Annotated in this window: 215 protein-coding genes and 2 pseudogenes (2 of these 217 cut by a window edge); 116 read left to right on the top strand and 101 right to left on the bottom strand. The window is 69.0% G+C overall.

Going from position 1 to position 221,927, the window contains the following annotated elements; all coding sequences use genetic code 11:
* The 8 genes in view from LXT13_RS15345 to LXT13_RS15310 are tightly spaced (at most 15 nt apart) and all read right to left on the bottom strand, a layout consistent with a single transcriptional unit that may run on beyond the window.
* Positions 1-19 carry the start of a radical SAM protein gene (locus LXT13_RS15345; protein ID WP_233372829.1) on the bottom strand. The gene continues 1,451 nt to the left of window position 1, outside the view, so the window shows 19 of its 1,470 coding nt (coding positions 1-19); it begins with the start codon at positions 17-19; the stop codon falls past the left edge of the window.
* A complete protein-coding gene (locus LXT13_RS15340) occupies positions 16-741 on the bottom strand; it encodes a prolipoprotein diacylglyceryl transferase (protein WP_233372828.1) in 726 nt (241 codons plus the stop codon). The genes LXT13_RS15345 and LXT13_RS15340 overlap by 4 nt, the downstream gene beginning before the upstream one ends.
* Entirely contained in the window at positions 738-1,010 is a 273-nt protein-coding gene (locus LXT13_RS15335; RefSeq protein ID WP_233372827.1) for a hypothetical protein, read from the bottom strand. The genes LXT13_RS15340 and LXT13_RS15335 overlap by 4 nt, the downstream gene beginning before the upstream one ends.
* Entirely contained in the window at positions 1,007-1,255 is a 249-nt protein-coding gene (locus LXT13_RS15330; RefSeq protein ID WP_233372826.1) for a hypothetical protein, read from the bottom strand. The genes LXT13_RS15335 and LXT13_RS15330 overlap by 4 nt, the downstream gene beginning before the upstream one ends.
* A gap of 5 nt (positions 1,256-1,260) precedes the next feature.
* The gene (locus LXT13_RS15325; RefSeq protein WP_233372825.1) at positions 1,261-3,159 is read right to left on the bottom strand and encodes an MFS transporter; all 1,899 of its coding nucleotides are present in this window, start codon (positions 3,157-3,159) and stop codon (positions 1,261-1,263) included.
* Complete coding sequence (locus tag LXT13_RS15320) at positions 3,156-3,953, bottom strand: DUF2145 domain-containing protein (protein WP_233372824.1); 798 nt, start codon at positions 3,951-3,953, stop codon at positions 3,156-3,158. Before LXT13_RS15320 ends, LXT13_RS15325 begins: the two co-directional genes overlap by 4 nt.
* Positions 3,950-4,390, bottom strand: coding sequence for a hypothetical protein (locus tag LXT13_RS15315; RefSeq protein ID WP_233372823.1), 441 nt, complete (start codon positions 4,388-4,390; stop codon positions 3,950-3,952). The genes LXT13_RS15320 and LXT13_RS15315 overlap by 4 nt, the downstream gene beginning before the upstream one ends.
* A gap of 15 nt (positions 4,391-4,405) precedes the next feature.
* Entirely contained in the window at positions 4,406-4,873 is a 468-nt protein-coding gene (locus tag LXT13_RS15310; RefSeq protein ID WP_233372822.1) for a YiaA/YiaB family inner membrane protein, read from the bottom strand.
* A gap of 184 nt (positions 4,874-5,057) precedes the next feature.
* Between LXT13_RS15310 and LXT13_RS15305 the strand changes: the two genes are divergently transcribed.
* Positions 5,058-5,816: a helix-turn-helix domain-containing protein gene (locus LXT13_RS15305; protein WP_233372821.1), complete on the top strand. Its 759-nt coding sequence runs from the start codon at positions 5,058-5,060 to the stop codon at positions 5,814-5,816.
* A gap of 22 nt (positions 5,817-5,838) precedes the next feature.
* On the opposite strand, the gene LXT13_RS15300 is transcribed toward LXT13_RS15305, so the two are convergent.
* Together LXT13_RS15300 and LXT13_RS15295 are read right to left on the bottom strand one after the other, a co-directional pair.
* Entirely contained in the window at positions 5,839-8,544 is a 2,706-nt protein-coding gene (locus tag LXT13_RS15300; protein ID WP_233372820.1) for a carboxypeptidase regulatory-like domain-containing protein, read from the bottom strand.
* A gap of 142 nt (positions 8,545-8,686) precedes the next feature.
* A complete protein-coding gene (locus tag LXT13_RS15295) occupies positions 8,687-9,370 on the bottom strand; it encodes a CAAX prenyl protease-related protein (protein ID WP_233372819.1) in 684 nt (227 codons plus the stop codon).
* Between the two features lie 123 nt (positions 9,371-9,493).
* Here LXT13_RS15295 and LXT13_RS15290 point away from each other — a divergent pair, with 123 nt between their 5' ends.
* The 4 genes from LXT13_RS15290 (at position 9,494) to fdxA (ending at position 12,402) form a co-directional block, all read left to right on the top strand.
* Complete coding sequence (locus tag LXT13_RS15290) at positions 9,494-10,582, top strand: oxidoreductase (RefSeq protein WP_233372818.1); 1,089 nt, start codon at positions 9,494-9,496, stop codon at positions 10,580-10,582.
* Positions 10,583-10,584: 2 nt separating this feature from the next.
* Positions 10,585-11,040: a hypothetical protein gene (locus LXT13_RS15285; RefSeq protein ID WP_233372817.1), complete on the top strand. Its 456-nt coding sequence runs from the start codon at positions 10,585-10,587 to the stop codon at positions 11,038-11,040.
* A gap of 461 nt (positions 11,041-11,501) precedes the next feature.
* Positions 11,502-12,005, top strand: coding sequence for a DUF4259 domain-containing protein (locus LXT13_RS28980; protein WP_419964677.1), 504 nt, complete (start codon positions 11,502-11,504; stop codon positions 12,003-12,005).
* 61 nt (positions 12,006-12,066) lie between these two features.
* On the top strand, positions 12,067-12,402 hold the full coding sequence (gene fdxA, locus LXT13_RS15280; RefSeq protein WP_233372816.1) for a ferredoxin FdxA: 336 nt from the start codon (positions 12,067-12,069) through the stop codon (positions 12,400-12,402).
* A 62-nt stretch (positions 12,403-12,464) separates the two neighbouring features.
* On the opposite strand, the gene LXT13_RS15275 is transcribed toward fdxA, so the two are convergent.
* Together LXT13_RS15275 and LXT13_RS15270 are read right to left on the bottom strand one after the other, a co-directional pair.
* The gene (locus tag LXT13_RS15275; protein ID WP_233372815.1) at positions 12,465-13,580 is read right to left on the bottom strand and encodes a YbdK family carboxylate-amine ligase; all 1,116 of its coding nucleotides are present in this window, start codon (positions 13,578-13,580) and stop codon (positions 12,465-12,467) included.
* Positions 13,577-14,830 (bottom strand): cation:proton antiporter, encoded by a 1,254-nt coding sequence (locus LXT13_RS15270; RefSeq protein WP_233372814.1) that lies wholly within the window; start codon positions 14,828-14,830, stop codon positions 13,577-13,579. Before LXT13_RS15270 ends, LXT13_RS15275 begins: the two co-directional genes overlap by 4 nt.
* 99 nt (positions 14,831-14,929) lie before the next feature.
* Here LXT13_RS15270 and LXT13_RS15265 point away from each other — a divergent pair, with 99 nt between their 5' ends.
* Both LXT13_RS15265 and LXT13_RS15260 read left to right on the top strand, forming a co-directional pair.
* Positions 14,930-15,496 (top strand): MOSC domain-containing protein, encoded by a 567-nt coding sequence (locus tag LXT13_RS15265; RefSeq protein WP_233372813.1) that lies wholly within the window; start codon positions 14,930-14,932, stop codon positions 15,494-15,496.
* The gene (locus LXT13_RS15260; protein ID WP_233372812.1) at positions 15,496-16,626 is read left to right on the top strand and encodes a right-handed parallel beta-helix repeat-containing protein; all 1,131 of its coding nucleotides are present in this window, start codon (positions 15,496-15,498) and stop codon (positions 16,624-16,626) included. The genes LXT13_RS15265 and LXT13_RS15260 overlap by 1 nt, the downstream gene beginning before the upstream one ends.
* Positions 16,627-16,674: 48 nt before the next feature.
* Here LXT13_RS15260 and LXT13_RS15255 read toward each other — a convergent pair whose 3' ends face one another.
* Complete coding sequence (locus LXT13_RS15255) at positions 16,675-17,754, bottom strand: alkene reductase (protein ID WP_233372811.1); 1,080 nt, start codon at positions 17,752-17,754, stop codon at positions 16,675-16,677.
* A 149-nt stretch (positions 17,755-17,903) separates the two neighbouring features.
* Here LXT13_RS15255 and LXT13_RS15250 point away from each other — a divergent pair, with 149 nt between their 5' ends.
* On the top strand, positions 17,904-18,758 hold the full coding sequence (locus LXT13_RS15250) for a 23S rRNA (adenine(2030)-N(6))-methyltransferase RlmJ (RefSeq protein ID WP_233372810.1): 855 nt from the start codon (positions 17,904-17,906) through the stop codon (positions 18,756-18,758).
* 45 nt (positions 18,759-18,803) lie between these two features.
* On the opposite strand, the gene LXT13_RS15245 is transcribed toward LXT13_RS15250, so the two are convergent.
* A complete protein-coding gene (locus tag LXT13_RS15245; protein ID WP_233372809.1) occupies positions 18,804-19,430 on the bottom strand; it encodes a glutathione S-transferase family protein in 627 nt (208 codons plus the stop codon).
* A 129-nt stretch (positions 19,431-19,559) separates the two neighbouring features.
* On the opposite strand from LXT13_RS15245, the gene LXT13_RS15240 reads away from it, so the two are divergent.
* Complete coding sequence (locus LXT13_RS15240; RefSeq protein WP_233372808.1) at positions 19,560-20,189, top strand: DUF6515 family protein; 630 nt, start codon at positions 19,560-19,562, stop codon at positions 20,187-20,189.
* Here the strand turns inward: LXT13_RS15240 and LXT13_RS15235 are convergent, their stop codons facing one another.
* Positions 20,190-21,170: an XdhC family protein gene (locus tag LXT13_RS15235; RefSeq protein WP_233372807.1), complete on the bottom strand. Its 981-nt coding sequence runs from the start codon at positions 21,168-21,170 to the stop codon at positions 20,190-20,192.
* A 222-nt stretch (positions 21,171-21,392) separates the two neighbouring features.
* On the opposite strand from LXT13_RS15235, the gene LXT13_RS15230 reads away from it, so the two are divergent.
* From LXT13_RS15230 to LXT13_RS15205, 6 genes are all read left to right on the top strand, one after another.
* A complete protein-coding gene (locus LXT13_RS15230) occupies positions 21,393-21,716 on the top strand; it encodes a BON domain-containing protein (protein ID WP_233372806.1) in 324 nt (107 codons plus the stop codon).
* Positions 21,717-21,838: 122 nt separating this feature from the next.
* A complete protein-coding gene (locus LXT13_RS15225; protein WP_233372805.1) occupies positions 21,839-22,927 on the top strand; it encodes an acyltransferase family protein in 1,089 nt (362 codons plus the stop codon).
* Positions 22,928-23,015: 88 nt separating this feature from the next.
* Positions 23,016-24,995 (top strand): ferritin-like domain-containing protein, encoded by a 1,980-nt coding sequence (locus LXT13_RS15220; RefSeq protein ID WP_233372804.1) that lies wholly within the window; start codon positions 23,016-23,018, stop codon positions 24,993-24,995.
* Entirely contained in the window at positions 24,976-27,810 is a 2,835-nt protein-coding gene (locus tag LXT13_RS15215) for an ATP-binding protein (protein ID WP_233372803.1), read from the top strand. The genes LXT13_RS15220 and LXT13_RS15215 overlap by 20 nt, the downstream gene beginning before the upstream one ends.
* Before the next feature lie 17 nt (positions 27,811-27,827).
* Positions 27,828-28,187, top strand: coding sequence for a cupin domain-containing protein (locus LXT13_RS15210; protein WP_233372802.1), 360 nt, complete (start codon positions 27,828-27,830; stop codon positions 28,185-28,187).
* A 58-nt stretch (positions 28,188-28,245) separates the two neighbouring features.
* Positions 28,246-28,578, top strand: a complete 333-nt coding sequence (locus LXT13_RS15205) for a four-helix bundle copper-binding protein (RefSeq protein ID WP_233372801.1) — start codon at positions 28,246-28,248, stop codon at positions 28,576-28,578.
* A 52-nt stretch (positions 28,579-28,630) separates the two neighbouring features.
* Here LXT13_RS15205 and LXT13_RS15200 read toward each other — a convergent pair whose 3' ends face one another.
* The 3 genes from LXT13_RS15200 to LXT13_RS15190 all read right to left on the bottom strand — a co-directional run bounded on the left by LXT13_RS15200 (position 28,631) and on the right by LXT13_RS15190 (position 30,123).
* On the bottom strand, positions 28,631-29,314 hold the full coding sequence (locus tag LXT13_RS15200; RefSeq protein WP_233372800.1) for a helix-turn-helix transcriptional regulator: 684 nt from the start codon (positions 29,312-29,314) through the stop codon (positions 28,631-28,633).
* A gap of 114 nt (positions 29,315-29,428) precedes the next feature.
* Positions 29,429-29,731 (bottom strand): TfoX/Sxy family DNA transformation protein, encoded by a 303-nt coding sequence (locus LXT13_RS15195; RefSeq protein ID WP_233372799.1) that lies wholly within the window; start codon positions 29,729-29,731, stop codon positions 29,429-29,431.
* Positions 29,728-30,123 (bottom strand): VOC family protein, encoded by a 396-nt coding sequence (locus LXT13_RS15190; RefSeq protein WP_233372798.1) that lies wholly within the window; start codon positions 30,121-30,123, stop codon positions 29,728-29,730. The genes LXT13_RS15195 and LXT13_RS15190 overlap by 4 nt, the downstream gene beginning before the upstream one ends.
* A gap of 104 nt (positions 30,124-30,227) precedes the next feature.
* On the opposite strand from LXT13_RS15190, the gene LXT13_RS15185 reads away from it, so the two are divergent.
* Positions 30,228-30,806, top strand: a complete 579-nt coding sequence (locus LXT13_RS15185; protein WP_233372797.1) for a TMEM165/GDT1 family protein — start codon at positions 30,228-30,230, stop codon at positions 30,804-30,806.
* Positions 30,807-30,868: 62 nt separating this feature from the next.
* Entirely contained in the window at positions 30,869-31,189 is a 321-nt protein-coding gene (locus LXT13_RS15180; RefSeq protein WP_233372796.1) for a DUF805 domain-containing protein, read from the top strand.
* A 36-nt stretch (positions 31,190-31,225) separates the two neighbouring features.
* Here the strand turns inward: LXT13_RS15180 and LXT13_RS15175 are convergent, their stop codons facing one another.
* A complete protein-coding gene (locus LXT13_RS15175) occupies positions 31,226-32,353 on the bottom strand; it encodes an SGNH/GDSL hydrolase family protein (protein WP_233372795.1) in 1,128 nt (375 codons plus the stop codon).
* Between the two features lie 29 nt (positions 32,354-32,382).
* Positions 32,383-33,849, bottom strand: coding sequence for a glycerol kinase GlpK (gene glpK / locus LXT13_RS15170; protein WP_233372794.1), 1,467 nt, complete (start codon positions 33,847-33,849; stop codon positions 32,383-32,385).
* A gap of 97 nt (positions 33,850-33,946) precedes the next feature.
* Between glpK and glpD the strand changes: the two genes are divergently transcribed.
* Positions 33,947-35,425 carry a glycerol-3-phosphate dehydrogenase gene (gene glpD / locus LXT13_RS15165; protein WP_233372793.1) on the top strand — a complete coding sequence of 493 codons (1,479 nt, stop codon included), beginning with the start codon at positions 33,947-33,949 and terminating at the stop codon, positions 35,423-35,425.
* Here the strand turns inward: glpD and LXT13_RS15160 are convergent.
* Positions 35,407-36,153: a transporter gene (locus tag LXT13_RS15160; protein WP_233372792.1), complete on the bottom strand. Its 747-nt coding sequence runs from the start codon at positions 36,151-36,153 to the stop codon at positions 35,407-35,409. The two genes, glpD and LXT13_RS15160, sit on opposite strands and share 19 nt — an antisense overlap.
* A gap of 102 nt (positions 36,154-36,255) precedes the next feature.
* Here LXT13_RS15160 and LXT13_RS15155 point away from each other — a divergent pair, with 102 nt between their 5' ends.
* Positions 36,256-37,236, top strand: a complete 981-nt coding sequence (locus LXT13_RS15155) for a DMT family transporter (RefSeq protein ID WP_233372791.1) — start codon at positions 36,256-36,258, stop codon at positions 37,234-37,236.
* Here the strand turns inward: LXT13_RS15155 and LXT13_RS15150 are convergent.
* The 3 genes from LXT13_RS15150 to sppA all read right to left on the bottom strand — a co-directional run bounded on the left by LXT13_RS15150 (position 37,199) and on the right by sppA (position 40,730).
* The gene (locus LXT13_RS15150) at positions 37,199-37,963 is read right to left on the bottom strand and encodes a metallophosphoesterase (RefSeq protein ID WP_233372790.1); all 765 of its coding nucleotides are present in this window, start codon (positions 37,961-37,963) and stop codon (positions 37,199-37,201) included. The two genes, LXT13_RS15155 and LXT13_RS15150, sit on opposite strands and share 38 nt — an antisense overlap.
* A 79-nt stretch (positions 37,964-38,042) precedes the next feature.
* Positions 38,043-38,804 carry a YecA/YgfB family protein gene (locus LXT13_RS15145; RefSeq protein ID WP_233372789.1) on the bottom strand — a complete coding sequence of 254 codons (762 nt, stop codon included), beginning with the start codon at positions 38,802-38,804 and terminating at the stop codon, positions 38,043-38,045.
* 57 nt (positions 38,805-38,861) lie between these two features.
* The gene (sppA, locus tag LXT13_RS15140) at positions 38,862-40,730 is read right to left on the bottom strand and encodes a signal peptide peptidase SppA (protein WP_233372788.1); all 1,869 of its coding nucleotides are present in this window, start codon (positions 40,728-40,730) and stop codon (positions 38,862-38,864) included.
* A gap of 86 nt (positions 40,731-40,816) precedes the next feature.
* On the opposite strand from sppA, the gene LXT13_RS15135 reads away from it, so the two are divergent.
* Together LXT13_RS15135 and LXT13_RS15130 are read left to right on the top strand one after the other, a co-directional pair.
* On the top strand, positions 40,817-42,469 hold the full coding sequence (locus LXT13_RS15135) for an FMN-binding glutamate synthase family protein (protein WP_233372787.1): 1,653 nt from the start codon (positions 40,817-40,819) through the stop codon (positions 42,467-42,469).
* Positions 42,470-42,571: 102 nt separating this feature from the next.
* The gene (locus tag LXT13_RS15130; protein WP_233372786.1) at positions 42,572-43,219 is read left to right on the top strand and encodes a hypothetical protein; all 648 of its coding nucleotides are present in this window, start codon (positions 42,572-42,574) and stop codon (positions 43,217-43,219) included.
* Positions 43,220-43,235: 16 nt separating this feature from the next.
* On the opposite strand, the gene LXT13_RS15125 is transcribed toward LXT13_RS15130, so the two are convergent.
* On the bottom strand, positions 43,236-43,859 hold the full coding sequence (locus tag LXT13_RS15125) for a glutathione S-transferase family protein (protein WP_233372785.1): 624 nt from the start codon (positions 43,857-43,859) through the stop codon (positions 43,236-43,238).
* A gap of 200 nt (positions 43,860-44,059) precedes the next feature.
* On the opposite strand from LXT13_RS15125, the gene LXT13_RS15120 reads away from it, so the two are divergent.
* Genes LXT13_RS15120 through purB form a run of 3 tightly spaced genes read left to right on the top strand, consistent with a single transcriptional unit; the run spans position 44,060 to position 47,701 of the window.
* Positions 44,060-45,247, top strand: coding sequence for a YjgN family protein (locus LXT13_RS15120; protein ID WP_233372784.1), 1,188 nt, complete (start codon positions 44,060-44,062; stop codon positions 45,245-45,247).
* On the top strand, positions 45,247-46,272 hold the full coding sequence (locus LXT13_RS15115) for a M48 family metallopeptidase (protein ID WP_233372783.1): 1,026 nt from the start codon (positions 45,247-45,249) through the stop codon (positions 46,270-46,272). Before LXT13_RS15120 ends, LXT13_RS15115 begins: the two co-directional genes overlap by 1 nt.
* Before the next feature lie 40 nt (positions 46,273-46,312).
* Positions 46,313-47,701, top strand: coding sequence for an adenylosuccinate lyase (purB, locus tag LXT13_RS15110; RefSeq protein ID WP_233372782.1), 1,389 nt, complete (start codon positions 46,313-46,315; stop codon positions 47,699-47,701).
* 73 nt (positions 47,702-47,774) lie between these two features.
* On the opposite strand, the gene LXT13_RS15105 is transcribed toward purB, so the two are convergent.
* Positions 47,775-48,281, bottom strand: coding sequence for a GNAT family N-acetyltransferase (locus LXT13_RS15105; protein ID WP_233372781.1), 507 nt, complete (start codon positions 48,279-48,281; stop codon positions 47,775-47,777).
* A gap of 71 nt (positions 48,282-48,352) precedes the next feature.
* Between LXT13_RS15105 and LXT13_RS15100 the strand changes: the two genes are divergently transcribed.
* The 5 genes from LXT13_RS15100 (at position 48,353) to LXT13_RS15080 (ending at position 56,196) form a co-directional block, all read left to right on the top strand.
* A complete protein-coding gene (locus tag LXT13_RS15100) occupies positions 48,353-50,587 on the top strand; it encodes a putative bifunctional diguanylate cyclase/phosphodiesterase (RefSeq protein ID WP_233372780.1) in 2,235 nt (744 codons plus the stop codon).
* The gene (gene pyrF, locus LXT13_RS15095) at positions 50,584-51,387 is read left to right on the top strand and encodes an orotidine-5'-phosphate decarboxylase (protein WP_233372779.1); all 804 of its coding nucleotides are present in this window, start codon (positions 50,584-50,586) and stop codon (positions 51,385-51,387) included. The genes LXT13_RS15100 and pyrF overlap by 4 nt, the downstream gene beginning before the upstream one ends.
* 2 nt (positions 51,388-51,389) lie before the next feature.
* Complete coding sequence (locus LXT13_RS15090) at positions 51,390-54,692, top strand: PAS domain-containing hybrid sensor histidine kinase/response regulator (RefSeq protein WP_233372778.1); 3,303 nt, start codon at positions 51,390-51,392, stop codon at positions 54,690-54,692.
* A 74-nt stretch (positions 54,693-54,766) separates the two neighbouring features.
* On the top strand, positions 54,767-55,480 hold the full coding sequence (locus LXT13_RS15085) for a queuosine precursor transporter (protein WP_233372777.1): 714 nt from the start codon (positions 54,767-54,769) through the stop codon (positions 55,478-55,480).
* Between the two features lie 47 nt (positions 55,481-55,527).
* Positions 55,528-56,196, top strand: coding sequence for an alpha/beta hydrolase family protein (locus tag LXT13_RS15080; protein WP_233372776.1), 669 nt, complete (start codon positions 55,528-55,530; stop codon positions 56,194-56,196).
* Between the two features lie 20 nt (positions 56,197-56,216).
* Here the strand turns inward: LXT13_RS15080 and LXT13_RS15075 are convergent, their stop codons facing one another.
* The 3 genes from LXT13_RS15075 to LXT13_RS15065 form a co-directional block, all read right to left on the bottom strand.
* The gene (locus LXT13_RS15075; protein WP_233372775.1) at positions 56,217-56,420 is read right to left on the bottom strand and encodes a hypothetical protein; all 204 of its coding nucleotides are present in this window, start codon (positions 56,418-56,420) and stop codon (positions 56,217-56,219) included.
* Positions 56,421-56,653: 233 nt separating this feature from the next.
* Positions 56,654-57,319, bottom strand: a complete 666-nt coding sequence (locus LXT13_RS15070) for a DNA alkylation repair protein (protein ID WP_233372774.1) — start codon at positions 57,317-57,319, stop codon at positions 56,654-56,656.
* A gap of 19 nt (positions 57,320-57,338) precedes the next feature.
* Entirely contained in the window at positions 57,339-57,953 is a 615-nt protein-coding gene (locus tag LXT13_RS15065) for a PEP-CTERM sorting domain-containing protein (protein WP_233372773.1), read from the bottom strand.
* A 136-nt stretch (positions 57,954-58,089) separates the two neighbouring features.
* Here LXT13_RS15065 and LXT13_RS15060 point away from each other — a divergent pair, with 136 nt between their 5' ends.
* The 6 genes from LXT13_RS15060 to LXT13_RS15035 all read left to right on the top strand — a co-directional run bounded on the left by LXT13_RS15060 (position 58,090) and on the right by LXT13_RS15035 (position 64,971).
* The gene (locus LXT13_RS15060; protein WP_233372772.1) at positions 58,090-59,634 is read left to right on the top strand and encodes a thioredoxin family protein; all 1,545 of its coding nucleotides are present in this window, start codon (positions 58,090-58,092) and stop codon (positions 59,632-59,634) included.
* 197 nt (positions 59,635-59,831) lie between these two features.
* Positions 59,832-60,857 (top strand): DUF3667 domain-containing protein, encoded by a 1,026-nt coding sequence (locus tag LXT13_RS15055; RefSeq protein ID WP_233372771.1) that lies wholly within the window; start codon positions 59,832-59,834, stop codon positions 60,855-60,857.
* Between the two features lie 134 nt (positions 60,858-60,991).
* A complete protein-coding gene (locus LXT13_RS15050) occupies positions 60,992-62,476 on the top strand; it encodes an alpha/beta fold hydrolase (protein ID WP_233372770.1) in 1,485 nt (494 codons plus the stop codon).
* Positions 62,473-63,255, top strand: coding sequence for an ABC transporter ATP-binding protein (locus tag LXT13_RS15045; protein WP_233372769.1), 783 nt, complete (start codon positions 62,473-62,475; stop codon positions 63,253-63,255). Before LXT13_RS15050 ends, LXT13_RS15045 begins: the two co-directional genes overlap by 4 nt.
* The gene (locus LXT13_RS15040) at positions 63,252-64,430 is read left to right on the top strand and encodes an ABC transporter permease (protein WP_233372768.1); all 1,179 of its coding nucleotides are present in this window, start codon (positions 63,252-63,254) and stop codon (positions 64,428-64,430) included. Before LXT13_RS15045 ends, LXT13_RS15040 begins: the two co-directional genes overlap by 4 nt.
* Positions 64,431-64,461: 31 nt before the next feature.
* Positions 64,462-64,971, top strand: coding sequence for a hypothetical protein (locus tag LXT13_RS15035; protein WP_233372767.1), 510 nt, complete (start codon positions 64,462-64,464; stop codon positions 64,969-64,971).
* On the opposite strand, the gene LXT13_RS15030 is transcribed toward LXT13_RS15035, so the two are convergent.
* From LXT13_RS15030 to LXT13_RS15020, 3 genes are read right to left on the bottom strand one after another with little or no spacing between them, the layout of a single operon-like run.
* Complete coding sequence (locus LXT13_RS15030) at positions 64,968-65,471, bottom strand: hypothetical protein (RefSeq protein ID WP_233372766.1); 504 nt, start codon at positions 65,469-65,471, stop codon at positions 64,968-64,970. The two genes, LXT13_RS15035 and LXT13_RS15030, sit on opposite strands and share 4 nt — an antisense overlap.
* A 10-nt stretch (positions 65,472-65,481) precedes the next feature.
* A complete protein-coding gene (locus tag LXT13_RS15025) occupies positions 65,482-66,318 on the bottom strand; it encodes a PEP-CTERM sorting domain-containing protein (RefSeq protein ID WP_233372765.1) in 837 nt (278 codons plus the stop codon).
* Positions 66,315-66,962, bottom strand: coding sequence for a PEP-CTERM sorting domain-containing protein (locus LXT13_RS15020; RefSeq protein ID WP_233372764.1), 648 nt, complete (start codon positions 66,960-66,962; stop codon positions 66,315-66,317). The genes LXT13_RS15025 and LXT13_RS15020 overlap by 4 nt, the downstream gene beginning before the upstream one ends.
* Positions 66,963-67,114: 152 nt before the next feature.
* Between LXT13_RS15020 and LXT13_RS15015 the strand changes: the two genes are divergently transcribed.
* The 3 genes from LXT13_RS15015 (at position 67,115) to LXT13_RS15005 (ending at position 70,814) form a co-directional block, all read left to right on the top strand.
* Entirely contained in the window at positions 67,115-67,645 is a 531-nt protein-coding gene (locus LXT13_RS15015; protein WP_233372763.1) for an ECF-type sigma factor, read from the top strand.
* Between the two features lie 54 nt (positions 67,646-67,699).
* Entirely contained in the window at positions 67,700-70,516 is a 2,817-nt protein-coding gene (locus tag LXT13_RS15010) for a serine/threonine-protein kinase (RefSeq protein WP_233372762.1), read from the top strand.
* 73 nt (positions 70,517-70,589) lie between these two features.
* Positions 70,590-70,814: a DUF2061 domain-containing protein gene (locus LXT13_RS15005; protein ID WP_233372761.1), complete on the top strand. Its 225-nt coding sequence runs from the start codon at positions 70,590-70,592 to the stop codon at positions 70,812-70,814.
* Here LXT13_RS15005 and LXT13_RS15000 read toward each other — a convergent pair.
* The 3 genes from LXT13_RS15000 to LXT13_RS14990 form a co-directional block, all read right to left on the bottom strand.
* Positions 70,777-71,067, bottom strand: coding sequence for a YkgJ family cysteine cluster protein (locus LXT13_RS15000; protein WP_233372760.1), 291 nt, complete (start codon positions 71,065-71,067; stop codon positions 70,777-70,779). The two genes, LXT13_RS15005 and LXT13_RS15000, sit on opposite strands and share 38 nt — an antisense overlap.
* A gap of 28 nt (positions 71,068-71,095) precedes the next feature.
* Positions 71,096-71,290, bottom strand: coding sequence for a YgaP family membrane protein (locus LXT13_RS14995; RefSeq protein WP_233372759.1), 195 nt, complete (start codon positions 71,288-71,290; stop codon positions 71,096-71,098).
* A 64-nt stretch (positions 71,291-71,354) separates the two neighbouring features.
* Positions 71,355-71,993 (bottom strand): Crp/Fnr family transcriptional regulator, encoded by a 639-nt coding sequence (locus LXT13_RS14990; RefSeq protein ID WP_233372758.1) that lies wholly within the window; start codon positions 71,991-71,993, stop codon positions 71,355-71,357.
* Positions 71,994-72,193: 200 nt separating this feature from the next.
* On the opposite strand from LXT13_RS14990, the gene mnmG reads away from it, so the two are divergent.
* The 9 genes from mnmG to LXT13_RS14945 all read left to right on the top strand — a co-directional run bounded on the left by mnmG (position 72,194) and on the right by LXT13_RS14945 (position 80,440).
* Positions 72,194-74,158: a tRNA uridine-5-carboxymethylaminomethyl(34) synthesis enzyme MnmG gene (mnmG, locus tag LXT13_RS14985; RefSeq protein ID WP_233372757.1), complete on the top strand. Its 1,965-nt coding sequence runs from the start codon at positions 72,194-72,196 to the stop codon at positions 74,156-74,158.
* Positions 74,155-74,403: a DUF3658 domain-containing protein gene (locus LXT13_RS14980; RefSeq protein WP_233372756.1), complete on the top strand. Its 249-nt coding sequence runs from the start codon at positions 74,155-74,157 to the stop codon at positions 74,401-74,403. The genes mnmG and LXT13_RS14980 overlap by 4 nt, the downstream gene beginning before the upstream one ends.
* Entirely contained in the window at positions 74,358-75,026 is a 669-nt protein-coding gene (gene rsmG, locus LXT13_RS14975; protein ID WP_419964676.1) for a 16S rRNA (guanine(527)-N(7))-methyltransferase RsmG, read from the top strand. Before LXT13_RS14980 ends, rsmG begins: the two co-directional genes overlap by 46 nt.
* An 87-nt stretch (positions 75,027-75,113) precedes the next feature.
* Positions 75,114-75,887 (top strand): ParA family protein, encoded by a 774-nt coding sequence (locus tag LXT13_RS14970; RefSeq protein ID WP_233372754.1) that lies wholly within the window; start codon positions 75,114-75,116, stop codon positions 75,885-75,887.
* The gene (locus LXT13_RS14965; protein ID WP_233372753.1) at positions 75,884-76,420 is read left to right on the top strand and encodes a GNAT family N-acetyltransferase; all 537 of its coding nucleotides are present in this window, start codon (positions 75,884-75,886) and stop codon (positions 76,418-76,420) included. Before LXT13_RS14970 ends, LXT13_RS14965 begins: the two co-directional genes overlap by 4 nt.
* On the top strand, positions 76,413-77,177 hold the full coding sequence (locus tag LXT13_RS14960; RefSeq protein ID WP_233372752.1) for a GNAT family N-acetyltransferase: 765 nt from the start codon (positions 76,413-76,415) through the stop codon (positions 77,175-77,177). The genes LXT13_RS14965 and LXT13_RS14960 overlap by 8 nt, the downstream gene beginning before the upstream one ends.
* Positions 77,178-77,295: 118 nt before the next feature.
* The gene (locus LXT13_RS14955) at positions 77,296-78,327 is read left to right on the top strand and encodes an OmpA family protein (protein WP_233372751.1); all 1,032 of its coding nucleotides are present in this window, start codon (positions 77,296-77,298) and stop codon (positions 78,325-78,327) included.
* 26 nt (positions 78,328-78,353) lie between these two features.
* Positions 78,354-79,394, top strand: a complete 1,041-nt coding sequence (locus tag LXT13_RS14950) for an OmpA family protein (RefSeq protein ID WP_233372750.1) — start codon at positions 78,354-78,356, stop codon at positions 79,392-79,394.
* A 20-nt stretch (positions 79,395-79,414) separates the two neighbouring features.
* Complete coding sequence (locus LXT13_RS14945) at positions 79,415-80,440, top strand: OmpA family protein (protein WP_233372749.1); 1,026 nt, start codon at positions 79,415-79,417, stop codon at positions 80,438-80,440.
* Positions 80,441-80,451: 11 nt separating this feature from the next.
* Here the strand turns inward: LXT13_RS14945 and LXT13_RS14940 are convergent, their stop codons facing one another.
* The 3 genes from LXT13_RS14940 to LXT13_RS14930 are packed head-to-tail and all read right to left on the bottom strand — an operon-like array spanning position 80,452 to position 85,528.
* Entirely contained in the window at positions 80,452-82,077 is a 1,626-nt protein-coding gene (locus LXT13_RS14940) for a PGDYG domain-containing protein (protein WP_233372748.1), read from the bottom strand.
* A 19-nt stretch (positions 82,078-82,096) separates the two neighbouring features.
* The gene (locus tag LXT13_RS14935; RefSeq protein ID WP_233372747.1) at positions 82,097-84,403 is read right to left on the bottom strand and encodes a DUF4062 domain-containing protein; all 2,307 of its coding nucleotides are present in this window, start codon (positions 84,401-84,403) and stop codon (positions 82,097-82,099) included.
* Positions 84,404-84,427: 24 nt separating this feature from the next.
* Positions 84,428-85,528 carry a hypothetical protein gene (locus LXT13_RS14930; RefSeq protein WP_233372746.1) on the bottom strand — a complete coding sequence of 367 codons (1,101 nt, stop codon included), beginning with the start codon at positions 85,526-85,528 and terminating at the stop codon, positions 84,428-84,430.
* Between the two features lie 263 nt (positions 85,529-85,791).
* Here LXT13_RS14930 and LXT13_RS14925 point away from each other — a divergent pair, with 263 nt between their 5' ends.
* Positions 85,792-86,850, top strand: coding sequence for a pirin family protein (locus tag LXT13_RS14925; protein WP_233372745.1), 1,059 nt, complete (start codon positions 85,792-85,794; stop codon positions 86,848-86,850).
* 4 nt (positions 86,851-86,854) lie between these two features.
* Here the strand turns inward: LXT13_RS14925 and argC are convergent, their stop codons facing one another.
* Positions 86,855-87,802: an N-acetyl-gamma-glutamyl-phosphate reductase gene (argC, locus tag LXT13_RS14920; RefSeq protein ID WP_233372744.1), complete on the bottom strand. Its 948-nt coding sequence runs from the start codon at positions 87,800-87,802 to the stop codon at positions 86,855-86,857.
* 84 nt (positions 87,803-87,886) lie between these two features.
* On the opposite strand from argC, the gene LXT13_RS14915 reads away from it, so the two are divergent.
* The gene (locus LXT13_RS14915; protein ID WP_255719477.1) at positions 87,887-88,429 is read left to right on the top strand and encodes an RBBP9/YdeN family alpha/beta hydrolase; all 543 of its coding nucleotides are present in this window, start codon (positions 87,887-87,889) and stop codon (positions 88,427-88,429) included.
* Between the two features lie 16 nt (positions 88,430-88,445).
* Positions 88,446-89,345, top strand: a complete 900-nt coding sequence (locus LXT13_RS14910; protein ID WP_233372743.1) for a ParB/RepB/Spo0J family partition protein — start codon at positions 88,446-88,448, stop codon at positions 89,343-89,345.
* Between the two features lie 24 nt (positions 89,346-89,369).
* Here the strand turns inward: LXT13_RS14910 and LXT13_RS28815 are convergent, their stop codons facing one another.
* On the bottom strand, positions 89,370-90,329 hold the full coding sequence (locus LXT13_RS28815; protein ID WP_233372742.1) for a PEP-CTERM sorting domain-containing protein: 960 nt from the start codon (positions 90,327-90,329) through the stop codon (positions 89,370-89,372).
* 548 nt (positions 90,330-90,877) lie between these two features.
* Between LXT13_RS28815 and LXT13_RS14900 the strand changes: the two genes are divergently transcribed.
* The 3 genes from LXT13_RS14900 to LXT13_RS14890 all read left to right on the top strand — a co-directional run bounded on the left by LXT13_RS14900 (position 90,878) and on the right by LXT13_RS14890 (position 95,823).
* The gene (locus tag LXT13_RS14900; RefSeq protein WP_233372741.1) at positions 90,878-92,800 is read left to right on the top strand and encodes a PrkA family serine protein kinase; all 1,923 of its coding nucleotides are present in this window, start codon (positions 90,878-90,880) and stop codon (positions 92,798-92,800) included.
* Positions 92,801-92,816: 16 nt separating this feature from the next.
* Positions 92,817-94,097, top strand: a complete 1,281-nt coding sequence (locus tag LXT13_RS14895) for a YeaH/YhbH family protein (RefSeq protein ID WP_233372740.1) — start codon at positions 92,817-92,819, stop codon at positions 94,095-94,097.
* 181 nt (positions 94,098-94,278) lie between these two features.
* Positions 94,279-95,823 (top strand): SpoVR family protein, encoded by a 1,545-nt coding sequence (locus tag LXT13_RS14890; protein WP_419964678.1) that lies wholly within the window; start codon positions 94,279-94,281, stop codon positions 95,821-95,823.
* A gap of 10 nt (positions 95,824-95,833) precedes the next feature.
* Here LXT13_RS14890 and sugE read toward each other — a convergent pair whose 3' ends face one another.
* The 6 genes from sugE to LXT13_RS14865 form a co-directional block, all read right to left on the bottom strand.
* Positions 95,834-96,148, bottom strand: a complete 315-nt coding sequence (gene sugE / locus LXT13_RS14885; protein ID WP_233372739.1) for a quaternary ammonium compound efflux SMR transporter SugE — start codon at positions 96,146-96,148, stop codon at positions 95,834-95,836.
* Positions 96,149-96,404: 256 nt separating this feature from the next.
* Complete coding sequence (locus LXT13_RS29105; RefSeq protein ID WP_474100263.1) at positions 96,405-96,773, bottom strand: GFA family protein; 369 nt, start codon at positions 96,771-96,773, stop codon at positions 96,405-96,407.
* A gap of 125 nt (positions 96,774-96,898) precedes the next feature.
* Positions 96,899-97,300 carry a hypothetical protein gene (locus tag LXT13_RS14880; protein WP_233372738.1) on the bottom strand — a complete coding sequence of 134 codons (402 nt, stop codon included), beginning with the start codon at positions 97,298-97,300 and terminating at the stop codon, positions 96,899-96,901.
* A 114-nt stretch (positions 97,301-97,414) separates the two neighbouring features.
* The gene (locus tag LXT13_RS14875) at positions 97,415-98,128 is read right to left on the bottom strand and encodes an ArsR/SmtB family transcription factor (RefSeq protein WP_233372737.1); all 714 of its coding nucleotides are present in this window, start codon (positions 98,126-98,128) and stop codon (positions 97,415-97,417) included.
* The gene (locus LXT13_RS14870; RefSeq protein ID WP_233372736.1) at positions 98,125-98,448 is read right to left on the bottom strand and encodes an antibiotic biosynthesis monooxygenase family protein; all 324 of its coding nucleotides are present in this window, start codon (positions 98,446-98,448) and stop codon (positions 98,125-98,127) included. Before LXT13_RS14870 ends, LXT13_RS14875 begins: the two co-directional genes overlap by 4 nt.
* The gene (locus LXT13_RS14865; protein ID WP_233372735.1) at positions 98,445-98,756 is read right to left on the bottom strand and encodes an NIPSNAP family protein; all 312 of its coding nucleotides are present in this window, start codon (positions 98,754-98,756) and stop codon (positions 98,445-98,447) included. Before LXT13_RS14865 ends, LXT13_RS14870 begins: the two co-directional genes overlap by 4 nt.
* A 208-nt stretch (positions 98,757-98,964) precedes the next feature.
* Here LXT13_RS14865 and LXT13_RS14860 point away from each other — a divergent pair, with 208 nt between their 5' ends.
* A complete protein-coding gene (locus LXT13_RS14860; protein WP_233372734.1) occupies positions 98,965-100,536 on the top strand; it encodes a methyl-accepting chemotaxis protein in 1,572 nt (523 codons plus the stop codon).
* An 18-nt stretch (positions 100,537-100,554) separates the two neighbouring features.
* Here the strand turns inward: LXT13_RS14860 and bla are convergent, their stop codons facing one another.
* The 4 genes from bla to LXT13_RS14840 form a co-directional block, all read right to left on the bottom strand.
* Positions 100,555-101,424 (bottom strand): class A beta-lactamase, encoded by an 870-nt coding sequence (bla, locus tag LXT13_RS14855; RefSeq protein WP_233372733.1) that lies wholly within the window; start codon positions 101,422-101,424, stop codon positions 100,555-100,557.
* Between the two features lie 61 nt (positions 101,425-101,485).
* A complete protein-coding gene (locus LXT13_RS14850; RefSeq protein WP_233372732.1) occupies positions 101,486-102,421 on the bottom strand; it encodes an alpha/beta hydrolase in 936 nt (311 codons plus the stop codon).
* 35 nt (positions 102,422-102,456) lie between these two features.
* On the bottom strand, positions 102,457-105,075 hold the full coding sequence (locus tag LXT13_RS14845) for a glycoside hydrolase family 3 C-terminal domain-containing protein (protein WP_233372731.1): 2,619 nt from the start codon (positions 105,073-105,075) through the stop codon (positions 102,457-102,459).
* A 198-nt stretch (positions 105,076-105,273) separates the two neighbouring features.
* Positions 105,274-106,689: an FAD-binding oxidoreductase gene (locus LXT13_RS14840; protein WP_233372730.1), complete on the bottom strand. Its 1,416-nt coding sequence runs from the start codon at positions 106,687-106,689 to the stop codon at positions 105,274-105,276.
* 88 nt (positions 106,690-106,777) lie between these two features.
* Here LXT13_RS14840 and LXT13_RS14835 point away from each other — a divergent pair, with 88 nt between their 5' ends.
* Positions 106,778-107,008, top strand: a complete 231-nt coding sequence (locus LXT13_RS14835) for a hypothetical protein (protein WP_233372729.1) — start codon at positions 106,778-106,780, stop codon at positions 107,006-107,008.
* 36 nt (positions 107,009-107,044) lie between these two features.
* Positions 107,045-107,626 (top strand): cob(I)yrinic acid a,c-diamide adenosyltransferase, encoded by a 582-nt coding sequence (locus tag LXT13_RS14830; protein ID WP_233372728.1) that lies wholly within the window; start codon positions 107,045-107,047, stop codon positions 107,624-107,626.
* 9 nt (positions 107,627-107,635) lie between these two features.
* On the opposite strand, the gene LXT13_RS14825 is transcribed toward LXT13_RS14830, so the two are convergent.
* The 4 genes from LXT13_RS14825 to LXT13_RS14810 form a co-directional block, all read right to left on the bottom strand.
* Entirely contained in the window at positions 107,636-107,935 is a 300-nt protein-coding gene (locus LXT13_RS14825; RefSeq protein ID WP_233372727.1) for a hypothetical protein, read from the bottom strand.
* Positions 107,932-108,309 (bottom strand): phage holin family protein, encoded by a 378-nt coding sequence (locus tag LXT13_RS14820; protein ID WP_233372726.1) that lies wholly within the window; start codon positions 108,307-108,309, stop codon positions 107,932-107,934. The genes LXT13_RS14825 and LXT13_RS14820 overlap by 4 nt, the downstream gene beginning before the upstream one ends.
* A 69-nt stretch (positions 108,310-108,378) precedes the next feature.
* Positions 108,379-108,690: an ElaB/YgaM/YqjD family protein gene (locus tag LXT13_RS14815; protein WP_233372725.1), complete on the bottom strand. Its 312-nt coding sequence runs from the start codon at positions 108,688-108,690 to the stop codon at positions 108,379-108,381.
* Positions 108,691-108,744: 54 nt separating this feature from the next.
* Complete coding sequence (locus LXT13_RS14810; RefSeq protein ID WP_233372724.1) at positions 108,745-109,734, bottom strand: helix-turn-helix transcriptional regulator; 990 nt, start codon at positions 109,732-109,734, stop codon at positions 108,745-108,747.
* Positions 109,735-109,834: 100 nt separating this feature from the next.
* On the opposite strand from LXT13_RS14810, the gene LXT13_RS14805 reads away from it, so the two are divergent.
* The gene (locus LXT13_RS14805) at positions 109,835-110,878 is read left to right on the top strand and encodes a hypothetical protein (protein WP_233372723.1); all 1,044 of its coding nucleotides are present in this window, start codon (positions 109,835-109,837) and stop codon (positions 110,876-110,878) included.
* Positions 110,879-110,953: 75 nt separating this feature from the next.
* Here the strand turns inward: LXT13_RS14805 and LXT13_RS14800 are convergent, their stop codons facing one another.
* From LXT13_RS14800 to LXT13_RS14790, 3 genes are all read right to left on the bottom strand, one after another.
* Positions 110,954-111,472, bottom strand: a complete 519-nt coding sequence (locus tag LXT13_RS14800) for a GNAT family N-acetyltransferase (RefSeq protein WP_233372722.1) — start codon at positions 111,470-111,472, stop codon at positions 110,954-110,956.
* A gap of 93 nt (positions 111,473-111,565) precedes the next feature.
* Positions 111,566-112,222 (bottom strand): 3'-5' exonuclease, encoded by a 657-nt coding sequence (locus tag LXT13_RS14795; RefSeq protein WP_233372721.1) that lies wholly within the window; start codon positions 112,220-112,222, stop codon positions 111,566-111,568.
* Between the two features lie 2 nt (positions 112,223-112,224).
* Positions 112,225-112,542, bottom strand: coding sequence for a nucleotide pyrophosphohydrolase (locus LXT13_RS14790; RefSeq protein WP_233372720.1), 318 nt, complete (start codon positions 112,540-112,542; stop codon positions 112,225-112,227).
* Between the two features lie 361 nt (positions 112,543-112,903).
* Here LXT13_RS14790 and LXT13_RS14785 point away from each other — a divergent pair, with 361 nt between their 5' ends.
* The 3 genes from LXT13_RS14785 to LXT13_RS14775 all read left to right on the top strand — a co-directional run bounded on the left by LXT13_RS14785 (position 112,904) and on the right by LXT13_RS14775 (position 115,421).
* Positions 112,904-114,085 (top strand): SGNH/GDSL hydrolase family protein, encoded by a 1,182-nt coding sequence (locus LXT13_RS14785; protein WP_233372719.1) that lies wholly within the window; start codon positions 112,904-112,906, stop codon positions 114,083-114,085.
* 28 nt (positions 114,086-114,113) lie between these two features.
* Positions 114,114-114,782: an OmpW/AlkL family protein gene (locus tag LXT13_RS14780; RefSeq protein ID WP_233372718.1), complete on the top strand. Its 669-nt coding sequence runs from the start codon at positions 114,114-114,116 to the stop codon at positions 114,780-114,782.
* A gap of 300 nt (positions 114,783-115,082) precedes the next feature.
* Complete coding sequence (locus tag LXT13_RS14775) at positions 115,083-115,421, top strand: YkvA family protein (RefSeq protein ID WP_233372717.1); 339 nt, start codon at positions 115,083-115,085, stop codon at positions 115,419-115,421.
* A gap of 191 nt (positions 115,422-115,612) precedes the next feature.
* Here the strand turns inward: LXT13_RS14775 and queE are convergent, their stop codons facing one another.
* Together queE and LXT13_RS14765 are read right to left on the bottom strand one after the other, a co-directional pair.
* The gene (gene queE / locus LXT13_RS14770) at positions 115,613-116,245 is read right to left on the bottom strand and encodes a 7-carboxy-7-deazaguanine synthase (RefSeq protein WP_233372716.1); all 633 of its coding nucleotides are present in this window, start codon (positions 116,243-116,245) and stop codon (positions 115,613-115,615) included.
* The gene (locus LXT13_RS14765; RefSeq protein ID WP_233372715.1) at positions 116,242-117,342 is read right to left on the bottom strand and encodes a 6-carboxytetrahydropterin synthase; all 1,101 of its coding nucleotides are present in this window, start codon (positions 117,340-117,342) and stop codon (positions 116,242-116,244) included. Before LXT13_RS14765 ends, queE begins: the two co-directional genes overlap by 4 nt.
* Before the next feature lie 123 nt (positions 117,343-117,465).
* Between LXT13_RS14765 and LXT13_RS14760 the strand changes: the two genes are divergently transcribed.
* Complete coding sequence (locus LXT13_RS14760; RefSeq protein WP_233372714.1) at positions 117,466-118,818, top strand: MFS transporter; 1,353 nt, start codon at positions 117,466-117,468, stop codon at positions 118,816-118,818.
* 12 nt (positions 118,819-118,830) lie between these two features.
* Here LXT13_RS14760 and LXT13_RS14755 read toward each other — a convergent pair whose 3' ends face one another.
* The 3 genes from LXT13_RS14755 to LXT13_RS14745 all read right to left on the bottom strand — a co-directional run bounded on the left by LXT13_RS14755 (position 118,831) and on the right by LXT13_RS14745 (position 122,148).
* Positions 118,831-119,541 (bottom strand): response regulator, encoded by a 711-nt coding sequence (locus tag LXT13_RS14755; protein ID WP_233372713.1) that lies wholly within the window; start codon positions 119,539-119,541, stop codon positions 118,831-118,833.
* Positions 119,542-119,690: 149 nt separating this feature from the next.
* Positions 119,691-120,851, bottom strand: coding sequence for a sensor histidine kinase (locus LXT13_RS14750; protein WP_233372712.1), 1,161 nt, complete (start codon positions 120,849-120,851; stop codon positions 119,691-119,693).
* Complete coding sequence (locus LXT13_RS14745; RefSeq protein WP_233372711.1) at positions 120,841-122,148, bottom strand: sigma-54-dependent transcriptional regulator; 1,308 nt, start codon at positions 122,146-122,148, stop codon at positions 120,841-120,843. Before LXT13_RS14745 ends, LXT13_RS14750 begins: the two co-directional genes overlap by 11 nt.
* 155 nt (positions 122,149-122,303) lie before the next feature.
* Here LXT13_RS14745 and LXT13_RS14740 point away from each other — a divergent pair, with 155 nt between their 5' ends.
* The 5 genes from LXT13_RS14740 to LXT13_RS14720 all read left to right on the top strand — a co-directional run bounded on the left by LXT13_RS14740 (position 122,304) and on the right by LXT13_RS14720 (position 130,783).
* Entirely contained in the window at positions 122,304-124,775 is a 2,472-nt protein-coding gene (locus LXT13_RS14740; protein ID WP_233372709.1) for an ABC transporter permease, read from the top strand.
* A 161-nt stretch (positions 124,776-124,936) separates the two neighbouring features.
* Positions 124,937-126,169, top strand: coding sequence for an efflux RND transporter periplasmic adaptor subunit (locus LXT13_RS14735; protein ID WP_233372707.1), 1,233 nt, complete (start codon positions 124,937-124,939; stop codon positions 126,167-126,169).
* Positions 126,170-126,171: 2 nt separating this feature from the next.
* Positions 126,172-126,849: an ABC transporter ATP-binding protein gene (locus LXT13_RS14730; protein WP_233372705.1), complete on the top strand. Its 678-nt coding sequence runs from the start codon at positions 126,172-126,174 to the stop codon at positions 126,847-126,849.
* Between the two features lie 43 nt (positions 126,850-126,892).
* Positions 126,893-127,639 carry an AAA family ATPase gene (locus tag LXT13_RS14725; RefSeq protein WP_233372703.1) on the top strand — a complete coding sequence of 249 codons (747 nt, stop codon included), beginning with the start codon at positions 126,893-126,895 and terminating at the stop codon, positions 127,637-127,639.
* Between the two features lie 48 nt (positions 127,640-127,687).
* Positions 127,688-130,783, top strand: a complete 3,096-nt coding sequence (locus LXT13_RS14720; RefSeq protein ID WP_233372701.1) for a ligand-binding sensor domain-containing diguanylate cyclase — start codon at positions 127,688-127,690, stop codon at positions 130,781-130,783.
* Between the two features lie 12 nt (positions 130,784-130,795).
* Here the strand turns inward: LXT13_RS14720 and LXT13_RS14715 are convergent, their stop codons facing one another.
* Positions 130,796-132,730 (bottom strand): methyl-accepting chemotaxis protein, encoded by a 1,935-nt coding sequence (locus tag LXT13_RS14715; protein WP_233372700.1) that lies wholly within the window; start codon positions 132,728-132,730, stop codon positions 130,796-130,798.
* Positions 132,731-132,824: 94 nt separating this feature from the next.
* Between LXT13_RS14715 and LXT13_RS14710 the strand changes: the two genes are divergently transcribed.
* The 3 genes from LXT13_RS14710 to LXT13_RS14700 are packed head-to-tail and all read left to right on the top strand — an operon-like array spanning position 132,825 to position 135,998.
* Positions 132,825-134,810, top strand: coding sequence for a peptidase U32 family protein (locus tag LXT13_RS14710; RefSeq protein ID WP_233372698.1), 1,986 nt, complete (start codon positions 132,825-132,827; stop codon positions 134,808-134,810).
* Positions 134,811-134,868: 58 nt separating this feature from the next.
* On the top strand, positions 134,869-135,447 hold the full coding sequence (locus tag LXT13_RS14705; RefSeq protein WP_233372696.1) for a cold shock domain-containing protein: 579 nt from the start codon (positions 134,869-134,871) through the stop codon (positions 135,445-135,447).
* Positions 135,448-135,482: 35 nt separating this feature from the next.
* Complete coding sequence (locus tag LXT13_RS14700; protein WP_233372695.1) at positions 135,483-135,998, top strand: GNAT family N-acetyltransferase; 516 nt, start codon at positions 135,483-135,485, stop codon at positions 135,996-135,998.
* 36 nt (positions 135,999-136,034) lie between these two features.
* Here the strand turns inward: LXT13_RS14700 and LXT13_RS14695 are convergent, their stop codons facing one another.
* The 3 genes from LXT13_RS14695 to LXT13_RS14685 form a co-directional block, all read right to left on the bottom strand.
* On the bottom strand, positions 136,035-136,703 hold the full coding sequence (locus LXT13_RS14695) for a glutathione S-transferase family protein (RefSeq protein ID WP_233372693.1): 669 nt from the start codon (positions 136,701-136,703) through the stop codon (positions 136,035-136,037).
* Between the two features lie 40 nt (positions 136,704-136,743).
* Entirely contained in the window at positions 136,744-139,068 is a 2,325-nt protein-coding gene (locus LXT13_RS14690; RefSeq protein WP_233372692.1) for a methyl-accepting chemotaxis protein, read from the bottom strand.
* A gap of 113 nt (positions 139,069-139,181) precedes the next feature.
* Positions 139,182-140,600, bottom strand: a complete 1,419-nt coding sequence (locus LXT13_RS14685) for a peptide MFS transporter (protein WP_233372690.1) — start codon at positions 140,598-140,600, stop codon at positions 139,182-139,184.
* 232 nt (positions 140,601-140,832) lie between these two features.
* Here LXT13_RS14685 and LXT13_RS14680 point away from each other — a divergent pair, with 232 nt between their 5' ends.
* A complete protein-coding gene (locus tag LXT13_RS14680) occupies positions 140,833-141,630 on the top strand; it encodes a hypothetical protein (RefSeq protein WP_233372689.1) in 798 nt (265 codons plus the stop codon).
* Positions 141,631-141,651: 21 nt separating this feature from the next.
* Here LXT13_RS14680 and LXT13_RS14675 read toward each other — a convergent pair whose 3' ends face one another.
* The gene (locus LXT13_RS14675) at positions 141,652-142,569 is read right to left on the bottom strand and encodes an ion transporter (RefSeq protein WP_233372688.1); all 918 of its coding nucleotides are present in this window, start codon (positions 142,567-142,569) and stop codon (positions 141,652-141,654) included.
* Positions 142,570-142,610: 41 nt separating this feature from the next.
* On the opposite strand from LXT13_RS14675, the gene LXT13_RS14670 reads away from it, so the two are divergent.
* On the top strand, positions 142,611-143,645 hold the full coding sequence (locus LXT13_RS14670) for an NAD-dependent epimerase/dehydratase family protein (protein WP_233372685.1): 1,035 nt from the start codon (positions 142,611-142,613) through the stop codon (positions 143,643-143,645).
* A gap of 36 nt (positions 143,646-143,681) precedes the next feature.
* Here LXT13_RS14670 and LXT13_RS14665 read toward each other — a convergent pair whose 3' ends face one another.
* The 4 genes from LXT13_RS14665 to LXT13_RS14650 all read right to left on the bottom strand — a co-directional run bounded on the left by LXT13_RS14665 (position 143,682) and on the right by LXT13_RS14650 (position 149,824).
* Positions 143,682-144,146 carry a DUF4124 domain-containing protein gene (locus LXT13_RS14665; RefSeq protein WP_233372684.1) on the bottom strand — a complete coding sequence of 155 codons (465 nt, stop codon included), beginning with the start codon at positions 144,144-144,146 and terminating at the stop codon, positions 143,682-143,684.
* Positions 144,147-144,185: 39 nt separating this feature from the next.
* A complete protein-coding gene (locus LXT13_RS28810) occupies positions 144,186-146,420 on the bottom strand; it encodes a helicase-related protein (RefSeq protein ID WP_233372683.1) in 2,235 nt (744 codons plus the stop codon).
* 41 nt (positions 146,421-146,461) lie between these two features.
* On the bottom strand, positions 146,462-146,722 hold the full coding sequence (locus LXT13_RS14655; protein WP_233372681.1) for a hypothetical protein: 261 nt from the start codon (positions 146,720-146,722) through the stop codon (positions 146,462-146,464).
* Between the two features lie 354 nt (positions 146,723-147,076).
* Positions 147,077-149,824 (bottom strand): polysaccharide deacetylase family protein, encoded by a 2,748-nt coding sequence (locus LXT13_RS14650; RefSeq protein WP_233372680.1) that lies wholly within the window; start codon positions 149,822-149,824, stop codon positions 147,077-147,079.
* Positions 149,825-149,953: 129 nt separating this feature from the next.
* Here LXT13_RS14650 and LXT13_RS14645 point away from each other — a divergent pair, with 129 nt between their 5' ends.
* From LXT13_RS14645 to LXT13_RS14610, 8 genes are all read left to right on the top strand, one after another.
* The gene (locus tag LXT13_RS14645; RefSeq protein WP_233372678.1) at positions 149,954-150,766 is read left to right on the top strand and encodes a hypothetical protein; all 813 of its coding nucleotides are present in this window, start codon (positions 149,954-149,956) and stop codon (positions 150,764-150,766) included.
* Between the two features lie 68 nt (positions 150,767-150,834).
* Complete coding sequence (locus tag LXT13_RS14640) at positions 150,835-151,164, top strand: ArsR/SmtB family transcription factor (protein WP_233372677.1); 330 nt, start codon at positions 150,835-150,837, stop codon at positions 151,162-151,164.
* 10 nt (positions 151,165-151,174) lie between these two features.
* Positions 151,175-151,651: an ArsI/CadI family heavy metal resistance metalloenzyme gene (locus LXT13_RS14635; RefSeq protein ID WP_233372676.1), complete on the top strand. Its 477-nt coding sequence runs from the start codon at positions 151,175-151,177 to the stop codon at positions 151,649-151,651.
* A 3-nt stretch (positions 151,652-151,654) separates the two neighbouring features.
* Positions 151,655-152,155, top strand: coding sequence for an arsenate reductase ArsC (locus LXT13_RS14630; protein WP_233372675.1), 501 nt, complete (start codon positions 151,655-151,657; stop codon positions 152,153-152,155).
* A gap of 2 nt (positions 152,156-152,157) precedes the next feature.
* Positions 152,158-152,820: an aquaporin gene (locus LXT13_RS14625; protein ID WP_233372673.1), complete on the top strand. Its 663-nt coding sequence runs from the start codon at positions 152,158-152,160 to the stop codon at positions 152,818-152,820.
* Positions 152,821-152,851: 31 nt separating this feature from the next.
* Positions 152,852-153,403: an arsinothricin resistance N-acetyltransferase ArsN1 family B gene (locus tag LXT13_RS14620; protein ID WP_233372671.1), complete on the top strand. Its 552-nt coding sequence runs from the start codon at positions 152,852-152,854 to the stop codon at positions 153,401-153,403.
* 129 nt (positions 153,404-153,532) lie between these two features.
* Positions 153,533-154,219: a hemerythrin domain-containing protein gene (locus LXT13_RS14615; RefSeq protein ID WP_233372670.1), complete on the top strand. Its 687-nt coding sequence runs from the start codon at positions 153,533-153,535 to the stop codon at positions 154,217-154,219.
* Between the two features lie 63 nt (positions 154,220-154,282).
* The gene (locus tag LXT13_RS14610) at positions 154,283-156,964 is read left to right on the top strand and encodes a winged helix-turn-helix domain-containing protein (protein WP_233372669.1); all 2,682 of its coding nucleotides are present in this window, start codon (positions 154,283-154,285) and stop codon (positions 156,962-156,964) included.
* Positions 156,965-156,999: 35 nt separating this feature from the next.
* On the opposite strand, the gene LXT13_RS14605 is transcribed toward LXT13_RS14610, so the two are convergent.
* Positions 157,000-158,142, bottom strand: coding sequence for an MBL fold metallo-hydrolase (locus LXT13_RS14605; protein ID WP_233372667.1), 1,143 nt, complete (start codon positions 158,140-158,142; stop codon positions 157,000-157,002).
* The gene (locus LXT13_RS14600; protein WP_233372666.1) at positions 158,139-158,504 is read right to left on the bottom strand and encodes a YkgJ family cysteine cluster protein; all 366 of its coding nucleotides are present in this window, start codon (positions 158,502-158,504) and stop codon (positions 158,139-158,141) included. The genes LXT13_RS14605 and LXT13_RS14600 overlap by 4 nt, the downstream gene beginning before the upstream one ends.
* 90 nt (positions 158,505-158,594) lie before the next feature.
* Here LXT13_RS14600 and LXT13_RS14595 point away from each other — a divergent pair, with 90 nt between their 5' ends.
* The gene (locus tag LXT13_RS14595; RefSeq protein ID WP_233372664.1) at positions 158,595-158,915 is read left to right on the top strand and encodes a hypothetical protein; all 321 of its coding nucleotides are present in this window, start codon (positions 158,595-158,597) and stop codon (positions 158,913-158,915) included.
* A gap of 7 nt (positions 158,916-158,922) precedes the next feature.
* Here the strand turns inward: LXT13_RS14595 and LXT13_RS14590 are convergent, their stop codons facing one another.
* From LXT13_RS14590 to LXT13_RS14550, 9 genes are all read right to left on the bottom strand, one after another.
* The gene (locus tag LXT13_RS14590; protein ID WP_233372663.1) at positions 158,923-161,001 is read right to left on the bottom strand and encodes a sensor histidine kinase; all 2,079 of its coding nucleotides are present in this window, start codon (positions 160,999-161,001) and stop codon (positions 158,923-158,925) included.
* Positions 160,998-161,696, bottom strand: coding sequence for a response regulator transcription factor (locus tag LXT13_RS14585; protein WP_233372661.1), 699 nt, complete (start codon positions 161,694-161,696; stop codon positions 160,998-161,000). Before LXT13_RS14585 ends, LXT13_RS14590 begins: the two co-directional genes overlap by 4 nt.
* 5 nt (positions 161,697-161,701) lie before the next feature.
* Positions 161,702-162,082, bottom strand: coding sequence for a type II toxin-antitoxin system VapC family toxin (locus LXT13_RS14580; RefSeq protein WP_233372660.1), 381 nt, complete (start codon positions 162,080-162,082; stop codon positions 161,702-161,704).
* Positions 162,079-162,282, bottom strand: a complete 204-nt coding sequence (locus LXT13_RS14575; RefSeq protein ID WP_233372658.1) for a type II toxin-antitoxin system VapB family antitoxin — start codon at positions 162,280-162,282, stop codon at positions 162,079-162,081. Before LXT13_RS14575 ends, LXT13_RS14580 begins: the two co-directional genes overlap by 4 nt.
* Positions 162,260-162,481: a hypothetical protein gene (locus tag LXT13_RS14570; RefSeq protein WP_233372657.1), complete on the bottom strand. Its 222-nt coding sequence runs from the start codon at positions 162,479-162,481 to the stop codon at positions 162,260-162,262. The genes LXT13_RS14575 and LXT13_RS14570 overlap by 23 nt, the downstream gene beginning before the upstream one ends.
* Before the next feature lie 11 nt (positions 162,482-162,492).
* Positions 162,493-163,230, bottom strand: a complete 738-nt coding sequence (locus tag LXT13_RS14565; RefSeq protein WP_233372656.1) for a DUF4261 domain-containing protein — start codon at positions 163,228-163,230, stop codon at positions 162,493-162,495.
* Positions 163,223-163,624 (bottom strand): DUF1801 domain-containing protein, encoded by a 402-nt coding sequence (locus LXT13_RS14560; RefSeq protein ID WP_233372655.1) that lies wholly within the window; start codon positions 163,622-163,624, stop codon positions 163,223-163,225. The genes LXT13_RS14565 and LXT13_RS14560 overlap by 8 nt, the downstream gene beginning before the upstream one ends.
* 12 nt (positions 163,625-163,636) lie before the next feature.
* Entirely contained in the window at positions 163,637-164,155 is a 519-nt protein-coding gene (gene sodC / locus LXT13_RS14555) for a superoxide dismutase family protein (protein WP_233372654.1), read from the bottom strand.
* A 67-nt stretch (positions 164,156-164,222) separates the two neighbouring features.
* Positions 164,223-165,347, bottom strand: coding sequence for an ATP-binding protein (locus tag LXT13_RS14550; RefSeq protein WP_233372653.1), 1,125 nt, complete (start codon positions 165,345-165,347; stop codon positions 164,223-164,225).
* 197 nt (positions 165,348-165,544) lie between these two features.
* Here LXT13_RS14550 and LXT13_RS14545 point away from each other — a divergent pair, with 197 nt between their 5' ends.
* Both LXT13_RS14545 and LXT13_RS14540 read left to right on the top strand, forming a co-directional pair.
* A complete protein-coding gene (locus tag LXT13_RS14545) occupies positions 165,545-166,792 on the top strand; it encodes an SPFH domain-containing protein (protein WP_233372652.1) in 1,248 nt (415 codons plus the stop codon).
* Positions 166,793-166,798: 6 nt separating this feature from the next.
* A complete protein-coding gene (locus tag LXT13_RS14540) occupies positions 166,799-168,265 on the top strand; it encodes a hypothetical protein (protein ID WP_233372650.1) in 1,467 nt (488 codons plus the stop codon).
* On the opposite strand, the gene LXT13_RS14535 is transcribed toward LXT13_RS14540, so the two are convergent.
* Positions 168,262-169,983, bottom strand: coding sequence for a sensor histidine kinase (locus tag LXT13_RS14535; protein ID WP_233372649.1), 1,722 nt, complete (start codon positions 169,981-169,983; stop codon positions 168,262-168,264). The genes LXT13_RS14540 and LXT13_RS14535 overlap by 4 nt on opposite strands.
* 140 nt (positions 169,984-170,123) lie before the next feature.
* On the opposite strand from LXT13_RS14535, the gene LXT13_RS14530 reads away from it, so the two are divergent.
* From LXT13_RS14530 to LXT13_RS14490, 9 genes are all read left to right on the top strand, one after another.
* The gene (locus LXT13_RS14530) at positions 170,124-170,471 is read left to right on the top strand and encodes a YciI family protein (RefSeq protein WP_233372648.1); all 348 of its coding nucleotides are present in this window, start codon (positions 170,124-170,126) and stop codon (positions 170,469-170,471) included.
* Between the two features lie 267 nt (positions 170,472-170,738).
* Entirely contained in the window at positions 170,739-171,143 is a 405-nt protein-coding gene (locus tag LXT13_RS14525; RefSeq protein WP_233372647.1) for a YciI family protein, read from the top strand.
* An 8-nt stretch (positions 171,144-171,151) separates the two neighbouring features.
* Positions 171,152-171,691, top strand: a complete 540-nt coding sequence (locus LXT13_RS14520) for an SRPBCC family protein (RefSeq protein ID WP_233372646.1) — start codon at positions 171,152-171,154, stop codon at positions 171,689-171,691.
* Entirely contained in the window at positions 171,688-172,131 is a 444-nt protein-coding gene (locus LXT13_RS14515) for an SRPBCC domain-containing protein (protein WP_233372645.1), read from the top strand. The genes LXT13_RS14520 and LXT13_RS14515 overlap by 4 nt, the downstream gene beginning before the upstream one ends.
* Positions 172,132-172,143: 12 nt before the next feature.
* Positions 172,144-172,548, top strand: coding sequence for a VOC family protein (locus tag LXT13_RS14510; protein WP_233372643.1), 405 nt, complete (start codon positions 172,144-172,146; stop codon positions 172,546-172,548).
* Positions 172,549-172,553: 5 nt separating this feature from the next.
* Positions 172,554-172,958 (top strand): VOC family protein, encoded by a 405-nt coding sequence (locus LXT13_RS14505; protein ID WP_233372845.1) that lies wholly within the window; start codon positions 172,554-172,556, stop codon positions 172,956-172,958.
* A 10-nt stretch (positions 172,959-172,968) separates the two neighbouring features.
* On the top strand, positions 172,969-173,451 hold the full coding sequence (locus tag LXT13_RS14500; protein ID WP_233372641.1) for a VOC family protein: 483 nt from the start codon (positions 172,969-172,971) through the stop codon (positions 173,449-173,451).
* Between the two features lie 4 nt (positions 173,452-173,455).
* Entirely contained in the window at positions 173,456-174,715 is a 1,260-nt protein-coding gene (locus LXT13_RS14495; RefSeq protein ID WP_233372640.1) for an RNA polymerase sigma factor, read from the top strand.
* Between the two features lie 8 nt (positions 174,716-174,723).
* The gene (locus LXT13_RS14490; RefSeq protein ID WP_233372638.1) at positions 174,724-175,119 is read left to right on the top strand and encodes a nuclear transport factor 2 family protein; all 396 of its coding nucleotides are present in this window, start codon (positions 174,724-174,726) and stop codon (positions 175,117-175,119) included.
* 35 nt (positions 175,120-175,154) lie between these two features.
* Here LXT13_RS14490 and LXT13_RS14485 read toward each other — a convergent pair whose 3' ends face one another.
* Both LXT13_RS14485 and LXT13_RS14480 read right to left on the bottom strand, forming a co-directional pair.
* Entirely contained in the window at positions 175,155-175,844 is a 690-nt protein-coding gene (locus LXT13_RS14485; protein WP_233372636.1) for a hypothetical protein, read from the bottom strand.
* A gap of 10 nt (positions 175,845-175,854) precedes the next feature.
* Positions 175,855-176,415 (bottom strand): DUF2242 domain-containing protein, encoded by a 561-nt coding sequence (locus LXT13_RS14480; protein ID WP_233372634.1) that lies wholly within the window; start codon positions 176,413-176,415, stop codon positions 175,855-175,857.
* Between the two features lie 188 nt (positions 176,416-176,603).
* Between LXT13_RS14480 and LXT13_RS14475 the strand changes: the two genes are divergently transcribed.
* Together LXT13_RS14475 and LXT13_RS14470 are read left to right on the top strand one after the other, a co-directional pair.
* Entirely contained in the window at positions 176,604-177,905 is a 1,302-nt protein-coding gene (locus LXT13_RS14475; RefSeq protein ID WP_233372633.1) for an MFS transporter, read from the top strand.
* Positions 177,906-177,933: 28 nt separating this feature from the next.
* Positions 177,934-178,377 (top strand): OsmC family protein, encoded by a 444-nt coding sequence (locus LXT13_RS14470; protein ID WP_233372632.1) that lies wholly within the window; start codon positions 177,934-177,936, stop codon positions 178,375-178,377.
* 61 nt (positions 178,378-178,438) lie between these two features.
* Here the strand turns inward: LXT13_RS14470 and LXT13_RS14465 are convergent, their stop codons facing one another.
* Positions 178,439-179,710, bottom strand: coding sequence for a Glu/Leu/Phe/Val family dehydrogenase (locus LXT13_RS14465; RefSeq protein WP_233372630.1), 1,272 nt, complete (start codon positions 179,708-179,710; stop codon positions 178,439-178,441).
* Between the two features lie 184 nt (positions 179,711-179,894).
* Here LXT13_RS14465 and LXT13_RS14460 point away from each other — a divergent pair, with 184 nt between their 5' ends.
* Complete coding sequence (locus LXT13_RS14460) at positions 179,895-181,889, top strand: monovalent cation:proton antiporter family protein (protein ID WP_233372629.1); 1,995 nt, start codon at positions 179,895-179,897, stop codon at positions 181,887-181,889.
* A 151-nt stretch (positions 181,890-182,040) separates the two neighbouring features.
* Complete coding sequence (locus tag LXT13_RS14455; RefSeq protein ID WP_233372628.1) at positions 182,041-184,119, top strand: DUF1631 family protein; 2,079 nt, start codon at positions 182,041-182,043, stop codon at positions 184,117-184,119.
* A 139-nt stretch (positions 184,120-184,258) separates the two neighbouring features.
* Here the strand turns inward: LXT13_RS14455 and LXT13_RS14450 are convergent, their stop codons facing one another.
* Genes LXT13_RS14450 through LXT13_RS14440 form a run of 3 tightly spaced genes read right to left on the bottom strand, consistent with a single transcriptional unit; the run spans position 184,259 to position 186,443 of the window.
* On the bottom strand, positions 184,259-184,966 hold the full coding sequence (locus LXT13_RS14450; protein WP_233372627.1) for a peroxiredoxin-like family protein: 708 nt from the start codon (positions 184,964-184,966) through the stop codon (positions 184,259-184,261).
* A gap of 29 nt (positions 184,967-184,995) precedes the next feature.
* Positions 184,996-185,763: an enoyl-CoA hydratase/isomerase family protein gene (locus tag LXT13_RS14445; protein ID WP_233372626.1), complete on the bottom strand. Its 768-nt coding sequence runs from the start codon at positions 185,761-185,763 to the stop codon at positions 184,996-184,998.
* A gap of 50 nt (positions 185,764-185,813) precedes the next feature.
* Positions 185,814-186,443: a glutathione S-transferase family protein gene (locus LXT13_RS14440; protein ID WP_233372624.1), complete on the bottom strand. Its 630-nt coding sequence runs from the start codon at positions 186,441-186,443 to the stop codon at positions 185,814-185,816.
* A gap of 106 nt (positions 186,444-186,549) precedes the next feature.
* Here LXT13_RS14440 and LXT13_RS14435 point away from each other — a divergent pair, with 106 nt between their 5' ends.
* Both LXT13_RS14435 and LXT13_RS14430 read left to right on the top strand, forming a co-directional pair.
* On the top strand, positions 186,550-187,464 hold the full coding sequence (locus LXT13_RS14435) for a LysR family transcriptional regulator (RefSeq protein ID WP_233372623.1): 915 nt from the start codon (positions 186,550-186,552) through the stop codon (positions 187,462-187,464).
* A gap of 71 nt (positions 187,465-187,535) precedes the next feature.
* The gene (locus LXT13_RS14430; protein ID WP_233372622.1) at positions 187,536-189,380 is read left to right on the top strand and encodes a S8 family serine peptidase; all 1,845 of its coding nucleotides are present in this window, start codon (positions 187,536-187,538) and stop codon (positions 189,378-189,380) included.
* A 210-nt stretch (positions 189,381-189,590) separates the two neighbouring features.
* Here LXT13_RS14430 and LXT13_RS14425 read toward each other — a convergent pair whose 3' ends face one another.
* The 6 genes and pseudogenes from LXT13_RS14425 to LXT13_RS14400 all read right to left on the bottom strand — a co-directional run.
* Positions 189,591-190,226, bottom strand: a complete 636-nt coding sequence (locus LXT13_RS14425; RefSeq protein WP_233372621.1) for a hypothetical protein — start codon at positions 190,224-190,226, stop codon at positions 189,591-189,593.
* A gap of 21 nt (positions 190,227-190,247) precedes the next feature.
* Entirely contained in the window at positions 190,248-191,504 is a 1,257-nt protein-coding gene (locus LXT13_RS14420; protein WP_233372620.1) for a type II toxin-antitoxin system HipA family toxin, read from the bottom strand.
* Positions 191,497-191,919 (bottom strand): helix-turn-helix domain-containing protein, encoded by a 423-nt coding sequence (locus LXT13_RS14415; RefSeq protein ID WP_233372619.1) that lies wholly within the window; start codon positions 191,917-191,919, stop codon positions 191,497-191,499. The genes LXT13_RS14420 and LXT13_RS14415 overlap by 8 nt, the downstream gene beginning before the upstream one ends.
* A 261-nt stretch (positions 191,920-192,180) precedes the next feature.
* Positions 192,181-192,696 (bottom strand): RES family NAD+ phosphorylase, encoded by a 516-nt coding sequence (locus LXT13_RS14410; protein ID WP_233372618.1) that lies wholly within the window; start codon positions 192,694-192,696, stop codon positions 192,181-192,183.
* Positions 192,693-193,346: an antitoxin Xre/MbcA/ParS toxin-binding domain-containing protein gene (locus LXT13_RS14405; RefSeq protein WP_233372617.1), complete on the bottom strand. Its 654-nt coding sequence runs from the start codon at positions 193,344-193,346 to the stop codon at positions 192,693-192,695. Before LXT13_RS14405 ends, LXT13_RS14410 begins: the two co-directional genes overlap by 4 nt.
* A 528-nt stretch (positions 193,347-193,874) precedes the next feature.
* Positions 193,875-194,246, bottom strand: a pseudogene (locus LXT13_RS14400) (IS110 family transposase); the annotation flags it as partial.
* A gap of 156 nt (positions 194,247-194,402) precedes the next feature.
* On the opposite strand from LXT13_RS14400, the gene LXT13_RS14395 reads away from it, so the two are divergent.
* Positions 194,403-194,927, top strand: coding sequence for a DUF2846 domain-containing protein (locus LXT13_RS14395; protein ID WP_233372615.1), 525 nt, complete (start codon positions 194,403-194,405; stop codon positions 194,925-194,927).
* Between the two features lie 559 nt (positions 194,928-195,486).
* Here the strand turns inward: LXT13_RS14395 and LXT13_RS14390 are convergent.
* The 5 genes from LXT13_RS14390 to LXT13_RS14370 form a co-directional block, all read right to left on the bottom strand.
* The gene (locus LXT13_RS14390) at positions 195,487-195,684 is read right to left on the bottom strand and encodes a hypothetical protein (protein WP_233372614.1); all 198 of its coding nucleotides are present in this window, start codon (positions 195,682-195,684) and stop codon (positions 195,487-195,489) included.
* Positions 195,681-196,472, bottom strand: a complete 792-nt coding sequence (gene istB, locus LXT13_RS14385; RefSeq protein WP_233372844.1) for an IS21-like element helper ATPase IstB — start codon at positions 196,470-196,472, stop codon at positions 195,681-195,683. Before istB ends, LXT13_RS14390 begins: the two co-directional genes overlap by 4 nt.
* Positions 196,473-196,480: 8 nt before the next feature.
* The gene (istA, locus tag LXT13_RS14380; protein WP_233372612.1) at positions 196,481-197,983 is read right to left on the bottom strand and encodes an IS21 family transposase; all 1,503 of its coding nucleotides are present in this window, start codon (positions 197,981-197,983) and stop codon (positions 196,481-196,483) included.
* Between the two features lie 20 nt (positions 197,984-198,003).
* Entirely contained in the window at positions 198,004-198,441 is a 438-nt protein-coding gene (locus LXT13_RS14375) for a hypothetical protein (protein WP_233372611.1), read from the bottom strand.
* A gap of 398 nt (positions 198,442-198,839) precedes the next feature.
* Positions 198,840-200,324 (bottom strand): ATP-dependent nuclease, encoded by a 1,485-nt coding sequence (locus LXT13_RS14370; protein ID WP_233372610.1) that lies wholly within the window; start codon positions 200,322-200,324, stop codon positions 198,840-198,842.
* 646 nt (positions 200,325-200,970) lie between these two features.
* On the opposite strand from LXT13_RS14370, the gene LXT13_RS14365 reads away from it, so the two are divergent.
* The 14 genes and pseudogenes from LXT13_RS14365 (at position 200,971) to LXT13_RS14300 (ending at position 215,436) form a co-directional block, all read left to right on the top strand.
* Complete coding sequence (locus LXT13_RS14365; RefSeq protein ID WP_233372609.1) at positions 200,971-201,216, top strand: DNA-binding protein; 246 nt, start codon at positions 200,971-200,973, stop codon at positions 201,214-201,216.
* Positions 201,217-201,381: 165 nt separating this feature from the next.
* On the top strand, positions 201,382-202,059 hold the full coding sequence (locus LXT13_RS14360; RefSeq protein ID WP_233372608.1) for a Tn7 transposase TnsA N-terminal domain-containing protein: 678 nt from the start codon (positions 201,382-201,384) through the stop codon (positions 202,057-202,059).
* Positions 201,995-203,983 (top strand): transposase family protein, encoded by a 1,989-nt coding sequence (locus tag LXT13_RS14355; protein ID WP_233372607.1) that lies wholly within the window; start codon positions 201,995-201,997, stop codon positions 203,981-203,983. Before LXT13_RS14360 ends, LXT13_RS14355 begins: the two co-directional genes overlap by 65 nt.
* Positions 203,970-204,932, top strand: a complete 963-nt coding sequence (locus LXT13_RS14350; protein ID WP_233372606.1) for a TniB family NTP-binding protein — start codon at positions 203,970-203,972, stop codon at positions 204,930-204,932. The genes LXT13_RS14355 and LXT13_RS14350 overlap by 14 nt, the downstream gene beginning before the upstream one ends.
* 16 nt (positions 204,933-204,948) lie before the next feature.
* On the top strand, positions 204,949-205,821 hold the full coding sequence (locus tag LXT13_RS14345; protein ID WP_233372605.1) for a TniQ family protein: 873 nt from the start codon (positions 204,949-204,951) through the stop codon (positions 205,819-205,821).
* A complete protein-coding gene (locus tag LXT13_RS14340) occupies positions 205,821-206,777 on the top strand; it encodes a TniQ family protein (RefSeq protein WP_255719476.1) in 957 nt (318 codons plus the stop codon). Before LXT13_RS14345 ends, LXT13_RS14340 begins: the two co-directional genes overlap by 1 nt.
* Before the next feature lie 93 nt (positions 206,778-206,870).
* Positions 206,871-207,080, top strand: coding sequence for a hypothetical protein (locus LXT13_RS14335; RefSeq protein WP_233372604.1), 210 nt, complete (start codon positions 206,871-206,873; stop codon positions 207,078-207,080).
* Entirely contained in the window at positions 207,077-207,325 is a 249-nt protein-coding gene (locus tag LXT13_RS14330; protein ID WP_233372602.1) for a hypothetical protein, read from the top strand. The genes LXT13_RS14335 and LXT13_RS14330 overlap by 4 nt, the downstream gene beginning before the upstream one ends.
* Positions 207,322-207,606, top strand: a complete 285-nt coding sequence (locus LXT13_RS14325; protein ID WP_233372601.1) for a hypothetical protein — start codon at positions 207,322-207,324, stop codon at positions 207,604-207,606. The genes LXT13_RS14330 and LXT13_RS14325 overlap by 4 nt, the downstream gene beginning before the upstream one ends.
* A gap of 818 nt (positions 207,607-208,424) precedes the next feature.
* Positions 208,425-208,955 (top strand): 3'-5' exoribonuclease, encoded by a 531-nt coding sequence (locus LXT13_RS14320; protein WP_233372599.1) that lies wholly within the window; start codon positions 208,425-208,427, stop codon positions 208,953-208,955.
* A 371-nt stretch (positions 208,956-209,326) separates the two neighbouring features.
* On the top strand, positions 209,327-209,548 hold the full coding sequence (locus tag LXT13_RS14315) for a hypothetical protein (RefSeq protein ID WP_233372597.1): 222 nt from the start codon (positions 209,327-209,329) through the stop codon (positions 209,546-209,548).
* Positions 209,549-209,641: 93 nt separating this feature from the next.
* A pseudogene (locus LXT13_RS14310) lies at positions 209,642-209,825 on the top strand (integrase); the annotation flags it as partial.
* 275 nt (positions 209,826-210,100) lie between these two features.
* Positions 210,101-211,369, top strand: coding sequence for an ATP-binding protein (locus tag LXT13_RS14305; protein WP_233372596.1), 1,269 nt, complete (start codon positions 210,101-210,103; stop codon positions 211,367-211,369).
* Positions 211,370-211,422: 53 nt separating this feature from the next.
* Entirely contained in the window at positions 211,423-215,436 is a 4,014-nt protein-coding gene (locus tag LXT13_RS14300) for an NACHT domain-containing protein (RefSeq protein ID WP_233372595.1), read from the top strand.
* A gap of 133 nt (positions 215,437-215,569) precedes the next feature.
* Here the strand turns inward: LXT13_RS14300 and LXT13_RS14295 are convergent, their stop codons facing one another.
* Complete coding sequence (locus tag LXT13_RS14295) at positions 215,570-217,318, bottom strand: retron Ec67 family RNA-directed DNA polymerase/endonuclease (RefSeq protein WP_233372593.1); 1,749 nt, start codon at positions 217,316-217,318, stop codon at positions 215,570-215,572.
* On the opposite strand from LXT13_RS14295, the gene LXT13_RS14290 reads away from it, so the two are divergent.
* The 4 genes from LXT13_RS14290 to LXT13_RS14275 all read left to right on the top strand — a co-directional run.
* Positions 217,317-217,574: a hypothetical protein gene (locus LXT13_RS14290; protein WP_233372592.1), complete on the top strand. Its 258-nt coding sequence runs from the start codon at positions 217,317-217,319 to the stop codon at positions 217,572-217,574. The two genes, LXT13_RS14295 and LXT13_RS14290, sit on opposite strands and share 2 nt — an antisense overlap.
* Before the next feature lie 473 nt (positions 217,575-218,047).
* Positions 218,048-219,979: an NACHT domain-containing protein gene (locus LXT13_RS14285; RefSeq protein WP_233372590.1), complete on the top strand. Its 1,932-nt coding sequence runs from the start codon at positions 218,048-218,050 to the stop codon at positions 219,977-219,979.
* Between the two features lie 728 nt (positions 219,980-220,707).
* Positions 220,708-221,100, top strand: coding sequence for a GntR family transcriptional regulator (locus LXT13_RS14280; RefSeq protein WP_233372589.1), 393 nt, complete (start codon positions 220,708-220,710; stop codon positions 221,098-221,100).
* Positions 221,097-221,927: the 5' portion of an ABC transporter ATP-binding protein gene (locus LXT13_RS14275; protein ID WP_233372588.1), read on the top strand. 57 nt of this gene lie beyond the right edge of the window; 831 of the gene's 888 nt are visible here — the first part of the coding sequence; it begins with the start codon at positions 221,097-221,099; the stop codon falls past the right edge of the window. The genes LXT13_RS14280 and LXT13_RS14275 overlap by 4 nt, the downstream gene beginning before the upstream one ends.

Below are 221,927 nucleotides of genomic sequence, written 5' to 3'. Positions count from 1 at the left end.
GGCGGACTTTGCGGGTCATGCGGTTTGGCGCGTGGCGCGCCGCGTGAGGGGCAGGTAGACGGCGAGGGCCGCGAGGCAGGTCCACTGAATGCCGGACAGGCCTAGCGGGTACGCGACGGGCACGGGCTTGAGAAACTCGACGGCAAAGCGCCACAGCAGGTAGGCGTTCAGGAACAACTTGAACGCGAGGCCTGGCGTCGCGAAGCGCGAACGGCTCAGCGCCCAGCCGAGCGGCAGCACGACGGCGATCTCGTAGAGCTGCGTGGGATGGCGCGAGATGCCATCGCCAAAATCCACGCCCCACGACAACGAGGTCGGCAGGCCGTAGGTGTCGTCATGCAAGCCGGCGAGGAAGCAGCCGATGCGGCCGATGGCCAGGCCCACCGCGATGGGCCAGACCATCGCATCGCCGGTGCTGCGCGTCTGGCCGGTGAGCTTCTTCGCGATCTCCACGCCGATGAGACCCCCGAGCAGGCCGCCGACGATGCTCTGGCCGGGCCACACCGGCTGGCCCCGCCACATCTCCAGCGCCACGTCGGGCCGCTCGATGAGGAAGACGCCCTTGTTGCCTAAGGCGGCGCCAAGCAGCAGGCCCACCAGCACGGCGAAGTTGCCGGGCGCCAGTGCGCCGCCCGTGGGCTGGCCCCGGAGCGTGGCGCGCCACATCGCAGCGCCCAGGGCCATGCCGGCCCAGGCAAAGCCGCTATGCGCCCAGGCGGCCTGGTCGGCGGAGAGGGTCATGCATCATCGGCTGGCGGCGCCGTACGCGTCAGACGCCATAGCATCCACCCGGCCCACGCGGCCACCGCGCCACCGATCAGCAGGCTGGGCACGGCAATGACGAGCGCCGCGCCGGAGTAGTTCTCGATGCCCCCGGCGAACAGGCCGGGCAGCGACATGACGGTGAAGGCCGCGCCGCACAGGCCCATAGCGCCAAAGCCGAGCGTGGCGATGGCGAGGACGGCGATGCCGAGGAAGCGCCAAAGGCGGCCGGGGGTCTCCTGGGTCATGCGGGGTCCTTCCTGGAAGTGCGCCGTGCGAGCAGCGCGTTGAGCTTGTTGACAAAGAACCGGGCCATGAAGAAGCCGCAAATGGCGCTGGGCACCGAGGTGACCAGCAGGCCGAGCGATTGCGCCCCGCCGCGCATGAACACCGCCGGCACGACTGCGACCGTCATGATCCCGCCGCACAGGCCCATGGCACCGAAGCCCAGCAAGCCGATCAGCAGCACGACGATGAGCAGAGCGCGCGCCACGGCGTTCAAGCTTGCGGCGGCGTGAGTAGGCGTGCCACGCGGTCGCGCAACTCCTCCGGCGTCACCGCCTCGGGCCTCAGCGGCTCGCCAACGGTCAATGACACCGGGCTCCACACCCCACGCCGCAGTGGCTTGACCATGGCCTTGCCGCCCTCCACCCGCGAGAAGAAGCTGCCCCACAGGTTGCCCAGCGCCATCGGGATGACGGGCACGTCGGGGCGGCCTTCGAGCAGCTTCATGACGCCACCCTTGAACGGCTGCAGCGTGCCGTCTCGCGTGATGCCGCCTTCGGGGAAGATGCAGACCATCTCGCCATCATCCAGCACGGCGCGGGCAGCGGTAAAGGCGGCCTCATACGTGGCCTGGTCGGTCTTGGCCGGCGCGATGGGGATGGCCTTGGCAAGGTTGAACATCCAGCCCAACACCGGTGTCTTGAAGATCTGGTGGTCCATCAGGAAGCGGATGGGCCGCGGGCTCGCGGCCATCAGCAGCACGGCGTCGACGAAGCTCACGTGGTTGCACACCAGCACGGCCGGGCCGGTCGTCGGCAGGCGCTCGTCATGGTGGATGCGGAAACGGTAGACCAGCCGCGTCAGGATGAACGCCACGAAGCGCAACAGGTACTCCGGCACGATGAGGAAGATGTAGGCCGCCACGACGGCATTGGCGATGCCAACCGCCAGGAAGATTTGCGGGATCGTGAGGCCGGCGCCGAGCATCGCGCCGGCGATGACGGAGCTGGCGATCATGAAGATCGCATTCAGGATGTTGTTGGCCGCGATGATGCGCGCGCGGTGCGTGGGCTTTGCGCGCAGCTGGATCAGCGCGTACATCGGCACGCTGTAGAGGCCAGCGAAGAGTGCCAGAAGGGCCAGGTCGGCCAGCACACGCCAGTGGGCGTGCACCGCGAGGAAGGTGCTGACGCTGTAGGGCTCGGCAGCCGGCAGGCCGGTCGCGGCGAAGTACAGGTCGATGGCGAACACGCTCATGCCGATGGCGCCCAGCGGCACTAGGCCTATCTCGACCTGCCGCTTGGACAGCATCTCGCACAGCAGCGAGCCGATGCCGATGCCGATGGAGAACACCGCGAGCAGCAGCGAGGCCACCTGCGGGCTGCCGTGCAGCACCTCCTTCGCGAACGCGGGGAAGTTGCTGAGGAACACCGCGCCGAAGAACCACATCCACGAGATGCCCAGCAAGGAGCGGAACACTGCCAGCCCCTCATGCGCGAGCTTGAGGTTGCGCCAGGTCTCGGTGAAGGGGTTCCAGTTGATGACGAGGTGCGGGTCGGTCGACGGGCTGGGCGGGATGCCCTGCGCCGTTGCGCGGCCCAGCACGGCCAGAAGAAGGCAGGCCCAGGCCACGTGTTGCGGGCCGACGACGGGCGTGTCGACGAGGATGCCGCCCGCCAGCTGGCCCAGCAGGATGGCCACGAACGTGCCCATCTCCACCATGCCGTTGCCGCCGGTCAGCTCGCGTTCGTTCAGCTGCTGCGGCATGTAGGCGTACTTGACGGGGCCGAACAGCGTGGAGTGCAGGCCCATCAGGAAGACGCAGCCCAGCAGCGCCGGCACGCTCGTCGTGTAGAAGCCCCAGGCGGCGATGGCCATGAAGGCGATCTCCAGGCTCTTGACGAGCTGCATCAGCCGCGCCTTGTCGTGCTTGTCGGCCAGCTGGCCGCTGGTGGCCGAGAACAGCACGTAGGGCAGGATGAACAGCGCGCCGATGACAAGGCCTGCCATCTTGGGCTCCAGCCAGTTGAGCTGCAGCTGGTAAGTCACCATCAGCGTGAACGCGAACTTGAAGACGTTGTCGTTCGCGGCGCCGAGGAACTGTGTCCAGAAGAAGGGCGCGAAACGGCGCTGGCCCAGCAGGGCGAACTGGTTCGGATGCTCGTGGCTCATGGCGTGTTCAATGCGCGTTCAGGCGTGACCGGCTGCGGAGTGTCGGCCAGACCCGCGCGAGGCAGCCACACAAACATCGAGTCCACGGTGACCGTGTCGATGTGGCTGCTGAAGCGGCGGGCGCTCGGATGATCGTCGAAGGCGATGTTGGCGCGGGTGAGCCGGCCGCCCAGCCGTGTCAGCGTGGATAGGTGCAGGTCGGTAGGCTCGTAGCCCCGGTCCTTGAGCCAGTCCTGCGCAGCCCGGCGGCTGACCACGCCGGGCGCCGCCGCCGCGGCCAGCGTCTCCAGCGCCCACTGGTTGCTCTGCTGGTAGGTCGTGCCGAAGGCGTAGGCCACCATGCTGTAGCGGCGCTCATGCAGGCGCGAGGCCCGCGCGTTGTCGGTCAGCACCGGCAGCAGCGCCTGCTGCAGCGCGGGCTTCAGCACGACGTAGGCGGCGGCGTAGCGGAACGGGTTGTCCAGGAAGAACTCGCCCAGGCCCTGACGGAAGAGCTCGGCATGGTCGGTGCCGCACTGGTTGAGCTTGTGCACCACGCGCCAGACACCGGCCTGCGGGTCCTTGTAGGCGAAGCCCAGGTGCGACCACTGCAGGCCGTACTTCGACAGATCCTGCCCCGCACGGGCCAGCAGAACGACCTGCGCGCCGCTTGCGTCCAGCTGCCGAGCCGTGGCCTGCGCAAGGTTCAATCCCTGCACGACCTGGCGCACGGTGAGCGGCTTGTCTTCGCAGCTGCGGCCGGCGTGGGCCGCGGTCGCGATGACCAGCGCCGCAGCGACGAGGCAGCACTTCAACGGCTCACCCGCTCGTTGTGGAGCAGCGCCTTGCCGATCTCGTTCGGGATGAAGGCGATGACCTCGCCTGCCGCCGAAAGCACGGCACCGGTGCCGATGACCGACACCGTCACCGCCGCGCCCGCGGAGATGACGACGCCCTCGGCCAGCTTGCCGGCGACCTTGACGCTGAGGCGCGCACCGTCGGACGCACGCTCCAGCACCCAGACCGTAGCACCGCCGACGACCTCCACGCTGACGACGGTCAGCGTCACGCCGGCCGAGAACAGGCCCACGGGGACGGCGCTCAACGCCACGCCGGTGGCACTGACCGCGCCGACCGACAGCGCCACCGGCGCCAGTGACAGCGCCGTGCTGGCCTCGGACGGGTCGTTGTGGGCCCGGGCCGGCAGGGCCAGGGCCAGGGACAGTGCACTCAGGACGAACAGGTGTTTCATGGACAGCTCTCCCAGTTACTGGGCGTCGCCCTGCGTCTGCATCGCCTCGCGGCGGCCTTGCAGGCGGGCGTCCGCCATGTCGGCCTCGTGCGCGTCGCGCAGCATCTTGGCCAGGGTGAAGACGTTGGAGATCAGGTACAGCCAGCAGACGCCCAGGTACGCCTTCCACACCGGCTGGATCTCCATGCGCCACAGGCCCCAGGCGGTCAGGGCCATGGCGAGCGCGAAGCCGCTCCAGACAACGAGACGCCACATCGGCGTGTCGACCCGGCGATCCTGGTTGTCGCGGATGAACTTGACCAGCGCGAAGGCCGTGGACAGGCAGAACACATAGCCCATCACCATGAAGGCCCGGTCCAGGTCTTGACCCGGCAGCCACGCCAGGCCCGAGCCACACAGCATGACGCTGAGCCCGAAGGACACCCAGACCTGCAGGCGCCAGGCACCGGTGTCGCGATGGATGAGGGTGGAGGCGGGGCGCATTGAAATGACTCCCTGTCGGTGCTGTTTGAACGGCCGCGATGTTGCGCGATGCCCGGGCCAGCGAACTCGGGAATAGTTCCGAGGCGCACCGCGAGCGCCGGCCGGTAGCAGCTCGCGCTACCGAATTGCCGATTTCCACAGCCAAGGCGCGTCTGCGGCGCGTCATGCGCTACCGTTCGCACCCATGTCGAGCACCCAATCCCTCGTGGCCCTCATCAAGGCTGAACTGAAGGCTCAGGGCCTAAGCTACGCAGCGTTGGCACAGGCGCTGGGCCTGTCGGAGTCCAGCGTGAAGCGCATGCTGGCGCCGGGCGGCGAGATGCCGCTGTCACGCGTGGACGAGATCTGCCGCGTGCTGAAGCTGGAGTTCGCTGAGCTGGCCGGCCGCCTGGCCAACCAGGCGCCGGCACAGCGCGAGCTGAGCCTGGCGCAGGAGCAGGCGGTCGTGGCCGACCCCAAACTGCTGCTGGTGGCCATCTGCTGCCTGAGCCTTTGGACACTGGAGGACGTGCTGGCGCGCTACCGCCTCAGCGAGGCGGATGCCGTCGCGGCGCTGGCCAAGCTGGACCGGCTGGGCGTCATCGAGCTCCGCCCGCACAACCGCTACCGGCTCAAGGTGGCCAAGACGCTGCGCTGGCGGCCGCAGGGGCCGGTGATGCAGTTCTTCCGCGAGCGCGTCATGGCCGACTTCTTTGCCGGCGGCTTCGACGGCGAGGGCGAACTGCTGACGCTGGTGCACGGCGAGTTCGGCGCCAGACATGCGCGCGAGCTGGCCGTGCGGCTGCAGCGAACGGCTGACGACTTCGCCCGCCAGCACCTGCTGGACCAGAAGCTGCCAGCCGCCGAGAAGCGGCCGTACAGCGTCGTCATTGGGTTGCGGTCCTGGGTGTTTGAGGCGTTTCGGGACCTGGAACGCTCGGGGCTCGGGCGGCGGCGCGGCTGACGACGCACCACCGCCCGTGGCATCAACGCCGCGCGCTCGCGCTCCCGCGCGGGGCGGCGAACGGCTGCACGCGGCCATTGACCTCGATCTGCAGGCTGCCGTTGGCAAAGTAAAGCCGGCCGACCTGCGTGCCGTTGCTGCTCAGCGTGATCTCGCCGCTGCCGCCGGCAAGCCCGCCGTTGGTGCCGCCGAAGGTCAGCGTCAGTGCGCCCTGGGCCAGGTAGGGCGTGCTACCCACGCTAAAGGCGAAGCTGTTGTAGCTGACGCGCGTGCCGGTCGGCACACCGTCGCTGAGGCGCGTCGTCGAGCCCACCGACAGGCCGCCGCCGGCCAGCGTGGCGCGCAGGCCCAGCAGGTTGTTGGCAATGCTGGAGCCGGCCGTCGGCGTCAGCGCGGCGCTCTGCGTAAGGCTGGTGCCGTCCTGACTGCCGGTCAGCGTGACGGTCGCGCCGCCGTCGACCGTGTAGTCGCTGTCGCCGGCCACATCCGCCATGCGCAGGCTGGACAGCGTGACGGTCGCGCTGCCGTTGACCGGCGCGCTCAGGCTGCTCAGGCGGTAGTCGGCCGTACCGCTGCCGTTGTAGCGGGTGCCGTCGCTGACGCAGTCGGTGAAGCGCGTGGCCAGCACGCCGTTCGCAGGCAGCGCCTGGCCCACGGTGACGGCCGCGCCGCCCAGCGTCGCGCTGACGCTGCCGGTCTGGCAGACGGCACTGGCAGCGAGCACGAGGCCGTTGTCGTCGGCCACCTCCAGCGGCGCGCCGACGGCCTGCAGCCAGACGCTGCCGGCACCCAGCAGGCGCATCAGGTTGGCCTGCTCGGTGTCGTTGCCGGCCGGCTTGACGGTCAGCAGCGCGGTGCTGCTGACCACCTCGCCCTGCGAGTTGCTCAGCTTGACGCTGAACAGCGCGCCGTCGTCGCCCGCCGCGAGTGCCGGCGTCGTGTACGTCTGGCCGGTCGCACCGGCGATGACCGCACCGTTCTTCAGCCATTGGTAGGTGGGCGCGGGGTTGCCGTTGCCCAACACGAGGAAGGTGGCCGTCTGGCCCACCGTCGCCGTGACGGCGACCGGCTGCGCGGTGATGACCGGCGCGGCCGGCACGGTGCCGGTGACGCTCAGCAGCGCCGGGGCGCTGGTGGCGCTGCCGTAGGCGTTGCGCACCACGACGCGGTACAGCGCGCCCTGGTCGGCCAGCGCCAGCGCGGGCGTCGTGTACGCCGCCGCCGTCGCGCCGGCGATGTCCACGCCATTGCGCTGCCACTGGTAGGTCAGTGGCGCACTGCCGACGACGGTGACGGCGAAGCTGGCCGTCTCGCCAACGCGGGCGCTGGCATCGCGCGGCTGTTCCGTGACAACGGGCAGCGTCGCCGGGTTGACGTGCAGCACCGCGGCGCCGCTGGTGACCTGGCCTTGGCTGTTGCGCACGACGACCGTGTAGCGAGCGCCGTCATCGGCCAGCGCGGCGTAGAAGCTCAGTGTGTCGAAGGTCTCGCCCGGCATGTCGACGCCGTTGCGCTGCCACTGGTAGCGCAGCGCGCCGCCGCTGGCACTGACACGGAAGTAGACGAACTGGCCGGCCACGACCGTGCGGTCCACCGGCGACGTAACAATCTGCGGCGCGGCCGCATCGGCCAGCACCAGGCAGTTGGGCAGCGTGATGTCGGTGGCCGACGGGCCGACGGTGATCGTCGGCGTGGAGCGCTGGTCCAGCGTGGCGAGCAGCTCGGCCAGCGAGTTCTTGCGAATCGGCACGCGGAACTTGCCGTTCGTGTCCGTCACGTCGTAGCTCATGCCGGAGTAGTCGATGCCCGAGGTCTGCACAAGGGCCCACGCGGCCGGCTTGCCGGCGCTGTCGTTGACGCAGCCGTTGACGAAGATGGTGTCCGTCTCGATGTCAGCGTTCCAGCTGCTGAAGTGGCTGACGGTACCTTCGTAGTAGCTGCCCGCGGCCGTGACCCTCAGCGTGGCCTGGCCCTCTTGCACCCATTGGCCGGTCGTCTCGTCCAGGTGGAACAGCGGCACGGTGGCCGGCGGCGCGGCCGAGCGCGTGGCCAGCGGGATGCGGATCGTGGCCGTCGTGCCGGCCTTAAGGTTGACCTTGTTGCCGCCTGCGTCGCGCAGGTCCACCGTGATCGCGCCGAAGCTCTCGATCGCGCGGCCCGTGCTGGCGACATAGCGGCCAGGCATCGCGCCGGGGTTACGCGCGGGGTCGATGACGCTGAGCCGCGCGCTGAGCGTGCCGGTAGCGGCCGTGCTGCTGCCGTCGACGACGAAGCCGTTGGCCGGCAGGTCCACCGCGGCCAGCGAGTTGGCGACGCTCAGCGTCCCGGGCGTGGCGGCGTTGAAGGTCTGCGCGGCGCCGGCGGCGACGAGGCGCTGCGTGATCTGCGTGGTTTGGTTGGCCGCCACGGGCAGCGGCCGCACGACGTCGAGGTGGCCATCGGCCTGGATGCGCAGCACGACGCTGGCGGCGGGTGCCAGGCCGCCGAGCGTGAAGCGGCCCTGTGCATCGCTGGTGGCGGTGGCGCCGGCGGCCGTGATGCGGGCACCGGCGACGGGGCTGGCATCGGCGGCGCTTAGCACCTGGCCGGTGATCTGGCCGGTGGTGACGGGCGCCGGGGGCTCCGGCGTTGGCGGGTTGCTGCTGCTGCCACCGCCGCAGCCGATCAATGAGAGCGCCACACAGGCGCTGGCAAAAGCGCCACGCAGGCGCTGAACGACGATGGGCATGGGTCTCCCTGGAAACTGCATGGACTCGGGCGTTGTGTGGCCCGTCGCGGCTCCGCGGATGCAGAGCGGGCGGCAGTGTAGGAAGCGCGCGGCGTCGCCCCCAGGGTTGTCCCCTAGAACCACAGGCCCCGCGACCGGGGGGTCACCAAAATTCCCAGCGCCCCGTTGTCACGACCCACACGCCCAGCAGCCCGTTCGTCACGGCATGGGCGATGACGGCCGTCCACAGCTTGCCGGTGCGGCGGTACAGCAGCGCATAGGCCAGCCCCGCGATGATGGCCGCCAGCCATAGCGTGTGCGCCAGCGTGAAGACGAAGGTGGACAGCACGACGGCCTTCAGGCCCACGGTCTGCGGGTCCACGCGCTCGAAGCCCGGGTGCTGGATCCAGCGCATCAGGAACGAGCGCCAGAACAGCTCCTCCATGACCGGCACGACGAGTGCCGCCCCCGTCAGCCGCAATGCGATCAATGGCCAGATGGGCTGGCCGGCCGCGTCCAGCGGCACGAAGGTGGCCGTGGCGGTGCCGAGCTGCATCCATGGAGCGTCCAGCCGCACCCACACCGCGAAGACGGCGATGCCGACGACGACGGCCCAGCCGGCCTCGCGCGCGTCGGGCAGCGTCTGCCGCACCAGCTCGCCATAACCGCGCCAGTACCAAGCCAGCAGGCCCGCCACGACGAGCGCCTGGACGCCGTAGATCCAGCGGGCATCGAGACCGAGGTCGGCCGGCAAGTAGCCGCGCAGCGCGAGCAGGGCCATGAAGACGGCGAAGGGAATGCTGCGGGCGAGGGCGGCGGGGCTGAGGGCGGGCGGGGCGGCAGGCATGGTCGTCGGCCAGCTTAGCGGCGGCCCATGACAGCCCCACGGCCGGCTGCCCCCTAAGGCGGGGCCCTCCCCCCGAGGCGCAGGGTCGGCAGCCGGCCGCCGATTCACGGGACACTCGCGGACATGACGACGCCGCCAAGCCGCTCCGACCTGCACCCTTCCGCGGCCCCGCTGCGCGCCGGCCTCATCGGCTTCGGCTATGCCGGCGCCACCTTCCACGCGCCGCTGATCCGCGCCACGCCCGGCCTGTCGCTCACCGCCGTCGCCAGCAGCGACGCCGGCAAGGTGGCGCGGGCGCTGGGGCCCGACGTGGCCGTCTGCGCGGCCGACGCGCTCATCGCCCGCGACGACATCGACCTCGTCGTCATCGCCAGCCCCAACCGCACGCACCATCCGCTGGCGCGGCAGGCGCTGGAGGCCGGCCGCCACGTCGTCATCGACAAGCCGTTCGCGCTCGACGCTCAAGAGGCAGCCGGGCTTGTGGCGCTGGCCGAGCGCCAGGGCCGGCTGCTGAGCGTCTTCCACAACCGCCGCTGGGACAGCGACTTCCTCGCGCTGCGCCGGCTGCTGGCGGACGGCCGCGTGGGCCGGCCCGTCGAGCTGGCGTCGCACTTCGACCGCTTCCGCCCCGCCGTGCGCGACCGCTGGCGCGAGCGCGACGAACCTGGCGCCGGCCTGTGGATGGACCTCGGCCCGCATCTGCTGGACCAGACCGTGCAGCTGTTCGGCCCGCCCGCCGCGCTGACGCTGGACCGCGTGCGCGCCCGCGACGGCGCGCCGGTGGACGACGGCTTCACCGCCCGGCTGCGCTGGGCCGGTGGGCCCTACGACGGCCTGCGCGTGACGCTCGCCGCCAGCATGCTTGCCGCTGCGCCGCGGCCGCGCTTCTTGCTGTATGGCACGGCCGGCAGCTGGCAGGTCGAGGGGCTGGACGGCCAGGAGGCCGACCTGAAGAGCGGCGCCCGTGCACCCTGCGCCGCTGATTGGGGTCTGGAGGCGCGGCATGCACGGCTTTTCACTGGCGATGACGCTCCCGTCCAACCCGAGCCGCTGCCGCGCGGTGACTACCCGGCCTACTACGACGGTCTGCGCGACGCGCTGCTCGGACACGGCCAGCCACCGGTCTCCGCGCATGAAGCGCTGGCCGTGCAGCGGCTGCTGGACGCCGGCGTGGCCAGCGACGCGAGCCGCCAGGAAGTGGCGTTAGCCTGATCGTGACCGAAACCACGCCCCGCGCCGGAAACTGCGCCGGCCTGCGCCGCAGGCCGGCGGAAGCGGTGCTTTTCGACAGCGGCGGTGGCCGGTGCCGGACTATCTTGCAGGCCATGCCGCACCGCCGCTCCCGCCCCAGTCCGCTACCCAGCTTCGGGCCACGCCGCATCCGCCGTGATCACGAGGCCGACCGCCTGGTGCTCGACGAGCCCGTCCCCTGCGACGGGCGCCCGGTGCCGGTTGCTCTGGAGCAGCTGGAGCGCTTCTCCGCGCTGATGGCCTCCCAGGGCTGGCCGGCGCATGTCTCGCGGCTGGCGTATGACCGGATCTACGCTGGCGAGCGCTTCGGCTTTGCGAAGCGTGTGGGCCGGGGGGAGTTGCCGGGGTTGGCGCGAGCGTTGGTCGCGGCGTGGCGGGCGAGTCGCTGCGTGCCGCCGCGCAATGCCCCAAAGGCCTAGAGGCCACCCGGTACCATGCTGCATGGGCTCGAAACACTCACTTTGGCAAGCCAATTGGCAGATTGATCAACTGGAAGGCCTCGCCTTGCACGACACAGGCTTGAGAGTTCGCCTGAACAACGGGGTCGGAGTTGCCGAGAACGCAGCTGAAGTCGCTCAAGCCATGGAGCCACAGCACGGCGCGCACAACGCGAGCGCTATGGTGCAACGCCTAGTCCGAGAAGGGGAGCAACTCCTCATTGATCCAAACTCTCGCGGCTGGCGCGGCAAGGATCGCAGAGAGTGAGCTGGTTGGGCGAGTCAAGCGCCGGCGCGAAGCCACTGATGCCTAACGCGTTCAAGCCCCGACCCGCTACGGCAAGCCCTGAAAGGCCCGGCGGCGCCATAGCAAGTACCGTCGCCGCCGCCCTGCCTTACAAGGCTCGCCTCTGCGGTTGGGGTTCACTCGAACGTTGAGCCGCATGGTTACCCGACGCTTCGCCATCGCTGCCCTCTCCATCTTGACTGCTTCTCCTTCCTACGCTGGAGCCTGGGGTCCGGGGAGCTTCGAGAACGATGGTGCGTTGGACTGGATCATTGATTTCGCACGAGCACCCTCTGTGGAGTTTGTTCGCTCGTCATTGGAACGAGCGTTGGCAGATGGAGTGATAGATAGTCTCCACGGTCAAGCCGCGCTTGCCGCTGCCGAAGTCGTCGCAAGCGGCGTCACCAGCTCTACGCAACTCCTTCCCGCCGAGATTCAACAACCGGCGGCCGCTATCGCGGCAAACGTTAAGCAGCTAGCTCCGCTGGCCACTAAGGCCGTAAGGAGCGTCGCCAGTCAGGATTCAGAGCTAAGGCATCTTTGGGGTGAGCGGCAGGAGTCGAACGCGCGCTGGCACGCGCAGGTTGAGGACCTCCTTCGCCGTTTGTCATCACATGCGGCCCAACCTCTCATTGCACCAGGTGGCAGTGTCAGCCGGTGAATTCGTTAGGCGCTTGAGGGAACCGCCAAAGGGAATCCAAGGTCGAGAGGAATAAGAATCAATGCCATTCGTCGTCACCGAGTCCTGCATCAAGTGCAAGTACACAGACTGCGTGAACGTCTGTCCGATGGAATGCTTCGTAGAAGGTCCGAATTTCATGGTGATCGATCCAGCCGAATGCATCGATTGCTCGGTCTGTGTTCCTGAGTGCCCCGTTGGTGCCATCGTCAATGCCAACGAGATTCCGGAAGAACAAGCCGCGTTTGTAGAAATCAATGCGCAACTGGCCAAAGATCCGAGCTGGAAGCAAATCACTCGCTCAAGGTCACCGCTCGCAGATCATGAAGCTTGGGTCGGCGTTCCTGGCAAGCTGGCGCATCTGCAGCTCAATTGGTAGCCGTCACCTGATGCGCTAACTTGGAAGCCACCTCGAGCGCAGGCGCGAGTGTCCCGCCTCCCTTACCCATGCCACCGCCGCGTCGCCCGCCGGACGACCTCGGGCAGCAGGTGGTTCTCCTCCTCGATGCGCCGCAGCCACGCCGCGTCGTTGCCCACGCCGTGGATCTCCCGCCGCAGGTATTGCAGCGCCGCCTCGGCGCGCAGGTCAGCGGCGTGCGGGTCGAGCCGGCTCAGCACCTGGTCCAGGTCGTCGCGCAGCACGCGGTGCTCGCCGGTCTCCGGGTCCACGAAGGTGCCGTCCAGCCCGAAGCGGCAGGCCTGGAAGCGGTTGAAGGTGTAAGGCAGGTAGTCGTCCTCGCTGAGCGTGAACGGCTTCGCGACGGTGATCCAGCGCGCCAGGCACTGGATGAAGCCGGCGATGGCGGCCGCCTTCTCGATGGTCAGCGGCGTGTCCAGCACGCGGACCTCGATGGTGCCGAACTCGGGCTTGGGCCGGATGTCCCAGTAGAAGTCCTTCATGCCCGCGACGACGCCGGTGCGCGTCATCTTGGTGAAGTAGCGCTCGAACTCGCTCCAGGTCTGAACGAACGGCGCGCGGCCCGACAGCGGGAAGGCGAAAACCGAGTTCAGCCGCGCCGAGTCGAAGCCCGTGTCCTCGCCCTGCACGAATGGCGACGAGGCCGCGAGCGCGATCAGGTGCGGGATGAAGCGGCTCATGCCGTGCAACAGCACCAGGGCCTCGTCGGCGCTTGGGCAACCGATGTGCACGTGCTGGCCGAAGATCGTGAATTGCTTGGACAGGTAGCCGTACAGCGACGACAGCTCGTGAAAGCGCGGCGTCTCAAAGATGCGCTGGCGCTTCCAGTGCTGGAAGGGGTGGGTGCCGCCGCCGCACAGACTCACGTCCAGCCGCTCGGCGCAGTCCACCAGCGCATCGCGGATCTGGCCCAGCTCCGACAGCACCTGGTTAAAGCCCGTGCAGACGCCGGTCGACAGCTCGATCATGCTGCTGGTGATCTCCGGCGTGATGTTGCCGGGGATGCTGTGCGTCTTCACCAGCCGCAGCAGGTCGCCGGAGACGGGCGCGAGGTCGTAGTCATCGTTGTTGACGATCTGCAGTTCCAGCTCGACGCCCAGCGTCAGCGGCTGTGAGGTGGAGAAGATGCCCAGGCTCATTCGCCGGCCTCCTGTTTGTTGCGTCGCACACGCCGGGGCGCCGGCGGCAGCTCGCCCGCGTACCGCAGCGCGAACTGGACCGCGATGGGCCCGATGAGTTCCAGCACCGCGATGCTGGCCAGGATGATGGGCACGGCGCCTGCGGCAAGCTCGGGCTCGCCGCGCATCAGCTCGCTGAGCATGACCAGCGCCGTGCCGGACAGCGGCGTCATCGTGATGGACAGCGCCAGGCCCTGGCGCCAGCTGGCCTTGGCCCAGGGCGCGAACGCGTTGATGGCCAGCGTCTTGGCGATAAAGCGCGCCGCCATCAGCGCCAGCGCGGCGAAGCCGCCGGCCACCAGCACCGCGGGCGACCAGGCCGAACCGACGATGACGAACAGCATCAGCACCAGCGCGCCGCCCGACGTGCCGAAGTGACGCGGCCACACCCACGGCCGCTCGCTGGTGTTGCGCAGCAGCAGGCCGGCCAGCAGCGGCATCAGCAGCGTGGACACGCCGATGGCGCGCGCCGCGACGATGGCGAAGGCGACCAGCCCGAACAGCAGCAGCGCTGCGCTCTCGTTGCGCAGATCCAGCCGCCGCGCGGCCAGGTAGGTGCCGCCCGCCAGCAGCGCGGCCACGCCCAGCGTCGTCAGCAGCGAGATGGCCAGACCCGCCAGCGCCTGCGGCAGGCTGCCGCCGTCGTCGGCTGCCCACCAGGTGCGCATCAGCGTGAGCGCCACCACTGCGTAGAAGGTGTTCAGCGCGGTCAGCAGCTGCGCGCGCTGCGTGACCTGGCCCTCGGCGCCCAGCTCCAGCGACACACGGCCAGACACGGCCGCCGGTGCCGGCATGGCCAGGATGGCGCAAGCCACGGCAGCGGCCCAGTTCACATCGAATAGCCGCAGCACCGCCGCCACGGCGACGGCACTCAACAGCGCCTCGGCCAAGCTGGTGGCCAGCAGCCCCGGGTTGCGCCGCAGCCAGCGCAGGTTCACGCGGCTGCCAATCTCGAACAGCAGCAGGCCCAGCGCCAGGTCGGTCACCGTCTGCGCGGCGCCGGACAGCGGCAGCGCCACTCCGTGTCCGACGGAGGCGGCCAGGCAGCCGGCCAGCGTGTAGCCCACCACGCGCGGCAGCCGCGTCGTCGCGGCAATGAATTCGCCCGCCAGCGCGCCGGCCAGCAGCACACCAACGACGAACATCAACTCGCTGGATGGCGTGACGGCGAGGCCCGCCCACACCCGGGCGCCACTGTCGAGTGCAGTCATGCGCTCTCCCTTGAAATGCTTAGCCGGGCGAGCCTAGACGTCCCATGGATGTCGCCTTGTAGGCGAACACGCCGAAATAACTCTCGCAGAATGCGGGGCATGCAGCTGCTCAGCGTGAACACCGCCGCCGTCGAACGCTTCGTCGCGACCGACGGCCAGTCCCTCCACTCCGCCATCCGTAAGCGCGCCCGCGAGGGCAGCGTCGCCGTGCAGCCGCTGGGGCTGGCGGGCGACGCGCAGGCCGATCTCAGCGTGCACGGCGGGCTGTCCAAGGCCATTTACGCCTACCCGCACGAGCACTACGCCTTCTGGACGACCGTGCGCCAGCAGGCCCGCGTGACCGGCGCGCTGCAGCCGGGCGACATGGGCGAGAACCTGACGATCATGGGCCTGCTGGAGACGCGCGTGTGGATCGGCGACGTGCTGCGCTTCGGCGACTGCGAGCTGGTCGTCTCCGAGCCCCGCCAGCCCTGCTTCAAGTTCAACGCCCACATGGGCTTCAACCAGGCCTCCAAGTTGATGGCGCAGAGCGGCTACTGCGGCTTCTACCTGGCCGTGCGGCGCGAGGGCACGTTGGCTGCCGGCGAGGACTTCGAGCTGCTGCCGGGCCCGCGCGAGGTGGGCATTGCCGAGCTGTTCAAAGCCAAGATGAGGAAGAGTTCATGATGCAGCGCCGCCAACTGCTGGCCACTGCCGCACTGCTGCCCGCCTTGAGCCACGCCGGGCCAGCAATGAAGGTCGGCCCGCAACGCGCCATCCGCTCTCTGGCCGCCGCAGCACGCGAGGCCCGTGACGGTAGCGTGATCGAAGTCGACGCCGGCGACTACGTCGCCGACGTGGCCAGCTGGCCGCAGCACGACCTGACGCTGCGCGCGGTGGGCGGACGGGTGCGCGTCATCGCCAACGGCGCCCATGCGCAGGGCAAGGGGCTGTTCGTGACGAGCGGCCGGCGCCAGCGCATCGAGGGCTTCGACTTCATCGGCTGCACGGTGCCCGACCGCAACGGCGCCGGTATCCGACTGGACGCGGGCTCGCTGACGCTGGTGGACTGCGCGTTCCGCGACAACGAGAACGGCCTGCTGGCTTCCAACGAGGCCAGCGCCGAGCTCGACATCATCGACTGCGACTTCGGCCCCATCCTGCTGCGCGACGGCCTCACGCACAACCTCTACGTCGGCGCCATCCAGCGGCTGGCCGTCACGGGCAGCTATTTCCACGGCGGCCTGCTGGGCCACCTGCTGAAGAGCCGCGCAGCCGTCAATCACATCCTCTACAACCGGCTGACCGACGAGATCGGTGGCCGGGCGAGCTACGAGCTGGAGTTCCCCAACGGCGGCATCGCCATCGTCATGGGCAACCTCATCATGCAGGCCTCCACGACGGAGAACCCGCACGTGATCTCCTTCGGCGTGGAGGGCCCGCGTGGCGGCCGGCATGCGCTCCACCTCGTCAACAACACGCTGGTGGACCAGCGGCCCAGCGGCGGCATCTGGCTGCGCGTGACGCCGCCGCGCACCGAGGTGACGCTGGCCAACAATCTGCTGGTCGGCGCGCCCAAGCTGGCGGCCGACGCCTACTGGACGCGGCACGCGAACTTCGCCGCCGACTGGGACGAGTTCGTGCGCCCGCAGCGCGAGGACTTCCGACTCAAGCCCGAGTCGTCACTGCGCGGCAAGGCGCAGGACGCCGGCGAGGCCGAGGGCCTGAAGCTCACGCCGACGCGCGAGTACCGGCACCCGCACACCAGCGTGGCGCTCGGCGGGCCCACACGCCATCCCGGCGCGTTCCAGACCTGAAGCCGCCGGCCGGGCACCCGGCCGGTGATGCCCTGGCCAGTCTCGCGGCTACGCCACCGCCGTCGGATAGTCCGTGTAACCCTCGGCGCCGCCGCCGTACAGCGTCTCCTTGTGCAGCTCGGCCCAGGGCAGGTTGTCGCGCAGGCGGTCCACCAGGTCGGGGTTGCTGATGAACGGCCGGCCGATAGACACCGCGTCGGCCCGGCCGCTGGCGACGGCGTCCAGCGCCATCGTGCGGTCGAAACCGTTGTTGGCGATGTAGGGGCCGTTGAAGCGGCGGCGCAGCTCGGCGTAGTCGAACGGCGCGTTGTCGCGCGGGCCGCCGGTCGCGCCTTCGACGACCTCCAGGAAGGCCAGCTTCAGCGGTGCGAGGCGGTCGGCCACGTGGTTGAACAGGGCCTGCGGGTCGCTATCCTGGCCGATGTCGTTGCTCGGCGTCACGGGCGACAGCCGCAGCGACGTGCGGCCGGGCCCGATGGCCTCGGCCACGGCCGTCATCACCTCGATGAGCAGCCGCGCACGGTTCTCGATGGAGCCGCCGTAGGCATCGGTGCGGTCGTTGGTGCTGTCGCGCAGGAACTGCTCCAGCAGGTAGCCGTTGGCGCTGTGCACCTCGACGCCGTCGAATCCGGCGGCGATGGCGTTGCGCGCGGCCTGCGCATAGTCGGCCACCAGCTGCGGCAGCTCGTCGGTGCGCAAGGCGCGCGGCGTGTCGGTCGGCACCAGCTCGCCGTGGGCGGCATAGGTGCGCGTCTTCGCGGCGCGAGCCGTGGAGGACACCGGCGACTGGCCGCCCGGCTGCAGACGGTTCACCGAAATGCGGCCCACATGCCACAGCTGCACGACGATCCTGCCGCCCTCGGCATGCACGGCGTCGGTCACGCGCTTCCATGCGGCGATCTGCTCGGGCGTGTGGATACCGGGCGTGTCGAAATAGCCCTGGCCGTCGGGGCGGATCTGCGTCGCCTCGGTCAGGATGAGGCCGGCACCGGCACGCTGGCGGTAGTACTCGACGTGCAGGTCGCCCGGCGTCTGCTGCACCGCGCGGTTGCGCGTCAGCGGCGCCATGACGACGCGGTTGGCGAGCTCGATGTCGCCGAAGCGGGCGGGGTCGAAAAGAGTGGTCATTGTGTGGGAGCTGGAAAAGGAAAAACGGCCGCAAGGCTAGGAAATCCGCGGCAGCCTTGCGTGATGTGCGGTTGCTGCGGAGTGTGCTATCTGAACCGCGCCGGCCGGGTTGACGCGGCGCAAGGGCCGGCTTGGCGACAATCGGGCCCATGCTCGCCTACCGCCACGCCTTCCACGCCGGCAACCATGCCGACGTCCTCAAGCACCTCGTGCTGACCCGCGTGCTGCGCTACATGGGTGAAAAGGACAAGCCCTACACCCTCATCGACACGCACGCCGGCGCCGGCGGCTACTCCGTCGAGGGCCGCTACGCGCAGAAGAACGCCGAATACGCTGGCGGCATCGCCCGCATCTACGACAGCCCGGCGCTGCCCGAGCCGCTGGCCGACTACGTCGGCCTCGTGCGTGCCTTCAACCCCGACGGCCAGTTGCGCCAGTACCCCGGCTCGCCGGCCATCGCCAACTTCGTGCTGCGCGAGAACGACCGGCTGCGCGCCTACGAACTGCACCCGACCGATCACCGCATCCTCGCCAGCTACCTCGAGAGCCGGCCCAACACGCAGGTCAGCGACCGAGACGGCTTTGCGGCCATCAAGGCCGAGCTGCCATCGCCCACGCGGCGCGCGGCACTGCTGATGGACCCGCCCTACGAGATCAAGACGGACTACGCCAAGGTACTGACCGCGCTGCGCGAGGCGCTGGAACGCGCACCGGACACTGTCGCCATGGTCTGGTATCCGCAGCTGCAGCTGCTGGAGTCCACCCAGCTCGCGGGCCGGCTGAAGGCCAGCGCGGACGCCGCGGCCAAGAAAGGCTGGCTGCATGTGCGGCTGACGGTGGCCCAGGCGGACGAGCGCGGCTTCGGCATGATGGGCAGCGGCATGTTCGTGGCCAACCCGCCGTACACGCTGCACGACGAGCTGGCCGAATGCCTGCCGCTGCTGGTGGAGCGGCTGGGGCAGTACGACGGCGCGAACTACGTGCTGGAGCAGAAGGCCGTCTGACGGTCTCGGTGCGCCGGCTGCCCGTGCCGGCCGCCGTCCCCAGCCTCAGTAGATCGGTTCCGCCAGCTGCTCCGTCGCGACTGCGCGCTGCGTCGCAGGCCGCGCCAGCACGCGCTGCAGGTAGGCCGCCAGCCCCGGTCGCGCCTTGGCCGGCCGGGCCTGCATGCGCGTCCAGCGGCACAGCATGAAGGCCAGCGGGTCCACGGCTGTGTAGGCCTCGCCGAGGAACCACGGCCCGCCATGGCGGGCCAGCTGTGCCTCCATCTGGTCCAGCATCGGCGCCACCGCCGCTTCGGCCCGGGCTTTCACCTCCGCGCCATCCGACGCCATGCGATCGGGGTAGAAGTAATGGATCAGCATGGCCTGCAGCGTGTTCGTCAGCCACACCATCCACTTGTAGTACTCGGCCCGCTCGGACGTGCCAGACGCCGGCGCAAAGCCTGGGTGACAGTCGGCCAGGTGCATCAGGATGGCGGCCGTCTCGTACAGCACCAGGTCGCCGTCCACCAGCACCGGAATCAGCCCGTTCGGGTTGAGCTTCAGGTAGGCGGCCGACTTGTGCTCCTGGTTCGCCCGGTCCACCACGCGCAGCTGGAACGGGACGCCCATTTCCTCCAGCAGGACGTGGGGCGCGAAACTGGCGTTGCTCGGGAAGTAGTGCAGTTCGATCATGGCGGGCTCGACGAGGCTGGCGGGATGCGGCGAACTTTACGTGGCCGCAATACCGCCGCCGTCCACGCGGCGCAGCCTCGCGGCGTTGGATCCGTACCGCCGGCTTCCATCCGTTGAACGATGACGACCATGAAGGCAATCACCACCTCCTCCCTTGCGCTGCTGGCCCTGTGCGCCGGCCTCGCCACCTCGCCCGCCCACGCCGACGTGCACACACGCGTCAGCATCGGCATGGTGTTCGACAACCGCTACCACCACGACCACTACTACCCCGCCCCCGGCTACGTGGCGCCCTACGTGCCGCGCGGCGCCGTCGTCGTAGGCGCCGGGCCGCACCGCTATTGGTTCCACGGCGGCGTCTGGTACGAGCCCTGGGGCCCGCGCTACCGCGTCGTCGCGCCGCCGGTGGGCGTCGTCATCCCGCTGCTGCCGCCGGCCTACGTGACGGTCACGCTGGGCGGCCTGCCCTACTACTACGCCAACGGCGTGTACTACCGGGCCGTGCCGGAGGGCTATGCCGTCGTCACGCCGCCGGTGGAAGTGGCGCCGGTGCAGGTCCAGCCGTCACCGCCCCCACCTCCGCCCAAGGCTGATCCCATCATCTACCCGCGCAACGGCCAGTCGAGCGAGCAGCTGGAGACCGACCGCCGCGAGTGCAACCGCTGGGCCACGACGCAGCCCAATGCACAGGCCGATACCAGCGTGTTCAACCGCGCGGTGGAGGCTTGCATGGACGGCCGGGGCTACACGATGAAGTGATCAGACGGCGCAGCCGACCTCCGGCCGAGCGCCGCCTGCGCGATACCGCACTGCCGTCATCTCCGCCAGGATGGAGAGCGCGATCTCCGGCGGGGTGCGGGCACCGATGTGCAGGCCCACGGGGCCGTGCAGGCGATCGAGTTCGGCAGCCGTCAGGCCGAAATGCTCGGCCAGACGAGCCTTGCGCTTGGCCTGGTTCACGCGCGAGCCGATGGCGCCGACGTAGAACGCCGGACTCTTGAGCGCTTCCATCAGCGCCAGATCGTCCAGCTTTGGATCGTGCGTCAATGCAACCACTGCGGTCGCGTCGTCCACGTCGAATGCCGTCACGACGTCGTCCGGCATGTCGCGCGTCAGGGTGACGCCAGCCAGCGCGAAGCCCTCGGCGTACTCCTCGCGCGGGTCGCAGACGGTCACGCCGTAGCCGAGCGCCAGTGCCATCTGCGCGAGGTAGTCGGTCATCTGACCGGCGCCGATGACGAGCAGCCGCCATTGGGGGCCATGGTGACTCACGAGCTGGGCGTCGGTCAGCTGCAGCGTGTCGGCGCCGCGTTCCGCCGGCGCCAGCGTGACGGCGCCCGTCGCCAGGTCCAACGTGCGGCGCACGCGCTCGCCGCGGCTCAGCCGGGCCAGCAGGTCGTCGACGGCAGACTGCGGCCCGAGCGGCTCCAGCAGCAGCTCAAGCGTGCCGCCACAGGGCAGACCGAAGCGGCGGGCCTCCTCGGCACCGACGCCATAGCGTAGCGGCGTGGGCTTCTCCAGCTGCAGGCTGCCGGCGCGCAGTTGCGCGATCAGGTCGTCCTCGATGCAGCCGCCGGAGACCGAGCCGGCGATCAGCCCGTCGTCGCGCACGGCCACCAGCGAGCCCACCGGGCGCGGCGCGGAACCCCAGGTGCGCGTGATGGTGCCCAGCACCACGCCGCGCGCCTCGGCCTGCCAGCCGGCCGCCGTGCGCAGCACGCCCAGATCGAGGTTGTCCATCGCGCTCCTTGCCTTCCTTCCTGTAAAGGCCGCAGCGTAAACGCGACCGCACGCGTCAGCGCCGGTGAGGGCATCGGCGCTTCGGCAGGTGGTCAGGCGTCGCATTCCTACAAACGCGCAGGCCGTCGTCCGGCAGCCGGCGGCTGGCGCCCTCTCTAAATTCCTGTGATGCGGTGCGTCGCTTCTGCCGCCGCTTCCGATGACCCCCTGAAAGGATCTGGCATGAAGTTCTCCAAGCTCGCTTCCCTCGCCGTCGCCGCTGCTCTGGCCGTGCCGCTCGCCGGCGTCGCCGCAGACAACAAGCCCGCCGGCCCGACCCGCACCTGGGCCAAGGACTCGGTCGTCACGACCAAGGTCAAGGCCCAGCTCGCCGCCAGCAAGGTCTCGTCGCTGGCCATGGTGCACGTCGACACGGACGCCGACGGCTATGTTCAGCTGACCGGCAAGGTGGCCTCCGCCGCCGAGAAGGATCGCGCCGAGAGCATCGCCAAGGCGGTGGAGGGCGTGAAGTCGGTCGACAACCAGCTGACCGTCACGAGCAAGTAAGCCGCAAGGCCCGGTTCGTGACAGGCTGAAACCGCCGGGTTTCCCCGGGGGCGAGACCGGTACAATTTCACGAGTCCGAAACGACGGGCCTGCGCTGCAGGCCCGTTCTTTTTGTGTCCCCCATGTCTCGTCGACTGCCCCACATTGATGCACTGAAGGCCCTGGCTGCCCAGGTCATCGTGCTGCATCACCTCGTCAGCTATGGCCCGATCGCACGGGCCGCCCATGACGCGCTGCCGCTGCTGGCAGGCGCAATGCATCAGTACGGCCGCATGGCGGTGCAGGTCTTCCTCGTCGTGGCTGGCTTCCTGAGCGCGCGGGGGCTGTCGCCCCGGGGCCAGGCGTTGCAGACCGGCTTGCCCGAGCTGCTGTGGCGGCGCTATCTGCGACTGACGCTGCCCTTCCTCGCCGCGCTGGCGCTGACGCTGGGCGCCTGCAGCCTCGTCGCGTCGTCCTGGCCGGAGATGGTGCCGCAGGAGATTACGGCCGGCCAGCTGCTAGCCCATGCGCTGCTGCTGCACGATGTGCTGGGCTACGAGGCGCTGACAGTGGGCGCCTGGTATGTGGCCATCGACCTGCAGCTGTTCGCCTGCCTGGTGGGGCTGCTGTGGCTGGCGCGCCAGGGCTGGCGCCACCCCGGCCGGCTCTACGTCGGCCCGCTGCTGGTGGCCGCCGGCGTGCTGGCGTCGGCCTTCGTGTTCAACCGCCGCGGCGGGCTGGATGCCTGGGCGCCCTACTTCTTCGCGGCCTATGGCCTGGGCGCGCTGGTGCATTGGCTGGGCCTGTGGCGCCACCGCCGCGCCGGCCTGGTGCTGCTGACTGTGGCCGTGGCCGCCGCGCTGTGGCTGGAATGGCGCGACCGCCTGGCGCTGGCGCTGGTCACAGCGCTGTGGCTGGCCTGTGCCGAGGCGCGGCAGGCAACCGGCCGGCCGCTGCTGCCGCAGCGCTGGGCGTCCACGCTGGCCGCCTGGGCCAAGCCGTCGTATGCGCTGTTCCTGCTGCATTTCCCGGTGCTGCTGCTGATGAACGCGGTGCTGGCCCGCATGGACGCCGCCACGCCGGCCCTGGGCATGCTGATGCTGGGCCTGACCTGGGCCGTGGCCAACGTGCTGGCCGTACCGTTCCAGCGTTGGGTGGAGGCGCCGGCCGCACGACTGGACCCGCTGGCCTGGCTGCCCAAGCTCGCACCGCGGCTGGCCCTGCGCCGTTGAACAACGGCGGCCTTCAGAGGCTGAAAACCAGCGGCGTTCCGCCGCGGTCAGCATGCTAATGTCACGGCGCCTGCCGTAGGACGCCGTCATGACCCTCCCCCCGACCGCTGCGGCGCCCAGCCGCGAGCAACTGCTGCACAACCTCTACGAGGCCGCCGAGCTGGAGCACAACCTGATGTGCACCTACCTCTACGCGGCCTTCAGCCTCCGGCAGGGCGAGGCCGAGGGGCTCACGGCGGCGGAGGCCGAAGCCATCGAACGCTGGCGGCGCGAGATCATCGCGGTCGCCGTCGAGGAGATGGGCCATCTCGTCGCGGTCTGGAACATCACGGCGGCGCTGGGCGGCGCCCCGCGCATCGGCCGTGGCAACTTCCCGCTGGACCCGGGCTACCTGCCGGCGCGCGTCATCGTCAAGCTGGCGCCGTTCAGCGACGCGACGCTGCAGCACTTCATCTACCTGGAGCGCCCGGAGGGCAGCCAGGAGCACGACGGCGAGGGCTTCGACGTGGAGCGGCTGTTCGTGCGCCAGTCACCCGTCGAGCGCCTGACGCCAATGCCGCGCGACTACGACACCGTGGGCCATTTCTACGCCACGCTGAGCGAGGACCTGCAAGCCTTCGTCGCCGAACATGGCGAAGCCGCCAGCTTCTGCGGCGCGCGCGGCCTGCAGCTGGGGCCCAGTGAGCTGACGCTGGGCGGCGCCCGCCCGGTTCTGTGCGCCAAGACAGCATTGGCCGCGTTCGACGCCATCGTGGCCCAGGGTGAAGGCGCGCCCAGCCACACACAGAGCTCGCACTACCAGCGCTTCGCCGCCATCCGCACCGAGCTCGCCGCGCTGAGCGCCGCCAACCCGAGCTTCCGACCCGCCTGGCCGGCGGCGACCAACCCCGTGCTGCGCCGGCCGCCACGGCCGGAGGGCCGCATCTGGCTGGAAGACCCGGCCGCCGCCACCACGGTGGACATCGCCAACGCCAGCTACGGGCTGATGCTGCGGCTGCTGGCGCAGAGCTATGCGTTGACCGGCCCGTCGGCGGAGAAGAGCCTGCACGTGGATCTCGCCGTGGCGCTGATGCGCGCCGTCACGCCGCTGGCCGAGCATGCGGCCCGGCTGCCGGCAGGCCCCAGCCACCCCGGCTGCCACGCCGGCATGAGCTTCACGACGCTGCGTGACGCCGCGGCACTGCCGCCGGGGCCGGCCGCGCGCCGCTTCGTGCGCGAGCGGCTCGGGGAGCTGGCCGATGCCGCCGCGCGCCTGCATGCCGACCAGGGTGCAGAGCGCACCGGCCGAGCCGCCCAGCTGCTGCAGGCCTTGCGCGAACGCGCCGACCGCGGGCTGGACTTGGACGCACCTGCCGCGCTCGCTCCAGCGCCCGCTCCGTCCACCGCCCCCGCGTCGCCAGCGCCGCCCAGCGAGATGCACGGCGGCATCGAGGTCGTCCAGGGCGACAAGCTGGAGCTGCGCTACGAAGCCCGCCGCTGCATCCACGCGCGCTTCTGCGTGACCGGCGCGCCCAAGGTGTTCCTCGCCAATGTGAAGGGCGCCTGGCTCTACCCGGACGCCATGCCCGTCGAGCGCCTCGTCGACATCGCGCACGCCTGCCCCTCCGGCGCCATCCAGTACCGCCGCAAGGACGGCGAGCCCGACGAGGCGCCGCCGCCAGTCAACCTGCTGTCGGTGCGCGAGTCCGGCCCGAACGCCCTCCGCGGGGAGCTCTACCTGCGTGGCGAACCCCTGGGCACGCGCGCCACGCTTTGTCGCTGCGGCGCCAGCAGGAACAAGCCGTTCTGCGACGGCAGCCACCACGACATCCATTTCGCTGCCACCGGCGAACCGGAAACCGGCCTGCTGGACCTACCCACCGACATGCCGGCCGAGCGCGCCGGTCGCATCGACATCGAGCCCGAGCCCAACGGCCCGCTGCAGCTGCGCGGGCAGGTCGAGGTCGTCAGCGGCACGGGTCGCATGGTCTGCCGCGTGGCGCAGGCGCGGCTGTGCCGCTGCGGCGGCAGCGCCACCAAGCCGTTCTGCGACGGCACCCACGCACGCAATGGCTTCACGGCCGACTAGCCCGCCGGCCGCGGCGGAGGGCATCGGACCGCCCGCGCCGCCCGCCCCGCGCCCGCGCGAGTCGCCGCAGCAGCTGGCCTCGCGCATGCTGGTGCTCGTGCTGGCCTGCCTGGGTGCGGCGCTGGTGGTGATGGCCGGCTTCGAGTTCCTCGCGGGTCATGTCACGGTGTTGTCCGGCCAGCGGCTGGTGATCGGTACCGGCGTGCTGATATCGGCCTTCGTCGGCTTCGGCCTGAGGCGCCTCGGGCGGCCCGGCCTGGCCAGCGTCGTCGCACTTGCGGTGGCCATCCTGACGCTGGCGTTCCACACGTACCAGGTGGGTCTGGGCGTGCATGCGCAGTCGCTGGCCGTCGCCTGCCTACTCGTCACGCTGGGCGGCGGGCTGGCCGGCACGCGGGCGTCGCTGCTGCTGGGCGCGCTGTACGCGGCAGTCGTCATCACGCTGGGCGTGCTGGAGGCCCAGGGCGTCATCCCCGGCGCCGCGGCGCCCTTGCGCATCACGCTGGGCGACCGCTTCTTCGGACATGCGCTGTACCTTGCGTCGGCGCTTCTGGCGGCGCTGCTCATCAACCGCGTCCTCGGCGTGGGTCTGCGCAAGGCGCTGGACGAGGAAGAGCGGCTGGCCCGGCTGGTGCAAGCCGCGCACAACTGGGCCTGGGAGGCGGACGACAGGTTCCGGCTCGTCTGGCTGTCGGACGAGTTCGAGGCGCTGTCGGGCCACCGGCGGGAGGACTTCCTGCGCATGGGCGAGCCGCTGGGCGCCGTCATCGTGCGCGACGCCGACTACCTTGCGCTGATGGAGGACGTGCGCGCCAAGCGCGCCTACCGCGACCGCGTCAACGGCTTTCGGACGACCGAAGGCCGGCTGCTTTGGACGCTGAGCTCCGGCGAGCCCATCTTCAATGCCGAGGGCCTGCACACCGGCTGGCGCGGCGTCAGCCACAACATCACCGGCGAGCGGCTCGCTCTGCAACAGCACCAGCGCACGGCCAGCATGCTCGACCGGCTTCTGCGCGCCAGCCCGGACGCCATCTGCGTAGCCCGCACCGAGGACGGCCGCATCCGCTTCGTCAACTCCGGCTTCTGCGAGCTGCTGGGCCGCAGCCGCGACGAGCTGATCGACCGCACCGGCCACGAACTCGGCCTGTGGCCGGACATGAGCGAGGCACGGCGCCTGGGCGAGGCGCTGGCGGCCAACGGCATCGTGCGCGACTTCCGCTCCGCCATCCTCGTGCGCGGACAGTGGCGCGACGTGCTCGTCTCCGCCGCGACACTGGACTGGGACGGTGAACCGGCGGTCATGATGGTGTCGCGCGACATCACCGACCGCGAGCGCGCCCGCGTCGAGGCCGACGCCATCCTGGACCATGCCAGCGTGGGCCTGGCGCTGGCCCGCGGCGAACTGTTCGAACGCGTCAACCGTCACTGGCAGGACATTTTCGGCAGCATTGAACCCAAACGCGCCGATGGCCGGCCGGGCCTGCCCGACCCGGGCACCGCCGAGGCATTCGAGCATGAATTCATCCGCCCGGACGGCCGGCACATCACCGTGCGCCTGCACGGCCAGGCGCTGCCCGCCAGGCTGGCGAGCCATGACGAAGACGAGGCCGACCGCGCCACGCTGTGGGTGGCCGAGGACGTGACCGAACACCGCCGCCAGCAGCGTGAGCTGCAGGCCGCCAAGCAGCAGGCCGAGGCCGCCAGCCACGCCAAGAGCGCCTTCCTCGCGACGATGAGCCACGAAATCCGCACGCCGCTCAACGGCGTGCTGGGCCTGGCGCGGCTGCTTGCGCAGGTGGAGGCCGACGACCCGCGCCGGCCCAAGTACCTGGCCCACCTCGTGACGGCCGCCGAGTCGCTGAACGAGATCGTCTCCAACGTGCTGGACCTGTCCAAGATCGAGGCGGGTCACCTGGAGCTGGAGAAGATCGAGTTCGACCTGCATGCGCTGGCCGAGGCGAGCTTCGAGGGGTGCGCGGCGCTGGGCCGAGAGCGGGGCCTGGACATGCAGCTGGAGCTGGCCCCCGAGCTGCCCCGCCTCGTCGTCGGCGACCCGGTGCGCGTGCGTCAGATCCTGGCCAACTTCCTCGTCAACGCGCTGAAGTTCACCGAGCGCGGCGGCGTTCGCCTCAAGCTCGCACAGTCTGCGCCGAACCGCGTGCGGCTGTCGGTGCAGGACACCGGCATCGGCGTGCCGCTGGACCTGCAGCCGCGGCTGTTCCGGCCGTTCGCGCAGGCCGACGACTCGACGACCCGCCGCTTCGGCGGCACGGGCCTGGGCCTGTCCATCTGCCGCGAGCTGGCAGCGCGCATGTCGGGCCATGTCGGCGTCGCCAGCGACGGCGCCACCGGCTCCACCTTCTGGGCCGACCTGTCCCTGCCCACCAGCCTCACCATTGACGACACCGCCACGCGGCGCCGCCTGCCGCCGCCGCAGCGCCACCCGCTGGCCGGGCAGCGCCTGCTGGTGGCGGAGGACAACCCCGTCAACCGCCTCATCATCACGGCGCTGCTGCAGCGCCTGGGCGCGGAAGTCGTCGAGGCCGAGGACGGCGAGCAGGCCGTCGCCATCGCACGCGCCGAGGGCCGGCGGCTGGACGGCGTGCTGATGGACCTTCACATGCCCAAGATCGACGGCCTCAAGGCTGCGGCGCTGCTGCGCGCCGACGCCGCCACGGCCACACTGCCCATCCACGCCTTCACCGCCGCGGTGCTCGACCAGGAACGCCAGGCCGCGCTGGCCGCCGGAATGAACGGCTTCATTACGAAGCCGGTCGTGGAGGCCGAGGTCATCCGCGTGCTGGGGCGGGGCTGAAGCTGAAAGCACAACCCATGACACACATCAGGCTGATCGATTCAACCGAGGCCCCCGAGCCCGCACTGGACCGCCCCCGCTCCGATCGCCTGGTGGCCGGCAACCCGCTGCGCCGGACATGGACTCTGCATGAGGCCGGGCCCGTGAGCGCCGGCGTGTGGGGCTGCGAGGTGGGCCGCTGGCGCATCGCCTTCCCGGCCACGCGGCAGGAGTTCTTTCACGTGCTCAGCGGTCGCGTGCGACTGCACGGGCCGCATGGCGCCACCGACGTCGGTCCCGGCCAGGGCGCCGTCATCCCGCCGGGATTCGAGGGCGAGTTCGAGGTGCTGGAGCCGGTGCGCAAGCAGTTCGTGCTGGTGGACACGGCAGCCGGCTGACGCTGCGCCCGGGCATCGGGCTTGCCGGCTTCGGGCTCCATCACCACCGGAGCGCGCCATGTCCCATGACCTGACCACCGACTGCATCGACGCCTGCAACGCCTGCGCCGACGCCTGCGACCGCTGCGCCACCGCCTGCCTGCAGGAACCCGACCCCAAGCCGATGACCCGCTGCGTGGCGCTGGACATCGACTGCGCCGCGCTGTGCCGGCTGGCCGCCGGCGCCATCGCCCGCGACAGCGAGCTGGCCCGCCGCATCTGCGGCCTGTGCGTGCTGGCCTGCGAGGCCTGCGGCGAGGAATGCGGCCGTCACGAGCACGACCACTGCCAGGCCTGCGCGGCCGCCTGCCGCGCATGTGCCGAGGCGTGCCGTCAGATGGTTGCGGTGTAGCGCTGCCCGGCCGGGCGCCGCCTAGCGGTAGTGGCGCTGGACGCGGGGCCTGTCATTCCCTGGATTCGTGCTGGCGGCGCATGTCGGCCAGCGTCTTGCCCGGCTCGTCGCGGAAGCGCTCGTCCAGCACTTCCAGCGTCTCGATGCGGTCGACGCGGAAGCTGCGGAAGTCGCCGCGCAGCTCGCACCAGGCCGCCAGCGTCCACACCGGGCCCCAGAACAGGCAGGCCAGCGGTCGCACGATGCGCTCGCTCCTGACGCCGCCTAGGTCCAGGTAGCCCATGCGCAGCTTGCTGCGCGTCTCGGTCGCCTCGCGCAGCGCCGTCAGGTGGGCGCTGGTGGCTGGGTCCAGCGCCGGCAGCGGCGCATACAGCGCCAGGCTCTCGGCCGCGGCTCGCGCGTCGAGCGGCAGCACGGCGAGGATCTTGCCCAGCGCGTTCTCCGCCTGCCGGGCCAGCGCCGCATCCATCCGCGCCTCGGACAGCCGCACGCTGGCCACCAGCGCCTGCGCTTCCTGCTTGCTGAACATCAGCGGCGGCAGGTCGAAGCCCGCCCGCATGCGGTAGCCCACGCCCGCCTCGCCCTCGATGGGCACGCCCTGCTGGGCCAGCGCGGCGATGTCGCGGTAGACCGTGCGCATGGACACCTCCAGCCGCTGGGCGAGGTAATCCGCCGTCGTGAGGCGGCGTCCGCGGATGAGCTGGACAATCTGGAAGAGGCGGTCGGCGCGGCGCATGGGGTCGCATTCTGTGGCAGCGGCCCCGCAGCTTGCGGAAGACATGGTCCGCTCACCACAGGCCCGACCGACTGGGCGGCGCAGTGGGGCTGTTCGGCCGCCCGTGACACCGCACTACCTCGGCGCCAGCCCCATGTCGTCCAGGCGCAGCAAGACCTCGGTGCGCCGCTCGCGGGCGATGTCACGCCAGTCGCGCCCCTCCTGAGCGCCCAGCAGCGCGTAGACGAGATTGCGGCTGGCGCCAGGCCAGCGCGCCTTCACCCTTGCATACACATCGAACGCGTCGTGCGCCCGCAAGTCCGCGGCCGTGTGAATGCCTACGGCCGCGAGGTGCTCTCGGCTCTTCGGGCCGAGGTGGTGCCAGCCGGCGCTGCCGTCAGGTGGCGGCGCGGGGCGCTGCGGGCGGTCCGCCTTCACGACATCGCGGTGCAGAGTTCAACCAGCGTGCCGTCCGGGCAGCGCACATAGGCCACGACCTGGCCCCAGGGCTTGGTCAGCGGCGTGGCTAGCGGACGGGCCCCGGAGGCAACGGCGCGGTCGAAGGCGGCCTGCACGTCCCCGACCGTGAAGCCGATCTCCATGCCCAATGGCCTGTCGCTGCGGTCGGCCGCCACGTAGTCGTGCTGCACGCTGTCGCGCGCGGTGGCGTGGTCCACGAACGCGAGCCGCGTGCCGCCCGGGCCCGTATCCACCTCACCGTAGGCGCCGCTTTCGTGTAGGAAGCGCGCAGGCAGGCCAAAGGCGCGGTCGAAGAAGGCGAGCGACGCCGCCACATCAGCGACATAGATCAGGGTGTAGGCGAATTGCATGGGTTCTCCGTCTGAAAGGCGCCATGCTGCGCGGGCCCGGTGCCACAGGTTGTCAGCAGCACGGTAGCAGCAGGGGGCGCAGGCCTTCCAGGACAATCCCGCCGATGCAAGCCTTCCTCATCGCCACCGGCCTGGTGGCCCTCGCCGAGATCGGCGACAAGACCCAGCTCCTCGCCTTCATGCTCGCCGCCCGCTTCAAGCGGCCGGGGCCCATCGTGCTGGGCATCTTCGTGGCCACCGTGTTCAACCATGCCGCCGCCGGCGCGCTGGGCAGCTGGCTGACGGGCTTCATCGGGCCAGTCGCGCTGCGCTGGATCCTGGGACTGTCCTTCCTGGCCATGGCAGGCTGGATGCTGATCCCCGACAAGCTCGACGACGACGACGCTCCCAAGCCCGGCCATGGCGTCTTCATGACAACCGTCATCGCCTTCTTCCTCGCCGAGATGGGCGACAAGACGCAGATCGCCACCGTCGCGCTGGCCGCGCGCTTCCCGGCGGACTTCGTCGGCGTGGTGGCCGGCACGACGGCCGGCATGATGCTGGCCAACGTGCCGGCCGTGCTGATCGGCGGCAAGCTGGCGCAGAAGCTGCCGGTCAAGCTGGTGCACACGGTGGCGGCGGTGATCTTCGCCGTGCTGGGCGTGCTGACGCTGGCCGGCGCGGGCGAGAGCCTCGGGTTCTGAGGGAGGGCACTGGGCGAGGTGGCGCCTTAGCATCGTGGCGTCGAACCTAACGCGGAGTGCCCATGACCTTCCAGGAATCCATCCAAGTCTGCTTCCAGAAGTACGCCGACTTCTCCGGCCGCGCGAGCCGCTCGGAGTACTGGTGGTTCTTCCTGTTCATCTTCGCCGGCTGCATCGTGCTGTCAATCGTCAGCCACTGGCTCAGCGTGATCTTCGCGCTCGGCACGCTCGTGCCGCAGTTCGCCGCCGCCAGCCGGCGCCTGCATGACACCGGACGCAGCGGCTGGTGGCAGCTGATCACGCTGGTGCCGCTCATCGGCTGGATCATCCTGATCGTGCTGCTCGCCCAGGAAGGCACCGACGAAGCCACCGTCAGCGCCTGACGCCGCGAAGCTTCCTCGTTCGCCGCCAGCGCGGCCTCAGCGGGCCCAGACGTCCTTCTGCACGTCAAGGTGCCGGACGATGGCGTCCGCGATCTGCCGGTCGTCGGCCGCGCTCGGGTGCCAGTGGCAGCCGGCCAGGCTGAGCCCGGCGACCGGCACGAAGCCCAGGCGCTCCACGCCGGCGCGCTTCAGCCGCTCGGCCACGCGGGCCACCTCGGCGCGCACCTCGGCGTCTTCGGCGGCGGCGATCCACAGCACGACATACGCCCCTGGGTTTCGCTGGCGCAGCTGCTCGACGAAGCGCACGTAGGTCGCCTCGTAGTCCTCGCGCAGCGCCTCGCGCGTGGTCCATATCTCGCCGGCCTTCAGCGGCGTCGAGAAGTCGTTGGTGCCCAACGCCAAGGCGATGACGCGCGGTTGCCAGCCGGCGTCGTCGGTCGCCGGGCGGCTGTGGTCGAACAGCGCGAAGGGATAGGCCTCGGGCAACGTGTCAGCCTTGAAGCCATCGTAGTTGCGCACGACACCACGGCCGGAGATGGCGTTGGCGCGGTAATCGGCGTCGTAGTGCGCCGCCACCAGCGCCGCGACGCCCTGCGTGTTGTCGGTCGTCGCCCACACGTCGGCGTCGCTGCAGTCGCGGCTGGTGGAGGTGTTGCCGTAGCCGACGGTGTGCGAGTCGCCGATGAACTCGACCTGCCGGCTGCGGCGCGGCAGCGGTGCCGGCTGCGTGCCGGCGCCGGCGAGGAAGCCGCCGAAGGTGGTCGGGCCGGCCTGGCTCTCGCTGGCCACGACGACGCGCAGCCGATGCGTGACGCCGGGCTTCAGGCCCGCCACGCGGTACAGGCCCGGCGCCGGCTTGACGAGCGGCACGGCTGCGGCGCCATCGACGCTCACGCGCAGGCTCACGTCACCGGCGCCGACGCGGAAGAACACTTCGTCGCCCTGGAACGCGGTCTCGACATAGGTGCCGGGCCATTGGCGCAGCAGGCTGCCATCCGACTGGGGCACGGCGCGGCCCTGCACCGCCGCCGGCAGCGCGTGCAGGCCGGGGGGTTCGCTGGCCGAGTGCGTGATCTGCTGGGCGAAGGCGGCCGTGGCGGCCAGCAGCGCGCAGGCGGCCAGCGTGTAACGGGTGAGGGTGTTGAAGGGCGTGTTGAGGGACATGGGTCTTCTGGTGGTGAAAGTGCGGGTGGTCATCCGGCCAGCACCTGGCGAACGGCATGATCCCAGGCGGCCAGCCGGGCCGCGGCCTCGTCGCGCGACATGCGCGGCTCGAACGCGCGGTCCAGCTGCCAGATCGCGCCGATCTCGCCGGCCGACGCGTAGAGGCCCGCTCCGATGCCGGCCAGCAGCGCTGCGCCGAGTGCCGTCGTCTCGATGACCTGCGGGCGCAGCACCGGAATGCCCAGCAGGTCGGCCTGGAACTGCATAAGCAGGTCGTTGGCGCTGGCGCCGCCGTCCACGCGCAACTCGGTCAGCCGCTCGGCCGCGCCGACGTCGGCGTTCATCGCCGTCAGCACCGCGGCACTCTGGAAGGCGATGCTCTCCAGCGCGGCGCGGGCGATGTGGGCCTGCGTCGTGCCGCGCGTCAGCCCCAGCAGGGCACCGCGCGCATCCGGCCGCCAGTAGGGCGCACCCAGCCCGGCGAAGGCGGGCACGAACATCAGCCCGCCAGCATCCGGCACGCTCTCGGCCAGCGCCTGCACCTCGCCGCTGCCGCCGATGGCGCGCAGCCCGTCTCGCAGCCACTGCACGACGGCGCCGCCGACAAAGACGCTGCCTTCCAGCGCGAACTGCGCGTCGCCGCCCACCTGCGCGGCCCGCGTCGTGATGAGGCCCTGCGTGGACGGATGCGCGCGGGCGCCGGTGTGCATCAGCAGGAAGCAGCCGGTGCCGTAGGTGTTCTTGGCCTGGCCCGGCTGCAGCGCGGCCTGGCCGAACAGCGCCGCCTGCTGGTCGCCCGCGATGCCGGCGATGGGGATGCCGAATTCCACGGCCTTGCCGAAGACGCCTGCAGATGGCCGCACCTCGGGCAGCAGTGCGCGCGGGATGCCGAACAGGTCCAGCAGCTCGCCGCTCCAGTCGCCGCGGTGGATGTCGAACAGCAGCGTGCGCGACGCGTTCGTCACGTCGGTGGCATGCACCGCGCCACCGGTCAGCTGCCACAGCAGCCAACTGTCCACAGTGCCGAAGGCCAACTCGCCACGCTCGGCGCGCTGCCGGGCGCCGGGCAAGTAGTCCAGCAGCCAGCGCAGCTTGGTGGCGGAAAAGTACGGGTCGATGACCAGGCCGGTCAGCTCGCGGATGCGCGGCTCAAGCCCCTGCTGCTTCAGCGCGTCGCAGAAGGCCGCCGTGCGCCGGTCCTGCCAGACGAGCGCGCGGTGCAGCGGCTCGCCCGTCTGGCGGTCCCATAGCACGACGGTCTCGCGCTGGTTGGTGATGCCGATGGAGGTGGGCTTCACACCGGCCTTGGCGACCGCCTCCCGCGCGCAGGCGAGCTGGTCGGCCCAGATCTGCGCCGCGTCATGCTCCACCCAGCCGGGCTGAGGGAAGTACTGCGTCAGCTCGCGCTGCGCGACGGCGAGCAGCCGGCCGCTGCGATCAAAGACGAGGGCACGTGAGCTGGAGGTTCCCTGGTCCAGCGCGAGCAGTGCGTCCATGTGGCTTTCCATTCGTCGTTTTGCGGGCGGGGCGCCCGGCCGCCCCAAGCCGGCCCGCGTTCCGCGGTGTCGGGCTGGGCGGGGCTAGAGTAGCTTGATGGATGATTTTGACGTGGTGGTCGTGGGCGGCGGCATCAACGGCGCGGGCCTGGCGCGGGACCTTGCCGGCCGCGGCTGGCGGGTGCTGCTGGCCGAGGCGGACGACCTCGCCGCGCACACGTCCTCGTCCTCCACCAAGCTCGTGCACGGCGGGCTGCGCTACCTGGAGACCTATGAGTTCTCGCTGGTGGCCAAGGCGCTGCGCGAGCGCGAGGTGCTGCTGAGGAGCGCGCCGCACCTGATTCAGCCGCTGAGTTTCGTGCTGCCGCATGCGCCGCATCTGCGGCCGGCCTGGATGATCCGCCTCGGGCTGTTCCTGTACGACCACCTCGCGAAGCGCGAGCTGCTGCCCGGCTCGCGCGGCCTCACGCTCACCGGCAGTGTCTACGGCGCGCCGCTGAAGCCCGAGTTCAAACACGGCTTCGTCTACACCGACGGCTGGGCGGACGACGCCCGGCTCGTCGTCGCCAACGCACGCGATGCTCACGCGCGCGGCGCCGAGGTGCTGACGCGCTGCGCCGTGATCGAGGCCCGGCGCGGCGTGGACCACTGGCAGCTGGGCCTGCAGAACGGCCGGCGGCTGCGCGCCCGCGCGCTGGTCAACGCGGCCGGCCCCTGGGCCGAGGTGTTCCTGCGCGGGCAAGGTCTGCCGGCGCGCGGCCTGCGGCTGGTCAAGGGCAGCCACATCGTCGTGGACCAGCGCTTCACGCACGACCACGCCTACCTGTTCCAGAACCCCGATGGCCGCATCGTCTTCGCGATTCCCTACGAGGGCCGCTTTACGTTGATCGGCACGACCGACGTGGAGCTGCCTGAACACGAAGCGCCGCCGACGCGCGCCAAGATCACGGCCGAGGAAGTCGAATACCTGTGCGAACAGGCCAGCCGTTATCTCGTGCGGCCCGTCACACCGGCCGATGTGCGCTGGACCTATGCCGGCGTGCGCCCGCTGCTGGACGAGGGCGGCTCTGCCTCGTCCGTCACGCGCGACTACCTGCTGGAGGCCGATGCGGCCGGCGGCGCGCCGCTGCTCAACGTCTGGGGCGGAAAGCTGACGACCTACCGCAAGCTCGCCGAGGACGGCGCCTCGCAGCTCGGCGGCCTGCTGGGCGACGCGCGCAAGCCATGGACGGCGACCGCGCGGCTGCCCGGCGGCGACCTCGGTCGGCACGGCGTGGACATCGCCGGCTTCACCGCCGCGCTGCAGGCCCGCCATGCCGGGCAGCCGCCGGCCACCGTCGCCCGCTTGGCGCGCGCCTACGGCAGCTACGCCGAGGCACTGCTGGCGTCACCGGGCCGCGAGATCGCGCCAGGCCTCGGCGACGCCGAGTTGCGCCACCTGGCCGACAACGAATGGGCGCGCAGCGCCGAGGACGTGCTGTGGCGGCGCAGCAAGCTGGGCCTGCACTACACGGCCGCGCAGCGGGCCGCGGTGGCGGCCTGGTATGGCGAGGTCGCTCAGGTCGAGAACCGGTAGGTCAACCCCAGCAGCCATTGCCGCGACGCGGGGCGGGCGTTGGCGCTGCGCTGGTAGCCCAGGTCCGCGTCCAGGTGCGGCGTCAGCGTGTAGATGAACCCGGTCAGCAGCGTCGCCGGCCAGGCGCGGCGCGCGGGGTCGGGGTCGCTGCTGGTGCCCACGTCCAGCGTCCAGGCCAGGCCGTCGGCGGCTGCCCACACGACGGCAGCCGACGCATGCGCCACATGGCGGCGCAGGCCGGACGCCGCGGGGTTGCGGTCCAGGCCCAGGTTGGCATGCAGCGTCCACGGGCCGTCGCTCACGGTGGCCACCAGCAGGCCGTGCGGTTGCAACGTGCCGCGCGGCAGGCCCAGCCGGGCGTCGCCAGATGACACGCTGGCGCCGGCGCGCAGCCCCAGCGACCATCCCGGCACCGCGAAGAAGCGCCACTTGGCGTCCAGCGCCGTGTCGCCGAAGCCGCGCACGCCAGGCTGCCGCTGCCACGACGGCTGCACGATCAGGTCCAGCGCCGGCGTCAGTCCGTAGGACAGCTGCGGCTGGAAGGCAAACACCGTGGTGCCGGCGGAGCGCGTCCACGACAGCCCCTTCTCGATCTCCACGTTGCCCTGGCCCTGCGTGCCGGTGTCTTCGGTCTGCAGCGGGTGAGCCGCCCAGGCCGGGCTGCCGCACAGCAGCAGCCACGCACCCCAGCGGGCGGGGGCGGCACGAAGACGGTGGCGCGTGAACATCGGCGTCGGGGTATGGGTCGTTTCCGGGTCAACTCCGGACTGTCGCCGGCCGGGCGCGCCGCCGCAACCGGCACCGGTGAACGCTGCGGGATGATGGCGGTCATGTTTCTCGGTTTGCTGTTCGCCCTGACCGCCGGGCTGATGTGGGGGCTGGTATTCGTCGCGCCGGTCATGCTGCCCGGCTATGCGCCGGCGCTGTTGACCGTGGGCCGCTACCTGGCCTTCGGGCTCATCGCAGTGCCACTGGGGCTGGCACTGGACCGGCGCGCGCTGCGCGAGCTGCGACCGGCGGACTGGGTGGAGGCGGCCAAGCTGAGCCTGGTGGGCAACTTCCTGTACTACCTGTGCCTGTCCGCCGCCATCCAGCGCGCCGGCGCGCCTCTGCCAACGATGATCATCGGCACGCTGCCGGTCGTCATCGCCGTCTGCGCCAACCACCGAAACCGTGTGCGCGACGGCCAGCTGCCGTGGCTGCGGCTCGCGCCGTCGCTGGCCTTGATCGCCGCCGGCCTGGCCTTCGTCAACCGCGACGAGCTGCAGGTGTTGCAGGCACAGGCGGGCGACCTGCGCCGCTACGCCGAAGGCGCCATGCTGGCCATCGCCGCCGTCGCGTGCTGGACGTGGTACCCGATCCGCAACGCTGACTGGCTGCGCGCCCATACCGACAGGTCACCACGCGCCTGGGCGACGGCGCAGGGGCTGGTCACGCTGCCGATGGCGCTGCTGGGCGCGGTGTTGCTCGCCATCGTCCAGGTCGCGCTGCCTGGCGCGCTGGTGCCCGCGGGCTACGCCTTCCCGCTGGGCGAGCGGCCGCTGGCCTACGTGGGCCTGATGGCGGCCATCGGGCTGTGCTCGTCATGGCTGGGCACGCTGTGCTGGAACGAGGCGAGCCAGCGGCTGCCCACATCGCTCACGGGTCAGCTCATCGTCTTCGAGACGCTGGCCGCGCTGGCCTATGCCTTCATGTGGCACCAGCGCCTGCCGCCGCCAGCCACGGTGGCCGGCATCGCGCTGCTGGTGGCGGGCGTCAGCTGGGCGCTGCGCATCAGGCCGGAAAGACCTCCAGCACACGCTGGCCATTGAAGCCGTCGGCCTCGCCCCGGCGCGAATGGCCGCGGGCGTTGCTGACGACGCGCGTGTCGCCCAGCCGGTAGTCGTGCCGGCAATGCACATGGCCGTGGATCCACAGCTGCGCGAAGGGCAGCAGTGCCTCGTCGTCGTTGCAGAAGCTGGCGGTGCCGGGCTGGCGGCCGTAGCGCGGGTCGGCGCTCTTCAGGCTGGGCGCGAAGTGCGTGACGACGACCGTCGCGTCCCACTCGCCCTGGCGCGACAGCTCGCCGGCCAGCCAGGCGCGGCTGTCCAGCGCGAGCGCACGCACCGCATCCACGCCGAAATCCTCGCCATCGCGCGTGGACTGCATGACCTTCTGGAAGTAGCCGCCGGCGCGCATCGCCCGCTCGCGGCCCGCGGGGCCGAAGGCGTCGAAGTCGCACCAGCGCGTGCAGCCGACGAAGCGCACGCGCCGGCCCTGCGCGTCGGGCATCACGACAGCCTCGTCGTCCAGCATGCGCAAGCCCAGCCCCTGGACATGCCGGCGCAGGGCCTCGCGCGCGTCATCCACGTCGCGGCGGTCGAACTCGTGGTTGCCGGGCACGAACAGCACCGGCACCGGCCAGCCGCGGAACAGCTCAAGGCTGAGCCAGGTGGCGTCGATGTCGCCCGCGAGGATCAGCAGCTCGGCATCGGGTGCCGGAACCGGCTGGTAGGACTCGGTCTCCAGGTGGAGGTCGGACAGCAGTTGGATCTTCATCGACGACATGCGGCCCGCGCATGGCGCCGGGCCTCCTCAAGCGGCTGCCGTGGAATCAGCGAGGCCGGTACGGGACGGCTCAATTGCTGCCGTGGCAAACCTTGTACTTGCGGCCGGAGCCGCAGGGGCAGGGGTCATTGCGGCCCACCTTGGGCGTGTCGCGCCGGATGGTCTCGACGCGGTAGCGCTCGGTCTCCGTCAAGTCGGCGAGGTCGGCGACCGTGACGACCATTTCCTCGATCGCGTCGTCCAGGTCCTTCAGCGGATGCTCGCGGTCCAGCGTCGCGACGACTTCCTTCTCCTCGTCGGTCTCGGCCGGCAGATGGCGGTACAGCCGGGCGAGCGCCGCTGCCACGTCGTCGTTGGGCATCTCGGCCAGCTCGGGGAAGCACAGCGCCGCATGCTGGAAGCCGGCGACCCACGGCATCAACGCGCGCGAGATCGGGCCCAGCGCGTCGTAGCTCGCGCGGGCCGAGCGTTCGTCGTCACTCGCGCCTTCGGGCAGCGGATCGGGTTGCAGGTCTTCGTCGACGTCGAGGATGACCGGGTCGAACCAGCCGTCCTCGGCCAGACCGCGGTTCAGCGCGGCATGGCGGCGCTGCACCAGCGCCGTCAGCCGGTCCAGCCAGCCGGCGTCCACCGTGTCGGGCAGCAGGCCGCCGTCGTAGTCGAAGATGTTGGGCAGCCACTCGTCCACCTCGATGAGGCGGGGCTGCACGATGACGCCGCACAAATAGCCGTCCAGCATGGAGGCGTCCAGCGGCTGGAGCGGCTCGGGCGTGGCGGCCAGGAGTTCGTCGAGTTCGGCGAACTCGGCGTCGGTCAGGTCTTGGATGCTCATCCAGGCATTGTCTGCTCGATGCGCGTCAGGCGGCCAGCGCCGGCCGCCTGGCGTCGCTCAAGGCGCCCCGCACAGGCAGTGCACGACCGCCGCGCGCTCCCAGTGCCCCTGCACCGACGCCTGGGCAAGTGCCTTCAGCGTCGACAGCTCCTCGATGACCGGCGCCGGCAATGCGGCCAGGCCCAACGACTGAAGCAGCGATGGCGCCATCACATCGCCCAGCGAGGCGAGCAGCCGCTCGCGGGTGCTCAGTTCGCGCTCCAGGTAGGCGACGCGCGGCTTCTCGCCGGCCTTGACGTCCAGCTTGGCCAGCTGCGCCGCCGCCTGCACGGCGTCGTCAAGGCTGCCGAGGCGGTCGACGAGGCCGCGCTCCTTCGCCTGCGCGCCGGTCCAGATGCGGCCCTGCGCCACGGTGTCGATCTTCTCCGGCGTGCTCTTGCGCGCCTGCGCGGCCAGCTGCGTGAAGCGAGCGTAGATGTTGTCGACGCTGGACTGCACGATGGCCTGGTAGCGCGGGTCCAGCGGCCGGCGCGGGTCGCCGGCGCCAGCCAGCCAGGTCGTCGTCACGCCGCCGGTGTGCAGCGACAGCTTGTCCATCAGCCCCTCGGCCGTCGGCAGGATGCCGAAGACGCCAATGCTGCCGGTGATGGTGCCGGGGTCGGCAATGACGGCATCGCTGCTGGTGGAGATCCAGTAGCCGCCGGAGGCCGCCACGTCGCCCATCGACACGACGACCGGCTTGCCAGCCTGGCGCGTCAGCTCCAGCTCGCGGCGCACGATCTCGGACGCGAACGCGCTGCCGCCGGGTGAGTTCACGCGCAGCACGATGGCCTTGATGGCGGCATCCTCCCGGGCGCGGCGGACGAGCTGGGCGGTGGAATCGCCACCGACACGGCCGGGGCCGGCCTCGCCGTCGACGATCTCGCCCTCGGCCACGACGATGCCGATGCCCGGCTGCACGGCGCTGGGTGCGCCGGCGTCCTTCACATGCGCAAGGTAGTCGCCCAGCGACACCTGGCGGAAGCTGCGGGCCTGGTCGTCACGTGCGCCGTGGCTGATGAGCAGTTCGCGCATCTCGTCGCGCGTCTTGACGCCGTCGACGAGCTTGAGCTGCACGGCCAGCTGCGCCGGGTCACCCTTGACGGTGGCCATGCGCTGCGGCAGCTCGGCGATGGCCTGCGCGATGCTGCCGGCAGGCAGCTTGCGGGCGCCTTCCACAGCGGTGGTGTAGCCGTTCCACAGCTCGCCGTAAACGAGCCCCTCAGCTTCAAGCGTCGCGGCGCTGGGGCCGTTGGCGGTGTAGGGCTCGGCAAAGCTCTTGTAGGTGCCGACCTTGATGACGTGCGCCGTGACGCCAAGGCGGTCCATCGCGTCCTTGTAGTAGGTTCGCCAGCGGCCATAGCCCTCCAGCATCACCATGCCCATCGGGTGCACGTATACCTCGCTGGCCTGGGCGGCGAGGAAGTAGGCGCGCTGGCTGTAGTTGTCGGCGTAGGCGTAGACCGGCTTGCCGCTCTTCCTGAAACGCTGCAGCGCCGCGGCCACCTCGTGCAGGCCCGCCAGGCCCGCGCCCCCGAAGTCGTCCAGGTCCAGCGTGACGGCGCCGATGGCGTTGTCGCTCGCCGCCTGGTCCAGCACGGCGAGCACGTCGCGCAGCCGCGTCTGGTGCAGCCGCGGCATGCCCTGCGCCTCGGCGATGAGCTGCTCGCGCGGGCTGCCGGAGAACTGCTCGACGAGGTTGCCGTCGAGCTTCACGACGAGGATGGTCTTGTCCTGCAGCGGCTTCGGCCCGCGCGCGAGCAGGCCGGCGGCCAGGATGACGAGCAGCAGCAGAACCAGCAGGTTCATCAGCGCGCGACGCGTGCCGTCCAGCAGCCACCAGGCCCGGGAGAACAGCCAACCGATCTTGGAGAACAAGGACTTCATCGACAGCCACCTGGAGGTTGAGTCCGGGCGATTGTCAGGGCCGCCGGGCTAGCATCCGTCGGTCACCCGTCTTGAAGGACTTTTCAATGCTTGCCTGGCCTGGCTGGACCCGTCGTCTCAACGAGCATTTCCCGCTGCGCTACGCGAGCTGGATGCTGTGCGGCGCGCTGGCACTGTTCTTCGCCGTGCGCTGGCGCCTCGGCCTGACGGACGGCGTTCTGACGCTGCTCTTCCTGGGGCTGACTGTGCTGGGCCTGCACGACATCCGCCAGCAGCGCCACGCCATCCTGCGCAACTACCCGGTCATCGGCCACCTGCGCTTCCTGCTGGAGTTCATCCGGCCCGAGATCCGCCAGTACTTCGTCGAGGGCGACAACGACGCAGCACCGTTCTCGCGCGCCCAGCGCTCCATCGTCTACCAGCGCGCCAAGGGCGAGCCCGACCAGCGACCCTTCGGCACGCAGCTGGACGTGGAGCAGCGCGGCTACGAATGGATCAACCACTCGCTGGTGCCGACTCATCTCACGAGCCACGACTTTCGCATCACCATTGGCGCCGGCCGCGAGCAGCCCTACTCGGCCAGCGTGTTCAACATTTCGGCGATGAGCTTCGGCGCGCTTAGCGCCAACGCCATCCTGTCGCTGAACAAGGGCGCCAAGGCGGGCGGCTTCGCGCACGACACCGGCGAGGGCTCGATCAGCGTGCACCATCGCGTGCACGGCGGCGACCTGATCTGGGAGATCGGCTCGGGCTATTTCGGCTGCCGCAACGACGACGGCAGCTTCAGCACCGAGAAGTTCGCCGCCGGCGCGCGCGACCCGCAGGTCAAGATGATCGAGCTCAAGCTCAGCCAGGGCGCCAAGCCGGGCCACGGCGGCGTGCTGCCGGGCCCGAAGGTCACCGCCGAGATCGCCGCGGCGCGCGGCGTGCCGGAGGGCGTGGACTGCATCTCGCCGGCGCGGCACAGCGCCTTCTCCACGCCCGTCGAGATGATGCGGTTCATCGAGCAGTTGCGCACGCTGTCGGGCGGCAAGCCGACGGGCTTCAAGCTCTGCATCGGCCACCCATGGGAGTGGTTCGCGCTGGCCAAGGCCATGCTGGAGACCGGCATCACGCCGGACTTCATCGTCGTCGACGGTGCCGAAGGCGGCACGGGCGCGGCGCCGCTGGAGTTCACGAACAACGTCGGCGCGCCGCTTCAGGAAGGGCTGCTGCTGGTGCACAACACGCTGGTGGGCCTGAACCTGCGCGACAAGATCAAGATCGGCTGCGCCGGCAAGGTGACGACGGCCTTCGACATCGTCCGGCTGATGGCGCTGGGCGCGGATTGGTGCAACTCCGCGCGCGGCTTCATGTTCGCGCTGGGCTGCATTCAGGCCCAGGCCTGCCACACCGGCCACTGCCCCACCGGCGTGACGACGCAGGACCCGCAACGCCAGCGCGCACTGTTCGTGCCCGACAAGGCCCAGCGCGTGGCCAACTTCCACAAGAACACGCTCAAGGCGCTGAAGGAGCTGGTGGAGGCCGCCGGTCTGTGCCACCCGCAGGAGATCACGGCCCAGCACATCGTGCATCGGCTGGACAAGCACGAGGTGCGGCTGCTGGCCAACCTGCTGCCGTTCGTCGAGCCCGGCGCGGTACTGCGCGGCGAGCTGCCGCATGCGACCTTCCGCATCTACTGGCCTCTGGCCAGCGCCCACAGCTTCGCGCCGCAAGGCCCCATCCAGCGATCACCCTGACCCCGGGGGGTCAACCGCCAAGACATGGGGGATGGCGGCTACAACCTAGGGGGTTTTGAGGTCAAAACAAGCACAATGCGCGGCGCTGTACCCCGAGCCGCCATGCCGACCGTCTACCTTCTCCGTCTGAGCGAGACCACGCTTCAGCGCACGCGCTCGCTGCTGTTGAAGTCCGAGGGCGTGACGCTGGCCGGCAGCAACGCGGTGCTGGCCGATGCGCTGCCGGAGCTGGTCACGCTGGCGCCCGACATCGTCGCCAGTGACCTGCGGCTGGTGGACAGCCATGCGATGCGCGTCGCCCACGAGCTGGGCCGGCTGCCCGTGCGGCCCCAGCTTCTGCTGCTGACGCCCACGGCCGACGATCTGCAGCTCTTCGCCGCGCTTGCCGCCGGCGCCAACGCCTATCACGTGGACGATGGCAGCGGCGCGGGCCTCGTCGAGTCGCTGCAGCGCCTGCACGCGCGCCGCGCGATGCTCAACCCCCAGCTCGCCCGCCAGGCGCTGGCCGCCTTCGGCATCGAGCGCAGCCCGCTGATCATCGCCCGCCAGGCCGTCTCGGCGCTGGACACGACGGCCGCCGGCCGCCAGATTGAGCAGGCCAGCCGCCATCTGCTGACGCTACTGGCCCAGGGCCTGCTGCTGCCGGAAATCTGCGCGCTGTGGGGGCTGGACGTGGCCGAGATCGAGCGCCGCATCTGGCGCCTCGTGCGCTTGCTGCACGTGCGCTCGCGCGAGCTGCTGATCGCCTGACTGCCCGCGCTGCGCGTCAGACCGGCGCGGTGTCGATGAAGCTTTGGCGCTGGGACAGCTTGTCCATATGACGCGCGAGGTTCGGGTGCGTCTCGCGCCAGGCGATCTCGGGGAAGCGGTATTCCAGCCAGCCCAGCGCGCAGCCGACGGAAATGTCCGCCAGCGAGAAATGGTTGCCCGAGCACCAGGCCTTCTCGCCCAGGCCCTGGCTCATCGCAGCCAGCGCGGCGTTGACCTTCACGAGCTGGCGATCGATCCAGGCCTCGCTGCGCTGCTCGGCCAGGCGGTGCGCCCACGTGCGCTCCAGGCGCACGAGCACGCCGGCATCCATGGCGCCATCGGCCAACGCCTCCCAGGTGCGAACCTCGCAACGCTCGCGGCCCCGCTCGGGGATGAGCTTTCCCACGGGCGACAGCGTGTCGACGTACTCGACGATGACGCGCGAATCAAACACCGCGCCGGTGATCGAGTCCTGGCCTTCCATGACCAGGCAGGGCACCTTGCCGAGCGGGTTCATCTTCAGGATGGCGTCGCTGCCCCAGACGTCCTCCAGCACCAGCTGGTAGTCGAGCTTCTTCTCGGCCATCACGATGCGCACCTTGCGCACGTAAGGGCTGGCGAGCGAACCGATCAACTTCATCGCGGTCATAGAGCAAACACGGGGATCACAGGTCGAAAAGATTCTAGCCAGCGCCCCCTAGCGCCTTGGCCGGTGAAAAAGGCCTGTCGGGCCAGGCCGACAGGCCCTGGGAAGCAGGGGTTGCCAGCGCTGTCGGCGGCCTCCAGAGTGTTGCCCGGCCCACCGCGCCAGACGGTGGCGCACGCATCCAGGGAGAAGCCATGCTCGACGACAACACCGCCCCGATGGCGGTGGAAAGCCCTTTGCCCGCGCCAGCCGCTGCGCCGCGTGTCCTAGAAATCCGCTTCACGGGCTCCGGCAGCGAGTACTTTCGCATCTGGGCCGTCAACCTGCTGCTGACTTTGGTGACGCTCGGGCTATACCTGCCCTTCGCCAAGGCGCGGCGCATCCGCTACTTCTATGCCAACACGCTGGTGGACGGCCAGGCGCTGAGCTTCCACGGCGACCCGTGGAAAATGTTTCGCGGCTTCCTGCTGCTGGTCGTGCTGATGGCCGCCTACACGGGGGCCGGCAAGGTGTCCCCGGCGGCGGCGTTTGTCGCTTTCCTGATCCTGTGTGTCGTGTGGCCGGCGCTGTGGCGGGCCTCGCTGCAGTTCCGGCTGGGCAACACCAGCTGGCGCGGGTTGCGAATGCGCTTCGAGGCGCCGCTGAAGGGGGCCTATCTCGCCTGCGCGCCCAGCTACTTGCCCGCCGCCGTGCTGATCGCCACCGCCACACAGATGACCCCGGGAGATGCGCAGGAAGCCGCGCCGCAGTTCTCGCCGGCGATGGGCCTGTATATCGCGGCCGCATTCGCACTGATGTTGCTGATGCCCTGCTCGCTGGCCTTGTTCAAGCGCTACCAGCACAACGGCTATCGCATCGCCGACCAGCACAGCCGCATCAAGCTGTCGATCGCCAAGGTCTACCTTCTCGGCCTGAAGGCGTTCGGCGTGTCGCTGCTGCCGGCCATCGGCGCCGGCGTGCTGGTGTCTTTGTTCAGCGCTCTAGCGGTGACGATGGGAGGCGGCCCGAGATCCAGCATTACCGTCGGTGTCGGCATGCTGCTGGGCTACGTGCTGTACTTCGCCATCGTCATGCCCTACACCGCAGCGCGCATGCAGAACCTAGTGTGGAACGGCACGCGCAGCGAATCGCTGCGCTTCCACAGCACGCTGAGCTTTTCGTCGCTGTGCTGGCTGACGCTCAAGAACTGGGGCCTGACGGCGCTGACGCTGGGTCTGTACCGCCCCTTCGCGGCGGTCTCGGCGGCGCGGATGCGACTGGAAGCCGTGTCGATCGAGAGCGACGGCGACCCGTCCGACTGGGTGGCCACCGCCCATGCGGGCCATGCCGATGCGACGGGCGACATCGCCGGCGACTTCTTCGGCATCGACATGGGCCTCTGATGAGCGAGCCGCGCCTCGCCGCCGACTGGTTCGACGGCCGCAGCGCCCGACCGCGGCCCGTCGAGGCCTGGGTACGAGGCGGCGAGTTGCACTTCGGCGAGCACAGCGCCCCGCTGGCCGCCGTGACTTGGCCCGAACGCCAACGCCACGGCCAGCGGCAGATCCTGCTGCCGGGCGGCGGCCTGCTGAGCTTTGCCGATGCTGCGGCGTTCGATGCCTGGGCCGTTTCGTCGGGGCGTGGCGACAGCCTGGTCGTGCGCTGGCAGCAGAGCTGGCGGCTGGCCACGCTGTCGCTGGTGCTGCTGATAGCCAGCCTCGCGGCGGCCTACCGCTGGGGCCTGCCGTGGGCGGTGGACATCACCGTCGATGCCTTGCCGCGCTCGACCGAGCACGCCATCAGCCGGCAACTGCTGAGCAGCCTGGACGGCCAATGGCTCCACCGCACGCAATTGAGCGCCTCGCAACAGCAGGCCTGGCGCAGCCGCTGGGACGCGGCGCTCGCTCGCGCCCGCGCTCACGGCGGGCAGGCTGTGCCGGAGGACGCGCAGATCCACTTCCGCGACGGCGGCAAACCGCTCGGGCCCAATGCGTTCGCGTTGCCCGGCGGCGACATCGTCATCACCGACGAGCTGCTGGCGCTGCTCAAGGACGAGCCTGACGCCGTCATGACGGTGCTGGCCCACGAGCTGGGCCATGTGCAGCACCGGCACGGCCTGCGCATGCTGCTGCGCGCGGGCGCGGTAAGCGTCGTGACCTCGGTCATCGTTGGCGACTTCTCATCGCTGCTCGCCGCCGCGCCGGCGCTGCTGGCCACCAACGCCTATTCGCGCGACAACGAGCGGCAGGCCGACCTCTACGGCCGCGCGCTGGCGCGCGCCGGCGGCGTGGACACGTCGCGCATGGCCGTGTTCTTCCAGCGCCTGGCCGAGCGGCACAAGGCGAAGGTGGAGGACGGTCCGGTGGCCATCGCGTTCTCGACCCACCCCGCGGACGAGGAGCGGGTGCGGTTCTTCAGCGAACGCTGAAACCTAGAATCGCGGGTTTTCCACGACCCGCCGGCCCGCCATGACGACCTCCGACTACTCCGCCATCAGCGCCCTCTCTCCGCTGGACGGCCGCTATGCCGCCAAGGTGGCCGCGCTGCGCCCGCTGCTGTCCGAGTACGGGCTGATGCACCGCCGCGTGCAAGTCGAGGTGGAGTGGTTCATCGCGCTGTCGGACGCCGGCTTCAAGGAGTTCAAGCCGCTGTCGTCGGCCGCGCGCAGCCGGCTGCGCCGCCTCGTCAAGAAGTTCAGCGAGGCCGATGCCGAAGCCATCAAGGCCATCGAGCGCACGACCAACCATGACGTGAAAGCCGTCGAGTACTGGATCAAGCGCAGCTTCGAGGGCGACACGCCGGTGCACCGCGAGCTGCTCGCCGCCAGTGAGTTCGTGCACTTCGCCTGCACCAGCGAGGACATCAACAACACCAGCCATGCGCTGATGCTGAAGGCCGCACGCGACGAAGTCATGCTGCCCGCACTGGACGGCATCATCGAGAAGCTGCGCGGCATGGCCCACCAGTTCGCCGGCACGCCGATGCTCTCCCGCACGCACGGCCAGACGGCCAGCCCGACGACGGTGGGCAAGGAAATCGCCAACGTCGTCGCGCGCCTGCAGACGGCCCGCGCGCGCATCGCCGCCGTCAAGCCGCTGGCCAAGATGAACGGCGCCGTCGGCAACTTCAACGCCCACCTGTCGGCCTGGCCCCGCCATGACTGGGAAGCCTTCTCGAAGGCCGTCATCGAGAAGCAGCTGAAGCTGACGTTCAACCCTTACACGATCCAGATCGAGCCGCACGACTACATGGCCGAGCTGTTCGATGCGTTCACGCGCGCCAACACCATCCTGATCGACTGGTCGCGGGACGTCTGGGGCTACATCAGCCTGGGTTACTTCAAGCAGAAGACCAAGGCGGGCGAGATCGGCAGCTCGACGATGCCGCACAAGGTCAACCCCATCGACTTCGAGAACGCGGAAGGCAACTTCGGCCTGGCCAGTGCGGTGCTGACGCACCTCTCGCAGAAGCTGCCGGTGAGCCGCTGGCAGCGCGACCTGACCGACTCCACCGTGCTACGCAACATGGGCGTGGGCCTGGGCTACGCACTGCTGGGTTATGACTCATTGGCCAAGGGGCTGGGCAAGCTGGAGGTCAACGAGGCCGCACTGGCCGACGACCTCGACGCCGCTTGGGAAGTGCTGGCCGAGCCAATTCAGACCGTCATGCGCCGCTTCGGCCTGCCCAACCCCTACGAGCAGCTCAAGGAGCTGACGCGCGGCAAGGCCATCACGCAGGAATCCATCCGCGCCTTCATCGAAGGGCTGGACCTGCCCAAGGCCGAGAAGGCCCGCCTGCTGAAGCTGACGCCCGGCAGCTACACGGGCCTGGCGCAGGAGCTGGCCAAGCGAATCTGAGGGCATTGTGAGGGCATTGCGGGACGGATCGATCAAGCGTAGCGAGTAGCTCTGCCCCCAACTGATCAAGGGCTCACAGCACGAGCCGGAACACTCGCGAGGGCTCGTCGTAGCCCTCGAACCATTCCTGCCCCTGCTCGAAGAAGCCCAGTTTGGCCAGCAGCGCGACGCTGCGTTCGTTCTGGACGGCCGTGATGGCCATCAATGCCGGCCAGCCCAGCACGCGGGCATGCGCGACGCAGCCCCGTGCAGCCTCCAGCGCGTAGCCGTGGCCCTCGTACTCGGCCAGCAGCGCGTAGCCCAGGTCCGGCTCAGGCAGCACGGCGCGTTTGAACAGGCCGCACATGCCCACGAGCACGCCGTCGTCGCGCCGCTGCACGGCCCAGAAACCGTGCCCCTGCTCGCGGTAGGCCTTGAAGAGCCGACCCTCGGCCCAAGCCAGCGCGGCGTCTACGTCGTGCACACCGGGGTTGTTGATGTAACGGTGCCAGCCCGGTTCGTTGACGAGGCGTAGCAGGAAGGGGGCGTCCAGCGGTGTGAATTCACGCAGCACCAGCCGTTGAGTCTGGAGGATAGGCATGGAGCCACACAATAAACGGTCCAGGCGCGGATACTCCGCGGCCCGCCCGACGCTGCCCCCATGACGACTCCATGAGCTCCGCGCCCGACCCCAGCGACAACCCCGCGCTCGTGCAGGCGTTGCGGGAGCTGGATGTCATCCTGGCTAACGCCGGGGTGGGTGTGGTCTACGTGAAGGCCAAGACGCTGGTGCGCTGCAACCAGCGATACGCCGAGATCTACGGCTTCGACGGCCCCGCCGCCGCCATGGGCCGCAGCAGCGTGGAGCTCTACGAGAGCGAGCAGGAGGCCCGCGGCCTCGGCCGGCGCGCCTACCCCGTGCTGGCGGCCGGCGAGACTTTCCGCAGCGAGCAGCGCATGCGCCGCCGCGACGGCCAGATGTTCTGGGCGCACCTGACCGGCCGGCTGATCAACCCCGAGGACCCGGCCGACGGCTCGATCTGGATCGTCGAAGACGTGCACGAGCGCAAGCTGGCCGACGCAGCGCTGGCCGCGCTGCATGCCGAGCAGCAGCTGATCTTCGACCACGCGATGGTCGGCATCGCCTTCCTGCGCGAGCGCCGCGTAACGCGCTGCAACCAGGCCTTCGAGCAGCTCTTCGGCTATGGCCCCGGTGAACTGGACGGTCAGCTCTCCCGCGCCTGGCACCTCAGCGACGCCGACTGGCGCGCCGCCGGCGAGCGGTGCTACGCGCCGCTGGCGCGCGGCGAGGCCTTCCACGGGGAGATGCTGCTGGGTCGCAAGGACGGCACGCCCGTCTGGTGCGAAGTGCGCAGCAAGGCCATCGCACCGGCGGACCCGTCGCGCGGCTCCATCTGGATCGTGCATGACATCACCGCCCGCAGGCAGGCCGAGGCCCAGCTGGTGGCGGCCAAGGCGCAGCTGGAGGCGCTCGTCGAGCAGCGCACGGAGCAGCTGCGCCAGACCGTCGCTGCGCTCGAGCAGAAGGTCGCCGAGCAACAAGCCGCCGAGGCCCGTGCCGAACGGCTGGCGCTGTTCGACGGCCTGACCGGCCTGCCCAACCGCCACCTGCTGGCCGACCGTGCGACGCAGGCGCTGGACATCGCGCGCCGCAGCGACGAGCCGGTGGCCGTGCTGTTCCTGGACCTGGACCACTTCAAGAACGTCAACGACTCGCTGGGCCACCGCGTCGGCGACACGTTGCTGGGCCAGCTGGCCGCGCGCCTGCGCGCCGCCGTGCGCGAGCAGGACACCGTCGCCCGCACCGGCGGCGACGAGTTCGTCGTCGTGCTGCCGCTGACGGACGTGGCCGGCGCCGCGCACCTGGCCACCAAGCTGATGGCGCTGGCCGGCGCCCCGTTCCACGTCGAGCAGCAGGAGCTGACGGTCACGCCGTCCATCGGCATCGCGATGTTCCCGACCGACGGCGACGACTTCGACACGCTGTGCAAGTGCGCCGACGCGGCCATGTACCGCGCAAAGCGCGACGGCCGCAATGCCTACCGCTTCTTCACGAGCGAGATGCAGGCGCAGTCGGCCCGCGCGCTGCTGCTGGAGAACGCGCTGCGCCGGGCGCTGGAGCGCGGCCAGCTGAGCCTGCACTACCAGCCGCTGTTCGCGCTGGAAGGCAGCGGCGAAAGCCATGTCGTCGGCGCCGAGGCGCTGCTGCGCTGGCGGCATCCGGAGCTGGGCTGGGTGTCGCCGGCCGAGTTCATCCCGATCGCCGAGGCCTCGGGCCTGATCCTGCCCATCGGCGAATGGGTGCTGCAGGAGGCGCTGTCGCAGCTGCGCCGCTGGGACGAGGCCGGCCTGCCGGCGCTGTCGATGGCGGTGAACCTGTCGGCCGTGCAGTTCCGCCACGACGACCTGCCGGCCCTCGTCGAGCGCACGCTGGCCGACGTCGGCATGCCGGCCGAACGGCTGGAGCTGGAGCTGACCGAAGGCGCCGCGATGGACAATCCCAGCGTCGCCATCACCGTCATGAACAAGCTGCACGGCCGCGGCGTGCGATTGTCCATCGACGACTTCGGCACCGGCTACTCGTCGCTCGCCTACCTGAAGAAATTCCGCGTCAGCAAACTGAAGATCGATCAGTCCTTCGTGCGCGACCTGACCGATGATGCCGAGGATCGCGCCATCGTCGATGCCGTCATCCGCATGGCGTCGGCACTGGGCCTGCAGACGCTGGCCGAGGGTGTCGAGACCGAAGGCCAGCTGGCCTTCCTGCGCCGCCAGGGCTGCCAGGCGGTGCAGGGATACCTCTTCAGCCGGCCGCTGCCGGCCGAGGCTTTTGCAGAATTCGTGCTTTCACGCACCACGCCCGTGTCGGCCTACGCCCTCCCATGACCTTTGTCCGCCAACTCCAGGCCCTCCAACCCCACTCCCGCCTCTGTGTCGGCCTCGACCCCGAGCCCAGCAAGCTGCCCGGCGCCTGGGCCGGCGACGCGAGCCGCTTCTTCGACTTCTGCGCGGCCATCGTCGACTCGACGAAGGACCTGGTCTGCGCCTTCAAGCCGCAGATCGCCTACTTCGCCGCCCACCGCGCCGAGGACCAGCTCGAACGCCTCATCTCGCACATCCATGCGGTCGCGCCGGGCGTGCCCGTCATCCTCGACGCCAAGCGCGGCGACATCGGCTCGACCGCCGAGCAGTACGCCCGCGAGGCCTTCGTACGCTACGGCGCGGATGCCGTGACGCTGTCGCCGTTCATGGGCTTCGACAGCGTGGAGCCTTACCTCGCTTACGAGGGCAAGGGCGCCATCCTGCTGTGCCGCACGTCCAACAAGGGCGGTGACGACTGGCAGATGCAGCGCCTGGCCGACGTGCCGGGGCAGCCGCGGCTGTTCGAGCACCTGGCCCGTCTGGCCGAGACGCAGTGGAACCGCAACGGCCAGCTGGGCCTCGTGGTGGGCGCCACCTACCCCGGCGAGATCGCCCGAGTGCGCGAGCTGGCACCCACACTGCCGCTGCTGGTGCCGGGCGTCGGCGCGCAGGGCGGTGATGCTGCCGCTGTCGTGCAGGCCGCTGGCCGCGCGGCGCCGCTGGTGGTCAACTCATCTCGCGCTGTGCTGTATGCCAGCAGCGGCGCCGACTTCGCCGAGCGTGCCCGCGCGGTGGCCGAGGCCACGCGCCTGAGCCTGGCCTGACCATGCCGCGCAGCGGCGTCGACCACGTCGGCAGCCTGGTCGGCCACGCAGAGCCCCCGGAGCGGCAACGCGCGCGCCTGCAGAGCAGCATGCGCTGGCAGGCGTCGCGCGTCTTCCTGCTGGCCTGCGCGCCGATCTTCATGCCGGTGGCCGCGCTGCTGGCGCTGACGCGCCAGCCGGACGAATGGCTTGACGGCTGGGCGCCGCCGGCGCTCGCGCTGCTGATCGCGCTGCTGGCCATGCTGCGGCTCGTCATGACGGCACGCTCGCCGCAGCAACGCGATCGCCCCGCCGTCTCGCTGCTCATGCTGACGCTGGTGATGGTGCTGCCGGTCGTCATCGCCGTGTCGCGCGACGTCGGGCTGTGGTCGCTGAGCCTGCCGCTGATGAGCCTCGTCATCGCCTTCGCGACCGGGCTGCTGGGCCTGTCGGCCGGGCTCGTGCTGGCGGCGCTGGGGACGGCGGCGGTGGCCGGCCTGGCCGCGGCGGAGGCGCTGGGCTGGGCCACGCATCCCATGCCCGCGGCGGACCTGATGATGCGCGTCATCGTGCAGGCGGCGCTGCTCGTGTCCGGCCTGATCGCCGGCCTCGGCATGCTGAAGATGCTGCAGCGCTCGCTGGCCGAAGCCGACGAACGCACCGCACGCTTCCGCGGCCTGCTTGGCATGGCGGTGGACTGGTACTGGGAGATGGACCGCGACTTCCGCTTCACGCACGTGGCCGAGGAGCGGCCCGGCAGCTCGGGGCTGGACCTGCAGGCCCGCTTGGGCCGCACGCCGTGGGAGGTGGACGCCAGCGGCCTGTCGGACGACGAGCTCGACGCCCACCGCGCGGACCTGGAGTCGCACCGGCCCTTCCACGGCATGGTGGCGCGGCGCCAGGGCGTCGATGGCAGCACGCGCTGGGTATCGATCAGCGGCGAGCCGCGCTTCGACGCGCACGGCAACTTCCGCGGCTACTGGGGCGTGGGCCGCGACGTGACGCACGAGGTGGCGGCCGAGCAGACCGTGCTGGCCACCGAGACGCGATACCGCGAGCTGTTCCGCCGCTCGCCCAGCCCGCTGGTGCTGCACCGCTGGGGCCGTGTCGTAGACGCGAACCCGGCGGCCATGGCCATGTTCGGCTATGCGCAGCGCTCCAGCATGATCGGCCAGGACCTGTTCAGCCACTACGAGCCAGGCGACGACGAGACGGCCCGCCAGCAGGCCGCGCGGCTGGAGGCGCTGGCGCCGGGCGCGATGCAGCCAATGGCCGAGTACCGGCTGCGCACGCTGTCTCGGCGGCGGCGCCTCGTGCAGGCGACCAGCGTGCGCGTGGAGACCGCCTCGGGCCCGGCGACGCTGACTTTCTTCACCGACCAGACCGAGCAGAGCCGCGCGCAGGATGCGCTGCGTCGCAGCGAGAGCCTGCTGTCTCACCTGGTAGCCACCAGCCCCGACGTCATCACGCTCACCGAGGCGGACAGCGGCCGCTACGCGATGGTCAACAAGGCCTTCGAGCATCTCACCGGCTGGAGCAGCGACGAGGTCATGGGCCGCACGCCCGACGAGATCGCCATCTGGCACCACGCCGGCGACCGCGACGCCATCCGCGAGTCGGTGCGGCGCGACGGCATCGCGAACAACGTGCCCGTCAGCTTCCGCCGCAAGGACGGCAGCGCCGTGTCGATGCTGGTGTCGGTGGCCCCGTTCCAGATGGACGGGCAGCACTACCTCGTGCTGTATGCGCGCGACGTGTCGGAGAGCGAGCGCACGCGGCTCGTGCACAGCGCCATCCTGGAGAACGCGTCCATCGGCATTGCGCTGACGCGCGACCAGCAGTTCGTGCTGGCCAACCCGCGCATCGAAGACATGTTCGGCTGGGAGCGCGGTACGCTCATCGGCCAGCACGGCAGCGTCGTGTGGCCGACGGTGGAGGACTGGCACTCCATCAGCCGCGACCTGAGCCCGCGGCTGACGGCCGGAGAGCAGGTGGAGTTCGAGCGCACGATGCGCCGCCGCGACGGCTCGACCTTCCTGGCGCGGCTGCTGGCACAGATCGTCGACCCGGCGCACCCGAGCCGCGGCGGCACGATCTGGATCGTCGAGGACGTGACCGAGCGTCGCCGCGTGGAAGATCAGCTCGCCCACGCCAAGGACGCCGCGCAGGCGGCCAGCCGCGCGAAGAGCGCCTTCCTGGCCAACACGAGCCACGAGATCCGCACGCCGCTCAACGGCCTGCTGGGCCTGGGCCGCCTGGCGCAGCAGCCCGACATCTCCGAGGCGCAGCGGCTGGACTACCTGAACCAGATGATGGACAGCGCCGAAAGCCTGTCGGGCCTGATCTCCGACATCCTGGACCTCTCCAAGATCGAAGCCGGCCGCCTGACGCTGGAGACGCAGCCGTTCTCGTTGCGCGAGCTGCTGGCCTCCATCCGGCTGGCCTACCTGACGCTGGCCCAGGCGCGCGGACTGACGTTCGCCGTGCAGATCGACCCGGCGCTGCCGGCCTGGGTGTTCGGTGACCCGCTGCGCACGCGCCAGATCCTGTCGAACTACCTGACCAACGCGCTGAAGTTCACCGAGCGCGGCGGCATCACCGTCAACGTGCAGGCGCTGAGCCGCAATGCGCGCGGCAGCGCCGGCGAGTGGGTGCGCATCGAGGTGACGGACACCGGCCCGGGCATCGCCGCCGAGCAGCAGCCGCGGCTGTTCCAGCCTTTCACTCAGGCGGACGAGTCGACGACGCGGCGCTTTGGCGGCACGGGCCTGGGCCTGTCGATCTGCCGTGAGCTCGCGACGCTGATGGGCGGCGATGTGGGCATGCGCAGCGTGCTGCGCGAGGGCTCCACCTTCTGGGCGGAGCTGCCGCTGCCGGCCGCCCCCGCGCCGCTGGCGCACCCGCCACGCGAGCCGCGCGCCGCCGGCGCGACGCAGGACGCGCTGCACGGGCGCCGCGTGCTGATCGCGGAGGACCATCCGGTCAACATGCTGATCGCCGTCGCCCAGCTGGAGCAGTGGGGCATGGAAGTGGCGCAGGCCAGCGACGGCCGCCAGGCGGTGGAGGCCGTGCTGGCAGCAGCCAGCGTGGGCAAGCCGTTCGACATCGTGCTGATGGACGTGCAGATGCCGGTCATGGGCGGCCACGACGCGACGCGCGAGCTGCGCAAGCACTTCAACGCCGAGGAGCTGCCTATCGTCGCGCTGACGGCGGCGGCGCTGGTCTCCGAGCGCAACGACGCCTTCGCGGCCGGCATGAACGACTTCCTGACCAAGCCCATTGACACGCCCAAGCTGCACCAGACCCTGCTGCGGCTGACGCAATGACGACCTGCCGCGAGGGGCGGGGGAAGAACGGGCAAACTGCGGGCCCAATCGACAAGGATTGAAAGCCCCCCGCCATGAACGCCTCCGCCCCGCGCAACTTCAAGTACTACGACTTGATCATGGCGGCCTTCGTCTGCGTGCTGCTTTGCTCCAACCTCATCGGCGCGGCCAAGGCGGCCCAGCTCACGTTGCCGGTCATCGGCACCGTCACGTTCGGCGCGGACCTGTTCTTCTTCCCGATCAGCTACATCTTTGGCGACATCCTGACCGAGGTCTACGGCTACGGCCGCGACCGGCGCGTCGTGTGGGCCGGCTTCGGCGCGCTGCTGTTCTCGGCCTTCATGGCCTTCGTCGTCGTGCACCTGCCGCCGGCGCAGAACGACTTCATGGCCGCCTACCAGCCGCAGCTGGAGGCCGTGTTCGGCAACACCTGGCGCATCGTCGCCGGCTCGATGATCGCGTTCGCTTGCGGCAGCTTCGCCAACAGTTTCGTGCTGGCCAAGATGAAGATCGCCACGCAGGGCAAGTACCTGTGGGCCCGCATCGTCGGTTCGACGGTTGTAGGTCAGCTGGTGGACACGGGGGTGTTCTTCCTGATCGCGTTCTACGGCATCTGGCCCAACGAGCAGCTGTTCGCCGTCATCATCACGCAGTACCTGTTCAAGACGATCTGGGAGGCCGTGATGTACCCGGCGACGGCCAAGGTCGTGGCCTTCCTGAAACGTGCTGAAGGCGTGGACTTCTACGACCGCGACACGAACTTCAACCCGTTCACGATCAAGGTGTAGGCCGGCCGCCCGGGCCACGGCGAGGCACCGCGGCGGACAATCCCCATATGACGCCCGAACCCGACGCCGCCAAGCCCGACCTGATGTTTGCGCTGCTGACCGACAGCGGCATCGCGCCCGATGGCCCCGACACGCTCGCGCCGCTGGCCGCCGCCCTGCAGGCCCAGTACCCGCGGGCCGTCACCATCACGCTGCACCCGCCGCTGCGCGACGCCGAAGGCCGCTGCCGCTGGTGGGACGAGCCGGCGCCCACGGCCGACAACGTGGCGGCAGCCCTGCCGCATCTCATCGACCGCCTTCGGCTGGAAGCCCGCAAGCTGGACCTGCCCTGGCAGCGCGTCGCGCTGGCCGGCGTGGGCGACGGCGCGCTGCTGGCGCTGGAGGCCGTACAGGCCGAGCCGGCGCTCGTGGGCCGCGTGCTGGCCTTTGCCGGCGGCTACCTGTCGCGGCCCGAGCACGCGCCGCAGGACGTCTGCGTGCACCTGCTGCACGGCCTGGCGGATACGCGCTTCTCCTACCACCACGTCGTGGACGCCGCGCAATCGCTGGTGGACCTGGGCGCGGACGTCACGGCCGATCTGCTGCCCCACCTGGACCACGGCCTGCATCCGGCGCTGATCGCCAAGGCGATGGAGCAACTGCGTACCTTCATCCCGGCGCGGCTGTGGCGCGAGGCGGTCATCGCCGCGCAGGAGAGCGAGCGGCCGGTGGGCTGAGGCGGCCATCGCGGCCACGCTCAGTGCTGGGACAGTTCCCAGAGCTGGTACAGCGTGCTGTCGTGCTCGCTGACCTCCAGGCCGCAGGCGAGGTCGAAACTGGAGTCGAACCAGCCGCAGCTGTCGGGCTTGGTCACGCCAGCGGCACTGCCGGGGCGCACGGGCATGGCGGCGGGCGCCTTGGAAGAGGTCCAGGAGAACTGCGACGAGCTGAAGAATTGCATGGCGGGCTCCGTGTCGTGCTGGAACGTCGTGAACAACGTCACGCCGTCAGCATCGCGGCCGGTCCTTTCGGGGGACATCGCCCAGAGGGCGGAGCCACGGGGGACGCCCGCCGGCACATCCCCCGCGCCTCCCTCCAAGGAGGGATGGAAAGTGGGGTCAGAGTCGCTTTTTTGGCAGTCCTTGCCAGCGCGGCTCCACGCGCGGTCGTCAGCGCGGCGGTTGCACGCCGCATTCAGCGGCGCGCCAGCAGCTCCCGCCGGGCGTCCGTGCCAATCCAGCGCGCCGACTTCTCCGAGCGATCGCACAGCCGTTGCGCCACAGTGAGCGCCGACTCACGCAGCGGCCCGCTGCGCTTGCCGATCTGCCGCAGCGCCCAGTTGACGGCCTTCCTGACGAAATTGCGGTCGTCGCACGCGGCGGCCTCGATGAGGGGGAGCCGGGCGATGAAGTCCGCGTCCGCCCGCTGCTTCTGGTGAACCGCCGCCACCGCCAACAGCGCGAAACCGGCGCGCCTTTCGAACTCCGGCTCGCGCGCCGCCCAGCGCGGGATGGCGTCCCACGCCAGCGGGCTCCTGACGAAGGCGTTCAGGCAGACCTGGTCGCAGACGTCCCAGCTCCGCATGCCGGCGACCCAGCGGTCCATCTCGGCCACGGTCAACCGCGCTGGCTCGGCCACCATGCCGGCCAGGATCTGCGCATCGGGGATGTCGGTGTCCCACAGTGCCAGTGCGAGGGCGTGATCGCGGCCCAGTTCGCGCGCCAGCGCACGCAGCGCCGGTACGGCAACGCCCAGGCGCGCGTCGCCGGTGAGCCCGAAGCCGGCCATGCCGGCCAGAGCCTGCGGCCGCGCCAGCGCACGCAGGCGGGCGAGGCCGTCGTCCAGGCGGGTGCCGTTCATGCACCCATTCTCGCGACGCTCAACGGCCGGCGGCGCGGCGACGGCGATGCCAGCCGCCCAGCACGGCGGCACCGGCCAGCGCCAGCCAGCCGCTGGCCGGCTCGGGCACCGCGGTGACCGACACGTTGTCGAGCAGGCCGCCGAATTGGTCCGACGGACCCAGCGCCGCAAAGCGCAGCTCGGCACTGCCGCTCTTGCCAACGTCCACAAGCCCGGTGAAGTGTTGCCACTGCGTCGTGGCGCCGCTCACCGCGTCCGACAGCACCGTGCCCGACAGCGCGCCGAAGCTGTAGCCCAACGTCTGCGTGGCCCCGCCGGTGCGGTTGGCGCGCGCGGAATACCAGAAGCTCAGCTCGACCCAGCCGGTGGCGTGGATGGTCTGCGTCATCGTGCTGTTGTTGAAAGTGTCCAGCTCGATGAAGTACTTGCCGTCCTGGGCGAAGTTGCCCTCGAAATCGTTCTGTACCTCGATGTCCGGGTTAACTTGCCAGCCGGACAGCTTCTCGGTGATGAGCCAGTAGTTGGTGGGGCCGTCAACGACCTCGAAGCTACCGTTGGCCACCAGATTGGGCCCCGCAGCGAAGGCGCAGGCGCCGGACAGGGACAAGAGCGCAGCGGCAATGACAGTTTTCATGGGGCAACCCTCACAAATGACGCGGCGCAGTGTAGGGACGGCGCCGACCGCCGGCTCTCCCTATGCCGCTGCAGACCACCGGCCCTGAGGGGCACCAGGGCCGAGAATCGGCCCACCGCCGTATTCCCACCCCGCCATGAAGCTGCAACCCCTCTTCCTGTCGCTCGCCCTGGCCCTGTCGCTCACCGCCGCGCCGGCCTCTGCTACCTCCGGCGCCGGCGTCGCCTGGCAGGCCGCCGCGGCCGACAGCGACATCGACCGCTACTTCACCCAGGCGAAAGCCGAGAAGAAGCCCGTGCTGCTGTACTGGGGCGCCAAGTGGTGTCCGCCCTGCAACCAGCTCAAGGCCACGCTGTTCAACCGCGCCGACTTCATCGAGCAGAGCAAGGCCTTCATCGCCGTGGGCATCGACGGCGACGCACCCGGCGCGCAGAAGCTGGGCACGCGCTTCAAGGTGCGCGGCTACCCGACTCTGATCCTCTTCAGCCCCGCCGGCGCCGAACTCACCCGCCTGCCCGGCGAGGCCGACGCCGCCCAGGTCATGCAGGTGCTGCAGCTGGGCCTGTCCAGCGGCCGGCCGGCCAAGGCGGTGCTGGCCGACGCCCGCGCCGGCAAGCGCCTGTCCGCCAACGAATGGCGGCTGCTGGGCTTCTACGGCTGGGAGACCGATGAGCAGCAGCTCGTGCCGGCCGACCAGCGCGCCGCCGTGCTGGCCCAACTTGCCAAGGCCAGCGACGGCGTGGACGCCGAGACGGCGACGCGGCTGTGGCTGAAGTCCGTCGGCGCGCTGGCCGAAGGCAAGACCGCCGATGCCGCCGGCCTGCCGCGTCTGCGCGCCGTGCTGGCCGATCCGGCGCAGGCGCGCGCGCAGATGGATGTGCTGACCAACGAGGCGCCCGATCTCGTCAAGGCTTTCGCGCCGCAAGCCGGCGAGGCGCGCAACGCCCTCGTCGCCGAGTTCGACTCCGCGCTCAAGCGCCTCAATGAGGACGCCACGCTGTCCCGCGCCGACCGGCTCAACGCGCTGCAGGCGCGCATCGAGCTGGCCCGCGTCGACACGCCGCATGCCGACCCTTACCCGAAAAACCTGCCTGCCGCGCTGCTGGACCAGGCCCGCGACCAGGCCGGCCGCGCGCACCGCGAGATCAGCGACGGCTACGAGCGCCAGGCCGTCGTTACCGAGGCCGCCTACCTGCTGGGCCGCGCGGGCTTGTGGAAGGAAAGCGATGAGCTGCTGAAGGCCGCGCTGGCGCGCAGCCACTCGCCCTACTACCTGATGAGCCAGCTGGCGGGCAATGCGAAGACGCAGGGCCGCAAAGCCGAGGCGCTGCGCTGGGCAGAGGACGCGTTCAACAAGAGCGAAGGGCCGGCGACGCGGCTGCAATGGGGCGCCAACTATGTCGCCGCGCTGATCGAGCTTAGTCCCGAAGACGCGCCGCGCATCGAGAGGGCTGCGTCCCAGCTGTTCACCGAGGCCGAGAAGGACCCCGGCGCGTTCTACGAGCGCAGCGAACGCTCGCTGAAGAAGGTCGCGACGCTGCTGGCCGGCTGGAACAAGACACCCACCCAGGCCGCCACGGTCGGCCGGCTGAAGGCGCAGCTCGACGGCGTCTGCGGCAAGCTGGACGGCAGCGACGCCAGGGCGAAGTCGTCGTGCCAGGGCTTGATGAAGAAGGCGTGAGGAGCAGGAATGCTTAGCTCCCGCACGTGGCGTCACAAGCCTTAGCCCGTCGTCTGCTGCCGACCGACAGCTGCCGCCTTCGGCAGGTCACCACCACAATCCCTCACCGTCACCTGCGGCAAACTCCACGCCGACGATGACGTCGCCTCGGCCGCTGGCGCTGGCGGGCGGATGACCGACGCAGGGAAGGAGCACACATGGACGACGCAGGCTTGAACGGCCTGACCGGAGGTACGGCCGCCGTGGCGGCTTCGGCGGAGCTGGCCGGCCTGGCTGCAGGCGGCGGCCATGGCAGGCATGGCCACAGCGGCGCCTGCCTGAACTGCGGCGCCACGCTGGTGCCCGCAGCACGCTTCTGCAGCCAGTGCGGGCAGGACACGGCCAACCACCCGCCGTCGCTGTTCGAGTTCGTGCATGAGTTCGTCAGCCACTACATCGCGGTGGAAGGCACGCTGTGGAAGAGCCTGCGAGGCCTGCTGCTGCGCCCGGGCTTCCTGACGCGCGAGTACCTCGCCGGCCGCAAGCAGCGCTATGTGCTGCCGCTGCGCCTGCTGCTGACGCTGGGCCTGCTGTTCTTCCTTTCGCTCAAGCTCATGCCCGGTGGCACGCACACGCTGGGGCTGGACGACGACAACGACGTCGAGGTCGCCGAGGCGGTGGAAACGGCAGCCTCGGCGGCCTCGGCCGTGGACACGGTGGCGGGCAAGGTGGCCACCGTCCGCAAGAAGCTGGGCAATACGACGGTGGAGATGCACATCCTGCACCCCGATCTCGCCGCCCGGCTGCCGCTCAGCATGCAGGAGCGCATCGTGCGCGCTGAAGCGCACTGGCGCGCCGATCCCAAGGGCACCGCGCATGCGATGGGCGCGACGATGCTGGGCCTCGCGCCGTATGCGGTGCTGTGCTCGCTGCCGTTCTTCGCCGGCCTGCTGAAGCTGCTGTTCTGGCGCCAGCCCTACGGCGCGCATTTCGTGTTCGCGATGCACCTGCACGCCGCCTGGTACGCGATGCTGCTGCTGGCGGTGATGCTGCCGTGGAGCCTCGTGGCCTTCGTGCTGTGGATCTGGTCCAACGTCTACCCGGTCATCGCGTTGAAGCGTGTGCATGCGGCCTCGTGGTGGACGACAGTCATGCGGGCCGGGCTGCTGGCCGTCATGCACTGGTTCATCCTGGGCCTGGGGTTCCTCGTGCTGGCTATGGTGGGCGCGCTGGCTGGCAGCTGAACGAGTCGGGGCCGGCGCCATTCATCCGCCCGGCTGACCGTTCATGACACGCCGCCGGCCATCCGGCGGCCAGCGCGCGGACAGCGCAGGGGCGGCGCTGATACTGGGCGCCCCCTGTCACCAAGAGCGCCCGCATGCTGCGAACTCTAGGCCGAATCACCACGCTGTCGACCCTGCTGGCTCTGGCCCTGCTGGTCAGGCCGGCGCTGGCCGGCGCCCCCCTCAAGCCCTGCCGGCTCGACGGCATTCCTAACGAGCTGCAGTGCGGCAGCCTGAAGCGCCCGCTGGACCCGGCGCGGCCGGACGGCGTGAGCATCGATGTGCACTACGTCGTCGTGCCGGCGCTGGCCCGCAACAAGCAGCCAGATGCCGTGCTGCTGCTGGCCGGCGGCCCTGGCCAGAGCGCGATCAACGTCGCCGCGCGCGTGCTGCCGCGGCTGGCCCGGCTGAACAACCGGCGTGACCTCGTCTTCATCGACCAGCGCGGCACCGGCAAGTCCGCGCCGCTGGAGTGCGCCGACGACAGTCAGTTGCCCATCACCGAGCAGCTCGAAGCCGGCGCCCAGCTGCGCCGGCTGGAAGCCTGCCGCAACCAGCTGGAGTCGCTGCTCTATGGCCGCGACGGCGGCCTGCGCTTCTTCACGACGACGATCGCGATGCAGGACATGGAGGCCGTGCGCGAGGCGCTGGGTGTGCCGCAGTGGAACCTCGTCGGTGCCAGCTACGGCACGCGGGCCGCGCTGGAGTACCTGCGCCAGTTCCCGAGCCGGGTGCGCCGCACCGTCATCGACGGCGTCGCGCCGCCGGACATGGTCCTGCCGGCCAGCTTCTCGACCGACACGCAGGCCGCGCTGGACAAGCTCTTCGACGCCAACGCCAAGACGCACCCGGCGCTGCGTGACGACTGGCAGCGCTTGCTCGCCTCGCTGCCGCGCCGCGTCACCGTGGCCCAGCCGCTGACCGGCGCGCCTGAGACCTTCATGGTCGACCGCGAGCTGCTGCTGCGCGCCGTGCGGCCGCCGCTGTACCAGCCAGCGCTGGCTGCAGCGCTGCCGGCCGCGCTGCACATCGCGGCCACGGAGGGTCGCTTCGATGGCCTGTTCGGGCTGACCTCGGCCTTTGGCAGCGGCAAGGGCATGAAGCTGGCGATGGGCATGCACTTCGCCGTCATGTGCGCGGAGGACGTGCCGCGGCTGGCCGACGCCACCGACTCGCCGGGCAAGGACTTCGCCCGCATGGACGCCGAGGGCTACGCCCGTATGTGCAAGACCTGGCCCCGGGGCGACGTGCCTGCGGACTTCTACAGGATCCCGCCCGCGCCCAGCCCGGTGCTGTTGATGAGCGGTGGCGCGGACCCAGCTACACCGCCGCGCCACGGCGAGCGCGTCGCCAAGGCCTTGGCCGTGGGCCACCCCGAGCGGGTGCAGCACCTCGTCGTGCCGGAGGCCGGCCACGGCGTGTCGGCGGTCAACTGCGTGCGCGACCTGATGTTCCGCTTCATCGACGCCAAGGCTGACGCCGAGGCGCTGCCGCAGGACGGGGCCTGCGCGGTGCGCATCCCGCGGCCGGTGGCCTTCCAGCCCGTTCAAGCACCCGCGCAGGGAGGCGCCGCGAAATGATCGAGATCCAGGACGTTCACAAGCAGTTCACCGCCCAGGCGGGCGGCGGGCTGTTCAAGCGCGGCGCTAAGCGAGTCGTGCACGCGGTGCAGGGCGTAAGCCTCACCGCCGCCGATGGCCGCATCACCGGGCTGCTGGGCGCCAACGGCGCGGGGAAGACGACGACGCTGCGCATGCTGGCCGGCCTCTTCCCACCGGATTCGGGTCACATCACCGTCGACGGCATCCCCGTGCGGGAGCAGCCGCTGAAGGCGCTGGCGCGCATGGGCATCCTCGGTGATGCGCACGGCCTGTATCCGCGGCTGAGCGCGCGGGAGAACATCGTCTACTACGGTCGGCTGCAGGGCATGGCGCCCGACGCGGCACATGCGCGCGCAGAGGCACTGGCGAAGCTGCTGGACATGCAGTCCATCCTGGAGCGGCGCGCCGACGGCTTCAGCCAGGGCGAGCGCATGAAGACGGCGCTGGCCCGTGCGCTGGTGCACGACCCCGCCAACATCGTGCTCGACGAGCCCACCAACGGCCTGGACGTGCTGGCCACGCGCGGCCTGCGCGAGGCGTTGCGCTGGCTGCGAAGCCCCGAAGGCGGCGCCAAGTGCATCGTCTTCTCCACGCACATCATGCAGGAGGTGGAGCAGCTGTGCGACGAGGTCGTCGTCGTGTCGCAGGGTCGCAGCGTGGCGCGCGGCAGCGTGCCGGCGCTGCTGGAACAAGCCGGCGAGACCCGCTTTGAAGACGCGTTCGTGAAGCTCGCATTCCCGCAAGAGGTGGCCGCATGAGACAGGCATTGATCGTTTTCGCCAAGGAGCTCAACGACGCGCTGCGCGACCGCCGCACGCTGCTGCGCATCCTGCTGCCCGCGCTGCTGATGGGGCCGCTGCTGCTGACGGCGCTGTCGGGGCTCATCGCGTCGTTCGAGGCGCAGGCCGAAAAGCGCGAGGTGGTGGTCGAGGGCCGTGACAACGGACCGACGCTCGTCAACTTCATCGAGCGCCAGACTTACACCCTCGTCGGCATGAAGGGCGCGACCAACCGCGAGGGATACGAAGCGCTGCTGCGCGACGGCAAGGCCACGGCGCCGATGCTGGTCATTCCGAAGGACTTCGAGGCGCAGCTGCTGCGCGGCGAGGCGCCCGTCGTGGAGGTCGTCAGCGACAGCGCCAACCAGCGCGCCAGCGCTGGCGTCGGCATGATCAAGGGCCTGCTCTACGCCTTCAACCACGAGCGCGCCTCGCTCAACCTCGCGATGCGGGGCGTGTCGGTGGACCTGCTGGAGCCCATCGACATCCAGGAGCGCGACCTCGCCAGCGCGCAGGCCCGCGCGACGCGGCTGACCAGCATCCTGCCGATGTTCATCATCATGGCCGTGCTCTACGGCGCGCTGACCGCCGCGCTGGACAGCACGGCCGGCGAACGCGAGCGCGGCTCGCTCGAACCGTTGCTGATGAACCCTGTGCCCCACGGCGCGCTGGTGGCGGGTAAGTGGGGCGCCGTCGCGCTGCTGGGCATGGCCGTGGCGCTGCTGTCCTCCCTGAGCTTCGTGCCCGCGCAATGGCTGCTGAAGAGCGACGTGCTGCAGGCACAGTTCAGCTTCGGGCTGCCCGAGGTGCTGGCCTTCTGGCTGCTGCAGGTGCCGCTGGCCGCGGGCCTGTCGGGCCTGCTGATGGCACTGGCCATCCGCTCCAAGAGCTTCAAGGAGGCGCAGGCCGGCAGCGCCCTGGTCGTCACCGCCGTGAGCCTGGCCCCGATGGTCAGCGTGCTGAACCCCGGCGGCGAAGCACCCTGGTACCTGTGGGTGCCCGGCCTCGCGCAGAACACGCTGATGCTGCAGGTTCTCAAGGGCGAGGCGCTGCGCTGGAGCCAGGTGGTGCCTGGCGTCGTGGTGGGCTTTGCGCTGGCGGCGGTGACGCTGGCCTATGTGGCGCGGTCGATGCGGGCGGCGGTGGCGCGGTGAGCACCGGGCCGGCATGGGCGAGACTCCAGACATGACCGCGCCCCGCCACACCCTTCGCTTCGTGCCCTTGCTGCTCGCCGCCCTCGCCGGCTGCGCCAGCCTCCAGCCCGCCACGCCGCCGGACTACACCGGCCCCACCGCCAACGTAGCCGACCAGGCGGTGCCAATCGGCAGTTCGCTGCTGCATGTCTTCGAGCTGACGCGTGTGGACGGACGGCGGCTGGCGTCCACCAGCCTGGCCACCGTGCAGGCCAACAAGGGCCGCGGCTTCTCGGTGACGCCCGTCGCGCTGACGAACGAGCTGCCGCTGCGCCCGGCCCGCGTGACGCTGCAGGTGGCCACGCAGTACGCCGCGCCCATCCTCGCGCTGACGAACCCGAACTGCCAGGTACTGGGCGACGTGGACTTCACACCCGAGGCCGGCAAGGCCTACCGCGTGGCGGGCCGCATCGCGCCCGAGGCCTGCGAGGCCTGGATCGAGGACCTCGCGACGCAGCAGCCGGTGACCGACAAGGTCAGCGGCCGCGGCACGAAGCCCTAGCACGCCATCTCCAGGCGCCTCACCGCGGCGCGCAGCAGCGCCCGCGAGTAGCGGCGGTGAAAGCCCAGCAGCGCGTGGAACCCCAAGGAGAAGCGCAGCTGCCCGTCGGCCCCGCGCCGGCGCGGCTGGATCGCCGAGCCGAACCACAGCAGCGTCTGCCCACCCGCGGCCGACTCCACCTTGAACCATGAGCAGGTCGCGCCGCTATCGTCGCGCATCAGCAGCTCGTCGGCCGTGCGAGCCTCGGCCGTCCACACAGCCAGGCGGCGCCCCCCGCCAGTGGCCACGGCGCGCACCATGGCCGCCGTGGACGGCTTGCCCAGCAGCGCGATCAGCGCCAGTTCGAACCTGAACAGTCGCGTCGTGTAGAAGGCCTCGACGAACTCGGCCAGGCTCACCGTCCGCGGGACCTGCCGCGCATAAGCATCAGTGAAGGCGCCTTGGCGGGCCTGATGGCGGAGCAGGCTGTTGGGTGGGGTGGGTCGGTCCGGCGGGCTCATGCCCGCCAGCCTAACCGCGGCGCGATGCCCTCCGCTGCCGCACCGCCACCCAGCCCAGGCCCAGCGCCATCAGCGCCCAGGTCGACGGCTCCGGCACGGGGGCCGCAGTGAAGTCATGCCCGCTCAGGCCCACGGTGTTGAGCCCGGCGACCGAGGGCGTGATGTAGTAATGCGCGGAGTTGTAGAAGTCCGCCGCCGCCGAGCGCGCGGTGACCGAGTTGCCCTGCACCCGCGCGCCGACGGCAAGCGAGCCGTAGATCACGACGGCACTCCCGACCTTCGTGTCGAGCACCAACGAGTACACGCCGGGGCTCTGCGTGCGGTTGCCCCAGTTGAGCTTGACGGACTGGTAGGTGTAATCGTCCTGCAGCGTCACCGAGGCCTCGGCGATGGCGCCGAAGGTGGGGTCCGGGGCTGCGCCGAGCACCGTGCCTTCGATGCTGAAATCCACGCGGTAGCTGACCGGCGTGCCGACAGCCAGGCCGGCGCCCGTGACCATGACGGTGTCGTAGAAGCTGCTGCTGACGGTGGACGTGGCCAGGCCGCTACCGCCGAACGGGTAGCTGGCCCCGGCGTAGGCCTTGAGCAGGCCGGTCGAGCCGAGGAACCTGCCCACGGCTGCCACGCCCGGACCCAGCTGCGCGGTGCGGTCGACGGCCTGCAACTGGCCCGCCTGCGGCTCGCGATCGAACCACAGGTTGCCGTCCTTGCGGTCGGCAGCAGGGAAGTTCGTCACCTCGGTGATGACGTTGGCAGTCAGGCCGTAGCCGCCCGCCTGTGCCGCCCCGGACAGCGCGAGGGCCACCAGCCCCAGCACAGCAGCGCCGCAGCGCAGCGCGGCCTTCATTGCGCACCTCCGCGGCGGCGCAGGGCCACCAGCCCCAAGCCACCGGCCAGCAGCAGCCAAGTCGACGGCTCGGGCACCGGCGTGGTCACCATCTCCGCGCGAAACCCGGTGGGGCTGAGTGTGGACGAGGTGCTGAACTCCAGCGTGTTCAGCCCCGGCAGGATGCCGCTGGTGATGTGCAACGGCGTCCACGCGTCGGCCTGCGCAATGCCCAAGCCGGGCACGACGACGCCATTCAGCCGGACCGTCAGGCCGCTGTCGTCGGCGGCCCAGCGGCCATCGATGCGCCAACCGGGCGCGCTGTAGGCACCGAGGTCGAAGGTCGTGCGGTAGGTGATGGTGTCCGTGATGCCGGGCTGGTCGGTGAAAAAGAAGTCCGTCGTGGGCACCAGCCAGCGCGAGGCGGACGAGTTGTTGATCCAGGCCCCGTTGTCGATCGGCGCGCCGGTGGTCTTGGCGTACGCGGCCGGGCCGAAGGCGGCGGAGTCGACGATCTCGTAGTGCGCGTCGACGGCGTCCTGCGCCAACGGCGCGCCGCTGGCATCGACGCCGGTGTTGTAGGGGCCGGGGTTGGCCGCCAGTGCCGGCAGCGCGGCGAGCGCCGCTGCCAGGGCCAGCGCATGGGGAAAGGCAAAGCGTTGCATGGAGACTCCTTGATGGGCGGTCGAACACTCGACCTGCCCCCAAGCCAACGCCGCCGCCGCGCCAAGCCGGACACCGCCTCCCTAGACAAGGGGGCGGCGCACCACGTCGGTAGGCCGCAGCGGGGTTGGCCTGCGTGCGAACATGCCGGCCCATGCCAGCCTACCCGTCGCCTGAGCCTTCAAGCTGGCCCGCTGCATGGCAAGAGGCCTACCCCGAGCTGAAGAAGATCGCCCGCGCCCGGCTCCATGCCAGCGGCCCGCAGGCGGGGCTCAACACCACGGCGCTCGTCAACGAGAGCTACCTGCGCCTGGCCCCGCGCGTGGACCAGCTGGCGTTCGCCAGCCCCGGCCACTTCTACGCCTATGCGGCGCAGGTCATGCGGTCGGTCATCGTGGACGAGCTGCGCGCGCGCCATGCCGAGTGCCGCGGCGGCGGTATCGAGCACGTGACGCTGGACACGCGCGCGGCCGAACAGCCCGGGCCGGCCGACGGCGAGGCGCTGCAGGTGGACGCCGCGCTGACCGCGCTGGCCCAGGTGGAGCCGCGCCTGGCCCAAGTGGTGGAGATGCGCTACTTCGGCGGGCTGACCGACGCCGAGATCGCCACGGCCCTCGGGCTGACCGACCGCACCGTGCGCCGCGACTGGGACAAGGCTCGCGCGCTGCTGCGCACGATGCTGTGAGCTGACGCGGCGCGACATGTCCGCCCGCAGCCCGACAACCCGTTGGCTCCACCGATGAAGCTGCCCTGCCCCCCCGACCAGTGGCCGCGCTTCTCGGCGCGGCTCGACCAGCTGCTGGCGCTGCCCGAGGCCGAACGCGCCGGCTGGCTCGCGGCACTGCCTGAGGCCGATGCCGACCTGCGCGACGGCCTGGCCGCCGTGCTGGACGGGCTGCCCGGTGCAGGTGGTGCGTTCCTGGACGGCCCGCCCACACTGCCACCGGTTACGGCGCCGTCAGGGGCGGCGCCGGGCGATGTCGTCGGTCCCTACACGCTGGTGCGCGAGCTGGGCCGCGGCGGCATGGGCATCGTGTGGCTGGCGCGCCGCTCGGACGGCGCCTTCGCCCGCGACGTGGCACTGAAGCTGCCTCACGCCCACCTGCTGGCGGGCTCGCTGCGCGAGCGCTTCGACCGCGAGCGCGACATCCTCGCCGCGCTGGACCACACGCACATCGCGCGCTTCTACGACGCGGGCCTGGCCGCCGACGGCCAGCCCTACCTCGCGCTGGAGGCGGTGGACGGCCGGCCCATCACCGACTGGTGCCGCGAGCAGGCGCTGCCACTAGCCGCGCGGCTGGACCTGTTCGCGCAGATGGCCGACGCCGTCAGCCACGCCCACGGTCAGTTCATCGCCCACCGCGACCTGAAGCCGGCCAATGTGCTCGTCACGGCCGGCGGCCAGGTCAAGCTGCTGGACTTCGGCATAGCCAAGTTGCTGGCCGGTGAGGACGGTACGCCCGCCGACAGCACCGCGCTGACCCGCGCCCAGGGCCTGCTCGCCACGCCGCGCTATGCCGCGCCCGAGCAGCTGGCCGGCGGGCCGGTGAGCGTCGCGACCGACGTCTACGCGCTGGGCCTGATGCTGTTCGAGCTGCTGACCGACGCGCCGCCCCCGCCGCCCGGCGAGCCCGTGCCCCCGCCGTCCCACACCACGACGCAGGCAAGCCGCCGCAAGGCGCTGCGCGGCGACCTCGACGCCATCGTCGACCGCGCGCTGCAGCCCCGCCCGACCGACCGCTACCAGTCCGTCGCCGCGCTGGCGGAGGACCTGGCGCGTCATCGCCGCACCCAGCCTATCCACGCGCGGCGCATTACGGGCTGGGTGCGACTGGCCCGCTTTGCGCGCCGTCACCGCGTCGGTGTGGCCTTGTCAGGCCTTCTGGCCATGAGCCTCGTGGCAGGCGTCGCGGGCGTGGTGTGGCAGGGGCAGCGAGCCAAGGCCGAGGCGCGTCGCGCCGAAGCGGTGAAGGGCTTCGTGCTGGGCATCTTCAACGCCGTGGACCCGCGCCGCCCGTCCGACCAACCGCGCGGCCAGATCACCGCCAGGCAGTTGATGGACCTGGCCTCGGAGCGCATCGACCGTGACTTCGAACACGACCCCGCGTTGCGGATCGAACTCCTCGGCGTCGTGGCCAATGTGTACGGCTACCTCGCCGAAGACGACCGCTACGAGGTGCTGCATCGCCGCCAAATGGCGCTGGCCGAAAAGTACCTTGGCGTGACCGATCCGGTGTATATCCAGGGCCTGCTGGTCGATGCCTACGGCGACATCTACAACCTGCATCCGGACGCCGCCAAGGCCACCTTGGCGCGGGTGGACGATCTCATCCACCGGGCGGGCCTGGATGCTTCCGAGCAGCGCGCGGCCTGGTGGATGGCGCAAAGCGAAGTGCTGCGCGGCGTGCCCGGCGCCCACGCGCAGCGCATCCAGGCGTTGGAGCGCGCCATTGCGCTGTACCGTCGCCATGCACCCCAGTCCGAGGACTACCCGGCGGCGTTGGCCAACCTGGCCAACGTGCACAACGCCCGCGAGGCGTGGCCGCAGGCGCAGGCGCTGTACGAGGAGGCACTGGCCATCCCCTTGGCCCCTGGTGCCAGCGAGGAGAACCTGTCGGTCATCAACACCAACCTGGCGATGTCGCTGATGGAGCAGGGACAGGTAGCCGCTGCGCTGAAGCATTTCGAGACCGCGACGGCCCAGGCGCTCAGCACCTATGGCCCCAACCACAACAACCACTTCCACGCGGTAGGCAACCACGCCCGCTGGCTGCACCGCCTGGGCGAGCGGCGCCGGGCACTGGCGATGTTCGAGTCCCTGCCCACGCCCTCGGGCGGCGGCGGCCCCGGCGACGACACGGCGCGAGAGTACCGCGGGGCTGCACTGCTCATGGACGGTCGACCCGACCTCGCCCTGCCCATCCTGCGCGGCGTTCAGAAGGACTATGCCGCGCATGTGAACCACGAAGCCGACCAACGCCGCCTGGACGGCCTGCTGGGCACGGCGCTGGCGCAAACCGGCGACGCGGCTGCCGCCCGCCATCACCTGTGGGCAGCGCTTCAGGCCAGCGAGGCGCACGACGCGCCGGATTCCGCGGCGCTGGCCGCCGCACGCGAGCGATGGGCGCGTTTTCTGCTGGATCAAGGCGATCCGCAGGCCCTGGACCAGGGGCTGGCGCTGCTGCGCCAGGCGGCGCAGCCGGGGCCGGCCGCCGAGCCACGTCGCGCCATCGCCGCGCAAATGCTGGCCCAGCTGGGGCTGGCACGGGTCGCGCTGCTCAGGCACGATCTGCCGGCGGCCGCCCAGGCCGTGGCGCAGGCGCAGACCGCATGGTCCTCGCTGCCCGCCAGCCGCGAAGTGCGCCTGCAAAGCTACCTGTGGGCGGTTCAGGGCGAGCTATGGCGCCACCAGGGCCGGACGGCCGACGCACAAGCCCTGCAGGCACAGGCGGCAGCCTCGTCGGCCGGGTGGTACGCGCCGGAGGCGCTGCCACCGAAGCGGGCATGCACCGTGTTTTCTCTCAGGAAGATCTGTGACACCCAATCGCCGGCATAGCGACAAGCCATTGGCCGCGGCAGATGCGAACAATTAGCATTTAGCTATCTTCAAAGCATTGGCGATAGACATCATGGCCAAGACCGTCAGCTTCGGCATCCTGCATCTGGGCACCTCCTTTGGCGTCACCTATGCGCTGACCGGCAGCGTCGCCGTGGCGGGCGCGGTGACCTTCGTCGAGCCGCTGTGCAACACGGTGCTGCACTACTTCTTCGATAAGTACTGGGACCACCCGCGCGCCGAGGCCTGGCGCGAGCGCTTCAGCCGCCCGCGCGAGAGGCGGGTGCAGGCGGCGTGACCGGGGCAGTCTCGCGCTCCATCCAGCCGAGCCAGCGCATCGCCTGCTCGCGGCTGTCGCCGCACATCAACTCGCTGGGCTGCAGCGAGCCGCAGACAGCCGGGCGCTCGGGCCGGCCGAAGAGCCGGCAGCAGTCGTCGTCGTCCAGCTGCACGCAGCGCACGCCGGCCGGCTTGCCGTCGGGCATGCCGGGAATGGGCGAGCTGATCGACGGCGCGATGCAGCAGGCGGCGCAGCGGGGGCGGCAATCCATGGCGGCATTGTCGGTCTCCGCGAGGGCTTCAGCCCTTCATCGGGCAGGTGTTGAAGCCCAGCACCGAGTACAGCGGGCAGGTGCTCAGCAGGCCAGTGGCCAGCGGCACTACGCCGACGTAGCCCCACACGCCGATGGTGCCGGTGACGGCCAGCCCCAGCAGCACGAGGCCGGCCAGGATGCGGACGATTCGGTCGATGCCGCCGACATTGGTCTTGAACATGAAGCGCTCCTTGAAGTGATGCCTTCATGCTGCGCGGCACGGCGCCGCGCGTCGGTGACCACGGTCACACAGCGCTTGATGCAACGCAAAGCCGCTGCAGCGCGGCGCGGTCGGCGATGTCGATGCGCTCGCGGCCCAGCGCCACCCAGCCGTCGCGCTCGAAGCGGCGCAGCAGCCGGCTGACGATCTCGCGCACGGTGCCCAGCTCGTCGGCCAGTTGCTGGTGCGTCGTGTGCAGCTGCGGCCCGCGGGCGCACAGCAGCGCGGCCAGGCGCTGGTCCAGCCGCTGGAAGGCCACGGCCTCCACCAGCGCCATCAGGTCGGCCAGCCGCTCGGCCATCAGGCCCATGACGTAGCGGCGCAGCACCGGGTCGCTTTCGCACACCGCCTCGAAGTCGGCGGGCGAGATGAGCCGCAGCGCTGTCTCCGTGCGCGCCTCGCCGCTGGCCGTGGCCACGCGGTGGGCAAACAGGCAGGTGGCCGACACGACGCAGACTTCGCCCGGCTCGACGCGGTAGAGCTCCAGCTGGCGGCCGTCCGGCGAGGCCAGCGAGACGCGCACGCTGCCTTCATCGACCAGCGGGAAGCCCGGACACGGCCGGCCGGCGTCGAACAGCCGCGTGCCCGCCGGCACGCGCATCGGCTGGGCGCGTGCGGCCAGCTCCGCGAGCGGCGCGAGGACGGGGTCGGCAGGGAATGGCATGGCGCGATTGCAGCACGGCGCGCGGCCGGCGGCGATGGACCCGCCTTCAGCTGTCCCTAAGGTGGCGGCCACAGCATGCAGGCGTCTGCTTCAGGAGGCTGCGCGTGCGCATCGGCCCTGCGGGTGACTTATCCACAGCCGGTTCGTAAAATCAGCGGCTCGCCCGGGCCCCTGCCCGGGCCGCTCTTTGCAGGATCGAGATGCTCTACCCCAAGGAATTCGATGTCATCGTCGTCGGTGGCGGACATGCCGGCACCGAAGCCGCCCTCGCCGCCGCCCGCATGGGGGCCCAGACGCTGCTGCTGACCCACAACATCGAAACCCTGGGCCAGATGAGCTGCAACCCCAGCATCGGCGGCATCGGCAAGGGACACCTCGTCAAGGAGGTCGATGCGCTCGGCGGCGCGATGGCACTGGCCACCGACGAAGGTGGCATCCAGTTCCGCATCCTCAACGGTTCCAAGGGCCCGGCCGTGCGCGCCACCCGTGCCCAGGCCGACCGCATCCTCTACAAGGCCGCCATCCGCCGCCGGCTGGAAAACCAACCCAACCTGATGCTGTTCCAGCAGGCCGTGGACGACCTGATGGTCGAGGGAGACCGCGTCGTCGGCGCCGTCACGCAGGCCGGCATCCGGTTCCGCGCACGCGCTGTCGTGCTGACAGCCGGTACCTTCCTGGACGGCCGCATCCACGTCGGCCTGCAGAACTACAGCGCCGGCCGCGCCGGTGACCCGCCCGCCGTGTCGCTGTCAGCACGGCTAAAGGAATTGAAGCTGCCCCAGGGCCGGCTCAAGACCGGTACGCCCCCGCGCATCGACGGCCGCACGATCGACTTCTCCAAGTGCGAGGCCCAGCCGGGTGACCTCGATCCGGTGCCCGTGTTCAGCTTCATCGGCAACCGGGAGATGCACCCTCAGCAGGTGCCGTGCTGGATCACGCACACGAACCTGAAGACCCACGAGATCATCCGCAGCGGCTTTGACCGCAGTCCGATGTTCACCGGCGTCATCGAGGGCGTGGGCCCCCGCTACTGCCCCAGCATCGAGGACAAGGTCAACCGCTTCGCCGACAAGGACTCGCACCAGATCTTCCTGGAGCCCGAGGGCCTGACGACGCACGAGTTCTACCCGAACGGAATCTCCACCTCCCTACCCTTCGACGTTCAGCTCGCCGCGGTGCGCAGCATCCCCGGCCTCGAGAACGCCGACATCCTGCGCCCCGGCTACGCCATCGAGTACGACTACTTTGACCCGCGCGGGCTGAAGGCCTCGTTCGAGACCAAGGTCATCCAGGGCCTGTTCTTCGCCGGCCAGATCAACGGGACGACCGGCTACGAAGAGGCCGCGGCGCAAGGCCTGTTCGCCGGCCTGAACGCTGCGCTGCAAGTCCGTGGCGACCACCCGTGGACGCCCGCACGCGACCAGGCCTACCTCGGCGTGCTGGTCGATGACCTCATCACCAAGGGCGTGACCGAGCCCTACCGCATGTTCACCAGCCGTGCGGAATTCCGCCTGCAACTGCGCGAGGACAACGCGGACCTGCGCCTGACGGAGGTCGGTCGTCAGCTGGGCCTGGTGGACGACGAACGCTGGGCCGCATTCAACCGCAAGCGCGACGCTGTTTCACGTGAAACAGAGAAGCTGAAGAGCACCTGGGTCCACCCCGGCATCCTGCCGGCGGCTGACGCCGAGCGGCTGGTGGGCAAAGCGCTGGAGCGTGAGTACAACCTGGCCGACCTGCTGCGCCGGCCTGGCGTCGTGTTCGACAAGGTCGCCGAGGTCGCCGCAATTGCACGTCCTGAACTGGTGGGTTCGGCCGGTGTTTCACGTGAAACCTTGAATGCTGAGCTGGGCGTCGAACTTGCCGCCCTCGTGACGGAACAGGTCGAGATCAGTACCAAATACGCCGGCTACATCAACAAGCAGGTCGACGACGTCGCGCGTGCCGCTCACTTCGAGCACCTGAAGCTACCGGAAGAGCTGGACTACAGCCTCGTCCACGCCCTCTCCTTCGAGGCGCGGCAGAAGCTTAACAAGCACCGCCCCGAGACGCTGGGCCAGGCCTCGCGCATCTCTGGTATTACACCGGCCGCGATCTCGCTGTTGCTTGTGCACCTGAAGAAGGGCAAGTTCAAGGGCTTCACGTCCGAGATGGAGGCCGCATGACGGACGTTCGGCTGTTGGATGAGGTCCTACTCTCCCACTGCGCGCCACGGTGGCTGAAGGTCGCGCGAGTGCTGGGCGACGCCGAACGTGACGCTCGCTTGACGGGTGTAGCGCCAGAGAACCGGCTGGACCTGCTCGCGGCTCGCATCGTTGCCCTGTTCGACGCCGGCCGCCTGGATGCAGAGGGCGATCTGGACGAATGGCGGTTCAGCGAGATCCGGCTGCCAAGCGAGGCCACTCAATGAGGGCCACTCTGAAAACGGCGGCCAAGCAACTCGGCCTAGAACTCAGCGATACCCAGCTCGACCAGTTACTGGCCTACCTGGCCCTGCTGCAGAAGTGGAACAAGGTCTACAACCTGACGGCTGTGCGTGACCTGGCGCAGATGCTGAGCCACCACCTGATCGACAGCCTCTCCGTCATTGCGCCGCTGCAACGCCACGGTGCACCGGCCCGGCTGATGGATGTCGGCGCCGGCGGCGGGCTGCCGGGCGTTGTCATCGCCATCTGCTGCCCCGACACTGACGTGAGCTGCGTCGACGCCGTCGCCAAGAAAGCCACCTTCATCCAGCAGGTGGCGGCCGAGCTGAGGCTGCGCAACCTGCATGGCGTGCACAGCCGCGTCGAGCAGCTGAGCGTCGAACCCTTCGGCGTCATCACGTCGCGCGCCTTTGCATCGCTGGTCGACTTCACCACGCTGACCCGCGAGCACCTGGCGACGGGAGCAGTGTGGATGGCCATGAAAGGCCAGCACCCGGCCGACGAGATCGCCGCGCTGCCGACCGACGTGGATGTGTTTCACGTGGAACAACTGACCGTCCCCGGGCTGGATGCCCAGCGCTGCATCGTCTGGATGCGGCCACGCTGATCGCGGCTGACGTACTTTCGCGGGTCCAGCCCGAGCGCCGGCCCGACTTCGCCCGGTACGATGCCGGCTGTTCCCGGAACCCTCGCCATGGCCAAGATTTTCTGCATTGCCAACCAGAAGGGTGGCGTCGGCAAGACCACCACCACCGTCAACCTCGCCGCCGGCCTGGCGCAGATCGGCCAGCGCGTCCTCGTCGTCGACCTCGACCCTCAAGGCAACGCGACGATGGGCTCCGGCATCGACAAGCGCAAACTGGAGACGACGGTCTACGACGTGCTGCTGGAGTCCGCCACCATCGCCGAGGCCAAGACCCGTGCCGAGAAGGCCGGCTATGACGTGCTGGGCGCCAACCGGGAACTGGCGGGCGCCGAGGTGGACCTGGTCGCCCTGGAACGCCGCGAGGCCCGGCTGAAGGCCGCGCTGTCCGACGCCGGTAAGGACTACGACTTCGTCCTCATCGACTGCCCGCCGTCGTTGTCCATGCTGACGCTGAACGGCCTGTGCAGCGCCCACGGCGTCATCGTGCCGATGCAATGCGAATATTTCGCGCTGGAGGGCCTGACCGACTTGGTCAACACGATCAAGCAGATCCACGCCAACCTGAACGCTGACCTGGAGATCATCGGCCTGCTGCGCGTCATGTTCGACCCCCGCATCACGCTGCAGCAGCAGGTCAGCGACCAGCTCAAGGCCCACTTCGGCGACAAAGTCTTCGATACCGTCATCCCGCGCAATGTGCGGCTGGCCGAGGCGCCGAGCTACGGGCTGCCGGGTGTCGTGTTCGACCCCAGCTCCAAGGGCGCGGTGGCGTTTGTCGACTTCGCCAAGGAGATGGTGAAACGGATCGGGACGATGCGGTGACCGCGGTACGCCTGCGTTCGATGGAGGCCGGTGACGCCCAGGCCGTGGCGGACTTGCACGCAGCCAGCTGGCGCAGCGCCTACCGCGGCATGCTCACCGACGAGTTCCTGGACCACGGCGTCGTTGCCGACCGGCAGGCCGTCTGGACGGAGCGGCTGACGGAGCCTGTCACCACGCCGGCCTTCGGCATCGTGGCCGAAGACGCCGACGGCCAGCTGATCGGCTTCACCTACGTGCTGCTCAACCACGACTCCACGTGGGGCTCGCTGATCGACAACCTGCACGTGCACCCTGCGGCCAAGGGCGGCGGCATCGGCCGCCAGCTGCTGCAGGCCGTCGCCCGCGAGCTGGGCCCGGCCCACAGCGAACCCGTCTTCCTCTGGGTACTGGACGCCAACGAACCTGCCAAGCGCTTCTACGCGCGCATGGGTGCGGAGTTCGCTGAGTACGGCATGGCGCCGCCCTTCGGCGGCGTGTCGCTGCCGGAATGGCGCTGCGTATGGCGCGACGCCTCGGTCCTGCTGCATGCCTGAACAGAGGCTTCCCGCCCCCGCCCTCGCCCTCCGCGCCGAACTCGCCGGCCTGGATGCGTCTGCGCCGCCCCAGCAGACCGACATCGACGGCTGGCTAATCCGCCTGTCGCCCGGCAAGGCCAAGCGCTCGCGCTGCATCAATGCGCTGCGCGAGGGCACGCTGCCGCTGGACGATCTGCTGGCCCGCTGCCAGCGGGCCTATGACGCCGCCGGCCTGCCGCTGGCCGTGCGCGTGACGCCGTGGAGCCAGCCGGCCGACCTCGACGCTCGCCTTGCTGCCAAGGGCTGGGGCGCATTCGACGCGGCCGACGTGATGGTGCTGGACCGCCTCGTGCCCGACCCTGCGCCGGTCGCCCTGCAGGCGCTGGAGGCCCCCGCCTACGCCGCCCTCGTGGGCGCGCTACGCGGCTCGTCGGTGACGGCCATCGCGGCTCACGCCGAGCGCATTGCCAGCGCGCCGGTCACGTACCAGGGTTTCGCGCTGAAGGACGCCGCCGGCACCCTGCTCGCCTGCGGACAGATGGTCGTCGACGGTGACCTCGTCGGCCTCTACGACATCGCGTCGGCCGTGCTCCGGCAAGGCCATGGCGAGCGCCTGTGCCGCGCGCTGCTGGCCCAGGCTCATGCGCAAGGCGCCCGCCAGGCCTACCTCCAGGTGGGCAGCGACAATGCCGTCGCGCAGCGGCTCTACGCGCGCCTGGGCTTCGTTTTCGCCTACCGCTACCACTATCGTAGCCCCGAGACCGCGCTCGTGTAGTGGCTTGTCAGGCCGCTTACGAATCGGGACGACGCCTCCCCAGTTTGCAGGTCGGCCCGCGGCGAGACTGCCGCGTTGCCTGCTGCAACATCCCGCCACCTTTCCCGACACGCCGCCCATGACGCCTCTCCGCGCCGCCCTCGCCTTGCTCACCACCGTCACGCTGGCCTCGGCCGCGATGGCCGAAGCCCCCAAGACGGACGTCGCCAAAAGCGCCGACCACCCCGTTCTCAAGCGCTTCACCGGCAGCGTGCTGGCCGGTTATGCACAGCAGGACTGGGAGCAGCGCAGCTTCCCCGATGCCCGGGGCGTCAAGAAGGACGCCGACGAGTTCACCAACCCCGTGGCCCTCGAAGGCAAGGTCACCCGGCTGTTCTACCTGGCGCCGCTGGGCAAGAGCCCGCTGGAGGTCTACCGCAACTACCAGCAGGCGCTCGCCGCCGCCGGCTTCAAGGTGACCTGGCAATGCGAGAGCGAGGCCCAGGGCTGCAGCAAGGCCTACTTCGCGCTCGACAAGTACGAACGCATGAAAGGCATGCACTGGGCCGAGGGTGACCTGCCCGCCACCGGCAGCGAACACGCCGGCAGCAGCTGGAGCCTCTCTGGCGGCATCAGCTACGAGCAGGCCCGCATGCTGGTGGGCACGCTCGCCAACGGCGGGCGAACGCTGAACCTGCTGCTGTTCACGTCGGTCGCGGAGAACACCCACACGGGCCGCGCCGCCACCTACATCGAGATCGTCGAGCCCAAGGCCATGCCGACCGGTCAGGTCACGGTGGACGCGAAAGCCATCGGCCAGGGCCTGCAGGCCGACGGAAAGATCGCCCTCTACGGCCTGTTCTTCGACACCGGCAAGACCGACATCAAGCCCGACAGCAACGCGCAGCTGGACCAGATGGCCGCGCTGCTGAAGGCCCAGCCCGCGCTGAAGGTGCTGATCGTCGGCCACACCGACAACGTCGGCAGCATCGACGCCAACCTCACGCTGAGCCAGGGCCGCGCTCAGGCCGTCGTCGCTGCCCTCACGCAGCGCGGCATCGCGGCCGGCCGGCTGCAGGCCCGCGGCGTCGCCAACTTCGCACCGGTGGCGTCCAACGCCGCCGAGGACGGCCGGGCCCGCAACCGGCGCGTCGAGATGGTTGTCCAGTAACCCCGCCCGGAGCCCGAGACATGACGATGCGAACCGTTGCCCTGCCCGCTGCCCTGCTCGCGCTGGCGCTCGCCGCCCCGGCCGCCCGCGCGATGGAAGGCGTGCCCACCGCCGATGTGAAGGGCGGTACCGACCACCCCGTCATCAGTCGCTTCGCCGGCAGCCTGCTGGTCGGCTACGGCCAGCAGGACTGGGCCGCCACGGTGCATCCCGGCGCCGGCGGTGGGTCCAAGACCGAGCGCAAAAAGTTCGCCGACCCGGTACTGCTCGAAGGCAAGATCACGCGGCTGTTCTACATCAGCCCCGAAGGCAAGACGCCGCTGGAAGTGTTCCGCAACCAACAGCAGGCGCTGATGGCCGCCGGCTTCAAGCCGCGCTTCCTGTGTGAGGTCAAGGACTGCCTCGCGCCGGCCTACTTCGCGATCACGGAAGAGGACCGCGGCAAGTCCATGAACTGGGCCAAGGGCTACCTCGTCGGCGTCAGAGGCAGCAACTTCAAGGGCGCACACTGGGGCATCCCGATGTCCGTCACCTGGGAGGAAGGCCACATCCTTGCCGGTACGCTGAGCCGCGGCGGCACGGCGCTTCAGATCCTCGTCTTCACATCGCAGGCCGCCAACGAGTACACCGACCGCGCCGCCAGCTACATCGAGATCGTCGAGCCCAAGGCCATGCCCACCGGCCAAGTGACCGTAGACGCCAAGGCCATCGCGGCGGGCCTGCAGGCCGAAGGCAAGATGGCCCTCTACGGCATCCTGTTCGACACCGGCAAGACCGAGCTCAAGCCCGACAGCAACGCGCAGCTCGACCAGATGGTGGCTGTGCTCAAGGCCCAGCCGGCGGCCAAGGTCTTCATCGTCGGCCACACCGACAACGTCGGCAGCGTGGACGCCAACGTCAAGCTCAGCCAGGGCCGCGCGCAGGCCGTCGTCGCGGCGCTGACACAGCGCGGCATCGCCGCCAACCGGCTGGCCGCGTACGGCAACGCCGGCTACGCGCCGGTGGCGTCCAACGCTGCCGAAGACGGCCGGGCCAAGAACCGCCGCGTCGAGATGGTCCTGCAATAACTCGACGACCCAGCTGACTGATGAAAGCCTCCGCCCGCCTCGTCGCCACGCTGGTGGCCGCCGCCTTCGCCACGGCCGCCTCGGCCGCCGACAAGCTCGTCACCGACGTCCCCGGTGCCACGGACCACCCGCTCATCAAGCGCTTCACCGGCTCCTGGCTGGCGGGCCAGCGCATCTCGAACTGGGATGCTGCCGTGCTGCCCGGCAGCGCCGAGCTGTCCAAGGCCGACGCGCGGCAGTACCGCGAGCCGATACAGCTCGAAGGCAAGATCACCCGCACGCTCTACATCGCGCCGCGCGGCAAATCGGCGCTGGAGGTGTGGCGCAACTACGAGCAGGCGCTCGCTGCCGCCGGCTTCAGGAAGCGCTTCGCCTGTGAGGCCAAATGCGCCGACCTCTACTTCGCGTGGTGGAAGACCAGCGAGCCCAACAAGGGCATGACATGGGCCAGGGGCGACGTCGAAACCCCCACCGGCAACCGCTACAGCTTGACCTCGGCGACGTCCGTCGAGGACGGCCGCCTGCTCGTCGGCACGCTGGGCAAGCCGGGGCAGGAGACGCATGTGCTGCTCTACAACTCGCTGGCCGCCAACGCCTCGACCGGCCTTGTCGCGACCTACCTCGAGATCGTCGAACCCAAGCCCATGGAGACAGGCCAGGTCACGGTTGACCCCGCCGCGCTGCAGGCCGGCCTCGCCGCGGAAGGCCGCGTCGCACTGACCGGCCTGTTCTTCGACACCGGCAAGACCGAGCTCAAGCCCGAGTCCAAGGCCCAGCTTGATGCGATGGCCGAGCTGCTGAAGAACCAGCCCGCGCTGAAGGCCTGGATCGTCGGCCATACCGACAACGTCGGCGCCTTCGACGCCAACGAGAAGCTCAGCCTGGCCCGCGCCCAGGCCGTCGTCGCGGCGCTAACTGCCGCGCCGTACAAGATCGACGGCCAGCGCCTCACCGCCAAGGGCCTGGCCTCCCTCGCACCCGTGGCCGGCAACGGCGACAACGCCGGACGTGCGAAGAACCGGCGCGTGGAGCTGGTGGCGCAGTAGCGGACGACCGCCTATACGGCGCCGCCCTCGCGGCTGCCGACCGGCAGCACACCCTGGGCCTCGTGGACGGCCAACTGCTGGGAAAAGCTGGTCCAAACGCCTCGCTGGGTCGAGGCCAGCGCAGTCTTCAGCCGTGCGGCCAGCGACGTGAATGCCTGCATGTCGCCCGCCAGCAGGCAAGCCTCCGCATGGCTCGCATACAGCCAGGGCACGGCTTGCATGTCGACCTCGGCGTCTTCACTGTCATCGATGTAGGGCGCCAGCTCCTCGCGCAACGCCAGGGCGATGCCGCGCGCTTCGGCCGTGCGCCCCAGCCAGGCGAGCGTCGCGGCACAATTGATGCCCGAATAGAAACTGCCGCCGCGCGACCACGCGGCCTCGTAAGCGCGGTGGGCCAGCACCAGGTCCTCGCGCGAGCCGCCACGGGCCCAGCAGCGCTTGTAGACACCGCCCTTAATGCCCTGCGACTCCTCGAACAACCGGTCGTCTGTGCCGCGCGGCTCGCGGTCCAGGTAGCGGTCGACGAGTTCCCGCGCGCGCCGCAGGTCACCGGCACGACTCGCCGTCAACGCGCGCAGCTGCGCCGTGCGCCTCGAGCGGATGCCGCTCTCCGCGCGCACGAGGGCCAGCAGGCGCTCAGCGATGTCCAGTTCGCCGAAGTCCAGGCTGCGCTCCACCGCGAACAGCAGCAGGAACTCCGCATTGGCGTGCACGCGCTGCGCGATGGCGGTGAAGCACTGGGCGCAGTCCGCCGCCCGACGTGCATGCGCCAGCGTCAGCACCTCGGGCACCGGCGCCGCGGCCTCGATGCGTTCACGCGCGGCCTGGGTGTCTCCGTCATCCCGGCTCGGGCCGGCGCGCCACCAGGCAGCGGCCCAGCCGAGCACGGCGCACAGCAGGCTCAGCACGAAGGGCTCATCTGCCGGGCCAAGCGCGTCGTCCAGGTGCCGCACCTGGTTGCCCAGGCGCCGCAAGTTGTGCGCCACGGCGGCTTCGCCCGACGTCATCGCCCCGGTCAGCTGCAGCAGATCTATGCGCTGCTGCACGGTGGACTGCGCGCGGCCCGCAGCAGCGTCCTGAGTGGCCAGCACGACCCGCTCCAGACAGCGTGCGGCCACGAACACGACCAACGACGGCGTCTCGCGGCCGCAGACCCAGGCCAGCGTCTTCAGGTCCCGCGCGAGCGCCTCGCGCAGCGGTGCCTCGAATGCGATCTCGTCGACGCCCCTCTGCAGCGCACGCACGGGACCGCTGGTGTCCGGCTGGTAAAGCCGCGCAAACAGGTCCGCACGCACGACCGAACGGCTGCCGTCCGGGTAGCTGACGATCCAGTCTCCCGGCTGCGCCTTCAGCGTGCCGCCCTGGACCTGCACCGTGCTGGGGGCGGCGGCCTGCACCGCGTCGACAGGTTCCGCGACATGTGCGTAATAGCCGCTGTGGCCCGCCCGCTCCGGCTCCACCGGGCGGTACTTGAGCGCGAAGCTGGCCCGGGGCACCGGCCACTGCTCACCGTGCAGGCCGGTGAGGATGGCGTCGCCGGCCTCGTGCCGGACGGGGCCTTCGAGCGTCTGCACGACGCCTGCTGCACCGGCCAGCGTGGCCCACAGCGTGCGCGGGCGGGAGAGATAGCGGGCCATGTCGGGAGCTCCGGTGAGGTCAGAGGGCAGGCACGGCGCCGAGTCCGGCACGCTGAAGCATCGGCGCGTTGTCAGTACCGCGCGCGACCCGGTACAGCGCCAACCGGCCATCGCCGGGCAGCGGGCCCGTGAGCAGGCGGCCCTCGTCGGGCAGCGCGCTGCTGCGCAGCAGCGCCAGCTGGCCACGCCCTGCAGCCTGGGTGTGGCGCACGAACGGCACGGCCTCCTGCGGAACGCTGCCCAGCAGCTTCTCGAACTGCTGCAGCGTGCCCACCCAGCGGCGCCACAGCGCCGGCAGCGACTGCGTCAAGGCGTCGAGCCGTGACTGGTCGGCATCGATCGCCGCCCAGGTACCGGCATGCTCGCGCCGCAGCCGGTAGTAGGCCAGGGCCGCCCACCCGCCGCCGCCGAGCGCCGCGGTCGTCGACACGAGCAACACCGGCGCGGACGCCTGGCTGGCCGCGCCCAGCCCGCAGGCCAGCATGCCCAGCACGGCCATGGCGGCGCCACCGAGCACGCCGGTATCGGCATGCGGACGCAGTTGCGGCAGGCGGTCGCGGGCGGCGGCCAGCCGGCGGCGCAGCGCCTCGATCACCGAAACGTCGGCGCTGCGGGCCACCCAGTCGCACAGCGGTGTCCCACGCGCGAGCCGCGTGCCGGCTGGTGCCAGCAGCCGGTTCAGCAGGGCTCCCTGCGGCAGGCGGTCGTTCAAGCGGTACTCGCGCGGCTGCTGGCCTTCGCGGTAGCGGTAGGTCATCAATGGCATGCCGGGCGAGAGGCGGTCGCCCGGCCGCACCAGCCACCGGTCCAACACGGCCTCGTCGCCCGCCCGGAACGACTCCTCGAACGCCTGGCCCGGGAAGGGGCAATCCGGCAGGCCGGCGATGGCTGCCTCCTCCGCCAGCGCCTGCCCGGTGACGACCAACCAGCCGGCAAAGTCGCCGAAGTAGCGACGCAGCGCCTGCTGCATGCGCGTGGCGGTGTAGCCATCGAAGCCCGACTCCAGCGCCGGCACCGCGTGCGCCTGGGCCAGGGAGGGTGCCAGGGCGTCCAGGCCGTGGTGGATGGCCTCGGCGTGCTGTCCCAGCGCGACGATCTCATTCGCCAGGTTCAGCATCTCCTGCTTGTGCCCCTGCAGCATCTGGCGCAGTCGATCGCGCAGTGGCACGAAGGACGGGTCCCGCACCGCCTGCGCGAGGTAGCGCGGCGAGTAGCCCGCGAGCTGGTTGAGAGCCTTCAGCGCGTCGTCGGTGTGACCGGCCAGCGTCAGCGTGCGGGCGTATTCGAACCGGGCAGCGCGGAAATTGAACGTCCCGTCGTAGCCCTCCGGGGCCTCCAACGCCATGGCGCAATGCACCACGGCCTGCTCGGCGCGCCGTGCATCCAGCGCCAGCTCGACACGCGCGAGGCCGATGTAACAGGCGCTGCGCCAGAAGACGAGCTGGTGGCGCTCGAACCACCGCGCCGCCTGCAACAGCTGTTCACGCGTGTCGTCCAGCTGCTGCCGGGTGCAGGGCGAGCCCAGGCGCAGCATCGCGGCCTCGTACTGCAGTTTGGGTTGCAGCGGCAGGCATTGCAGGCTCTGCGCCATGTGCTGCAGCGCAACCAGCGGCTCGCCCTCGCGCAGCGCCGCATCGGCCAGCCGGCGGTGTTCGGCAGCCGCCTCGCTGACGGGACCACGCGTCGCTTCGTAAAGCCGCTGCGGCTCGGTGCGGCCCAGGCGCGCCAGCTGGCGCAGTTCCAGGTTGTCCACCAGCGCGGCGTCGATCGTCGGCCGGTCCTCGGCCTCCAGCGGCTCGTCAGTGTCCGCCTCGGTGCCGTGCCGCATCCATTCGACGAGGTTGATGAACAGGCTGTGCACGATGCGCCCGGCCACCGGCGCCACGCCCTCGGCCTTCGAGAACAGCGCCGTCGTGTGCCGCTGCATCACCTCCTCGCGGAAGCGCAAGACGCCATCGGGCCAGGCCTGCCGGCTCCAGTCCTGGAGCGGCACCGCGCTGATGATCGCCGGCAGCACCCAGGTGTCGGAGCCCGGCGCAACGGCCTCAAGGTACTCCAGGTGCGTGTGGCTCACATCGTGGCCGGGCGCCAGTTCGCCATAGGTGTCACCCAGCAACAGGATCATGAACTCGCTGCGCCGCACGCCGTCGGGGCAGACCTCCTGTGGCGGCCGCGCGCGGGCAAGGCCGTCGCGCAGGTCGATGACCTCCAGGCCGAATGCCTCGTCCAGCTTGCGCGCGCGGATCTGCTCGACGATGGCATCACGGTAGTCGGCGAACTCGCCGAAACGGGACGAGAGGAAGACCTGGATCTTCGTGGTGCTCATGGTGCGGGGCAGGGAGGGGTCAGGTCAGGGCAGGGGAAGGTCGTGGTGCAGCACCAGCTCGCGCCAGTCCAGGTGCTCGTCCAGCAGCAGCTGCACGGCCCGCAACACTACGGGGGCGAGCCGGATGGCGTCCGGCAACGGCTCGGCCGCACGCAGCGCGTCGAGCTCGCGCTGCAACGCGCGCAGCGCCCGCGCCTGCCGCCTCGAGCCGGCCGCCAGGCGCCGGCTCTCGCCGTGGGCCAGGATGCCGTGCAGCGCGCTCGCCAGCGCCGGCAATCCGGTGGCCAGCAGCACCAGCACCGGCAGGTGCACGACCAGATGCAGGCCCACCGCCGCGGCCGTCAACATGAACAACCCCGTCCCGAGCCGGTGCACTCGATGGGCAAACGCCGCCTCCCGCGCGGCGACGCCATCGTGATAGGCCGCCTGCCGCTGCAACTCCTGCGCGACAAACCCGGCATAGGCACCGCGCCGGCCGGCGTCGTCCAGCGCCCTGAAGAGCTCGCGCCACGCGGGAAGCGACTGCAGGCTGCGGCACTGCGCGGCGACATCCGCCAAGCCCTCCTGTGACACGGCGGCGGCATCGTGGGGCAGGCCGTCCTGCGGGCCCAGCAGGCGCAGGTACCAGTTGTCGTCGCCGTCGGGTCGCTGGGCGGCGAACGGCGCGAGCAGCGGCAGATAGCGCAGCTGCTCGGCAACGGCGCGCTCCCGCACCCACCGATCACGCCAGCCGCGCGAGTTGCCGCGCCGGTACAACGCAATGATGGCCAGGATCAGCACGAACTCCGTGACGCCAGCGGCCACCGCCACCGGCTCATGCAGCGCATGATGGGCCGGCACGGACAGAGGCAGCACCGCCAGCAGCACGGCCACCGCGCTGAGGGCATAACTCAACCAGAACGCGCTTCGATAGCGGTTGGCCGCAGCCACCGCCGCCTGGTCATGGGCGGCAAACCTCGGGGCCAGCGCCTGCGCCAGCGGCGCTAGGAACCCGGGGAGCGGCGAGGGTGCAACGGCAGTTGCCGCCGGCGTCTTGGCCAGGGCCATCACCGCGCGGCGCAGCAGCCGGTGAGGCAGTCCCGTGTCGATCCCCGCGCGCGCCAGACGGGCAGTCAGCGGGCTCACACCGGCAGGCCGCTCGCCCTGTACTCGTGCTGTCGTCAAGCCCCCTCCCCGATGCCGTCAGTCGTTGTTGCCGTCCCCACGCCCGGGGGCTCGTCCCAGTCTAGGACGGGGCTGCACGGGTGGCCGGCGAGCCGGCGTGAGAAACAGCACGCCGCCACCGACTCGCTTCACACACCTCCCGAGGCCCGTCTGCTGCAACGGCCACCGACTCCGGGTTAGGGTGTCGCCCTCGCCCGCCTTTCGCGGGCCGACCGGACGCCACCATGCCCACCGCCGCCCTGCTCTCCGTCACACCCCTCGGCTTTCCGTGGGAGACGATCGACCCTTTCCTCTTCTGCGTCCACCATGACGACGCCTACCCGCCTGGCAATGGCCGTCATGGCCCCGACGCGGCGCTGCTGCGCGGCCGGCAGATCGGCTCGGACTTCTCGCGCCGCGACGGCTGGAGCATGTACCACGGCCAGCAGGTGCCGGGCTTTCCGGCGCATCCGCACCGCGGCTTCGAGACGGTGACCATCGTGCGCCAGGGACGCATCGACCATTCGGACTCGCTGGGCGCCGGCGCCCGCTTCGGCGGCGGCGACGTGCAGTGGCTGACGGCCGGCCAGGGCATCGTGCACGCCGAGATGTTCCCGCTGCTGCGCACCGACCGGCCCAACCCGCTGGAGCTGTTCCAGATCTGGCTCAACCTGCCGGCCGCCAGCAAGATGGTGGCGCCGCACTTCACGATGTTCTGGTCGCAGGACATCCCGCGTCACCGCTTCACCGACGACGCCGGCCGCGAGACCGAGGTGGTCTGCATCGCCGGCGCGCTGCCCGTGCCCGGCGACACACTGAAACCACTGGCCCCGCCGCCGGATTCGTGGGCGTCGCGAGCCGCGTCGGACGTTGCGATGTGGACACTGCGCCTCGCGCCCGGCGCGCGCTGGGTGCTGCCGCCGGCCACCGGCGACGGCACGCGGCGCAAGCTGTACTTCTTCGCCGGCCGCCAGCTCGAGGTGGACGGCCAGCCGGTGCCGGTGCAGTCGGCGATGGAACTGCGCGCCGGCGCCACCGTCACGCTGGTCAACGGCGAGGAGCCCGCCGAACTGCTGATGCTGCAGGGCCGCCCGATCGGCGAGCCGGTGGCCCAGTACGGGCCGTTCGTCATGAACACCGAGCAGGAGCTGCGGCAGGCCTTCGAGGACTACCGCCGCACCGAGTTCGGCGGCTGGCCGTGGCCGGACGCGGCGCCCGTCCACGGGGACGGTCAGGACCGCTTCGCCCGCCACGCCGACGGCCGCGAGGAGCGGCACCCGGCGCAGGACACGCCGGCCGGCTGACGCGTCAGACCAGGCCCAGCGTCTCCTCGACGCCCAGATGCACGTTCATGCTCTGCACCGCCGCGCCGCTGGCGCCCTTGCCGAGGTTGTCCAGCCGGCTCATGACGAGCACCTGCGTGTCGGACGCGAACACGAACAGGTCCACGCGGTTCGTGTCGTTGCAGGCCTGCACGTCAAAGAAGCCGGCCTCCAGCGTGGCGGCGTCGCGCAGCGGCATGACGCGGATGAAGCGCTCGCCGTCGTAGTGGGCTGCCAGCGCCGCCTGAACCTGCTCCGGCGTGGTGCCGGCCTTCAGCTGGCTCAGCTGCAGCGGCACGCTGACCGCGAGGCCCTTGTAGAAGTTGGCGACGATGGGCTGGAACACCGGCGGCGCGGACAGGCCGGTGTGCGCCTGCATCTCAGGCAGATGCTTGTGCTTGAGGCCCAGGCTATAGGGGCGCGGTGCGCTCAGATGGGCAGGCAACGGCTGCTGCTCGTACTCGGCGATCATGCTCTTGCCACCGCCGGAATAGCCGGTGATGGACGTGGCGCTGACGGCCGCATCGCGCGGCAGCAGGCCAGCGTCCACCAGCGGCCGCACGGCCAGGATGAAGGCGCTGGCGTGGCAGCCCGGGTTGGCGATGCGCTTGCTGGCCTGGATGGCGCCGCGCTGGCCGCGAGCCAGCTCCGGCAGGCCGAACACCCAGCCCGGCGCCGTGCGGTGCGCCGTGCTGGCGTCGATGAGGCAGGTGTTGGGGTTGTTGACCATGAAGGCCGCCTCGCGCGAGGCGGCGTCCGGCAGGCACAGGAAGGCCACGTCGGCGGCGTTCAGCAGGCGCGAGCGCTCGGCCGGGTCCTTGCGCTTGTCGGCGTCGATCTTCAGCACCTCGATGTCGCCGCGCGCGGCGAGGTACTCGTGGATGCGCAAGCCCGTGGTGCCTTCCTGGCCGTCAACAAACACCTTGAACGTCATGCCTGATCTCCATGGGCGGGAATAATGGAATCCACGATTGTCGTCCGCCCGGATGACATCGGATGCAACCCCTCGATCAACCCCATGCAGCGACTCATCCTTCCCGGCTGGATGGACTCCGACGCCGACCATTGGCAAAGCCGCTGGCAGCGCCTGTACGGCTATGCCAAGGTCGAGCAGGCCGACTGGCAATGGCCGCGCCGCGGCGACTGGATGGCGCGGCTGGACGAGGTGCTGCTCGCGCTGGACGACCCGGCGCCGGTGCTGCTCGTCGCGCACAGCCTGGGCTGCCAGCTGGTCGCCGCCTGGGCCGAGCACTCGCGGCACACGGCCCGCGTGCACGGGACGCTGCTGGTCGCGCCGCCCGACACCGAGCACGACGCCATGCCGCCACAGCTGCACAACTGGCGGCCGATCCGCCGCGGGCGGCTGCCGTTCAAGGCCACGGCCGTGCTCAGCAGCGACGACCCCTACTGCGCGCTGGCCCGCGGCGCCGAGATGGCCGGGCAATGGGGTGCGACCGTCGTGATGGCCGGCCCGCGTGGCCACCTGAACAGCGCTTCCGGCCTGGGCGACTGGCCCGAGGGCCATGCGCTGCTGGACGACCTGGCCGCGCCCGGCCCCTGACCGACAATCCGCGACCATGGCAACGAAGAAACCCAAAGGCCTCGGCCTCGGCCTGGAAGCCCTGCTGGGCCCCAAGGTCAGCGACCAGCCCGCCGCCGAGCGCGACGGCACACCCAGCACGCTGAAGCTGGAGCAGCTGCAGGCCGGCAAGTACCAGCCGCGCACGCGCATGGACGAGGGCTCGCTGTACGAACTGGCCGAGTCCATCAAGTCGCAGGGCATCATGCAGCCGATCCTCGTGCGGCCAATCACGCCGCAGGGCGCCGTAGCCTACGAGATCATTGCCGGCGAGCGCCGCTTCCGCGCGGCCCGGCTGGCCGGCCTGCGCGAAGTGCCGGTGCTCGTGAAGTCCGTGCCCGACGAGTCGGCCGCCGCCATGGCGCTGATCGAGAACATCCAGCGCGAGGACCTGAACCCCCTCGAAGAAGCCCAGGGCCTCAAGCGGCTGACCGACGAGTTCGGTCTGACGCACGAGCAGGCCGCGCAGGCCGTGGGCCGTTCGCGCAGCGCTGCCAGCAACCTGCTGCGCCTGCTGAACCTGGCTACGCCGGTGCAGAACATGCTGATGGCGGGCGACCTGGACATGGGCCATGCCCGCGCGCTGCTCCCGCTGGACGGCGCGCTGCAGATCACGACGGCCAGCGAGATCGCGGCCAAGAAGCTCAGCGTGCGCGAGGCCGAGAAGCTCGTCGCGAAGAACCAGGGCGCCGCGCGTCAGGCGCCGCTGCTGCGCGTGAAGAGCGACAAGAGCCGCGACGTGCTGCGTCTGGAAGAAGAGCTGGCCGACGCTCTCGGCGCCACAGTCGAGGTGCGCATCAAGAAGCGAACGAAGCGCGGCCAGAGCGGCGAGCTGGCCATTCAGTTCGACTCGCTGGACGCGCTGGACGGCATCCTGCAACGCCTGCGGGGCGCTTGACGCCCCGCTGTCCGTCGCCGCGGATCAGGCTTGGCGACGGCGGCGCAGCACGCCCGCGATGAGGCCCAGGCCGGCCAGACCCATCCAGGCGGTGGCGGGCTCAGGGACGGCTGCGGCCAGGCCCAGGTACTGATAGCCGCTGGCCGAGCTGAAGCCCTGCGGCGCCACCAGGCCCAGGTAATCCGAATGGCTGGCGTCGCTGGTCAGCGTGCAGCTGCCCATGTGGAAGCAGCGGGCCATGTTGTAGACCGTGTAAGACAGGTGGACTTCCACGCCGGTGGGCACTTCCAGCGACAGCACCTCGGTGCCGGTGTAGCGGCCGTTGGTGGCCTCGCCGTTCGTATAGGTGCCGTCCGGGCCACCCAAGGCCACTTCGCGGAACTGCTCGTTGGAGGCCGACTTCTCGACGGTGAGGAACTGCTGCGTCTCCGCCGGGCAGAACATGCCTTCACCACTGCCCGTGCAGCTGGCGTTGGGATCGAAAACCGGGTTGGCCACCTCATACGACAGCGTCATCTGGCGGAACGACAACACCTGCTGGAAGTGCGACACCTCGCCTTCGCGCGGGAAAGCGCTGAAGCCCAGGCCGCTGATCGCCGTGTCGTAGCTCAGCCGGAACTCGGCCGTCGCCGTGGAGCCTGTGGCGTTGAAGACCAGCACGTCGCTGACCTCCAGTCGCGAGTACGCCTCAGCGATGTCGACGGGGCGGCCGCCCGAGCTGATGTTGACGCTGGCGATGGACTTGAACACGCCGGTGCGGGCATCGGCCCAGGCGTTGACCATTGCCGACACGCCATCCGACTGCACCATCAGCGGCCCACCGGTGCTCAGCACGCCTGAGGTCTGCACGTCGGGATACAGGTAGTTGTAGACGCCGGTGTTCAGGTTCTCGGCTGTAACACCGAACGCAAAGGACACGTCGGCCTGCGCGGCCGTGGCCACACCCATGCTGCATGCCAGCAGCGCGAAACGAACAAACTTCACAGCTCTCCCTTGAGGCTCATCTTTGCAAGGCCGCGGTTGTAGTGGCCGCGATCGTTGCGGTCATCCCGGAGATCAGGGGTTTGTGGTGCCGCAGCCTGCGAATCCGGGCTCGACGTCCAAGAGATCGGGGACACGGGCACCAGCACGGGCCCGCCCGATGCAATGCGGCGACGGCTGACAGCGCGTCCGCCTGCTGCGGCTCAACACTCCGCTCAGGACCGCAACCCTGCTTCACGCACCGCGCGCCCAGCAGGAGCGCACAAGCCCCCCTGTTTCGTGTGGTTTGACCAACAGGTACCAGGTCTTGCCTACTCCTCGGGCGTATGCTGGACTGGCACCCTGTCAACGAAAGACCGAGCTGGTTTGTTGGTGGGCAGACGGCAGCTTATTCTTGCGATGAGGTGGCTGTCGGCCGTAGCAAGCTGACAGTGCGACGACGGAGAGTTCTGATGACGCCTTGCAGTTGAGGCGCGATCAGAACCCCCCAGCTGACCATGGGCACGGATCGTGCTCACGGCCCTGTGGAGTTCAAACCGCAGGAGATCGGCATGGACGTCATCAGTCACTTTGCAGCTCGCTACGAGCGCACCAAGGTCGAGGAGCTCTCGCTGGAGGAGTACCTCGCCGAATGCAAGAGGAACCCCCTCGCCTACGCCACCGCCGCCGAGCGCATGCTGCAGGCCATCGGCGAGCCGCAGATGCTCGACACGCGCAACGACCCACGGCTGTCGCGCCTCTTTGCGAACAAGACGATCAAGATCTACCCGGCCTTCGCCGAGTTCTACGGGCTGGAAGAAGCCATCGAGCAGGTGGTGTCCTATTTCAGGCACGCTGCGCAAGGGCTGGAGGAAAAGAAGCAGATCCTCTACCTGCTGGGCCCGGTGGGCGGCGGCAAGAGCTCCATCGCCGAGCGGCTCAAGCAGCTGATGGAACATGTGCCGTTCTATGCCATTGCCGGCTCGCCGGTGAACGAAAGCCCGCTGGGCCTGTTCGACCCCGCCGAGGACGGCCCGCTGCTGGAGCGTGACTACGGCATCCCGCGCCGCTACCTGAACCGCATCCTGTCGCCGTGGGCCGTCAAGCGGCTCGACGAGTTCGGCGGCGACATCCGCAAGTTCAAGGTCGTCAAGCGCTACCCCAGCGTGCTCAAGCAGCTGGGCGTGGCCAAGACCGAGCCGGGTGACGAGAACAACCAGGACATCTCCAGCCTGGTGGGCAAGGTCGACATCCGCAAGCTCGAGACCTTCGCGCAGGACGACCCCGATGCCTACAGCTACTCCGGCGGCCTGTGCCTGGCCAACCAGGGGCTGCTGGAGTTCGTCGAGATGTTCAAGGCGCCGATCAAGGTGCTGCATCCGCTGCTGACGGCGACGCAGGAAGGCAACTACAAGGGCACCGAAGGCTTCGGCGCGATTCCCTTCGACGGCATCGTGCTGGCCCACAGCAACGAGAGCGAGTGGAAGACCTTCCGCAACAACAAGAACAACGAGGCCTTCCTCGACCGCGTCTACATCGTCAAGGTGCCTTACTGCCTGCGCGTCAGCGAGGAGATCAAGATCTACGAGAAGCTCATCCGTGGCTCGTCGCTGGCCGAGGCCAAGTGCGCGCCGGGCACGTTGAAGATGATGAGCCAGTTCGCCGTGCTGACGCGGCTGAAGGAGCCCGAGAACTCGTCGCTGTTCAGCAAGATGCAGATCTACGACGGCGAGAACCTGAAGGACACCGATCCGCGCGCGAAGAGCTACCAGGAGTACCGCGACTACGCCGGCGTCGACGAGGGCATGAGCGGCATCAGCACGCGCTTCGCCTACAAGATCCTGTCCAAGGTCTTCAACTTCGACAGCGCCGAGGTCGCCGCCAATCCGGTGCACCTGATGTACGTGCTGGAGCAGCAGATCGAGCGCGAGCAGTTCCCCAAGGAGCTGGAAGAGAAGTACGTCGGCTTCATCAAGGAGCAGTTGAGCCCGCGCTACGCCGAGTTCATCGGCAAGGAAATCCAGACCGCCTACCTGGAAAGTTATTCCGAGTACGGCCAAAACATCTTCGACCGCTACGTGACGTACGCCGATTACTGGATCCAGGATCAGGAGTACCGCGACACCGACACCGGCGAGGTCTTCGACCGCTCAGCGCTGAACGCCGAGCTGGAGAAGATCGAGAAGCCGGCGGGCATTTCAAACCCCAAAGACTTCCGCAACGAAATCGTCAACTTCGTGCTGCGGGCCCGCGCCAACAACGCCGGCAAGAACCCGCTGTGGACCAGCTACGAGAAGCTGCGCACCGTCATCGAGAAGAAGATGTTCTCCAACACCGAGGAGCTGCTGCCCGTCATCAGCTTCAACGCCAAGGCCAGCGCCGAGGACGCCAAGAAGCACGAGAACTTTGTGCAACGCATGGTGGACAAGGGCTACACGGCCAAGCAGGTACGGCTGTTGTGCGAGTGGTACCTGCGCGTGAGGAAGAGCAGCTGAGAAAGCGAGTCGCCTGATGTCGCTACAGCAAATCATCGATAGACGGCTGTCGGGCAAGAACAAGTCCATCGGCAACCGAGAGCGCTTCCTGCGCCGGCACAAGGAGCAGATCCGCGAGGCGGTCAAGCGCGCCGTGGACGGTCGTGGCATCCGCGACATCGAGCGCGGCGAGGACGTGCACATCCCGAAGAAGGACCTGAACGAGCCCGTCTTCGGCCATGGCGATGGCGGCGTCCGCGAGGTCGTGCGGCCGGGCAACCAGGAGTACGTCAAGGGCGACCGCATCGCCAAACCCAAGGGTGGACAAGGCGGGGGCGGTGGCGGCGGCCAGGCGAGCGACCAGGGCGAAGGAGAGGACGACTTCGTCTTCCACCTGAGCAAGGAAGAGTTCATGCAGGTCTTCTTCGACGACCTGGCCTTGCCCAACCTGGCCCGCACCACGCTGGCCGACACGCCCGAATGGAAGACGCAGCGCGCCGGCTTCTCGTCGGACGGCACGCCGACGAACCTGCACGTCGTGCGTTCGATGCGCGGCGCGCTGGGCCGCCGCATCGCGCTGGGCATGGACAAGCGCCGCGAGCTGCACGAGCTTGAAGCCCGCGAGCAGGAGCTGCTGAAGGAAGACCGCCCTGAGACCCCCCGCCTGCTGGCAGAGACCCGCGAGCGCATCGCCCACCTGCGCTCGCGGCTGGACGCCATCCCCTTCCTCGACCCGATCGACCTGCGCTTCCGCTCCCGCGTGCGCATCCCCGTCCCGACGACACGCGCGGTGATGTTCTGCCTGATGGACGTGTCCGGCTCTATGGACGAAGCGCGCAAGGACCTCGCCAAGCGCTTCTTCATCCTGCTCTACCTGTTCCTCACAAGGCACTACGAGAAGATTGACGTGGTCTTCATCCGCCACCACACCCAGGCGCAGGAGGTGGACGAGCAGAACTTCTTCCACGCCACCGAGACCGGCGGCACGGTGGTCTCCAGCGCGCTCGTGTTGATGGAGCAGATCATCAAGGAGCGCTACTCGCCGACCGAGTGGAACATCTACGGCGCCCAGGCCAGCGACGGCGACAACTGGCACCACGACAGCGGCCGCTGCCGCGAGATCCTGGCCGACAAGATCCTGCCGCTGTGCCGTTACTTCGCCTACGTGCAGGTGGCCGAGCCCGAGCAGAACCTGTGGGAGGAGTACGTGAAGCTCGCCGAGGACGTACCGCACTTCGCGATGCGCAAGGCCGTCGAAGCCTCGCAGATCTACCCCGTCTTCCGCGATCTGTTCAAAAAGGAAGGGGCAACGGCATGAGGTCCGAGCGCCGGGCCGTGCCCAAGCCGGCCGTTCGCTGGCATGGCTCGTCCTCTGGACGAACCCTGTCCGCGCTCCCCCCCTCGGGGGACCGGCCGACGTACTCATCGGACGAGGGGCACACATGAGCACCAAGGAAGACCGCCGCCAGCCCGGGCGCGTCGCCAAGCCGCCGCCTGGCATGCCCGAGCGCCGCCAGCGCGACCCGCTGCGGCGCATGGTGCCGCTGGCGCAACGCCCGAACCAGCCGCTGCCCTCGCCCAACGACTGGACCTTCGAGCTCATCGAGAACTACCACGCCGTCATCAAGCAGACGGCCGAACGCTTCGGCCTCGACACCTACGCCAACCAGCTCGAAGTCATCACCGCCGAGCAGATGATGGACGCCTACGCCAGCGTCGGCATGCCGGTGAACTACCGGCACTGGAGCTACGGCAAGGAGTTCATCGCCACCGAGCGCAGCTACAAGCGCGGCCAGATGGGGCTGGCCTACGAGATCGTCATCAACTCCGACCCCTGCATCGCCTACCTGATGGAGGAGAACACGCTGGCCATGCAGGCGCTGGTCATCGCGCACGCCTGCTACGGCCATAACTCCTTCTTCAAGGGCAACTACCTGTTCCGCATGTGGACGGATGCGTCGTCCATCATCGACTACCTCGTGTTTGCCAAGAACTTCGTCGCCGAATGCGAGGAGCGCCATGGGCTGGACGCCGTCGAGTCGCTGCTCGACAGCTGCCATGCGCTGATGAACCACGGCGTGGACCGCTACCGTCGGCCGGCCAAGCTGTCACTCGCCGAGGAGCGCGCCCGGCTGAAGGACCGCGAGCAGTACGCGCAATTGCAGGTCAACGACCTCTGGCGCACGCTGCCGCGCAAGCCCGACCGCCCGGACGAAGCCGCCGAGAGCCGCCGCTTCCCCGAGGAGCCGCAGGAGAACCTGCTGTACTTCATCGAGAAGAACGCGCCGCTGCTGGAGCCCTGGCAGCGCGAGATCGTCCGCATCGTCCGCAAGATCGCACAGTACTTCTACCCGCAGCGGCAGACGCAGGTCATGAACGAAGGTTGGGCCACGTTCTGGCACCACCGGCTGCTCAACCAGATGTACGACGACGGCTACCTGAGCGACGGCATGATGATCGAGTGGCTCAAGAGCCATACCAACGTCGTCTACCAGCACCCGGGCGCCAACCTGAACCCCTATGCGCTCGGCTTCGCGATGTACACCGACATCAAGCGCATCTGCGAGAACCCGACCGACGAAGACCGCGACTGGTTCCCCGACATCGCCGGCAGCGACTGGCTGCCGACGCTCGACCACGCGATGCGCAACTTCAAGGACGAGAGCTTCATCGGCCAGTACCTGAGCCCGAAGATCATGCGCGACTTCCGGCTCTTCTCCATCCTCGACGACGAGTCCAAGAGCGAGTACGAGATCTCCGCCATCCACGATGAGACCGGCTACCGCCACCTGCGCCAGGCGCTATCCCGCCAGTACGACCTGTCCACCCGCGAGCCCAACATCCAGGTCTGGAACGTGAACCTGCGCGGCGACCGGTCACTGACGCTGCGCCACATCCAGCACCTCAACCGCCCGCTGCACGACAACGCGCAGGAGGTGCTCAAGCACGTCGGCCGGCTGTGGGGCTTTGGCGTGCAACTGGAAAGCGTCAACAGCCGCGGCGAGGTGACACGGCGCTGGAACGTGCCGGCCCAGCACCTCTGAGGCCTGGGGCTCAGGACGCGAGCTTGAGCCCCACGATGCCTGCCACGATCAGCCCCAGGCTGACCAGCCGGCCCACGGTCGCCGCCTCGCCGAACAGCACCATGCCCAGCGCGGCGGTGCCCACCGCACCCACGCCCACCCACACCGCGTAAGCCGTGCCCACGGGCAGCGACTTCATAGCCACGCCCAGCAGGCTCACGCTGAGCACCATGGCCGCCACCGTCGCAACAGTGGGCAGCGGGCGCGTGAAGCCCTCGGTGTACTTCAGGCCGACGGCCCAGCCGACTTCGAGCAAACCGGCAATGACGAGCAGAAGCCAGGGCATGGGCGCGAGTTCAGAGTCAACAACGGCTTGGATTTTGTCCAACTTGCTCTCGGTCCGGTCCGGTCTGGTGGTGTGGGGCTCGCGAGTTGCCATTGACCGTACAACAGCCATGTGCGCCATCGCGAAGTGACTCAGCGAGGCGCGGCCACACGGCCCGTTACTGCACCGTCACGCACATGAAGTTCAACGTTGAAACACGGCGGCGAGCAGCGGCTTGCCGACGCGAGTCAGGTCGATAGACTGGTTCGGCCCCGAATTACTGCGGCTCATCCAAGAACTTCCAGGTGTCGGCCCCGTCGATCCTGCGCACTTTGACTGAGGCCATGAGTTCTGGATCGAAGTTGCCCAAATGAACGCCGTGCCTGGCGCCTGGCTTTGGATCGAGCGGCTCCCAGTGTGTGACACATCCACAAGTCCGACACCGGATGGTCCGGATTGTCCTGTCGCCTTGGATGTACTCGACGGTATTCGCCGGATGCCCTTCGATCTGGACGGTGCCGAACTCGAAATACACCCAAGGTCCCCCAACGCGACGACAGAGCGAACAGTTGCATGAGATCGCCCCTTCCGGGGTGGAAGGGAGGGTCAGTTGGATGGCGCCGCAGTGGCAAGTTCCTCGATGCATAGGTGTACCTCTTTGATTCGCGGGAGGATTGGCTGGGGTAGTTTCTTTGGGGCCAACAGTTGACATGAGGGACTTGGCCCGGCTTACCGGGACAAGCCCCATCAATGGAAGGGCTAGTCCGCACGCTAGCCCGCGGGATGCGCCTTCGCGAACACAGCCCTCAACTTCTCAGGTGCGACACCTAGCTCCTTCCTCGCAGGCGCTCGGGCCAGGACATGCTCAAGGAGCTGATGACTGAAAGCAGGAAGCGCTGCCAACTCTAGGATGACATTACCCGCCATTGATGGATCCTGATCTCGTAGCGCTGCCTCGGCGAGTGCCACAACCGTCGCCTCCGCTGGCTTGGCCCGCAGCCAATGAACGAACGCGCCATATCGCCAATGCTCCGTTCCGCCCTCCGGTGTCTCGCTTTCGTATTCCCTTTCGAACTCGCGCGCTTGCGCCTCGAAGAACGGACCGACCAGGAGCCCATGATCAAGCCATACGTCGGGAAAGCTTGCTCTTTGCGCAAACAGCGAGATTTGCATGAGGCCTAAACGCGTCCTAGAGCGACAGCCCATGCTGCATAAACAGGAGCCGCCGTCCCAAGTGTTTGATGACCAATGACTATGCCAATAAGACATCGACAAAAGCGGGCGCCTTCAGGTCTCGGGAAAAGGCACGCCTTCCCCGGCCGTCCCTGTCCAGTACCGCCGCCCCGGCGGCATGAGCTTCAACTCACGCGTGCCCGGCACTGCACGAAGCCAGCCCCTGGCCATCATGGCGTCAAGCCAGGCGACGGCCAGCGGTCCCGCGAAATGGTCGCGGCGCTCGGACCAGTCCACACAGTCGTACAGCACGCGGCCCGTCGCGGCGAAACCTTCGGGCGTCAGCGCCGCAAGCGCCTCGCGACCTGAATCGCTGATCTCATACCGCCCGTCCGGACCCATCGTCACCCAGCCCCGTAAGAGCAGCGTGTCCCGCCATTGCACGCCCAGCTCGCCGGCCAGGTGGCCATAGCAGCTGCGTGCATGGCGCAGGCCGCGCATGGCGGGGCGCTGCCAGCGGCGCAGGTCGGCAGCCGGCTCGGCATCGCGGCCGTCGGCGACGCGCAGCAGCGCTTCCAGCGCGTGCGCCACATCGCCATCCGCCAAGCCGAAGTAGCGGTGCCGGCCTTGCGGCCGCACGCGGGCCAGACCCTCGTCGACGAGCAGCTTCAGGTGGGCCGACATCGTCGCGGCCGTCACGCCCGCATGGCTCGCCAGCTCGCCCGCCGTGTGCAGCCGGCCGTCCAGCAGCCGCGCCAGCACGCGGGCCCGCGTCGGGTCGGCAATCGCCGCGGCGACGCGGGCCAGGCGCGGCTCGGAACGGGTCACCGCGGCACCTGTTCGCGGTCATGCAGGCCGTAGTCGCGCACGACCGTGGCGACGCGCAGCCGGTAGGCCGCAAACAGCCCGCCGCGGCCGGCCGCCTGGGCCTCGCGGTGCCGCTCCATCTCGCGCCAGTGGCGCACAGCGGTCTCGTCACGCCAGAAGGACAGCGACAGCAGCTTGTCGGGCCGCGCCAGGCTCTGGAAGCGCTCCACCGAGACGAAGCCGTCCACGCGGTCCAGCAGCGGTTTCAGCGCCGCAGCGTGGTCGAGGTAGGAGGCCCGGCCTTGCGGCGTGGGCTGCACTTCGAAGATGACGGCGATCATGGCCGCACATCCTCACAGAAAGTGCGCTGCTCGCGCTGGATGAAGCGCTCGCGCTGCGCGAACTCGAAGTTCGAACGGGCCTCGGGGTCGGCCTTCAGCCGGGCGCGGTAGGCCTCGTAGTCGGCCAACGAGTCGAAGCCGACCAGGCCCCAGGCCTCGAAGTTCGCGCCTTCCCATGGCAGCCAATAGCCCAGCAACCTGCCACCCAGGCGCGGAATGATGTGGCCCCAGGCCTCGGCGTAACGGCGGAAGGCCTCGCGCTGTTGGGGATCGATGTCGTAGCGGATAAAGCAGGTGATGGCGGGCATGACGATCCTCGGTGAATGAATCGTCAGTGTGGGCACCGAACGGCTGCGGATGCTTCGCCTCACAACGAATCGTCGCCGCCAGCCCAGGATTTCACGCCATCCCGCCGGGGGGCCGGCAATGCCTTGATGGCGATCAATCGCGACGTTATTAAAGTTGCCGACCATGGCGTCCGGGCCGAGGTTGCGCCCCAATTGCGAAGGATAGGACATGAAGCTGTCCCACAAGCTCACCGGCGCGTTTGTCGCGCTCACCCTGCTGACCCTCATCGTGGGCGTGGTCGGAGTCGTCAACATGGCGCGTGTGAACGCCAGCACCGAGGAGATCGCCCGCAGCTGGCTGCCCAGCGTGCGTGTGCTGGGGAACATGCGGGCCGCAGCCAACCAGATCCGCCGCGCCGAGGGCGACCACTTGCTGTCCACGACCGATGCGCAGCGCGCAGCAGCGGAAGCCCGTCTGGCCGAGGCCCGTGCGACCCTTGCCAAGCGCGAGACGGAGTACCAGCCGCTGATCACATCGCCGCAGGAACGGGCGCTCTACCAGGACTACCGCCGCTCTTTCGACACCTACATGCAAGTGCAGGAGCGGCTGCTAACCTCGTCACGCAGCGGCGAGCAGCATCAGGAGGCCAGCGCATCGTTGTTCCGCGGCGAATCGCGCCAGGCATTCGCCGCAACGATGGACCTCGTCGCCAAGCTCGTCGACCTCAATGACCGCGGCTCCGAGGTATCGGCCGACGAGGCCGCGCAGCTGTATTCGACGAGCCGCTGGGTGATGATCGGCCTGCTGCTGGCCGGCATCGCGATAGCTGCGGCGCTGGTGGCGCTGATCATGCGCGACGTGACGCGCAGCCTCGGCGGCGATCCCGCGGACGCCCAGCGACTGGCGCGCGAGGTCGCCGAAGGGCGGCTTGATGGCGAGATCATGCTGCGGCCCGGCGACACGGCCAGCCTGACTGCCGCGCTGCACGACATGCGCACGGGCCTGGCCCAGGTGGTGGGGACGGTGCGCTCGGGCGCGGAGTCTGTGGCAACCGCCAGCTCGCAGATCGCCCAGGGCAACCACGACCTGAGCCAGCGCACCGAGGAGCAGGCGGCCGCGCTGGAGGAGACCGCCGCGTCCATGGAGCAACTGGGCTCCACCGTGCAGCAGAACGCCGACAACGCCCGCCAAGCCAACCAGCTCGCGCAGAACGCCAGCCTCGTGGCGGCCAACGGCGGCGAAGTGGTGGCGCAGGTGGTGGAGACGATGAAGGGCATCAACGAGGCCTCGCGCCGCATCGCGGACATCATCGGCGTCATCGACGGCATCGCGTTCCAGACCAACATCCTGGCGCTCAATGCCGCCGTGGAGGCCGCACGCGCGGGCGAGCAGGGCCGCGGCTTCGCCGTGGTGGCGGGCGAGGTGCGCAACCTGGCCGGCCGTGCCAGTGAGGCGGCCAGGGAGATCAAGAGCCTGATCGGTACCAGCGTCGAACGCGTGGAGGTCGGCACCGCGCTGGTCGACCGTGCGGGCGAGACGATGGACGATGTCGTGCGGGCCATCCGGCGCGTGACCGACATCGTCGGCGAGATCAGCGCCGCCAGCACTGAGCAGAACTCGGGCGTCGCGCAGATCGGCCAGGCCATGTCGCAGATGGACCAGGTCACACAACAGAACGCGGCGCTCGTCGAGCAGATGGCCGCGGCGGCCACCAGCCTGAACGTGCAGGCTCAGCAGCTGGTGACGGCCGTCGCGGTGTTCCGGCTGGACGAGCGCCAGCCATCGCTGCGGCACGCCTGAGCGCGGCGGTCCGCCTAATCAGCCCCAGGCCCTGACAAGCTCGCGCATCGCGCCGGCCAGCACAGCGGCAAGCTCGTCGTCGGCCGCCCGCGACTCCGACTGCAGCGCCACCACCACCCACGGCGAGCGCCCGTCCGGCGGGAACACCACGGCCACGTCATTGACAGCGCCGCGGTAGCCGGTGCCGGTCTTGTCGATGACGCGCCACGTCGCGTCGGGCACGCCGGCGCGCAGGCGCTTGAGGCCCGTCTGGGATGTCTGCAGGTCCGCCCACAGCCGCGCCTGGCTGCTGCGGGACAGGCCGTCGCCCAGCAGCAGGTGCTGCAGCGTCTTCGCGAACGCGCGCGGCGTGCTCGTGTCGCGCGGGTCGCCGCGCTGGTTCTCGTTGAGCTCGGGCTCCCAGCGGTCCAGCCGCGTGATGTCGTCACCCTGCTCGCGAAGCCACATCGTCAGCCCCTGCGGCGAGTCGCAGCAATGGCGCAGCAGCAGATTGGCGCAGGCGTTGTCGCTGTCGACAAGGATGCCGCGCACCAGCTCGTCCAGCGACGCCCGGCCGCGCGGCAGCAGCCGGTCGAAGGTCGGCGCATGCGCCACGCGATCGCTCCTGTGCAGGCCGATCTCGTCGCCCCAGCGCCAGCGCCCGCCTTCCACGCCCTGGGCCACACGCGCGGCCAGCAGGCTCTTGAAGGTGGAGGCCATCGAGAAGCGTTCGTCGGAGCGGTGGGCCAGCGTGCGGCTGGTGCCGGTATCGAGCGCGAACAGCCCGAGCCGCCCCTGGACGCTGCGCTCCAGCGCGGCGAAGTCCGGGGAGGCGGCCGGGCGGGCAGCCGCCATCAGCGGCGAGGCGACCAGACCCGCGAGGGCGATGAGGTGGTGGCGGCGTTGCATGCGGCGCATTCTGGCGCCACCCCCACCGGGCCGGGGCGCGGGCGCGCCCCGCAAAGACGGGTCAGGACGCCTTGGGCTTGAGGAAGCCGTTCACGTCCAGCCAATGCATGAACACCGGGAACCAGCCGTTGGCCGTGTTGCCCGGGTAGCCCATGCCGAAGCCGTGGCCGCCGTTCTGGTAGAGGTGGAACTCGACCGGCTTGCCTGCGTCGAACCACGACTTCACGACGCCGAACTGCCCCTTGAACAGGAAGTCATCACTCGCAATGGCGGTGAACATCGGCGGCGCGTCCTTCGGCACCTCCACCGGGCCCATGCCGCCGTAGATTGGCGCGATGAAGGCGAGCTTCATCGTCTTGGAATGCAGCGTGCTGTGCATCGTCAGGCCGGCGCCGGCCGAGAAACCCATCATGCCCAGGCGCCGCGTGTCCACGCCCCACTCCTTGGCGCGCGACACGATCAGCGCGTAGGCCGCCTCGGCGTCGGCGAGCTGGTTGGACAGGTCGGGGAAGGCGGGCCGCGGCGCCGGCGTGCCCGTGCCCGCGCCCACATCCGCGAACATGCGGTCCATGGACTGCTTGAGGGCATCCAGCCCGTCGGGCGTCGGGATCAGCCGGTACTTCAGCACGAAGGCCGTGACGCCCTGCTCGTTGAGTGCCTTGGCCACCTTCCAACCCTCGTTGTTGATCGACAGCCAGCGGAAGCCGCCGCCAGGGGCGATCAGCACCGCCGCGCCATTGGCCTTGCCAGGTGCGGGCAGATAGGGCGTCAGCGTGGCGGTGCTGACGTTGCGCACCATAGGCTCGCCCCACTGGCGGAACCAGCTCTCGGGGGCCGGCTGGTTGGCCACGCCGCCAGTACCGAGCTTGATAGACGGCTCTTCCTTTGGCGCCTCCAGCGGATAGATGGTGCCGTCCTGCGCGAAAGCGGCGGTGGCGGCAAGGGTGAAGGCCAGCGACAGGCCGGCCGCGCGCAGGGTGGAACGCAGTGAGTTCATGGCGATGTGCTCGAAGTGGAGGGAAGGAGCCGCGATCAGCGCGGCAGCAGGACGGAACGGGCGAAGGAGAACGTCGCGCTTTCGAACGGCACGCCCGTGTCGGGCTGTCCGCCACCGACGCTGACGCGGTAGCTGCCGGGCATGACCTGGCGCACGCCGTCACGGTCGACGAAGCTCAGGTCACGCGCCGGCAGCCGGTACGTCACCTCGCGGCGCTCGCCGGCCTTCAGGTGTAGGCGCTGGAAGCCACGCAGCGCCAGCCGCGGGCCGCCTTCGAAGCGCGGCGGCGCGAGGTAGAGCTGAGCCACCTCGTCGCCATCGCGGGCGCTGGTGTTGGTGATGGCCGTGCGCACGACGAGGGCCACGTCCTTGCCGTCGTCCTGCACCTCGACCTGCGGCGCCTCGTACCGGAAAGTGGAATAGCTCAAGCCGTGGCCGAACGGGTAGACCACCGGCTTGTCGAAGAAGCGGTAGGTGCGGCCCGCCATGCGGTAGTCGTCGAACGGCGGCAGGTCGTCGGCGCTACGGTAGAACGTGACCGGCAGCCGTCCGGCCGGGTTGGCCGCGCCCGCCAGCACCTGCGCGATAGCCGTGCCGCCGCCCTCGCCCGGATACCAGGCCTGCAGGATGGCCGCGGCGTTGGCCTTGGCCCAGGACAGGTCGACGGCGCTACCGCTGAGGTTCACGACGACGAGCGGCTTGCCCAGCGTGGCCGCGGCCTGCAGGTAGGCGCGCTGGTCGGCCGGCAGGTCGAGCCTGGTGCGGTCGCCGCCGCTGAAGCCGTCGATCTTGACCGGCATCTCCTCGCCTTCCAGGTCCGACGTCAGACCCACGACGGCGACGACGACATCAGCCTGGGCCGCGGCAGCGCGCAGGTCCGGCAGCGGCTGGCGCGACACGCGCTTCCAGAGCATGCCGGGCGGCGCACCGGCACCAGACTCCGTCTCGAACTGCACGGCGTAGCGCTCGCCCTGCTTCAGGTCCACCTGCGTCAGCGCGACCGGCTCGGCCCAGCGCGTGGGCTTCCGCGCCAGCACCACGTCGCGGCCCGCCACGCGCAGCTGGCCCTTCAGACCGGCCAAGCCCAGCCGGTAGCTGCCGGTCTCGGGTGCGACGAAAAAGCCCGTCCACACGGTGCGCGTCACGTCGTCGGGGTTGGCCACCTCGGCGCCCGAGCCGATCGCCGTTACTGTGCGGCTGCTGGCCGCCTTGGCCTCGAAGCGCCGCTTTCCGATTTCCTTGGGCGAGCCGGCCTGCAGCTTGAAGGCGCTGGCCAGCAGACCGGCGCTGCCGTCGGGCGCGACGAAGGCGCTGAACGGCACAGGGTCGCCGTCGGTGATGGACGGGCCGAACGGCACGAGCTGCACCTGCTGCGGCGAGAACTGCCGGGCCAGCGCCTCGTAGACCGTCGCCGTGGGCCCCGTCTGGCCTGACGAGTAGTTGCCGCGCATCACGCGCCGCGCATCGGCCAGGGGGCCGACGACGGCGACACGCGCCGAGGTCTTCAGCGGCAGGCTGCCGTCGTTCTTCAGCAGCACGAGGCTCTCGACGGCCGCCCGTAGCGCCAGCACGCGGTGCTCGGCCGAGTTGATCGCCTCGCCCGGCGGGAAGCTGCGCTCGGCCACACCCGGCAGGTCGCCCACGCGCAGCCGTGCCGCGAACAACCGGGCCAGCGCCGTGTCGATGTCGGCTTGACGGATGAAGCCGCGCTGCAGCGCCTGCTTGTAGCGCTCGCCGAGGCCCGTCGCATGGCCCAGCGTGCCGGTGTGGCACTCGTTGTCCATGCCGGCCTTCAGCGCCGCGGCAGCGCCGGTGGCGGCATCGACGGCGAACTTGTGGTGGGCGCTGATGTCGACCACTGCATCGCAGTCCGACACGACATAGCCCTTGAAGCCCCAGTCCTGCCGCAGCGTCTTGACCAGCAGGCTCTGGCTGGCGCACGCCGGCTCGCCGTTGATGCGGTTGTAGGCGCACATGATGGAGCCGGCCTGGGCGTCCACCATCGCGGCGCGGAAGGCCGGCAGGTAGGTGTCCTCCAGGTCCTGCGCGGAGACCCACACGTCCACGCTGTGGCGGGTGGATTCCGGCCCGCTGTGCACGGCGAAGTGCTTGGGGCTGGCGATGACCTGCGGCCTTGACGCGTCCGCGCCTTGCATGCCGCGCACGAAGGCCTTGGCCAGCGTGCCGGTTAGGAAGGGGTCTTCACCGTAGGTCTCCTGGCCGCGGCCCCAGCGCGGGTCGCGGAAGATGTTGATGTTGGGCGACCACGTGTTCAGCGCGCCGCCTATGCGGTTCGGGTTGGGCTTGCCGCGGCCCAGCGCGTAGACGGCGCTGACTTCCGTACTGATGCTGGCGGCCACGTCGCGCATCAGGCCGTCGTTGAACGTGGCGGCCAGGCCGACCGGCTGCGGGAAGTTCGTCGTCGCGCCGGGGCCGAACGCGCCATGCAGCGATTCGGTCCACCAGTTGTAGGCGGGGATGTTCAGCCGCGGGATGGCCGGCGCGCCGTTGAGCAGCTGCTCGACCTTCTCGTCGAGCGTCAGCTTGTCGACGATCTGGCGGGCCTGGGTGTCTGCATCGGTCTGCGGCGCTGCAGCGGCCACGCCGCCGAACACCAGGCCCAGGGCCAGCCAGGCGGTGGAGGGGATCTTCACGCGTGTCTCCGTTGTCGTTGTTGCGCCGCATTGTGTGGTAGCGCAATCAACGCGGCACGCGCTTTTCCCGGATTGACGGGCGGCTCGGTTGTGAATAGCGCCCGTCGCCGCTCTATGGTGAGGTCAGCAAAACGGCCGGTATGAAATCTTCGGTGTGACCGATACCAGATTGGCAATCACCACTGGCGACCAACGCATTCAGGCCGCGGGCGGCAGGATCTTGCCGGGGTTCAGGAGACCCAGCGGGTCCAGCGCGGCCTTCACGGCCCGCATGGCAGCCAGGGCCTCAGCGCCCATCTCTTCGAGCAGGAAACCCTGCTTGTGCAGGCCGACGCCATGCTCGCCCGTGCAGGTGCCCTCCAGAGCGATGGCGCGCGCCACCATCTGCGCGCTGAGCCGCTCGGCGGTGTCGCGCTCCTCCGGGCGGTCGGGGTCCAGCAGGTAGGTCAGGTGGAAGTTGCCGTCGCCCACGTGGCCGACGACGAAGTAGGGCAATCCGGCCGCATCGGCCTCGGCGATGCTGGCGTTCAAATGCTCTGCCAGACGCGAAATCGGCACACAGGTGTCCGTCGCAATGGCGCGGCAGCCGGGCCGTGTCTGCACTGCCGAGAAGTAGGCATGGTGGCGGGCGGCCCACAGCCGTGTTCGGGCCTCGGGCGTCGTGGCCCACTCGAAGGCATCGCCGTCATGGTCGGCTGCCAGCGCCTGCACGGTGGCCGCCTGTTCTTCGACGCTGGCCGGGCTGCCGTGGAACTCCATCAGCAGCATCGGCGCTTCCTTCAGGCCCAGCCTGTCGTGCGCATTGACGGCACGGATGGCATGGACGTCCAGCAACTCGCAGCGGGCGATGGGCACGCCGACCTGGATGACCGTCATCGCCGTGCGCACTGCCGCGTCGATGCTCGGGAAAAAGCACACGGCCGCCGACACCGCCTCGGGCAGCGGATGCACCTTCACCGTCAGCTCGGTAATGACACCCAGCGTGCCCTCGCTGCCCACCAGCAGCCGCGTCAGATCGTAGCCGGCGCTGCTCTTCTTCGCGCGCGAGCCAGTGCGCATCACCTCGCCGGCCGCAGTGACGACGCGCAGCCCCAGCACGTTCTCGCGCATCGTGCCGTAGCGCACGGCGTTAGTGCCACTGGCGCGCGTAGCGGCCATGCCGCCGAGGCTGGCGTCGGCGCCTGGGTCGATGGGGAAGAACAGGCCTTCGTGCTTCAAGGCCTCGTTGAGCTGCTTGCGGGTCACGCCCGGCTGCACCGTCACCGTCAGGTCCTCGGTGTCGATGCGAACGATGGCGTTCATGCGCGACACGTCGAGGCTGATGCCGCCCTGCACCGCGAGCAGATGCCCTTCCAACGACGAGCCCGCGCCATAGGGAATGACCGCCACGCGGTACGCCACGCACAGCGCCACGACCTGCGCCACTTCGGCCTCGCTCTCGGCAAACACAACGGCCTGCGGCGGCGGCACATCGAACACCGATTCATCTCGGCCATGCTGCTGGCGCACGGCCAGCGCCGTGGAGCAGCGCGTGCCGAACGCCGCCTGCAGCGCGTCCAGCAATGCGGCCGGCAGCGGCGCTGCGACGGTGTCGAAAGTGGCGGGCGCGTTCATCGCGGGTCTCCTGATCCAGATCAGGTCATTGTGTTGCAGCCGTTGCCGCGCGGTGCCAGCATGCAGGAGTCCGCAACGGGAGGACCCCATGACCCTGACCTGGCTGTTGTTGATCCTGGCCGTCGCGCTGGCTGCGCTCGGCGCGTTACGTTTCGACGTGCTGGTGGCCCGTTGGCGCGAGCTGATGGGCCAGCCCCCCGCCGGCCAGGCACCGCCTGTGACGCCTGCCGCACAGCCCACACCGCAGGGCACAGGGGCACATGCCCATGCCGCGCCGGTGCACAAGCCCGACTTCCACCGCAGCGGCCGTCGCCACTGAGCACAATCGCGGTCCCGCCACCTTGCAGACCGCCAAATGGGCAATCGCCTCACCCAGATCGCCACTCGCACCGGCGACGACGGCACCACCGGCCTCTCCGATGGCAGCCGCGTGCCCAAGGACCACCTGCGCGTGCAGGCCATGGGCGATGTCGACGAGCTGAACTCCCAGCTCGGCGTGCTGCTGGCCGAGCCGCTCCCGGCCGACATGCGCGAATTGCTCGTGACAATCCAGCACGAGCTGTTCAACCTGGGCGGCGAACTCTCCTGGCCCGGAGGTTCACTGCTGAAGGATGCCGCCGTGCTGCGGCTGGACGAGGCGCTGGCACACTACAACGAGCATCTGCCGCGCCTGAAGGAATTCATCCTGCCGGCTGGCACGCGCAGCGCGGCGATCGCGCATGTGTGTCGCACCATCGCCCGCCGCGCCGAACGCACCGTCATCACGCTGGCCGCCAGCGAGGCCATCAACGCCGCGCCGCGCCAGTACCTCAACCGCCTGTCCGACCTGTTGTTCGTGCTGGCCCGCGTGCTGAACCGTGCCAACCTCGACGGCCTGGGCGGCGACGACGTTTACTGGCAGAGCGAGCGCATGAAGCGGTTGGACGCCGAAGGCTAAGCCGGTCGGTCAGCGCCGACGCCAGACCCGCCACGCCAGCCAGCCCCAACGCAGCAGGCCCCACAACCGATGGCGCCGCTGCCGGTCGGCCGTCGCGAAAAAGGCCGCACCACCACCCACCAGCGCCTGCAAGGCCGGATGTTTCAGCCAGCCGCGCAGGACCTGCACACGCCGTGCGACGCCGTCGGCGCGCTCGCCGAGATCGTCCAGGTCCCGCTCCATCTGACCGCGCAGCAGCGTCGAAGCCAGCAGCAGGTTCTCCTTGCGCTCGGTGCGCAGCGCCGGGTCCTGGGGGATGCGCGGGATCATGGCTGGCGGTGCAGCGCGTCCGCGTCGTCCCGCAGCTCGGCGATGCTGGCCTGGAACAGCGTGGACGGCTGGGCTACCAGTGACTTCAGCTGCCGCAGGGCCAGCGCCGCCGCCACGACCAGCACGACACACGCGCCGCCCAGTGCCAGCAGCGGATGGCTATCCCACAGCGCCACGATGGCCAGCACCAGTGCCATCAGCACCGCGAAGCCCGCGAGCAGCGCGGCCAACACTGCCCACAGCAGCAGCTGGGCAATTCGCTCCTTCTCTTCCTGCGCCTCGATGGCCAGCAGTTCGAGCCGGATGCGCCCCAGCGTCAGCAGCGACGCGCCCAACCGCCGCAGCGGGCCGGAGACAGGTTCCTGCGTGCTCACGACCGCGGCAGCCGCGCTGCTTCAGAGACGCAGGCCGGGCGCTGAGCCGCCCCCAAGCCGGCCCGCATGTCAGCGGCGGCCGATCAGCACGCCCAGCGCCAGCCCGATGGCCGCCGCCACGCCGATGGCCTGCCAGGGCTTGGCATGCACGTAGTCGTCCGTCGCGGCGGCCGCAGCCTTGGCGCGCTCCACCGTCTCTTGCTGCACGTCGACGATCTTGTCGCGTGCCTCGTCCAGCCGCTCGCGGATGCGGGCGCGCAGCGCCTTCGCCTCGCCCTGGGCTTCCTGGCCGGTGGCCGTCATCAGCTTGTCGATGTCGTCCATGACGGCGCGAAAATCCGCGGCCAGCTTGTCCTTGGCCTGGGTGGTTGCAGTGCTCATCGCAGCTCCTTCGGAGGTGGAAAACGCCGTGAGCCTAACGCCATCTCAGGCGGGTCATGATGACTTGTCGCAAACGTCCGGCAACGCCGCCACCGCCTGCCTCAGCCGCGCCGCGAACGCATCGCGCAGCTCGGCCGGCGCGACGACCTCCACCTGCCCGGCGTGGCGCAGCAGGTCCATCAGCAGCTCGGTATCGTCCACATAAGGCAGCTGCAACCGCCAGCGACCGTCGGGCAGGAACTCGCTGCGCTGTGCCGGATGCCATTCCTCGCGCGAAACCCAGGCCGCAGCCTCCGGGCGGAACACCAGCTCGGCTTCGCGTGGTGTGCCACCGGCGAAGATGCCGTAGCCGCGGTCCAGCTCGGCCTCCAGCGCGTCCAGCGGCAGCGCCTGGGCCGCTGCGTCCAGCATCGTCGCGGCCTCAATGCCGTCCAGCGCGAAGCGGCGCAGGCCGCGGCTCTGGTGGCAGAAGGCGTCCAGGTACCAGGCATGGCGGTGGTGCACCAGCCGCTGCGGCGACACCTCGCGCTCGCTGACGTCGCCCGCCTTTTTACGGTAGCGCAGCGCCAGCCGGCGCCGCTTGACGACGGCACTGCCGACGGTCTCGAAGCTCTCGCCGACGATGCGACGCCGCGCCGTGCCGATGAGCTTGACGCGCCGGCGCAGCTCTTGCGCCTCGCCCTGGTCCACGCCCAGCATGCCGGTGATCTTGTCGAACATCGGCTGCAGGTGCCGGCCCACGACACCCTGTTCGTCCAGCCCGGCCAGCATCTGCTGCATCGTCAGCAGCGCATGCAGCTCGGCCTCGTTGAACCACACACCCGGCAGCTCGTGCTTGCCGCCGCGCCACTGCTGGCCGAAGCGGTAGCCGTTGGTCGAGGCGTCGTATTCGATCGGCGCGTCCAGCCGCTCGCGCAGGTAGGCAAGGTCACGCTTCAGCGTGGCTGGCGAAACCTCCAGCGCCTCCAGCAACGCCGCAAAGCTGACACATCCCTGCGCGCGGATCAGCATCTCGATCTTGTAGAAGCGCTCGGTGCGGTCCATGTCGGCGGCGTCCTGAAAATATTCACAGTGGTTTGGCGGTGGATCATCTCATGAGCTACCTGGCTCGCAGACTGTGGCCATCCCTCAACCGGAGCCTGCGATGCAAGCCGCCCTGAACGCTCAGACCGCCGTCCACCCCAGCCTCGTCCAGTTCGCGCTCGACATGGATGACGCGCCCGCCGCCGTCAGCGCGCATGAACGCGTCGGCCTGGCACTAGGTCGCGACTACGCGCTGCACGGCATCACGCCGCCTATCGCCCACCTGTACCCGCAGTCGCCGCTGCAGCGCGGCTGGATGGCTGCCCGCGGCAAGGCGGTGCGCCAACCGGCCAGCCCGCAGGTGACGCTGTGGCTGTCACTGCGCACGCATGCCTGGGCCCGCGGCCGGAACTACGAGGACATCCAGCTCACGCCGCATTACCTGGCTCAGCTGGACGCCGCGCACTGCCCCATCACCCGCGAAGCCCTGGCCGACGACAAGCGCAGCATCGACCGCGTGCGTGACGATGCCGGCTACGCGGCGGGCAACCTGGCCATCATGAGCGCTCGCGCCAATCGGGCCAAGGGCGACCGCGGCCACCGTGCGCTATCGGAGATGGCCGCCAGCTGTGCCGCCGGGCCCATCACCCGCATCGGCGGGCTCGCCGAAGCTGAGTGGCGGCGCCTGGCGGTACTGGCCAGCTTCGTCACGCCACTGAGCCATGAAGACGCCGCGCAGATCCCGCTGTGCGTCCTGCCACCCAACCGGCTGCGGCTGTTCAACCCCATCCAGGCGCTGCAGGCGCTGGTCACGCGCCAGCTCGCGACGCCGGGCTGGAGCGCCCGCCTGTCACGGCTGGAAGCGCTGCTGCCGACCGACGCGCTGCGCGCCGACTTCAACCGCTTTCTGCTGGCTCTGGCGCCGCGCGTGCTGGCCGCCGCGGAGCTGCAGGCGCCGCACGAGATCCGCTGGGCACTGGAAGACGCCTGGGCCCAACCGCTGGTGCAAAAGCGCTGGCTGCGCTTCGCGCTGCAGTTGACGGCCGACCAGGCCGAGGCTCTCGTAGAGCGTGCCGCGGCGAAGAAGCTGAGCCCGGTCCACATCCAGCGCCATGACGACGCGACGGACGGCTGGGCACTGTCGACCCACGGCTACCAGAGCTGAAACGGTGGCCCGAGCACCGGGCCACGGCCGTTCAGGATCGCCCGCATGCAGCGGCGCGAGCCTGGACGAAGCGCCTCACACCAGCGAGCGGTGCAGGCGGATTTCCTCGACGCGGGCGCCGCCCACTTCGCTCGTGCGGGCGCTGCCCAGCTCGCGCTTGAAGCCGGCCAGCTCGAAGAAACGCAACGCGCGTTCATTGCGCAGGTAGCACCACAGCGTGGCCTTGGTGCAGCCTTCTTCCTGCAGACCATCGCGCGTCGCGTCCCACAGGGCCAGGCCCACGCCCTTGTCCCAGTGCACGGGGTCGGCAAACATCGCCCAGATCTCGCCGGTCGTGGCCGGTGTGCCTTTGTCGCGCGAGCGATCGAAGCCGGCGAAGCCCATGATCTTGTTGTCCAGATGCGCGACGATGACCTGCGGCTCGCACAGGTCGATGGCTTCACGCCAAAAGGCCTGTCGCTTCTGCACCGACATTGCATCCAGCGCCGCCGCGGGCAACAGGGTCTTGTAGGCGTCTTGGCTGGCGGCGACGTGGATCTCGGCGATGGCCTTGGCATCGCGCAGAGTGGCGGGGCGAACCTGGATCACGGACATGGAACTCTTTGGACGATGACGCGGAGACGAAAGGGCGGGATTGTCATGGTCCATGTCGCTGTGCTGGCCTCTTGACAGGTTTTTTTTATCGGCTCAAGCGGCAGCGGGTAGCGCCGTCCGGCGCCGCTTTACCTGCTCCACGAGGCCGCGCCGCAGCCAGCGCACCGGCGTGCGCTGCAGCTCCGCCAGCAAAGCATGGTCCACGGCCAGCTCGCCCAGGTCCATCGCGAAACGCCGTGCCACTTCCTCGTGGATCTTCAGCCACAGCGCCGCCGTGACGCGCGCATCCGCCATCGCCCGGTGGGCCGGCCCATCGAAGCGGATGCCATGGAAGCGCGTCATTGCGCCCAGCGAATGGCTGCCGGCCTCTGGCCACAGCCGTCTCGACAACAGCACCGTGCACGCGAACTGATGCGCCGGGTCGGCAGCAAGCCCGGCCCGCTGCATCTCCGCCTGCCAGAAGCCCCGGTCGAAGGCCGCGTTGTGCGCCACCAGCGGGCAGCCCGCCGTGAATCGCGCCAGCTGCTGCATGACGGCGGCGGAATCCGGCGCGTTCGCCAGCATCTCGTTGCTGATGCCCGTCAGTGCCTGGATGTGCGGCGGCACCCAGGCGCCGCTATTCATCAGGCTGGACCAGGCGTCCACCACATCACCGCCGCGCACCAACACGGCCGCGATCTCCGTCGCCCGGCCGCCGCTCGTCGGTCCGAGTCCCGTGGTCTCGAAGTCCACGATGGCTAGCGTCTCCATCCTCAAGACCTCTTCAGTGGTGGATGTTTGATGGCGTTCATCGCGAGCTTGCGTTCGACGGCGGCGTCCAGGTCGACGCCGCCATGATCGGCGATCTGCACGAGGTAGAGCAGCACGTCGGACAGCTCCTCACCGAGGTGGCGGCGCTGGTCGTCGCTGAGGGCTACGGACTGCTCGGGCGTGAGCCACTGGAAGATTTCCAGCAGCTCGGCTGCTTCGACTGTCATCGCCATCGCGAGGTTCTTGGGCGTCTGGTAGGGCTGCCAGTCGCGCTCGTCGGCGAAGCGGCGCAGGCGTTGTTGGAGGGCGGGGATATCCATCGAAAAAGTGTCCTATGTATTCCATACGGTATTGAAGATTTCAAAGTAGTCGTGGTGGTAGAGGGCGGCCCGCGCTGTGGACAAGCCGAAAAATTCGTTGCAGACCAAGCGCTTGCGTCACGCACAAGCCTGTGCGCCACACCCGGGATGGTTCGCGTCGCGATTGGGAACAACTTTGCCGAAGGGCCTCGGGCTGTGGATATCTGTCGGGTTGTCCCAGCGTCATCCACAGACTTGCGCGCGGCTTTCGGCCTATGCAAGAGGCGCCAAAAAACCTCCGGCACCGCCGTGGGCTGACGCTAGAGTTGCCGTCCCTGGAATTTGCAGGCGTTTCCCTCGAGGGGTCGCCAAGGAGACAACGATGAAACCCTTCCTCAACCGGATGGCGGCGGCAACGGCGGCATTGCTGGCCGGCCTGCTCGTGGCGGGCTGCGGCGGTGGCGGCGCGACAGCCGACACGACCCCCCAGGTGAAGTTCACATCCGTCAAGGTCTTCGGCGACAGCCTCCAGGACAGCGGCACCATCGGCTACAAGTTCACCATCCAGAGTGCCGACAGCCTGCTCTACGTTGAGCGCATCGCGGCCAACTACGGCCTGACGCTGTGCAACTTCTTCAAGTACACCGGCGTGGCCACGGCGCCCTTCGCGCCCAACACCGCGCAGACCGGCTGCAGCAACTACGCCATCGCCGGCAGCCTCATCAACTACATGGGCGCCGGCGCCAACAGCGGCCTCGTGCCGCTGACCATCGGCACGCAGATGGCTACTTATGCCGCCACGGGCAGCTACACGTCGAGTGACCTGGTCATCATCGACGGCGGCGGCAACGACGCGGCCGACCTCATCGGCGCCTACCTGCGCGCCCGCACCGACAACGCCGCGGCTTACTCCGCGATGCTCGGCACGCTGCTGACGCCGACGCAGATCAGCGCCGCACTCGGCGGTGGCGCGACGACGACGGCGCAAATCGGCGGCGCGTACATGACGGCGCTGGCCGACAAGTTCTACAACGCCATCAAGGCCAGCGTGCTCGACAAGGGCGCCACGCACGTCGTCGTGATGAACATCCCCGACATCACCTTCACGCCACGCTTCCAGAAGGTGCTCGACAACATCGCGCTGGCCAGCGGCGGTGGCACTGCCGGCGCCACGGCACGCGCGCAGTCGCAAGCGCTGTTCCAGGGCTGGATCACGGCCTACAACACGCAGCTGGCCAGCAAACTCGCGGGCAACGATGGCGTCGCCGTCATCGACTTCTACAAGGGCTTCCAGGACCAGGTCGCCACGCCCGCGCAGTTCGGTCTGAGCAACGTGTCCGTGGCCGCCTGCCCCGTCACCGGAACCGGCGCCGACGGCCTGCCCACCTACACCTTCCCGACCTGCACGGCGACCGCGCTGTCTGCCGCGCCACCAGTCGGCGTCAGCGGCGCCGACTGGTGGAAGAGCTACGGCTTTGCCGATGGCTTCCACCCGTCGCCCTACGGCCACCAGCTCACGCAGCAGCTGATCGCCAAGTCGTTGGCCACCAAGGGCTGGCTCTGACCCACGGCCCCACCTCCGGAGACACCCTATGAAAACCAAGATCCTCCTCGGTGCCGCGGCCACGCTGCTCGCCACGTCCGGCGCCTTCGCACAGGCGGCTGGCAGCGTCGTCGTCTATGCCGGCGCGGCCCAGATCAGCCCGCAGGTCGACAGCGGCGACCTCACCGCGCCCAGCCTGGCCGGCACCAAGATCGACGTGAAGAAGGCCACCTCCTTCGTCGGTGGTGTGACCTACTACTGGACCGACCACATCAGCATCGACCTGCCCATCGCCGCGCCGTTCAAGCACGACATCGTCGGCGCCGGCGCCATCCAGGGCGTGGGCAAGCTCGGCACGGTCAAGTCGCTGCCAATCACGCTGCTGGCGCAGTACCGCTTCGGCGACGCGAGCAGCAGCTTGCGGCCCTTCGTCGGAGCTGGCCCGACCTACGGCTACTTCTACCACCCCAAGGCCACGACGGCGCTCTCCGGCATCACCGGTGGCACGGTCAACAACCCCACCACGCTGTCCATGAAGAGCCGCCTGGGCCTGACCGCGGAACTGGGTGCGGCCTACAACGTCAACAAGGACTGGTCCGCGAGCCTGTCGGTCACGAAGACCTTCATCAAGACAACCGGCTCGTTGTCTACAGGCCAGACCATCGAGACGACGCTGGACCCCGTGTCGATCAAGTTCGGCGTGGGCTACCGGTTCTGACCGCGCGTCGGCGCGACCCGGTCAATACGAGGGAGCCTGCGGGCTCCCTTTTAATTGGGCCGCTGTTGAGCCCGGCAGAGAGTCGCATGGCCCGTGAAGTGGTGCACGTTGAGCGGTTGTTGAGAGTGAAATACTGGTCATATTCCGCCAGTTTCGTCGGTGTTCTATTGGCATAGTGCTTGCACACTGCGGCCTGCCGAGAGGCATGCTTGGCCGTTAAAGCAGCCTCTTTTGTCCACAGTGCGTGCGTTATGCAACTCAACAACATTGGTGTATCCCACCGCTCAACAGGAGGTCATGGTGCCAGAAAATCAATATACAGAGGCCTATTCTGATGGAGGCTTTTGGGATAAGGTAAAGGGCTATGCTAAGGCAGCTGGGGAAGCCGTTCTGGAACCCGCGCTGAAGCTCTACTACAGTGCATCAGACCCGGACACTCCGGTTTGGGCGAAGACCGTCATATATGGCGCACTTGGCTACTTCATCTCCCCGATTGACGCCATTCCCGACATCACGCCCGTTATCGGCTACACCGATGACTTGGGTGCGCTTGCTGCAGCCGTGGCAATGACTGCAGCCCACATCAAGGAAGAACACGTACTGAGGGCGAAGGAGACCCTCAAACAATGGTTTTCCTAAGAAGGCGGCGATTGCAGCCAGCAAGTAAATAGATTTGGTTGGCCTTTGAGTGAATTGGCGGCAAGGCAAACAGAATGGCCTACATTTAGTTTTCTGCCGGTAGTATTCACTCGTTCCAGCGCCGCCTATTTTGACTATTGCGTCGCAGCGGCAGACCCTGCACCGCTTGGCTCAAGCGCTACGAAACCGCCTCAGGCGATCCCCACCACCTTGTGCATCTGCACCGACAACCGCCACTGCGGATGCCGCATGCAGTAGTCCACCGCCGCCTTCATGTGCTGGCGTTGCAGCACCGAGTCCATCGGCTGCAGGAAGAAGTGCTGGAAGTCCAGCCCGGCGAATCGCTCGGGCAGCGCCAGCGGCTGCGGGTAGACGAGCTTCAGCTCGTGCCCTGAGGTCAGCACCAGCGGCGCGTCGGCCTTGGGGCTGACGCAGATCCAGTCCAGCCCCGGCGGCGCGGGTTGCGTACCGTTGGTCTCGACGGCGATCTCGAAGCCGCGGGCATGGAGCGCGTCGATCAGCGGCGCGTCCAGCTGCAGCAGCGGCTCACCGCCGGTGCAGACGACATAGGGCTTGCCACCGCCGCCGGGCCAGGCCTTCGCAACGGCATCGGCCAGATCCGTGGCGGTCACGAACTTGCCACCACCCTCACCGTCCGTGCCGACGAAGTCCGTGTCGCAGAAGGTGCAGACGGCCGCTGCCCGGTCCTGCTCGCGGCCGCTCCACAGGTTGCAGCCGGCGAAGCGGCAGAACACGGCAGCGCGGCCGGCCTGAGCGCCCTCGCCCTGCAGCGTGTAGAAGAGTTCCTTGACGCTGTAGCTCATACCGGAATCAGCTCCTCGGAATCCGCGCGGCTGACGATGGCACCCGAGCCTCGTGTCTCGTACAGATCCACGCGGTCGATCTGAGGCAGCACGCGGCCGCCCTCGCGCAGCACCCATGCGGCGATGCTCGCCGCGTCGCCGTCCGGCAGACCAGCGATCTCGAACAGCGGGTGGTGGTCCAGTCGCTTGAAGATCGGGTTGAACAGGCTCTTCACGTCGCCGAAGTCCACTGTCCAGCCCATCACCTGGTCCAGCGGCGCGGCCAGATGCAGACGCAGCGTGAAGGTGTGGCCGTGCGTGCCGGCCAGCGGATGGCCGCCAGGCGCCTGGTGCAGCCGAACGGCGCTGTCCAGCGTCATCTCCTTCCAGATGCGGTAGCTCTGGCCGTTGAAGTTGGCACCGCTCGAACCGGTCTCGTAGACGGTCACCCAGCTCAGCTCCGGCAGCACCGGCTTGAGCCGCGCCCACAGCCAGGCCGACAGGTTCTCGCTGGTCGGGTTGGCCAATCCGGCAATGTCGTTCAGGCAGCGGTAGTTCAGCTGGAAGTGCAGCGGCGCCCAGACCTCGTCGAGGTGGTCATAGTCGATGCTCAGGTCCCGCTCGCCGAGGTCGGTGTTGGCATGCAGGATGACCTCGAAGCCATGGCCGTGCATACGGCCGCATTGGTGGCCGGCGGGGACGTTGGGCAACTGGTGCGCGGCCTGGAAGCGGTAGCGCCGCCAAACATGCGCATGGCCCGCGCCGTCCAGGTCAACGCCGCTGTGTGTCGTGCTCTGCACGCCCACCTGCACGATGCCCGGCACGTCCGCATCCAGGCGGCTGCGCACCCAGCGGGCCAGGTTCTCGTCGGTGGGTTCGGCGAGGTGGTCGTTGAGCAGCGCATGGTCCAGCGGTGCGATGGTCGCGGCCATGCGCGTCCGCAGCGTCTCGACCTCGCCACCCGGGAATGCTGCCCAGCCGGCTGGCAGCGCCGTGCGGACGGTGGCGAAATAGCTGTGGCCATGGAGGCCATGGCTGCGGTGCGAGGCCGGCAGCGCAGGGATGCGGCAGGCCGACTCGAAGCCGGCCGAGGCGCAGTGCAACACGGAAAGGGACATGTCCCGATTGTCCCTCCGCCCTTCCCCGGACTTCGCGCCTGGCTTGACTTGAAGTCGGCTTGAACCTGCAGCCTGCACGACACTCACACGCCAAGCCCGATCCGGCGGGCCGACCTGATGGACATGACTGACGCCCAATCCGCCCCGCGCGTGGCGGACACCCTCTTCGCCCCCGGCCGCCGCGCCGCCTGCATCGGCGCTGTCGCGCTGATCTCCATGCTCGCCTTCGAGTCCATTGCCGTTGCCACGGCGATGCCGGCCGTGGCCGGTGCGCTGGATGGCCTGTCGCTGTATGCGCTGGCCTTCGGCGCGACGCTCGCCACCTCGGTCATTGGCATGACGGCGGCAGGCCAGTTGTGCGACAGGCGCGGCCCCTACCGCGCGGCGCTGGCGGGCCTGGCGGCCTTCCTGGCCGGCCTGCTGCTAGCGGGGCTGGCGCCGTCCATGCCGGCGCTGGTGTTGGGTCGTGCGCTGCAGGGCCTGGGTAGCGGTGTGCTGGGCGTGACGCTGTACGTGGGTGTCGGCCAGGTCGTGCCGCAGCGGCTGCATCCGCAACTGTTCGCCGTGTTCGCCGGAGCCTGGGTCGTGCCTGGCCTCGTCGGGCCTGCGCTCGCGTCCTTCCTCGTGCAGGCGCTGGGCTGGCGCTCGGTGTTCCTGGCAGTGGCCGCGGCCGTGCCGGTGGCGGCGCTGCTGATGCTGCCGGCGCTGCGGCGCGTGGGGACGGGCACGGGCGAGGCGTTGCGCTGGGGCGTGATGCGCTGGGCAGGGCTCGCCAGCCTGGGCGCGCTGGCCCTGCACGCCGCCAGCCAGCAGGCCGGCGGCGGCGCGTGGTTGCTGTTCGGCGGCGGGTTGGCCATGGCCGGTGTGGCCGCGCATCGTCTGCTGCCGGCCGGCACGCTGATGGCGGCCCGCGGCCTACCTGCCGTCGTGCTGCTGCGCGGGCTGATTGCCGCGGCGTTTGCGAGCGCCGAGGCCTTCCTGCCGCTGCTGCTGACGCGCCATTTCGGCTGGAGCCTCACGCAGGCCGGCGTGGCGTTGAGCGCCGGCGCGGTGACGTGGAGCATCGGCAGCGCCGTGCAGGCCCGCGTGCGGAGCGAGGCTATGCGGCACCGCCTGCTGCCGGCCGGCTTCGCGCTGGCCGCTGCCGGGCTGGGGGTCGCCATGGCGCCACTGCTGGTGGCCGGCCTGCCGTCGGGGCTGGTGCTGACCGGCTGGGTGTGCGTGGGTCTGGGCATCGGGCTGTCTTTTCCGATGCTGTCGGTGCTGCTGCTGAAGCTGTCGCCGCCCGAGCAGCAAGGCGGCAACACGTCCGCGCTTCAGCTCAGCGATGCCCTCGTCAGCAGTGCCGCGCTGGCCGGTGCCGGGCTGTTGTTCAACCCGGCCACGCAGCAGGTGCTGCCGGTGCTGGTGATGGCGTGCGCGCTGGCGGCGTCGGCCGCCGTGCTCAGCCCGAGGGCGGTGCCGCGCCGGGCGTGAGGCGGCGGCCTGTCAGGCCGCTGGCGGCCGCCCGTCAGTCGCGCGGCGCCCACGTCGGGCTGCGGCCGTGCGCAGGTGCATGAGGGACTGCACACGCTTGAGCAGGTCGCGGTCGTTCCAGGGCTTCTTGAAGATGCCGTAGACGCCTTCGATCTGACCCACGCGGCCATGCAGCTCGTCATGGCCGGTGATCGCGATGACCGGCAGGTCCTCGGTCGCGAGGCCGCCGTGCACGTCGGCGATCAGCTCGAAGCCGTCCTTGTTGGGCATTTCCAGGTCCGTGATCAGCACGGCGATCTCGGGGTGGGCCTCCAGCTCGGCCAGCGCCTCGTTGCCATCGTTGACCTGGATGACTGTCAGCCCTGCGCCTTCGAGCAGTCGCTTGAGCTTGGTACGCACGACGGCCGAGTCGTCGGCGACGAGGATGGCCGGCGGGCCCTCGGGCACTGGCGCGGGCGGCGGCTGCATCGGCGTGGGTGCCGTGACGAAGGCGCTCGCCATCGACGGCCCGTTGGCGCCGAGGCCCGGCAACGGGGGCAGCACGACCGGTCCCGACGCCGAACGCGGCGTACCGCCCGGCGGCCGCTGCGGCGGCACGTACTCGCGCGGCGGCCGGTAGTCGTCGCGCTTGACGGCGGCAATGAGCACGATGATGGCCAGCGGTATCGCGATCAATACCGGCATCAAATAGGCGCCCAACAACTCCTGCAGCTCGTGAAACATCGACTCCATCCCGGGGTGCAACAGGGCGGCAGCCTAACATCGGGCACAACGTCACACCATCGCCGAAAGCCGGCACATCTGCACGAGTGGCCGCGGTTTGGCGCTTGAAAGCCCGGTGATTCGTCGGTGTTGCGGGCTGGCGGGGCCGGTCAGAACGTCAGCACGAAACACGCACCGCCGCCCGGGCGCCGCGCGTGGCGCACCGTGCCGCCCAGGCCATGAACCAGCTGGCGCACGACGGCCAGGCCCACGCCGCTGCCACCATCGCGAGTCGTGAAGAAGGGTGTGAAGATGCGCTGCTCCAGCCCTGGCGCCACACCCGGGCCGTTGTCGGCGACGGTGAGCCGCAGCCGGGCACCGCGGCTCAGCCGCGCGTCGATGCTGAGCTGGGGCGACGCCCGGCCGGTGCAGGCCTGCAGCGCGTTCTGCGCGAGGTTGATGAGCACCTGCTCCAGCTGGGCCGCGTCGGTGCGCAGGGCCAGCGTTTCGGGTGCCACCGTCACGGCCACCTGGCCGCCCGCCGCTTCCCAGGCTGGCGCCAGCAGGCGCTGCACGGCCTGCAGTAGCGGTTGCAGCGGCGTGTCGGCCAGCGTCGGTGCCGGCGGCTGGCTGACACTGCGGTAGCGCTCGACGAAGCCCTGCAGATGAGCCGCGCGCCGGGCCAGCGCCGCGAGCGCGGCCTGCAGCTCCGCGTGCTCGCCGGCCTCCAGCAGCGCCGGGGCGCTCGTGGCCAGCGACGCGATGGGCGTCAGCGAGTTCATGATCTCGTGCGTCAGCACCTGCACCAGCTGGCGCCAAGCGGTCAGCGCTTCGGTTTCCAGCTCCGACTCGATGGGTGCGAGGGCGGCCAGCCGCCAGGCCTCGCCCTGCACGGTCAACGCCGAAACGGCCAACACCGCGCGCTCCTGGCCATGCTCGGTGGGCAGCGTGACAACGCGTCGGCCGGGGTCGGCGTCCAGCACCGCCAGAAGCGCCGCCGGCTCGACGGCCCTGCCGGGCGCGACGAGGCGGCGTGCGGCCGTGTTCAGTGCCAGGGGCGCTTGGCCGGCCGTGAGGCGCCACAGCGCGAGCGGCGCGTGCTCCAGCGCGGCGCCTAGGTCTGCCCGCGGCGCGGGCGGGGGCTCGGGCGGCAGCGGTGGGGGCCGGCGAGCCAGCCGGCTCAGCGCGACCCAGCCCCAGCAGGCGGCGGCCAGGCCGGCCAGCGCCCAGGCGACGAACAGGCGCGGCGAGCCCAGCGAGGCAGCGAGTCCGGCCGAACTGGCGGCCAGCAGCAGGGTTGCGGCGGCAACGCGGGCGCGGTCAAAGGCCATGCTTGTCCAGCCGCCGGTACAGCGCCGCGCGGCTCACGCCCAGCAGCCGCGCGGCCTGGCTGATGTTGCCGCCGGCCTGCGCGAGTGCGGCCTGCACGGCGTCGCGCTCGCGCTGCTCCAGGTCCAGCGTGGGCGCCTCGGGAGCCAGGGCCGTGGGCGCGACGAGCCCGAAGTCCGCCCACGTGAATACCGGCCCGCGCGCCAGCAGCGTGGCCCGCTCGCAGGCCTGTCGCAGCTCTCGAACGTTGCCTGGCCAGCGGTAGGCGGTCAGGCGGGCTAGCGCGTCGGCATCGACATCCCGTGCCGGCCTGCCCGCCGCGAAGTGGGCCAGGTAGTGGCGCAGCAGCCGCACGATGTCGCCCGCGCCGCGCTCGCGCAGCGGCGGCACGCGCAGCACCACGGTGTTGAGGCGGTACAGCAGGTCTGGCCGGAAGCGCCTCGCATCGAACAGTTCGGCTTCCGGCACGTTTGTCGCTGCCAGCACGCGCACGTCCACCGGCACGGGCCGGTCACTGCCCACGGGCGTGATCTCGCGGCGCTCCAGCGCGGCCAGCAGCTTGGCCTGCTGGGCCAGCGGCAGGTTGCCGATCTCGTCGAGGAACAGCGTGCCGCCCGCCGCCGCGACGAAGCGCCCGGGCCGCGACTCGCGCGCATCGGTGAAGCTGCCGCGCTTGTGGCCGAACAGCTCGCTCTCCACCAGCGCCTCGGGCAGCGAGCCCATGTCCACGGCCAGCAGCGGGCCGCCGGCGCGCGACGACGCACCGTGCAGCGCACGCGCCACCAGCTCCTTGCCCACGCCGTTCTCGCCGAGGACGAGCACGCTGGCCTCGCTGGCGCCCACCTGCGCGATCTGCGCGCGCAGCGACTGCATCGCTGCGGAGTCGCCCAGCAGCTCGCCCGCCGCCGGCGGTGGCGCACGCCGCGCGAGGGCCGCCTGCACGCAGGCGACGAGCCGTTCGTTAGTCCAGGGCTTGGTGATGAAGTCCACCGCACCGCTCTTGAGCGCCTGCACGGCCAGCTCGACTTCAGCGTAGGCCGTCATGACGACGACAGCCGGCGCCACGGCCTGGCCTTGCCGCGCGACGACTTCGCGCAGCAGCGCCAGGCCTTGCGCGCCGTCGCTGGCGCCGGGCGAGAAGTTCATGTCCAACAGCAGCACGTCGGGCTGCATCTCGTCCAGCACTGCTGCCAGCTCGCCCGGGGCCTGCCGTACTGCGATCGAGGCGAGCCGGCGCAAAGCCAGTCGTGCGGCCAGCGCCACGTCGGGGTCGTCGTCGAGGATCAGGATGCCGGGCATGGGAAGCGCGCGACTCTAAGCGCCCCCCCGGGCGCGGGCAAGGCGGTGTCCGGAAGCGGACAGTGCGGCTGTTCGCAAGCGGACGATGCGCGGCCGGCAACGCCGCTTTCCTCCTGGGCCGATGCGCTGGCGCGGCTTTTGCGAAAACACCGGTCATGCTCCTGCTCACCACCTCCACGTCCTGGCGCGGCGCTTGGCGCCAGCTGCGCGCCGAACCCGGCCCCGCTGCCCTCGTCATCACCGGCCTCGCGCTGGGCCTGGCGCTCACGCTGCTGACGGCCAGCTTCCTGCACGACATGCTGTGGCCCGACGGCGACCTGCCCGAGCACGACCGCCTCGCCGCCTTCGAATGGCGGGTGCGCGGCCCCGGCGGCATCACGACGGCCTGGTTCGACAGCGTGCCCGCCGTGCCGCTGCATGCCGCGCTGCGTGACAGCGGTGCGCCGGTGGGGCCGATGAGCCGCGTGCTCTACACGCAGCTGCCGGCCCATGCCGGCGAGGCGCCGGGCGCGCGCCGCAGCATGCGCCTGCACATCGCGCTGGCCGATGCCGACCTGCAGACCTTGTTCGACCTGCGGCCCCTGGCAGGCGACCTGCACGCGGCGCTGTCGACGCCCGAGGGGATCGCGCTGACCGCGCGATCCGCCGAACAGCTGTTCGGCACGCAGCAGGCGCTGGGCCGCACGTTCACGATCTCGTTGCCTCCCCTGCCCGACGGCTCGCCCGGCGGGCAATTCGCGCTGACCGTGAAGGCCGTGCTGCCCACCCCGAACCCGAACGGAACGCTGGTTTTCGATGCGCTGGCCGGCTTCCACGCGCCAGCAGCCAAGGCCTACCTGAAACTGTCGGACAACTGGTACCAGGGCAGCGGCCGCCTGTTCGCCCGCCTGCAGCCGGGCGCCACGGCCGAGCAGCTGGGCGTGCTGGCCCAGCGCCTGATCGACCAACAGCCGCTGCCGGCCGGCCTCCCGGCCGACTTCCTGCGCGGCGGCGGCAAGGCGGCTTACCTGCGTGCCTTGCCGGTGAAGGACGTCGGCCTGCATGGCGCCGGCAGCCCGCAGCGCCGCCTGCAGCTGGGCAGCCTGGCCTCCGCGGCGGCCGGCGTGCTGGCGCTCGCCGTCATCAACTTCATCAACCTGTGGAGCGTGCGCACCTTGCGCCGCCAGCGCGAGATCGGGCTGCGCAAGTCGCTGGGCGCTGGTGCTGGGCAACTGGCTCGGCAGTTCTTTGCCGAGGCGCTCGTCGTTGCGGGCCTGGCGGGTGCGCTGGGCCTGCTGCTGGCCTGGTGGGCCACGCCGTTGGCCGAAATGCTGATGCGGCGCCAGTTCCACGCCCCGGTGCTCAGCCCCGCGATGGCAGGGCTGACGGGCCTGCTGTGCGCGGCCATCGCGGCGCTCAGCGCACTGCCGCTGACGACCATCGCGCTGCGCGTGCGGCCCGCCGAGTCGCTGGCCGGCCGCAGCCATAGCGAGGGCGCCGCCGGCCGCTGGTTGCGCCGCTTGATGACGACGCTGCAGTTCGGCGCCGCCGCGCTGTTCGCGTCACTGTCGCTGACGGTGCTGTGGCAGGCACGCCATGCGGGCGAGATGCCGCGCGGCTTCGAGCTGGAAGACCGCGTGGCCATCGACCTGCCGTGGTGGACGCAGCCAGCGCAGGTGACGTCGCTGCTGGAACGCGTGCGCAGCTGGCCCGAGGTCATCGCGGCCGGCGCGGCCGACGACGTGCCGGGGCGCGACGCTTCCAGCTGGTACTCCGAGTTCCGCGGCCCCGGCGGCACGCCCGTCAACCTGCGCACCGGCGTGGACTTCACGCCCGGCTATCTGCAGGCCTACGGCATGCGTGTCGTGGCCGGCCGGCTGTCGGCCGATCACGTGGCCGAGACCGCGCAGCCCGCCATCGTGCTGGACCGCAGCGCCGTGCGCGTGCTGGGTTTCGCCAGCCCCGAGGCGGCCATCGGCCAGGTGCTGGGCGTGGTGCCCAACTTCCGGGGCGGCAAGCCGGTCACCGTCGTGGCCGTCATCGACGACATCCGCCTGGAGGGCCCGCGCAGCCCGCCGCAGCCGCACGCCATGACGCCGCTGGCCGAGCGAGAGGCCGGCGCCATCGGCGTGCACAGCCGTGACCCGCAGGCCACGCGGCGCCGGCTGACGACGCTGGTCAAGACCACGTTTCCCGACGTGATGCTGGACGCGCTGACGGTGCGCGACATGCTGCTGCAGACGGTGGCCGACGACACGCGGCTGGGCCAGCTCATCGGCGTTGCCGGCCTGATGGCGCTGGGCCTCGCGGCTGTGGGCATCTACGCTCTGGCGGCCTACACGTTGCGGCTGCGTGAGCGCGAGATCGTGCTGCGCAAGCTCCACGGTGCCGGCGCGGGCGCGGTGGCGGGCCTGCTTGCGAAAGAGTTCGCGGGCGTGCTGGCGGTGGCCTGCGCTGTGGCGTTGCCGGTGGCGGCTTGGCTGTCGCAGCGCTACCTGGCGGACTTTGTCGAACGCGCGCCCGTGGGCCCGTTCTCGCTGTGGGTGCTGTTGGTTTCGGCGGCGCTGCTGGCGGTGGTGACGTTGCTGGCCGTGGCGCGCCACCTGCGCGCCGCGCTGGCGCTGCGGCCGTTGCAGGCACTTCAATGAAGCCCCTCGTCTGGTCGTTCCGCGCTGAACGCGGGCCCGCCCCGCCGGTCGCCCGTGGGGATGGCGATACGTTCGGCGTTCAGCCGAACTTAGATCACCTTGACGGGCCGGCTTGGGAGCGGACCGGCACTCGGCCCGTGCGGGCGGAGTCCGGCGCCTCGATGGACCGCCGTGTGGCGGCGCCGCGGCGTTACCGGCTCATCGCGATGGGGGTCGTCGTAGCGCTGGCGATGGCTGTGGCGCTGGTGCGCGTGTGGCCGCGCGGCGTGCCGGTGGCGCTTGCGGACGTGGAGATCGCCGTGGCGAAGACGGGTCCGTTCCGCGACGTCGTCGTCGGCCGCGCGACGGCTCAGCCGCTGCAGTCCGTGCTGCTGGACGCGACCGAGGACGGCCGCGTCGAGCAGGTGCTGGTGAAGGACGGCGCGCGCGTCGAGGCCGGCCAGCTGCTGGTCGTGCTGAGCAGCACCCAGCGTGCGCAGGAGCTGATGGCGCGCTCGGCGGAAGCGGCGCAGCAGACGGCCAACCTCGCCACCTTTCGCGCCGGCCTGATGCAGGCTCAGGCGCAGCTGCGCCGTGAGCTGACGCAAGGCCAGTTCGAGCTGGAGCGCGTGCGCCGCCTGCACGAGCGCAACCGAGAGCTGGCCGCCACCGGCTTCCTGTCGCCGTCGGCACTGGAAGACTCGGCCGACAAGCTAGCGATGACGGAGCGGCTGGTCGCGCAGGCGCGCCATGACAGCCGCGAGGAACTCGCAACGCGCCAGCAGTCCATCGAGGCCATGCAGCGCGCCGTGACCGACCTGGACAAGCGCCTGGCCGCGATGCGCGCCGCCAGCGAAGGGCTGGCCGTGCGCGCTCCGGTGGCTGGCCGTGTGACGGGCCTGACGCTGCAGGTCGGCGAAAGCGTTCGCGCCAGCACGCGCATCGCGCGGCTTGACAGCCTGGGCCGCTTCAAGCTGGACCTGCGTCTGGACGAATTCCATCTCGCCCGCGTGCATGAAGGCCTGGCTGCGGCGCTTACGCACGACGGCCGCGACCACGCGCTGCATGTGGCCCGCATCGACCCGCTGGTCAAGGACGGCCGCTTCAGCGTCGAGCTGGCCTTCGACGCGGACCCGCCGGCGTTGCAAGTCGGCCAGGGCCTGGGCGTGCGCCTCACGCTCGGCCACACGCAGCAGGCGCTGCTGCTGCCCGACGCCGGCTTCTACACCGACACCGGCGGCGCCTGGGCCTTCGTGCTCGACGCCGACGGCCGCCACGCCCGGCGCCGCCCGCTGCAGCTGGGCCGCCGCGCCGACGGCGTCGTCGAAGTGCTGGGCGGCTTGCAGCCCGGCGAGCTGGTCGTCGTCTCCCCCTACCGCGCCTTCGCCGGCGCCTCCGCCCTGGATCTCAACTGACCATGTTCACCCTTAAGCACCTCACCAAGACCTTCCGCACCGGCGACATCGAGACCACCGCGCTGGACCGCATCGACCTCGACATCGAGGCCGGCGAATACCTCGCTATCACCGGGCCGTCGGGCTGCGGCAAGTCCACGCTGCTGGGCATCCTGGGCCTGCTGGACGCGCCCAGCAGCGGCGAGTATTGGTTCGACGGCCACAACGTCGCGGGCTGGAACGAAAGACAGCTCAACACGCTGCGCCGTGGCCGCATCGGCTTCGTGTTCCAGAGCTTCAACCTCATCGATGACCTCAGCGTGGCCGAGAACATCGCGCTGGCGCTGGAGTACGGCGAGATGCCGGCGCGCGAGCGCCGAGCGCGGGTGGCTGAGGTCATGGAACGCCTAGGCCTGGGGCACCGCGCCGGCCACCGGCCAAGCCAGCTCAGCGGCGGCCAGCAGCAGCGCGTGGCAATTGCCCGTGCCATCGCGGCGCGGCCCGCGCTTTTGCTGGCGGATGAGCCGACTGGCAACCTCGACAGCGCGCACGGGGCGGAGGTCATGCGCCTGCTGCGCGAGTTGAATGCCGAGGGCACGACGCTCGTCATGGTGACGCACTCGCTGGAGCATGCGGCACAGGCGTCGCGCACGCTGAGGCTGCTGGACGGGCGGGTGGTGGTGGATGCGGTGGCGGCCTGAGCTGGCGGCATAGTCGGGCGCTTTGCGCCATGGAGCACCGGCGATGCTCGCCTCCCAGTTCGTCTTCCATCTCGCGCTCAAGCGCGACGAGGTCGAGTCCTTCGACCGTTACCCGTTCAGCCTGCCGGCCGTGAAGACGCTGGACCGGCTGGAACTGCACCCGCATGTGACGTTCTTTGTCGGCGAGAACGGGTCAGGCAAGTCCACGCTGCTGGAGGCGCTGGCGGTATCGCTGGGCTTCAACGCGGAAGGCGGCAGCCGCAGCTTCAACTTCGGCACGCGGGTGTCGCACTCGGAGCTGCATGAGCATCTGCGCGTCGCCAAGGGCGTCAAGCGCTGGCGCGACGGCTGGTTCCTGCGCGCCGAGAGCTTCTTCAATGTCGCGACCGAGATCGAGAGGCTGGACGAAGGGCCGGGCGGGCCGCGGGTCATCGACGCCTATGGCGGGCGCTCGTTGCACGAGCAGTCGCATGGAGAGTCATTCCTGAAGTTGATGCACGAGCGTTTCGGCCCGCGCGGCCTCTACCTGCTCGACGAACCCGAGGCGGCGCTATCGCCGCAGCGCCAGCTGGACGCGCTGCGCCGCCTGCACGAACTGGTGCGCCAGGGCTCGCAATTCGTCATTGCGACGCATTCGCCGCTGCTGATGGCCTACCCGGACGCCTGGGTCTACCGCTTTGGCGCGGGCGGCATCGAGCGCGTGCGGGCCGAGGAAACGGCACATTTCCGCGTGATGCGTGAATTCATGGCCGACCCGGCCCGCATGCTTGCCCAGTTGCTGAACAGTTGACGTTCCTACGGCCGCTGCCGGCTCATGGGCGGCTTAGGATGCGCGCCCATGCCCCTGGTTCGTTGTCTGCTGGGCCTGCTGGCCGTCCTGACGTTTCATCTTGGCTGGGCTGGCGCTGGTGCCGGCCCCCTGGAAGTCCAGTTCCGCACGGTGGCCGTGCCGCAGAACTCGGTGCCCGCCATCGCGCAGGACCGCGCCGGCTTCCTGTGGGTTGCGACGAGCAAGGGCGTTATGCGCTACGACGGCTACCGTCTGCGCCCCATCGAGATGGCGGGCGACACACCGGCGCAGCGCGGCCTGGGCTGGGTGCGCGCGATGGCGCCGGCGGCCGATGGCCGCATGTGGATCGGCACGGAGTTTCGTGGCCTCGTGGCCTACGACCCCGCGCTGGACCGCGTCGTCAGCCATGCCAACGGTGCTGCGCCGGCCCCGATCCGCGCGCTGGCGGAGGACCGCGACGGCGTCGTCTGGATCGGCACGCTGGGCGGTGGCCTGCAGCGGTACGACCCGCGCCATGGCCAGGTCGAACCGCAGGCGCTGACGTGGCACGGCGAGCCCGAGTCCCGCGTGCTCGCGGTGTGCGCGGCGCGCGACGGCAGCGTGTGGGCCGGCCACTGGCGCGGGCTGGCGCAGCGGGTGCAGGGCACGTGGCGTGATGTCGAGCTGCCCGGCCTGGGCGACCTGCCCAGGGGCGCGACCGTGCAGGCGTTGGTCGAAGACGGCACCGGCCGCGTCTGGCTGGGCACGCAGGACGGGCGGCTGGGGGTCGTCGAGCGGGGCCGCGTGCGCTGGGTGCAGGCGCTGCGCCAGCCCGTGCAGGCGCTGGCGCAGGCGGTGGACGGACGCCTCTGGGTGGGCGCCAAGAATGGGCTGTTCTGGGTGGATGTCGACAGCGGCGCGGTCGAGGCCGAGTTGCACAACGACGCGCGGCGGCTCACGGGGCTGGCGGGCAACGACATCAGCGGCCTGCTGCGCGACCGCAGCGGGGCGATGTGGGTCAGCGGCTACGGCCTCGGCGTGCAGCGCCACCTCAGCCATCCGGCGCTGGCCGTGCGCGGGCCCGATGTCGACGCGGGCGGGCCGCTGGCCGAGGCCGACGTGCGTGCCGTGCTGGTGCTGCGCTCCGGCGAGGTGCTGGCGGCGACGCAGTCCGGCACCGTCGTGCGGCTGGACGGCCGGCCCGGTCGCGACCTCGCCAGCCTTGGCTTGTGGCCGCGCGAGCGGCACAGCGTCGTCGAGAGCCTCGCAGAGGCAGCCGACGGTAGCCTGTGGATGGCCGCGGCCGGCCGCCTGGAGCACCGGGCCGCCGACGGCCGGCTGCTGCGCGACTGGCCGCTGGACGGCGGCCGGGCCCAGCAGTTGATGCTGCGGGCCGACGGCGGCGTGTGGCTGGGCATGCAGGAGGGGCTGTACCGGCTGGCTGGCCCGGCGGCGGACGCGCTGGTGCGCGTGCAGCCGCCGCAGGGCCCGCCGCTGCAGGGCGGCGTCTACGTGCTGCGCCAGGCGCCCGATGGCCGGCTGTGGGTGGGCGGGCAAAAGGGCCTGCTGCGGGAGCGCGAGCCGGGCGACGGGCTGCTGGGGCCGGTGCCGCAGGCGCCCGGTGAGGGCCTGGGCAGCCCGGCCGTCATGGCACTGCTGTGGGCGCGCGACGGCCAGCTGTGGCTGGACACGCCGGTTAGCGGCCTGCACCGGCTCAAGGGCTGGGACGCGCAGGGTCGTGCGCGCTTCGAGCGCATCAGCGAGCGCCACGGCTTGGAGGGCGTCTTCGGCGGGCACTTGCACGAGGACGCCCAGGGTCGCATCTGGAGCCAGCTTAACGTCTATGACCCGGCGACCGACCGGATCGACGGCTTCGGCCCGGCCGAAGGCGCCAACTTCGGCAGCTTCTGGTTCTTCGCCAGCGCCGAGCTGCCCGGCGGCGGCCTGCTGTTCGGTGGCAGCCGCGGGTTGCTGCGCGTGCTGCCTGAGGTCTGGCAGGCGCCGGACGCCAGCCCGCCTCTGGTCATAAGCGGCCTGCGCGTGAACGGCCAGCCCGCGGCGCCGCCGCGCTATGCCGGCGACGTGCTGCCGCTGGCGTCCGGCAAGCGCACGCTATCGGTCGAGTTTGCGGCGCTGGACTTTGCCGACCCCGCGCGGCTGCGCTACCAGTATCGGTTGCAGGGACTGGACGACGATTGGACGCGCGTGGACGCCACGGGCCGCAACCCAAGCTTCGGTCCGCTGCAGCCCGGCCGCTACACGCTGCAGGTGCGCGCCACGGCCCATCCCGAGCATTGGGACGGCGCCATGCTGGAGGTGCCCATCGAATTAGCGCCGGCCTGGTGGGAAACCGGCTTGGCCCACGTTGCCGCCCTGCTGGCCGGGCTGGCGGCCGTCTGGGCCTGGACGGGCTGGCGCACGCGCGCCTTGCGCCGCCACGAGGCCGAGCTGCAGGCGCTGGTGGCCGAGCGCACCGCCGAGCTGCGCGAGCTGAGCCTGACCGACGCGCTGACCGGCCTGCGCAACCGGCGCTACCTGGAGCTGCGGCTGGACGACGACCTCGCGCTGTGCCTGCGCCGGTTCGAGGCGCCGGGCGATCCGGGGCCCGATGCCGACTTGCTGCTGATGCTGCTGGACCTGGACCACTTCAAGTGCGTCAACGACGAGCATGGTCATGCCGCGGGCGATGCGGTGCTGGTGCAGCTGGCGGCGCGGTTGCGTGGCGTGTTCCGCGAGACCGACTCTCTCGTGCGCTGGGGCGGCGAGGAGGTGCTGGTGCTGGCTCGTGAGACCGAGCGGCGCGACGCCGCCGAGCTGGCCGCGCGCGTCTGCGCCGCCGTGCGCGAACAGCCGTTCGACATCGGCACCGGCGAAGCCGTCCACGTGACGGTGTCTATCGGCTTCTGCGCCTTCCCGCTGGACCCGAAGCAGCCGCGGCTGTGGGACTGGCGCGCTTGCCTGGCGCTTGCCGACTCGGCGTTGTATGCCGCCAAGGCGCGGAGGCGCGACGGCTTCGTCGGCGCCGTGCAGAGCGACGGCCTGACGCCGGACGGCATGCCCAGCAGCCTGGCGAGCTGGCAGCGCGAGACGCGGCTGGTGGCGGCATGGAGCGAGCCGCGGCCGGCCGCGCAGCGCACCGAAGGCGAGTCGACGACGCCGGCTTGACGGACGCGGCGGTCAGCCGGCTACCGTGCGGAAGCGCGCCATCACCTCGCGCAGCGCCTCGGCCTGGCGCTGCAGGCTCTCGGCCGCCGCGGCGCTTTCCTCCACGAGGGCGGCGTTCTGCTGCGTCATGTCGTCCATCTGGTGCACGGCGATGCCCACCTCGTCCATGCTGAGGTGCTGCTCGCGCGACAGCGCGCTCAGGCCGCCGATGACGCTGTCCACGCGGCCCATGGCCTCCACCACCTGCTGCATCAGCGCGGTGGCCTCCTCGCCCTGGGTATGGCCGCTGCCCACGCGCTCGACGCTCTCGGTGATCAACGTGCGGATCTCCTTGGACGACGCAGCGGCCCGCTGCGCTAGCGCGCGCACCTCGCTGGCCACCACGGCGAAGCCGCGGCCGTGCTCGCCGGCGCGGGCCGCCTCGACAGCCGCATTCAGCGCCAGGATGTTGGTCTGGAAGGCGATGCCGTCGATGGTGCCGATGATGTCGGCGATGCGCTGCGAGCTGGTCTGGATGTCGCGCATCGTGCCGGCCAGCGCCGCCACGGTGCTGCCGCCCGACTCGGCCAGCCGGCGCACCTCGCTGGCTAGGCCGGCTGCCTGGCTGGACTGTTGCGCCCCCTGCTCCAGCCCCTGCCGGACCGCGTCGACGGAGGCCGTCGTCTGCTCCAGCGCGGCGGCTTGCGTCTCGGTGCGGGACGACAGGTCGGCGCTGCCGGCGGCGATCTCCTGGCTGGCGTGGGCCACCTCGTCGGCCCGATGGCGCACCGTGGACACGACGCTGCTGAGCCTGCCGGCCATGTCCACCAGCGCAGCGGTGAGCCGTTCGCCTTCGTCGAGGGAGCGATGGTCCACGTCGGCCTGCTGCGCCAGGTCACCTTCGGCCACCGCCTGCGCGATGTCCAGTGCGCGGCCTATCGAGCGCGAGGTCTGGCGCGCGATGGTCCACAGCAGCCAGCCGCCCAGCATGGCGAGCCCGGCGATGGCGCCCAGCCCCAGCATCAGCGTGCGGCGGTCGTCGGCCAGTGTCCGTGCCAGGTCGCGCTCCAGCGCCTCCATGGCGGCGTCGCTGACGGCGTATTGCGCGTCGATGGCGGCCGTTGTCGTGGCCCACCAGTCCTGCGGGCGCAGCTGTGGCGTGGCGGGTTCGATGATGTCCTGCAGCGCGCGCTGACGGGCTTCGGCCAGTCGGGCCTTCAGCGCCGCCGACAGCGTGGACATCTGCCGCCCCGCCTCGTCCGGCAGGGCCACCCGCGCCAGCGCGCGGTCCGCGTTCGTCTGGGCCGCCAGTGCGCTGTCCAGCAACGCGGCCAGGCGCTGGCGGTCGCTTGGCGCGAGCTCGCCCTTGACCAGCATGCCCATGCCGGCGCCGCGCAACCGACCCAGCATCTCTGCGCTGCGCGGCAGGTGCAGCAGCGCGGCGTCCTGCAGGAAATAGCCGCTGGCGAACGGATGCAGTACCAGTTCGGAGGCCACTGCCACCTCGTAGACCCAGGCGAGCTGCGCATCGACGAGCTCGGTGTGCTGGCGAAAGCTGTCTGCAGCATTGATGCTGCGGTTGCCCACGGCCTCCCCCAGCTGCTTCAGCGCGCGCCAGCGCTCGCCCAGCTCGCCGGGGAGGGCCGTGCCTGGCATGGCACCTGCGGCTTCGAGGCTTGGCGGCTCCAGGGCACGCAACTGCTGCCAGACCGCGGCACGCTTGGCCTCGGCGGCAGCGTCGCCGTTGAGCTGGCTGTTGGCCAGGCCGCGGTGCTGGGCCGTCAGCCGGGCGAGTTTCACGCCCAGCGTCACGGCGGGGATGGCCGCGCTTTCCTTGCTGAGCTGGGCCTCGGCGCTGCGAGCGAGTTCCAGGAACAGCAGTGACGGCACCAAGCACAGCAGCACGCTGACCAAGGCCACCGCTGCCAGCTTTCTGCCCAGGCCCAGTCTCTCGATCCAGGTTCTCATTGCCACTCCCTTGGCGCCTGGTGGCGCTACCAGGAGGCTAGTACCACTTCATGTTGCACTGCAACTGCAGCGGGATCGTTTCGTAAAATTTGTCATGCACGCCGCAACGACCACCCGTCTCGAACTGCTTGCTCCCGCCCGCGACGCCGACATCGGCATCGAGGCAGTCAACCACGGGGCGGACGCCGTCTACATCGGCGGCCCGGGCTTCGGCGCGCGTGACAAGGCGCCCAACGGCATCGGCGACATCGCGCGGCTCGTGAAGCACGCCCACCGCTTCAACGCGCGCATCTTCGTCACGATGAATACCATCTTGCGCGACGACGAGCTGGAGGGCGCGCGCCAGCAGGCCTGGCAGCTGTTTGATGCCGGCGTCGACGCGCTCATCGTGCAGGACATGGGCCTGCTGGAGCTGGACCTGCCGCCCCTGCAGCTGCACGCCAGCACGCAGACCGACATCCGCACGCCCGAAAAGGCGCGTTTCCTGCAGGACGTGGGTTTCTCGCAGATGGTGCTGGCCCGCGAGCTGGACCTCAAGCAGATCCTCGCCATCCGCGAGCAGGTGCAGCACGCGACGCTGGAGTTCTTCGTGCATGGCGCGCTGTGCGTGGCCTACAGCGGCCAGTGCTTCATCAGCCACGCCCACACCGGCCGCAGCGCCAACCGCGGCAGCTGCAGCCAGGAGTGCCGGCTGCCCTACACGGTGACCGATGCGCAGGGCCGCGTCATCGCGCACGACAAGCATGTGCTGAGCCTGAAGGACAACGACCAGAGTGCCAACCTGGAAGCGCTCATCGACGCCGGCATCAGCAGCTTCAAGATCGAGGGCCGCTACAAGGACATGGCCACCGTCAAGAACGTGACGGCGCACTACCGCACACTGCTGGACACGCTCATGGAACGCCGCCCGGAGCTGGCCTCGACGGGCCACGGTCGCTGCACCTTCACGTTCACGCCCGAGCCCGAGCAGGCCTTCAACCGCGGCGGCACCGACTACTTCGTCAACGGCCGCCAAATCGACATCGGCGCCTTCGACAGCCCCAAGCACGCCGGCATGCCGCTGGGCGAGGTGAAGCGCGTCGGCGCGGCCGACTTCGACCTCGACACCGGCGACGCGACGCGGGTGGTCAACAACGGCGACGCGCTCACGTGGTGGGACCGCCAGGGCGAGCTGCAGGGCGTGCCGGTCAACGTGGCGACGCCGCTTGGCGGCACGGTGTGGCGCATCGAGCCGAACCTGTCGAAAGGCCAGAGCTTTGCCGACATGAAAGAGCTTTTCCCCGGCACGGCCATCAGCCGCAACCGCGACATGGCCTGGGAGCGGCTGCTCGCCAAGCCCAGCGCCGAGCGCCGTATCGCCGTTGACCTGACGCTGGCGCAGGTGGCCGCCGGTTTCGAGCTGACGCTGAAGGACGAGACTGGCGCGAAGGCGGTGGTGCGGCTGCCGCACGCGCACGAACCTGCGCGGGACGGCAAGCAGGCCGACGCGCAGCTGAAGGAGGGCCTGGCCAAGCTGGGCGACACGATCTTCAGCGCCCGACGCGTGCGGCTGGCGATGCGTGGTGAGCCGCTGTTCCTGCCGGCCAGCAAGCTCAATGCGCTACGCCGCGAGGGCATCGCGGCGCTGGAGGCTGCGCGCGACGCGGCGTTCGAGCGCCTGCCGCGCGCCGCGCCCGCCGAGCCGCCCGTGCCCTACCCCGACGACACGCTTACCTACCTCGCCAACGTCTACAACAGCCGCGCCGCCGCGTTCTACGCGCGCCACGGCGTCAAGGTCATCGCCGCCGCCTACGAGAGCCACGAGGAACTGGGCGAGGTGCCGCTGATGATCACCAAGCACTGCGTGCGCTGGAGCTTGAGCCTGTGCCCCAAGCAGGCCAAGGGCGTCACCGGTGTGCAGGGCACCGTACGCGCCGAGCCGCTGGTGTTGAAGCATGGCGACGACACGCTGACGCTGCGCTTCGACTGCAGGCCTTGCGAGATGCACGTCGTCGGCGCGATGCGCAAGAACGTGCTCAAGCAGCTGAAGGCGGAGCCGGTGACGTTCTACAAGGCGCGGCCCGCGGTGCACGCCGGCTGACACGAAGGCCGCGCTGGCGGCATCATGCGCGGACAAGAGTCTTGGTCAGGGAGACCCCATGCGATCGTCCGGCATCCTGCGCTCGTGGAACGACGAACGTGGCTTTGGCTTCATCGCGCCCACGCAGGGCGGGCCGGAGCTGTTCGTGCACATCAGCGCCTTCCCGCGCGACGGCTCCAAGCCGGTCGTCGGCGAGACAGTCAGTTTCGAGCGCGGGCGCGGCGCTGATGGCCGGCCGCAGGCGGTGCAGGTGGTGCGCGCGGCGGTGGGCAGCCGGCCGGCCGTGCCTCGTTCGCCAGCCGCGCCGGAAGCGACCCGGCGCGGCGGCGCCGGCCTGCTGGGTGGCGCGCTGCTGCTGGTGGTGCTCGTCGTTGCCGGCACATGGGGCACCCGGCAGTTCCAGCAGGCCAGCCTGCGCCGGCAGCTGGAGAGCACGCCAGTCACATCGCCGCCCGTCGCGGCGCCCGCCGAACCGGCGACGCCTTTCCGCTGCGACGGCCGCACGCAGTGTTCGCAGATGACGTCTTGCGCCGAGGCGACCTGGTTCATCAACCACTGCACCGGCACGCAGATGGATGGCAACCGCGACGGCGTGCCCTGCGAGCAGCAGTGGTGCACCGGCCCGACCATCCGCTGACCGGGTCGCCACCGTATCACTCCGGAGCCCCGCCCATGCGCTTCACCCACCGCCACGCCGTCGAGGCCGACCTGCCCCGCATCGTTGACATCTACAACGCCGCCGTCGCCACCCGCACCTGCAGCTGCGACCTGGAGCCGATCACCGTGGAAGCGCGGCGGCCGTCGTTCCTGAAGCACACGCCGCATCACCGGCCGCTGTGGGTGGCGGAGGATGCCGACGAGCCGGCGCTGGGCGTCGTGGGCTATCTCGGCTTCCTGCACTTCATGAACGAGCGGCCGGGCTACTTCATGACGGCCGACCTGGCCATCTACCTGCACCCGGCGCGCCAGCGCTGCGGGCTGGGCAGCTACCTGCTCACGCAGGCGGCCAAGGCCGCGCCTTCACTGGGCATCGAGGTGCTGACGGCGACGATCTTCGCGTCCAACACCGGAAGCCTGCGACTCTTCGAGGAGCAGGGCTTCGAGCGTTGGGGCTTCATGCCGCGCGTGGCACGCCTGGAAGGCAGCGAGCGCGACCTGGTGCTGGTGGGGCGGCGGCTCTACGGGTGAGCCGTTTCCGTTCTGGACGTGCCGAGCTGTGCGACGTCAGCTCATCAGGTCGTAAGGCCCGCCCCGCTCCAGCGCCTGTTGGTAGGCCGGGCGCGCATGGATGCGCGCCAGAAAGTCCCTGAGGCGCGAGTACGCGTCCATGGAGCCGCCGCGGGACGCCGCGGCTTCGAGCGGGAAGCTCATCTGCACGTCCGCCGCCGAGAACTCCGCGCCGGCGAACCACGGCCGTGTGCTCAGCTCGGATTCGAGGAATTTCAGCTGGGCGTCGATGTTGGGCTGCACGAAGCTGCCGAGCACCTTGTCGGCGATGCCGCGGGCGATGGGCTTCACGAAGAAGGGCATAGGCGCGCGCTTGATCCTGTTGAAGACGAGCTTCATCAGCAGCGGCGGCATCGCCGAGCCTTCGGCGAAGTGCATGAAGTAGCGGTAGTGCAGCAGGTCCTGCTCGCCGGCGGGCTTCAGGCGGCCGTTGCCGTAGCGGTCCACCAGGTACTCCAGGATGGCGCCGCTCTCGGCAATGGTGAGGCCGCCATCGGTGATGACGGGGCTCTTGCCCAGCGGGTGCACCTGGCGCAGCTCGGGCGGCGCCAGGCTGGTCTGCGGGTCGCGCTGGTAGTGCCGGATCTCGTAGGGCAGCTGCAGCTCTTCCAGCAGCCACAGCACGCGCTGTGAGCGGGAGTTGTTGAGGTGGTGGACGGTGATCATGGACGACAGTGTAGGAACGCCGGCGCCCGTCGTAGGTCGGTCAGAGCGCCATCATCGAGCTCTTGTAGACGCCGCAGCCCACGTAGAGGTCGTCCACCTTGACGACGTAGGACATCTTCTCTTGCGGCGTGCCGGTCTGCGGGTGCGGCATCACGTACTCCACCCAGCCCGGGCCGACCTCGGCCTGCTCGATGATCGTCTGCACCAGCCGCGCGCCCGGCTCGCCGGCCACGTCCTGCACGCGCTGGCCCACGCGGGCCGGGTTGCCGGCGAAGCCGACATAGCGGCCGCCGGCGTCGAGCGCGAAGACGTACATGTCGCGGTCGGACAGGCCGCTGTCGGGCGCGTTGATGAGCCGCAGCAGCGCGTCGCGCCCGCCTGCTTCGCGGCGCAGCGCCAGCGTGCGGTCGACCAGCTCGCGGGCCTCGTCGGCGGTGCCCTGCGGCAGCTTGAACACGGCCACCGATTCGGTCAGCAGCCGGGCGCGGTGCTGCAGCTCGTTCGCCTGGGCGACGGCCTGCTCCACCATCGCGCCGTTGCGCTGCGTCAGCGTGTCGAGCTGGCGGATGGCCGACGTGATCTCGCTGAGGCTGGCGCTCTGCTCGGCGCTGGAGGCCGAGATCTGCGACATATGCTGCGCCACTGCACGCACGCCGCCGGCGATCGCCTCGATGCGCTCGCCCGCGGCCCGGATGAGGCCCACGCCGTCGTTGACCTGGCCGGACGACGTGGTGATGAGCTGGCGGATCTCTTTGGCGGACGCGGCCGAGCGCTGCGCGAGCGTGCGCACCTCCGCCGCCACGACGGCGAAGCCGCGTCCGGCTTCGCCAGCGCGGGCGGCCTCGACGGCTGCGTTGAGTGCGAGGATGTTGGTCTGGAAGGCCAGCGAATCGATGACGCCGACGATCTCGTCCATGCGCCTGGCGCCGGCCGCGATGGCCTCGATGGAGGCGACGGCGTCCTTCATGCCGGCGGCGCCCTGCTCGGCCGTCTCGCGCACCTGTTGGGCGGACGCGTCGGACGACTGCGCGGCTTCGGCATTGACCTGAACGGTGGACGCCAGCTCCTGCACGCTGGCCGAGGTTTCCTCCAGGTTGGCGGCCTGCTGTTCGGTGCGCTCCGACAGCGCCTCATTGCCCCGCACGAGCTGGTCGCCCGAGCCCGACAGCAGTGCCGCGTTGCTGCGCACGGTGGCTACCATGACGGCGATGTTGTTGACCATGACCGACATGGCCCGCGACATGTCGGACAGCTCGTCTCGCCCCCGGAACCGCACCAGGTGCTTCAGGTCGCCCTCGGCGGTGCTTTCCATAAAGAGCAGTACCTGGCGCAGGTCGGCCAGGAAGCTGATCTGGAAGGCCAGCATCAAATAGATGAACAGCAGCAGCACCACGCCCGAGCCGCCGGCCACCAGCCAGGCCTTGCGCACCAGATCGCCGCGGCGGCCCTGCAGCGCCTGGCGCATCGCGTCGTTCACGTCGCGCTGGTATGCGCCCAGCACTTCGACGACTTTGCCCGTGTCGGCAAAGTAGCGCTCGGCCTCGTCGGTCCGCATGCCGGGCTTGAAGCGCTGGCGGTGGTCTTCCACCAGCTGTTGCACGGCCGTGGCGGCTGCGTCGAAGCTGGCCGAGGTGAAGCCCTTCTCGGCCAGCAGGCGCTGGCTGTTGCGCACGTCGCGGGTGCTGGCTGCGAGCTCCTCGATCAGCAGCGCCATGGTGGCCACGTCGGCGGTGTCCGCGCCGGGCGAGCTGAGGATGGTGGCGCCCCGGCCGCGCACGAGGCCCAACTGGTCGCGCCAGCTGGGCAGCCGCGTGACGGCCATGTCCATCAGCAGGTAGGTCAGCGGGTCGGGGTCGTAGAGTAGGTTGGAGCGCTCGGCCAGCTCGTAGGTCAGGCGCGACATCTCTTCCACGAGCCCGCTGTGCAGGCTGAAGCTCTTGCTGGCCGGCACGCCCTCGAGCTGGCCGACCAGCTGGCGCAGTCGGTCCCGCAGCTCGGGCCAGGCGGCGGGTGCCGTCGCCCCGGCGGCCTGCATCGAGGCGTCGAGGGCCTGCAGGGCCTTGTCGAGGTCCGCACGCACGGCGTCGCGGCGGCCGACCAGCGAGTCCTCGCCCAGCAACACCATGTTCGTCAGCCCGCGGTGGGCTTGCAGTGCCCGCGTCAGCGCACTGGCCTGCTCGACCCAGCCGATGCCTTCCAGCTCGGTGGCTGTGAGGTGCAGTTCGTCGCGGTTGCTCAGCAGCATCATGACGACGATGCTGACGAGCGGCACGGCCGCCAGCACGAACAGCACCGTCAGCTTGGTGCCGAAGCGCAGCTGGCGCACGGCCCACATGCCGGGGTGGAGCAAATCCCTTGCGCGCATGAAACACCTCCCTGAACCGGCCAATGTGCCAGGGCGGGTGCCGCGCTGCCGTTCGATTGCAGCGGCCGCGCGTGATTCAAGTCACGCCAGCCGCCGCCTGCACGGGCCGCGTGTCAGCGGCCGCTGTCGTCGTCGGGCGCCAGCAGCCTGCCGAACACCAGCTTCACCGCCAGCAGCCCGGCGCCGGCCGCGGCCACTAGGGCCGCATGCAGAAGCCAGAACTGCGAGCCGGGCATGACCTCCAGCAGCCCAGCCAGCCAGCCCACGAAGCTGTTGCCGAAGAACAGGTGCAGGTAGTACACACCGATCATCAGGCCCTGCAGCCCGCGCGGCGCGGCCCGCGAGAACAGCGCCAGACCCACCGGCATGATGTTGGCGAAGCCGATGTCGTTGACCAGCGTGTACGCGAAAGTCCACAGGATGCTGATCTTGGCGCCGCTGGCCTCGATGGCCATCGCCGGGATCAGCAGCAGCGCCGGTGCGCCGGCGGCGACGAAGGACCCCAGCGCCATCTTCGTGATCTCGTCGGGCTCGGTGCGCCGCGTGGCCCACCAGCGCCAGAAGGCCAGCGACGCCAGCATCGTCAGCGTGCTGACTAGCGCGTCCACCGCCTGCAGCCACGTCACCGGCACCTCGAAGCCGCCGACGTTCATGTCCATGTGCTGCTGCGACCACAGCGGGTAGGCGTTGTTGAACTGCTGGTTGCCGACGATGGACAGCATCAGCAGCGGCAGGATGGCCACCAGCAACACCACCTTCAGCGCGCCGCGCCGGCCCAGCGGCGGGCGGCCCTCCGCCTGGGCGGCCTGGCGCTTCGTCTCGGGCGGCAGCCAGCGGCGGCCGGCCAGGTAGACGACCAGCCCGATGAGCATGCCCACGCCGGCCGCGCCGAAGCCCCAGTGCCAGCCCACGCGCTCGCCCAGCGTGCCGCAGACGATGGGCGCGGCGATGACGGCCACCTGCACCGCCAGCATGAAGATCTGAAAGGCACTCGCGCGGCGCTTGTCACCCGGCGCGTACAGGTCGCCCACCTGCGCGGCGATGTTGCCCTTGAAACAGCCCACGCCCAGCAGAAGGCAGCCCAGCGCCGGCAGCAGCGCTGTCTCGAAGGCCATCAGGAAGTGGCCGGAGGCCATCAGCAGCGCGCCGAGCACGACCGTCCTCGTACGGCCCAGCACACGGTCGGCCAGCAGGCCGCCGAACAGCGGCGTCAGGTAGACGAAGCCCGTGTAGAGGCCAAACACGGCCGAGGCCAGCTGCATCGGCGAGCGCGGGCCGGTGACGCTCTCGATGGCGTGGCGCAGCGCCTCGATGCCGGCCACCTGGCCGATGTGCTGCGGCAGGAACAGGTAGTTGCTGAGGTAGAGCACCAGCAGCGCCTGCATGCCGTAGTAACTGAAGCGCTCCCACAGCTCACAGAAGGACAGCCAGCCGAGGCCGGCGGGATGGCCGAGGAAGGATCGATCGTGGCGGATGCGCGGGTCGCTGCTCGTGGCGGCGCCGGCCTCCGGGGTCAGGGTGGTCGGGGTCAAGGGATGGTCCGGGATCGGGAAAAGCCGCGACTGTCGGCCCTCGTCGCGCGACTTGCAATGGGCAGTGGCCCCGGGGATAGTGGGCGCGGTGGGGTGCCAACGCGTTGCAGGCTGGTCCGGGAGCCGCGCTGCCGCCGTCGCGCGTGCGCGATGCGATGATCTCCCTAACTTTCCCATGCGACGGACGACTCCTCTCCCCACCTGGTGCTCTAGCCCTGCCTGGCGGCGTTGGATGCCTGTGGTGGTGCTGGCGGCGGCGTGGATCGGCGCACCGCTGCGCGCCCAGTCGGCCGAGCGGTTGCCGGCGCTCAACAGCTATGCCCAACCACCCTTTACGCTGACCGATGACCGTGCGGGCGGCCTGGCCGCGCGGCTGCTGGCCCAGCTCAACGACGAGTTGGCCCCGGCGCTCGCGTTCCAGCTTGAAGCGGTGCCGCGCCGGCGACTGGAGATGGCGCTCGACGGCGGCGCCTTCCGGGGCCTGGCGCTTTTCCTGGCGCCAGAGTTCCTACCGCCGGCGGTGCTGGGCAAGGGTGAGCGCTGGTCGGCCCCGGTCATGGTGGACGAGAACCTCATCGTCACCGTGCGACCGCTGGACGTGCCGTCGTTGGACGCGCTGCGCGGCCTGCGGCTGGGGGGCATCGTCGGCCATGTCTACCGGGTGCTGGGTCCGCGCATCGAGGCCGGCGAGATCGAGCGGGATGACGCTATCGACCATGTCGCCAACCTGCGCAAGCTGTGCCTGAACCGGGTGGACTTCGTCGTCATCAGCCGCTCGGAGCTGGCTGGCACGGCGCCCCTGGCAGGCTGTGCGCGGCCGTTGCGCTTCACGCCCTTCCCGCAGCCGCAGGTCATCGTGCGCCGCGTGCTGGTGCGGATGGCGGACGAGCGGACGGCGCAGGCCACGGTGGACGCAGTGGGTCGCGCGGCATGCAGCGAGCGCTGGCGCGCGGCGCTGGCCGTGTACGGCTTGTCGACCGCGGGCTGTACGGCCCGTCCCGCCGGGCGCGGCAGCGACTCGGGCGGCTGAACGGCGGCACGGGCCTGGGCGCTACCCGGGCCGCTGACCGGGCGTGGACGGGTCGGCCAGCGTCGCGTCGTGCTGCCAGGGCGGCAGCGGCGCGCCGCAGTCGCGGCAGAAGCGGGCGCTGGGCAGGTGGCCTTCGCTCAGGCATTCATGGCATGTGCGCGTGGTGGGCGAGCGGCCGAAGCGCTGCGCCGTGAACTCCGCGCTGACGATGCCGGTCGGTACGGCCAGCGTGCCCCAGCCCAGCAGCATCATGGTGGACGCGATGACGCGGCCGAGGTCCGTCTTGGGCGTGATGTCGCCGAAGCCCACCGTCGTCATCGTCGTGATGGCCCAGTACACACCCACGGGGATGCTGGTGTAGCCGTTCTCTGGCCCCTCCACGACGTACATCAGCGTGCCCATGATGGTCACAACCATCAGCACGAACACCATGAACACGAGGATCTTGCGCCGCGACGCCACCAGCGCCCGACCCAGCAGGCCGAACTCGGTGACGTAGGCGCCGAGCTTGAGGATGCGAAACAGCCGCAGCAGGCGCAGCAGCCGCACGTCGATGAGGGCATGCAGCCCCGGGACGAACACGGCGATGTAGGTGGGCAGCAGCGCCACGAGGTCGATGATGCCGAAGGCGCTGCGCGCGTAGCGCAGCGGATGGCGCACGCAGACGAGGCGGGCGATGTACTCGACGGTGAAGGCGACGGTGAAGAACCACTCCAGCGCCGTCAGCAACGCCCCGTGGCGGTCATGCACGCTGGCGACGCTGTCCAGCACGACGACGGTCGCGCTGGCCAGGATCAGCGCCACCAACACGAGGTCGAACAGCCGGCCGGCCCGGGTGTCGGCCTCGAAGATGACTGTGTACATCCGCAGCCGCCAGCCGCCGGGGTTGCGAGCGGGCTCGTGCGCTCCGGCCGGTGGGCGCGGGGACGGGGTGTTCATGCGGGGCATGCTATGTCACGGCCCGCCTGGACAATGTCGTGATGCTCCCCCCTCGTCGCATCCTCGTCACCGGCGGCAGCGGCTACATCGCCGGCGTGCTGATCCGCCAGCTGCTGGCCGGTGGCTGGCAGGTGCACACGACGCTGCGCGACCTGGCGCGCGAGCCGGCGCTGCGCAGCCTGCTCGGCGCCGCGGACGGCGCGATGCGTGACCCGCTGCGCTGCTTCGTCGCCGACCTTCGGTCAGACGCCGGCTGGGCCGAGGCCGCGGCGGGCTGCAGCCACGTGGCCCATGTCGCGTCGCCGCTGCCGGTAGGCGTGCCGCGGGATGCCGACGAGCTCATCGTGCCGGCCCGCGACGGCGCGCTGCGCGTGCTGAAAGCCGCGCGCGATGCGGGCGCCGAGCGCGTTGTCATGACCTCCTCCGTTGCCGCCGTCGCCTACGGCCACGGCCCCGGCGAACACCACCTGACCGAGCGCGACTGGACACGGCTGGACGTGCCGGGCATCCCGCCCTATGTGCAGTCCAAGACCATCGCCGAGCGCGCCGCGCGCGACTGGGTGGCGCGCGAGGGCGGCGGGCTGGCGTTCTGCACGGTGAATCCGTCCGTCGTGCTGGGGCCAGTGGCCAGCGCGGACTATTCGGCCAGCGTCGTGCTCGTGCAGAGCCTGCTGCAGGGCCGCCTACCCGCCGTGCCGCGCATCGGCTTCGGCGTCGTCGACGTGCGCGACGTGGCCGACCTGCATGTCCGCGCGCTGACGGCGCCGGGCATGGCCGGCGAGCGTTTCATTGCCTGCGGCGGCTTCCTGTGGCTGCGCGAGATGGCGGCCATCCTGCGCAGCGAGCTGGGCGATGCGGCACGCAATGTGCCGACGCGCGAACTGCCCGACTGGGCGGTCCGGCTGTTGGCGAAGTTCAGCCCTGCCGTGCGGGCCGCCACCAGCGAGCTGGGCGTCGTGCGGCACCAGGATGCAAGCCATGCCCGCGAGGTGCTCGGCTGGGTGCCGCGGCCGCAGCGGGAGACGCTGGTCACGACGGCGAGGGATTTGATGGCGCTGGGAGTGGTGCGGCGTTGAGAGCTCGCATCGAACCCGGGCAGCCCCCTACCGCCTTCACTCGCAGCGCAACGTGCGGTAGGCCTTTCGCAGCTCAAACACCTGCCTTTGGGCTGCGACCAGCTCAGCACCGGCTTTGGCGGCTCTCTCAGCGGCTTCCGCAGCAGGCAGTCGTTGGTCCAGCAAGCGGCATTGCCTTTGATCGGCGGCGCTCAACCGCTGGCGTCTCCCAGCTTGATCGAACTGCTTTGCATCCATGCCGGTCAGCGGTTGAGCAGCATCCGCAACGGTTTCTCTGAAACGCTCGTTGCGGACATCCCGACCCTGCAGCTCTTGTCCCGTGGACTTGTTCAATCCGCGAGTCGGCTCGACGTCCACCTTCTTTGCGCCCAGGCATGGTTCGTCGGAGTAGATGACCTTCCCCTCCGACTCGCAGCGGTAGACCGTACGGCTGGGATGGGGCAGACCCTGTGCGATGGCCATGGTGTTGAAGAGCAGCAGGGCAAGCGGCAGCACTTTCATGGGCGATCCTTCAAGGTCGGACCGACATGCTAACGATGCCTAACGTCCCCGCCTCTGCCACAACGCCTTCTTCCCCTTCAACTGCCGCTCGATGCCGTCATTCAGTCGGCCGCGCAGGTCGATGACCTCCTCGACATGGCCGTACACGCCCGGGAAGCGCAGGTCCAGCCACAGCCACAGCGTGCATATGCGCAGCGCCTGCTCCATGCGGTCCAGGCGGCCATGCTGGTCGTACTCGTCGAGGAAGTGCGGCTCGCCGGCGTTGCCGGTGCGCGCGTGATTCAGCACCCAGTTGCCGAACTGGTCCACCAGCGTCGGGAGGCGCGAATCCACCGGTGCCTGCGCATACTTGAAGCGCTCGTTCAGCGGCAGCGTGCCGGCGTTGCGGTCCAGCATCTCGGCCAGCTCCAGCATCTGCTCCAGTTCCGCCACCGCAAAGTGGGCATCGTCCAGTCGCAGCTGCTGCATGAAGATGCTCAGCACCGCGTAGAGCTTGTTCACGCCTAGGCGCCGCGAGATCGTGTCGACGTGCCGCCAGTTCGGCGCCACCGGCGCCTTGAAGTCACGCGGTGCCCGCGGCTCTTTGGGCAGCAGGCTGCGCAGCGTCTTCATCGCGTCCGCCTCGGCCTCCTTCAGCACGCTGACGAAGCCCTCGTCGTGCATGCCGTAGCGGCCCGCGCGACCGGCAATCTGGTGCACCTCACTGACGCTGAGTTCACGGTCACCCACGCCGTCGAACTTGGTCAGCGTCGAGAACAGCACGCGGCGGATCGGCAGGTTCAGGCCCATGCCGATGGCGTCGGTAGCCACCAGTACGTCGCTCGCGCCGACGGCAAAGCGTTCAGCCTCGCGGCGGCGCACCTCCGGCGGCAGTGCACCGTAGATGACGCTGACGGCGTGGCCGTCCTGCGCGATCTGGTCGCGCAGCATCAGCACGTCGCGTCGGCTGAAGGCCACTACCGCGTCGCCCGCGTGCAGGTGGTTCATCGGCACCGGCGCGGGCATCAGCTGCACCTGCTGTTTGCGTTCAAAGAAGCGCTTCTCGGGCTTCTCGCCGCACAGCTGCAGCAGCCGTTCGATGGCCGGGGCCGCGTAGGCCGACGCGATGATGACCAGCTCGCGCGCTGGCACGCCGACAATGGCCTGCGTCCACGCCCAGCCGCGCGAGTCGTCGAAGATCATCTGCGCTTCGTCGACCACGGCCACGTCCACCACGTCGCGCGTGTTGACCATCTCGATGGTGCTGGACACGACGCGGGCGTTGTCGGCCGGCACGCTCTCTTCGCCGGTCAGCAGCGAGCAGGGCACGCCGCGGCCCACGAGCCGGTCACGTCCCTCCAGCGCCAGCAGCCGCAGCGGAGCGAGGTAGGCGCCGTCCAGCGCCTGCGCCAGCCGCTCGAAGGCCGCATACGTCTTGCCGCTGTTGGGCGGGCCCAGGTAGAGCGTGACCTTGCGGCCCAGCTTGCGCGCCGTGTCGAAGCTGTCCGGGTAGCCCTGGAAAGCCAGCTCGCGGCCCAGGCTGGCCATCGTGCTCTGTTCCTCCACCTGCTGCTCCCAACGATCCTGGGCGCGGGTGAGCGCGGCCTTCAGGTCGTCGAAGGGCATGGGCACGCCGCACTCGGCCTGCAGCCGCGGTAGCAGCGACGCGAGTTGCGTGCTGTCGGCCAGCGCCTCGCTGCGGGCGACGAGGTGGTTCAGGTGCAGTGCTAGCTCGGCGGTGTAGGAGTACTCGGGCGCCTGGCCCAATGTGTGGCGTAGTGCAGCCTGGTCGCCATCGCGGAAGAAGGCCCACACCGGCGCCTCGGGCACCGGCACGCGGTGCGACAGGTCGATGCGCCAGCCCTCATGCGCCAGCGTGATGGGATGCACGCACAGCCGCGTGAACACCAGGACTTCGCGGCGCAGCCCGAGCGATTCGAGCTGGTGCAGCCGCTGCTGCATCAGCGCGCGCAGCGTGTTGGCCAGCGGTGTGGCGTCCAGCTGGGCCAGCGCGACGGGGATGTGCGCCGGCAGGATCCATCGGCTCGGCCGCGCGCCGCCGGCCGCCTTGGAGACCTGGATGGCGCCCAGCCGCTCCAGCGCGTCGTCCGTGCCGTCGTCGAGGTCCGACGGCGTCAGCGTCTGCGGCAGCGCATACGCCGCCTGGCGGATGCGGGCCCAGTCTTCAGGCGTCAGGCTGTCCGGCAGGCGCGACGCGTGGCGGGGTTGGGGGAGGGGAAAGGCAGGCGGCGGCGCCTTGGCCGGCTTGGCGGCTTGGGGAACTTCGTGATTCACGGCCGGAAGTGGAACACAGGCGCCCGGCCGCCGGCCTACCACTACGGCTGCACTCGACTCAGGGCGCCCTCGCCGGTGCGGTTCAGCAGGGCCGTGAGGTGCTTGCACACGTTTTCGCCCGTGGTAGTCAGGCGCAGCGTGCCGCCCTGCCATTCCAGCCAGTGCAAAGCCACGTAGTCGTCGATGTGGGCCTCATCGATCTCGGACGCGCGCCGCTGCTTGAGCAGGTTCACGGTGGCGAGCAACCGGTCACGGAGCACGTCGCGTGGCGTGACCGCTGGCGACGAGGCGGATGGGGTCATCGAGATCTCCGAAGAAGGATCAACGCAGACGGGACTTCGGGGCCGAGTGGAACACAGGTGGAAGGCGAGTTGATGTAGGGCGCGCGAAATCGCTACGGTGACGCCCTGCAGTCACTGCTCCGCACCTCATGTGAACGGCGTGAACCCGCAACGTTTCCGGTCCTTGGGGTTCACGTCCCCCTAGCTACGGCGCAGCTCAAGGAGGCAGAGCCCCTCATTCGATGTCCTCGGGCCTTCGCACCCTTGTCGCCTCGGCAAGTCGATGGAGAAGTCGAACGCCGGAGCGGATTTCAGGCCCATCAGCGCAAGGTGGACTTGGGTGCGTCGGCAAACGATTTGATGGGCTTTGGCATCTCACAATGCCTTCGGCCTCGTCGCCTCCGATGGATTCACCACCCACCCCTGCACTTCCGCCGCCCGCGCGTGCTTGGGCGCCAGCTCCAGGAAGGTCTTGTACGCCGCGATGGCCTTGGCGTCGTCGCCGGCCTGCAGGCGGGCGTCGCCGAGGTTGAGCCAGGCGAGCGACCGGCTCGCGTCCATCTCCACGGCCTTCTCGAACCAGCCCGCCGCGTCGGCGAACTTGCCGCGGCGGTAGAGGACGAAGCCGAGGTTGTTGGCCGCCAGCGCGAACTTGGGCTGCAGCTGCAGCGCCTCCTTGAACGCGGCCTCGGCCTCGTCGTAGCGGCGCTCGCGGTAGAGCTGCAGGCCGCGGTCGTTGGCGCGTTGGGCGGCGACGCGGGCGCCAGGGTCGACGCGAGCGGTCGTCGCGGCGAGGGCCTGGTCCTTGCCATCCAGACCCTTGATCGTCACCTGAACCGCGCTGGCCGCGCCGCTCGCGGCGGGGGCGGCCTGGCGGCCTGCTGTGCTGGCTTCGTCGAGCTTGGCGGCGAGCTGGCTGGCTTTGTCGTCCAGCTGCGCGACGGCGCCGCTGAGGCCCGGCTCCTGCGCGGTCGGCAACTCGAAGACGAACTCGCCGCCCTCGCTGCCCGGCAGGCTGCCGAAGGCGGGCGTCTGGTGGGCGATGGCCGACACGGCAGGCGCCACATAGGCGGCCAGTTCGGTCGCGGTGATGAGGCCGTCGCCGTTCAGATCCGCCTTGCCGTTGAGCGCCTGCAGCAGCGTCCACGTGAAGACCGAATGGCCGCCCGGGCCGTCGTCGGCCACCTGCTGGTCGGCGCCGCCGGCGGTCATCATCTGGCGGCCGATGCGGCGCGCATTCGTGCGGGCGAAGTTGCTGTCTGCCGCTGCGCTGCCGCCGCGCGTCAGGCCCAGGCCGGAGTAACACGCGTCGATGACGAACAGCGCATGCTTGGCGGTTATGGCCTCGGCCACCTCCTGCAGTTGCGGCATCGCGATGGCGTCGGCCTGCAGATCGTTGAGCCCGGCATCCACCGGCACGATGTAGCCCACCTCGCGGCCACTGGGCAGCCGGCGCGTGCTGCCGTGGCCGGCAAAGAACACGAACACGCGGTCGTCGCGTTTGACGCGCCTGGCGTCGCCGAAGCGGTCGTTGAGGGCCTTCAGGATGTTGGCGCGCGTCGCATCTCCGTCGGTCAGCAGCGTCACGTTGTCGGTCTTGAAGCCGAAGCGCGTGACGAGGGCCTCACGCATCGCCTGCGCGTCGCGCACCGCGTGCGAGAGCTTCGGCCAGGCCGTGTAGCCGTTGATCCCGATGACCAGCGCATGGCTCTCACGGTACAGCTCGCCGGGCGCAGGCGGCGGCGCGGCGGTGGCCTTGTCTGTGCTGACGACGAACTGGCCGTTCTGCCAGCTCGCGAAGCGCCAGCCGTCGGCGGCCAGCTGGTCCAGCACCAGCGGCAGCGCCTGCACGGTGCGGGCGTGGATGTCGTGGAACAGCACGATGCCGCGGCCCTGCTTGTCCAGGTCGGCCAGCACGCGGGCGGCGATGCTCTTGGGGATGGGGTCGCTCCAGTCCAGCGAGTCCACGTTCCACATCATCGAGCGCAGCTTCAGCGCCTCTATGGTGCTCAATGCGCCGTCGTTGCGCGCGCCGTACGGAAAGCGAAACAACGCGTCGCCATTGCGACCCGCCGCGTCCAGCAGCGCCTCCGTGTTAGCGGCTTCTTCCTTGACCTTGACGAGCTCGAACTTGCTCATCAGCCCGTGCGTGAAGCTGTGGTTGGCGATTTGGTGGCCGGCCGCCAGCACGCGCTTCGCCACGGCCGTGCCGTTGCCGGGCTGCGGCTTGCCGTCGGCGCCGACCTTGCCGAGGTTCTGGCCCAGCTCGAAGAACACGGCCGGCGCGCCATAGCGCCTCAGGATGTCGAGGATCTCGTCGGTGTAGCGGGCGTGCGGGCCGTCGTCGAAGGTCAGCAGCACGGTCTTGGGCGGCAGCTTGTCGCCGAAGACCTCGCGATCCTTGGCCGCCACGCCGCGCATGGCGCCCGAGGCGGCTGATGCCGGCACCTCGGGCGCCAGGTCGGTGGCCGCGGGCAGCTGCGCGCCGTGCTGCTTCATCACTGCCTCGCGGGTGTGCAGCGTCTTCAGCTTGGCGACGTAGTCGCTCCACTTCTCGCGCTTGAGCTCGATGCCGCGCCTGGCAAAGCCGCCGAACGCCTCCTTGAGTTCCTGCTCATAGGCCTTCTCCACCTCGGCCAGCGTGTCCAGGTCGTCCTGCGCGCGGCGCGCGAGCTTGATGCCGTCCAGCGTCTGCGCCGTCTTCAGGCCCGTGGCCAACTGGCCCAGCACTTCCTTGAACGCGAGGCGGTCGGCGTCGAACCAGCCGGGCTCGCTCTCGATGCGCGTCATCAGCGCCGTCGTGGCCGCCAGCGCCTCGGGCTTCAGCGCCGCATCGGCCAGCGCCTGCTGGCGCTGCAGCAGCTCGTGGAACAGCTGCTGGCCCAGTGCCTGCACCTCGCGACGCTGGGCCGGCGGCAGCGCGGCCTCGCCGTCCATCAGCACGACGATCTGGCGGTGCAGGGCCAACAGCGCGTCGGCCTCGGTGCGCAGCTGCGCGGTGGCGCCGGCGTCCTGCGCGGCAGAGGCGGCCGGCAGCGCGGCGGGCACGTCGGCGTGGCGCTGGCAGGCGGTCAGCACGAGGGTGGCGGTCAGCAGCAGGGCGGGTCCGGGTAAATGCTTCACGGGTGGGCGGGGTGTCAGGGAAGGCGGGCGGGATTGTGCGGCGAGGCCGTCCCCCCAAGTTGCGCCATTGACACCCCGGCGCGGCACTGTCCACACTCCGCCGCTTCGTTCATTCCGGAGTCGAGCGTCATGGTTGGTCGCGTCATTTCATGGGTTGCCGCGCTCGCCGTGGGGCTCGTCGTTTCGGTTGCCGCCCAGGCCGCCTCGCTGCGGGCCAGTTATGGTTTCAACGGCACGCTGGCCGCCGACCAGGCCGGTGCGCCCGCACTGATGGCCATCGACCCGCTGTCGCAGAACGGCTTCGAGACGGCGGTCGTCCACGGCGTCAGCCGCACGGTCTACCGCTGGTCCGGCGACGGCAGCGATGCGCTTCGCCAGGCCGGCCTTGCGCTGGATGCCAGCTCGTTGCTGCCGGACTACGCCAGCTACTCGGTGGCGCTGACCTTCGAGTTCGCCACGACGGCGCAAACGGGCAGCGGCTGGCGCCGCATCGTCGACACCGAGGCGCGCCAGTCCGACGCCGGCTTCTATGTCTCGCCCGAGCAGAAGCTGCAGACGGTGCAGATCTATGCCACCGACAACGTGCTGGTGTCTGGCAATACGAGCTTCACCACACCTGGCTTCCATGACGTGCTGCTCAGCGTCGCTCCGGAAGCGGGCCGTCAACGAGTGACGGCCTACCTGGACGGTCAGCTCGAGATTTCCACGCTGACCGACACCTTCACGCTGGCCAATGCCAACAACCCGCAGCACCTGCTGACGTTCTTTGCCGACAACGTCGCCTCCAACGCCCAGCAGGAATTCGCCAGTGGCCGCATTGCTTCGCTGGTGCTTTTCGACGCAGCCGTAACACCGGCAGCCGTGCCGGAGCCGCAGGTCGTGCTGCTGTGGCTGGCGGGCCTGCTGCTGGTGCCCGCGGCTGCGCGCGCCCGCCGCCGCTGACCCCACGGCGCAAGAGCCGGGTAGGGACCCGGCTTGTTTTTGAGTATTAGTTCGAGTATTCTGGAAATATGGATGAACAAGACGTCATCAAATCCCTCGCTGCGCTGGCCCAGCCGGTGCGGTTGAAGGTGTTCCGCGCGCTGGTGGTCACCGGCGAGGCGGGCCTGACGCCCGGCACGATGGCCGAAGGCTTGGATATTCCGGCCAACACGCTCTCCTTCCACCTGAAGGAGCTGGTCAACGCCGGCCTCGTGACGCAGGAGCGGTCCAGCCGCAACCTCATTTACCGCGCGGCCTACGAGCGCATGAACGCGCTGCTGGGCTATCTCACCGAGAACTGCTGCCAGGGCGCCGGCTGCGCCATGCCGGCGTCCTCGTCCACCCCTTGCTGCCTCTGAAGGAGTTCCCATGAAGCGCTTCCACGTCCATGCCCACGTCGACGACCTGCAGGCGAGCGTCGCCTTCTACGCCAAGCTCTTCGGCGCCGCGCCCACGCGCCTGGAGGCCGACTATGCGAAGTGGATGCTGGACGACCCGCGCATCAACTTCGCCATCTCCTCGCGCGGCGGCAAGCCGGGGGTGGACCATCTCGGCATCCAGGTCGACACTCCCGAGGAGCTGGCCGAGCTGAAGGCCCGCGCCCGCGAGGCCGACACGGCCCTGCTCGACGAAGGCGCCACCACCTGCTGCTACGCCCAAAGCGAGAAGCACTGGGTGACCGACCCGCAGGGCATCGCCTGGGAGCAGTTCCAGACGCTGGCCGACATCCCCACCTTCAGCGCCACGCAGGCGGCCGCCCCGCAGGCCGGCGCCTGCTGCCCGGGCGACGCGCCGCGCGGCAAGCCGGTGGCCATCGCCGTCAAGGCCGCCGGTTCCTGCTGCTGACCCATGACCACCCACGTCCTCATCCTCTGCACCCACAATTCGGCCCGCAGCGTGCTGGCCGAAGGCATGCTCAATCACTGGGCCCGCAAGCTCGGCCGCGACGTGCACGCGCACAGCGCCGGCAGCGCGCCCAGCGGGCAGGTCAACCCGTTCGCGCTCGCGGCGCTGCAGCAGGCCGGGGTGGATGCCGCCGGCGTGCGCAGCAAGAGCTGGGACGAATTCACCACGCCCGAGGCGCCGCCGCTGTCCATCGTCATCACCGTATGCGACAGCGCCGCGGCCGAGGCCTGCCCGGTCTTCCACGGCGCCGGTGCGCCACCGGTGAAGGTGCACTGGGGCTACCCCGACCCGTCCCTCGTCAAGGGCGACGAGGCCCGCCGCCGCGCCTTCGAGCTGACCCGCCAGGCCATCGGCTACCGCATGCTGCAGCTGCTGCACCTGCCGCTGGCCACCATGAACAAGCCGCATCTGCAGCAGGCGCTGTTGCAGATCGCGCAGAGCTGAGCGTGGCGCTGGCGCGCCGCGTGGCGGCGGAGGCGCTGGGCACGGCCTGGCTGCTGGCCATCGTCATCGGGTCCGGCGTCATGGCCGAGCGGCTGGCCGGCGGCAACGTCGCGCTGGCGCTGCTGGCCAACACGCTGGCCACGGTCGGCGGGCTCTACGTGCTCATCGAGGTGTTCGGGCCCATCAGCGGGGCGCACTTCAACCCGGCCGTCAGTGCCGTCATGGCCTGGCGCGGCGCGCTGCCGGCGGCGGCGCTGCTGCCCTATGTCGCCGCGCAACTGGGCGGCGCGGTGCTGGGCGCCTGGCTGGCCCATGCAATGTTCGACATGAACCTTCTGCAGTGGTCCACGAAGGTGCGCGGCGGCGCGGGGCAGTGGATCGCCGAGGCGGTCGCCACGTTCGGGCTGCTGCTGGTCATCCTGCGCGCGCCCGAATCTCGCGTGGCCGCCATGGTCGCGGCCTACATCGGTGCGGCATATTGGTTCACCGCGTCCACCTCCTTCGCCAACCCGGCCGCCGTCGTGGGCCGCATGGTCAGCGACAGCTTTGCCGGCATCGCGCCGGCCAGCGCGCCAGGCTTCGTCGTGGCGGAGCTGCTTGGCGCCGCGCTGGCCGCGGGCGTCGCCCGCTGGTTGGCGGCGCCCGAGGCCGCGATGGACCGTTGACAGCCGCCGTCGTCGGCCCGAGGCTGGCGCCATGAAGATCCGCACCGTCACGCCTGCCGATGCCGCTGCGCTTGCGGCCATCTACGCGCCCGTCGTCCAGCACACGGCCATCTCCTTCGAGACCGAGCCACCCGATGCGGCCGAGATGGCTGCCCGCGTCGTGAAGACGCTCCCCGCGCTGCCGTGGCTGGTGGCCGAGGACGCGGTCGGCCGTGTCGTCGGTTATGCCTATGCCGGCAGGCACCGCGAGCGCACGGCCTACCAGTGGTCGGTGGACACGACCGTCTACGTCCGCGAGGACCGCCGCGGCCAGGGCGTGGGCCGCGCGCTCTACGGTGAGCTGCTGCCCTTGCTGGCCGACCTGGGCTACTGCCAGGCGTTCGCCGGCATCGCGCTGCCCAATGCGGGCAGCGTGGGCCTGCACGAGGCGATGGGCTTCATGTCGCTGGGCGTCTTCCGTGATGTCGGGTTCAAGCACGGCGCCTGGCGCGACGTCGGCTGGTGGCAGAAGACGTTGCGACCGCTGGAGGAAGAGCCGACCGTGCCGCGGTCGTTTGCCGAACGCACCCCATCCCGCGGCTGACACCCCCGCCCCGGGCATGACACAAATCACGCGGCGTGCGGCCGGCGATGGCCAATGGCTCCTTTGGGCGATGGCGCTGCCCCAGCGTGGGGCAACACTGGTCCCGTCAAGCCCCAGGACCTTCTCTTCATGACCCCCGCGCCGCGCACCCCGCGCCACGACCCCTACCGCTTCATCCACAAGGGCCTGCGAGCCGCCCTGTTCGGCACCGTGCAGGCCCTCGGCCAGGCCGACCCGGCCGACGACGCAGCGCTGGCCGCCGCGCTGGACGGCGCCGACGACCTGCTGACGCTGCTGCTGGAACATCAGCGGCAGGAGAACCACTGGTTCCATGTCGCCATCGAGGCACGCCGGCCCGGGGCGGCGCAGGCACTGGGCGACGAGCATGCCCGGTCGCGCGAATCGCTGACCGACCTGCAGGACGACGTGCAGCACCTGCGCCGTGCCGGGCCGGCGTCGCGCGGCACGCAACTGCACTGGCTCTATCAGCGCTTCTGCGCGGTGGCGGCCGAGCAGCTGGTCCACATGGCCCGGGAGGAAGCTGAACTCAACCCGGTGCTGTGGCAGCTGTACAGCGACGACGAACTGCGCGCGCTCCAGCAGCAGCTGCTGGCGGCGTCGGAGCCGCGGCTGCTGCGGCTGCTGGTGCGGTGGATGAGCCAAGCGCTGGCGCCGCGCGAGCTGGCAGGCCTGTTGGCGCTGGCGCGCCGCATGGCGCCGGACGAGGCGTTCCAGGCGCTGATGGCCGATGTCGAGGCGCTCTCGGTCCCGGCGCGCTGGGCAGCCGTGCAAGTCGCGCTGGCGGACCGGCGCTAACCGCGAGGAGCGCGCAACACCTGCTGCAAAAAAAGGCAGCGCGCCACCATAATCCGCGCCACCATGGCCGCAGCCGACGCGCCCACCCGTCCGAGCTTCCCTGTCACGAAGATCCGCCGCCCGCTGTTGCGCGGCGGCTTGGTGGACCGTTCGCGCCTGGAGGACGACATCGCGCAGGCACTGACCCATGGCGGCGTCACTCTGCTGTGCGCGCCGGCCGGTTGGGGCAAGACGGTCGCGCTGGCCCGCGCCGTCGCGCGGCTGCCGGCGGGCGCTGCGCTGGCCTGGGTGTCGCTGGACGAAGACGACGACGTGCCCCGCCTGTTGGGCTGCCTGCTGGCAGCGCTGGACCCGTTCGACCTGCCCTGGCGCATCGACCCTGACGCGCTGGCCGCGATGGCCATGCAACCCGCCCACCTGCGCCGCGTGGCTGACGAGCTGCTCAACGCGCTGGCAGCAGCCGACGTGCCGCATGGCGTGCTGGTGCTGGACGACCTGCACCGCGTGCGCGAGGCGCCCGCCTTCGAGCTGCTGGACATGCTGGCCCAGCAGCTGCCGCCGCCGTGGACGCTGGCCCTGGCCACCCGGGTGGACCCGCCGCTGGCGCTGGCCCGGCTGCGCGTGCGCGGCGAGCTCAGCGAGTTTCGCCAGCCGGTGCTGGCGTTTGTGCCGGCTGAGATCCAGGCGCTGCGCGACCTGCTGGGCCAGCCCGGCGTGGCGGCGCCCGCCGGTGATGAGCTGCTGGCGCGCACCGAAGGCTGGCCCGCGGGCCTGCGGCTGTGTCTGTCCACCGGCCGCGCCGGCAGCGCGCCGGGCGGCGAGGCGCAGCGCCTGGTCTTCGCTTACCTGGCCGAAGAGATCTTCGCCACGCTGCCGGCCGAGCTGCGGGAGTTCCTGCTCCAGGTGTCGGTGTTGCACGAGCTGCGCGCCAGCCGCTGCGCCGCGGTCGCGCAGGACCCGCGCGCGCTGCAGCGGCTGGAGGACATCGAGCGTCGCGGTCTGTTCGCCAGCGTGCTGGACGTGGGCGACGAACTGACGTTGAAGCTGCACGACCTGTTTCGCGACTTCCTGCAGGACCGACTGCGCCGCGAGCAGCCCGAGGCCTGGTGCGAGTTGCTGCGGCGGGCCGCTGCCGGCGAGACCGACCCGCTGCGCCGCATCGCCTACATGCTGCAGGCGGGCGACTGGGACGCCGCCGAGCGGCAACTGGTCGACGCCACGCCGGGCCTGCTGCCCCAGGGTGGCGGCGCGCAGGCGCTGCGGCTGGCCGAACAGTTCCCGCCCGAGCGCCAGGCCACGTCGCCCCGCCTGGCACTGGTGCGCGGGTTGGTGGCCTTTCCGGGCTTTGCGTGGCGCACGATGCAGGAGGCCATGCAATGCGCCGTGGACGGCTTCGAGCGCGCCGGCGAGGCCGGGCCGCTGGCCCAGGCCCGCGCCTTCAACGCGCTGGCGCTGACGGCCACCGGCCGTGTCGACGACGGCCGCGCCGAGCTGGAGGCCATCGGACCGCTGCCGCCGGTGCTGGCCTTGCAGGCGCAGGTGCAGGTGGGGCGCTACTGGTCCACCGGCGCGCTGGGCCCCGCGGACGGGCCGGCCAGCTGCGTGCGCCACCTCGTAGACATCCTCGCCAACGGCGCACCGCCGTCGCTGTGGTTCAGCTGTGCGCCGCACTTCATGCTCATCGGCCGTGCTGGCATGAACGCCGCGCTGGCGCAGTACGTCTCCATGGCGCGCGCGGTGGCCGGCGACGGCCATGCGCCGCTGCGCGCCGTGGCCAACATCCTGGACGCCTGGCTGCTGATGTGGCGCGGCGAGCTCGATGCGGCCGAGGCCCGCTTCGCCGAGGTGGACGGCGACAACCGCTGGCTCGGGGAGCCGCGCAACCTGCGCATCCCCATCCTCGCGTTCCGCGCCGTGCGGCATGCGTTGCGTGGCGACGTCGAACCCTTCCGTGCGCTGGGCGTGGAGGTGCTGGCCGATGTCGACGGCGACCCGCAGCGGCGCGGCACCTGGCGCGGTGTCTACCTCTACATGCAGGCGCGCATGGCCGCCGGCCTGGAGGACTGGGACACGGCCGGCTGCATGTACGGCGAGCTGCTGCGCACGCCCGCCGCGCAGGAGTGGCCCTATCTGGCGCATGCGCGCGCCGCGGTGGGCGCGCAGTTCGCGCTGCGCGACGGCCGGCTCGACGCCGCGCTGCAGGCCCTGCGCCCTGCCGCGGCCGTGGCGCACGAGATCGACAGCTTCGGCCTGCATGCCACCGCCTGCCTGCTGCTCGCGCAGGCCGAGCTCAGCGCCGGCGATGCGCCCGCAGCGGCGCGGGCGCTAGCCCCGCTGCTCGGCGCCCAGGGCCGCGACGAGTTGGGCGGCGTGCTGCTGACCGGCGCCAGCGTGCTGCGTGCGCTGGTGGGCGCCGACTGGCGCGGCGCGCTGGACGGCCGCGGCCTCGCGGTGCTGCAGCGCTGGCTGGCGCTCAGCGAAGGCCTGCGCGGAGCGCGCCCGGCCGCCGAGCGCGAAGCCCCGGCGCCCGCCGTGCGCGGCCTGGCCGTGCATCCGTTGAGCGAGCGCGAGCTGGAGGTGCTGCAGCGCATCGCCGAGGGCGACAGCAACAAGCTCATCGCCCGGCAGCTGGACCTCAGCCCCCACACCGTCAAGCGCCACGTGGCCAACATCCTCGACAAGCTGGCTCTGGCGTCGCGCGGGCAGGCGGCGGCGTGGTACCGGGCAAACGAGGCCCGGCTCTAGGGGGCGACATCGGCAGGTCATCCGGCCGCTGGCGTTCAGTCCAGCGGCCAGGGCGCGGGCTTGGGCAGCCCTCTCGCTGGGCCAGCGTCACCGGTGTGCACGGCCCGGTCGGCCTTCGTGCCACCGGCCTCCCGCCACCACGGCGCCAGCCGCTCGCCATGTTCCGGCTCCATGGCCTCGCCGAGGCGCGGCATCAACAGCTGGGCGCCCTGCCGCGGCCCCAGCTGCAGCAGCGTCTCGGCCGGCTCGTCCCAGTCGTGCAGTGCCAGCGAGAACGTGCCCCAGTGCACCGGCAGGAAGGCGCCGCCGCCGAGGTATTGCAGCGCCTTCAGCGCATTGTCGGGGCCGAGGTGGATGTCGCCCCACGAGGGGTGGAAGGCGCCCACCTCCAGCATGACGAGGTCGAACGGCCCGAAGCGCTGGCGGATGGCGGCGTACTCGGGCGTCAGCCCCGTGTCGCCGCTGAAGAACACGCGGTGCTTCGGCGTCTCGATGACTTGGGACGACCACAGTGTCGCGTTGCGGTCCGTCATCGACCGGCCCGAGAAGTGCTGCGACGGCGCGGCGTGGATGCGCAGCTCGGCCGCTGGTGCCTGCCAGTGCTCCCACCAGTCCAGCTCGACGATGCGCTCGGCCGGCACGCCCCAGGCCTGCAGGTGGGCGCCGACGCCCAGCGACGTGATGAAGGGCACCTCCTGTAGCGTCACCAGCTCGCGGATCGTGCCGAGGTCCAGGTGATCGTAATGGTCATGTGAGATGACGACGGCGTCCAGTGGCGGCAGCGCCTTCAGCGCGAGCGGCACAGGCTGGAAGCGCCTCGGCCCGGCCAGCTGCGACGGCGACGCCCGCTTGCCCCAGACCGGGTCGGTCAGCACGCGCAGCCCGTCGATCTCGATCATCACCGTGGAGTGGCCCAGCCACGTGGCGCGCAGGCCGCTGCCGGCGGGCTTGAGCCAGGCGTCGCGCGGGTCGAGCGAGGGCAGCGGCCCGGCCGGCTTGCGGCGGTCGCCCCCGCGCAGGAAGTCACCCACCGACGGCCGCTCCGTGTGGTCACGCAGGCCGGGCAGGATGGGATGAACGTTGTGGAAGCCCTCGCCGCGGTCCGTGACGCGGTAGCGTGGGGACGCCCGCATGCGTTCGAGGCGCAGGCCAGAGGCGCGTTTGCCGAGGGATTTCATCGGTGAGCCGAAGCAGCTGCAAGGCCTGTCGATCTGGCGGCGGAAGCAGGCGTTTCAAGCCCATGCGCCGACCGCGCCTTCAGGCATTGCTCGTCGCCCGGCTGCACGCCGCGGCAGGTGCTGGAACGCTGTTCGTAGATGCCGCAGCTGACCGACTGCCCCACCTCGCCCTGCAGGGCGATGCAGCGCACAGGCCGCGCCTCGGTGCCGGCCATGCAGCGGTGCAGCTTGCCCACCGGCCGCGTCAGCGCTGCAGGCACCGTGCCGCCCGGCGCGTCGTCGGCCTCCGCCCAGTAGAAGGACACGCGGAAGACGGCGCAGCAGGCCCCGCAGCGCTGGCAGTCGAGATCGGCGGTGCTCATGGCGGCGATTGTGCAAGCGTCATCGCGCCGGCTCTTGAATCCGCCGGAGGCGGCGGCATGTGGGGATCATCGACTTTCAGGAGCCCTCCCGTGCCGCCCGTCGTCCGCCTTGCCGTCCCCGCCGAACTGCTGTCGCTCGTGCGCCTCGCGCAGTTGCTCGAAAGCGTGGAGCACCAGGCCGTCGACCCGCATCAGTACCGCCTGCTGGCCGAGAAGCTCATGGGCGAGCTGCGCGAGCACCAGGGCCACGAAGCGCTGCCGGGCCTGCTGGACCACTTTCCCGCCGCCGCCGAGGTCTACGAGAACCTGCAGTACGGCCACGCCGGCTTGGTGCGGGCGCCGCTGGAGATGTCGCTGACGTCGGAGCTGGCGGCGCGGGAGCTGCTCGGCCGCATCCGCCGCGGCGCTTGACGCCTGGTCAGGCGCGCCTGAGCGCGAGCTGGAACACGACGCCATCGTCCGCATTCCGCGCGGCGATGCTGCCGCCCATCTTGGCGAGATACGTCTTGGCCACGAACAGCCCCTGGCCGCGGCGCTGGCCGTCCTGCGGTTCGGCATCGCTTACGCCGTAGTCGAAGATGCGCGCGAGCTGGTCTTCGGCGATCTGCGGACCCTGGTTGTGGATGTCGACGGCGGCCATGTCACCGTCCAGTCGCAGCGCCAGCGTGACGGGCGTGCCGGGCACGCGATAACGGTCGGCGTTGGTCAGCACATGCGTGATGGCGTCTTCCAGCGGGTATTCGTCGGCCTGCACCCACACCGGCTCTGCCGCGGGCGTGTAGGCCACGCCGGCAATGCCGGCATAGGCCGCGTTCTCGGCCACGCCGCGCAGGAAGGCGTCCAGGTCCAGCCGGCCCACGGCCAGCGTTGCGGCGGCCAGTGCCTCGCTGGGTGAGGCCTGGCCGTAGAGTACCTTCACGGCCTGCTGCATGCGCTGCACATAGCGGCGGCTGGGGTCGTCGTCCGACCGGTGCAGCAGCATCAGCGACTGCAGCGGCGACATGATCTCGTGTCCCACGGCGTGCCATTGGTCGTGCTCGCGTTCGGCCCGCAGCTGCTCGCGGTGCAGGCTGTCCTTCACGCGCTGCATCAGGTCCGTCAGCACGCCGGCCAGGATGCCGACCTCGTCGCGCCCGCGCAGGTCGGCCACGTCCAGCGTGCCCAGCTCGAAGCGCTCCTCGGGCTTCTGCAGCCGGTGCGACAGCGCGGCGGCGCGCTTGGTCAGTGTCGCGACGCGGCGGATCAGCCCCATCTCGATGATGAGCCATGCCAGCGCAATGGCCGCCAGCATCGCGCCCACCGGCCAGGCCAGCCGCGCGGCGCTGGCGCTCAAGGACCGGTCCAGCCCCTGCAGGTCGCCGGCCAGCGTGACGTCGAAGCGGCCCATTGGTGTCGTCACCGTGTCGCGGGCCTTCAGCGTGCGTGGCGCCTCGGGCGCGGGCAGGTGCTGGATCAGCGTCGTCAGCCAGGGTGACGGCGGCGCCGTGGTGTCGTCGGCGCCCTGCAGCAGAGCGACGACGTTGCTGCCGCGCGTGATGGTCAGCGTCTCGCCTGGCGCCAGCGCGCTGGCGAGCTTGGCGAGGGTCAGCGGCGGCTGCGCGCCCGGCGTCGCGCTGTCGAACAGCACCGCGTCATCCGGGCCCAGCAACGCCAGCCGCAGCCCCGTGCGCGGCAGGTCGGCCGGTGGCCATTGCGGACCGCCGGGGCGGAACAGCGCCTCGCGGAAAGCGTCCACAGGCAGGCGTACGGAGACGGTCGTGCGGCGCACGCAGGGCTCGCCGGCTTCCGTCTTGCCGAGGCAGGGCCCCTCGCGCCAGACCCAGCCGCGGAAGTCGCGCTGCGGCCGCGCCTTGGGTGGCAGCGTCGTCGTGTTGCCGCTGCCAGCCAGCGTGAAGCCGGGCAGCTGGCCGCGCTGCGCGTCGAGCATCTCCACGGGCGCCAGCCAGTCCTGCTCGCTGCCGCCCTGCTGCAGGCGGATGTGCACGCGGTGCAGCCCGGCCAGGTCCAGCGCGCCGCGCTCGCGGGCCACGAGTGGCGGTGCGTCCAGCGTCGCGACGAGGTAGACGAAGCCGCCCGCGTACGCATTGCTGCCCACCGCTGCGCACAGGCTCGCGCCGCCGGGGTATTGCAGGCCGCAGCCCGCCATCTCGACGGCGCGCTGGGCCTTGGTCGCATCGTCGAAGTCGATGGCCGCGAACGGCAGCACGCGCGGTGCCACCCAGCCGGCGTCCACCTGGCTGGGCTCGGGGTTCAGCAGCGCGAGCTGGCCGGACGGATGCCGCAGCTGCGCGACGATCTCACCCAGCGACTTGGCGAACGTCTGCTCGTAGCGCTGCGCATTGCGCTGGCGCTCCTCGTTCAGCAGCGCTAGCGCGAGGGCCAGCGTGGCCAGCGCCAGTGCGATGAAGACGAGGTGGAAGACGATGCGGTTGCGGAAGGCCGCGACGCCGAGGCGCGGCACGTCGGGCAGAGGCAGCTCGACGCGGCCGAGCTTCATCCGCCAGACCAGCGGAACCCGCGCATCGGGATGTTCTCGATGCCATCGAAGCTCGGGTCCACGTCGCGGAAGGCGTCGCGGATCGTGGCAACGTGCTTGCGCACATTGTCGCGGTTGCGGCCGCTCTTCACGACGTCGAACAGCTCTTCATAACTGACCACCTCGCCGGAGCGCGCATGCAGCGTCGCGAGGATGCGCTGGGCCGTCAGCGGCAGGTTGATGCGCTGGCCGCGCCACATCGGCGTGCGCTGCTTCAGCGGGTCCAACTGCAGGCTGTCGTCGGCCCTGGCGGCCGGCTTGGGTGCGGGCTCCTTGAGGCGCGCGGTGCGCAAGATGTCCAGGAACGTCTCGACGAACTCGGCCTCGTCGAAGGTCGTCTTCTGCAGGTAGTCCCAGGCGTCCAGCGCCTTCATGATGCTGCGATAGATCGCCGCCGGCATGGCCGACACGACCAGCACCGGCGTGCCCAGGCCCTGCTTGTTGATCTCGTTGATCAGCGCCACGCCGGCATTGCGTTCGCGGCCGAGCTCGATGTCGAGCACGACGAGGTCGTAGCGTTCGCAGCTCAGCGCGGCTTCCGCCGCGTCGCGGTCGAAATGCTGGTCGACCACCAGCTCGGGGCGGGCGGCGCGGATCCAGCCCGTGAGTTGCGCGCTGGTGGTGGGGTCGTCTTCGATGACGGCGATCCGGGGCATGGCGGTCAGTGACGAAGGGACAAGTACGGAACGCTGAAGCGCTCGGCGAGCGCGCCGAGGCGTTTGTCGGCGGTCCAGAGGCGAGCCCCTGGGGTCATGAGCGTTGACGCCAACAAGTTCAGGTCGATCCAGCCGCACCCGAGCCCGAACAGTTGTTCCCGCTCGATGAAGGCCAGGACCTCTTGCAACTTCGCCTGCTGAGGCTGCTGGAGCGTCTCGAGGTCTGAAAGCGTCTGGCTCCGCTGCGGTGGGGCACCGCAGGCCACCTCGCCGAGCACAAGGGGATGAATCAGCACGCGATCCTGCACCAGCAGCGCTATCAAGGTGCCGTTGGGCTGCCGGAAATGATCGACCCAGACGGAGGTGTCGACAACGACACCGCTCATGACTTGCTGGTGTCTCGTTGCCGCGGAATGTCCTTCATCTCTGGGGCACTGCCGCCGAGAGCGCCGAGCCGCTTTGCCGCCTGCACGCGCACGAATGTCTTGATCGCTTCGCGGAAGAGATCTGCCTTGTCCATGGCCGGATCGGCCACCTCCAACGCCTTCTCGTACAGCGCGTCTTCAATGGTCACTGTGGTTCGCATGACCAACCTTGTCATCATGAATGATGCGAGTTTGCATCAATCCTGATGGCACCTCAAGCGCGGCGGCCCCGGTCCGGGAAATGCAGTGCGAGGGTGATCTCGACAACAGCCTCGCCTGTTTCGGCCCGTCGTCGAACAGGAACCGGGCAATGGACGCGAGCGTCGTATGGGCGCCGTAGCGGTTGTACGACTTGGCCATCAGACAAAGCTTCATGTTCGGACAGGCACCAGCCGCCAATGGCCGAACGGGTTGGCGTACAGCGAGTCGGCGTCGTACTCGGGGCCTGCGTCGTCGAGCACGCGATAGGCGGGCTCGTCCTGCGCTGTCGAGAAGGTCTGGCCTGCACGGACGGTGGGGGACTCGGTGAACAGATATCGCGTGAAGACGCGCAGCAGCTCGACGGCGCCAGCGGCGTCGCCGTCGTTCTCAACGATGGCGTCGCGCAGACCGAGGTTGTGCATGCCGCACGAGTAGACCTGCGGGCCGGTGATGTAGAGCACGTAGGCGCGGTGCGCGCTGAACAGGTGGAGATCGGCGCACAGCTCGCGCCAGGCGTCAGGCGGATGCGCGACGCCGCTGCTCTCTACCTTGACGCCCAGGCCGCCCGCATCCAGCAGGGCAGCCGCTGCCTGCATGAGCGCCTCGGCCTGGAGGGCCGTGCCACCGCCGGCCACCAAGTAGACGACCGAGGCATGGCCGTCGATACGGCGCATGTCGGGTGTGTCGGCCCAGTGCGGGCCCGCCGCACGGAAAGCGCCGCCTATGCGCGGGTCGGCAGCCTGGAAGTCCAGCTCGCAGTGGGTCTTCGTCTCCATGTGCATGAGCACCTGGCCGGCAAACAGGTAGCCGCTGTGGCTGTGGACGATCCGCTCGATCAGCGCTGCCCTTGACGACCAGGGGCCGGGGACGCAAAGGACGGTCAGCACCGGGGCGCCGCGTTCAGGCATGTTGAATCCATTGCCGCACGACCGACTGCAACGCCGGCAGCTTGGCGGCGAAGTCGTCGGCGGAGGCGAACACCACCTGGGCGCGGTCACGCCCCAGCCATTGGAGGAGGCCGTCGGGGTCCGCAATGGCCAGGCCGCCTTCGGGCAGTTCGCGGACCTTGGCGCCGAGGTGCAGGACGATGCTGAAGCCGTTCTTGGCGCGCAGGTGCGTGGTGGCGAAGTACACACCCGTGCGCCAGCTCGGCGCGTTCCACTTGATGCCCTCGGCGATGCCGCGGTCGATGGCCAGCATGGCCTGCCGCAGCGTCTCGATCTGTGCCTTGCAGGGGTGGTCGAGCGCCGCCATGAACCTGTCGACGGCGGTCGTCGTGTCGGCAGCGGTCAGCGTGCCCATGGCGGCAGCGCCTCAGCCCCCGATCACCCCGCACGCCACCCGCGCCCCGCCGCCGCCGAGCGGGGCGGGATGGTCGGCGTGGTTGTCGCCGCCGGCGTGGATCATCAGCGCGCGGTTCTTCACGTCGGCCAGCTTCAGGCGCGGCGCGAGCACGGGCGATGTGGCGCTGCCGTCGGCGGCGACGAACAGTGGCGGCAGGTCGCCCAGGTGACCGTCGCCCCAGGGCTCGCCGTGCTTCTTGGTGCCGGCCGGGTCGAGGTGGCCGCCGGCGGCGAAGGCGGGCACGGTGGTGCCGTTGTTGTCGCCGGGTGCGCAGGACGGCTTCTCGTGCACGTGGAAGCCGTGCTGGCCCGGCGGCAGGCCCTTAAGGTCGGGGTAGAAGGCCAGGCCGTAAGGCGTCTCGGTGATGCGCACGCTGCCGACCGCGGCGCCGTCGCCGGTCTTCTCGGCGAGATGGACGGGCACGGTGACGTCCGCGGCGAAGGTGCGGGTCGCGATCAGGCAGGCGGCGGCCAGGAGGGCGTGCTTCATGGGGAGGCTCCGGGGGGCGGGAATGCGCTGAGGATAGCGGCCGGCGCTGCGCGCCGCGTCCCTTCTTTCAGGCCGGTTTCACCGGCAGTGCCGCGTTCTGCGTTAGCCACGCGGCCATGACCGGGTCGCTGACGACGTACCGTCGGCTGCCCGGCTCGCGCTCCAGCAGGCCGCGATCCACCAGCGTCTCCACGGCCCGCGTGATGCTGGACGGCTGCACCTTGGCCTGTCCCAGGTCGACGGCGGCCTGCTGCAGCGTGGCTGCGGCGGTGAGTGGCAGGCCAGCATGCGCGGTGCGCAGTGCGAAGCGCTGCAGGTCCGTTAGGCCCGCCCACGCGGTGGACCAGGTGTTGACGGCCTTCGGATCCAGCATCGCGGCCAGGCCGTCCTCGACGCTCCAGCCGGGCTTGCTCATCGCGTTGCCCACGGCGTTCAGGAAGGGTGCCGGTTGGTGGCCCACGGCCTCCAGCACGCGCAGCGCGATCGCCTGGTTCAGGTCGCGCTGCGTGGCGGCGGCGTACTGCCTGGCCACGTGGCCGACGAAGTCCTCCTGTAGCAGCGGATAGGGCTCGGCGTTGGCGAAGTTGTAGAGCGGCGTCTGCGCGCGGCTGAACATCTCCAGCAGCAGCGTCTGGCTGGAGCCGCTGAACACGACGCCGACCCTGTCCGAGACCTGCGTCAGTCCAGCACGCAGCGCGGCGGCGATGGCGTCGGCGTCCGGCGCCTCGGCCACGGCCTGGAACTCGTCGAACACCAGCACCAGGTCGCGCCCGGCGGCTTCCAGCAGGCTGGTCAGCAGTGCGTCGAAGGCGAGGAAGGGGTTGTCGGGGATTTTGCGCTGGCCGACCTCGCCCAGCTCCAGCGACAGCCCGGCCGCGCCGATCTTGCGCACCGGCGTGCGGGCCAGCCGCCTGCCCGGCTGGCCGGGCGACAGCAGCAGGCCCTCCAGCGTCTTGTTCAGCGCGTAGTTGATGCTGTGCAGCGGGCGGGCCTTGTCCAGCCAGCACTCGACGTATAGGGGCAGTGCGCCGGCCTTGTCGATGGCGGGCATGACCTCCTCGCGCAGCAGCGTCGTCTTGCCCGTCTGGCGTGGGCCGAACATCGCGATGCGCTCGTGCCGCAGCAGGCGCTGCGCCAGCGCCTGGGCCAGCTTCGGGCGGTTGTAGTGCCAAAGCAGCGTGAGGTCGTTCATCGCGTTCGCAGTCCTTGCTGGGTTGTGGAATTTACGCACATGTGCGTAAAACCGCAAATCGACCAGGCCGACGGCGGAAGATTCCTTCCAGCCGGACGGAAGACTCCCGCCCCGCGTAGCGCTCGTCCCTTCCTGCCCGGACGGGAACCATGGCGGCCAGGCATCGACGACCGATGCCCTCGCCCCAGGAGCCCACCATGCTGCAACGCCTCAAGACCCTCGCCGCCGCCCTCCGCCAGGCTTTCGCCCATGGGGCGCGCCGCACGGCCGAGGCCACGCCCACCGCCGCCCGTTCGCTGCGCCGCGCGCTGCCACCGCTGCTCATCGTCAGCGCCGCGACGGCCGCCGGCTATGCCCTCGTCATGCACCCACCGTTCCAGGCCGTGCCGCGCGGCCAGGCGGCGCTGCGCACCAACCAGTTCAGCGGTGGCACGGCCGAGTTCCGCGACGGCAGCTTCATGCGCATCCCCGGGCTGCACGAGGTGCGCTTCTTCCCGCTGCGCGACCAGAGCTTCCACCCCGCGTCGCTGGCCAAGGCCACGGGCCCGTCGCCGCTGCAGTCGGTGGAAGGCTTGTCGCTGGGCCTGGACATGAACGTCCGCTGGGCCGTGGACCCGGCGCGGCTGCCGGAGCTGGCGCGCAAGCTGCCCGACGACATCGAGGCCGACGTCATCACGCCGGCCGTGCAGGCCGTCGTCTACAAGCAGATCGCCAAGCACACGGTGCGCGAGATCTTCTCCAGCCAGCGCGCCGAGATCGCCGCGGCGCTGGAGGCCGAGCTGCGCGCCAAGCTCGCGCCGGACGGCATCCAGCTCAAGGGCCTGCAGCTCGGCTCGGTGGACCTGCCGCCCGACTACCGCCGTGGCATGGACCGCCTGCTGGCCGACAGCCTGGCCAGCGAGCGCATGCGCTACACGCTGGAGATCAGCGAGAAGAAGGTCAAGGAGACCGAGCTGGAAGCCGCGGCCGACAAGGTGCGCCGCGAGACCGCCGCCGAGGCGGCCGGGCGCGAGCAGATCATCGCGGCCAGGGCGCAGGAAGAGGCGATGAAGCATGTGCTGCCCTTCAAGGAGAAGCAGATCCAGCAGCGCGCGCTAGAGGCCCAGGCCGACAGCGCCGCGCGCATCCAGCAGGCCGAAGGCGCCGCCAAGGCGCGCCGCATCGAGATCGACGCCGAGGCCGCCGCGCGCCAGAAGCTGGCCGACGCCGAGGCCTATCGCCTCGCGCAGGTTGGCAAGGCCAATGCCGCGCAGATGGCCACCGAGGGCGAGCTGCTGACCCGCCACCCGCTGCTGGTGCAGAAGGCCATGGCCGACAAGCTGTCGGACAAGGTGCAGGTCATCATCGCCCCGCCCGGCTCGGGCGGCTTCATCGGCAGCGCGCTGCTGGCCGGCACATCGCCCAAGGCCGCCGCGGCCGAAGCCGGCACCACGGAGAAGGAGTAAGCCGCCATGCGCCGCTATGCCCTGACCGTCGCGACCGCGATGTTGGCCGCCGTCGTCATCACCCGTGCCGAGGCCGCCGACTTCCCCCGTGCCGGCCTCGTCGTGCAGGACGCCCCGCTGCGCGGCGCGCCGCGCGACACCGCGTCGCTGCAGGCCCAGATGGGCCGCGGCGAGGCGCTGGAGATCCGCGCCGAGCGCGGTGACCACTGGCAGGTGTGGGACTACCGCCGCGAGCGCGGCGGCTGGATGCGCAAGGGCCAGGTGCTCGTCATGCCGCGCGGCGAGGCCGCGACGGCCGAGCTGCTGTCGCAGCTGCGCCTGGCGCGCCAGCAATGGGGCACCGAAGGGTTGGGCCTCGGCCTGGCCGCCGCCTACATCCAGGCCGCCACGCCCGACGAGCTGGCCGGCCCCGGCGGCGCCGAGGCGCTGGAGGCCATGGGCACGTTCGCCGAGCGCATCGCCGACCGCGCGTCGCAGCCCGCGGCCAAGCCCACCGAGGGCCAGCTCGGCGCGCAGATCGACGTGGCCGCGCGCTACGGCTTGAAGTTCATGCAGTTCGAGACGGCCGAGGACGGTCGCGTGCAGGTCTGCTACGAGGGCGAGGCCTTCCGCCGCATGCTGGCCACGGCCGCCACGCCCGAGCAGCGCGTGCGTGCAGCGCTGGCCTTGACGCGGTCCGACTGCCTGGACCCACGCGCCACGCCGCGCGAGGCCGAGGCACGCGACCAGTGGCGCCAGCAGGTGCTGGCCCAGGTCGATGCCGCGACGCTGCCGCCGCACTGGAAGAACCGCCTGTTGATGCGCCGCGCGTCCGTCGATGCAAGCCTGGCGTTCGCCCAGGCTCGGCGCGGTGCGGCGGCCGATGCGGCGCCGGCGCTGGCCGAATTCGCCGGCATCGCACCGAGCGAGCTGACGGAAGACGACCAGGCCGCCTATGCCGACGCCGCAATGCGCGTCAATGCCGCCCGCTGGCTGGGTGCGCCGGCCGTGGCGCGCGACTTCGGCGCCGTGCAGATCGCGCTGCAGCCGGGCGCCGACGGTGAGCGTTGCGTGGAGCTCAGGGCCGGCGGCAAGCTGGCGGCGCGTCGCTGCAGCTATGGCCAGGTGTCGCTCGCGTCTGCCACGCTGAATCGCGAGGGCCGCGCGCTTGCCCTGGCCGTGCAGCCACTGGACGGCTGGCGCGAGCTGTGGCTGTTCCAGAAGGACAGGGATGGCTGGCGCATCGACGTGATGCCGCCCGCGCCGGCGCAGCCCGGCCTGGGCGTGGCCGAGTTCGCCGGCTGGGTGCCGGGCGGTGCGCAGCTGCTGGTGGCGCGCGAGTTCCGCGCCGATGGCAAGTACCGCCGCAGCTTCGAGGTCGTGTCGCTGGCCACGCTGGCCACCGAGCGCCAGTCGCCCGAGCCGGCGCTGCTGGGCGCCTTCCAGCGCTGGAGCGACCCGGCCTGGCGTGGCGCGTCGCCGGTGCGCCGTTAGGCGACGGTGGCGGGGAGCGCCTCGGCCAGCGCCGAGTTGCCCAGCAGCGGCAGCAGCAGCCGCAGCACCGTGCCCTGCCCGGGCGTGCTCTCCAGCGTCAGGCTGCCGCCCAGCAGCCCGTGCACGAGGCTGTGCGCGACGAACAGGCCCAGCCCACTGCCGCCCTGGCCGAAGGTCGTCGAGAAGAAGGGCTCGAAAGCCCGGGCCACGTCGCCGGCGGGCATGCCGGCGCCATCGTCGCGCAGTTCCAGCGTCAGCCGCTGCGCGCCGTCGCGGCGCGCGGTGACGGTGATGCGCCCGGCCGCGGTGCGGAAGCCGTGCACGCAGGCGTTCTCCAGCAGCTGCTCCAGCACTTGCTGCAGCACCTCGGCATAGCCCTCCAGTGCCAGGCCGGCCGGCACGTCGCAGGCCAGCTCCACATGCTCCACCTCGAGGCGGGTCTTCACGCGCGCCCACGCCTGCAGCACGGCGTCGCGCAATTCGAAGCTCGAGCGCTCCGCGCGGCCGCTGCCTTCGGTCAGCTGCCGGAAGCGATTGACGAGGCTCAGCGCCCGCGAGACGTTCTGTTCCACCAGCGCCGTGCCCGAGCCCGTGCGCGCCACCCAGTCGGCCAGCTCCTGGCGCTTCAGCGGCGCGCCGCCGTCCATGCGGCCGGCGAACTCCGCGCTGCCGGCGCGCAGTGCGCTGATGCCCAGCAGCGCATTGCCCAGCGGCGTGTTCATCTCATGGGCGATGCCGGCCAGCAGCTGGCCCAGCGCAGCCACCTTCCGCGTGTTGACCAGTTCGTCCTGTGCTGCCAGCAGTTCGCTCGTGCGTCGGGCGACCTGCTCCTCCAGCCATTGCGACGCGCGGCGGCGCTCCTCGGCGCGGCGCTCCTGGTCGATGGCGATGCCGGCCAGGTGTGTGGCGGTGTCGAGCGCCGCCAGCTCCTCGGTGCTGGGCCGGCGCACCTCGCGGTAGTACATCGCGAAGCTACCCACCACCTGATGTCCCGGCCCGTGGATGGGCGCCGACCAGCACGCCCTCAGGCCATGCGGCAGCGCCAGGCCTCGGAAGTCGGCCCACAGCGGATGCGTGGCGATGTCGTCGACGATGACGAGACGGTCGTCGTGCATCGCCGTGCCGCAGGAGCCCACGTTGGGGCCGATCTCGGCGCCCATCAGCGCCTGCAGATAGGCGGCCGGCAAGCGCGGCCCAGCACCGCCGCTGATGTGCCGGCGGTCCAGGTCGAGCAGCAGCACCGAGCAGTACAGCCCGTCGAAGGGCGCCTCGATGAGCGCCGTCAGCCGGTTCAGCACGGCCTGCAGCGGCTCGCCAGCCGCCACCATCTCCAGCAGCTGGTGGCGCGTCTGGTTCAGCGCCTCGGTGAACTGCACGCGGCTCAGGTCCACGAGGCAGGCGGTGACGGCCGCATGAGCCTCGGAACCGGGCCTCATCAGGTGCAGCTCATGCGTCCGGGCCTGGCCGTCACGGGTCTCGAACTGCCAGGGCAGGCTCATCGCGCCGCCGGGCGGCAGGCGCTCGACGAAGCCGGCCAGCGCCTCGGCCGAGTCGCGGCCATCGGGTTGCCGGGATGGGCAGAGGCGGGCGAGCGGCAGGCCGCGCAGCGCCTGGATGTCGTGGCCCAGCACCCGGGCCTCGGCGGACGCAACGCCGATCACCGGCAGCGCCGGCGTGGCCTCCAGCTGAAGTACTGCGACATGGGTCTTGTCGTCCATCCCGGCCTCCGCTCGGTTGCGGGCTTATGCTGCCCTTTCCGATGACTAACTGTGCCCCATCCGGGCGCTGCGGGCCAACTTTCGTCGCCCGGCGCCGTCCGGCGCCAGAATCGTGGCTTCAGCCCCACGGTCACACCACCATGCCCCAGATGCTGCTCATCATCGAACCTCCCGGCCAGCGTACGGAGCGCGGTCGCACCGCCGGCGAGGCGGCCTATGACCGGATGCTGGCGTTCGCGGATGAGCTGAAGGCCGAGGGATTGCTGCTCGGCTTGAACTCGCTCAGCACCCAGACCCGGCGCCTGAGCAAGCGCGGCGGCGGCACGGAAGTCTGGGACGGCCCTTTCGCCGAAGCGAAGGAGATGGTGGGTGGCTACTTCCTGCTCGACACCGAAGACCCCGCCGTGGCCCAGGCCTGGGCCGAGCGTTGCCCGGCCGCCGAGTACGCCATCGTCGAGATTCGGTCTACGGGGCCGTGTTACCTGTGAGCCCCTCGCCCGGTATGCGCTGAACGCAGGCGTGGCGGGGCGGTCTTGCCGGCCGCGCTGAGGACGAGCCGCAGCCCTTCGGCACACGCATGCCACCCACCGGGCGCCGGGCGTCCGGCCTCAGCCCCAAGCGGCCGGCGCTCGGTCCGAAGCCCCGCGTCTCAAGCCTTGGTGATTACCCGAGGTCTGTCGAATGGCGCGCGCCAGGATCGTCGTGGGTAGGAAGGCAGCGCATGCGGCGCCGCCGCCCCACCCAGGAGATCCGCCATGCGATTCATGATCCAGGTCCGCGCCACCGCCGTCAGCGAGCGTGGTGACCCGCCCGGCCCCGACTACGCCCCGCTCTTCCAGGAGATGGGCGCCTTCCACGAGGAGATGGCGCGCGCCGGCGTGCTGCTCGACGGCGCCGGCCTGCGCCCCAGCCGCGATGGCTGGCGCCTGCGCTACCGCGCCGATGGCAGCCGCGAGCCGGTCGACGGACCGTTCGCCGAAACCAAGGAGTTGATCGCCGGCTATACGCTGATCCAGGTGCGCTCCGAGGAGGAGGCCCGCGCCTGGGCCAGCCGCTTCCCGATGCCCTTTGTCGGCATCGACTGCGAGATCGAGGTGCGGCGCCTCTACGAGGACGCCGATTTCGCGCCTGGCGGCGACATGGCCGTCCGCACCGAATGAGGCTGGCCATGAGCAACCTGTCCATCGTCTTCATCTGCCTGGGTGTCGCGTTGCTGATGCTGCTGGCCTATGCGTCCACGCGGCCGAGCGACTTCCGCGTCGAGCGCCGGCTGCGCATCGCCGCGCCGGCCGAGCGGCTGTGGCCGCTGGTCAGCGAACTGCGCGCCTTCAATCGCTGGAACCCCTACGAACGCAAGGACCCGCTCATCAAGGGCCAGTACGCCGGCCTGGCCGGCGGCATCGGCTCGCGCTATATGTGGGAGAGCGACAAGGTCGGCACTGGCAGCCTGGAGATCACCGGCCTGCAACCGGGCCGCGCCGTGCAGATGAAGCTCGACTTCGTCAAGCCCTTCGAGGCGCACAACCTCGCCGAGTTCACGCTCGTGCAGGCGGCCGATGGCGCGACCGACGTGACGTGGCGCATGCAAGGCCCGGCCAACTTCCTCAGCAAGCTGATCGGCGTGTTCATCGACATGGACAAGATGGTGGGCCGCGACTTCGAGGACGGGCTGCAGAACCTGCGCCAGCTGGTGGAGGCCCGCGCATGAAAGATCTTGACTTCGGCATCGACATCGCCGCCCCGCGCGAGCGCGTGTGGGACTGCATGTTCGACCCGCTCGCCTACCGCGACTGGACCCGCGCCTTCGCCGAGGGCTCGTACTACGAGGGCGTGTGGGCGACCGGCCGGCGGCTGCGCTTCCTGGACCCGCAGGGCTTCGGCATGGAGGCGGTTGTCGACGAGGCGCTGCCCCACGAGCGCCTGTCGCTGCGCCTCATCGGCGAGATCAAGGAGGGCCGCCCGGTGGCGGGCAGCCCGCTCGTTAAGGCGCCCGCGCACGAACGCTACGTCTTTACCGCGACGCCCCGGGATGGCACGCACCTGGCCGTCCACCTGCAAAGCTGGGACGACGGTTTCACCGACTTCCTGCAGACCACCTGGCCCCAGGCGCTGCAGCGCCTGAAGACCATCGCCGAAACCCCAACCTGAACGGAGCACCCCATGCAGATCAAGATCGCCAGCATTTTTGTGGACGACCAGGACAAGGCCCTGGCCTTCTACACCGCCAAGCTTGGCTTCAGGAAGATGGCCGACATCCCGATGGGCGAGACCTACCGCTGGCTCACCGTCGTCTCGCCCGACGGCGTGCACGGCGTGGAGTTGGCGCTGGAAGGCACGCGCTACTTCGAGCCGGGCCGGCTGTTCCAGCAGGCGCTGTACGCGGCCCGTCGGCCGGCGACCGCCTTCGTCACCACCGACGTGGCGGCCGAAGCGAAGACGCTGCGCGAACGCGGCGTTATCGTTCATGGCGAGCCGGAGGACATGGGGCCGATCACGGCGGTCATGTTCGAGGACGGCTGCGGCAACTTCATCCATCTCGTCCAACCCAAGGCCCAACCGCAATGACCACCATGCACAAGCAGATCTTCGTCAACCTGCCATGCAAGAACCTGCCTGCCAGCAAGGCCTTCTTCGAGGCCATGGGCTACCAGTTCAACCCGCAGTTCACCAACGATGTCGGCGCCAGCCTCATCCTGGGCGACAACCTGTTCGCGATGCTGCTCACCGAGGACTTTGCCAAGGGCTTCACCAGCAAGCCCATCGCCGATGCCAAGACCAGCACCGAGGTGCTCGTCTGCCTGAGCTGCGAGAGCCGCGAGGAGGTCGACAGCCTCGTTGCCAAGGCCCGCGCCGCCGGCGCCAGCGTGCCGCGCGAGCCGCAGGACCATGGCTTCATGTACGGCCATGGCTTCGAGGACCTGGACGGCCACATCTGGGAACTGGTCTACATGAGCGGCAGCCCGGGCCAGCGCTGAGGAGACCGCTATGCAGATCCAGAAACTCACCCCGTTCATCTGGTACCAGCGCGGCGCCGAAGACGCGGTGGCGCACTACCTGGAGACCTTCGGCACGGGCCGGGTGCTCGACACGCACCGCTGGGGACCGGACTCGCCCGGCGAGGCGGGCACGGTCATGCTCCAGCAGTTCGAGCTGCTGGGTCTGCAGATGACGGCCTTCAACGGTGGGCCGCACTTCAGGCTCAACGAGGCGTTCTCGCTGACCGTCGCCTGCCAGGACCAGGCCGAGATCGACCACCTCTGGGAGCAATTGCCCGCTGGCGGCGGCCGCGAAAAGGCCTGCGGTTGGGTGGAAGACGCGTGGGGCCTGTCGTGGCAGATCATCCCGGCGGCATGGTTCGACATGGTGCGGGACCCCGATGGCGCTCGCGTGCAGCGGGTCTTGCAAGCGCTGTGGGGCATGGGCAAGATCGACCTCGCCCAGCTTCAGCGCGTCTACGACGGGACCTGATCCGGTGAGCCATGCGGAGCTGGCGGCCGGGGTCTGGCGCATCGAGCGCAGCCGGCTCGTGGGCGCCGCAGCCAAGCTGTTACGCGACCTGGACGACGCCGAGGACTGCGCGCAGGACGCGCTCATCGCTGCGCTGGATGCCTGGCCGCGTGACGGCACGCCGGCCAATCCCGCGGCCTGGCTGATGACCGCCACGCGCAACAAGGCGCTGGACCGGCTGCGCCGCCGCGCGATGCTGGAGCGCGAGCACGAGCACCTCGCCGCGGACGACGAGGCCGCCCAGACCCATGTCGTGCCCGACTTCGTCGACCACCTCGACGCCGCGCGCGACCAGGCCGAGATCGGTGACGAGCTGCTGCGGCTCATCTTCATCGCCTGCCACCCGGTGCTGCCGCGCGAGGCGCAGGTCGCGCTGACGCTGCGGCTGCTGGGCGGGCTGGAGACGGCCGAGATCGCCCGGGCCTTCCTCGTGCCCGAGCCCACCGTCGCCCAGCGCATCGTGCGCGCGAAGAAGGCGCTGCATGGCCAGGCCTTCGAGCTGCCGGACGCCGACGAGCGGGCGCAGCGCCTGTCGTCCGTGCTGGCCGTCGTCTATCTGATCTTCAACGAGGGCCACACCGCCGGCAGCGGCGCCAGCCTGCTGCGGCCGGCGCTGTGCGACGAGGCACTGCGCCTGGCGCGGCAGCTGCAGCACCTGCTACCAGCCGAGCCCGAGGTCCACGGCCTGGCCGCGCTGCTGGAGATCCAGGCCTCGCGCCTGCCCGCACGGCTGGACGTCCAGGGCCGGCCCGTGCTGCTGCCCGACCAGGACCGCCGCAAGTGGGACCCGCTGCTGATCCGCCGCGGCCTGGCGGCGCTGGACCGCGCGCTGGGCCTCGGCGAGCCCGGGCCGTACACGCTGCAGGCCGCGATCGCCGCCTGCCACGCGCGCGCCGCCCGTGCCAAGGACACCGATTGGCACGCCATCGTGGCCGGCTACGACCGGCTGCTGGCACTGAATCCGTCGCCCGTCGTGGCGCTCAACCGGGCTCTGGCGGTGAGCTTTGCCGACGGCCCCGCCGCGGCGCTGCCGCTGCTGGAGGCGCTGGCCGGCGAGCCGCAGCTCAAGCGCTACCCGTATCTTGCCGGCGCGCAGGCCGACGTGCTGGAGCGCCTGGGCCGCGTGGGCGAGGCGCGCGAGGCCTACCTGCGCGCGGCGGAATTGACCGAGAACGACGTGCAGCGGATGCTGCTGCTGGAGCGGGCCCGGCGGCTCGCCAGTTGAGAAGGGACATGCAGATGAATGCCGACGAGCAGGTAATCCGCCACCACCACGCCACCTGGATGGCCGCCGTCAATGCCGGCGACTTCCCCGCGCTGCTGCAGCTCGCCACCGACGACATGGTGCTGATGGGCCCGGGCCAGGCACCGTTCGGCCAGGCGGTGTTTCAGGCTACCTTCGCCGGAGCTCACGAGCGGTTCCGCGTGCATTGCGACAGCGAGCTGCAGGAGATCGTCGTGGTCGGCGAACTGGCCTACACCCGCTGCCGTGACGCCCTGACGCTGACGCCGCGCGCCGGCGGCGACACGATGACGCTGGCGGGCGACCGGCTCACCGTCTACCGCAAGGAGGCGGGCCGCTGGCGGCTGGCGCGGGACGCCCACACGCTGGTGCCGGCGACGGCCTGACGACGGCTCGCGAGGCCGTGCCGCCCCGCCGCCGGTCACGCCCGCCCGAGCAGCGCCTTGGCGGCTTCGATGCGCAGCGCCAGCGCGACGCTCTCGTCGTTCAGCACCCGCTGCAGGAAGCGCCGCGGGTCGACATCGCTGGTGGCGCTGGCGGGTACCGGCGCAGCCGCGGCGGGTTGCGCGGAAGTCGCGGGGCCGGCAAGGCATTCCATCGCGGCCTGGAACGCGGCGGGCTCGATGCTCTGCAGCCGTGCCAGCAGGTCGGCCTGGCCATCGGTGCCAGGCGGGATGTCCAGCCAGGGCGTCTCGCCGAACACCGGTGCCAGGTCCGGCGCGACGAAGGCCGACCAGTTTTCGGTACCCGGCTGCGGCGCCGGCACCCGCGGGGCCTGCCAGGCCGGCTCGCGGGTGGATGGCATGGCCCGCACGCGGGCGGGCGCCAGATCGGCCAGGTAGCGGTCCTGCAGCCGCTGTAGGAACAGTGCCGCCGCTGCGACGTCCACTGCCTCCCGCAGCGAGAACCACAGCTGCAGCCCGTCGCTGCCCGACACGGCGATGGCTGGCGCCGGCAGCTGCAGGTCGGCCTGCACGCCGCGCCACACGCGGGACAGCGGCTCCCAGTCCGCGGGCCGTGCCACCTCCAGCACCAATGCCCGCACGGCGCCGTCTCGCCCGTCGGACGCGGGCTCGTACAGGCGCTGCCATTGCGATTGCAGGCGGCTCATGCCACGGCCCTCAGCGTTCGTTGCTGGTGTTCTCGCGCAGCATGCGCTGCATCAGCGTGAAGAAACGGTCGTAGAACTCACCGGCGGGAATCGTCTCGGACGCGACCTTGACGAGCGAATCCTGCGTGGACGACAACGGCACCGAAATCGAGCCCAACGCGCTGACGCCCAGGCTTGCCGCCTGGGGGTTCTTCTTGAGCGCATAGCGGTCCTGCTGCGCGCTGACGTAGGCCGTGGCGATCTGCTGCTTGGGGCCGTCGCCGACGCAGACCACGTTGAACGCGATCTCCACGTGCACCTCGCCCTCGGGCTGGAAGTTCTTCGTGCCGCGCACGACGCCGCTGTCAGCCTTACTGATGACGTAGCCCTGGCTCAGCAGGGCCCGGCGGGCGGCCTCGCAGGTGGCGTCGACATTCGCGTCGAACAGGCGGGAAAAGGTCTCTTCTGCGGAGAAGCTCTCGCGCTGGTAGACCTTGCCGGACTTGTCGGACGAGGCTGACGGCAGGCCACCGCAGCCGGCCAGAAGCAAGGCAAGGCCGGCCATCGACAACAGGGAGCGGGTGCGATGCATGAGGGGGATTATTCCGTTGTCGGCAGGCTGCGGGCCGGTGTCCGTCCGTAAAGCCGGAGCGGCTGGCCACCGTCAACGTGCCGGGCCGCCCGGCCGATGACAGCTGCGGCCGACTTTAGGCGATGCGGCGGCGGCTTCGCCTCGGGCGGTCCCGGCGTTGCCTGGTCGGTGGTCCGCACAATTCCGGCATGCCGTTGCGCAGGCCGCCCCTGATTCCCGCCGAGTTCCTCGCCCTGTTGCGCACCAACCCGGCGCTGGGCCGGCTGCTGGCCGTGGACGTCCTGGTGCTCGTTGGCGAGCTCGGCATGGCCGTCATCCTGCCCTGGTGGATTACGGGTCAGGGCGGCGCCGCGGCGATCACCACCTTCAGCGTGACGCTCGCCGTCGTGGGCTTCTTCATTGCGCCGGCCGTGTCCCCGTTCGGCGACCGCCTCTGCAAGACATGCCAGATCCGCGGGGGCCTGGGCGGGCTGGCGCTGGTTGCCGCGCTGCTGACGACCTTGTCGGCGACCGGCGCGTTCCACGTCGTAACACTGGCGGTGCTGGCCGGCCTGCAGGCCGGCGCTGCTGCGTTTGTCGACCCCGCCCGGGAGACCGTGCTGGCCGAACTTGTCGCCCCGGCGCAGCTGCCGACGGCGCTGCGCCTGCGCAAGGCGTTGCAGGCCCTGGGCGGCGTGCTGGGGCCGCTGCTGGCTGGTGCGGCGTTGGGTGTGGCCGGCGTTGCCCCGGCGCTTGAGGGCTGCGCCGGGCTGCTCTTGTTTGCGCTGGCTGTGGCCTGGCGCTTGCCGCGCACCGCTGCCGCGCCGTCGCGGCCACGCGCGCTCGGCGCCTGGTGGGGCGACCTGTGCGCAGGGCTGGCCGCCAAATGGCACGTGCCGATGGAGCGCGGCTGGACGGCCGTGAACTTCATCGTGTGGATCTTCCAGGGGCCGGCCGTGGGGCTGCTCGTTCCGCTCAAGGTGCAGTCGCTCGGCCTGGCCGGGGCCTGGCTGGGGCTGAGCCTCGGGGCGTTGTCGCTGGGAGTATTGCTGGGCAGCCTCTTCGGCGCGCAGAGGCTGGTGCGCCGTTTCGGCCGCTACCGCGTCCGGGTGGGCCTGGGCTGCCTGGAGGGCGTGGCGCTGGCCGCCGCCGGCCTGGCGGGCGCCCCAGGGCTGCTGCTTGCGGCGCTGCTGGCCGCGGGCTTCTGCAATGCGTCCATGAGCCTGGTCGGCGCCACGCACCGTGCGCTGGCCATCCCGCGGGAGTACCGCGTCCGCCTGCTCGCCGCCGGCGCGATGACCACGCGCGTGGCCGGTGCCATCGGCCCGGCCCTTGTCGGCGCAGCGCTGGTCCACCACAGCGTCGCCCACGTCTATACGGTCTGGGGCCTGATGATGGCGGCCTGCGTGCTGGGCTTCCTGGCCGTGCCACGGCTGCGGGAGTTCCTCAGCCTGGGGCATGACGAGATTGCCGACTGGTATCGCCGCCAGTACCCGGCGGTGTTCAGATAGGCGCCTTGCCGCCACCTAGGAGTTTTTGATGGACCAACCCAGCGTCACCCTGATCCAGCGCCAGGGCTACCAGTTCGAGCACCATTACGCGCCGGAGCTGCCGGTGCTGCTGGCCGACGAGCCGCCGCCGCTGGGTACGGGCCTCGGGCCTGACCCTGTGGAGCTGCTGGCCTCCGCGGTGGGCAACTGCCTGAGCGCGTCGATCTGGTTCGCCTGCCAGAAGTACAAGGACGACCCGTCGCCGCTGCGCACCGAGGTCAGGGCCACCGTCGGCCGCAACGAGCGCGGGCGCAACCGCGTGCAGGGCCTGGCGGTGGACCTGCACCTGGGCCGGCCGGCTGCGGAGCTCGGCCATCTGCAGCGCGTGCTGGACACCTTCGAGGACTACTGCACCGTCACGCAGAGCGTCGCGGGCGCCATCCCGGTCACGCTGCGCGTCCTGGACGGTACCGGCGCTGTCGTCAAGGACTGACCCCGCAAAAAAGCCCGCCGGGTGGCGGGCTTGAGGCGTTGAGGCGGCTGGGGCCGTCAACTCAGGGATAGAGGCCGCGTTCCTCGCGCGCCTGAAGCACGCGCGTGCACGCCACGGTGAAGGCCGCCGTGCGCAGCGGGATCTTGTGCTGCTCGCCGGTCTCCCAGATGTGCTTGAACGCGCCGATCATGATCTTGTCCAGGCGCACGTTGATCTCGTCCTCGGTCCAGAAGAACGAGCTGAAGTCCTGCACCCACTCGAAGTACGACACCGTTACGCCGCCGGCGTTGGCGATGACGTCGGGCACAACGACGATGCCGCGATCGGCCAGCACGGCCTCGCCGTCGGGCGTGGTCGGGCCGTTGGCGCCTTCCAGCACCAGGCGCGTGGCCAGGCGCTGCGCGCGCTCTGCGGTGATCTGACCTTCCAGCGCGGCCGGGATCAGCACATCGCTGCGAACATTCCAGAAGTCCTCGTTGGCGATCATCTCGCCGCCCTTGAAGCCGGCGACGCCGCGCGTCTGTGCGACATGGTCCAGCAGGCTCTGCATGTCGAAACCGTTGTCGTTGTGGATCGTGCCGGTGTGGTCCTGCACGGCAACGATCTTGGCGCCGTTGGCGGCGAACAGCTTGGCGGCGATCGAGCCCACGTTGCCGAAGCCCTGCACCGCGATGCGGGCGCCGTCCATCTCCATGTTCAGCCGCCGCATCGCCTCGCGGCCGACGACGAACACGCCGCGGCCGGTGGCGGCCACGCGGCCCAGCGAGCCGCCCAGCGGGATGGGCTTGCCGGTGACGACGCCGGTCGCTGTCGCGCCGGTGTTCATCGAGTAGGTGTCCATCATCCAGGCCATGATCTGGCCGTTGGTGTTCACGTCCGGTGCGGGGATGTCCTGCGTCGGGCCGATGATGATGCCGATCTCGCTGGTGTAGCGGCGCGTGACCTTTTCCAGCTCCTTCAGCGACAGCTGCCGCGGGTCGAGCCGGATGCCGCCCTTGGCGCCGCCGTAGGGCAGGTTGACCGCGGCGTTCTTGATCGTCATCCAGGCCGACAGCGCCATCACCTCTTCCAGCGTCACGTCCGGGTGGTAGCGCACGCCGCCCTTGCCAGGGCCGCGTGTCAGGCTGTGCTGCACGCGGTAGCCCTCGAAATGGGCCACGGTGCCGTTGTCCATCTCGATGGGGATGTCGACGATCAGCGCCCGCTTCGGGCGGCGCAGCGTCTCCACCCACTTGCTCAGCGAGCCCAGGTAGGGCTCGACCGCGTCGATCTGCGACAGGTAGGTGCCCCACGGACTGTTGCGCGTGGGCGAGACGAAGGACAGGTTGGGCATGAAACGCTCCGTAACTTTGAGTGGGGCGAACGGTAGCGCGAAGGCAGCCTTCGCCACCACAACCTGTCTAGCCAAGTGGGTATGCCGCCATGCATGCGCTGCATGACACCCCGGCCAAGTGGCGAAATTCACGCTGGCGGCGTCTTGTCCCGGGCCGCACGGGTGGCCCGCATACCATCGCCCGGTGACATCCCTGGACCTCGCCCTGCTCTATCTCGTCGCCGCGGTGTTCGGCGTGGTCGTCTGCCGTTTGCTGAAGCTGCCGCCGATGCTCGGCTATCTCGCGGTCGGCGTGCTGATCGGCCCCAATGCGCTGGCCTTCGCCCATGACTCGGCCAGCATCCAGTACCTGGCCGAGTTCGGCGTCGTGTTCCTGATGTTCGCCATCGGTCTGGAGTTCAACCTGCCCAAGCTGCGGGCATTGAAGACGGCCGTGTTCGGCATCGGCATGGCGCAGGTGGCGCTGACCATCGCCGGCGCAATGGCCGGCAATGCGCTGCTGGTGTTCGGATTCTCGATGCTGGGCGTGGCGTGGGAGCTGGGCTGGCAAGGCGCGCTGGTGCTGGGCGCGGCGATGGCCATGAGCTCCACGGCCATCGTCGTGAAGCTGATGGCCGAGCGGCTGGAGCTGGAGAGCCCGCACGGCAAGCTCGTCATGGGCGTGCTGCTGTTCCAGGATCTGGCCGTCGTGCCGCTGCTGGTGCTGATCCCCGCGCTGAACAGCAGCGGCAGCGAGATGGTGACGGCGCTGGCTTGGGCCGGTCTGAAGGCCGTCGTGCTGCTCACGCTGCTGCTGTACGGCGGTCAGAAGTTGATGCGCTGGTGGCTGACGCTGGTGGCGCGGCGCAAGAGCGACGAGCTGTTCATGCTGAACCTGCTGCTCGTCACGCTGGGCCTGGCCTGGCTGACCGAGCATGCGGGCCTGAGCCTGGCGCTCGGCGCGTTCGTCGCCGGCATGCTGATCTCCGAGACCGAATACCGGCACCAGGTGGAGACTGACATCCGGCCCTTCCACGACGTGCTGTTGGGTCTGTTCTTCATCACCATCGGCATGAAGCTGGACTGGCGGCCGCTCGTGGACCACTGGTGGCTCGTCATCCTGCTGACGGCCGCGCCGGTGGTCGCCAAGTTCGCGCTGATCGCCGGCCTGGCGCGGCTGTTCCGCTCGCCGCCGGGCACGGCGTTGCGCACGGGCCTGTATCTCGCGCAGGCCGGCGAGTTCGGTTTCGTGCTGCTGACGCTCGGCGCGCAGCAGGGGCTGGTGGCGCCGCAATGGGTCAGTCCGGTGCTGGCGAGCATGGTGCTGTCCATGCTGGCCACGCCCATCCTCGTGATGTACAGCAACCGCATCGTCATGAAGCTGTCGAGCAGCGACTGGCTGATGCAGTCGGTGCAGCTCACCACGATCGCCAAGAAGAGCATCAAGGCGGAGGCCCACGTCATCATCTGCGGCTACGGCCGCTCGGGCCAGAACCTGGCCCGGCTGCTCGACGGGGAGCACATCCCCTACATGGCGCTGGACCTGGACCCGGACCGCGTGCGCCAGGCCGCTGCGGCCGGCCAGAGCGTCGTCTTCGGCGACGCGGCCAAGGTGCAAAGCCTGATGGCTGCGGGCCTGGCGCGGGCCAGCGCCGTCGTCGTCAGTTACCACGACACGCCGTCGGCGCTGAAGATTCTGGACCTAGTCCGCGCCCATGCGCCGCGCGTGCCGGTCATCGTGCGCACCATCGACGACGCTGACCTGGAGAAGCTCAAGGCGGCCGGCGCGACCGAGGTGGTGCCCGAGGCCATCGAGGGTTCGCTGATGCTGGCCTCGCACGCGCTGGCGCTGGTAGGCGTGCCGATGCGCCGTGTCATCCGCATCACGCGCGACGCGCGTGACAGGCGCTACGGCCTGCTGCGCGGCTATTTCCACGGCGCCGACGACGACACCGTCGACGAGATCGAGCAGGCACGGCTGTCCTCCGTCACGTTGCCCAGCGCCAGCGCGCATTCGGGCCGGCCGCTGGACGACCTGGCGCTGCACGCGCTGGGCGTGGCCGTCGTGTCGCTGCGCCGTGTCGACGGCAAGGGCCAGCGCGTGGACGGCGCGACGCTGGCCGGCGGCGATACGCTGGTCATCAGCGGCACGCCGGCGGCGCTGGCGCTGGCGGAACAAAAGCTGCTGACGCCGGCCTGAGGGCCGCCGCCGGTCGCTGCCGCGGGCGGCCAGCGTGCAGATGCCCCGCCTTCGCCGGGCCGCGCGCCGCATTGGGGGCGATCTGCATGTAGCCTCACAGCAAGTCTGCGCGGCTAGAGTCTGCGCTGCAACGAGGAGCCAGCCCGCCGCCATGGAAGCCCATCCGCAGTTCGACCGCCATGTGCGCTTCCTGGAGTCGCAGGCGCTGCCGTTCGCCACGGGCTGGGTGGAGGCCATGCTGGAGGCCATGCGCGAGCCGGCCGACGTGCTGCCGGCCAGCGTCGACCGCCGCCAGCTGCGGGTGCTGCTGGGCATGGTGGAGCCCTTGCGCATGCACATCGGCGAATGCCTGGCGGGCCACCTGCTGCAGGGCTTCCGGGGCGCTGAAGCGCGTGCGTTGGGTCGCGGCACGAAGGCGACGCTCAGCGGTTTCGACATCGACGAGCTGACGCTCGTCGTCGAGTCCCAGGCTGAGAAGGACATCGAGATTTCGCGCGTCGTGCAGCTGGCGGACCTGAAACTCGAATGGGAGCTGCGCGAGCTGCAAGGCCTCGCCGCGACGATGCTGCCCGGGGTGCCCTGGGGCGAGGACCCGACCGCCTGCGGGCCGGCCGTGTTCGCGCGGGCCGTCAGCCAGACGGTCTACGAGCAGACGCTGGAGCCCGAGCAGCAGTCCGTGTGGATGCGCGTGGCGGCGCCGACGCTGGTCACGCAGCTGCGGCCGCTGCTGGCCGCGCTGACTCAGCAGCTGCAGGCCGCCGGGCTGCAGTCGCCGCGCTACCGCACCATCCTGGCCCCCAATTCCTCGGCCGTGCTGAAGGCCGGCACGTCGGCGGCCGCGCCGGCCGAGGCCGCGCTGGCCGCCATCCCGCCCGAGCAGCTGCAGGCGCTGCTGCGCAGCCTGCCCTTGCTGCAGCGCGGCCTGGCCGCGGGCGGCCCGCGGCCGGCGCTGCCGACGCTGCCTCGTTCCGACGGCGAAGCGGAGTTCCGGCTGGAGGGGCTCGACGTGGCGCCCGCGCCGGAGGTCGCCAACGTCAGCCATGTCCTGCTGGGCCGGCTGTTCGAGCGGCTGCTGGCCGACCCGCAGCTGGCGCCGGCGCTGCGCGGCTCCATCGCGCAGCTGGAGGCGCCGGTGCGCGAGCTGGCCGCGCGCGATGCCGGCGTGCTGAGTTCCGAGCAGCACCCGGCCTGGGCGCTGATCAACAAGATCGCCGGGCATTCCGGCTCGCTGCCGGCGCATGACGCGGAGCGCAACGAGGCCTTCCAGCGTTTCGTCGACCCGCTCGTCGCGCGGCTGAGCCAGGGCGGGCCAGGCCAGCCCGAGGCCTATGCGCAGGCGCTGGACGAGGTGCAGACCTTCATCGACGACGAGCGCCAGCAGCAGATCGACCGCGCCCGTCCGGCGATGGATGCGCTGGGCCAGCTGGAGGCCGAGCGCCGGCTGCTGCCGTTGCTGCGCGACCAGGTCGAGACACAACTGGGCAAGGCGCGCGAGGTCAGCCCCACGGTGCAGACCTTCCTGCGCGGGCCGTGGATCGAGGTGCTGGCCAAGGTCATGGCGACCGAGGGCGCCGAGTCGCCGGAGGCGCAGGCCCTCGTCGGCACCGTCGACGAGCTGCTGGCCAGCCTGCAGCGGCCCGGCACGCCGGCGGAGCGCGCGGACCTGCGCCGCCGCCTGCCGTCGCTGATCGGCCGCGTGCAGCAGGGCATGGCATTGATCGACCTGCCCCAGCAGCACCGCCACCGCGTGCTGGCCGAGCTGATGCAGACGCACCGCCGACAGCTCGCCGAGCAGGCGGACCCGCCCGCGCCCGTGCCCGCGGCCACCGTGCCGGCCCCGGAGCCGGAACCCTCGCCCGAGACCGAGCCGTCGCCGCTGGATGACTGGCATGCCCATGACACCCATGTCGGCACGCTGCCGACGGTGCCGATGGGCCTGGACGGCGGCGACCCGGCCAATGACTGGCTTGATGCGCTGCGCCCCGGCCAGCGCTGCAAGCTGCACCTGCAAGGCGTCTGGGCCACCGCGTCGCTGGCCTGGGTCAGCGACAACGGCGCCTTCTTCGTTTTCACGAGCAACCTGGCCGGCGGCATGCATTCGATGACGCGCCGCGCGCTGAAGCGGCTGCGCAGCGAGGGCCTGGCCACCGACGTCGCTGAGGTCAGCCCCGTGCAGCGGGCGCTGGGCGGCCTGCTGCAGGAGCTGACGGCGCCGATGCCGCTGAACTGACGCGGCTTGGATGCGCTGGGCCAGGTCCAAGTGGCTTCCGGCGGCAGGTCCGTTGGCGGTTCCAGCGGCCGCCGACAAGCGCCACTTTCCGGCGAGCAGGCGTGCGCTGGCGAGTTGGCCGTCACGGGCAGCGGGGTCGTCAAAAATGGAGCCCGGTGTCGCCTGATGGCGACCTGCTGGCCCGATTCCCGACGCTCCGGATCGCCGGCAGCAGATCGTGCGGCTCCGGCCGCCGCGTGTAGTCCGCGTTGACCTCCGCGTAGACGATGGCGCCGTCCGGTGCGATCACGTAGCGCGCCGGCATCGGCAACGTCCAGCTCGGGTCGGCGTTGAAGGACGGCAGGTCGTTCTTCAACTGCTTGTACAGATCCACCAGATAGGGCGGCAGCTCGAAGCGCAGGCCGAAGGTGGCTGCGACGTCATTGCGGGCGTCCGACAGGATCGGGAACTGGACGCCGTTCTGGCGCATCGCCTTGCGGCTGTTGGGCGCGGTCTGCGGCGAGATGGCCACCAGGCTGGCACCGGCGTCGCGGTAGGCCGCCAGTGCCGCCTGGAGGGCCTGCAGCTCCATGTTGCAGTACGGGCACCAGACGCCGCGGTAGAAGCTGACGACCAGCGGTCCATCCTTCAGCAACTTGGTGGATGAGACGGGCTGCCCCTCGGCGTCGGGCAGCACGAACTCAGGCGCGGCGTCGCCGGCTTTCAGCGCACGCAGCGGCGCGCCCGAGGCGATCAGTTCCGCGGTGGCGCGGTGCATGGTGGCGATGACCGCGGGCGGCACGCTGTAGGGCGGCTTGCCCGCCTCGAAGTCGGCCTTGAAGGCGTCGAGTCTGGCTTGCAGGGACATGATGTTTCCTTTGGGGAGGTGCGGTGCGCTCAGCCAGCGTTCATCGAGCGGGCGACGTCCGCAGCGCTGACGCCTTCGAGGGCCAGGCTGTATCCGACGCCTTCGTCCACAAGGCGGCGCAGCTTTTGCGTGAGCGCGATGCGGGTGTAGCGGCTGGTCAGCGGGGGCAGCTTGGCGAGCGACTCGGCGATCTCATGTGCGCGGGTCAGCAGCGCGTCGGCCGGCACGATCTCGTTGACCGCGCCCCATTCCAGCGCGGTCTTCGCGTCGAGCTCCTGGCGGGTCAGCAGGAAGTAGCGGCCTCGCACGCTCCCGATCACCTCGGGCCACAGCAGGTTCACGCCGTCACCGGGCACGATGCCGAAGTCGAAGTGCGGCCTGTCCTGGAACACGGTGGTCGGCGCGGCGAGCACGATGTCCGACAGCAGTACGTACTCGGAGTGCAGACGGACGGGTCCGTTGAGCGCGGCGATGACCGGCACCTCGATGTCGAGGATGTTCATCAGCACTTTCTTGCCCTCGCGGTAGATCTTGTCGTAGCCGCGCGGCGTGAAGAAGTCGAAGCCCTCGGGGCTGATCGAGTCCATGAAGGCGTCGCCGGAGCCCGTCAGGATCACGACGCGGTTGTCGGCGTCCGAGCCGATCTGGTGAAACAGCTCGACAAACTGCTCGTGGGTGTGGCCGTCGAAGACGAGCTTGCCGCCATTGGTGTGCAGGGCGACTTCCAGCACGCCGCTGGCCGAGCGGGTCAGGCGGGCGTTGGCGAACGAGTGCTTGTAGGTGTCGAAGCGGGACATGGTCTTTCCTTTGGGGTGGTTGGGGTGAGAGACAGCAAAAAGAAGCGACGTCAGGCCGGAACGAGTGCGTTGACGCGGGCGATGGCGCGCTGCACCGCCGGACGTTCCAGCATCCGTGCGTGCCAGGCGGCGACATGGGGGGTGTCGGCAAGGTCCAGCCCTGGGAACTGGTGGCGCCAGATCCAGCCGAAGTGGGCGATGTCGGCGATGCTGTAGGCGTCGCCGGCCACGAAGGGGTGGCGTGCGAGCGTCGCGTCGAGCAGCCCTGTCACGCGGCGCGCTTCGGCTTCGAAGCGCTGGAGCGCCAGCGGCTGTGGCTCCGCGGCCAGGCGCTTGAAGAAGCCGGCCTGCCCGTAGGCGGGGCTCACCGCCGAGGCGTGGAAGAACAGCTGCTCGAAGACACGTGCGCGTGCCATGCCGGTGGAAGGCAGCAGCGCGTCGTGCGTCTCGGCCAGGTGCACGAGGATGGCGGCGGACTCGGTCAGCACCGCGCGCCCTTCGGCGCCGGACTCGACCAGCACGGGCACCTTGCCGTTCGGGTTGAGCGCCAGAAATTGCGGCGCTCGTTGCTCACCGCGCTTGATGTCGACGGCGTGCAGGACGTAATCCAGCCCAAGCTCCTCGAGCGCGATGGGTACCTTGAGGCTGTTGGGGGTGGCGAAGGCGTAGACGTCGATCATGGTTGTCGTCGGTGGGTGTCGTGTTGCGATGAATGCAGTGTTCCTCTGCGATTGATGGCATGGAAGATAGACTTCTGGCATACGATTAATTCCTTCAAGGAATAACATGGACCGCTTTCAGGCCATGACGGCGTTCGTGCACGTCGTCGAGACCGGATCGTTCTCCGCCGCGGCGCGGCTGTTGCAGGTGGGCCAGCCGGCGGTTTCCAAGACGGTGGCGAACCTGGAGGCGCAGCTGGGCGTGCGGCTGCTGGTGCGCTCCACGCGTGGTCTGACGCCCACCGAGGCGGGCCAGCGCTTCCACGAGCATGCGAGGGTGGCGCTGCAGGAGGCCGACGAGGCCGAGCTCGCCGCTCGCGGCGCGGGGCGCGGGCTGTCGGGGCAGCTGCGGCTGTCGGCGGCGCCGACGTTCGCGCGCCTGCACGTCATCCCCCATTTGCCGCGCTTCCTCGGCCTCCACCCCGAGCTGTCCATCGACATGGTCCTGGACGATCGGCCCATCGACCTTGTGGCCGAGGGCATCGACGTGTCCCTGCGCATGGGCCACCTCGACGAATCGGGGGCAGTGGCGCGCCGCCTCGCGCGCTCGCGCCGTTCGGTGCTGGCCACGCCAGCCTACTTGGCGCGCGCCGGGCGCCCGGCGGTGCCCGCCGACCTGGCTGGCCACGAGGCGTTGCTGTTCACGCAGACCGCCCAGGCATGGAGCTTCCGGCGCGACGCCATCGAGACCTCGGTGGCCGTGCGGGGCCGAGTACGCCTGAGCGCTGCCGAAGGGGTGCGCGCCGCGGTGCTGGCGGACATGGGCCTCACGATCGCGTCGGACTGGATGTTCGCGCCGGAGCTGGGCGACGGCCGCGTCGAACGCGTGTTGTCGGACTGGTCGCTGCCCGACATTGACCTTTGGGCCGTCTATCCCACCGGCCGCCTGGCCAGCGCGAAGGCGCGCGCCTTTGCGGGCTTCATGGAGGAGGCGCTGCGGGGCCCGCTGGCCGCCGGGGCGGACGCCCTGGATGGCGCCTGACGCCACCCCAGCGACGTTCCATTAGGCGGGCCTAAACTGCGCGCGCACGAGATTCTGAGGAGACCGTCGCGATGTCGAACTTCCAATTGCGCCGCGCCGCGCCCCCCGCCGCGCTGGCCCTTCTGCTGGCCCTTTCCATGCCTGCCTCCGCGCAGAAGCAGCGCATCGAGAAGGAAGCCGACATCCCGCGCTTCAGCTACCGCATCGATGAACCGCTCGAAAAGGTGGTGCGCGACCCGGTTCTGTTCAAGCAGATCGCCACGCCAATCCGTGCCGACATGGAAGGCGTGCTGGCCAGGTATGACATCGCCGACAAGTCCTCCGAGCGCGGCATGCTGACCGCGCTGATGGCGCTGGACTTCCTGCTCGGCAACTATGACGCGGCGCTGGCCGAGTCGGAGAAGGTCCGCGCATTGGAGGAGAAGCCCGCCGACAAGCTGCTCTCCGGCATCCGCCTGCGCGCGATGGTGGCCGCGGCCAGGCAGACCGGCGCAGTCAACACGCCGGCGTATTTCGAGGCGGTGGGCAAGGCCATCCGCGCCGAGCTCGACACCTACCCCTACCCGGTCATCGCCAACGACGTCAAGCAGTTCAAGGCCAGTGCCGAGGTCGCCGGCGAAGGCCGCGTGCTGGGCGGTGTGCGCGACGTGCTGCAGGACGCCTTGAACAAGAATGGCGGCAGCCTTTCGTCGGACATCGCACCCAACCTGATCTTCGCGCGCTACAGCCTCGAGACCGCGATCCCGCTGAAGCAGACGCTGATCGACGCCTACGGCGGCTATCTGGCGGCGCACGCGGTCGCGAAGAAGGACATCTGGGCCGAGCGCTCGGTCACGCTGCCGGCCGCTGGTCCGTACAAGCCGGTCGTGGTGGCGGTGTGGGACAGCGGTGTGGACACCCGCCTTTTCGGCAAGCAGGTGCTGCTCGACAAGGGCAAGCCGGCGGTCATCGCCTTCGATCTGGAAGCGCGCCGCGCGTCCGGCGAGCTGTTTCCCATCCCCGCGGCCTACCAGCCGAAGCTGCCGTCGCTGCTACAGCAGTCCAAGGGCTTCTCGGACCTGCAGTCCAACATCGACAGCCCTGAGGCCAGCGAGGTCAAGAAGACCATGTCCGGCCTGAAGCCCGAGGAGTTCAAGCCGGCGATGGAAGGCCTGGGCCTGGCGGGCAATTACTCCCACGGCACGCACGTCGCCGGCATCGCGCTGGCTGGCAACCCGTGGGCGCGTCTGCTGACGGCACGGATCTCCTTCGACTACAAGCTGCAGCCGGACCCCTGCCCCAGCCAGGCGCTGGCCGAGCGCAGCGCGGGCAGCTACCAGACCGTGGTCGACTACTTCAAGCAGCAACACGTGCGGGTGGTGAACATGAGCTGGGGCGGCAGCGTGAAAGACGTCGAGGAAGGCCTCGAGAAGTGCGGCATCGGCAAGACCGTCGAGGAGCGCAAGGCCACCGCGCGCAAGCTGTTCGAGATCGACAAGAAGGGCATGACGAAAGCCTTCGCAAGCGCACCGGAGATCCTGTTCGTCACTGCCGCGGGCAACAGCAACTCCGACGCCAGCTTCGGCGAGTTCATCCCATCAAGCATCGTGCTGCCCAACCTGTTGACGGTGGGCGCGGTCGATCTTGCGGGGGATGAGGCGTCCTTCACGAGCTACGGCCCGACCGTGGCGGTGCACGCCAACGGCTACCAGGTGGAGAGCTACCTGCCCGGCGGCATGCGCGTGGCCTTTTCGGGCACGTCGATGGCTTCGCCGAACGTGACGAACCTGGCCGCCAAACTGATCGCCACGAAGCCTTCGCTCAAGCCTGCGCAGGTGATTGCAATCATCAAGGAAACGTCCGAACCGAGCGCGGATGGACGACGCCGGCTGGTGCATCCGGCGCATGCGCTGGCGAGGGTGACGGGCGGGGCGTAGACGCTCGCGAGCCATCAGCGTGGGCGAGGGCGCAGATGAGTTGCATCACAGCCGAAGAGCTGGAGTTGCGTGGCTTATTCGGCGTTGGGTCGAAACGTCTTGATCTGGACGCGCCACCATCGGCGCGAAGCTTGTTTCCAAGACGACGCGTTCGCAGGCGGGGCAGTTGCGCCGAGCCACAGGGCACCTGGCACCTGCTTGGCCGAGCATTCAGGGACAGCGGACCGCGCCCTTAAGGTACGCCGCCCAATAGGCCGGGCCGTCGAACGACGCCTTCAACGAATTCTCCGGCGTGGACTGCCCGCTCGCGGCAGCAAGGCCGTGCAGCACCAAATAGCGGGGGTAGTAGGCGGGCGGTCCAACACGTTGCAAGTCGGCGCACAGCTCCGCGTTGAGTGCCGCGCTGGCTTCCGCCGCGCGCGTCGCCGTGAGGAGGGCTGTGAGCTTCTCTCTGGGGACCTGTCCAACCATCCGCCGCGCTAGCACCGTGGGCCCTGCGGCTACGGTGCGATCAGTGAGACGGGCTACGTCGAATTGACCGAACGCTTGGGCGATAGTCATCAACCGCGCAGCGCGGTCGAATTGATCGGTCATGACGCATCGGAAGGCCGCGAGAAAGAGATCGGGCGGCGCATGGGTGGGGAGTACCTGGGAGCCGGCGATACAGCCCAAATCGAGCGTCGGCTCCAGGCTGCCTAACACCTGAACCCGAGCGAACGTCGGGGCACTAGCCGCCGTCGCTGAAGCGCTGGACGGCAGTGCAGGGACTACAAGCTGGTTCGGTGCTTGGGCCAAAGTCGTGAGATGGGCCAAGGCGAGACCCAGAGCGGTGATCAACTGATTCATGGGGGTTGTTCAGAAAGCGGCTCAACGCCAAGCGGGGGCTTGGGTTGTCCTGTCGATGAACTCGGCGCGCTGATCCTTCAGATTCGGTCCATCGATGTACTGGGCCAACTGGGCCAAGTCGCGATTGCTTACACCGAGATCCTGGAAGAACTTCTTCCACCCATCCACGACCGCAGCCACGCGCTTGACCGCCTCCACGGCCGTATCTTTGGTGAGCCCGAATGCCTGTACTTCCGACAGCGCGTTCTCCATCGACGCATCGGCCTGCTCCTTGCCAACCCTGAGCTGCTGTTGGCCCAGCCCCTGAACCGACGGCACGACGTCGTAGGCCGGTGACAGGTCGTAGAACCCGTCGGCCGCGCGCACGAAGGCATGGTTCTTCTCATGGTCATCCGTGTTGTCCATCAGGATGTTGAAGACCATGCGTTTGAACAACTCCTTCTGTTGCTCGCGAATGGCTTGCGCTCGTCCGATCCGACGCAGGCTCTGTGCGAGTTCCGGGTAGCCCATGGGCAGGCCGTTGGCGCGCAACACGGTGTTGGCGGAGATCACATGCGAGCGCCGATCGCCGCAGCGATCAAAGCGCTTCACGGCGACGGCGTGCCCGTGGACCAAGGGCAACGCGCGCGTCTGCGCCACGTCGATTCCGCATTGGCTGGCCAGGCGCATGGTGGCGTGCTCGACAAGCTCCGTGTTGAAGTCCTCTCCTTCGGAGAACTTCACGATCCACTGTGCGCCGTCCATCTCGATCAAGGACTTGGGGCGAGCGCCGCCGAACGATGGTCCGGGCTTGACCAAGCGCACCAGCCGCTCGTCCAGCTTCTCGTCGGCCAGGACCGCAGCAACCGCACGCCGCATGTCGTCGAGGTTGGCCAAGCTCGCCATGGCTCCCCCGCTGCCGGGCCGGTAGCCGCCAGCATCCGTCGAGACACCCAACGCGCCGAAGCGGTAATCGCCCGCGAAGTAGAGGTACTCCAGCACCGACAGCCGTGAGGGCTTGTAGAGGTTGCGAATCACACGCTCGCCCCAGCGATCCGGTCGCGCATCGTCAACGGCGCCGACCGCCATGTCTCGCTCCTTGGGCACGTAGGCGCCCCGGCCCAAGGGCAGGTCTTCGCTGAGGGGGAAGCCGTGCTGCTGCCAGTCGGCCGAATACTCCAGGCCGACTTTTCGGTTGCCCTCGGCCAGGAAGATCTGGCCGACGCTTCGCGGCGACGCCAGACCGTCACCAAGCCACCACAGGCTCATGGTGTCTTGCGGCTTGTAGGCGCTATTCACGGCGGCGGCCCCCCTTCTTCTCAATGGCCAGGATCTCCTGCGCCAAAGCCTGGGCGTCGTGCTCTGGCGCCGCCAGATCCCGCAGTGCGCCATCTCGGCCGAGCAGCCACAACGCGGTGGCATACACGCCCATGCTGACGCGCGGATCGCCTTTCTCCATTGCAGCCAAGGTCGGAACGGATACATCCATCCGCAAGGCCCAAGCCCGGAGCGACTCCTTCCGTCGCTTTCGGCCGAGCCGCAAATGGCCTCCAAGGACTTCCAACGAGATCTGTACGGGACTGGGCAGGCTCGCTACAGATACGGCGGCTTTAGGCATAAGCCAAGAATACACATATGCGCATTTTTGTGCAATTTTGCTTTCACAAAGCAAATCCCAACAGGCGCTTGAAAGGCCTTTCTCGCGAGCGATCATGAGCCAGTACCGGTCATCCAGCTGCTCCCCGGCTCATGCTACGGCCGACTGGTCTGACGGTAAGAGCGGCCATTCGATGCTGCCGACTGCGGTCGTGGCGGCCGAGTGACTGCTTTGGGGTTCGGCGACCGTCGCAGATCGACCCTTGCGGTCTTCGGAGTCGGCTGATCTCGGCGCCGCGAAGCGGACGTTCAAAGCCCTTTAGGCGCTTGCCTCAGCAAGACAGCCAAAGAACTCTCTTGGTGTCTGGAAGTTGGCGCTTCAGGGTGAAGTGCCGCCAGGCGCTGCGGGCGCCGGCGCGATGAACAGCCGCGGGTCGAACTTGAACGGGTGGCGCTCAATGTGGAGGGTGACGGCGGCGTACGCCGGGTGCGCGGGGTTGAGCAGCAGGTTCCGCTCGCCGGGCTCGATGTAGGAAGGCACCCATAGCCCCAGGCTCGCGCCCGAGGCAACCCAGGTGTTGCCGATGGTCTGGGTGGCCGTCTCGTCGTCGCGCCAGTCCGCAGGCAGGCCCAGCGTCTCGACCTCGATCAGGGAGGCGGCCGCGGGAATCTCCAACCGCATGAGCGCTTGGTTCTTGGGGTTGGCGCCGTTGGCGTGCACGCGCTTTTCGAGCTGGCACAGGGCCCGGCTCGAGCCGCAGTAGACAACTTGGTTGGGGCCCTTGGTGTGCCACCGTCCGTTGCCCTGCGTCGAGCCATAGCCCAGACTCATGAGTAGGACGTTGAGCGCTGGTGCCGGCGTGTCGCAGTAGCCGATGTGGTAGACCGTAGTCAAACGACGCCACCGTACTTGACGGCGTTGAGGATGTCCTTGACGCGTTCGGCGCCAAAGCCGGACTTGGCGCAGTCCAGCGGCGTCTCCCCGTCGAGCATCGGGTGTGGCTGACGCAGCCACGCAGCCGCTTCTTCATCAGTCTCGAAGGTGTCGCGTGCCATCGCGTCGAGCTCGAGCAGGCGCAGCATGCTCTCGGCCGCGTAGGTCGGAAGCACGTCGTCCTTGGCCACCTTGCGGTTGGCCGTGGCGCGGTCCATTCCCAGGACACCCGCGGCCGCGCCCTTGCCGATGCCCAAGTGGTCGCTCAGCGGCTCCAGGCTGCGGCTAGGGATTCCCAACTTGACGATGACGTAGGCTTGCTTGGCCGACAGGTGGGTAGGGATCGTGAAGAGCTCGACAGCAGACTTGCGGTGCACGTGCGCGTGCCGACCAAGCTTGGAGTCGATCTTGAACGTCCTACCGACGCCCTTGATGCCATTCAGGTCACCCTTCGCGTCGCCCTTGGCGGCAGCCTTGCCACCCGCCCGCGGCGCAGGGCCCACCTCGTTGTTCGTGATGATGTTGTCGCCGAGCTCGATGTGGGAACCGCCGACCTTGGACAGGACAATCGACCAGAGGTTGTGCAGCGGGGAGGCGGCGGTCGAGGGCATGCGGAACTCCGGTGTTGCGTTCATTTGCGACACGAACTTAGCGCATTTGCATCAACTTGTCCATGAGCCTTCCGGGCGACAGGGGTCAAAGCCGCATTGCCCTCGACCGTTTGTGGCCGACTGCTGAATCCTGATCGTTCGCCTCAAATTGTGAGGCGATACGGTGCGCATTCGCCTAAAAGTGATGAGCACTCACGCCGGCTGGCCACGGGGCAGCAAACAGCCCAGGGCAAACGAACCGCGCAGGGTGCCCAGCCGCACCGGCTCGCTTGACGAGCTGTCGAAAACCATTCAGTTTTGAACTCCACCCACTGACAGATCAAGTACTTGGGAAGAGCGTGCTCGGCCAGACCTGAACTACCTGCTCATTCAACTCTGAACTTTTACGGATTTCGTTCATTCAACTCTGAACTTTTCGGAAGCCATGACGAGGTGCGGGCACCGCCTGACGGCCCCGCGTGATGCCTGGATTCGTTCAGGGTTTTCCTGTCAATGGACTCGGCGTGCAGTGCCGTCCGATTCGGTGCATCGGTGTAAGAGTCGCTGTTCGAGCGTCTTGAGCGGCACGAAGCGCATGTGCGGGCGCTGGATGGCCTCGCAGATGGCGGCGGCATCAGCCGCGTCGTTCTTCCCGCGCTTGCCGCTCATCCGGTAGGGCGTGACGAACTTCGGCGTGATCAGCCGCACGATGTGACCCGAGGCCTGGAACAGGCGCGCCCAGTGGCGGGCGCCGGAACAGGCTTCCATGCCGATGACGCACGGCGGCAGACTCGCGATGAGCTCGTTGAGATTGTCGCGCGCCACGGCCGGGCGGACCAGTTCAGCCTTACCGGCCTGATTGACGCCATTCACCGCAAAAGCGTTCTTGGCGAGGTCGATACCCACGGTCAGAATCGTTATGGACTTCCCCTTCCAGATGAGTTGATGAGAAACCGTACTTCACATCGTGGCACCTGGTTGCCGCTCGCCGCATCGCGGCTGGTTCGGGACGGGGAAGTCCCTTTCATTCGTTAGGCCTTGCCCGCCGATATTCCACCTCAACGACGCCAGCACCCTATGAACAGACGAACCATCGTACGCGCCGCATCCATCCTTGCTTTCTCCTTTGTCTCCGGGTGTGCCTCCAACATCCCTCCGCGTGACGCCCCTAAGTTCTCTGAGGCTCCTGCGGCGCCGCCGGGCTTGGCGACGCTCTACATCTTCCGGCCCTTCCTATCGGAAAACGGATCGGGTGTTTGGCCCGTAACGTCGCTTAATGGGACAAAGGTTGCTGACGTGAAAGTTGGCTCTTATACCTTTCTTTATGTGAAGCCAGGCACATACAAGATTACGAGCGAGAAGAGCCAAGCATTGACCTTCCTCGACAACATTCCCGGTCAGTTCACCATTGGCGAGCCTGGCGCGTACTACCTAGCCTTCATCACTACAGGTCGAAACTCGGTCGTTACTGTGGGAACAAGCGCTATGACGGTGGCTGGCCCAACAGATCACAGTTGGCGCCTTCTTCCTAGACAAGAGGCGATGCGCTTCTTGCCCAACATGCGCTTTTTGCCCCCATACACTCAGTCGCTTGGCAACTAGCGTCCGAGATCAGCCTGAAGCCGTCTTCGCTGGTTGACCGGCCGGTCTGCAGCGATCTCGGTCGGTCAACGCCATGTGCCATGCGTCCGGTGATGGGACTAATGCAGACGTTTGACCATGCATAGCGCAGTCTTCTTGCTGGCATGCAACAGCGCTTTCACTCGGCATGATTCAGGCTTGCTTTCGCTCGAGCTCCACCGCGCACAGCGTGCCCGGAGTGGGCAGAAATATCCGTTCAAGGTGCAAGCTGCCTACATTGACTCAAAGAACTTTCCTAGGTCCGTCGCAGCCAGCTCCGCCATGGTCATGTGCTTTGCTGCTCGCCAGCTCTCACCTTTGCCCCAGAAGGCCGCCCCCGGTACAGCGTACGGATCGAGCGCTTTAAAACGGTCAGGCGCGAAAGCAGCATCGAGTGTTAGCGGCGGTCAGGATCCGCGCTTATTCGGCGGTGAGGACGCGGTTTTGGACGTAGGCCGGTACCAGTAGGAAGGGCCCCGTGGGGCCCTGGTGGATGAGATGAGGACGCCGCCGACGAGGGAGGCGACGTTATTCGGCGGCGTCAGAACGGTTCAGTCGGGTCGGCGGGGGGCGATGGTGTGTCACGCACGAGTTGATCGCGCCAGGCCTGTTGGATCCGCGGGCCGTAGAGGATCCAGAGCTGCTCGCTCAGGGCCTGCAGGCACTCGGAGACTGCCAACGCCTGCTCGGGCGTCCAGTGCGTCGGCAGCACCGATGGGGTGGCCGGGCGTGGCGTCACGGCTTGGCCTTGCGGGAGGTGGCGCCGGCTCTGGCCGCGCGCTGGCGCGTTCGTGCGGCCAGCCGCTCCTGGGCCTCCTTGGCCCGGTAGGACTCGCCTTCGATGCGCACGACCTCGGCGCGGTGCATCAGCCGGTCGACCAGCGAGACGACACAGGCCGCGTTCGGGAACACCTCGCCCCAGTCGGCGAACGCTTTGTTGGTCGTGACCACCGTGCTCTTGTGCTGGTAGCGCCGGCTGACCAGCTCGAACAGCAGGTCGGCGTGGCGGTTGGAGTAGGAGAGATAGCCGACTTCGTCAATCAGCAGCAGGTCGGGAGCGGCGTAATGGCGCAGCCGGCGGCGCAGGGTCGAGTCACTGTCCAGAGCGGCAAGATCGCCCAGCAACTGGCCGGCGGTGACGAACAGCACCGTGTGGCCAGCCAGCACCGCCTGGTAGCCAAGGTTGCAGGCGCACATGGTCTTGCCCACGCCGTTGGGGCCGACAAGCACGACGTTGGTGGCGTCGGCGAGGAACTGCAAGGCCATGAGGTCTTCCACGGCGCCGCGGTCGATCTGCGCGGGCCAGCTCCAGTCGAAGTCGGCCAGCGGCTTGAACTGACCGATGTGGGCCTCGCGCAGGCGGCGCTCCAGGCTGCGGCGACTGCGCTCCTGGGTCTCCCAGTCCAGCCACTGCGCCACGCGCGCGGCGGCCTCGGGATCGGTCATCACGTCGGCCCAATGGGCCAGCAGGCCGTGCAAGCGCAGCTCGGTGGCCCGAGTGCGCAATTCGGCGGCGTGGGCCGACATGGGTGCGTTCACGGCTGTTCTCCTTCATCCGCCGGGACGATTCGGTCGTAGTTGGCCAGGGCGTGGGAACGCACGGGCGCGTCGCGGCGCGCGACCTCCTCGCTCAGATGCAGCGCCGTGGGCGGGGGCAGCCCCTGCTCCTCGCGGGCGCGCTCCAGGGCCAGGCGCACCGCGTTCGGATGCGGCACGCCCTGGGCCAGCGCGCTGTCGATGGCCGCCTGCAGCGCCGAGGCGCCGTATCGATCGAGCAGGCGCAGCAGTGCCGCGGTGATGGAGCCCAGGTTCTCGCCACGCTCGGCGGCCCGCGCGAGCAGCACAGACGCGCTTGGCACCGCACGGCTGAGCCGATCGACACCCCGGTGCCCGCGCGAGCGGCGCTTGTGCTGTACCAGCGCATCGATGTGGGCGGCATCTTCGATCTGCGCGCCTGCGTCGTAGCTGCGGGCGTGCCGGGCGATCTCGGCTGCGCCGTCGAACACGCGCACGCACTCGGGATCAGCGAGCACGGCCAGGGTGCGCCGCACGTGGGTGTGCGGCACCGAGTAGTCGTTGAGGTCGAAGCGCACGTAGGGCGTCTTGCCCACCTGCACGGCCACGCGCTCGCCCAGGGGGTACTCCTGCGCGGGCAGCGCCAGCAGGCTTGCGCGCTCGGCCTCGAAGGCCTGTCGCACGCTCAAGCTGCCGTCCTCGGGCCAGCGCCGATCCGAGGCGAGCCCCTCGCACCAACGGCGCGCCTGCGCGTTGAGGTCATCCAGGTCGGCGAACTCGCGCGCCGCGAAGAAGGACTCGCGGATGTAGCGGATGCTGCGTTCGACCCGACCCTTCTCGTTGCCGCGGGCCACGGCGACCGGGCGCGGCTCGAAGCGATGGTGGGTCGCGAACTTCAGCAGCTCGGGATTGAAGCGCACGGCGTCACCGATGCGCTCGAGCACGGCGCTCTTGAGGTTGTCGTAGAGCAGAACCCGGGCACAGCCGCCATAGGCGGCAAACGCCTCGACATGGCCGCGCAAGAAGCTGTCCATCCGGGCATCGAGGAAGAAGCGCAGGAAGATCCGGCGCGAGTAGCTCAGCACCATCACGAAGGCCATCAGCGGCCGGCGCGCGCGGCCGATCTGCAGGTAGCCGAAGTGCCCCCAGTCGACTTGCGCCTGCTCGCCTGGCAAGGTGCGCAGCCGCAGGTAGGCCTCGGCCGCCGGGCGCGGACGCAGGGAGGCCACGAGGTGGCGGAAGTGGTCGGGGCTGCCGCGGTAACCGCGCTCGTGGACCATGTCGAACAGACGCGCTGCGGTGAGCGTCGGGAACTTCGCCAGCGTCTGCAGGATGAACGGCCGGAACGGGTCAACGCGGCTGGGTCGCAGCAGCGCGGCCGGCGGCGACAGGCCCGCCTGCGCGAGCACGCGCCGCACGGTGTCGCGATGCACGTGCAACTGCCGGGCGATGGTGCCCACGCGCCAGCGTTCGGTCTCGTGCAGGCGCAGGATCTGCGCGCTCATGTCGGCGGAGATGACCAAGATGACTCCTTCGAAGACCTTCAGGGACAGGGATCGACCACGCGGGCAGGCCAGCGCCGCAGGCCGTGACGCACGAACCCCTGGCGCACCCAGGGCGACAGCGGCGCGCCACAGCGCCGGCAGCGCGGCCTGATCTGTAGCGCCTGGTCAGCGGTGGCGTTCGCCGCGTGGTCGGGCTCGTTCACGGTCAGTGGAGCAGCAGGCACCTCGGCCCGCCAACCCTGATGCGTCACGAAGTGGAGGGTGCGGCCAGCGGCAATGGCGCCGTGTTCGTCCTCGCCCTCGCGCTGGCGCTGACGCCAGCGCCGGGAGCGCTCGGCATGGGCCAGGCGACCGGCGCGGCTGCGCTGGTAGCGCTGTGCCGCCGCACGCCGCGCCTCGCGGCGAGCCGCACCGGAGCAGGCTCGGCCGCAATAGCGCTGACCACGATCGCAGCGGCTGCACAGCAGGACCTGCACTCGGCAGCGCGCGCACACGAACAGACGGGCGGGATGGTCGACGGCCAGGCTCCCCGGAACGACTCCCGGGGAACGCCAAGGGCAAGCTGCATGCAGCGTGTACGGCCGCGTGCCGCGGCATACACTGCGCTCGCATCCCGCTACTTGGCGCGGTTGTAGGGCACGGTGTCCGGGCTTTAGCTGCCACGCGATGGGCCGGCACCGTGCCCGCCTACCTCTCGGGCACGGCGAGGTTCTACCTCACCGCCGCGCCCTGAACCACGCGCATCCCCCGCCCCTACTCGCGCCGCCGCCAGGCGGGCGCCCTGCAGGGCGCCCGCCTGGCCGTCAACTCATGAATGACGACGGCCACGGCCGACGCCGCGCCCCCCTCACTCGCAATTGACCCTTCCCAGGGCTCAAGGCAAAACCGCGCTCTCACCGCCGAATAAGCGCGCTTCCTGACCGCCGTTCACATCGAGTGATTGCTGCGTCAGGTAGTTCTCGATGGCTCGACGCTCGGTAATGCAAACCTTGATCTCCAGCATGTCGCAGCTGTCGCTGAAGCGCTGCCTAGCCTTTAGTGCAGGGCCGCCAGCCATTTCGCGTTCGCTGTCTACCAGCGCAAATACCTTTCCGTCTGTGCCGGCAAGACGCTTCACCTCGCTCAGTTCCTCGTCCCTCTTGCCGTTTGCCATCGCATCGCCACCCAACGGCAAGACTACGGTGCAATGGTCTTTGTCGTACAGCCGAAGCAATGCCTGAGCGGTACGGACGTCGTTGACGCCCTCAACGAGCAGGATGGTGTTCCAGCCCAACTCTTGCAGCCCGGCTATGCCCAGCGAACCAAGGAATTCCGCCAACTGAGGCGTGCGCTGATATGGACGGACCGTTGATCCCTGGCCTTGTCGCTGCACAGTGAAACACTGGTCGGCGGCTTGGCGGGCAAGACCAATGGAGTGCGTTGCGAACATCACGCCGTGCGCCGAGTAGTTGGCCAGCGTGGTCAGGAACTCGTTTTGGAGGCTGGGATGCAGGTGCAGTTCTGGCTCGTCGATGACGATCATCGACGGCTTCTTGATGAGCGCATTGGCCAGAATGAGGACCATCTGAGAGAAGCCGGCACCGAGCTCTTGTAGCTTGTGAGGACGTCGGTCCACAACGACCTGCAGTGACTTGCCGTCGGCCGTGGCGGAAATCTCGAGTGAGTCGGCCCCAATCAGCCGTTTGACGTCTTCAGTGACCTCTTGAATGGCCCTGTTTTGGCTCCGGTTGGGGCCGGTCTTCCATTGATTCCACTGGGCGATGAAGCCCGTCCCGATGTAGGCATCGAAGTGCGTCCCAGCACCTTCGTTGATGGCGTTTCGGAACGGGCCTACGTATTGGATGTCGCGCAGAAACTGGAGGAACTTTCGTAGCGGGCCGACGGTGTACACGGCACTGCCAACCGTCAACCGATTGTCTGTCTGAGACGCTCCCTGGTTCAACGGAGGCAGCTCGCTGCCGTTTGAATCGAAAAGGGTCACGCAATAGAAGGATGCTGTCTGGTCGAAGGTGACACGCATCTTCGCCACCGACAGGACTTGTTCTCCCTCACTCAGGGTTGGCTCGAAATCAATCGAGCACTCCGGATAGTTCCTCTCGCACAGAATCTCGGCGGGCTCGTACAGCCCATGGCTTACGTTCCACCCCTTTTGGTTCGCGAGGTTCGTCCAAGTGCCCTGCGTCATCTGGTCCGCAATGCCCGCGATGACATTGCGCATCTCGTACGGGAACCGGATGAGCGCGGATTTGCCTGAGTTGTTAGGGCCGACGAAGGAGGTGAAGCCTTTGCTGAACTCAAGCGTGGCTGGCGCCTCGCGGCGAAAGCAGCGGTAGTCGTAGAGCCGAACCTTGCCGATCATTTCTGCCTCCCTTGGACTTGTCGCGTCATCCTAGCGGGCCCAGCGAGCGAGCGCGACTTACCGCAAGGGCTCGATTGAGGTGGGCGCGGAATGGGGAGGCGGTCAATGAGCTGCGCGGATACCAACATCAGCATCAAGCGGAAGATCGCAGGGGGCAAAGCTGCCGGCCGAGCTTGCGGACGCCGCTTGGCGGCTTTCGGCGGTAGCGGTCGCTGATGCCGCGAGCTGCAAACGTCTCGGATCAGCCTTGAGCTGACTTCACCGAGCATCTGAGACGGGCAATACCCCTCCTCCCCCGTGCATCTTTTCCCGCAAATGTCGAAGTTCATTGAGTTCTGAACACTACCCACTGCCGAATCAAGCACTTGGACAAACCATGCCCAGGGAGTCCTGAACTCCGTGCTCATTCAACTCTGAACATTTACGAATTCTTATGGCCCCCGCCCTGCTTCTGCTCGCATCAGCGCAGAAGTACTCCCACCAGAAATTACTTCATATACATGCACATGGTTTTGCAGCAAAACTCCATCGTACATGATTTCATAATCAATAGAAAACCCTAAGTCGGATTGGCACTTGTTGCGAAACTGCATGCCGCATGCATATAGTCGCGTCCGCTTCTCGCGCTGCATAACACTTCATCAAAATGACCACGGGACCGAATGACATCAGCTGGCAGGCCCAGGTGGCTCGCGTTCGGGCTGATTTCAACGAGCGCGGTGAGTCAATCGCAGACTGGTCTCGCCAGCACGGCTTTCATCCGAACGCTGTGTACCAAGTTCTTGGTGGCTACACGCAGGCCATGCGCGGGAACGCGCATCGAATCGCAGTTGCGCTGGGCATCAAGCAGTCGCCAGCACCAAAGGAAGCCAAGGAGAACAGCATGACGTAGCGCGACTCCCAACGTCCGCGCGAAAAAAAGCGCCACCATCCCTTGCAGGGGTTGGTGGCGCCCGGGAGCTTGAAGCTGCCCTCAGAGACTTCAGTTTCATTCTCCCCGCGCAAAAAGTCAATCCCAGGTTAGGCCTGGGCGGGACAACTATTGCCGATCGGGAAAATGAAACCCCCAAGAAAAATCATCACGCGCTCCCCACACCGGAGCGTGGGAGCGGTGCACGAGCCATGGTTCCAAGCCGAACCCATTCAGCACGAATCCAGGCTCGAGAAACACTGCATTGAAATCCTGCTGCTGACGCCAGGCGTCGTCCGGATCGAATCCCAACCGCTGGCGATCGAATTCAAGGCGGGCGAGCGTCCACAGCACTACACCCCCGACCTACGGATCACGCTGTCGGATGGAACCCAGGCTCTCGTCGAGGCCAAGGGGCAGCCCTTCGAAAAGCGGTTCCGTGAGCTGTTGGACGCCGGGCTGCGGGATGCGGTGCGGTCACTCGGCCTGCCGCTCTATCTGGTGCCCAGCCAGTTGCTCGACCCAGAGCGCACCGCGCAGGTCTCCGCGCTTCGGGCGATGGCGCGCCGTACGCCCCCACCTGGCGCTCTCGATGCGCTGTTGACCTGGGCCTCCTTGCAGTCAGGCGCCACCGTCGGCGACGCCGAGCAGGCGGGCTACGCCTTGGGCCTCATCGGTCACGCCGTAGGCCGGCGTCTGCTGACCGTCGGCCCGAGCTTCGACCTCAAGCCCCAACAACCCCTCTTCCTGGCAAACAACCATGAGCACCTTCACCCTGACCATTGGCTTGGTCATCCGGGACGGGCAGAGGACGTGGCGGCTTGACCGCACCCTCGACGACTCCCGCAATGTCTTCCTCGACCTTGAAAGCGGCGCGCCCAAGACGATTTCCACGGCAGAACTTCAGCGAGATCTTCTCGCAGGCCGGCTGCTTGTCGTACAGGAGCACCCCGTCGCCTTGTCCAAACAGGCCGAGTCCGCAACTCAGTTGGTCCAGACCGTTGAGGACCTCCCGGAGAAAGAGCAACGGCGACTGAAGTACCGCATGGGCATCGTCAAGCACATGCTCAGGCGAGGCATTCGCAAGGGAATGCGGTCACTCATCCGGATTGAACTTGCCAAGCTGCCTGCGCAAACAGTGTCGGAGCTGGCCGAGGCTGAGACGACTTCTGCAGCACAGGTCCCGACCGCCTCAACGGTCATGGACTGGATGCGCAAGTTTGACCGGTCTGGAGGGAACCCCCTGTCGTTGCTCAGCGGGAACTGCTTCCGTCGAGCCAGCGGCCGGCTGCATCCACTGGTCCTGGAGATCGCACGTCGCAAAGTCCGCGACCACTACTGCACCCGCAAGCGCCCGTCAGCCAGCGCCACCAAGTTGGTGATCGACAGGGAGCTCAGCGTCCAGGCTGATCGCGGCCGCATCGATGCGGCCGAGGCTGCCATCAGCATCTCCACGCTGCGCCGCGTGATCCACGAGGTATCGCCCTTTGAGCGCTGCGTCGCGCGATATGGGCCGGCCTATGCGAGGAACAAATGGCGCTACAGCTTGGGTGGCATTGATGCCCCTCGGGCGCTGGCCAGGTACGAGATCGACCACACGATCCTCGACATCGTCGTCGTGCACGACGTGACGGGCATGCCCATGGGACGCCCGACGATCACCGTCGTTGTCGACGGCTATAGCGGTTACATCGCCGGGTTCTTCATCAGCTTCTGGAGTGCCAGCCTAGCCAGCGCGCTATCGGCGTTCAAGATCGCAATTTCCCCGAAATACTTCCTCACGGAGCACGCTGAGCTGCGGCATCGCTGGCTGGCCTTTGGCATCCCGGACCTCATCGTCGTGGACAACGGCCTGGAGTTCCATTCCCGCCATTTCCACGCAGCGGCCTGGCATCTCGCAACCGACGTGTTGCATTGCGCCGTAAGGCAGCCCTGGCTCAAGCCGACTGTGGAACGCACGATCGGCGAGATCAACGGCTATCTCCCCGCCGCAGGCCGAGTTGAGAAGCCGCTGAACAACTACTTACCGGAACAGCCTGAGAAGCACGCTTGCATCACGTTCGGCGCCCTTTGCATGGGTGTTCTGAAGGCCGTAGTTGATGTCCATCCCTTCGAGGTGAGCGAACGCAGGCTCGACCGGGCCTATGACCTCTATGGCGAAGGCCTCGCCACGCAGCTGGCGCCTCGGCTGGCAAGCAGTTTCAATGAACTGGACATCATCATGGCCAGCGCCAAGACCCTCACCGTGGGCAACGAAGGTGTCGTCAAAGACTACCTCCGATACAACTCGCCTGAACTCCAAGCCCTTCGCCGTCGGGTGGGATTGACTTTCCGGACCGAGGTCAAGTTCAACCCAGAGAACCTCCACCACGTCTGGGTCCACGACCCGCTCCAGAAATCATGGCTGCACGTGCCGTCATGTCAGGCCGAATACACAGAGGGTCTGTCGGCCGTCCAGCACAGGGCGATCCGAGCGTCAAAAAAGAAAGAGCTAACCCTCCGCAACGCCGCTGAGACGTTGACGCGTGGCCGTTTGGAGCTCATCGACATGTGGGGCGGCGCGATCCGCTCTGGCAAACGCGTGAAGTCCAACTTTCTGAAGGCCGCCGAGGGGTTCACGTCCACGTCGACGCTCGGCGCTGCCTCGCGCAAGCCCGAATCCGCTGACGCTGCGACTCCTCTGATCCCCGTCACCAAGGCCGAACTGATGGCCCTGCCCAACGAGATGGAAACCTATGCGTTCGAATGACCATGGATTTGATCCCCTGGACCCGGAAGAGCTGGAGGTCGACATCGGCCGGCGCCAGATTCGCGAGCGCTGGCTGGCAACCTACACGCCGAAAGCGCTCCAGCAGGGCGCTGCGATAGACAACGCCATCGTCAAGCACGACCGATTCAACGAACTGGTCGGCAGTCTCGACCGCATGTTCTTGCTCAGCAAGGAGCTGCGACAGCCGGTGGGCGGCGTCATCGGCGGCAACGCCGGCGTGGGCAAGACCACGCTTTGCCGGTATTTCCTGGACGCGTTGCCGGTGCATGACCTTGCTGACCGCGGGTCTGGCGTCCTCTACCTGCGCTTGCGTCGCGGACGATCGTTGGCGGCTGTAGTTCAACGCATCCTAGGCCTACTGAACTACCCGCTATTCAAGGTCGGCAATGCGAATCTTGATGCGCGCCGCTCCCTGTCGATTGACGCGCTGCGCCGCCGCAAGATACGACTTCTGCTGGTGGACGAGGGACACCAGATGATCGGCCAAAGCAAGGCAAGGCGCGACGACGGCACGTCGATCAGCGAGTACTTCCGCGAGGTCATGGATGAGGCCCAAATCGCCGTCTGCATCGTGGGTGGCATCTCTCTGTCCGAGCTGGGTCACGTCGACCCGTACCTGGAAAGTCGCTGCGTCGTGAACGAGGCTCTGAGCGACTTCACGCTGGATAAGCCTTGGCTCTCGCTGGTGCAGTCGCTGATGCCTAGCAATTCAGCCCTGGAGTTCAAGCAGCTCCAGACATCGCGCGAGATCAGGGAGGCGATCCACAAGACCGCTCGCGGCAACCTCCGCCGGCTCAAGCAGTATCTGGCGGAACTTGCGATGGCGACGGTCGATGCCCGCAAGAGCACGCCGACCCCCGTTGAACTGAAGCTAGCCTACCAGCGGGCATTCGGGAGCCAAGAGCTGTCGAGTTGCCCTTGGGCATAGTGGAACTCGAGCGGGTATGGCATCCAGCCCTTTCCGATGGACTGTGCCGGTCCTGAAGCACTTCGATGCGCGGGTGGCCGCGCTCGTTGGTGTTCCGCACGCGCAGGACCACGAAGCCCCGAACTCCTGGCTCACGCGTGTGGCTGCGCTGCAAGGGTGCGATTCGGCCGAGCTTGCGGCCTACCTGGGCTTCACCTTTAGGGCGGACTTTGACCGTTCGTACTACTTCGTCTTCAGGAAGGTCAGATCTGAGGCCCCACAGGTTCGGGGGCTTGAGCTGGGACGGATTTACACCGACTCTTCGCCACGACACGCGGCAGCCGGCAGGTGGATGAGCTCGCCCTCAAGGCATCGCGGCCGCTATCGCTTCTGTCCGCTGTGCCTGAAGTTCGATCAGGTGCCGTGCATGCACCTGTACGCGCGGGTGCAGGAGCTGGTTTTTTGCCCTTGGCACCGATGCCTGCTCGAAGAGCAATGCCCCAACTGCAACGCCCATGTCGAGCTGATGCAGGACATGGCCACGGCCGGGCCACGGCGCATGGGTGTCGGCGATCTGAGCCTGTGTCTGAGTTGCGGCGGTCGCCTGGATGCGATGGCTCCACTGCCGATGGACTTCGAGTTCGTCCGCCGGCTGCCGCACTGGCTCAGGGAGTGGGGCCGCCATGGGCCGGAGGTTGTTCAAGGGCCAGGCATGTCCCTCGATCAGCTTTGGCGCGAGGTCCAACGCCTGAGCAACCCGCCTGCGCCGATGAGTGACCTCGTCGCTCTTCAGCGAAAGTCCATGTCGACGTTGCTGGCGACAACAACCGGAGCACCTGTTCGAGCACGCGTCGGCCCAACACCGCCGGCATCGCATGACCAGGAACCCTCAGGCCTGAGGGCGTCCTGATGTCGCGACTGCCTATCCCGACTGAACCCCGACGGGTCGAGTCCGCCCCTGGGTACTTGCTGCGCGTGTTCGGTCTCAACGGCGTCAGCGTCAAGGAATCGGTCAGCTACTGTCGAAACGCTCGGCGCGCACGTCCCCTGGCGACAGATGCCGATCTACTCGCCGAACTCGTAGGGGGGCAGGCTGAGTGGTTTGAGCATCGGATGCCAATACCTCACGCACGCGACCAGTGGCCCGAGGTGCGACTGTTCGGCCACGTGTGGCAGGAGGCATGGCTGTTGCGCGGCATCCACCAGCAGGTATGCCCCGCCTGCCTGGACGAAGAAGGTGCGGCCCGCCTGGAGTGGGATCTGCTGGCGTACCCGGTGTGCCACATCCATCAAGAGACACTGCAGGACGCCTGCGCTGCCTGCGCACGCGCACTCAGCCCCATGCGCCCGGCGCTGGACGTGTGCGACTGCGGGGCGTATCTCGCCGGCGCGGCGAAGGTTTCTCGCGGCGTCGAGGGCCCGGTGCTTCAATGGTGCGAATGGCTCTCAAAGCAGGTTCTGCCGGACGAACATGCACCGTGCGTCACTGGGCTTGAAGACATCGCGCCACAGCTGCGTGGCACCAGTCCGGACGGGGCCTTCCGCTTGATATTCGTGTTCGGCGGGGGCATGAAGGCGTATCGCGGCGCCAAGATCCAGGACAAGAGGCCTTGGCTGAGCAGCGAGCGCGTGGAGCGACTGCTCACCCACGGGCTAGATGCCCTGCGAGCGTCGGCAGATGGCCGCCCTTCTGGCCTAGACGGCAGCGCTTCCCGTGCCCTGGCGCTGCAGGCAATGGTGGGCGTCACGGTCTGGGATCGTGCTGCTGCCGCACGCGAGATGCGGAACCTGAAGTTGGGTCGAAGATGGCGTGACTCCGTCCCCCGACATCCGGCTCAGCAACAGCTGTTTGACGGCCTGATTTGAAGACTGGGTGGGTACCAAACGGATTGGTATCAGCCGTGCAAGCGTGCCACAACAAGGAGACTAACCAATGAAGGACTTACACCCCGGCACGGGATGTTCGAACTGCTGGGGCGGGCGCCAACTCGCATGTCGCACGAGGACGCGCGTGAATGGATGGACAGGTTGCTGGAGATACCTGCGGATGAGCTGGATGTGGCGGGTATCAGCTTCGAGCAGTATGTGCCGGTCGAAGGCCATCGCCGCATGCTGACGAACTCGCCCCCATACCAAGCCCTGCAACTCACGCTCCAACCGCAGCCATGACCGACAGCACGCGAAAACACAGCTACTGGAACCTCCGGGTGATCGAGTTCGACGCAGGAGAAGATTCGTACAGCGCGGTGCACGAGGTTTACTACGAGGCAGACGGCCGCCTTCGCGGCTACTCGGTGGAACCAGCCATCATGATGTGGACAGCAGACGACGAGCCAGGAGCGGCGCGGCGCGCCCTAGAGAAATTCCAGCGAGCCCTGGCTGAGCCCGCGATCAAGGCAAAGGAGTTCGGATGACATCGCTCAGAAAGCAACGTGCCAGGATCCACTGCATTCACCGGGACCTCATTCAGCGGCGGATGGCCAGCATGCTGGAAGACCAGCTATGGGATCGGATGCCCGCCGTCGGTAGAGAGTTCGGCAGCCCGGACTTCGATCGGCTGATGGAGGAGGACTACCGGCTCGGTCGGGGCGTGTTCGACCCGGCCATTCGACAGGCGTTCGGGGGAGGTGGCGAACGTCTTGTCGATGTCGTAGTGTCCGAGGAACGCCCGACGCAGCCCAAGATGCCGGTCTGACGATGGGGTGGCGGCGCATCAGTCCGCCAGACGGGACACGCGCGGTGACGCTTGCGTCACGAGGAGCAGCGGCAAGCGCCGAGCGCCGTCAATGCCTCCGCTGATGTCCCCCGTGACGCATCAGGGTTCCTCGCAAGCCCGCAGCACAGACCCAGGGCCGCTGGTCAGCCCCCGAGCTCGAACCTGCTCCGGCAAGTGCCCTGTGCACGGCACTGCTACCGCGTTGTCCGGGCTGCGAAGCGCGTCCACAGCCGTGGGTGCGGCAAAACTTCCTTCGCCCGCGCCGCGCTGTCGCCAGCAAGCGCTTGGTAAGGGCGGGGCCGTGACCTGCCCCCTGGCGACATGGCAACAAAGCCCGCTCGCCTCCTTCAAGACCATCCCCGCATCGAGTGCTGACATCGGGCGCGCAGCGGTGCGTTTACACAGCAAAGCCGCCTCCTCACCGCCGAACCAGCGCGGATCCTGACCGCAGATACCAGCAAGTGCGGCAGCCGTTTGGATCGATGAATTTGAGCATCAAGAACAATGGGGACTGGGATTCCCGGTTGGGCGATAGAAACGGCGCCGAGCTTGATCTATGCCATGCTAGCGACTGAACGGTCCTTGGTCCTTGGCTTCGTGTCTCGACCCGCGGTTGGACCCGTCCTGCTGACTGGAAAGAGTTCTTCGCCACGAAGCCAGCCACCGCCGACATGCGCTGACCTCGTCGCTTCGGAACTCGCGAGAGAAAGTCGGAGGTTTCAGACTCCCCGAACCGCGCGTCCGATGGCAGCGCCCGGCCGCTAGTCAAGATCAAGAGCAAGTGAGAGGTGCAGCGTGTGAGTAATCCCGAAGCCTTGGCAGCAAACTGGGGCGCTTGCGACGGCTGGCAGCCAGAGAAGGGGCCGCGCAGCCCTTGGAAGACGCGCTACTTCCTGGATACCGAGTTCACGGACTTCGAGTCCTTCCAGCTCATCAGCGTGGCCATCGTGGGCGAGGATGGGCGCGAGTTCTACGCTGAGCGGACCGACTTTGAAGTGGCGCTGTGCAGCACCTTCACTTGCGAGGTTGTGCTTCCCCTGCTAGGGCGCTTGCCCGGGCGTGCGATGCCGTCTGATCAGCTACGCGAAGAATTGCTCGCGTGGCTGCTGGCTACACCACGCAAGCCCAAGCCCGTGCTGTGCTACGACTTCGAGGGAGACGTCGATCTGGTTGAGCGGCTGCTTGGCGGCGCGCTGCCAAGAGGCTGGAAGCTGGAGAACATCGAGCAAAAGATCGACGCGGCCCGTCGAGCTGCTTTCCTGACACAACAGGGGGGCGAGCACCACGCTCTACAGGACGCGCGGGCCAACGCCCGCGCCTTTCTCTGATGGCGTTTCGGGCAACCTTACCCGCAGCGCCCCTTTCGACAAGCGTTTCTTCGGGTTTGATTGATCTCTAGCTGCTTCGCCGTCCTCACCGACGCCAGACCGGACTGCCATTGAGTTGGGCGCATCGAGACCATAATCCCGAAACCTGAGGACTGATGTCTTGCTGGCGTTTCTGGAGACGGCAACCGGGACACCAAGCGAGCACGCGTCGGCCCGTTGCCGGCATCGGACGGACCGCATGACACCCCCCAGTCCTGAGAGAGCCCGGATGTCTACGCACGCTTCGGAAACGTTGGAGCAGCCATGCCGGCCGCCGTGTGGATTGCGCAGACGAAGCAGGTGCTGTCCACCAAGGAGCGCGGAGCGCGAGCATGCCAGACAACGAACACACATTCCGCTGCACCATCACGATGGGTGCGGGCCTGAGTCGCGAATTTGACGAGATCGTCGGCACGGATGAGGCAGCGAGGACCGCCGCACTCCGCAAAGCCATCCTGCTCTACGTCGCCGCCAAGCGGGCCGCTAATAGCGGGGCGAAGGTCGGCGTTGCTGAGCCCGGCCAGGCGCTCGCCACCGAGTTCATCAATATTTGAGCTGTCTTGGTCCCTACGACCTCCGGCGGCCGTCGTAGCGACCGTCGCCCCAGCAGCTCAGAAACCAGTCCCCGACACCGGCGTTTCTTCCCACCGGCCAAGCTCAAGGACAATTTGGGCGCTGTGCGTGAGGCTCCAGATGGAGAGTCGGGTACGAGACCTCGCTCTCTTCAACTTTGGCATCGACAGCAAGCTGCGGGGATGCAACCTCGTCGCACTCAGGGTTCGGGACGTGTGCCATGGCGATCAGGTGGCGTCTCGCGCCGTCGTCATGCAGCCAATTGCCAAAGCCGACCGGCAACTTTGCAACGAACGCGCTCAATCAGCTCGACGATTTGACAGGCCCTTATCGGAGGCATGCGGAAGCTCGCGCTGGGTTGTTTCGAGACGATCAAGCTACGACCAATTTAGGTCCATCGGATGGTCCTACCAGTGCGGTCGACCCACAAAACCTGCACGCAACACGCTCCCGTCCCGGGAACGAAGGGCTCGGTGCCGCCCGTCGCAACGCGGGTGATTGCAGTGAGTAAATTTACTCACTATCATCAAGCCATGCGCAAGGGGCCCTTTCTCCGAGATCTCGGACCGACATTGGCGCGGCGTCTGGCGGAGGCGCCTGCGCGAATCCAGATCGTTGCCGGACCACGGCAAGTCGGAAAGACGACGCTTGTCGACCAGGTCGTGAACCGGTCTGAACGGCCACCTTCAGCGCGCACACTACTCAACGCTGAGCCATCGCCCCTTGCAGCCTCATCCGGCCTCGACTGGATTCAGCCCACCCGCATCGATGAAGAGTGGTTGATCTTGCAGTGGGGACATGCCGAAACGGCAGCCAAGGCCTGGCACCACTCTGATCACCCCGCTGCGAAGACGATGCCCTATGTACTGGTCATCGATGAGGTGCAACGAGTTCCACAGTGGTCTGGCGTTGTCAAAGGGCTCTGGGATAGAGCCCGTTCACTTGGCATTCCGATGCACGTTGTACTCCTCGGCTCTGCTCCATTGCTTATACAGAGCGGCCTGACGGAGAGCTTGCTCGGGCGCTATGAAATCCTGCGGCTGGGCCATTGGTCGTTCGAGGAGATGAACGAGGCGTTTGGCCTGACGCTGGAGCAGTACTTGTACTTCGGCGGCTTCCCGGGCAGCGCAAGCCTTCTTGGCGATGAGGCTCGTTGGCGCAGCTATGTGCGCGAATCACTGATCCTGCCGAACATCGAGAAAGACGTTTTCGAGATGTTCCGGGTCGATAAGCCCGCATTGCTCCGTGAACTCTTCAGCCTTGGCTGCTCTTACTCGGGACAAATCCTGGCGCTCGACAAGGCAGGCGGGCGGCTAGGTGGTGCGCACACTCAGACATTGACGCACCAGCTCAACCTGCTCTCCTATGCAGGCTTGCTTTCCGGGCTGCAGAAGTACTCTGGACAGGCGATACGGCAACGCAGGTCACCGCCCAAGTTCATGGTGCACAACACGGCGCTAATGGGCGCCATGGGGAACTACGGATTTGCGGAAGCGCGCGCTGACCGCAGTCATTGGGGGCGATTGGTCGAAAGTGCCGTGGGCGCTCACCTAATCAACACGGCCGACGGAGACACCCGTGTTCACTACTGGAGAGATGGTGACGACGAGGTTGATTTCATCTTGGAGCGACGCGGCATCCTCGCAGCCATCGAAGTCAAATCGAACAGCGTTGAATCGCACCACCGCGGCATAACCGAGTTCATTCGGCGGCATCCCGAGACACGGAAGCTTCTGGTAGGCAGCGAGGCCATGCCCGTCGGCGAATTCCTCCGGCGGCCGGCGGAGGAGTGGACACGGTGACTCGGTCCGCCACCACCAAGGTTCGGCTGTACATACCGCGCCGCGCTACAAGCTTGTCGGCCGAAGGCAGGCCAGAAACTCGTCCCCTTGAGGCTTGGCGTGGCATAGCAGCGTATGTTCTCCTTGGCGATCCCGGGTCTGGAAAGAGTGCGTCCTTCCGAGAAGAGGGTCTGGGCGAAGGCTGCGTATACATCAGCGCAAGGGACTTCATCTCGCTCGGGATTGAGCGCAGCGATCACGGGAAGACGCTCTTCATAGACGGCCTTGACGAGATGCGAGCCGGTGCTGCCGATGGGCGCATTCCGTTGGATGCGATTCGTGCCAAGCTCAAGGAACTTGGGCGGCCGCGCTTCAGACTTTCCTGCAGAGAGCATGACTGGCGATCTCAGACCGATCTCGACGCTCTACGCCAAGTTGCCCCCAATGGGGAGGTCGATGAATTGCATCTGGAGCCTCTTTCCCAAGACGAGCAGCGACAAATCTTGGTGGGTCGCCCCGGCGAAGTTCCTGATGCTGATGCCTTTCTGGAACAAGGTGCTGCCTTGGGGCTCGCGCCCTTGTTCGGCAACCCACTGCTGCTCGATCTGACAATCCGCGCGGTAGCTGACAACCAAGGGTGGCCAGCTACCCGCTGCGACATCTACGGACTGGCTTGCCGCACGTTGGTTACCGAGCAGTCTCCTGCCCATTTGGAGGTCTTGCCCCTGCAGCCAGGCGACGTGGACCAAATCCTTGACGATGCTGGATTGCTTTGCGCGCTTCTGCTTTTTAGCGGCAAGTCGTCTCTTACGAAGTCTTTGGAGGGCAGCGTCACCTCCATCGCCTGGCATTCACTTCCTAAGGTATTCGAGCTAGTTGCGCCGCAACGCGCACTTGCAAGCAAGGTCTTCACAACGATCGATGGCGAGTCGTTTGCGAGACATAGAAGCATTGCTGAGTTTTTGGCGGCAAGATCTATCGCAGAGCGACTGAGCAAAGGACTGCCCTTGGGCCGGATCTTGGCACTGATGCAGGGTACTGATGGGGGCGTGGTTGAGCCTCTTCGAGGCCTGCTCGGATGGCTGACCGTTCACGACGCTCGCGATCGTCTGGCCCTAGTTGAACTGGATCCGCTAAGCATTGTGTTGAACGGGGACGTCGCAGCCTTTTCCGTCGACGACAAGCGGGCCCTTCTCGCGGCGCTCCGCGCCCAGGCCGAGCGGAACCCTTGGTTTCGCAACCAGCACTGGGCCAGTCATCCATTTGCACCTCTGGCCTCCGCAGACATGGCGGATGTGCTCGAAGAGGTGCTGGCAGACCGATCACCAGATCGCTCGAACCAAGCGTTCATGGGCTGCGTCTTTGACGCACTCATTAACGGAGAACCCATGCAGGAACTCCGGTCGCTGCTGGAGGCGTGGGTTGAAGACGACGCCGTTTGGTTCGGCAACCGAATCCTAGCTCTGAAGGTCTGGATGCAGGGCGGTAGCCTTGAAGTCAACAAGGCACGATCCTGGCTTGAGCAGTTTCGCGATGGCAGCCTCAAGGACCTGGATGCCCGACTATCAAGCGAGCTCCTCGACGGCATGTACCCCGAACAGTTGGGACCGGACGAGGTTTTCAGATTCTGGCCGAAGCCCGGTGACATCGCACGGAACACGACGATGCCCAGATTTTGGTACAGCGGACTCGTCAATCGGTCGCGCCCGCACGATTTCCCGAAGCTGGTCAATGCTTGGCTTCAACTCAAGCCGCAGTCGCGTACCGAGTTTGAGGGCGAATGGAATCGTCTTCGCACTGGCATCCTAGCGGGGGCATTGGAGAACGCAGGCGATCAAGCCGACGACGCGACGTTGTCTGCGTGGTTGGACCTCGGCATGGACAAACACGGCTTTGCCAAGCTGGATGCAGATGCCGGAGGAGCCCGAATTTCAAGTTGGCTAACTGGCCGGCCTGGGCGAATGAAGGCCATCGTCGCGCTAGCATGGGACGCTGTTCGAACCGATCCTCAAAGCGGGCGGCGCTACTTCTGGGAAGGTGAACAACGGCTCTTGCGTGCCACCCTTCCCCGAGACTGGTTCTACTGGCTGCTACAGCATGCAGCGACCAAGACAGACCAGCAACTGGCGGAGTACTGCTTTCTCCAAGCTGCTCGCGCCGTCGTAGATACCCCGGCGGGATTCGACATCCCCTCCATTGAAGAGATTGAAGGTTGGGTCGCTGCCAATACCGACCGTCACCCAAGTGCTGTCGAATGGTTGGAACAAGCCTTCAGTTGCGCACTTGAAGGCAATTGGCAGGGCGAGGAGCATCGTCGCCTAAGAAGGCACGAAGCGGAAACTCGCGCGAAGCGAGAGGCACGACGGATAGCCCTTGCCCCACACGTACCGGCGATCCTAGATGGCAGTGCCCCATCTCATGTGATGCATCAGTTCGCGCTGGCGTGTGGAAAGCGGTTCTATGACATACAAGGAGAGACCCCGGAGGAACTGGCTCAAGACTTCTTAGTCACTGACGTCGAGACAAGCAGGGCGGCACTTGCCGGACTGAACAACGTTTTTGTTCGCGCCGACCTTCCCAGCGCAGATGATATTCTTGAGCTGAACGCCAAAGGCAGGTATCACTTGATCCGACCGGCATTGCTTCTTGCCGCACGGCGGGCCAGTGAGCGGGACGTCGCGGTGGTCGATGGCTGGAGCGATAAGCTTTTATCCACCTTAATCGCGAGTTGGCTCACCGACGGTACCGAGACGCCAGCTTGGTACTCTCGCGCCGCGGAGGCCCGCCCGTCCATCGTTGCGCCGCTGCTTATTCGCCATGCGATTCGTGCCCTGAGGCGCAAGGGGCCCCTCCACGTGTCAGGACTGTGGGCGTTGACATCGGAGCCAAAGCAGGCGGAACTCGCGCGCATGGTATTGCCGGAGCTTCTCCTGAGCTTTCCCCAGCGCAGTTCAGAGGAATCTCGCCGGGAGCTAAACAGCCACTTGCTTAGTGGCCTTCATCTTCTCGATGATGCACTTGCTGCCTCCATCGTTCGACGGAGGCTCGACAACCCGTCCATCGATGCTGCGCAGCGCCTTTGCTGGCTAGCGGCAGATTTGCCGTACCGCGATAGTGCCCTGCAGCAGTTGACCGAATTTGTTGGCAAGAACCAGAAGCGCTTGGCTGCCCTAGGGAACGCCCTCCACCAGCAAAGCAGCGTTGGTCGATCCCTGCGCCGTGTATCTCCAAAAACACTATCTCGACTCATTGAGGCCCTTGCGCCAATCACAAGGCCAGAGCGGCCGACAGGCGCCCATTGGGTTTCAGCTGCCGATGAGCGTGGCGACACCGTGCGGGCACTCGTTACGATGCTGGCCGCAGATCCTCAACGGTCAGCCGCCATCGAACTCCAGCGGCTCGCAGAGCTCCCGCAACTCGAGCCATGGGCAATTCGCCTGAATTTCAGTGCGCTTTCCCAACAGGACGTAGCGCGCGAGGCCTACTACGCGCATCCAACACCGGAGGCCGCAGCATTGACGATTGCTGGTGGTCCACCTGCAAATCAGGCCGACCTTCTTGCGCTGACCCTTGACCATCTTGGCGATCTTGAGAAGAAGCTCCGAGGAGCAGACACTTTTGGACTCCGGCTCTACTGGAATAGCACGAAAGAAACCGAAGCCACGCCGAAAGTCGAGAACGACTGCCGCGATCTACTGCTGGAGCAATTGCGGGAGCGCTTCAGACCCTTGAACGTTCATGTTGTGCCTGAGCGACGAGCAGCTGCAGAGAAGCGATCAGACCTTCGAGTGGAGTATTCGGGCTCTGGTCGACAGCTCGCGGTGCCTATCGAAATCAAGAGAGAAGACAACGCCAGTCTCTGGCTGGCATGGCGCGATCAGCTTCAAAAGCTATATTCGAACGATCCAACTGCGGATGGCCATGGGATCTATCTAGTACTCTGGTTCGACTTTAAACCGCGCTCATCTCCTGAGGGGGATCGGCCAACCAGCGCTCGAACCATGGAGGCGATGCTGGTTGAACGTGTCCCCGTCGTGGATAGAGCGAAAGTAGCTATCCGGGCGATCAACCTCTCGCTGCCGAAGTAGATGGTCGACACAGTTCGAGCAGTTGCCACGAAGCTATCAATGTGCCTCGTTCTCGCCAGCAGATCGCTCGCCGAAGCATGCCCCGGCGGCCTCTGTCCAGACAGGCACGATCTCCCGGTCACGGGATGGCGTGCTACGGCACCGGCGGATGGCGCTTTGCGTAGTCAGCCACTACCGCTACCACGCCGTCCAGGATCGCCGAGAACCCGCTGAAGTCAATCGAGTCGGCCTTCTTATCGACGATCTCGCGCGCAAAAGCCGCCTTGCCGAAGTGCTTGGTGTCGTCGAATTTCGGCGCTCGCGAAAAGGTCTTCGTGCCGAGCGTCTCCGCGAGAGTTTTCGCATCGAAGAAGTCTTCGATCGCTGTCTTGGCGCCGCCGGCACCCAAGGGCGTCGGCACCACGTACATGTTTCCGACGACGTGGATGAACTGCTCTCTACCGGTCGGGCGCGGCTTCTTGGTGATGCCAGAGATCGCGCCGTAGATGTCCTTCGCGCCTGCGTCGTTGTCGACAAGAACGATGACGGGGTACTTCGGAGCCGACGCCTTGATCTTATTGATGAAGTCCGAGTGATAGTGCTTCATTAAGTGGCAAAGCCCACCCACCCCTCCCGTGAGTTGGGTGATCTCGCTGGTCCGGCGCTGCCCATACTTGAACAGCCTCAGGAGCAGCTTTGGCGGCGTTCCGGCGGCGAGCATTGGGTACTTCGGCGCCAATCGCTTAATCGCGTGTCTGAGATAGATGTTGTCCGTCGGGCCTTCACAAACGATGACCGGCGATCCGATCGCGTGAAACGCATCGAAGTACAGGAACCGGCGGAACTGTTCGGTTCGCCCCGAGGTGTCGTGCGGTTCGAGGCCGTTATCTTCTCGGAGCTTGCGGTTGTAGAGGTCGACCTGATCGATGTACGACAACATGCCGATGAGTTGGCGGTTAGTGCCGGGCTGCTTGAAGGTCGTTTCGACGCCAGCCGCATCTAGCTTCTTGAAGATGCGTTCGAACGCGCCCGTCTTCAGGGCATGGTCAACCATTGCGCGGACGGTGTAGCGATAGGTTGCGGGGACGTTCACCTTCCTGTTCACAACCAGGCCCGTCACGTCCTGCCGCGAGTCCCGATACTGCATCCGGGTCTTCTTGTCGTTGAAGCTGAAGCCGGCCTTGGCGACCAGGCGCTTGAGTCCTTGACCCGGTAGCCAGAGGTCCTTGTCTGCGTCATCCTGCCTTGCGACGCGGGACGAGAACTTACTCTTGTTCGAGCTGAACGTCAGGTCGTCGGCGTAGCGCGAATAGCTGCAGCCCGTTGCTGAGGCCAGTCGGACCAGCATGATGTCCATCACGTGGCCGATCAGGTTCGAGATGACCGGCGAGCAGGGGCTACCCTGCGGAAGCTTGTTTTCATGGCATGCGATCTGTGCGATCACGGTTGCCACCTTCTCGTGAAGCGCGAAGTTCTTGTCTTTCAGAAAGAAGCCGCGCACCCGGCCGAAGTTGATCGTGCCGAAGAAGTCATGCAAATCCACGTTGAAGACGTACCTGCGCGTCACATGCACACGCGCGTTAGTCATGATCGTGTGCTTGCGCTTGAACCCGTGCGCGACGCCATGGCGCTTGCCATCCTCGACGTGACCGCGCGAGCTGTTGATCTCCTCAACGCAGTTCTGAAGCAGGTTAGCAAGGCGGTGCTGAACGAGCTTCAGGTCCTTGTCTGGCGCCCAGATCTCTCTCGTGCCACCGTGTCGCTTCGGGATATCGAACTTGGAGTACAGAGCTGCCTTTGGCTTCTTGTACAGAACAAAGGACAGCATGCCCGGCTTGACTTCGAGGAGCCTGGCTACGTCAGAGAGGGTCGTTGCGGCCTTCAGCTGTTTGAGTTGGGACATGCGTGAAGGCGGCGAAACAAAGCGGACCCACGGACACTCTTACGCGACCGCACAGTTGCTCAGCGAGATGCCGGGCAACACCGAGGGACGCCGAGGAGCATATCCCCGGACATTTGTTTCACATGCCATGAAGCATGGCAAAAAATCTGTCCGCGAGTCCATCTTCACTCTAGCACTGATGGCCGTGGCATCCCGCAGTATCAAGGCGATGCTCGCCAAAGACGGGTTGCAGTGCGCGCTGACGTTCGTGGCGTAACCGTCGACTGAGCGCAACCAGCCTATCTCGGTCGGTCGGCGGTGCGTGTCGTGCGACAGGTACTCAACACATTCCGGTCATCCAGGCGACGGCCTAGTCAAGCTCGGACCGCCCGGTCTCAGGCATAGACCGGCCTTTCGATGAAGTCGCCCGCGCCCATGGCTCGGGGCCGAATCGACGAAAGACTGACGCTCAGCGTGCCTCGATTTCTGAAATGCGGATCAAGCGCCGCGTCTCTACTACATTAGATCGCATGGGCAGTACCGGTATCACAGCGGACCCGTTCTCGCCGTTCATCGCCTTTTCGCGTCTGACAGTAGTGTGGTCAGTGGACGTTGGAACACTTGATAGGGTGTAGGGTTCTCTGGTGACAAGAGGCAGATCCCGAATGGCACCATAGCTGTACGTCGCCGCACAGCTTCTGTCCGTGTCATTCTGTGCAGCCTAACAAGTCCAACCCAAGGGAGATATAGATGATTGGATTTCCGGACCTTGGAAGCTTGAATCCGGAAGACATTTCTGTCATCCGCGAAGCTGCCAAAACTGCATGGGACTTCGTGCCCGAGCGCCTAAAAAAGAAACTTGAAAAGTATGCAGAGTCGAAATGGGCTTCGGTAGTCTGGAAGACAAACGCCGAAGCTTACCTCTCCGCTCTCTATGCACGAGTATCCACAACAAGACTGTTGGGGCATCCAAAGGAGATTCGCCTCAGCGAGATATTTACCGACGTGTATATCTACGACTCTCCGTTAGAGCAAAAGCGCCGCAACCCTTCCGCGTTAGATGCGACAGCGCTGAGACAAAAGCGCCAAGCCGACGAAGAACAGCGACTCCCCGCCGAGGCCATCTTGCGCGAGAAGCGCATTTATTTGACGGGGAAGCCTGGCGCAGGTAAGACAACACTGCTGCGCCATCTTGTACTTCGTTCGATCGCCAGTAACAAGCGTTCCACCCCAATCTACGTGGCGCTCAAGGACATATCAGAGAATGTTGCGGATTCAAGCGAAATTAACCTTTGGCGACATATTGCGCAACAGTTCGAAATTGCGAAGCTTCCAAATACAGAAGAGTTCCTCGATCATCTTATGGATGCTGGGCGAGCCGTGTTGCTACTTGACGGTCTTGATGAAGTTACAGAGAGGGATGGAATCCGTCGAACATTGATTGGTGAAATACTTAAGATTGCCTCAGGATACCCAAAGCTGCAGGTAATTTTGACTTGCCGAGTCGGAGCAGAACTTTTCACTTTCGAAAAGTTTGCGGTCGCTCAGATCGCAGATTTCTCTCCGCAACAACAGCTTTCATTTGTCAAGCGATGGTATTCCGATGACCCCGCCGCACTGCGCTCGTTCTTGGACGCTTGGGCGCTACCTGACAATGGAGGACTTCGTGACCTTGCAAGCACGCCACTATTGCTTGCTCTTCTCTGCATCGGATATGACGAAACTCGGGAATTTCCCTTGCGACGAGGCGATCTTTACAAAGAGGCGGTTGAGGCGCTGCTTCGTCGGTGGAGCGTGTCTCGAGGTATCGAGCGAGACAATCCGTATCGCAAGCTCACGTCTTCACGAAAGGAGCAGATGCTCGCATATGTGGCGTACACGCTCTTCAAGCAAGGACACTTCATCTTTAGCGGTGGGACTGCATGCACGGTGATTGCGCAGTACCTCAAATCTCTTCCCCGACGGGAAATAGACGACGGCCTGGAAGCGAACGAGGTTCTCCGCAATCTTGAGGCAGCTCATGGGTTAGTCGTTCACGAAACCAGCGACTACTATGCCTTCTCCCACTTGACCATCCACGAGTACTTTGTGGCGCAGTACTTAATCGACAGCACAAATGAGAAAACCCTGCGTCACGAACTCAGCTTTGCGAACATCTGCAATCGACAGTGGCGTGAGATTATACTTCTGGCTGCAGGCTCCGTTACATCGGCCGATTACATACTCCTTCTCATCCGAGGCGAGATATCAGCCGCTTTGGCATCCGAGCCAAATATGAAGAGAATTCTCTTTGCGCTCAGCCAATCGGAAGAGGTGGCCGCATCTGAGGTTTGGGGAGCTTGGGCAGATGACTCTAATCCAAATATATCAAGAATAGCCAAAGTCGACCGCCAATACGACACCACCCACCGATCAATCATTCAACGCCTAACAGATGATCTCAAGCGGGCAGTTCTTTTGGCCTCGTCTCTGCCTAGCGTAACTCGCAGAGCGCATATCTTCGCGAAGAATTTGACGGGCGCTCATGCAAAATGGGTAGAGACATACCTACGCGAGGCACCTGAGTCTCGGCGGAAAAAGTTTCTGGAAATATTGTATGCAGAATCGCTCTACGCTGCCGCACTTGCAATCGGAACCGTCTCCGATAGGGCTGCGCTAGAGGAACTTTCACTGAGATACTAGGTGGTTGACGCCTCGCCGCTTCTGCGGAGTTAAGCACGATCAAGTCAGTATGGGAGAACATACCAGCCTGTGAGTTGGTAAATAAAGCGGCAGCCCTTAGACGTCGCTGTTGAACTTCAAGAATGGGCAACTGCTTTACGGCGCCGGCGCGTTTGTAGTCGAGGACTGATCAGGGTCCGCAGCGCCGGTCGAAAACAGCAGAAGCGGCCGCTCAAATAGGTAGAAGACGGGCACGACTGTCGGGCGATCGGCTTGGATAGGGAAGCCGCCGGTAAGTCGATGTGGACCCGAGCGGGCGGTTCTGGCGTGAGCTGCCGCTCGCGTTCCGAACCTCGAACGACTCAGATCAGCCTTGGGCTGACTTCACCAAGCATCTGAGACGGGCAATACCCCTCCTCCCCCGTGCATCTTTTCCCGCAAACCTGGCCACCGGGAAAGTTAAGCCAGGCAGCGCCAGGAGGCCCTTCTGCTCGCACTGGGCGATGAAGGTCCGCAGCGGGTGTCGAACGTCCCTGTCGGCAGCCTCCACGCCCACCTAGGGCCGCCACTGGCCATCGCATCCCTGCATCCTATCTTGCACGCCCCGGCAGCCCGGCGCCCAGCCGGGCCACCGTGCCCTATCCATCGAAAAGTTCAGACTTGAATGAACAAAGTTCAGAACTGAATGGTTTTCGACACGAGCGCTGTACACGTGTACTATCGTACTAGTACACATTGGCAGATGCCTCATGGATCCCCTGCATTTCGTCCACATCGACACCGGTTCGACCGAGCCGATCTACCGCCAGCTCATCGAGCAGGTGAAGCGCCGTGTGGCGGCCGGGCAGCTGAAGGCGGGTGACGAGATTCCGTCGGTGCGTGAGCTGGCGCACGCGCTCGCGGTGCACCCGATGACGATCTCCAAGGCCTATTCGCTGCTGGAGATGGAGGGCGTGCTGGAACGCCGGCGGGGGCTGTCGATGGTTGTGGCGGCGCAGCACCGGCAGGCGCAACCGACGGCGGACCGTGTCGAGCTGCTGCGCCCGACGCTGGAGAAGGCGGCCGCCGAGGCGCGCCAGCTGGCACTGCCGAAGAGCCAGGCCCTGCAACTGTTCAAGACCATCCTGGAGGAGGCCCCATGACCAGCCCGCATTTCCCGCACAGCGACGCCGCCAGTGCGGCGCTCAGCCAGGTGACGCTGCGCTATCCCAACGGCCCGAGCGTGCTGGACCGGCTCGACTGGCAGCTGCTGCCCGGCCAGGTGGTGGGCCTGCTGGGCCGCAACGGCGCCGGCAAGACGACGCTGCTGGAGACGCTGCTGGGCCTGCGCGAGCCCGATGCCGGTGCCGTGCAGCTGTTCGGCCAGGACGCGCTGCGGCTGGACGACGCGGCGCGCGGGCGCATCGGCTATGTGCCGCAGCACAGCGATCTGTTCGAGGCCTTCACGCCGGCGCAGCTGCTGGCCTACTTCCGCAGTTTCTATCCGCGCTGGAATGACGCCAAGGTGGAGGGCCTGATGTCGCGCTGGGAGATCCCGCGCGACCAGGCGATCCGCAAACTCTCCGGCGGCCAGAAGCAGCGCCTGTCCATCATCCGCGCGCTGGCCCACGAGCCGGATCTGCTGGTGCTGGACGAGCCCGTCGCCAGCCTGGACCCGGCCGGCCGGCGCGACTTCCTGCGCGAGCTCGTCGGCGAGGTGATGGACCGCGGCGCGACCGTCGTGTTCTCCACGCACATCCTGTCTGACCTGGAGCGCGTGGCCTTCAATATCGCCTTCCTCAGCCGCGGACGCATCGCGCTGCAGGCGCCGCTGGACGAGCTGCTGGAGCAGGTTCGGGCATTCACCGGCAGCGTGACGGAAATGGCCACGCTGATGGCGCGGCTTGGCGCACAGCCGCTGAAGCGCACGCCGCTGGAGGCTGGGCGCGAGCGCGTGCTGGCGCGGCTGCCGGCCGACACCACACTGCCC

The sequence above is a fragment of the Pelomonas cellulosilytica genome (assembly GCF_021353265.1).
Classification (GTDB): Bacteria; Pseudomonadota; Gammaproteobacteria; order Burkholderiales; family Burkholderiaceae_C; genus Pelomonas; species Pelomonas cellulosilytica.
This window is presented reverse-complemented; position numbering and strand designations above follow the sequence as displayed.

Coding starts and splice junctions, on each gene's coding strand:
- LXT13_RS15340 (WP_233372828.1), bottom strand. CDS start 741: ATGACCCTCTCCGCCGACCAGGCCGCCTGGGCGCATAGCGGCTTTGCC.
- LXT13_RS15335 (WP_233372827.1), bottom strand. CDS start 1,010: ATGACCCAGGAGACCCCCGGCCGCCTTTGGCGCTTCCTCGGCATCGCC.
- LXT13_RS15325 (WP_233372825.1), bottom strand. CDS start 3,159: ATGAGCCACGAGCATCCGAACCAGTTCGCCCTGCTGGGCCAGCGCCGT.
- LXT13_RS15315 (WP_233372823.1), bottom strand. CDS start 4,390: ATGAAACACCTGTTCGTCCTGAGTGCACTGTCCCTGGCCCTGGCCCTG.
- LXT13_RS15310 (WP_233372822.1), bottom strand. CDS start 4,873: ATGCGCCCCGCCTCCACCCTCATCCATCGCGACACCGGTGCCTGGCGC.
- LXT13_RS15305 (WP_233372821.1), top strand. CDS start 5,058: ATGTCGAGCACCCAATCCCTCGTGGCCCTCATCAAGGCTGAACTGAAG.
- LXT13_RS15300 (WP_233372820.1), bottom strand. CDS start 8,544: ATGCCCATCGTCGTTCAGCGCCTGCGTGGCGCTTTTGCCAGCGCCTGT.
- LXT13_RS15295 (WP_233372819.1), bottom strand. CDS start 9,370: ATGCCTGCCGCCCCGCCCGCCCTCAGCCCCGCCGCCCTCGCCCGCAGC.
- LXT13_RS15290 (WP_233372818.1), top strand. CDS start 9,494: ATGACGACGCCGCCAAGCCGCTCCGACCTGCACCCTTCCGCGGCCCCG.
- LXT13_RS28980 (WP_419964677.1), top strand. CDS start 11,502: ATGGTTACCCGACGCTTCGCCATCGCTGCCCTCTCCATCTTGACTGCT.
- fdxA (WP_233372816.1), top strand. CDS start 12,067: ATGCCATTCGTCGTCACCGAGTCCTGCATCAAGTGCAAGTACACAGAC.
- LXT13_RS15275 (WP_233372815.1), bottom strand. CDS start 13,580: ATGAGCCTGGGCATCTTCTCCACCTCACAGCCGCTGACGCTGGGCGTC.
- LXT13_RS15270 (WP_233372814.1), bottom strand. CDS start 14,830: ATGACTGCACTCGACAGTGGCGCCCGGGTGTGGGCGGGCCTCGCCGTC.
- LXT13_RS15265 (WP_233372813.1), top strand. CDS start 14,930: ATGCAGCTGCTCAGCGTGAACACCGCCGCCGTCGAACGCTTCGTCGCG.
- LXT13_RS15260 (WP_233372812.1), top strand. CDS start 15,496: ATGCAGCGCCGCCAACTGCTGGCCACTGCCGCACTGCTGCCCGCCTTG.
- LXT13_RS15255 (WP_233372811.1), bottom strand. CDS start 17,754: ATGACCACTCTTTTCGACCCCGCCCGCTTCGGCGACATCGAGCTCGCC.
- LXT13_RS15250 (WP_233372810.1), top strand. CDS start 17,904: ATGCTCGCCTACCGCCACGCCTTCCACGCCGGCAACCATGCCGACGTC.
- LXT13_RS15245 (WP_233372809.1), bottom strand. CDS start 19,430: ATGATCGAACTGCACTACTTCCCGAGCAACGCCAGTTTCGCGCCCCAC.
- LXT13_RS15240 (WP_233372808.1), top strand. CDS start 19,560: ATGAAGGCAATCACCACCTCCTCCCTTGCGCTGCTGGCCCTGTGCGCC.
- LXT13_RS15235 (WP_233372807.1), bottom strand. CDS start 21,170: ATGGACAACCTCGATCTGGGCGTGCTGCGCACGGCGGCCGGCTGGCAG.
- LXT13_RS15230 (WP_233372806.1), top strand. CDS start 21,393: ATGAAGTTCTCCAAGCTCGCTTCCCTCGCCGTCGCCGCTGCTCTGGCC.
- LXT13_RS15225 (WP_233372805.1), top strand. CDS start 21,839: ATGTCTCGTCGACTGCCCCACATTGATGCACTGAAGGCCCTGGCTGCC.
- LXT13_RS15220 (WP_233372804.1), top strand. CDS start 23,016: ATGACCCTCCCCCCGACCGCTGCGGCGCCCAGCCGCGAGCAACTGCTG.
- LXT13_RS15215 (WP_233372803.1), top strand. CDS start 24,976: ATGGCTTCACGGCCGACTAGCCCGCCGGCCGCGGCGGAGGGCATCGGA.
- LXT13_RS15210 (WP_233372802.1), top strand. CDS start 27,828: ATGACACACATCAGGCTGATCGATTCAACCGAGGCCCCCGAGCCCGCA.
- LXT13_RS15205 (WP_233372801.1), top strand. CDS start 28,246: ATGTCCCATGACCTGACCACCGACTGCATCGACGCCTGCAACGCCTGC.
- LXT13_RS15200 (WP_233372800.1), bottom strand. CDS start 29,314: ATGCGCCGCGCCGACCGCCTCTTCCAGATTGTCCAGCTCATCCGCGGA.
- LXT13_RS15190 (WP_233372798.1), bottom strand. CDS start 30,123: ATGCAATTCGCCTACACCCTGATCTATGTCGCTGATGTGGCGGCGTCG.
- LXT13_RS15185 (WP_233372797.1), top strand. CDS start 30,228: ATGCAAGCCTTCCTCATCGCCACCGGCCTGGTGGCCCTCGCCGAGATC.
- LXT13_RS15180 (WP_233372796.1), top strand. CDS start 30,869: ATGACCTTCCAGGAATCCATCCAAGTCTGCTTCCAGAAGTACGCCGAC.
- LXT13_RS15175 (WP_233372795.1), bottom strand. CDS start 32,353: ATGTCCCTCAACACGCCCTTCAACACCCTCACCCGTTACACGCTGGCC.
- glpK (WP_233372794.1), bottom strand. CDS start 33,849: ATGGACGCACTGCTCGCGCTGGACCAGGGAACCTCCAGCTCACGTGCC.
- glpD (WP_233372793.1), top strand. CDS start 33,947: ATGGATGATTTTGACGTGGTGGTCGTGGGCGGCGGCATCAACGGCGCG.
- LXT13_RS15160 (WP_233372792.1), bottom strand. CDS start 36,153: ATGTTCACGCGCCACCGTCTTCGTGCCGCCCCCGCCCGCTGGGGTGCG.
- LXT13_RS15155 (WP_233372791.1), top strand. CDS start 36,256: ATGTTTCTCGGTTTGCTGTTCGCCCTGACCGCCGGGCTGATGTGGGGG.
- LXT13_RS15150 (WP_233372790.1), bottom strand. CDS start 37,963: ATGAAGATCCAACTGCTGTCCGACCTCCACCTGGAGACCGAGTCCTAC.
- LXT13_RS15145 (WP_233372789.1), bottom strand. CDS start 38,804: ATGAGCATCCAAGACCTGACCGACGCCGAGTTCGCCGAACTCGACGAA.
- sppA (WP_233372788.1), bottom strand. CDS start 40,730: ATGAAGTCCTTGTTCTCCAAGATCGGTTGGCTGTTCTCCCGGGCCTGG.
- LXT13_RS15135 (WP_233372787.1), top strand. CDS start 40,817: ATGCTTGCCTGGCCTGGCTGGACCCGTCGTCTCAACGAGCATTTCCCG.
- LXT13_RS15130 (WP_233372786.1), top strand. CDS start 42,572: ATGCCGACCGTCTACCTTCTCCGTCTGAGCGAGACCACGCTTCAGCGC.
- LXT13_RS15125 (WP_233372785.1), bottom strand. CDS start 43,859: ATGAAGTTGATCGGTTCGCTCGCCAGCCCTTACGTGCGCAAGGTGCGC.
- LXT13_RS15120 (WP_233372784.1), top strand. CDS start 44,060: ATGCTCGACGACAACACCGCCCCGATGGCGGTGGAAAGCCCTTTGCCC.
- LXT13_RS15115 (WP_233372783.1), top strand. CDS start 45,247: ATGAGCGAGCCGCGCCTCGCCGCCGACTGGTTCGACGGCCGCAGCGCC.
- purB (WP_233372782.1), top strand. CDS start 46,313: ATGACGACCTCCGACTACTCCGCCATCAGCGCCCTCTCTCCGCTGGAC.
- LXT13_RS15105 (WP_233372781.1), bottom strand. CDS start 48,281: ATGCCTATCCTCCAGACTCAACGGCTGGTGCTGCGTGAATTCACACCG.
- LXT13_RS15100 (WP_233372780.1), top strand. CDS start 48,353: ATGAGCTCCGCGCCCGACCCCAGCGACAACCCCGCGCTCGTGCAGGCG.
- pyrF (WP_233372779.1), top strand. CDS start 50,584: ATGACCTTTGTCCGCCAACTCCAGGCCCTCCAACCCCACTCCCGCCTC.
- LXT13_RS15090 (WP_233372778.1), top strand. CDS start 51,390: ATGCCGCGCAGCGGCGTCGACCACGTCGGCAGCCTGGTCGGCCACGCA.
- LXT13_RS15085 (WP_233372777.1), top strand. CDS start 54,767: ATGAACGCCTCCGCCCCGCGCAACTTCAAGTACTACGACTTGATCATG.
- LXT13_RS15080 (WP_233372776.1), top strand. CDS start 55,528: ATGACGCCCGAACCCGACGCCGCCAAGCCCGACCTGATGTTTGCGCTG.
- LXT13_RS15075 (WP_233372775.1), bottom strand. CDS start 56,420: ATGCAATTCTTCAGCTCGTCGCAGTTCTCCTGGACCTCTTCCAAGGCG.
- LXT13_RS15070 (WP_233372774.1), bottom strand. CDS start 57,319: ATGAACGGCACCCGCCTGGACGACGGCCTCGCCCGCCTGCGTGCGCTG.
- LXT13_RS15065 (WP_233372773.1), bottom strand. CDS start 57,953: ATGAAAACTGTCATTGCCGCTGCGCTCTTGTCCCTGTCCGGCGCCTGC.
- LXT13_RS15060 (WP_233372772.1), top strand. CDS start 58,090: ATGAAGCTGCAACCCCTCTTCCTGTCGCTCGCCCTGGCCCTGTCGCTC.
- LXT13_RS15055 (WP_233372771.1), top strand. CDS start 59,832: ATGGACGACGCAGGCTTGAACGGCCTGACCGGAGGTACGGCCGCCGTG.
- LXT13_RS15050 (WP_233372770.1), top strand. CDS start 60,992: ATGCTGCGAACTCTAGGCCGAATCACCACGCTGTCGACCCTGCTGGCT.
- LXT13_RS15045 (WP_233372769.1), top strand. CDS start 62,473: ATGATCGAGATCCAGGACGTTCACAAGCAGTTCACCGCCCAGGCGGGC.
- LXT13_RS15040 (WP_233372768.1), top strand. CDS start 63,252: ATGAGACAGGCATTGATCGTTTTCGCCAAGGAGCTCAACGACGCGCTG.
- LXT13_RS15035 (WP_233372767.1), top strand. CDS start 64,462: ATGACCGCGCCCCGCCACACCCTTCGCTTCGTGCCCTTGCTGCTCGCC.
- LXT13_RS15030 (WP_233372766.1), bottom strand. CDS start 65,471: ATGAGCCCGCCGGACCGACCCACCCCACCCAACAGCCTGCTCCGCCAT.
- LXT13_RS15025 (WP_233372765.1), bottom strand. CDS start 66,318: ATGAAGGCCGCGCTGCGCTGCGGCGCTGCTGTGCTGGGGCTGGTGGCC.
- LXT13_RS15020 (WP_233372764.1), bottom strand. CDS start 66,962: ATGCAACGCTTTGCCTTTCCCCATGCGCTGGCCCTGGCAGCGGCGCTC.
- LXT13_RS15015 (WP_233372763.1), top strand. CDS start 67,115: ATGCCAGCCTACCCGTCGCCTGAGCCTTCAAGCTGGCCCGCTGCATGG.
- LXT13_RS15010 (WP_233372762.1), top strand. CDS start 67,700: ATGAAGCTGCCCTGCCCCCCCGACCAGTGGCCGCGCTTCTCGGCGCGG.
- LXT13_RS15005 (WP_233372761.1), top strand. CDS start 70,590: ATGGCCAAGACCGTCAGCTTCGGCATCCTGCATCTGGGCACCTCCTTT.
- LXT13_RS15000 (WP_233372760.1), bottom strand. CDS start 71,067: ATGGATTGCCGCCCCCGCTGCGCCGCCTGCTGCATCGCGCCGTCGATC.
- LXT13_RS14995 (WP_233372759.1), bottom strand. CDS start 71,290: ATGTTCAAGACCAATGTCGGCGGCATCGACCGAATCGTCCGCATCCTG.
- LXT13_RS14990 (WP_233372758.1), bottom strand. CDS start 71,993: ATGCCATTCCCTGCCGACCCCGTCCTCGCGCCGCTCGCGGAGCTGGCC.
- mnmG (WP_233372757.1), top strand. CDS start 72,194: ATGCTCTACCCCAAGGAATTCGATGTCATCGTCGTCGGTGGCGGACAT.
- LXT13_RS14980 (WP_233372756.1), top strand. CDS start 74,155: ATGACGGACGTTCGGCTGTTGGATGAGGTCCTACTCTCCCACTGCGCG.
- rsmG (WP_419964676.1), top strand. CDS start 74,358: ATGGCGGTTCAGCGAGATCCGGCTGCCAAGCGAGGCCACTCAATGAGG.
- LXT13_RS14970 (WP_233372754.1), top strand. CDS start 75,114: ATGGCCAAGATTTTCTGCATTGCCAACCAGAAGGGTGGCGTCGGCAAG.
- LXT13_RS14960 (WP_233372752.1), top strand. CDS start 76,413: ATGCCTGAACAGAGGCTTCCCGCCCCCGCCCTCGCCCTCCGCGCCGAA.
- LXT13_RS14955 (WP_233372751.1), top strand. CDS start 77,296: ATGACGCCTCTCCGCGCCGCCCTCGCCTTGCTCACCACCGTCACGCTG.
- LXT13_RS14950 (WP_233372750.1), top strand. CDS start 78,354: ATGCGAACCGTTGCCCTGCCCGCTGCCCTGCTCGCGCTGGCGCTCGCC.
- LXT13_RS14945 (WP_233372749.1), top strand. CDS start 79,415: ATGAAAGCCTCCGCCCGCCTCGTCGCCACGCTGGTGGCCGCCGCCTTC.
- LXT13_RS14940 (WP_233372748.1), bottom strand. CDS start 82,077: ATGGCCCGCTATCTCTCCCGCCCGCGCACGCTGTGGGCCACGCTGGCC.
- LXT13_RS14935 (WP_233372747.1), bottom strand. CDS start 84,403: ATGAGCACCACGAAGATCCAGGTCTTCCTCTCGTCCCGTTTCGGCGAG.
- LXT13_RS14925 (WP_233372745.1), top strand. CDS start 85,792: ATGCCCACCGCCGCCCTGCTCTCCGTCACACCCCTCGGCTTTCCGTGG.
- argC (WP_233372744.1), bottom strand. CDS start 87,802: ATGACGTTCAAGGTGTTTGTTGACGGCCAGGAAGGCACCACGGGCTTG.
- LXT13_RS14915 (WP_255719477.1), top strand. CDS start 87,887: ATGCAGCGACTCATCCTTCCCGGCTGGATGGACTCCGACGCCGACCAT.
- LXT13_RS14910 (WP_233372743.1), top strand. CDS start 88,446: ATGGCAACGAAGAAACCCAAAGGCCTCGGCCTCGGCCTGGAAGCCCTG.
- LXT13_RS14900 (WP_233372741.1), top strand. CDS start 90,878: ATGGACGTCATCAGTCACTTTGCAGCTCGCTACGAGCGCACCAAGGTC.
- LXT13_RS14895 (WP_233372740.1), top strand. CDS start 92,817: ATGTCGCTACAGCAAATCATCGATAGACGGCTGTCGGGCAAGAACAAG.
- LXT13_RS14890 (WP_419964678.1), top strand. CDS start 94,279: ATGCCCGAGCGCCGCCAGCGCGACCCGCTGCGGCGCATGGTGCCGCTG.
- sugE (WP_233372739.1), bottom strand. CDS start 96,148: ATGCCCTGGCTTCTGCTCGTCATTGCCGGTTTGCTCGAAGTCGGCTGG.
- LXT13_RS29105 (WP_474100263.1), bottom strand. CDS start 96,773: ATGCATCGAGGAACTTGCCACTGCGGCGCCATCCAACTGACCCTCCCT.
- LXT13_RS14880 (WP_233372738.1), bottom strand. CDS start 97,300: ATGCAAATCTCGCTGTTTGCGCAAAGAGCAAGCTTTCCCGACGTATGG.
- LXT13_RS14870 (WP_233372736.1), bottom strand. CDS start 98,448: ATGATCGCCGTCATCTTCGAAGTGCAGCCCACGCCGCAAGGCCGGGCC.
- LXT13_RS14865 (WP_233372735.1), bottom strand. CDS start 98,756: ATGCCCGCCATCACCTGCTTTATCCGCTACGACATCGATCCCCAACAG.
- LXT13_RS14860 (WP_233372734.1), top strand. CDS start 98,965: ATGAAGCTGTCCCACAAGCTCACCGGCGCGTTTGTCGCGCTCACCCTG.
- bla (WP_233372733.1), bottom strand. CDS start 101,424: ATGCAACGCCGCCACCACCTCATCGCCCTCGCGGGTCTGGTCGCCTCG.
- LXT13_RS14850 (WP_233372732.1), bottom strand. CDS start 102,421: ATGAACTCACTGCGTTCCACCCTGCGCGCGGCCGGCCTGTCGCTGGCC.
- LXT13_RS14840 (WP_233372730.1), bottom strand. CDS start 106,689: ATGAACGCGCCCGCCACTTTCGACACCGTCGCAGCGCCGCTGCCGGCC.
- LXT13_RS14835 (WP_233372729.1), top strand. CDS start 106,778: ATGACCCTGACCTGGCTGTTGTTGATCCTGGCCGTCGCGCTGGCTGCG.
- LXT13_RS14830 (WP_233372728.1), top strand. CDS start 107,045: ATGGGCAATCGCCTCACCCAGATCGCCACTCGCACCGGCGACGACGGC.
- LXT13_RS14825 (WP_233372727.1), bottom strand. CDS start 107,935: ATGATCCCGCGCATCCCCCAGGACCCGGCGCTGCGCACCGAGCGCAAG.
- LXT13_RS14815 (WP_233372725.1), bottom strand. CDS start 108,690: ATGAGCACTGCAACCACCCAGGCCAAGGACAAGCTGGCCGCGGATTTT.
- LXT13_RS14810 (WP_233372724.1), bottom strand. CDS start 109,734: ATGGACCGCACCGAGCGCTTCTACAAGATCGAGATGCTGATCCGCGCG.
- LXT13_RS14805 (WP_233372723.1), top strand. CDS start 109,835: ATGCAAGCCGCCCTGAACGCTCAGACCGCCGTCCACCCCAGCCTCGTC.
- LXT13_RS14800 (WP_233372722.1), bottom strand. CDS start 111,472: ATGTCCGTGATCCAGGTTCGCCCCGCCACTCTGCGCGATGCCAAGGCC.
- LXT13_RS14795 (WP_233372721.1), bottom strand. CDS start 112,222: ATGGAGACGCTAGCCATCGTGGACTTCGAGACCACGGGACTCGGACCG.
- LXT13_RS14790 (WP_233372720.1), bottom strand. CDS start 112,542: ATGGATATCCCCGCCCTCCAACAACGCCTGCGCCGCTTCGCCGACGAG.
- LXT13_RS14785 (WP_233372719.1), top strand. CDS start 112,904: ATGAAACCCTTCCTCAACCGGATGGCGGCGGCAACGGCGGCATTGCTG.
- LXT13_RS14780 (WP_233372718.1), top strand. CDS start 114,114: ATGAAAACCAAGATCCTCCTCGGTGCCGCGGCCACGCTGCTCGCCACG.
- queE (WP_233372716.1), bottom strand. CDS start 116,245: ATGAGCTACAGCGTCAAGGAACTCTTCTACACGCTGCAGGGCGAGGGC.
- LXT13_RS14765 (WP_233372715.1), bottom strand. CDS start 117,342: ATGTCCCTTTCCGTGTTGCACTGCGCCTCGGCCGGCTTCGAGTCGGCC.
- LXT13_RS14760 (WP_233372714.1), top strand. CDS start 117,466: ATGACTGACGCCCAATCCGCCCCGCGCGTGGCGGACACCCTCTTCGCC.
- LXT13_RS14755 (WP_233372713.1), bottom strand. CDS start 119,541: ATGTTTCACGAGCTGCAGGAGTTGTTGGGCGCCTATTTGATGCCGGTA.
- LXT13_RS14750 (WP_233372712.1), bottom strand. CDS start 120,851: ATGGCCTTTGACCGCGCCCGCGTTGCCGCCGCAACCCTGCTGCTGGCC.
- LXT13_RS14745 (WP_233372711.1), bottom strand. CDS start 122,148: ATGCCCGGCATCCTGATCCTCGACGACGACCCCGACGTGGCGCTGGCC.
- LXT13_RS14740 (WP_233372709.1), top strand. CDS start 122,304: ATGCTCCTGCTCACCACCTCCACGTCCTGGCGCGGCGCTTGGCGCCAG.
- LXT13_RS14735 (WP_233372707.1), top strand. CDS start 124,937: ATGGACCGCCGTGTGGCGGCGCCGCGGCGTTACCGGCTCATCGCGATG.
- LXT13_RS14730 (WP_233372705.1), top strand. CDS start 126,172: ATGTTCACCCTTAAGCACCTCACCAAGACCTTCCGCACCGGCGACATC.
- LXT13_RS14725 (WP_233372703.1), top strand. CDS start 126,893: ATGCTCGCCTCCCAGTTCGTCTTCCATCTCGCGCTCAAGCGCGACGAG.
- LXT13_RS14720 (WP_233372701.1), top strand. CDS start 127,688: ATGCCCCTGGTTCGTTGTCTGCTGGGCCTGCTGGCCGTCCTGACGTTT.
- LXT13_RS14715 (WP_233372700.1), bottom strand. CDS start 132,730: ATGAGAACCTGGATCGAGAGACTGGGCCTGGGCAGAAAGCTGGCAGCG.
- LXT13_RS14710 (WP_233372698.1), top strand. CDS start 132,825: ATGCACGCCGCAACGACCACCCGTCTCGAACTGCTTGCTCCCGCCCGC.
- LXT13_RS14705 (WP_233372696.1), top strand. CDS start 134,869: ATGCGATCGTCCGGCATCCTGCGCTCGTGGAACGACGAACGTGGCTTT.
- LXT13_RS14700 (WP_233372695.1), top strand. CDS start 135,483: ATGCGCTTCACCCACCGCCACGCCGTCGAGGCCGACCTGCCCCGCATC.
- LXT13_RS14695 (WP_233372693.1), bottom strand. CDS start 136,703: ATGATCACCGTCCACCACCTCAACAACTCCCGCTCACAGCGCGTGCTG.
- LXT13_RS14690 (WP_233372692.1), bottom strand. CDS start 139,068: ATGCGCGCAAGGGATTTGCTCCACCCCGGCATGTGGGCCGTGCGCCAG.
- LXT13_RS14680 (WP_233372689.1), top strand. CDS start 140,833: ATGCCTGTGGTGGTGCTGGCGGCGGCGTGGATCGGCGCACCGCTGCGC.
- LXT13_RS14675 (WP_233372688.1), bottom strand. CDS start 142,569: ATGAACACCCCGTCCCCGCGCCCACCGGCCGGAGCGCACGAGCCCGCT.
- LXT13_RS14670 (WP_233372685.1), top strand. CDS start 142,611: ATGCTCCCCCCTCGTCGCATCCTCGTCACCGGCGGCAGCGGCTACATC.
- LXT13_RS14665 (WP_233372684.1), bottom strand. CDS start 144,146: ATGAAAGTGCTGCCGCTTGCCCTGCTGCTCTTCAACACCATGGCCATC.
- LXT13_RS14655 (WP_233372681.1), bottom strand. CDS start 146,722: ATGACCCCATCCGCCTCGTCGCCAGCGGTCACGCCACGCGACGTGCTC.
- LXT13_RS14645 (WP_233372678.1), top strand. CDS start 149,954: ATGGTTGGTCGCGTCATTTCATGGGTTGCCGCGCTCGCCGTGGGGCTC.
- LXT13_RS14640 (WP_233372677.1), top strand. CDS start 150,835: ATGGATGAACAAGACGTCATCAAATCCCTCGCTGCGCTGGCCCAGCCG.
- LXT13_RS14635 (WP_233372676.1), top strand. CDS start 151,175: ATGAAGCGCTTCCACGTCCATGCCCACGTCGACGACCTGCAGGCGAGC.
- LXT13_RS14630 (WP_233372675.1), top strand. CDS start 151,655: ATGACCACCCACGTCCTCATCCTCTGCACCCACAATTCGGCCCGCAGC.
- LXT13_RS14620 (WP_233372671.1), top strand. CDS start 152,852: ATGAAGATCCGCACCGTCACGCCTGCCGATGCCGCTGCGCTTGCGGCC.
- LXT13_RS14615 (WP_233372670.1), top strand. CDS start 153,533: ATGACCCCCGCGCCGCGCACCCCGCGCCACGACCCCTACCGCTTCATC.
- LXT13_RS14610 (WP_233372669.1), top strand. CDS start 154,283: ATGGCCGCAGCCGACGCGCCCACCCGTCCGAGCTTCCCTGTCACGAAG.
- LXT13_RS14605 (WP_233372667.1), bottom strand. CDS start 158,142: ATGAAATCCCTCGGCAAACGCGCCTCTGGCCTGCGCCTCGAACGCATG.
- LXT13_RS14600 (WP_233372666.1), bottom strand. CDS start 158,504: ATGAGCACCGCCGATCTCGACTGCCAGCGCTGCGGGGCCTGCTGCGCC.
- LXT13_RS14590 (WP_233372663.1), bottom strand. CDS start 161,001: ATGAAGCTCGGCCGCGTCGAGCTGCCTCTGCCCGACGTGCCGCGCCTC.
- LXT13_RS14585 (WP_233372661.1), bottom strand. CDS start 161,696: ATGCCCCGGATCGCCGTCATCGAAGACGACCCCACCACCAGCGCGCAA.
- LXT13_RS14580 (WP_233372660.1), bottom strand. CDS start 162,082: ATGAGCGGTGTCGTTGTCGACACCTCCGTCTGGGTCGATCATTTCCGG.
- LXT13_RS14575 (WP_233372658.1), bottom strand. CDS start 162,282: ATGCGAACCACAGTGACCATTGAAGACGCGCTGTACGAGAAGGCGTTG.
- LXT13_RS14570 (WP_233372657.1), bottom strand. CDS start 162,481: ATGGCCAAGTCGTACAACCGCTACGGCGCCCATACGACGCTCGCGTCC.
- LXT13_RS14565 (WP_233372656.1), bottom strand. CDS start 163,230: ATGCCTGAACGCGGCGCCCCGGTGCTGACCGTCCTTTGCGTCCCCGGC.
- LXT13_RS14560 (WP_233372655.1), bottom strand. CDS start 163,624: ATGGGCACGCTGACCGCTGCCGACACGACGACCGCCGTCGACAGGTTC.
- sodC (WP_233372654.1), bottom strand. CDS start 164,155: ATGAAGCACGCCCTCCTGGCCGCCGCCTGCCTGATCGCGACCCGCACC.
- LXT13_RS14550 (WP_233372653.1), bottom strand. CDS start 165,347: ATGAACGACCTCACGCTGCTTTGGCACTACAACCGCCCGAAGCTGGCC.
- LXT13_RS14545 (WP_233372652.1), top strand. CDS start 165,545: ATGCTGCAACGCCTCAAGACCCTCGCCGCCGCCCTCCGCCAGGCTTTC.
- LXT13_RS14540 (WP_233372650.1), top strand. CDS start 166,799: ATGCGCCGCTATGCCCTGACCGTCGCGACCGCGATGTTGGCCGCCGTC.
- LXT13_RS14535 (WP_233372649.1), bottom strand. CDS start 169,983: ATGGACGACAAGACCCATGTCGCAGTACTTCAGCTGGAGGCCACGCCG.
- LXT13_RS14530 (WP_233372648.1), top strand. CDS start 170,124: ATGCCCCAGATGCTGCTCATCATCGAACCTCCCGGCCAGCGTACGGAG.
- LXT13_RS14525 (WP_233372647.1), top strand. CDS start 170,739: ATGCGATTCATGATCCAGGTCCGCGCCACCGCCGTCAGCGAGCGTGGT.
- LXT13_RS14520 (WP_233372646.1), top strand. CDS start 171,152: ATGAGCAACCTGTCCATCGTCTTCATCTGCCTGGGTGTCGCGTTGCTG.
- LXT13_RS14515 (WP_233372645.1), top strand. CDS start 171,688: ATGAAAGATCTTGACTTCGGCATCGACATCGCCGCCCCGCGCGAGCGC.
- LXT13_RS14510 (WP_233372643.1), top strand. CDS start 172,144: ATGCAGATCAAGATCGCCAGCATTTTTGTGGACGACCAGGACAAGGCC.
- LXT13_RS14505 (WP_233372845.1), top strand. CDS start 172,554: ATGCACAAGCAGATCTTCGTCAACCTGCCATGCAAGAACCTGCCTGCC.
- LXT13_RS14500 (WP_233372641.1), top strand. CDS start 172,969: ATGCAGATCCAGAAACTCACCCCGTTCATCTGGTACCAGCGCGGCGCC.
- LXT13_RS14490 (WP_233372638.1), top strand. CDS start 174,724: ATGCAGATGAATGCCGACGAGCAGGTAATCCGCCACCACCACGCCACC.
- LXT13_RS14485 (WP_233372636.1), bottom strand. CDS start 175,844: ATGAGCCGCCTGCAATCGCAATGGCAGCGCCTGTACGAGCCCGCGTCC.
- LXT13_RS14480 (WP_233372634.1), bottom strand. CDS start 176,415: ATGCATCGCACCCGCTCCCTGTTGTCGATGGCCGGCCTTGCCTTGCTT.
- LXT13_RS14475 (WP_233372633.1), top strand. CDS start 176,604: ATGCCGTTGCGCAGGCCGCCCCTGATTCCCGCCGAGTTCCTCGCCCTG.
- LXT13_RS14470 (WP_233372632.1), top strand. CDS start 177,934: ATGGACCAACCCAGCGTCACCCTGATCCAGCGCCAGGGCTACCAGTTC.
- LXT13_RS14465 (WP_233372630.1), bottom strand. CDS start 179,710: ATGCCCAACCTGTCCTTCGTCTCGCCCACGCGCAACAGTCCGTGGGGC.
- LXT13_RS14455 (WP_233372628.1), top strand. CDS start 182,041: ATGGAAGCCCATCCGCAGTTCGACCGCCATGTGCGCTTCCTGGAGTCG.
- LXT13_RS14450 (WP_233372627.1), bottom strand. CDS start 184,966: ATGTCCCTGCAAGCCAGACTCGACGCCTTCAAGGCCGACTTCGAGGCG.
- LXT13_RS14445 (WP_233372626.1), bottom strand. CDS start 185,763: ATGTCCCGCTTCGACACCTACAAGCACTCGTTCGCCAACGCCCGCCTG.
- LXT13_RS14440 (WP_233372624.1), bottom strand. CDS start 186,443: ATGATCGACGTCTACGCCTTCGCCACCCCCAACAGCCTCAAGGTACCC.
- LXT13_RS14435 (WP_233372623.1), top strand. CDS start 186,550: ATGGACCGCTTTCAGGCCATGACGGCGTTCGTGCACGTCGTCGAGACC.
- LXT13_RS14430 (WP_233372622.1), top strand. CDS start 187,536: ATGTCGAACTTCCAATTGCGCCGCGCCGCGCCCCCCGCCGCGCTGGCC.
- LXT13_RS14425 (WP_233372621.1), bottom strand. CDS start 190,226: ATGAATCAGTTGATCACCGCTCTGGGTCTCGCCTTGGCCCATCTCACG.
- LXT13_RS14415 (WP_233372619.1), bottom strand. CDS start 191,919: ATGATCGCTCGCGAGAAAGGCCTTTCAAGCGCCTGTTGGGATTTGCTT.
- LXT13_RS14405 (WP_233372617.1), bottom strand. CDS start 193,346: ATGCCCTCGACCGCCGCCTCCCCGCTGCACAACCTCTGGTCGATTGTC.
- LXT13_RS14395 (WP_233372615.1), top strand. CDS start 194,403: ATGAACAGACGAACCATCGTACGCGCCGCATCCATCCTTGCTTTCTCC.
- istB (WP_233372844.1), bottom strand. CDS start 196,472: ATGTCGGCCCACGCCGCCGAATTGCGCACTCGGGCCACCGAGCTGCGC.
- LXT13_RS14370 (WP_233372610.1), bottom strand. CDS start 200,324: ATGATCGGCAAGGTTCGGCTCTACGACTACCGCTGCTTTCGCCGCGAG.
- LXT13_RS14365 (WP_233372609.1), top strand. CDS start 200,971: ATGACCACGGGACCGAATGACATCAGCTGGCAGGCCCAGGTGGCTCGC.
- LXT13_RS14360 (WP_233372608.1), top strand. CDS start 201,382: ATGAAACCCCCAAGAAAAATCATCACGCGCTCCCCACACCGGAGCGTG.
- LXT13_RS14355 (WP_233372607.1), top strand. CDS start 201,995: ATGAGCACCTTCACCCTGACCATTGGCTTGGTCATCCGGGACGGGCAG.
- LXT13_RS14350 (WP_233372606.1), top strand. CDS start 203,970: ATGCGTTCGAATGACCATGGATTTGATCCCCTGGACCCGGAAGAGCTG.
- LXT13_RS14345 (WP_233372605.1), top strand. CDS start 204,949: ATGGCATCCAGCCCTTTCCGATGGACTGTGCCGGTCCTGAAGCACTTC.
- LXT13_RS14340 (WP_255719476.1), top strand. CDS start 205,821: ATGTCGCGACTGCCTATCCCGACTGAACCCCGACGGGTCGAGTCCGCC.
- LXT13_RS14335 (WP_233372604.1), top strand. CDS start 206,871: ATGTTCGAACTGCTGGGGCGGGCGCCAACTCGCATGTCGCACGAGGAC.
- LXT13_RS14330 (WP_233372602.1), top strand. CDS start 207,077: ATGACCGACAGCACGCGAAAACACAGCTACTGGAACCTCCGGGTGATC.
- LXT13_RS14325 (WP_233372601.1), top strand. CDS start 207,322: ATGACATCGCTCAGAAAGCAACGTGCCAGGATCCACTGCATTCACCGG.
- LXT13_RS14315 (WP_233372597.1), top strand. CDS start 209,327: ATGCCAGACAACGAACACACATTCCGCTGCACCATCACGATGGGTGCG.
- LXT13_RS14305 (WP_233372596.1), top strand. CDS start 210,101: ATGCGCAAGGGGCCCTTTCTCCGAGATCTCGGACCGACATTGGCGCGG.
- LXT13_RS14290 (WP_233372592.1), top strand. CDS start 217,317: ATGCGTGAAGGCGGCGAAACAAAGCGGACCCACGGACACTCTTACGCG.
- LXT13_RS14295 (WP_233372593.1), bottom strand. CDS start 217,318: ATGTCCCAACTCAAACAGCTGAAGGCCGCAACGACCCTCTCTGACGTA.
- LXT13_RS14285 (WP_233372590.1), top strand. CDS start 218,048: ATGATTGGATTTCCGGACCTTGGAAGCTTGAATCCGGAAGACATTTCT.
- LXT13_RS14280 (WP_233372589.1), top strand. CDS start 220,708: ATGGATCCCCTGCATTTCGTCCACATCGACACCGGTTCGACCGAGCCG.